Annotated in this window: 218 protein-coding genes, 6 tRNA genes, 1 pseudogene and 1 riboswitch (2 of these 226 running past the window's edge); of the genes and pseudogenes, 82 read left to right on the forward strand and 143 right to left on the reverse strand. The window is 68.7% G+C overall.

All coding sequences use genetic code 11. The features are described 5' to 3' along the window. Positions 1-127, forward strand: partial view of a hypothetical protein gene (locus tag ICG51_RS03685; protein ID WP_223809508.1) — the final stretch only. The gene continues 1,172 nt to the left of window position 1, outside the view; only the last 127 of its 1,299 coding nucleotides appear in the window; its start codon lies beyond the left edge, outside the window; it ends in the stop codon at positions 125-127. A gap of 38 nt (positions 128-165) precedes the next feature. On the opposite strand, the gene ICG51_RS03690 is transcribed toward ICG51_RS03685, so the two are convergent. The 4 genes from ICG51_RS03690 to hutU form a co-directional block, all read right to left on the reverse strand. After that, a complete protein-coding gene (locus tag ICG51_RS03690) occupies positions 166-819 on the reverse strand; it encodes a DsbA family oxidoreductase (protein ID WP_190281700.1) in 654 nt (217 codons plus the stop codon). Positions 820-903: 84 nt separating this feature from the next. Then, a complete protein-coding gene (locus ICG51_RS03695) occupies positions 904-1,785 on the reverse strand; it encodes a transporter (protein ID WP_190281701.1) in 882 nt (293 codons plus the stop codon). After that, positions 1,782-2,000, reverse strand: a complete 219-nt coding sequence (locus ICG51_RS03700) for a polyprenyl synthetase (RefSeq protein ID WP_190281702.1) — start codon at positions 1,998-2,000, stop codon at positions 1,782-1,784. The genes ICG51_RS03695 and ICG51_RS03700 overlap by 4 nt, the downstream gene beginning before the upstream one ends. Before the next feature lie 55 nt (positions 2,001-2,055). Next, positions 2,056-3,726 (reverse strand): urocanate hydratase, encoded by a 1,671-nt coding sequence (hutU, locus tag ICG51_RS03705; RefSeq protein WP_190281703.1) that lies wholly within the window; start codon positions 3,724-3,726, stop codon positions 2,056-2,058. A 135-nt stretch (positions 3,727-3,861) separates the two neighbouring features. On the opposite strand from hutU, the gene ICG51_RS03710 reads away from it, so the two are divergent. Genes ICG51_RS03710 through ICG51_RS03720 form a run of 3 tightly spaced genes read left to right on the forward strand, consistent with a single transcriptional unit; the run spans position 3,862 to position 6,260 of the window. Continuing rightward, on the forward strand, positions 3,862-4,443 hold the full coding sequence (locus ICG51_RS03710; RefSeq protein WP_190281704.1) for a TetR/AcrR family transcriptional regulator: 582 nt from the start codon (positions 3,862-3,864) through the stop codon (positions 4,441-4,443). Between the two features lie 42 nt (positions 4,444-4,485). After that, complete coding sequence (locus tag ICG51_RS03715) at positions 4,486-5,739, forward strand: ectonucleotide pyrophosphatase/phosphodiesterase (protein WP_345776115.1); 1,254 nt, start codon at positions 4,486-4,488, stop codon at positions 5,737-5,739. Continuing rightward, positions 5,736-6,260: a methylated-DNA--[protein]-cysteine S-methyltransferase gene (locus ICG51_RS03720; protein WP_190281705.1), complete on the forward strand. Its 525-nt coding sequence runs from the start codon at positions 5,736-5,738 to the stop codon at positions 6,258-6,260. Before ICG51_RS03715 ends, ICG51_RS03720 begins: the two co-directional genes overlap by 4 nt. Before the next feature lie 37 nt (positions 6,261-6,297). Here the strand turns inward: ICG51_RS03720 and hutG are convergent, their stop codons facing one another. After that, entirely contained in the window at positions 6,298-7,248 is a 951-nt protein-coding gene (hutG, locus tag ICG51_RS03725; RefSeq protein ID WP_190281706.1) for a formimidoylglutamase, read from the reverse strand. A 164-nt stretch (positions 7,249-7,412) separates the two neighbouring features. Here hutG and hutI point away from each other — a divergent pair, with 164 nt between their 5' ends. Further along, on the forward strand, positions 7,413-8,630 hold the full coding sequence (gene hutI, locus ICG51_RS03730) for an imidazolonepropionase (RefSeq protein WP_190281707.1): 1,218 nt from the start codon (positions 7,413-7,415) through the stop codon (positions 8,628-8,630). 13 nt (positions 8,631-8,643) lie between these two features. Next, positions 8,644-9,843, forward strand: coding sequence for a dipeptidase (locus ICG51_RS03735; protein WP_190281708.1), 1,200 nt, complete (start codon positions 8,644-8,646; stop codon positions 9,841-9,843). A 96-nt stretch (positions 9,844-9,939) separates the two neighbouring features. Here the strand turns inward: ICG51_RS03735 and ICG51_RS03740 are convergent, their stop codons facing one another. Both ICG51_RS03740 and ICG51_RS03745 read right to left on the reverse strand, forming a co-directional pair. Further along, positions 9,940-10,113: a 30S ribosomal protein THX gene (locus ICG51_RS03740; protein ID WP_190281709.1), complete on the reverse strand. Its 174-nt coding sequence runs from the start codon at positions 10,111-10,113 to the stop codon at positions 9,940-9,942. Positions 10,114-10,223: 110 nt separating this feature from the next. Further along, entirely contained in the window at positions 10,224-10,637 is a 414-nt protein-coding gene (locus ICG51_RS03745) for a MerC domain-containing protein (RefSeq protein WP_190281710.1), read from the reverse strand. 85 nt (positions 10,638-10,722) lie between these two features. Between ICG51_RS03745 and ICG51_RS03750 the strand changes: the two genes are divergently transcribed. Continuing rightward, positions 10,723-12,897: a TonB-dependent receptor gene (locus ICG51_RS03750; RefSeq protein WP_190281711.1), complete on the forward strand. Its 2,175-nt coding sequence runs from the start codon at positions 10,723-10,725 to the stop codon at positions 12,895-12,897. Between the two features lie 49 nt (positions 12,898-12,946). Here ICG51_RS03750 and ICG51_RS03755 read toward each other — a convergent pair whose 3' ends face one another. Further along, positions 12,947-13,444 carry a transcriptional repressor gene (locus ICG51_RS03755; RefSeq protein ID WP_190281712.1) on the reverse strand — a complete coding sequence of 166 codons (498 nt, stop codon included), beginning with the start codon at positions 13,442-13,444 and terminating at the stop codon, positions 12,947-12,949. Positions 13,445-13,527: 83 nt separating this feature from the next. Beyond that, the gene (gene gltX / locus ICG51_RS03760) at positions 13,528-14,925 is read right to left on the reverse strand and encodes a glutamate--tRNA ligase (protein WP_190281713.1); all 1,398 of its coding nucleotides are present in this window, start codon (positions 14,923-14,925) and stop codon (positions 13,528-13,530) included. 178 nt (positions 14,926-15,103) lie between these two features. On the opposite strand from gltX, the gene lpxH reads away from it, so the two are divergent. Beyond that, positions 15,104-15,826, forward strand: a complete 723-nt coding sequence (gene lpxH, locus ICG51_RS03765; RefSeq protein ID WP_190281714.1) for a UDP-2,3-diacylglucosamine diphosphatase — start codon at positions 15,104-15,106, stop codon at positions 15,824-15,826. Positions 15,827-15,830: 4 nt separating this feature from the next. Here the strand turns inward: lpxH and ICG51_RS03770 are convergent, their stop codons facing one another. From ICG51_RS03770 to ICG51_RS03795, 6 genes are all read right to left on the reverse strand, one after another. Continuing rightward, the gene (locus ICG51_RS03770) at positions 15,831-16,286 is read right to left on the reverse strand and encodes a hypothetical protein (RefSeq protein WP_190281715.1); all 456 of its coding nucleotides are present in this window, start codon (positions 16,284-16,286) and stop codon (positions 15,831-15,833) included. A gap of 64 nt (positions 16,287-16,350) precedes the next feature. Continuing rightward, positions 16,351-17,154: a ferritin-like domain-containing protein gene (locus tag ICG51_RS03775; RefSeq protein ID WP_190281716.1), complete on the reverse strand. Its 804-nt coding sequence runs from the start codon at positions 17,152-17,154 to the stop codon at positions 16,351-16,353. A gap of 175 nt (positions 17,155-17,329) precedes the next feature. Then, positions 17,330-18,799, reverse strand: coding sequence for an amidophosphoribosyltransferase (purF, locus tag ICG51_RS03780; RefSeq protein WP_190281717.1), 1,470 nt, complete (start codon positions 18,797-18,799; stop codon positions 17,330-17,332). Positions 18,800-18,825: 26 nt separating this feature from the next. Beyond that, entirely contained in the window at positions 18,826-19,770 is a 945-nt protein-coding gene (locus tag ICG51_RS03785; RefSeq protein ID WP_190281718.1) for an SPOR domain-containing protein, read from the reverse strand. A gap of 60 nt (positions 19,771-19,830) precedes the next feature. After that, the gene (gene folC, locus ICG51_RS03790; protein WP_190281719.1) at positions 19,831-21,102 is read right to left on the reverse strand and encodes a bifunctional tetrahydrofolate synthase/dihydrofolate synthase; all 1,272 of its coding nucleotides are present in this window, start codon (positions 21,100-21,102) and stop codon (positions 19,831-19,833) included. Positions 21,103-21,145: 43 nt separating this feature from the next. Beyond that, the gene (locus ICG51_RS03795) at positions 21,146-21,796 is read right to left on the reverse strand and encodes a histidine phosphatase family protein (protein WP_190281720.1); all 651 of its coding nucleotides are present in this window, start codon (positions 21,794-21,796) and stop codon (positions 21,146-21,148) included. 103 nt (positions 21,797-21,899) lie between these two features. Between ICG51_RS03795 and ICG51_RS03800 the strand changes: the two genes are divergently transcribed. Next, positions 21,900-22,295: a DUF3224 domain-containing protein gene (locus tag ICG51_RS03800; RefSeq protein ID WP_190281721.1), complete on the forward strand. Its 396-nt coding sequence runs from the start codon at positions 21,900-21,902 to the stop codon at positions 22,293-22,295. A gap of 66 nt (positions 22,296-22,361) precedes the next feature. Here ICG51_RS03800 and ICG51_RS03805 read toward each other — a convergent pair whose 3' ends face one another. Together ICG51_RS03805 and ICG51_RS03810 are read right to left on the reverse strand one after the other, a co-directional pair. Then, a complete protein-coding gene (locus ICG51_RS03805) occupies positions 22,362-24,455 on the reverse strand; it encodes a S46 family peptidase (protein WP_190282343.1) in 2,094 nt (697 codons plus the stop codon). A gap of 121 nt (positions 24,456-24,576) precedes the next feature. Continuing rightward, the gene (locus ICG51_RS03810; protein WP_190281722.1) at positions 24,577-26,727 is read right to left on the reverse strand and encodes a S46 family peptidase; all 2,151 of its coding nucleotides are present in this window, start codon (positions 26,725-26,727) and stop codon (positions 24,577-24,579) included. Positions 26,728-26,874: 147 nt separating this feature from the next. Here ICG51_RS03810 and tdh point away from each other — a divergent pair, with 147 nt between their 5' ends. Next, positions 26,875-27,897, forward strand: coding sequence for an L-threonine 3-dehydrogenase (gene tdh / locus ICG51_RS03815; protein ID WP_190282344.1), 1,023 nt, complete (start codon positions 26,875-26,877; stop codon positions 27,895-27,897). 61 nt (positions 27,898-27,958) lie between these two features. Here the strand turns inward: tdh and ICG51_RS03820 are convergent, their stop codons facing one another. After that, positions 27,959-28,663, reverse strand: a complete 705-nt coding sequence (locus ICG51_RS03820) for a TorF family putative porin (RefSeq protein WP_190281723.1) — start codon at positions 28,661-28,663, stop codon at positions 27,959-27,961. A gap of 152 nt (positions 28,664-28,815) precedes the next feature. Here ICG51_RS03820 and kbl point away from each other — a divergent pair, with 152 nt between their 5' ends. Then, the gene (gene kbl / locus ICG51_RS03825) at positions 28,816-30,021 is read left to right on the forward strand and encodes a glycine C-acetyltransferase (protein ID WP_190281724.1); all 1,206 of its coding nucleotides are present in this window, start codon (positions 28,816-28,818) and stop codon (positions 30,019-30,021) included. 3 nt (positions 30,022-30,024) lie between these two features. Here the strand turns inward: kbl and ICG51_RS03830 are convergent, their stop codons facing one another. The 3 genes from ICG51_RS03830 to ICG51_RS03840 all read right to left on the reverse strand — a co-directional run bounded on the left by ICG51_RS03830 (position 30,025) and on the right by ICG51_RS03840 (position 32,476). Next, entirely contained in the window at positions 30,025-30,744 is a 720-nt protein-coding gene (locus tag ICG51_RS03830) for a pseudouridine synthase (RefSeq protein WP_223809509.1), read from the reverse strand. A gap of 16 nt (positions 30,745-30,760) precedes the next feature. Beyond that, positions 30,761-31,258, reverse strand: coding sequence for a hypothetical protein (locus ICG51_RS03835; protein WP_223809510.1), 498 nt, complete (start codon positions 31,256-31,258; stop codon positions 30,761-30,763). 138 nt (positions 31,259-31,396) lie between these two features. After that, positions 31,397-32,476: an OmpA family protein gene (locus tag ICG51_RS03840; protein ID WP_190281726.1), complete on the reverse strand. Its 1,080-nt coding sequence runs from the start codon at positions 32,474-32,476 to the stop codon at positions 31,397-31,399. Positions 32,477-32,693: 217 nt separating this feature from the next. On the opposite strand from ICG51_RS03840, the gene ICG51_RS03845 reads away from it, so the two are divergent. The 3 genes from ICG51_RS03845 (at position 32,694) to ICG51_RS03855 (ending at position 36,184) form a co-directional block, all read left to right on the forward strand. Continuing rightward, positions 32,694-34,712, forward strand: a complete 2,019-nt coding sequence (locus ICG51_RS03845) for an NADPH-dependent 2,4-dienoyl-CoA reductase (protein WP_190281727.1) — start codon at positions 32,694-32,696, stop codon at positions 34,710-34,712. Between the two features lie 303 nt (positions 34,713-35,015). Then, on the forward strand, positions 35,016-35,477 hold the full coding sequence (locus ICG51_RS03850; protein WP_028839587.1) for a cell wall hydrolase: 462 nt from the start codon (positions 35,016-35,018) through the stop codon (positions 35,475-35,477). 95 nt (positions 35,478-35,572) lie between these two features. Beyond that, a complete protein-coding gene (locus ICG51_RS03855) occupies positions 35,573-36,184 on the forward strand; it encodes a glutathione S-transferase N-terminal domain-containing protein (RefSeq protein WP_190282346.1) in 612 nt (203 codons plus the stop codon). Positions 36,185-36,251: 67 nt separating this feature from the next. On the opposite strand, the gene prpC is transcribed toward ICG51_RS03855, so the two are convergent. The 4 genes from prpC to ICG51_RS03875 form a co-directional block, all read right to left on the reverse strand. Continuing rightward, complete coding sequence (gene prpC / locus ICG51_RS03860) at positions 36,252-37,406, reverse strand: 2-methylcitrate synthase (RefSeq protein WP_190281728.1); 1,155 nt, start codon at positions 37,404-37,406, stop codon at positions 36,252-36,254. Between the two features lie 16 nt (positions 37,407-37,422). Continuing rightward, positions 37,423-38,304: a methylisocitrate lyase gene (gene prpB / locus ICG51_RS03865; protein ID WP_190281729.1), complete on the reverse strand. Its 882-nt coding sequence runs from the start codon at positions 38,302-38,304 to the stop codon at positions 37,423-37,425. A 105-nt stretch (positions 38,305-38,409) separates the two neighbouring features. Beyond that, positions 38,410-39,393 carry a malate dehydrogenase gene (locus tag ICG51_RS03870; RefSeq protein WP_190281730.1) on the reverse strand — a complete coding sequence of 328 codons (984 nt, stop codon included), beginning with the start codon at positions 39,391-39,393 and terminating at the stop codon, positions 38,410-38,412. A gap of 60 nt (positions 39,394-39,453) precedes the next feature. Next, positions 39,454-40,653 carry a pyridoxal phosphate-dependent aminotransferase gene (locus ICG51_RS03875; RefSeq protein ID WP_190281731.1) on the reverse strand — a complete coding sequence of 400 codons (1,200 nt, stop codon included), beginning with the start codon at positions 40,651-40,653 and terminating at the stop codon, positions 39,454-39,456. Positions 40,654-40,792: 139 nt separating this feature from the next. On the opposite strand from ICG51_RS03875, the gene ICG51_RS03880 reads away from it, so the two are divergent. Then, positions 40,793-41,446 (forward strand): hypothetical protein, encoded by a 654-nt coding sequence (locus ICG51_RS03880; protein ID WP_190281732.1) that lies wholly within the window; start codon positions 40,793-40,795, stop codon positions 41,444-41,446. 82 nt (positions 41,447-41,528) lie between these two features. On the opposite strand, the gene ICG51_RS03885 is transcribed toward ICG51_RS03880, so the two are convergent. After that, positions 41,529-42,023, reverse strand: a complete 495-nt coding sequence (locus ICG51_RS03885) for a peptidylprolyl isomerase (RefSeq protein WP_190281733.1) — start codon at positions 42,021-42,023, stop codon at positions 41,529-41,531. Positions 42,024-42,150: 127 nt separating this feature from the next. On the opposite strand from ICG51_RS03885, the gene typA reads away from it, so the two are divergent. The 4 genes from typA to ICG51_RS03905 all read left to right on the forward strand — a co-directional run bounded on the left by typA (position 42,151) and on the right by ICG51_RS03905 (position 46,668). Beyond that, entirely contained in the window at positions 42,151-43,980 is a 1,830-nt protein-coding gene (gene typA / locus ICG51_RS03890) for a translational GTPase TypA (protein ID WP_190281734.1), read from the forward strand. Between the two features lie 15 nt (positions 43,981-43,995). Continuing rightward, a complete protein-coding gene (locus ICG51_RS03895) occupies positions 43,996-44,538 on the forward strand; it encodes a 2'-5' RNA ligase family protein (RefSeq protein WP_190281735.1) in 543 nt (180 codons plus the stop codon). Then, positions 44,535-44,999 carry a DUF2127 domain-containing protein gene (locus tag ICG51_RS03900; protein ID WP_190281736.1) on the forward strand — a complete coding sequence of 155 codons (465 nt, stop codon included), beginning with the start codon at positions 44,535-44,537 and terminating at the stop codon, positions 44,997-44,999. The genes ICG51_RS03895 and ICG51_RS03900 overlap by 4 nt, the downstream gene beginning before the upstream one ends. 61 nt (positions 45,000-45,060) lie before the next feature. Next, the gene (locus ICG51_RS03905; protein ID WP_190281737.1) at positions 45,061-46,668 is read left to right on the forward strand and encodes an amidase; all 1,608 of its coding nucleotides are present in this window, start codon (positions 45,061-45,063) and stop codon (positions 46,666-46,668) included. Between the two features lie 57 nt (positions 46,669-46,725). Here the strand turns inward: ICG51_RS03905 and ICG51_RS03910 are convergent, their stop codons facing one another. The 54 genes from ICG51_RS03910 to ICG51_RS14435 all read right to left on the reverse strand — a co-directional run bounded on the left by ICG51_RS03910 (position 46,726) and on the right by ICG51_RS14435 (position 89,334). Continuing rightward, positions 46,726-48,114 (reverse strand): 3-deoxy-7-phosphoheptulonate synthase class II, encoded by a 1,389-nt coding sequence (locus ICG51_RS03910; protein ID WP_190281738.1) that lies wholly within the window; start codon positions 48,112-48,114, stop codon positions 46,726-46,728. A gap of 61 nt (positions 48,115-48,175) precedes the next feature. After that, complete coding sequence (locus tag ICG51_RS03915; RefSeq protein WP_190281739.1) at positions 48,176-48,694, reverse strand: disulfide bond formation protein B; 519 nt, start codon at positions 48,692-48,694, stop codon at positions 48,176-48,178. Positions 48,695-48,801: 107 nt separating this feature from the next. After that, positions 48,802-49,173, reverse strand: a complete 372-nt coding sequence (rplQ, locus tag ICG51_RS03920) for a 50S ribosomal protein L17 (protein ID WP_190281740.1) — start codon at positions 49,171-49,173, stop codon at positions 48,802-48,804. 288 nt (positions 49,174-49,461) lie between these two features. Then, entirely contained in the window at positions 49,462-50,460 is a 999-nt protein-coding gene (rpoA, locus tag ICG51_RS03925; protein ID WP_190281741.1) for a DNA-directed RNA polymerase subunit alpha, read from the reverse strand. A gap of 53 nt (positions 50,461-50,513) precedes the next feature. Then, the gene (gene rpsD, locus ICG51_RS03930) at positions 50,514-51,143 is read right to left on the reverse strand and encodes a 30S ribosomal protein S4 (RefSeq protein WP_028839573.1); all 630 of its coding nucleotides are present in this window, start codon (positions 51,141-51,143) and stop codon (positions 50,514-50,516) included. A 19-nt stretch (positions 51,144-51,162) separates the two neighbouring features. Next, entirely contained in the window at positions 51,163-51,555 is a 393-nt protein-coding gene (gene rpsK, locus ICG51_RS03935; protein ID WP_190281742.1) for a 30S ribosomal protein S11, read from the reverse strand. Positions 51,556-51,567: 12 nt separating this feature from the next. After that, entirely contained in the window at positions 51,568-51,924 is a 357-nt protein-coding gene (gene rpsM, locus ICG51_RS03940; protein WP_190281743.1) for a 30S ribosomal protein S13, read from the reverse strand. 333 nt (positions 51,925-52,257) lie between these two features. Beyond that, a complete protein-coding gene (gene secY, locus ICG51_RS03945; RefSeq protein ID WP_190281744.1) occupies positions 52,258-53,607 on the reverse strand; it encodes a preprotein translocase subunit SecY in 1,350 nt (449 codons plus the stop codon). 7 nt (positions 53,608-53,614) lie between these two features. Beyond that, positions 53,615-54,052, reverse strand: a complete 438-nt coding sequence (gene rplO / locus ICG51_RS03950) for a 50S ribosomal protein L15 (RefSeq protein ID WP_190281745.1) — start codon at positions 54,050-54,052, stop codon at positions 53,615-53,617. Positions 54,053-54,056: 4 nt separating this feature from the next. Further along, positions 54,057-54,242 carry a 50S ribosomal protein L30 gene (gene rpmD, locus ICG51_RS03955; protein ID WP_028839568.1) on the reverse strand — a complete coding sequence of 62 codons (186 nt, stop codon included), beginning with the start codon at positions 54,240-54,242 and terminating at the stop codon, positions 54,057-54,059. Next, positions 54,235-54,774 carry a 30S ribosomal protein S5 gene (gene rpsE, locus ICG51_RS03960; protein WP_190281746.1) on the reverse strand — a complete coding sequence of 180 codons (540 nt, stop codon included), beginning with the start codon at positions 54,772-54,774 and terminating at the stop codon, positions 54,235-54,237. The genes rpmD and rpsE overlap by 8 nt, the downstream gene beginning before the upstream one ends. 159 nt (positions 54,775-54,933) lie before the next feature. Further along, positions 54,934-55,287, reverse strand: a complete 354-nt coding sequence (gene rplR, locus ICG51_RS03965; protein ID WP_190281747.1) for a 50S ribosomal protein L18 — start codon at positions 55,285-55,287, stop codon at positions 54,934-54,936. 30 nt (positions 55,288-55,317) lie between these two features. Next, positions 55,318-55,845, reverse strand: coding sequence for a 50S ribosomal protein L6 (gene rplF, locus ICG51_RS03970; RefSeq protein WP_190281748.1), 528 nt, complete (start codon positions 55,843-55,845; stop codon positions 55,318-55,320). A gap of 13 nt (positions 55,846-55,858) precedes the next feature. Then, entirely contained in the window at positions 55,859-56,254 is a 396-nt protein-coding gene (rpsH, locus tag ICG51_RS03975; RefSeq protein ID WP_190281749.1) for a 30S ribosomal protein S8, read from the reverse strand. A gap of 177 nt (positions 56,255-56,431) precedes the next feature. Further along, complete coding sequence (gene rpsN / locus ICG51_RS03980) at positions 56,432-56,737, reverse strand: 30S ribosomal protein S14 (RefSeq protein ID WP_190281750.1); 306 nt, start codon at positions 56,735-56,737, stop codon at positions 56,432-56,434. A gap of 10 nt (positions 56,738-56,747) precedes the next feature. Next, entirely contained in the window at positions 56,748-57,290 is a 543-nt protein-coding gene (gene rplE / locus ICG51_RS03985) for a 50S ribosomal protein L5 (RefSeq protein ID WP_190281751.1), read from the reverse strand. A 1-nt stretch (position 57,291) separates the two neighbouring features. Further along, positions 57,292-57,606, reverse strand: a complete 315-nt coding sequence (rplX, locus tag ICG51_RS03990; RefSeq protein WP_190281752.1) for a 50S ribosomal protein L24 — start codon at positions 57,604-57,606, stop codon at positions 57,292-57,294. 17 nt (positions 57,607-57,623) lie between these two features. Further along, positions 57,624-57,992 carry a 50S ribosomal protein L14 gene (gene rplN / locus ICG51_RS03995; RefSeq protein WP_028839560.1) on the reverse strand — a complete coding sequence of 123 codons (369 nt, stop codon included), beginning with the start codon at positions 57,990-57,992 and terminating at the stop codon, positions 57,624-57,626. A gap of 15 nt (positions 57,993-58,007) precedes the next feature. After that, positions 58,008-58,271: a 30S ribosomal protein S17 gene (gene rpsQ / locus ICG51_RS04000; protein ID WP_028839559.1), complete on the reverse strand. Its 264-nt coding sequence runs from the start codon at positions 58,269-58,271 to the stop codon at positions 58,008-58,010. 11 nt (positions 58,272-58,282) lie between these two features. Then, entirely contained in the window at positions 58,283-58,489 is a 207-nt protein-coding gene (gene rpmC / locus ICG51_RS04005) for a 50S ribosomal protein L29 (RefSeq protein ID WP_190281753.1), read from the reverse strand. Then, entirely contained in the window at positions 58,489-58,902 is a 414-nt protein-coding gene (gene rplP / locus ICG51_RS04010; protein WP_028839557.1) for a 50S ribosomal protein L16, read from the reverse strand. Before rplP ends, rpmC begins: the two co-directional genes overlap by 1 nt. A 3-nt stretch (positions 58,903-58,905) precedes the next feature. After that, on the reverse strand, positions 58,906-59,664 hold the full coding sequence (gene rpsC, locus ICG51_RS04015) for a 30S ribosomal protein S3 (RefSeq protein WP_190281754.1): 759 nt from the start codon (positions 59,662-59,664) through the stop codon (positions 58,906-58,908). 2 nt (positions 59,665-59,666) lie between these two features. Next, positions 59,667-60,002 (reverse strand): 50S ribosomal protein L22, encoded by a 336-nt coding sequence (gene rplV, locus ICG51_RS04020; protein ID WP_138348980.1) that lies wholly within the window; start codon positions 60,000-60,002, stop codon positions 59,667-59,669. Between the two features lie 10 nt (positions 60,003-60,012). Then, positions 60,013-60,279 (reverse strand): 30S ribosomal protein S19, encoded by a 267-nt coding sequence (gene rpsS, locus ICG51_RS04025; protein ID WP_190281755.1) that lies wholly within the window; start codon positions 60,277-60,279, stop codon positions 60,013-60,015. Between the two features lie 6 nt (positions 60,280-60,285). After that, positions 60,286-61,113: a 50S ribosomal protein L2 gene (rplB, locus tag ICG51_RS04030; protein WP_190281756.1), complete on the reverse strand. Its 828-nt coding sequence runs from the start codon at positions 61,111-61,113 to the stop codon at positions 60,286-60,288. A 10-nt stretch (positions 61,114-61,123) separates the two neighbouring features. Next, on the reverse strand, positions 61,124-61,423 hold the full coding sequence (rplW, locus tag ICG51_RS04035) for a 50S ribosomal protein L23 (RefSeq protein ID WP_190281757.1): 300 nt from the start codon (positions 61,421-61,423) through the stop codon (positions 61,124-61,126). Continuing rightward, on the reverse strand, positions 61,420-62,022 hold the full coding sequence (rplD, locus tag ICG51_RS04040) for a 50S ribosomal protein L4 (RefSeq protein ID WP_190281758.1): 603 nt from the start codon (positions 62,020-62,022) through the stop codon (positions 61,420-61,422). The genes rplW and rplD overlap by 4 nt, the downstream gene beginning before the upstream one ends. 2 nt (positions 62,023-62,024) lie before the next feature. Beyond that, positions 62,025-62,681 (reverse strand): 50S ribosomal protein L3, encoded by a 657-nt coding sequence (gene rplC / locus ICG51_RS04045; protein ID WP_190281759.1) that lies wholly within the window; start codon positions 62,679-62,681, stop codon positions 62,025-62,027. An 11-nt stretch (positions 62,682-62,692) separates the two neighbouring features. Continuing rightward, positions 62,693-63,004, reverse strand: coding sequence for a 30S ribosomal protein S10 (rpsJ, locus tag ICG51_RS04050; RefSeq protein ID WP_024891232.1), 312 nt, complete (start codon positions 63,002-63,004; stop codon positions 62,693-62,695). Between the two features lie 420 nt (positions 63,005-63,424). Then, positions 63,425-64,615: an elongation factor Tu gene (gene tuf / locus ICG51_RS04055; protein ID WP_190281760.1), complete on the reverse strand. Its 1,191-nt coding sequence runs from the start codon at positions 64,613-64,615 to the stop codon at positions 63,425-63,427. A gap of 119 nt (positions 64,616-64,734) precedes the next feature. Continuing rightward, positions 64,735-66,858 (reverse strand): elongation factor G, encoded by a 2,124-nt coding sequence (gene fusA, locus ICG51_RS04060; RefSeq protein ID WP_190281761.1) that lies wholly within the window; start codon positions 66,856-66,858, stop codon positions 64,735-64,737. Between the two features lie 137 nt (positions 66,859-66,995). Beyond that, positions 66,996-67,463 (reverse strand): 30S ribosomal protein S7, encoded by a 468-nt coding sequence (rpsG, locus tag ICG51_RS04065; protein ID WP_028840186.1) that lies wholly within the window; start codon positions 67,461-67,463, stop codon positions 66,996-66,998. An 86-nt stretch (positions 67,464-67,549) separates the two neighbouring features. Next, the gene (gene rpsL, locus ICG51_RS04070; RefSeq protein WP_028840187.1) at positions 67,550-67,924 is read right to left on the reverse strand and encodes a 30S ribosomal protein S12; all 375 of its coding nucleotides are present in this window, start codon (positions 67,922-67,924) and stop codon (positions 67,550-67,552) included. 331 nt (positions 67,925-68,255) lie between these two features. Next, positions 68,256-72,443, reverse strand: a complete 4,188-nt coding sequence (gene rpoC / locus ICG51_RS04075; protein WP_190281762.1) for a DNA-directed RNA polymerase subunit beta' — start codon at positions 72,441-72,443, stop codon at positions 68,256-68,258. Between the two features lie 71 nt (positions 72,444-72,514). Continuing rightward, positions 72,515-76,675, reverse strand: coding sequence for a DNA-directed RNA polymerase subunit beta (gene rpoB, locus ICG51_RS04080; RefSeq protein WP_190281763.1), 4,161 nt, complete (start codon positions 76,673-76,675; stop codon positions 72,515-72,517). A gap of 228 nt (positions 76,676-76,903) precedes the next feature. Then, entirely contained in the window at positions 76,904-77,272 is a 369-nt protein-coding gene (gene rplL / locus ICG51_RS04085; RefSeq protein ID WP_190281764.1) for a 50S ribosomal protein L7/L12, read from the reverse strand. 57 nt (positions 77,273-77,329) lie between these two features. Next, positions 77,330-77,869, reverse strand: coding sequence for a 50S ribosomal protein L10 (rplJ, locus tag ICG51_RS04090; protein ID WP_190282347.1), 540 nt, complete (start codon positions 77,867-77,869; stop codon positions 77,330-77,332). Between the two features lie 350 nt (positions 77,870-78,219). Further along, the gene (gene rplA / locus ICG51_RS04095) at positions 78,220-78,918 is read right to left on the reverse strand and encodes a 50S ribosomal protein L1 (RefSeq protein ID WP_190281765.1); all 699 of its coding nucleotides are present in this window, start codon (positions 78,916-78,918) and stop codon (positions 78,220-78,222) included. Positions 78,919-78,922: 4 nt separating this feature from the next. Continuing rightward, a complete protein-coding gene (gene rplK, locus ICG51_RS04100; protein WP_028840193.1) occupies positions 78,923-79,351 on the reverse strand; it encodes a 50S ribosomal protein L11 in 429 nt (142 codons plus the stop codon). Between the two features lie 216 nt (positions 79,352-79,567). Continuing rightward, a complete protein-coding gene (gene nusG / locus ICG51_RS04105; RefSeq protein WP_223809511.1) occupies positions 79,568-80,143 on the reverse strand; it encodes a transcription termination/antitermination protein NusG in 576 nt (191 codons plus the stop codon). An 11-nt stretch (positions 80,144-80,154) separates the two neighbouring features. Next, positions 80,155-80,535 carry a preprotein translocase subunit SecE gene (gene secE, locus ICG51_RS04110; RefSeq protein WP_190281766.1) on the reverse strand — a complete coding sequence of 127 codons (381 nt, stop codon included), beginning with the start codon at positions 80,533-80,535 and terminating at the stop codon, positions 80,155-80,157. 44 nt (positions 80,536-80,579) lie between these two features. Next, positions 80,580-80,655, reverse strand: a tRNA-Trp gene (locus ICG51_RS04115). A gap of 101 nt (positions 80,656-80,756) precedes the next feature. Further along, positions 80,757-81,947 (reverse strand): elongation factor Tu, encoded by a 1,191-nt coding sequence (tuf, locus tag ICG51_RS04120; protein ID WP_190281760.1) that lies wholly within the window; start codon positions 81,945-81,947, stop codon positions 80,757-80,759. A 52-nt stretch (positions 81,948-81,999) separates the two neighbouring features. Beyond that, positions 82,000-82,075, reverse strand: a tRNA-Thr gene (locus tag ICG51_RS04125). Positions 82,076-82,111: 36 nt separating this feature from the next. Further along, positions 82,112-82,185 (reverse strand) — tRNA-Gly (locus tag ICG51_RS04130). A gap of 86 nt (positions 82,186-82,271) precedes the next feature. After that, positions 82,272-82,357, reverse strand: a tRNA-Tyr gene (locus ICG51_RS04135). A 136-nt stretch (positions 82,358-82,493) separates the two neighbouring features. Beyond that, the gene (gene ychF, locus ICG51_RS04140; protein ID WP_190281767.1) at positions 82,494-83,585 is read right to left on the reverse strand and encodes a redox-regulated ATPase YchF; all 1,092 of its coding nucleotides are present in this window, start codon (positions 83,583-83,585) and stop codon (positions 82,494-82,496) included. Between the two features lie 73 nt (positions 83,586-83,658). Next, positions 83,659-84,240, reverse strand: coding sequence for an aminoacyl-tRNA hydrolase (gene pth, locus ICG51_RS04145; RefSeq protein ID WP_190281768.1), 582 nt, complete (start codon positions 84,238-84,240; stop codon positions 83,659-83,661). Between the two features lie 62 nt (positions 84,241-84,302). After that, positions 84,303-84,956 carry a 50S ribosomal protein L25/general stress protein Ctc gene (locus tag ICG51_RS04150; RefSeq protein ID WP_190281769.1) on the reverse strand — a complete coding sequence of 218 codons (654 nt, stop codon included), beginning with the start codon at positions 84,954-84,956 and terminating at the stop codon, positions 84,303-84,305. Between the two features lie 112 nt (positions 84,957-85,068). Next, the gene (locus ICG51_RS04155; protein WP_190281770.1) at positions 85,069-86,028 is read right to left on the reverse strand and encodes a ribose-phosphate diphosphokinase; all 960 of its coding nucleotides are present in this window, start codon (positions 86,026-86,028) and stop codon (positions 85,069-85,071) included. Between the two features lie 48 nt (positions 86,029-86,076). Then, a tRNA-Gln gene (locus ICG51_RS04160) sits at positions 86,077-86,152 on the reverse strand. Then, the gene (gene ispE / locus ICG51_RS04165) at positions 86,151-87,023 is read right to left on the reverse strand and encodes a 4-(cytidine 5'-diphospho)-2-C-methyl-D-erythritol kinase (protein ID WP_190281771.1); all 873 of its coding nucleotides are present in this window, start codon (positions 87,021-87,023) and stop codon (positions 86,151-86,153) included. The genes ICG51_RS04160 and ispE overlap by 2 nt, the downstream gene beginning before the upstream one ends. After that, on the reverse strand, positions 87,020-87,649 hold the full coding sequence (gene lolB / locus ICG51_RS04170) for a lipoprotein insertase outer membrane protein LolB (RefSeq protein WP_190281772.1): 630 nt from the start codon (positions 87,647-87,649) through the stop codon (positions 87,020-87,022). The genes ispE and lolB overlap by 4 nt, the downstream gene beginning before the upstream one ends. Then, the gene (locus ICG51_RS14435) at positions 87,646-89,334 is read right to left on the reverse strand and encodes a tetratricopeptide repeat protein (protein ID WP_190281773.1); all 1,689 of its coding nucleotides are present in this window, start codon (positions 89,332-89,334) and stop codon (positions 87,646-87,648) included. Before ICG51_RS14435 ends, lolB begins: the two co-directional genes overlap by 4 nt. Positions 89,335-89,425: 91 nt before the next feature. Between ICG51_RS14435 and hemA the strand changes: the two are divergent. The 5 genes and pseudogenes from hemA to ppk2 all read left to right on the forward strand — a co-directional run. Continuing rightward, positions 89,426-90,607: pseudogene (hemA, locus tag ICG51_RS04180) on the forward strand (glutamyl-tRNA reductase); the annotation flags it as partial. Between the two features lie 62 nt (positions 90,608-90,669). Continuing rightward, the gene (gene prfA, locus ICG51_RS04185; RefSeq protein WP_190281775.1) at positions 90,670-91,758 is read left to right on the forward strand and encodes a peptide chain release factor 1; all 1,089 of its coding nucleotides are present in this window, start codon (positions 90,670-90,672) and stop codon (positions 91,756-91,758) included. Positions 91,759-91,822: 64 nt separating this feature from the next. Continuing rightward, positions 91,823-92,266, forward strand: coding sequence for a GNAT family N-acetyltransferase (locus ICG51_RS04190; protein WP_190281776.1), 444 nt, complete (start codon positions 91,823-91,825; stop codon positions 92,264-92,266). A gap of 120 nt (positions 92,267-92,386) precedes the next feature. Then, complete coding sequence (locus tag ICG51_RS04195) at positions 92,387-92,719, forward strand: helix-turn-helix domain-containing protein (protein WP_190281777.1); 333 nt, start codon at positions 92,387-92,389, stop codon at positions 92,717-92,719. Continuing rightward, positions 92,716-93,492, forward strand: coding sequence for a polyphosphate kinase 2 (ppk2, locus tag ICG51_RS04200; protein ID WP_190281778.1), 777 nt, complete (start codon positions 92,716-92,718; stop codon positions 93,490-93,492). Before ICG51_RS04195 ends, ppk2 begins: the two co-directional genes overlap by 4 nt. Positions 93,493-93,498: 6 nt before the next feature. On the opposite strand, the gene ICG51_RS04205 is transcribed toward ppk2, so the two are convergent. From ICG51_RS04205 to ICG51_RS04215, 3 genes are read right to left on the reverse strand one after another with little or no spacing between them, the layout of a single operon-like run. Next, positions 93,499-93,765, reverse strand: coding sequence for an acylphosphatase (locus ICG51_RS04205; RefSeq protein WP_190281779.1), 267 nt, complete (start codon positions 93,763-93,765; stop codon positions 93,499-93,501). Between the two features lies 1 nt (position 93,766). Then, positions 93,767-94,339, reverse strand: a complete 573-nt coding sequence (locus tag ICG51_RS04210; protein WP_190281780.1) for a TlpA disulfide reductase family protein — start codon at positions 94,337-94,339, stop codon at positions 93,767-93,769. A 5-nt stretch (positions 94,340-94,344) separates the two neighbouring features. Further along, positions 94,345-95,616 carry a YihY family inner membrane protein gene (locus tag ICG51_RS04215; RefSeq protein ID WP_190281781.1) on the reverse strand — a complete coding sequence of 424 codons (1,272 nt, stop codon included), beginning with the start codon at positions 95,614-95,616 and terminating at the stop codon, positions 94,345-94,347. Between the two features lie 74 nt (positions 95,617-95,690). Here ICG51_RS04215 and wrbA point away from each other — a divergent pair, with 74 nt between their 5' ends. The 4 genes from wrbA to ICG51_RS04235 are packed head-to-tail and all read left to right on the forward strand — an operon-like array spanning position 95,691 to position 98,718. Further along, positions 95,691-96,284 carry an NAD(P)H:quinone oxidoreductase gene (gene wrbA / locus ICG51_RS04220; protein WP_190281782.1) on the forward strand — a complete coding sequence of 198 codons (594 nt, stop codon included), beginning with the start codon at positions 95,691-95,693 and terminating at the stop codon, positions 96,282-96,284. Beyond that, positions 96,281-96,616, forward strand: a complete 336-nt coding sequence (locus ICG51_RS04225) for a DUF2069 domain-containing protein (RefSeq protein WP_190281783.1) — start codon at positions 96,281-96,283, stop codon at positions 96,614-96,616. The genes wrbA and ICG51_RS04225 overlap by 4 nt, the downstream gene beginning before the upstream one ends. Further along, positions 96,616-98,193, forward strand: a complete 1,578-nt coding sequence (locus ICG51_RS04230; protein WP_190281784.1) for a sulfotransferase — start codon at positions 96,616-96,618, stop codon at positions 98,191-98,193. Before ICG51_RS04225 ends, ICG51_RS04230 begins: the two co-directional genes overlap by 1 nt. Positions 98,194-98,229: 36 nt before the next feature. Beyond that, entirely contained in the window at positions 98,230-98,718 is a 489-nt protein-coding gene (locus ICG51_RS04235; protein WP_190281785.1) for an asparaginase domain-containing protein, read from the forward strand. 118 nt (positions 98,719-98,836) lie between these two features. Here ICG51_RS04235 and ICG51_RS04240 read toward each other — a convergent pair whose 3' ends face one another. Beyond that, a complete protein-coding gene (locus ICG51_RS04240; protein ID WP_255428742.1) occupies positions 98,837-101,029 on the reverse strand; it encodes a pre-peptidase C-terminal domain-containing protein in 2,193 nt (730 codons plus the stop codon). Positions 101,030-101,460: 431 nt separating this feature from the next. Beyond that, positions 101,461-102,012, reverse strand: coding sequence for a putative Fe-S cluster assembly protein SufT (gene sufT / locus ICG51_RS04245; protein ID WP_190281786.1), 552 nt, complete (start codon positions 102,010-102,012; stop codon positions 101,461-101,463). A gap of 109 nt (positions 102,013-102,121) precedes the next feature. On the opposite strand from sufT, the gene ICG51_RS04250 reads away from it, so the two are divergent. Then, entirely contained in the window at positions 102,122-102,535 is a 414-nt protein-coding gene (locus ICG51_RS04250; protein ID WP_190281787.1) for a hypothetical protein, read from the forward strand. 24 nt (positions 102,536-102,559) lie between these two features. On the opposite strand, the gene ICG51_RS04255 is transcribed toward ICG51_RS04250, so the two are convergent. Further along, the gene (locus ICG51_RS04255) at positions 102,560-103,948 is read right to left on the reverse strand and encodes an NAD(P)(+) transhydrogenase (Re/Si-specific) subunit beta (protein WP_190281788.1); all 1,389 of its coding nucleotides are present in this window, start codon (positions 103,946-103,948) and stop codon (positions 102,560-102,562) included. Beyond that, positions 103,945-104,241 (reverse strand): NAD(P) transhydrogenase subunit alpha, encoded by a 297-nt coding sequence (locus tag ICG51_RS04260; RefSeq protein WP_190281789.1) that lies wholly within the window; start codon positions 104,239-104,241, stop codon positions 103,945-103,947. Before ICG51_RS04260 ends, ICG51_RS04255 begins: the two co-directional genes overlap by 4 nt. 151 nt (positions 104,242-104,392) lie before the next feature. On the opposite strand from ICG51_RS04260, the gene ICG51_RS04265 reads away from it, so the two are divergent. The 3 genes from ICG51_RS04265 to ICG51_RS04275 are packed head-to-tail and all read left to right on the forward strand — an operon-like array spanning position 104,393 to position 105,789. Continuing rightward, positions 104,393-104,968, forward strand: coding sequence for an RNA polymerase sigma factor (locus ICG51_RS04265; protein ID WP_190282350.1), 576 nt, complete (start codon positions 104,393-104,395; stop codon positions 104,966-104,968). Next, positions 104,965-105,348, forward strand: coding sequence for a hypothetical protein (locus ICG51_RS04270; RefSeq protein ID WP_190281790.1), 384 nt, complete (start codon positions 104,965-104,967; stop codon positions 105,346-105,348). The genes ICG51_RS04265 and ICG51_RS04270 overlap by 4 nt, the downstream gene beginning before the upstream one ends. 3 nt (positions 105,349-105,351) lie before the next feature. Continuing rightward, a complete protein-coding gene (locus tag ICG51_RS04275) occupies positions 105,352-105,789 on the forward strand; it encodes a DUF3106 domain-containing protein (protein ID WP_190281791.1) in 438 nt (145 codons plus the stop codon). Here the strand turns inward: ICG51_RS04275 and ICG51_RS04280 are convergent, their stop codons facing one another. After that, positions 105,790-106,893: an NAD(P) transhydrogenase subunit alpha gene (locus ICG51_RS04280; protein ID WP_190281792.1), complete on the reverse strand. Its 1,104-nt coding sequence runs from the start codon at positions 106,891-106,893 to the stop codon at positions 105,790-105,792. A 71-nt stretch (positions 106,894-106,964) separates the two neighbouring features. On the opposite strand from ICG51_RS04280, the gene ICG51_RS04285 reads away from it, so the two are divergent. The 3 genes from ICG51_RS04285 to ICG51_RS04295 all read left to right on the forward strand — a co-directional run bounded on the left by ICG51_RS04285 (position 106,965) and on the right by ICG51_RS04295 (position 109,100). Continuing rightward, positions 106,965-107,534: a nitroreductase gene (locus tag ICG51_RS04285; protein ID WP_190281793.1), complete on the forward strand. Its 570-nt coding sequence runs from the start codon at positions 106,965-106,967 to the stop codon at positions 107,532-107,534. An 83-nt stretch (positions 107,535-107,617) separates the two neighbouring features. Next, positions 107,618-108,505 carry a 5'-3' exonuclease H3TH domain-containing protein gene (locus ICG51_RS04290; protein ID WP_190281794.1) on the forward strand — a complete coding sequence of 296 codons (888 nt, stop codon included), beginning with the start codon at positions 107,618-107,620 and terminating at the stop codon, positions 108,503-108,505. A gap of 52 nt (positions 108,506-108,557) precedes the next feature. Further along, a complete protein-coding gene (locus ICG51_RS04295; protein WP_190281795.1) occupies positions 108,558-109,100 on the forward strand; it encodes an NUDIX hydrolase in 543 nt (180 codons plus the stop codon). Between the two features lie 4 nt (positions 109,101-109,104). Here ICG51_RS04295 and pip read toward each other — a convergent pair whose 3' ends face one another. Together pip and prmC are read right to left on the reverse strand one after the other, a co-directional pair. Further along, positions 109,105-110,052 (reverse strand): prolyl aminopeptidase, encoded by a 948-nt coding sequence (pip, locus tag ICG51_RS04300; protein ID WP_190281796.1) that lies wholly within the window; start codon positions 110,050-110,052, stop codon positions 109,105-109,107. 62 nt (positions 110,053-110,114) lie between these two features. Then, positions 110,115-110,948 (reverse strand): peptide chain release factor N(5)-glutamine methyltransferase, encoded by an 834-nt coding sequence (gene prmC, locus ICG51_RS04305; RefSeq protein WP_190281797.1) that lies wholly within the window; start codon positions 110,946-110,948, stop codon positions 110,115-110,117. A 186-nt stretch (positions 110,949-111,134) separates the two neighbouring features. Between prmC and ahpC the strand changes: the two genes are divergently transcribed. The 7 genes from ahpC to ICG51_RS04340 all read left to right on the forward strand — a co-directional run bounded on the left by ahpC (position 111,135) and on the right by ICG51_RS04340 (position 116,838). Continuing rightward, the gene (gene ahpC / locus ICG51_RS04310) at positions 111,135-111,698 is read left to right on the forward strand and encodes an alkyl hydroperoxide reductase subunit C (protein ID WP_190281798.1); all 564 of its coding nucleotides are present in this window, start codon (positions 111,135-111,137) and stop codon (positions 111,696-111,698) included. Positions 111,699-111,857: 159 nt separating this feature from the next. Then, positions 111,858-113,438: an alkyl hydroperoxide reductase subunit F gene (gene ahpF / locus ICG51_RS04315; RefSeq protein WP_190281799.1), complete on the forward strand. Its 1,581-nt coding sequence runs from the start codon at positions 111,858-111,860 to the stop codon at positions 113,436-113,438. 3 nt (positions 113,439-113,441) lie between these two features. Next, positions 113,442-113,861, forward strand: a complete 420-nt coding sequence (locus ICG51_RS04320; RefSeq protein WP_190281800.1) for a VOC family protein — start codon at positions 113,442-113,444, stop codon at positions 113,859-113,861. Further along, positions 113,858-114,763: a DNA-binding transcriptional regulator OxyR gene (gene oxyR / locus ICG51_RS04325; RefSeq protein ID WP_190281801.1), complete on the forward strand. Its 906-nt coding sequence runs from the start codon at positions 113,858-113,860 to the stop codon at positions 114,761-114,763. Before ICG51_RS04320 ends, oxyR begins: the two co-directional genes overlap by 4 nt. 43 nt (positions 114,764-114,806) lie before the next feature. Beyond that, entirely contained in the window at positions 114,807-115,454 is a 648-nt protein-coding gene (locus ICG51_RS04330; protein WP_190281802.1) for a hypothetical protein, read from the forward strand. Between the two features lie 17 nt (positions 115,455-115,471). Then, on the forward strand, positions 115,472-116,446 hold the full coding sequence (locus ICG51_RS04335; protein WP_190281803.1) for a CapA family protein: 975 nt from the start codon (positions 115,472-115,474) through the stop codon (positions 116,444-116,446). Next, positions 116,443-116,838 carry a hypothetical protein gene (locus tag ICG51_RS04340; RefSeq protein WP_190281804.1) on the forward strand — a complete coding sequence of 132 codons (396 nt, stop codon included), beginning with the start codon at positions 116,443-116,445 and terminating at the stop codon, positions 116,836-116,838. The genes ICG51_RS04335 and ICG51_RS04340 overlap by 4 nt, the downstream gene beginning before the upstream one ends. Positions 116,839-116,898: 60 nt before the next feature. Here the strand turns inward: ICG51_RS04340 and ICG51_RS04345 are convergent, their stop codons facing one another. Both ICG51_RS04345 and ICG51_RS04350 read right to left on the reverse strand, forming a co-directional pair. After that, complete coding sequence (locus ICG51_RS04345; RefSeq protein ID WP_190281805.1) at positions 116,899-117,816, reverse strand: DMT family transporter; 918 nt, start codon at positions 117,814-117,816, stop codon at positions 116,899-116,901. Continuing rightward, positions 117,813-118,070 carry a DUF2007 domain-containing protein gene (locus ICG51_RS04350; protein ID WP_190281806.1) on the reverse strand — a complete coding sequence of 86 codons (258 nt, stop codon included), beginning with the start codon at positions 118,068-118,070 and terminating at the stop codon, positions 117,813-117,815. Before ICG51_RS04350 ends, ICG51_RS04345 begins: the two co-directional genes overlap by 4 nt. A gap of 105 nt (positions 118,071-118,175) precedes the next feature. Here ICG51_RS04350 and ICG51_RS04355 point away from each other — a divergent pair, with 105 nt between their 5' ends. The 3 genes from ICG51_RS04355 to rlmM are packed head-to-tail and all read left to right on the forward strand — an operon-like array spanning position 118,176 to position 121,567. Then, positions 118,176-119,921 carry a glutamine--tRNA ligase/YqeY domain fusion protein gene (locus ICG51_RS04355; protein WP_190281807.1) on the forward strand — a complete coding sequence of 582 codons (1,746 nt, stop codon included), beginning with the start codon at positions 118,176-118,178 and terminating at the stop codon, positions 119,919-119,921. Positions 119,922-119,928: 7 nt separating this feature from the next. After that, positions 119,929-120,492 (forward strand): nucleoside deaminase, encoded by a 564-nt coding sequence (locus ICG51_RS04360; protein ID WP_190282352.1) that lies wholly within the window; start codon positions 119,929-119,931, stop codon positions 120,490-120,492. Next, on the forward strand, positions 120,488-121,567 hold the full coding sequence (gene rlmM / locus ICG51_RS04365; protein WP_190282351.1) for a 23S rRNA (cytidine(2498)-2'-O)-methyltransferase RlmM: 1,080 nt from the start codon (positions 120,488-120,490) through the stop codon (positions 121,565-121,567). Before ICG51_RS04360 ends, rlmM begins: the two co-directional genes overlap by 5 nt. A 21-nt stretch (positions 121,568-121,588) precedes the next feature. On the opposite strand, the gene ICG51_RS04370 is transcribed toward rlmM, so the two are convergent. Both ICG51_RS04370 and ubiH read right to left on the reverse strand, forming a co-directional pair. Next, a complete protein-coding gene (locus ICG51_RS04370; RefSeq protein ID WP_190281808.1) occupies positions 121,589-122,791 on the reverse strand; it encodes an FAD-dependent oxidoreductase in 1,203 nt (400 codons plus the stop codon). Continuing rightward, the gene (gene ubiH, locus ICG51_RS04375; protein ID WP_190281809.1) at positions 122,788-124,020 is read right to left on the reverse strand and encodes a 2-octaprenyl-6-methoxyphenyl hydroxylase; all 1,233 of its coding nucleotides are present in this window, start codon (positions 124,018-124,020) and stop codon (positions 122,788-122,790) included. Before ubiH ends, ICG51_RS04370 begins: the two co-directional genes overlap by 4 nt. Positions 124,021-124,062: 42 nt before the next feature. On the opposite strand from ubiH, the gene ICG51_RS04380 reads away from it, so the two are divergent. The 10 genes from ICG51_RS04380 (at position 124,063) to ICG51_RS04425 (ending at position 133,514) form a co-directional block, all read left to right on the forward strand. Continuing rightward, positions 124,063-124,632, forward strand: coding sequence for a DUF6580 family putative transport protein (locus tag ICG51_RS04380; protein WP_223809512.1), 570 nt, complete (start codon positions 124,063-124,065; stop codon positions 124,630-124,632). A 60-nt stretch (positions 124,633-124,692) separates the two neighbouring features. Continuing rightward, positions 124,693-125,244 carry a cob(I)yrinic acid a,c-diamide adenosyltransferase gene (locus tag ICG51_RS04385; protein WP_028840346.1) on the forward strand — a complete coding sequence of 184 codons (552 nt, stop codon included), beginning with the start codon at positions 124,693-124,695 and terminating at the stop codon, positions 125,242-125,244. Between the two features lie 25 nt (positions 125,245-125,269). After that, positions 125,270-126,181 (forward strand): histone deacetylase family protein, encoded by a 912-nt coding sequence (locus ICG51_RS04390; protein ID WP_190281810.1) that lies wholly within the window; start codon positions 125,270-125,272, stop codon positions 126,179-126,181. 101 nt (positions 126,182-126,282) lie between these two features. Further along, entirely contained in the window at positions 126,283-128,583 is a 2,301-nt protein-coding gene (gene lptD, locus ICG51_RS04395) for an LPS-assembly protein LptD (protein WP_190281811.1), read from the forward strand. Continuing rightward, positions 128,580-129,998 (forward strand): peptidylprolyl isomerase, encoded by a 1,419-nt coding sequence (locus tag ICG51_RS04400; RefSeq protein WP_190281812.1) that lies wholly within the window; start codon positions 128,580-128,582, stop codon positions 129,996-129,998. The genes lptD and ICG51_RS04400 overlap by 4 nt, the downstream gene beginning before the upstream one ends. A 7-nt stretch (positions 129,999-130,005) precedes the next feature. Further along, the gene (pdxA, locus tag ICG51_RS04405) at positions 130,006-130,980 is read left to right on the forward strand and encodes a 4-hydroxythreonine-4-phosphate dehydrogenase PdxA (RefSeq protein ID WP_190281813.1); all 975 of its coding nucleotides are present in this window, start codon (positions 130,006-130,008) and stop codon (positions 130,978-130,980) included. Continuing rightward, complete coding sequence (locus ICG51_RS04410; RefSeq protein ID WP_190281814.1) at positions 130,980-131,318, forward strand: tRNA-binding protein; 339 nt, start codon at positions 130,980-130,982, stop codon at positions 131,316-131,318. Before pdxA ends, ICG51_RS04410 begins: the two co-directional genes overlap by 1 nt. 26 nt (positions 131,319-131,344) lie before the next feature. Next, the gene (gene rsmA, locus ICG51_RS04415; protein ID WP_190281815.1) at positions 131,345-132,151 is read left to right on the forward strand and encodes a 16S rRNA (adenine(1518)-N(6)/adenine(1519)-N(6))-dimethyltransferase RsmA; all 807 of its coding nucleotides are present in this window, start codon (positions 131,345-131,347) and stop codon (positions 132,149-132,151) included. A 42-nt stretch (positions 132,152-132,193) separates the two neighbouring features. Then, positions 132,194-132,574, forward strand: a complete 381-nt coding sequence (apaG, locus tag ICG51_RS04420; RefSeq protein WP_190281816.1) for a Co2+/Mg2+ efflux protein ApaG — start codon at positions 132,194-132,196, stop codon at positions 132,572-132,574. A gap of 1 nt (position 132,575) precedes the next feature. Further along, on the forward strand, positions 132,576-133,514 hold the full coding sequence (locus ICG51_RS04425; protein WP_190281817.1) for a symmetrical bis(5'-nucleosyl)-tetraphosphatase: 939 nt from the start codon (positions 132,576-132,578) through the stop codon (positions 133,512-133,514). Here ICG51_RS04425 and ICG51_RS04430 read toward each other — a convergent pair. The 10 genes from ICG51_RS04430 to ICG51_RS04475 form a co-directional block, all read right to left on the reverse strand. Beyond that, complete coding sequence (locus ICG51_RS04430) at positions 133,499-133,990, reverse strand: dihydrofolate reductase (RefSeq protein WP_190281818.1); 492 nt, start codon at positions 133,988-133,990, stop codon at positions 133,499-133,501. The genes ICG51_RS04425 and ICG51_RS04430 overlap by 16 nt on opposite strands. A gap of 7 nt (positions 133,991-133,997) precedes the next feature. Continuing rightward, entirely contained in the window at positions 133,998-134,792 is a 795-nt protein-coding gene (locus tag ICG51_RS04435) for a thymidylate synthase (RefSeq protein ID WP_190281819.1), read from the reverse strand. Beyond that, positions 134,792-135,673: a prolipoprotein diacylglyceryl transferase gene (gene lgt, locus ICG51_RS04440; protein WP_190281820.1), complete on the reverse strand. Its 882-nt coding sequence runs from the start codon at positions 135,671-135,673 to the stop codon at positions 134,792-134,794. Before lgt ends, ICG51_RS04435 begins: the two co-directional genes overlap by 1 nt. Before the next feature lie 38 nt (positions 135,674-135,711). Further along, positions 135,712-136,461, reverse strand: a complete 750-nt coding sequence (locus tag ICG51_RS04445; protein WP_190281821.1) for a TerC family protein — start codon at positions 136,459-136,461, stop codon at positions 135,712-135,714. Between the two features lie 32 nt (positions 136,462-136,493). Next, a complete protein-coding gene (locus tag ICG51_RS04450) occupies positions 136,494-136,874 on the reverse strand; it encodes a diacylglycerol kinase (RefSeq protein WP_190281822.1) in 381 nt (126 codons plus the stop codon). A gap of 208 nt (positions 136,875-137,082) precedes the next feature. After that, positions 137,083-138,321, reverse strand: a complete 1,239-nt coding sequence (locus ICG51_RS04455; RefSeq protein ID WP_190281823.1) for an ABC transporter permease — start codon at positions 138,319-138,321, stop codon at positions 137,083-137,085. Continuing rightward, entirely contained in the window at positions 138,318-139,028 is a 711-nt protein-coding gene (locus ICG51_RS04460; protein WP_190281824.1) for an ABC transporter ATP-binding protein, read from the reverse strand. The genes ICG51_RS04455 and ICG51_RS04460 overlap by 4 nt, the downstream gene beginning before the upstream one ends. Then, the gene (locus tag ICG51_RS04465) at positions 139,028-140,599 is read right to left on the reverse strand and encodes an efflux RND transporter periplasmic adaptor subunit (RefSeq protein ID WP_223809513.1); all 1,572 of its coding nucleotides are present in this window, start codon (positions 140,597-140,599) and stop codon (positions 139,028-139,030) included. The genes ICG51_RS04460 and ICG51_RS04465 overlap by 1 nt, the downstream gene beginning before the upstream one ends. A 99-nt stretch (positions 140,600-140,698) precedes the next feature. After that, positions 140,699-141,409 (reverse strand): HAMP domain-containing sensor histidine kinase, encoded by a 711-nt coding sequence (locus ICG51_RS04470; protein ID WP_190281826.1) that lies wholly within the window; start codon positions 141,407-141,409, stop codon positions 140,699-140,701. Between the two features lie 16 nt (positions 141,410-141,425). Then, the gene (locus ICG51_RS04475) at positions 141,426-142,127 is read right to left on the reverse strand and encodes a response regulator transcription factor (RefSeq protein WP_190281827.1); all 702 of its coding nucleotides are present in this window, start codon (positions 142,125-142,127) and stop codon (positions 141,426-141,428) included. Between the two features lie 100 nt (positions 142,128-142,227). Between ICG51_RS04475 and ICG51_RS04480 the strand changes: the two genes are divergently transcribed. After that, positions 142,228-142,569 carry a DMT family protein gene (locus tag ICG51_RS04480; protein ID WP_190281828.1) on the forward strand — a complete coding sequence of 114 codons (342 nt, stop codon included), beginning with the start codon at positions 142,228-142,230 and terminating at the stop codon, positions 142,567-142,569. A gap of 81 nt (positions 142,570-142,650) precedes the next feature. On the opposite strand, the gene ICG51_RS04485 is transcribed toward ICG51_RS04480, so the two are convergent. From ICG51_RS04485 to nudE, 4 genes are read right to left on the reverse strand one after another with little or no spacing between them, the layout of a single operon-like run. After that, entirely contained in the window at positions 142,651-142,956 is a 306-nt protein-coding gene (locus ICG51_RS04485) for a DUF962 domain-containing protein (RefSeq protein WP_190281829.1), read from the reverse strand. Next, a complete protein-coding gene (gene mazG, locus ICG51_RS04490; protein WP_190281830.1) occupies positions 142,953-143,780 on the reverse strand; it encodes a nucleoside triphosphate pyrophosphohydrolase in 828 nt (275 codons plus the stop codon). Before mazG ends, ICG51_RS04485 begins: the two co-directional genes overlap by 4 nt. Continuing rightward, complete coding sequence (gene cysQ / locus ICG51_RS04495) at positions 143,777-144,568, reverse strand: 3'(2'),5'-bisphosphate nucleotidase CysQ (RefSeq protein WP_190281831.1); 792 nt, start codon at positions 144,566-144,568, stop codon at positions 143,777-143,779. Before cysQ ends, mazG begins: the two co-directional genes overlap by 4 nt. Continuing rightward, positions 144,555-145,109 (reverse strand): ADP compounds hydrolase NudE, encoded by a 555-nt coding sequence (gene nudE / locus ICG51_RS04500; RefSeq protein ID WP_190281832.1) that lies wholly within the window; start codon positions 145,107-145,109, stop codon positions 144,555-144,557. The genes cysQ and nudE overlap by 14 nt, the downstream gene beginning before the upstream one ends. Before the next feature lie 53 nt (positions 145,110-145,162). Here nudE and ICG51_RS04505 point away from each other — a divergent pair, with 53 nt between their 5' ends. Both ICG51_RS04505 and ICG51_RS04510 read left to right on the forward strand, forming a co-directional pair. Next, entirely contained in the window at positions 145,163-146,539 is a 1,377-nt protein-coding gene (locus ICG51_RS04505) for an adenosylmethionine--8-amino-7-oxononanoate transaminase (RefSeq protein WP_223809514.1), read from the forward strand. A gap of 52 nt (positions 146,540-146,591) precedes the next feature. After that, positions 146,592-147,323, forward strand: coding sequence for a 16S rRNA (uracil(1498)-N(3))-methyltransferase (locus ICG51_RS04510; RefSeq protein ID WP_190281834.1), 732 nt, complete (start codon positions 146,592-146,594; stop codon positions 147,321-147,323). Positions 147,324-147,359: 36 nt separating this feature from the next. On the opposite strand, the gene ICG51_RS04515 is transcribed toward ICG51_RS04510, so the two are convergent. From ICG51_RS04515 to pilG, 7 genes are all read right to left on the reverse strand, one after another. Beyond that, the gene (locus tag ICG51_RS04515) at positions 147,360-147,830 is read right to left on the reverse strand and encodes a chemotaxis protein CheW (protein ID WP_190281835.1); all 471 of its coding nucleotides are present in this window, start codon (positions 147,828-147,830) and stop codon (positions 147,360-147,362) included. Positions 147,831-147,837: 7 nt separating this feature from the next. Next, complete coding sequence (locus tag ICG51_RS04520; RefSeq protein ID WP_190281836.1) at positions 147,838-148,815, reverse strand: chemotaxis protein CheB; 978 nt, start codon at positions 148,813-148,815, stop codon at positions 147,838-147,840. Next, positions 148,812-154,835 carry a hybrid sensor histidine kinase/response regulator gene (locus tag ICG51_RS04525; protein ID WP_190281837.1) on the reverse strand — a complete coding sequence of 2,008 codons (6,024 nt, stop codon included), beginning with the start codon at positions 154,833-154,835 and terminating at the stop codon, positions 148,812-148,814. The genes ICG51_RS04520 and ICG51_RS04525 overlap by 4 nt, the downstream gene beginning before the upstream one ends. 81 nt (positions 154,836-154,916) lie before the next feature. After that, positions 154,917-156,932, reverse strand: a complete 2,016-nt coding sequence (locus ICG51_RS04530; RefSeq protein WP_190281838.1) for a methyl-accepting chemotaxis protein — start codon at positions 156,930-156,932, stop codon at positions 154,917-154,919. A gap of 33 nt (positions 156,933-156,965) precedes the next feature. Next, positions 156,966-157,547, reverse strand: a complete 582-nt coding sequence (locus ICG51_RS04535) for a chemotaxis protein CheW (protein WP_190282354.1) — start codon at positions 157,545-157,547, stop codon at positions 156,966-156,968. 198 nt (positions 157,548-157,745) lie between these two features. Next, the gene (locus ICG51_RS04540) at positions 157,746-158,111 is read right to left on the reverse strand and encodes a response regulator (protein ID WP_190281839.1); all 366 of its coding nucleotides are present in this window, start codon (positions 158,109-158,111) and stop codon (positions 157,746-157,748) included. Positions 158,112-158,129: 18 nt separating this feature from the next. Further along, positions 158,130-158,531: a twitching motility response regulator PilG gene (gene pilG, locus ICG51_RS04545; protein ID WP_190281840.1), complete on the reverse strand. Its 402-nt coding sequence runs from the start codon at positions 158,529-158,531 to the stop codon at positions 158,130-158,132. A 158-nt stretch (positions 158,532-158,689) separates the two neighbouring features. Here pilG and gshB point away from each other — a divergent pair, with 158 nt between their 5' ends. Further along, positions 158,690-159,652: a glutathione synthase gene (gene gshB, locus ICG51_RS04550; protein WP_190281841.1), complete on the forward strand. Its 963-nt coding sequence runs from the start codon at positions 158,690-158,692 to the stop codon at positions 159,650-159,652. Continuing rightward, positions 159,652-160,539 carry an energy transducer TonB gene (locus ICG51_RS04555; protein WP_190281842.1) on the forward strand — a complete coding sequence of 296 codons (888 nt, stop codon included), beginning with the start codon at positions 159,652-159,654 and terminating at the stop codon, positions 160,537-160,539. The genes gshB and ICG51_RS04555 overlap by 1 nt, the downstream gene beginning before the upstream one ends. Positions 160,540-160,563: 24 nt before the next feature. Here ICG51_RS04555 and ICG51_RS04560 read toward each other — a convergent pair whose 3' ends face one another. From ICG51_RS04560 to mrcB, 4 genes are read right to left on the reverse strand one after another with little or no spacing between them, the layout of a single operon-like run. Then, a complete protein-coding gene (locus ICG51_RS04560; RefSeq protein WP_190281843.1) occupies positions 160,564-161,052 on the reverse strand; it encodes a hypothetical protein in 489 nt (162 codons plus the stop codon). A gap of 45 nt (positions 161,053-161,097) precedes the next feature. Next, on the reverse strand, positions 161,098-161,805 hold the full coding sequence (gene tsaB / locus ICG51_RS04565; protein ID WP_190281844.1) for a tRNA (adenosine(37)-N6)-threonylcarbamoyltransferase complex dimerization subunit type 1 TsaB: 708 nt from the start codon (positions 161,803-161,805) through the stop codon (positions 161,098-161,100). A gap of 3 nt (positions 161,806-161,808) precedes the next feature. Then, positions 161,809-163,833, reverse strand: coding sequence for an ATP-dependent DNA helicase (locus tag ICG51_RS04570; RefSeq protein WP_190281845.1), 2,025 nt, complete (start codon positions 163,831-163,833; stop codon positions 161,809-161,811). A 5-nt stretch (positions 163,834-163,838) separates the two neighbouring features. Continuing rightward, complete coding sequence (mrcB, locus tag ICG51_RS04575; protein ID WP_190281846.1) at positions 163,839-166,298, reverse strand: penicillin-binding protein 1B; 2,460 nt, start codon at positions 166,296-166,298, stop codon at positions 163,839-163,841. 139 nt (positions 166,299-166,437) lie between these two features. On the opposite strand from mrcB, the gene ICG51_RS04580 reads away from it, so the two are divergent. Both ICG51_RS04580 and ICG51_RS04585 read left to right on the forward strand, forming a co-directional pair. Continuing rightward, on the forward strand, positions 166,438-167,727 hold the full coding sequence (locus ICG51_RS04580; RefSeq protein WP_190281847.1) for a glycosyltransferase: 1,290 nt from the start codon (positions 166,438-166,440) through the stop codon (positions 167,725-167,727). Further along, on the forward strand, positions 167,728-168,999 hold the full coding sequence (locus ICG51_RS04585; RefSeq protein WP_190281848.1) for a glycosyltransferase: 1,272 nt from the start codon (positions 167,728-167,730) through the stop codon (positions 168,997-168,999). Here the strand turns inward: ICG51_RS04585 and ICG51_RS04590 are convergent. The 3 genes from ICG51_RS04590 to hrpA all read right to left on the reverse strand — a co-directional run bounded on the left by ICG51_RS04590 (position 168,996) and on the right by hrpA (position 176,686). After that, on the reverse strand, positions 168,996-170,504 hold the full coding sequence (locus ICG51_RS04590) for a hypothetical protein (RefSeq protein WP_190281849.1): 1,509 nt from the start codon (positions 170,502-170,504) through the stop codon (positions 168,996-168,998). The genes ICG51_RS04585 and ICG51_RS04590 overlap by 4 nt on opposite strands. Beyond that, positions 170,501-172,543, reverse strand: coding sequence for a bifunctional (p)ppGpp synthetase/guanosine-3',5'-bis(diphosphate) 3'-pyrophosphohydrolase (locus ICG51_RS04595; RefSeq protein ID WP_223809560.1), 2,043 nt, complete (start codon positions 172,541-172,543; stop codon positions 170,501-170,503). The genes ICG51_RS04590 and ICG51_RS04595 overlap by 4 nt, the downstream gene beginning before the upstream one ends. A gap of 159 nt (positions 172,544-172,702) precedes the next feature. Further along, the gene (hrpA, locus tag ICG51_RS04600) at positions 172,703-176,686 is read right to left on the reverse strand and encodes an ATP-dependent RNA helicase HrpA (RefSeq protein WP_190281851.1); all 3,984 of its coding nucleotides are present in this window, start codon (positions 176,684-176,686) and stop codon (positions 172,703-172,705) included. Between the two features lie 93 nt (positions 176,687-176,779). Between hrpA and ICG51_RS04605 the strand changes: the two genes are divergently transcribed. From ICG51_RS04605 to dusB, 4 genes are read left to right on the forward strand one after another with little or no spacing between them, the layout of a single operon-like run. Further along, positions 176,780-177,316 (forward strand): Dps family protein, encoded by a 537-nt coding sequence (locus ICG51_RS04605; protein ID WP_190281852.1) that lies wholly within the window; start codon positions 176,780-176,782, stop codon positions 177,314-177,316. Next, positions 177,289-177,945 (forward strand): hypothetical protein, encoded by a 657-nt coding sequence (locus ICG51_RS04610; RefSeq protein ID WP_190281853.1) that lies wholly within the window; start codon positions 177,289-177,291, stop codon positions 177,943-177,945. Before ICG51_RS04605 ends, ICG51_RS04610 begins: the two co-directional genes overlap by 28 nt. Positions 177,946-177,992: 47 nt before the next feature. Further along, positions 177,993-179,807 (forward strand): DNA helicase RecQ, encoded by a 1,815-nt coding sequence (gene recQ, locus ICG51_RS04615; protein ID WP_190281854.1) that lies wholly within the window; start codon positions 177,993-177,995, stop codon positions 179,805-179,807. A gap of 25 nt (positions 179,808-179,832) precedes the next feature. Then, complete coding sequence (gene dusB, locus ICG51_RS04620; RefSeq protein WP_190281855.1) at positions 179,833-180,831, forward strand: tRNA dihydrouridine synthase DusB; 999 nt, start codon at positions 179,833-179,835, stop codon at positions 180,829-180,831. A 30-nt stretch (positions 180,832-180,861) separates the two neighbouring features. On the opposite strand, the gene ICG51_RS04625 is transcribed toward dusB, so the two are convergent. Beyond that, the gene (locus ICG51_RS04625; RefSeq protein WP_190282355.1) at positions 180,862-181,695 is read right to left on the reverse strand and encodes a UDP-2,3-diacylglucosamine diphosphatase; all 834 of its coding nucleotides are present in this window, start codon (positions 181,693-181,695) and stop codon (positions 180,862-180,864) included. 48 nt (positions 181,696-181,743) lie between these two features. Continuing rightward, on the reverse strand, positions 181,744-183,489 hold the full coding sequence (locus tag ICG51_RS04630; RefSeq protein ID WP_190281856.1) for a lysophospholipid acyltransferase family protein: 1,746 nt from the start codon (positions 183,487-183,489) through the stop codon (positions 181,744-181,746). A gap of 203 nt (positions 183,490-183,692) precedes the next feature. Here ICG51_RS04630 and metK point away from each other — a divergent pair, with 203 nt between their 5' ends. Further along, positions 183,693-184,904, forward strand: coding sequence for a methionine adenosyltransferase (metK, locus tag ICG51_RS04635; RefSeq protein ID WP_190281857.1), 1,212 nt, complete (start codon positions 183,693-183,695; stop codon positions 184,902-184,904). Between the two features lie 73 nt (positions 184,905-184,977). On the opposite strand, the gene ICG51_RS04640 is transcribed toward metK, so the two are convergent. Then, entirely contained in the window at positions 184,978-186,174 is a 1,197-nt protein-coding gene (locus tag ICG51_RS04640; protein WP_190281858.1) for an OmpA family protein, read from the reverse strand. A gap of 144 nt (positions 186,175-186,318) precedes the next feature. Here ICG51_RS04640 and ICG51_RS04645 point away from each other — a divergent pair, with 144 nt between their 5' ends. Then, positions 186,319-188,199, forward strand: coding sequence for an ATP-binding cassette domain-containing protein (locus ICG51_RS04645; protein ID WP_190281859.1), 1,881 nt, complete (start codon positions 186,319-186,321; stop codon positions 188,197-188,199). 83 nt (positions 188,200-188,282) lie between these two features. Continuing rightward, a riboswitch (S-adenosyl-L-homocysteine riboswitch) is annotated at positions 188,283-188,351 on the forward strand. Positions 188,352-188,379: 28 nt separating this feature from the next. Then, complete coding sequence (gene ahcY, locus ICG51_RS04650; RefSeq protein WP_190281860.1) at positions 188,380-189,825, forward strand: adenosylhomocysteinase; 1,446 nt, start codon at positions 188,380-188,382, stop codon at positions 189,823-189,825. Positions 189,826-189,885: 60 nt separating this feature from the next. Here ahcY and ICG51_RS04655 read toward each other — a convergent pair whose 3' ends face one another. Further along, on the reverse strand, positions 189,886-190,392 hold the full coding sequence (locus ICG51_RS04655) for an SRPBCC family protein (RefSeq protein ID WP_190281861.1): 507 nt from the start codon (positions 190,390-190,392) through the stop codon (positions 189,886-189,888). A gap of 163 nt (positions 190,393-190,555) precedes the next feature. On the opposite strand from ICG51_RS04655, the gene metF reads away from it, so the two are divergent. Beyond that, positions 190,556-191,380 carry a methylenetetrahydrofolate reductase [NAD(P)H] gene (gene metF, locus ICG51_RS04660; protein WP_190281862.1) on the forward strand — a complete coding sequence of 275 codons (825 nt, stop codon included), beginning with the start codon at positions 190,556-190,558 and terminating at the stop codon, positions 191,378-191,380. A 55-nt stretch (positions 191,381-191,435) separates the two neighbouring features. Next, a complete protein-coding gene (locus ICG51_RS04665; RefSeq protein ID WP_190281863.1) occupies positions 191,436-191,975 on the forward strand; it encodes a hypothetical protein in 540 nt (179 codons plus the stop codon). 36 nt (positions 191,976-192,011) lie between these two features. Here ICG51_RS04665 and ICG51_RS04670 read toward each other — a convergent pair whose 3' ends face one another. The 6 genes from ICG51_RS04670 to ICG51_RS04695 form a co-directional block, all read right to left on the reverse strand. Next, positions 192,012-193,118, reverse strand: coding sequence for a branched-chain amino acid aminotransferase (locus ICG51_RS04670; RefSeq protein WP_190281864.1), 1,107 nt, complete (start codon positions 193,116-193,118; stop codon positions 192,012-192,014). A 69-nt stretch (positions 193,119-193,187) separates the two neighbouring features. Continuing rightward, positions 193,188-194,495 carry a HAMP domain-containing sensor histidine kinase gene (locus ICG51_RS04675; RefSeq protein WP_190281865.1) on the reverse strand — a complete coding sequence of 436 codons (1,308 nt, stop codon included), beginning with the start codon at positions 194,493-194,495 and terminating at the stop codon, positions 193,188-193,190. Beyond that, a complete protein-coding gene (locus ICG51_RS04680; RefSeq protein WP_190281866.1) occupies positions 194,482-195,165 on the reverse strand; it encodes a response regulator transcription factor in 684 nt (227 codons plus the stop codon). Before ICG51_RS04680 ends, ICG51_RS04675 begins: the two co-directional genes overlap by 14 nt. 218 nt (positions 195,166-195,383) lie before the next feature. Then, a complete protein-coding gene (gene rimK, locus ICG51_RS04685; RefSeq protein ID WP_190282356.1) occupies positions 195,384-196,298 on the reverse strand; it encodes a 30S ribosomal protein S6--L-glutamate ligase in 915 nt (304 codons plus the stop codon). A gap of 106 nt (positions 196,299-196,404) precedes the next feature. Further along, positions 196,405-196,478: transfer RNA gene (locus tag ICG51_RS04690), tRNA-Gly, on the reverse strand. A 70-nt stretch (positions 196,479-196,548) separates the two neighbouring features. Beyond that, positions 196,549-198,420: an autotransporter domain-containing protein gene (locus ICG51_RS04695; RefSeq protein WP_223809515.1), complete on the reverse strand. Its 1,872-nt coding sequence runs from the start codon at positions 198,418-198,420 to the stop codon at positions 196,549-196,551. 203 nt (positions 198,421-198,623) lie between these two features. Between ICG51_RS04695 and trmB the strand changes: the two genes are divergently transcribed. Then, entirely contained in the window at positions 198,624-199,358 is a 735-nt protein-coding gene (gene trmB, locus ICG51_RS04700) for a tRNA (guanosine(46)-N7)-methyltransferase TrmB (protein WP_190282357.1), read from the forward strand. Between the two features lie 38 nt (positions 199,359-199,396). Next, the gene (locus ICG51_RS04705) at positions 199,397-201,235 is read left to right on the forward strand and encodes an SLC13 family permease (RefSeq protein WP_190281868.1); all 1,839 of its coding nucleotides are present in this window, start codon (positions 199,397-199,399) and stop codon (positions 201,233-201,235) included. 31 nt (positions 201,236-201,266) lie between these two features. Here the strand turns inward: ICG51_RS04705 and ICG51_RS04710 are convergent, their stop codons facing one another. After that, entirely contained in the window at positions 201,267-201,602 is a 336-nt protein-coding gene (locus ICG51_RS04710) for a Rieske 2Fe-2S domain-containing protein (RefSeq protein ID WP_190282358.1), read from the reverse strand. A 98-nt stretch (positions 201,603-201,700) separates the two neighbouring features. Between ICG51_RS04710 and ICG51_RS04715 the strand changes: the two genes are divergently transcribed. The 4 genes from ICG51_RS04715 (at position 201,701) to ICG51_RS04730 (ending at position 204,631) form a co-directional block, all read left to right on the forward strand. Further along, positions 201,701-201,991: a hypothetical protein gene (locus ICG51_RS04715; RefSeq protein WP_190281869.1), complete on the forward strand. Its 291-nt coding sequence runs from the start codon at positions 201,701-201,703 to the stop codon at positions 201,989-201,991. Then, on the forward strand, positions 201,991-202,716 hold the full coding sequence (locus tag ICG51_RS04720) for a fumarylacetoacetate hydrolase family protein (RefSeq protein ID WP_190281870.1): 726 nt from the start codon (positions 201,991-201,993) through the stop codon (positions 202,714-202,716). Before ICG51_RS04715 ends, ICG51_RS04720 begins: the two co-directional genes overlap by 1 nt. Positions 202,717-202,750: 34 nt before the next feature. Then, positions 202,751-203,164: a large-conductance mechanosensitive channel protein MscL gene (mscL, locus tag ICG51_RS04725; RefSeq protein WP_190281871.1), complete on the forward strand. Its 414-nt coding sequence runs from the start codon at positions 202,751-202,753 to the stop codon at positions 203,162-203,164. Between the two features lie 69 nt (positions 203,165-203,233). Further along, positions 203,234-204,631, forward strand: coding sequence for a M28 family peptidase (locus ICG51_RS04730; protein WP_190281872.1), 1,398 nt, complete (start codon positions 203,234-203,236; stop codon positions 204,629-204,631). A gap of 95 nt (positions 204,632-204,726) precedes the next feature. Here ICG51_RS04730 and aceE read toward each other — a convergent pair whose 3' ends face one another. Both aceE and ICG51_RS04740 read right to left on the reverse strand, forming a co-directional pair. Continuing rightward, entirely contained in the window at positions 204,727-207,417 is a 2,691-nt protein-coding gene (aceE, locus tag ICG51_RS04735) for a pyruvate dehydrogenase (acetyl-transferring), homodimeric type (RefSeq protein WP_190281873.1), read from the reverse strand. 249 nt (positions 207,418-207,666) lie between these two features. Continuing rightward, positions 207,667-209,967 (reverse strand): NADP-dependent malic enzyme, encoded by a 2,301-nt coding sequence (locus ICG51_RS04740; protein ID WP_223809516.1) that lies wholly within the window; start codon positions 209,965-209,967, stop codon positions 207,667-207,669. A gap of 87 nt (positions 209,968-210,054) precedes the next feature. Here ICG51_RS04740 and gltS point away from each other — a divergent pair, with 87 nt between their 5' ends. Then, a complete protein-coding gene (gene gltS / locus ICG51_RS04745) occupies positions 210,055-211,251 on the forward strand; it encodes a sodium/glutamate symporter (RefSeq protein WP_190281874.1) in 1,197 nt (398 codons plus the stop codon). Beyond that, a complete protein-coding gene (locus tag ICG51_RS04750) occupies positions 211,251-212,474 on the forward strand; it encodes an FAD-dependent oxidoreductase (RefSeq protein WP_190281875.1) in 1,224 nt (407 codons plus the stop codon). The genes gltS and ICG51_RS04750 overlap by 1 nt, the downstream gene beginning before the upstream one ends. On the opposite strand, the gene ICG51_RS04755 is transcribed toward ICG51_RS04750, so the two are convergent. Next, positions 212,471-213,727: a flavohemoglobin expression-modulating QEGLA motif protein gene (locus tag ICG51_RS04755; RefSeq protein ID WP_190281876.1), complete on the reverse strand. Its 1,257-nt coding sequence runs from the start codon at positions 213,725-213,727 to the stop codon at positions 212,471-212,473. The two genes, ICG51_RS04750 and ICG51_RS04755, sit on opposite strands and share 4 nt — an antisense overlap. Next, positions 213,714-214,841: a ribosome small subunit-dependent GTPase A gene (gene rsgA / locus ICG51_RS04760; protein WP_223809562.1), complete on the reverse strand. Its 1,128-nt coding sequence runs from the start codon at positions 214,839-214,841 to the stop codon at positions 213,714-213,716. Before rsgA ends, ICG51_RS04755 begins: the two co-directional genes overlap by 14 nt. Positions 214,842-214,985: 144 nt before the next feature. Between rsgA and ICG51_RS04765 the strand changes: the two genes are divergently transcribed. Together ICG51_RS04765 and ICG51_RS04770 are read left to right on the forward strand one after the other, a co-directional pair. Next, a complete protein-coding gene (locus ICG51_RS04765) occupies positions 214,986-216,245 on the forward strand; it encodes an aminotransferase class I/II-fold pyridoxal phosphate-dependent enzyme (RefSeq protein ID WP_190281878.1) in 1,260 nt (419 codons plus the stop codon). Positions 216,246-216,254: 9 nt separating this feature from the next. Further along, positions 216,255-216,881 carry an SGNH/GDSL hydrolase family protein gene (locus tag ICG51_RS04770; RefSeq protein ID WP_190281879.1) on the forward strand — a complete coding sequence of 209 codons (627 nt, stop codon included), beginning with the start codon at positions 216,255-216,257 and terminating at the stop codon, positions 216,879-216,881. Here ICG51_RS04770 and ICG51_RS04775 read toward each other — a convergent pair. The 4 genes from ICG51_RS04775 to ICG51_RS04790 are packed head-to-tail and all read right to left on the reverse strand — an operon-like array spanning position 216,862 to position 219,758. Further along, positions 216,862-217,395, reverse strand: a complete 534-nt coding sequence (locus ICG51_RS04775; RefSeq protein ID WP_190281880.1) for a cytochrome b/b6 domain-containing protein — start codon at positions 217,393-217,395, stop codon at positions 216,862-216,864. The genes ICG51_RS04770 and ICG51_RS04775 overlap by 20 nt on opposite strands. Next, entirely contained in the window at positions 217,392-218,063 is a 672-nt protein-coding gene (locus tag ICG51_RS04780; RefSeq protein WP_190281881.1) for a hypothetical protein, read from the reverse strand. Before ICG51_RS04780 ends, ICG51_RS04775 begins: the two co-directional genes overlap by 4 nt. 53 nt (positions 218,064-218,116) lie before the next feature. Then, on the reverse strand, positions 218,117-219,226 hold the full coding sequence (locus ICG51_RS04785; RefSeq protein WP_190281882.1) for a FecR domain-containing protein: 1,110 nt from the start codon (positions 219,224-219,226) through the stop codon (positions 218,117-218,119). Beyond that, on the reverse strand, positions 219,213-219,758 hold the full coding sequence (locus ICG51_RS04790) for a sigma-70 family RNA polymerase sigma factor (RefSeq protein ID WP_190281883.1): 546 nt from the start codon (positions 219,756-219,758) through the stop codon (positions 219,213-219,215). Before ICG51_RS04790 ends, ICG51_RS04785 begins: the two co-directional genes overlap by 14 nt. A 178-nt stretch (positions 219,759-219,936) precedes the next feature. Between ICG51_RS04790 and grxD the strand changes: the two genes are divergently transcribed. Next, positions 219,937-220,860: a Grx4 family monothiol glutaredoxin gene (gene grxD, locus ICG51_RS04795; protein WP_190281884.1), complete on the forward strand. Its 924-nt coding sequence runs from the start codon at positions 219,937-219,939 to the stop codon at positions 220,858-220,860. A gap of 136 nt (positions 220,861-220,996) precedes the next feature. On the opposite strand, the gene ICG51_RS04800 is transcribed toward grxD, so the two are convergent. Together ICG51_RS04800 and ICG51_RS04805 are read right to left on the reverse strand one after the other, a co-directional pair. Next, complete coding sequence (locus ICG51_RS04800) at positions 220,997-221,533, reverse strand: DUF924 family protein (RefSeq protein WP_190281885.1); 537 nt, start codon at positions 221,531-221,533, stop codon at positions 220,997-220,999. A 112-nt stretch (positions 221,534-221,645) separates the two neighbouring features. Continuing rightward, positions 221,646-221,782, reverse strand: the 3' portion of a protein-coding gene (locus ICG51_RS04805; RefSeq protein ID WP_190281886.1) for an AMP nucleosidase. 640 nt of this gene lie beyond the right edge of the window; 137 of the gene's 777 nt are visible here — the last part of the coding sequence; its start codon lies beyond the right edge, outside the window; its stop codon occupies positions 221,646-221,648.

Consider the following 221,782-nt stretch of genomic DNA (forward strand, 5'->3'; position numbering starts at 1 on the left):
CTTCCGCACCCCCGGCGGCGGGTTCGCCCCGGTCTACGAAACGCCAGACGCCAGTCTGGATACGCAGGGAACCGCGATGCCGGTTGACTGCGGCGGCGTGGGCTGCACGACCCCGGAAGCACACTGAAGCGAACCAAGATCGTCAGCGCCGTCCGGATCGACGCCTCAGGCTGCCCCGGCGGCGAGCTCGCGCAGCGCGCGCTCGAATACCTCCGGCGGCTGTCCGCCGGAAATCAGGTGCTTCCGCTCAACGATCACCGCCGGCACGCTGCTGATGCCCAGGCCCTGGAAGAATTTCTCCGCATCACGCACGGCATCGGCGAACTCGCCGCCCGCCAGCACTGCGCTCGCACGCTGCGCATCGAGGCCGACCCCGGCGGCCACCTCGGCAAGCACCGCGTGGTCACTGATGTCGCGGCCTTCGCTGAAGTTGGCCACCAGCAGCGCGCGCTTCAGCGGCAACTGGCGCTCCGGCGCTTCGGCCGCCGCCCAGTGCAGCAGGCGATGTGCATCGAAGGTATTCCAGGTGCGGCTACGGGCATTGAAATCGAAGCTGAAACCCAGCTCCGCGCCGCGATCGCGGATGCGCGCCTGGTTCTCGGCCAGCTGCGCGTCGCTCATGCCGTACTTGCGCTTCAGGTTCCCGGCCACGTCCATGCCGCCGGCGGGCATGTTCGGGTCCAGCTCGAATGGCTGGAAATGGATCTCCGCCTCCACCTCGCCCTGCAGCTGGCGCAACGCCTGCTCCAGCGAGGCCAGGCCCACCGCGCACCACGGGCAGACCACGTCGGACACGAAATCTATGCGCAGCTTGGTCATGCCGGAATCCCTCGATGAAAGACGCGCAGAGTGCCACGCCGTCACCATCGCTTCATCTCCTACGCTGCAACGCACTGGCGCGCCTCAATTGCCGGGACTCACCCAGCGCTGCAGCGCCTGCGCAAAACCCGCGCCCTGCGCAGGATCCACGCCGAGGTAGAAATCCGGCTCGATCAACTCGGCCTCCATCAGCAGCCAGCGGCCGTCGGCGTCCGGCAGCGTGTCGATGCGTGCGTACAGCAGCGGTTCGTCAACCACCCGCAGCACCTGTTCCGCCAGCGCCAACGCCTCGGCAGGCGGCGCCGGCACCAGTGCGTATTGTCCGCCGAACTCTTCCTGGATGCGGAACTCGCCGACCACCGGCCGCTTGTTCACCACGTGGCTGAGATGGCCACCGAAGTACAGCAGCGAGGTCTCTCCCTGCGTTTCGATGGTCGACAGGTAAGGCTGCAGGAGCATCGGCATGGGTTCCGCCGCGTCGATGACATCGCCGCGCCGCAACCGGCGCGTCTTCCACGCGCCGCCAGAGACCGCCGGCTTGGCGATCAATTCCTCCGCGCCGGTGTCGGCGAACGCCTGCTCGACCGCCGCCTGCGTCAGCGCGTCCACGAACGCGGTGGGTGGGATCGCCACGCCCAGCTCCGCCAGCTCACACAGATAGCGCTTGTCGGTATTCCACGCCAGCACCTTTGCCGGATTCGCCAGCGGCAGGCCTTCACGCTGCCAGGTCGCGCAAGCGCGCTGCCAGCGCGCGGCGTCGTGGTGGTAGCCCCAGGCCAGCAGCGGCAGTACGCAGGCGTAGCCGCGCAGTGCGGAAGCGTCGTCCACATGCGCCGTCCACGGCGTCGGTACGGCGTCGATGCCGGCGCCCTCCAGCGCGCGCTGCAGGCGCGCCAGCACCTTCGGCCACAGATCGGGATAGGCGACTTCCGCGGGGTCGGGAGTGAGGATGGCGACGCGGATCATGCCCGCAGGCCAGCCAGCACTTCCGAAACGTTCAGGCCGAGCTCGAGCTGCAGGCGCACGTACTCGCGCTCCTTGCGCGACAGCGTGCGCCCCATCTCCAGGCGCACGTCCTCCGCCTGCAGGATGCGCATGATGCGCGGCAGGGCCGAACCGATGGCATCGGGGCCGTAGCCGGCTTCGCGCAGGGCGGCCTTGATCAGGGTTTCAGCGTCCATGGGCATCCAGTTCGATCAGTGGGCTGCGGCGAGCGTAGGCCGAAGGGCGGTTCGCTTACAGCATCGGCAGTTTAAGCCCCTGCTCCCTCGCGCACTGCTGTGCGATTTCATAGCCCGCATCCGCATGCCGCATAACGCCGGTGCCGGGGTCGTTCCACAGCACGCGGGCGATCCGCTTGTCGGCGGCTTCGCTGCCGTCGCAAACGATGACCACGCCCGAATGCTGCGAATAGCCCATGCCGACGCCGCCGCCGTGATGCAGGCTCACCCAGGTCGCGCCGCCGGCGACGTTGAGCATGGCGTTGAGCAGCGGCCAGTCGGAGACGGCATCGGAACCGTCGCGCATGGATTCGGTTTCACGGTTGGGCGAGGCCACGCTGCCGGAATCCAGGTGGTCGCGGCCAATGACGACAGGCGCCTTCAGTTCGCCATTGCGCACCATCTCATTGAACGCAAGGCCCAGCTTGTGGCGCAGGCCCAGGCCCACCCAGCAGATCCGCGCCGGCAGGCCCTGGAAACTGATGCGCTCGCGCGCCATGTCGAGCCAGTTGTGCAGGTGGGCATCGTCCGGGATCAGTTCCTTGACCTTGGCGTCGGTCCTGTAGATGTCCTCGGGATCGCCACTCAGCGCCACCCAGCGGAACGGGCCGATGCCGCGGCAGAACAGCGGGCGTACGTAGGCGGGCACGAAGCCGGGGAAGGCGAAGGCGTTCTCGCAGCCGACGTCGAACGCCATCTGGCGGATGTTGTTGCCGTAGTCCACGGTCGGGATGCCCTGCGCATGGAAGGCCAGCATCGCCTCCACGTGCACGCGCATCGACTGCTTGGCTGCGTCGCGCACCTGCTCCGGGTTCGCCTTCTGTCCGGTCAGCCACTGTTCCACCGTCCAGCCGATCGGCAGGTAGCCGTGCACCGGGTCGTGCGCGCTGGTCTGGTCGGTCACGCAATCCGGCTTGACGCCGCGCCTCACCAGCTCCGGCAGGATTTCCGCGGCGTTGCCCAAGAGCGCAATCGACCTAGCTTCGCCGGCCGCCGTGTACCGGGCGATGCGGGCCAGCGCATCATCGATGTCGCTGGCCTGCTCGTCGACGTAGCGCGTCTTCAGGCGGAAGTCGATGCTGCTCTGGCGGCATTCGATGGTAAGGCTGCAGGCGCCGGCCAGCGAGGCCGCCAGCGGCTGCGCGCCGCCCATGCCGCCAAGCCCGGCGGTCAGGATCCACTTGCCTTTGAGCGAGCCGTCGTAGTGCTGGCGGCCCATCTCCACGAAAGTCTCGTAGGTGCCCTGCACGATGCCCTGGCTACCGATGTAGATCCAGCTGCCGGCGGTCATCTGGCCGTACATCATCAGGCCTTTCTTATCGAGCTCGTTGAAGTGCTCCCAGTTGGCCCAGTGCGGCACCAGGTTGGAGTTTGCGATCAGCACCCGCGGCGCATCGGAATGGGTGGGGAACACGCCGACCGGCTTGCCCGACTGCACCAGCAGGGTTTCGTCGTCGCCGAGGGTCTTCAGGGTTTCGAGGATCCTGTCGTAACAGTCCCAGTCGCGCGCGGCGCGGCCGATGCCGCCGTACACCACCAGCGAGGCCGGGTCCTCCGCCACCTCCGCATCCAGGTTGTTCTGCAGCATGCGGAACGGCGCTTCGGTCAGCCAGCTTCTGCAATGCAGCTGGTTGCCGCGGGGCGCGCGGATGGAACGGGACGGATCAAAGCGGTTTCTGGGGATCATGGGGGCTCCAACGGCGAACTGGACTGGCGAAAAGTCTGCGCCGCATCCATGCACGTCGCCAGCACGCAGGCCGCGGATTCGCCCGATTCCGGCCCGGGTTTGCGCGATTTCCGCCACTTTGTTTACGCTGTAAACATGGCCCGGCCCGATACCGCCACCCGCATCCTCAACGCCGCGCGCGCATTGTTCGAGCGCGAAGGCGCGGAGAGCGTGCGCATGCGCAGGGTGGCGGACGCGGTAGGCATCACCCCGACCGCGATCTACCGGCATTTCCCAAGCCGGGAGGCGCTGCTGGAAAGGATCAGCGACGACAGCTTCGACGAGATCGCCCGCCACTGGGACGCGCACCGCCAGGCCAGGGACCCGGTCGCACGGCTGCTGGCGACCCAGCAGATCTATCTCGACTACGCGCTGGCCTATCCGCACCTGTTCGACCACGCCTTCCTTGCCCGCCGCCGCAACGCGCGGCGGTTCCCCGCGGACTTCATTACAGGACAGTCGCCCACCGCCAACGTGATGTACGAAGCGGTGGTGGAGGCACAGGCGCGCGGGCAACTGCGTACGGGCGATGCCTGGGCGCTCACCATGACGGTGTGGGCGCACGCGCACGGCCTGATAGCACTGCAGCGCGCCGGCCGCTTCAGCTTCGACGAGGCCGGCTTCCGCGCCTTTTTCACCACATCCCTGCATCACCTCATGGACGGCTTGCGCCCCTGATCGCGCGATCAACCGTCTTCCGCCTTCGCTATCATCCCGCGGATGCGAATCCTCTTCCGAACAGGGCTGCTGGCCTGCGCGCTGCTGGCCTCCGCCTGCGCAACCCGAACCCCTTCCACGACCCCGGCCGCAACGCAGCCGGCCACCCTGCTGCTGATATCCGTGGACGGCCTGCGCCCTGCCGATATCACGCCAGCGCAGATGCCGGTGCTGGACGCCCTGGGCAATGCCAACGTGCGTGCGGAAGGCATGCGGCCGTCCTATCCCAGTCTCACCTTCCCCAACCACTACACGCTGGTCACCGGGCGACGGCCGGATCACCACGGCATCATCCACAACAGCATGGAGGACACCCACCTGGGGGAATTCCGGCTGAGCAATCGAGATGCGGTGGGCAACGGCGGCTGGTGGCAGGGGGGCGCGCCGGTGTGGGCCAGCGTGCAGCGCGCAGGCCTCCGCGCCGCCACCATGTTCTGGCCCGGTAGCGAGGCGGAGATCGATGGCGTGCGGCCGTGGCGCTGGCGCGCCTACGACGGCGCGATCAGCGATGCCGACCGCGTGGCCCAGGTGCTGGAATGGTTACGCCTGCCCGCCACCGAGCGGCCGCGCTTCATCACCCTGTACTTCGACGTCGTCGACCACGTCAGCCACGATCACGGCCCCGGTTCCGACCAGGCCCGCGCCGCGCGCGCCGACGTGGATGCGGCGCTGGGACAGTTGCTGGACGGCCTGCGCGATGCACAGCAGCTCGACACCACCAATCTGGTCATCGTCTCCGACCACGGCTTCGAAACCGTCCCGCCGGGCCACAGCATTGCGGTCGAGGACATGGCCCCGCGCGAGCTCGCGCAGGCGGTCAGCGTGGGCCAGGTGATCGGCTTCACCCCGCGCGCCGGCAAGACCGCCGACGTCGAGCGCCTGCTGCTGGGCCGGCATGCGCAGTACCAGTGCTGGCGCAAGGGCGAGTTGCCCCCGGATTGGCATTACGGCAGCCATCCGCGGATCCCCGCCATCATCTGCCAGATGGCGCCCGGTTGGGATGCCCTGTTCGCGAAGGCACACGCCATGCGCCAGCAGCAGGAACACGCGCGCGGCTCGCATGGCTACGATCCGTCGCTGCCGTCGATGCGCGCGACCTTCATCGCCGCCGGGCCGGCATTCCGCCCCGGCACCCGCCTGCCGGTGTTCGACAACGTCGATGTCTATCCGCTGCTGATGCGCCTGCTGGCGCTGCCGCCGGAGGACAACGACGGCGACATTTCCCCGCTGCTGCCGGCGCTGGAGCCAGCCCGATGATCCTGTGCCGCCGGATCGACAGCCCGGTGGGGCCGCTGATGCTGGCAGCGGATGGCAGCGGCCTGCGGCACATCGAGTTCCGCCACAACCGCCATCCCGCCAACCGCGCCGACTGGCACGGCGGCGACAACGAGGTGCTGCAGGCGGCGGAAGCGCAGCTTGGCGAATATTTCGCCGGCAGGCGCCAGCGCTTCGAGCTGCCGCTGGCGCCGCAGGGCACCGGGTTCCAGCTGCGCGTGTGGTGGGAGCTGGCGCGGATCCAGTATGGCGAGACCATCAGCTACGCGCAGCTCGCGCAGCGGCTGGACAATCCCAACGGCACCCGCGCGGTGGGCGCGGCCAATGGCCGCAACCCGCTGCCGATCGTGCTGCCCTGCCACCGGGTGATCGGTGCCGACGGCGCGCTGACCGGCTTCGGCGGCGGCCTGCCGGTCAAGGAGGCGCTGCTGCGACTGGAAGGCGCGCTGCCGGCGGCTGCCGATCTGTTCGGCCAGGAGTCGGCCACCGCCAACCTTTTCTGACGGCATCCGTGCGCTGGCGGCCCGTACAGCAGGCTCCCTATGCCGGGCGTGCAGCCTTCATGGCAGCATGCGTCACCCGATGGATCAGGCGCGCGGCGACGCGCGCGGTGACATTGTCGCGGTCCAGCGGCGGCGACAGTTCGGCCACGTCCATCAGCTTGAGCTTGCCGGTCGCGGCCACCGCGTCGAGCAGCGGTTCCACCACCTCCATCGGCACCCCGCGCGCGGCCGGGGCACTGACGCCGGGCGCCATCGCATGCGGCAGGCCATCGATGTCGATGGTCAGGTAGACCGCATCCACGTCGGCCAGCCTGTCTTTCAACTCCGCCAGGCGCTGCGGCAGTTCGAGCACGCCGAGTTCGTCGTCGCGCACGTAGTGCACGCCCAGCGCGTTGGCGGTGTCGAACAGCACGCGCGTGTTGGCGGCGGCGCTGATGCCGTAGGCCAGGTACTCCAGCGGGAGGCCCGACGCGCGCGCATGCTCGATCGCCTGCAGGAACGGCGTGCCGGAGCTGGCTTGGTCCTGCCGGCGCAGGTCGAAATGGGCGTCGATGTTGACGATGGCCACCCGCGGCCGGCGCGCGCGCAAATGCCCTGCCAGGCCAAGGTAGCTGGCGAAGGCGATCTCGTGGCCGCCGCCCAATCCCACTGCCAGGTGGCCGGCGTCCAGCAGCGCTGCCATCGCCTCGGCATAGCGCGCCTGCGCGGCTTCCAGATCACCGTCGGTGCAGGCCACGGTGCCGGCGTCGTAGAGCGGCGCCTCGTCCAGCACCGGCAGGTTGGACAGCATCCTGCGCAGCGCCGCCGGGCCTTCCACCGCACCCACGCGGCCGTGGTTGCGGCGCACGCCTTCGTCGCAGGCGAAGCCCAGCACCGCGACCCCCGGCGCACAGCCCGGGAGCGGCGCGCGCACCCACTGGTGCCAGCGCCGGGTCGACGCATCCTCGGGCAGGTCGACGCGGCCGCTCCAGCCTTCAATGGCGCTCATGCCGGCAACTCGCAGGCGGTGACGGGGTACATGGCGGACTCCTGAGGATTCGATACGCCATTCTAGGAAACGTCGCGGGGCGGCGCCGGCATCCGCCCCGGTCCCAGCCGGTCGACCGCGTTTGCGATAATCCCCGGCCGCACGCGCATCACGGAGTCGTCGCCATGCCGGCCCATCGCTGGGACCTGCTGCTCACCCACGCCACCCTGGCGACGCTGGACGGCGAAACGCCATTCGGGCTGCTGGAAAACGCCGCCCTGGCGATTGCGGATGGCCGCATCGCCTGGCTGGGGCCGATGGACGCGCTGCCGGCGCGCGCCAGCACCGGCCGCAGCGAAGAGCTCGGCGGCCGCCTGCTCACCCCGGCGCTGGTCGACTGCCATACCCACCTGGTGTTCGCCGGCAACCGCGCCAGCGAGTTCGACATGCGCCTCAACGGGGCCAGCTACGAGCAGATCGCGCGCGCGGGCGGTGGCATCCGCTCCAGCGTGTCGGCGCTACGGCAGGCCGACGAGGACGAGCTGCTGCGGCAGTCGCTGCCGCGTGCCCGCGCGCTGCTGCACGACGGTGTGGCCACGCTGGAGATCAAGTCCGGCTACGGGCTTGACCTCGAGAACGAGCGCAAGATGCTTCGCGTCGCGCGGCGCATCGGCCAGCTGCTGGGCATCAGCGTGCGCACCACCTATCTCGCCGCGCACGCGCTGCCACCGGAGTACCGGGACAACGCCGATGGCTACGTCGATGCACTGATCGACTGGCTGCCGCAGCTGCATGCGGAAGGACTGGTGGACGCGGTCGACGCGTTCTGCGAGAGCATCGGCTTCTCGCCGGCACAGACCCGCCGCCTGTTCGAGGCCGCGCGCGCGCTTGGCATCCCGGTGAAACTGCACGCCGACCAGCTCACCGACCTTGGCGGCGCGGCGCTGGCGGCGGAATTCGGTGGCCTGTCCGCCGACCATGTCGAATACACCGGCGAAGACGGTGTGCGCGCAATGGCGAAGCGGGGCACGGTAGCGGTGCTGCTGCCAGGCGCCTTCCACGTGCTGCGCGAGACGAAGCTGCCGCCGATCGCGCTGCTGCGGGAACACGGCGTGCCGATGGCGGTGGCCACCGACTGCAACCCGGGCACGTCGCCACTGCTGTCGCTGCGGCAGGCGATGCAACTGGCCTGCACGCACTTCCGGCTGACACCGGAAGAAGCGCTGCGCGGCGCCACCGCCAACGCCGCGCGCGCGCTGGGGCTGGCCGATCGCGGCCTCCTGCGCGCGGGACTGCGCGCCGACCTGGTGGCGTGGGAAGTCGCCCATCCCGCCGAACTGTGCTATTGGCTTGGCGGTCCACTGGCCACGCGTATCTACGTGGCCGGCCTGCCACTTTCCTGACCCGGAGATCCAGATGCGCCTCACCCTGCTTGCCGCTGCCTGCCTGTTGTCCGCTCCCATCGTCGCCCATGCCCAGGCCACCGACGCCGCGCGCAGGCTGGCGCAGGATGCGATCATCGTCGACACTCATATCGACGCACCGGGCGTGCTGACCGACAAGTGGGCGGACCTTGCCGGCGAGCACAAGGACCGCGAGTTCGACTACCCGAAGGCGCGCGCCGGCGGGCTGGACGTGGCGTTCATGTCGATCTACACCTCCCCGCGGCAGGACGCCGATGGCAGCGCATGGCAGGCCGCCAACGCGATGATCGACGGCGTCGAGGCGCTGGTGCAGCGGCACCCGGACAAGTTCGCCGTCCTCACCTCGCCCAGCGATGCCGCCCGCCTGCTCGAGGGCGGCCGCGTGCTGCTGCCGCTGGGCATGGAGAACGGCGCGCCGCTGCAGGACAAGCTGGAGAACGTTCGGTTCTTCTTCGACCGCGGCGTGCGCTACATCACCCTCGCCCACAGCGCCGCCAACCGGCTGGCCGATTCCTCCTACGCCGCCGAAAAGAAGTGGAACGGACTGAGCCCGTTCGGCCGCCAGGTGGTGGCGGAGATGAACCGGCTCGGCATCATGGTGGACGTCTCGCACCTGGGCGACGCCTCGGCGCTGGAGGCGATCCGGCTGAGCAAGGTACCGGTGATCGCCAGCCACTCGGCGTTCCGCCATTTCACCCCCGGCTTCGAGCGCAACATCAGCGACGAGATCGCCAAGGCGGTGGCAGCGCGCGGCGGCGTGGTGCAGGTGCCGTTCGGCACCGCCTTCATCAATCCCGACAGCGCCGCCGACCTGCAGGCGCAGTTCCGCGCACGGGTGGCGTTCGACCAGCGCAACATCGAGCTGAAGGCGCAAGGCAAGCCGCAGGAAGATCGCGCGGCGTTCGAGAAGGCCTGGGAGGAAGCGCATCCGGTGCGCAGCAGCACGCTGGCGCAGGTGCTGGACCAGATCGACTACGGGGTGAAGCTGCTCGGCGTCGACCACGTCGGCATCGGTTCCGATTTCGATGGCGTGGGCGGCGAGCTGGCCAACGAACTCAAGACCGTGGCCGACTTCCCCAACCTGGTGGCCGGCCTGCAGGCACGCGGCTATTCCGATGCCGATATCCGCAAGATCCTCGGCGGCAACCTGCTGCGCGCCTGGGCGGCCATCGAGGCCGGCGCCGGCAAGTAACCCGCGGACTCCGAGCGCCCGGCCAACCGGGCGCTCGGCCCTGAAACGCGAAAACCCCGCCGAGGCGGGGTTTTCGTGGTCACGGCAGCGCCGGGATCAGGCAGCGGTCTTCTTGACCGCCTTCTTCGCCACGCTCTTGCTGGCGGCAGCCTTCTTCGTGACCGGCGCAGCGGCGGTGCCGGCGGCCTTGGTCACGGTCTTCAGTCGCGCGTTGCCGTAGCTGGCGTTGTAGCGCTTGCCCTTGGCGGTCTTGCGGTCGCCCTTGCCCATCGTGTTGCTCCTGGATCGATACGTGTCGGTGGATCGCGCCGCGCGCGAGAACCGGGGATTCTAGCACGCGTCCGGGGCGGCACGCGGGAGGCCTGGAATTGCCGGCTCGCTCAGTGCGAATGCGCGCAGGCCGCGTCGTGGACATGGCCGTGGTTCAGCCGCAGGTTGGCCACGTGGGCCAGCCCCACCAAGGTGCCCCCGAAGGTCATCACCACCGCATGCATCACCACCGAGTGATGCAACGGCGGGTACAGCACCGCCACCCACAGCGCACCCAGTCCCGGCAACAGCAGGCCCAGCGCGCGCATCACGCGATGGCGGCGGTAGCTCCACACCAGCACCGACAGGCCGAACAGGCTGGCGAAGGTCACGAACGCCGCCTCGAAGCCATCGTCCAGCCACAGCGCCACGCCCAGCGACGGCAGCAGCGCGACCGCCAGCGGGATCAGGGCGCAATGGATGGCGCAGATCAGCGAACCGGTGGCACCGATCCGGTCCAGCAGCAGGTGCAGGCGTGGGTTCATCGCGACATGACGTCCGGCAGGGGAGACTGTGTTTGTTATGTTATAACATATTTAGCATCCCGACATCTTCACACCTCCTCCCCCTATGTCCCGCAGCATCCCCGCCTTCCAGCCCGCCGCCCTCGCCGCCGCCCTGGCATTGGCCCTGTCCCCGGCCACGAACGCCGCCGACGCGCCCCAGCAGGCCCGGCATGACAGCACGCCCAAGGATCTTGCCGCGGTGGAAGTGCACGCGACGCCGCTGGCCGACACCGCCGAGAACCTGACCGCGCCGGTGGAAGTGCTGGCCGGCAGCAAGCTGGACGAAGCCAAGGCGGGCACCCTCGGCGAAACCGTGGCCGGGCTGCCCGGCGTGCAGACCTCCAACTTCGGCCCCGGCGTGGGCCGTCCGATCATCCGCGGCCTCGACGGCGCGCGCGTGCAGGTGCTGAGCGACGGACTGGGTTCGGGCGACGTGTCCACGGTCAGCGTGGACCACGCGGTGAGCATCGAACCTTTCCTGGCCGACCAGATCGAAGTACTCAAGGGCCCGGCCACCCTGCTCTACGGCAGCGGCGCGATCGGCGGCGCGGTGAACGTGATCGATGGCCGGATCCCGGTCGTCCGTCCCGACGTCCCGCTCTCCGGCCGCGCGGAAGTCCGCCACGACGGGGTGAGCGACGGCAACACCGGCGTGGTCCGCATCGATGGCGGCAGCGGCAGCTTCGCTTTCCACTTCGATGCCCTCCACCGCGAAGCCGGCGATTACCGCATTCCCGGCTTCGCGGAGAGCGCCGAACATCTGGCCGAACTTGGCGAAACCCCGTCGCCGGACCAGGCCGGCATCCTCGAAAACAGCGCGGTGCGCACCGACAGCGCCGCACTCGGCCTTTCATGGATTGGCGAGCGCGGCTTCCTCGGTGCCGCGTACAGCCTCTACAACACCCGTTACGGCATCCCCGGCGGCCACGCACACGCGCCCGGGGAGGACGACCACGCCGACCATGCCCTTGAAGAAGCCGGCCTGGTGCACGTCGAGATGGACCAGCGTCGCACCGAACTGCGCGGCGGGCTGGATGACCTCGGCCCGTTCGCCTCGCTGCGGGTGAAGTACGCCGGCACCGACTACACCCATACCGAATTCGAAGGCGATGCGGTGGGCACCGTGTTCAACAGCCGCAGCCGCGAGGCGCGCGTGGAACTGGTGCACCAACCGCTGGCCGGCTGGAACGGCGCATTCGGCCTGCAGGCCAGCCAGCGCGATTTCACCGCCATCGGCGACGAGGCATTCGTCCCAGGCACGGTCGCCGACGACACCGGCCTGTTCTGGATCGGCAAGCGCGCATTCGGGCCGCTGCAGCTGGACTTGGGCCTGCGCCACGACCGCAACCACGTCGACGTGGACCGCGCTGCATCGGCCGCGCCGGATCGCGACTTCAGCACCTCCAGCCTGTCCGCCGGATTGGGTTGGAAGGCCAGCGAGGCGCTCCACTTCAGCCTCGGCCTGGACCGCGCCCAGCGGGCGCCGACCGCGGAAGAGCTGTATTCGTCCGGCCTGCACGTGGCCACCGGCAGCCATGAACTGGGCGATGCCGGGCTGGGCATCGAAACCGCCAACCGGGTCGAGTTGGGCATGCACCTGCACCACGGCCCGTTCGAACTGCAGCTGTCCGGCTGGCACGCCCGCTACGACGACTTCATCTACCTGGCCAACGCCGACCTGCGCGTGGACGGCGCACCGCTGCGCCTGTGGCGGCAGGACGACGCGCGCCTGACCGGGTTCGAGGCCAAGCTGGACTGGGACATCGCGGACAACGGCAGCGGCCGCTGGTCGCTCGGCCTGTTCGCCGACACCGTGCGCGGCCGGCTGGCAGCGCCGGCCGGTACAACGGTTGCAGTACCGGTGGAGCTGCCGCACGGCGACCACAGCCACAGCGGACAGGCGCAGGTGGCCGCCGGCGGCAACCTGCCGCGGATCGCCCCCTCGCGTACCGGCGCACGCCTGCGCTGGGAACGCGATGCATGGCGTGCCAGCCTCGGCGCGGTACGTCATGCGCGCCAGGACCGGGTGGCGGCGTTCGAGCATCCCACGCCGGGCTACACCCTGGTCGATGCCCACCTGGCCTGGCACAGGGATACGGCCGGCGGCCGCGAGTGGGAGGTGTTCCTCGATGCCGCCAACCTCACCGACCGCGAAGCGCGCCCGCACACCTCGTTCCTCAAGGACGTGGTGCCGCTGCAGGGCCGCAATCTCGCGTTCGGCGTGCGGATGTTCTTCTGATTGCGACGCCTGCGCGCCAACTGCGCGCAGGCACCGGCGTCAGGCGGCGTCAGGCGGCGTCAGCGCCGGCGCAGCGCGCGCACAGGCCGTGCACTTCCAGCGTCTGCGCCTGCGGCGCGAAACCCAGCGCACGCGCCGCCGCATCCAGCGTGGCCACGATGCTGGCGTCTTCCAGCTCGGTGGCCGAATGGCAGCGGTTGCAGATCAGGAACGGCACCGAGTGCTGCGCGGCATTGGGGTGGTGGCAGGCCACGAACGCGTTGATCGACTCCAGCTTGTGGATGAAGCCGTTGGCCAGCAGGAAATCCAGCGCGCGATAGACGGTGGGGGGCGCCACGTTGGCGCCGTCCTCACCGGCGCGGAAACGGTCCAGCAGATCGTAGGCCTTGATCGGTTGCCCGGCCTGCGCGATCAGCGCCAGCACGCGGGCGCGCTGCGGGGTCAGCCGCAGCCCGCGCTCCCCGCAAGCGCGCTCCACCGCGGCCACGAACGCGTCGGCGTCGTCGACATGATGGTGTGGATCGATGCATGCATGTGGATGGCCCATCCCCGGATGATGCGGGCTGGACTGCCGCAGCTCAAGCCGCCAGGTCCCGCGCCGTCAGCGGCGCGGTGCGAAGCCGTCCGTGTTCAGCCGATCCGGGCGAGGGCCGCGTCGATCCGCACCAGCGCTTCCTCGCGCCCGCACAGGTAGACGGTCCAGCCGATGTCGGGGCTGACCTGGGTGCCGGTGATGGCCACCCGCATCGGCTGCGCGATCTTGCCCATGCCAATGCCCTGCGCCTCGGCGGTCGCCTTGAGCGCCTCGCCGATGGCCTCCGGCGTCCACGCCGGCAGCGCGGCGATGCGGCCGCGCGCGTCTTCCAGCGGACCGCGCGCTTCCGGCTTGAGATGCTTGGCGACGGCGGCTTCGTCGTAGACCGTCAGCGGCAGGAACCATACCGCCGACTTCTCCGCCATCTCCTTCAGCGTCTGCGCTCGCTCGCGCAGGGCGAGGACGAGCTCCGCCGGCTTCGGCCCCTTGTCCAGGTCGAAGCCCGCCTGTTGCAGGTGCCAGGCCAGATACTTCGCCACGGCGTCGGGCTCGTCGGATTTCAGGTACTGCTGGTTGAGCCAGCCGAGCTTGGCCATGTCCAGCCGCGCCGCCTTGGCGTTGACGTCGGCCAGATCGAACAGAGACTGCATTTCCGCGATGCTGAAGACCTCCTGGTCTCCGTGCGACCAGCCCAGCCGCACCAGGTAGTTGAGCAGCGCGTGCGGCAGGTAGCCGGCATCGCGGTACTGCATCACGTCGGCCGCGCCGGTGCGCTTCGACAGCTTGGCGCCCTGCTCGTCGAGGATCATCGGCAGGTGCGCGAAGTGCGGGACCGGCGCGCCCAGCGCCTGGTAGATGTTGATCTGGCGCGGGGTGTTGTTGACGTGGTCATCGCCCCGCACCACGTCGGTGATGCGCATGTCGATGTCATCCACCACCACCGCGAAGTTGTAGGTGGCGTAGCCGTCGCTGCGGAAGATCACCAGGTCGTCGAGTTCGCTGTTGGCGATCTCGATCCGGCCCTTGACCTTGTCGTCCCAGGCGACCACGCCGTCGGTGGGGTTCCTGAAGCGGATGACGCGGTTGGGGTCGTCGCGCCAGCCGGCGTTGGCGTCGCGATAGGCGCCGTTGTAGCGCGGCTTCTCGCCCGCGGCCATGGCCGCCTCGCGCATCGCCTCCAGTTCTTCCTTGGTCTCGTAGGCGTAGTAGGCGTGGCCGGTCGCGACCAGCTGCTCGGCGACGGCCTTGTAGCGGTCGAGGCGATGGGTCTGGTAGATCGGGCCTTCGTCGTAGTCCAGGCCCAGCCAGTCCATCGCCTGCAGGATGGCGTCGATGGCCGCCTGCGTGCTGCGTTCGCGGTCGGTGTCCTCGATCCGCAGGATGAACTGCCCGCCCTTGCTGCGCGCTTCCAGCCAGCAGTACAGCGCGGTGCGGGCGCCGCCGATGTGCAGGTAGCCGGTGGGGGACGGAGCGAAGCGGGTGCGGACGGTCATGGGGCGCAGGGAGTCGAGCGGAATCGCGCATTTTAGCTTGTCCTTCCGCCATTCCCCGAAAGGAGAGGTGCCGGGCACACGCTCGGCACGGGCTGCCCTCACCGCATGATGCCCGGGTCCGCAGCGAGAAGGACGCAAGCGCGCACCCGGTCATGGCGGGGGGACTTACAATTTCCGCATGAGCACCCTGTTCGTCTCCGACCTGCATCTCGACCCGGAACGCCCGGAGATCACCGCGCTGTTCGGCCGCTTCCTCGACGGCGAAGCGCGCGGCGCCGACGCGCTGTACATCCTCGGCGACCTGTTCGAGGCCTGGGTGGGCGACGACGACCCGTCCGAGGCCGGCGCGTTCGTGGCTGAACGCCTGCGCGCGCTGGCCGAGGCCGGCGTGCCGACCTACTTCATCCGCGGCAACCGCGATTTCCTGCTGGGCGATGCCTACGCCACGCGCTGCGGCATGACCCTGCTGGACGACCCCACCGTGGTCGACCTGCACGGCACGCCCAGCCTGCTGCTGCACGGCGACCTGCTGTGCACCGACGATGCCGCCTACCAGCAGTTCCGTGCGCAGACGCGCGATCCGCAGTGGCAGGCACAGTTCCTTGCCCAGCCGCTGGCGGCGCGGCTGGCTTTCGCCGCGCAGGCCCGCGCAGCCAGCCAGGCCCGTTACGGCGAGCTGGTGGCGAAGGGCATGGCGGAAACCGTCGGCGACGTGGCGCCAGCCACCGTGCAGGCGTGGTTCGAACGCTTCGGCATCCGGCGCATGATCCACGGGCATACCCACCGCCCGACGATCCATGACGAGGGCCGCGGCCGCACCCGCATCGTGCTGGGCGACTGGTACCAACAGGGCTCGGTGCTGCGGGTCAGTGCGGACGGATGCGACCTCGCCCGCCTGTAGCCCGTCACTTCGCCGCTTCGCCGCAACCGCCGAAATCGACGTCGCCGAAGCGGAATCTCGCCGCCAGCGGGTAGTTGTTGCCGGACATGCCATCGCTGCACTCGTCCTCGATGACGGTCAGCACGAATGGGCGGCCGTCGTGGCTGCCCGCGATCTCCACGCCACCCGGGATGGCGCGACGCCGCCCCTGCAAGACCACCCCCGCGGGATCGTCCGGGGTGCTGTAGGTCAGCCTGTCGCCCTCGACGGCGGCGTTCCAGAACGGCTCATTGCCGAACACGCGGAACACCTGCAGCGGCAGAGCCACGTCGCCGGGCACCCGCTTCCCCATCGCCACCGACCCCGGGGCAGCCGCAACGGGGGCGGCCGCGCTGGCGCCCGGTGCAGCCGCGGAGCCGGACGGCTGCGGGGCGCTGCATGCGACCAGCAGCAGCGACAGGCTGGCGAGGACAGGCTTCATGGTGGGCCTCCGGAGGTCGGGGGGCCAGTGTGCCGCAACCGCCGCCACGGCGCGGCATCGGGGATCAGCCCGCCTCGGCCAGCAGGCTTTCCAGTTCCTCGGGATCGAAACCCGCCTGCAGACGCGCTTCGGTGTTGAACGGCTTGTGCAGCACGCCGCTGGCGTAGTCGCGCAGCAATTCGCGGAAGCGCGCGCGCGGCTCCACGCCGGCGCGTTCGCAGTACCAGCGATACCAGCGGCTGCCGGCGGCGACGTGGCCCACTTCCTCGCGCAGGATGACCTCGAGGATGCCGGCGGTGGCCTCATCGCCCAGCGAGCGCAGCTTCACGATCATCCCGGGCGTGACGTCCAGCCCGCGTGCCTCCAGTACCCGCGGCACCAGTGCCATCCGCGCCAGCCCATCGTGTGCCGTCTTTTCCGCCATTTCCCACAGGCCGTTGTGGGCATCGAAATCACCGTAGTCGCGACCGAAGTCGCGCAGGCGCGCGCGCAGCAGATTGAAGTGGCGCGCCTCGTCATTCGCCACCGACACCCAGTCGGCATAGAACGCGGGCGGCATGCCGCGGAAGCGATACACCGCATCCCAGGCCAGGTCCATCGCGTTGAATTCGATATGCGCCACCGCGTGGATGAAGGCGGCACGCCCTTCGTCCGTACCGAAGCCGCGGCGCGGCAGGTCGCGCGGATGCACCAGCCTTGGCCGATCGGGCCGGCCCGGCATGCGGACGGGTACCGGCGGCGGGGCGTCCTCCGCAATCGCCAGCTCGCCGCGCGCGAACGCCGCGGCCATCGCCAGCGTCAGCGCCGGCTTGTCGTCGGGCGTGGCGGCATCAAGACAGGCGCGGGCGGCGGAAATCAGGTCTTTCATGTCGACAACGAGAGAGTCGCGATGGCGCGCGGCGGGCGATGCGTTTCAACCAAGCGAGTATCGGGGAGCGACTTGAAACGCATCGCCCGCCGCGCGCCTGCCTGGCGCCCGCACTCCTCGGGCCGGTGCGCGTGAGGGCTAGCAACACACTCGCCCCCTAAAATCCCGTGGGCCGTCAGCCGGCTCTCCGCTTCTTCTTCGCCTCGTCCGAGCGCTGCTGCTGGATGCGCTCGAAGTAATCGCCGTCGATGCCGGTCACGTACTCGCCGTTGAAGCAGGAGCTGTCGAACTTGCGGCCGGGGAACTTGGGCCCGGCCACCGCGGTTTCCAGGTCGGCCAGGTCTTGGTAGATCAGCCAGTCGCAGCCCAGCAACTGTTCGATTTCCTTCTCACTGCGGCCGTGCGCCACCAGCTCCTCGCGCGAGGGCATGTCGATGCCATAGACGTTGGGGTGGCGGACCGGCGGCGCCGCCGAAGCCAGGTAAACCTTCTTCGCGCCGGCATCGCGCGCCATCTGCACGATCTGCTGGCTGGTGGTGCCGCGGACGATGGAATCGTCCACCAGCAGCACCACGCGGTTGCGGAACTCCAGCGGGATCGGGTTGAGCTTGCGCTTGACCGACTTCGCCCGCTCGCCCTGCCCCGGCATGATGAAGGTGCGGCCGACGTAGCGGTTCTTGATGAAGCCCTCGCGGTACTTCACGCCCAGCACGTTGGCAATCTCCAGCGCGGAATCGCGGCTGGTGTCGGGAATCGGGATGACCACATCGATGTCGTGGTCCGGCCGCTCGCGCAGGATCTTCTCGCCCAGGGTCACGCCCATACGCATGCGCGCCTTGTGGACCGAGATCTCCTCGATCATCGAATCGGGGCGCGCGAAATACACGTACTCGAAAATGCAGGTGGCATGCGGCGCGGCGGGCGCGCATTCGCGTGCGAACAGCTCGCCATTGTTGGTGATGATGATGCCCTCGCCCGGTGCGACGTCGCGCACGCGCTCGAAGCCCAGCACGTCCAGCGCGACCGACTCCGAGGCGACGATGTACTCGTCGCCAGCCGCGCCGCTGCGCTTGCCCAGCACCAACGGGCGGATGCCATGCGGGTCGCGGAACGCCACCAGCCCCAGCCCCAGCACCGTGCAGACCACCGCGTAGCCACCCTTCACCCGCCGGTTCACGCCTTCCAGCGCCGCGAATACCGCGTCCGGCGTCAGCGCGCGCTGGGTGTCCAGCTCGTGCGCGAACACGTTGAGCAGCACTTCCGAATCGGAGCCGGTGTTGACGTTGCGGCGATCCTGCTCGAACACCTCGCGACGCAGCGCCTCGGTGTTGGTCAGGTTGCCGTTGTGCGCCAGCGCGATGCCGAACGGCGAGTTGACGTAGAACGGCTGCGCCTCGTCGCTGCCCTCACTGCCCGCGGTGGGGTAGCGGCAGTGGGCGATGCCGACCTGGCCTTCCAGCAGCGCCATCGACTTCGCATCGAACACGTCGCGCACTAGCCCGTTGCCCTTGTGCACGCGCAGATGCGAGCCGTGCACGGTGGCGATGCCGGCCGCGTCCTGGCCGCGGTGCTGCAGCATGGTCAGCCCGTCATACAACAACCCGGCCACTTCGCTGTGGCCGACGATACCCACGATGCCGCACATGCTTGGGACTTCCTGTTGGAGTTGGCTCAGGGATGCGGACGGACCATGCCGTCCTTACCCGCAGCCTTGAGTTTGGCTTTCAGCGCATCGGCCTCGGCGCGGTTCATCACCGGGCCCACCCGCACCCGCGTGAGGGTGCCATTCGGGCCGGGCACGGAATCGGTGAACGCATTGAAACCGGCCTTGCGCAGCGCGTCGCGCTGGGCCAGCGCGTCCGGCGCCGAGGAGAACGCACCGATCTGCACCACGAAACCGGTGCCGGCGGCGTTGGCCGGCTTCGCCGGCAGCGGCTCGGGCTTGGCCACCGGCGTAGTGGCGGGCTTGGCTGGCTCGACCTTGACCGGCTCGGCCTTGGGCAGCGGCTTGGCTTCGATCTTCGGTTCCGCCGGTGCCGGCTTGGTCACCGCCGGTGCGGCGGGCACGGCGGGAGTCGCGGTGGCCGTGGCATCCAGCGCCACGACCTTGGCGTCCACGTCGCTGCGCACCTGGCCGGCGCGCAGGCGCGCCGATTCGGCGGTGGCGCGATCGGCGAACGGCCCGATGCGCACGCGCTGGGCCTGGCGATCGCCCAGCGCCACCGCCTCGCGATAGCCCGGCAGGCCGGCCGCAGCCAGCGCCGCAATCACCTTGTCCGCATCGCCCGCACTGGCGTAGCTGCCGAAACTGACGGCGAAGTCGCCGGCCGCAACCGCCGCCAATGGCGCTGCTTCTGCCGCGGGCGCCCCGGGAGCGGCGGGCATCGCGTCCGGCATGCCGGAAACGCTGCCCCCGGGTGCAGCCGCAGGGGCGACCAGCGGCAGGTCCTGGGTCACGGTGCCATCGGGTGCCTTCGGCTCCGGCGGCACGCGCAGCGACACATCGGAGACGCCACTGTCGGGCGCGGGCCCTTTGACCAGCAGCGGCAGGAAGATGACGGCCAGCGCGACCAGCACGGCGGCGCCGACCAGGCGCTGTTTCAGCGACGTATCCATCGACATTCCGTGGAGCCAGGCGCGGTGGGAGGACGGATTATACCGGCATGCCGGCGGCGGTCAGTCCGCGGCGTTCAGGGAGCGCAGCGCTTCCGAGGCGGCATGGAACGACCCGAACGCGAGTACACGGCCGTCGGGCGCCGCCTGCGCAAGCGCTGCCGCCAGAGCACCGGTGACGTCGGCGTGGCGGGAGCCCCCGGCCGCCGCCGTGCCCACCAGCCGCTGCGCCAGCGCCCCTGCATCGCTGCCGCGCGGACCCGCGTCCAGCGTGCCGGCCAGCAGCCAGCCGTCCACCGTGTCGCTCAGTGCCGTCACCACGCCGGCGGCGTCCTTGTCAGCGAGCGCCGCGTACACGGCCAGGGTGCGCCGCTTGGGCTGGGCACGCAGCCAGTCGGCCAACGCGACTGCAGCCTGCGGGTTATGGCCCACGTCAACGATGATTTCCACGCCACCGCGCTCGAACCGCTGCAAGCGCCCCGGCACCGCAGGATCGGCCACGCCGCGCGCCAGCGCTGCGTCCTCCAGCGGCAGGTCCAGCGCACGCAGCGCGGCAATCGCGCAGGCTGCGTTGCGCACTTGCACCGGCGCACCCTGCGCCTGCATCGGCAGTGGCAGCGCGATTTCGTAACCGACTTCGCGCCAGCGCCAGTGGCTGGCATCGACCGGCTCGGCAAAGAAGTCGTTGGCGATCCGCCAAGCCGGCGCACCGATGGCATAGGCGTGGCGCAACACGCTGGCCGGCGGGTCGTCGTCGCCCAGCACCAGCGGCTTGAACGGGCGCGCGATGCCAGCCTTCTCGAAGCCGATCGCCTCGAGGTCGCCACCCAGCCAGTCCTGATGATCCAGACCTACCGTAGTCAGGATGGCAGCGTCGGCATCGACGATATTGACCGCGTCCAGTCGCCCACCCAGCCCCACTTCCAGCACGACCAGATCCAGCCCGGCGCGCGCGAACAGCCACAGCGCGCACAACGTGCCGTATTCGAAATAGGTCAGCGGCGTCCCGCTGCGCGCGGCTTCGACCGCCTCGAAGCCTTCGATCAGTGCCTCGTCGCCGACGTCGTGGCCGTCGATGCGTACGCGCTCGTTGTAGCGCAGCAGGTGTGGCGACGTGTAGGCGCCGACGCGTAGCCCCTGCGCGCGCGCGATCGCCTCCACGAACGCCACCGTCGAGCCCTTGCCGTTGGTGCCGGCCACGGTGACGACATGCGGGGCTGGCTTGCCCAGGCCCATCCGCGCGGCGACATCGCGCACGCGTTCCAGCCCCATGGCGATGGCATTCGGATGCTGGCGCTCGATGAAGGCGAGCCAGTCGGGAAGCGTGCGTGACATGCGGATATTGTAGAAGAGCGCCGACCCGCCTTACCGGCTTCGCCTAAAGCGCGCGGTGCTTCGCCTCGCCGAAGAACGGCGTGTGGTGGGCGCAATCATTCAGTCGCACCACTTCCAGCGCATCGACGTCCGGGCCTTCGAGCAGGTTCAGCGTGGTCGGCGCCTGGCGGAAGGTCCACAGCTTGGTCAGCGGCAGGCCGAGGATGCGCGCCAGCAGCACCCGGTTGACGGCATCGTGGGCGACCACCAGCAGGGTGTCTTCGGCGCCGAGGCCATCGCAGGCGCGCGCCAGCGCCGGCCAGGCGCGGTCCAGCACGATCTGCAGCGATTCGCCGCCAGCGCCGGGCATGAGCACGGTGTCCGGCGCCTCGCGCCAGGCACGCAGGCGTTCGGGATCACGCTCGGCGATCTCGCTGGCCAGCAGGCCTTCCCACTCGCCGTGGCCGATTTCCAGCAGGCCGTCGTCGAACGCCAGACGCGGCGCCCGCGCCGGCCCCAGCGCCAACTGCGCCGTGCGGGTGGCGCGCGCCAGCGGCGAGGCCACCGCACGGTCGATGCGCAGGTCCTTCAGCCGTTCACCCAGCGCGGTGGCCTGGGCGATGCCGAGGTCCGAGAGGGGGATATCGACCTGGCCCTGGTAGCGGCCTTCGGCGTTCCACGGCGTTTCACCGTGTCGGGCAAGCAGGATCTTCATGCGCAGCGGGCTCACCGATTGTGCAGCGCACAATCCTAGCAGGTTGCACACGGTTTACACGGCCCGCGGTAGGCTCGGGTTCCCACAGACAGGAGTCCGGACCATGCAGGCCAAGGGCGAGTTCGAAGTCACCCGCATACCGCAGGAAGAGCTGGAGATCGGCGAGGGCGCGACCATCGGCCACTCCCGCTTCGACAAGCGTTTCCGCGGCCCGCTGGATGCCGTCAGCGTGGTGCACATGCTGGCATTGATGACGCCGGTGCAGGGCTCCGGCGCCTACGTGGCGATCGAACGCATCGAAGGCACCCTGGACGGTCGCCGCGGCAGCTTCTTCGTGCAGCACAACGGCATCATGGATCGCGGCAAGCCCTCCCTGGACGTCACCGTGATCCCCGACTCCGGCACCGGCGAACTGGAAGGCCTGCAAGGGCGCATCGGCATCGACATCACCGACGGCAAGCACTACTACACGTTCGATTACGACTTCCGCAGCGCGTGACCCTGCCTGCCCGACACACGGAAACGCCGGCGCAAGGCCGGCGTTTCCTGTTGCGGGCAACGGCGCTTACTTCTTCGGCGCGACGCCCAGTTCCTGCAGCAGCTGCGGCGACGGCATGACCTCCTGCATGATCCAGCGCATGTAGCGCTGGTCCACCGAGATCATGCGGGTCATTACCGGCTCGAACACCCAGTTGCTGGCCACCGCTTCCTGGATGCCGTCGAAGGCCAGGCCCACCAGCTTGCCCTGCGCGTCCAGCACCGGCGAGCCGGAGTTGCCGCCGGTGATGTCGAGGTCGGACAGGAAGTTCACCGGCACCGTGCCCAGGCGCTTGTCGGCCAGCCCGCCATGGCGCTTGGCAGCCACCGCGTCGAGCAGCGCCTTCGGGTTGTCGAACGGCTCGGCGCCGGTTTCCTTGGCCGCCACCTGTTCCAGCAGGGTGAACGGCTGCTGCACGCTGCCGTCCAGCTTGGTGTAACCCTTGACGGTGCCGAAGGTGATCCGCAGCGAGGAGTTGGCGTCCGGATAGACCGCTTCGCCCTTGCTCTTCTTGTAGTCGGCCATCGCCTGCAGATACAGCGGGCGGGCCTGCAGCGCGGTGCCGTACACCGCCTTGGCCTTCTTCTCCATGTCCATCAGGGTCGGCATCACCGCCACCGCGTACTGGATGGCGGGGTCGGTGCTGGCCTCGAACGCGGCCTTGTCGGCGTTGAACCACTTCAGCCGCTCCTCCAGGCTGCCCAGCTTGCTGCCGTCCAGGCGCGCCAGCGCCTTGTCGGCGGCGGCCTTGTCGCTGCCGCCCAGCCAGCCGTCGACAGCGGCAACATGCTGCTCCGCCGGCAGCGCCACGTAGCGATCCAACCAGTACTGCTGCAGCTGGCGGTCCATCGCCGCCACATAGCGGCGTTCCATCTGCTTGAGGCTGCCCTCGATCACCGGCAGGTCGCGCTGCTGGTAGCCGGACTCGCGCTCGGCATCGGGCTTCTGCTTCTCGATGGCAAGGCGGTACAGGCTGACCGCGGCGCCCAGCACTCCGCTGCGGTTGAAGCTGCCCAGCACCAGGTCGCGTTCCTGGGTGCGCTTGGCGTCGTCCACCAGCTTCACCAGCGTGGCATGCGCATCCAGCGCCGGCTTGCCGGCCTCGCCCTGCCCCTGCAGCCAGCCCAGCACCGCCGCTTCCTCGCGGCGCTTGAAGCCCAGCACGTCGTTGCGGGCGAAGCCCTCGAGCTGGCCATCGAAGTTCTTGCTTGTGTTGTTCCAGCCGGCCATGGTGGCGGCGTACTTCACCGCGATGTCGGGGTTGTCCTTGCCCGCCGCCTCGACCAGCGCGATCTGGTCCTTGTACGCCTTGGAAATGGCCGGATAGCGCCACGCCTGGGTGTTCTCGAACTCCGCCGCCAGCGCGTAGCGGTCGGTGCGGCCCGGATAGCCCGCCACCATCACGAAGTCGCCCGCGCCCAGCGGCTTGTCGGCGATCTTCAGCCAGTGCTTCGGCTGGTAGGGCACGTTGTCCTTGCTGAAGGCCGCCGGCTTTCCGTCCTTGCCCACGTAGGCGCGATAGAACGAGAAGTCGCCGGTGTGGCGCGGCCACATCCAGTTGTCGATGTCGCCACCGAACTTGCCGACGCTGGCGGGCGGCGCGTAAGCCAGGCGCACGTCCTTGATCTCGAGGTTCTTGAACAGGCGGTAGGTATTGCCACCCATGAAGCTGTAGACGCGGCAGCGATAGCCGGCATCGGCTTCGCAGGCGCTGGTGGTCTTCTTCTCGAAGGCTTCCAGCGCGTCGGCGCGCGCGACCGGGTCGCTGCCCGCCGCCGCCATCGCCGCCTTGGCGTCGGCGGTGACGTCGGTGATGTCCTCCAGCACGTAGATGCGCGCGTTCGGACCGGCCGAGAGTTCATCGGCAGGGGTCGCCGGGTTGAAGCCGTCGCGGATCAGGTTCTTCTCGGCGGTGGAGTTCAGCTGGATGGCGCCGTAGGCGCAGTGGTGGTTGGTCGCCACCAGGCCCTGCGGCGAGACGAAGCTGGCGGTGCAGCCGCCCAGCGACACCACCGCGCCCATCGGGTCACCGGTGAGGTTGGCCAGCTGCTTCGGGTCCAGCTTCAGGCCGGCCTTCTTCAGCGGGCCGGCGATTTCCGGCAGCTGCTGCGGCACCCACATGCCTTCGTCGGCATGCACGGCGGTGGCGAAGCTGGCGGTGGCCGCGGCGATGCCGGCGGCGAGGAGGGTCTTGCGCATCATCGTTGTCCTTGGTGGTTGCCGGGGGAATGCGGGAATCGGCTTACTCGGCGGGCAGCTGCATTTCCTGCAGCAGGTGCGGCGCCGGATAGACCTTGGCCAGCAGCCAGCGCAGGTAGCGCATGTCGACGTGGATCGCACGCTTGTAGCGCGGGTCGAACATCCAGCTGGCGCTGACCGCCTCCCAGTTGCTGTCGAAGTTCAGGCCGATCAGCTTGCCTTCGGCGTCCAGCACCGGCGAACCGGAATTGCCGCCTGTGGTGTCGAGGTTGGTCATGAAGTCCACCGTCTGGGTCTTCAGCTCCGGATCGGCGGTGCTGCCGAAATCGCCCTTGGCGATCGCATCCAGCAGCGGCTTGGGCGCATCGAACGGCTCGACGCCGGTGTTCTTCTCGACGATGCCGGCCACCGTGGTCAGCGGGCGGTAGTCCAGGCCGTCGCGCGGCGACAGCGGGCTGACCTTGCCGTAGCTGATGCGCAGGGTGGAATTGGCGTCCGGGTAGACCGCCCTGCCCTGCGAATTGCGGTAGGCGATCAGCGCCTGCATGTAGGCCGGGCGCAACCGCAGCAGTTCGCCGGCGCGCTGCTTGGCTTCGGCTTCCAGACGCAGCAGCGCCGGCTGCAGGGTGGCGGCGGCCTTGAGCAGCGCGTCGTCCGAGGCCGCAAGCGCAGTCGCGTCGAGCTTCAGCGCGGCAAGACGGGTGGCCTCATCGCCCAACTTCGTGCCGGCATACAGCGCGTCGAGCCGCTGCGCCGCCTCGGCTTCGCTGGTGCCGAACACGGCATCGAACTCGGCCACGCGCTGTCCGGCCGGCAGTGCGAAATAGCGCTTCAGCGCGTAACGCAGGGCGGCCTTTTCCACCTCCGGGTCATAGCGGCGCTGCAACTGCTTCAGGCCACCCTCGATCAGCGCCTCGTCGCGCTGCTGGAAGCCGGTTTCGCGCTGCGCATCCGGCTTGCCGCGCTCCAGCGCCAGGCGCTGCAGCTGGCTCGCCGCGCCCAGCAGTCCGGGGCGCAGGAACGGCAGGATGAAATCGCGCTCGCGGTTGGCATCGTCCAGATCCAGCTCCGCCTGCATCGCGCGGATGCCGGCCAGCTTCGCCTTCGCCCCCGGCTGCTTGCCCAGCCACGCCAGCATCGCCGCCTCGTCCTCGCGCCGCACCCGCACCGCGTCGCTGCGGCGCAGGCCCTCCAGTTCGCCCTGCGCGCGCTTGAGCGTGTTCTTGTAGCCGGCGACGCTGGAGGCATAGGCCACCTGCTTCGACTTGCTGCCGGCGCTGGCCTGCTCGACGGTGTCGATCAGGCCGTCGTACATCGCCACCCGGGTGGGCAGCAGCCAGTCGATCTGGCCGGCGAATTCGGAAGCGGTGCGATGGCGGAAGGTGCGGCCCGGGTAGCCGGCGACCATCGCGAAATCGCCCGCCTTCACCGGCGCGGTGGACACCGTCAGGTGCGCCGGCGGCGCATAGGGCACGTTGTCCTTGCTGTACGCGGCCGGCTTGCCGTCCTTGCCGACGTAGGCGCGGTAGAAGGTGAAATCGCCGGTGTGGCGCGGCCACATGAAATTGTCGATCTCGTCGCCGTAGTTGCCGATCGCGCGCGGCGGCGCGTAGACGAGGCGGATGTCCTTCAGCTCCAGCTGCTTGATCAGGTAGAAGTCGCTGCCGTAGTACATGTCGGCGACGCTGCAGCGATGGCCGGGGTCGGCCTCGCACTCGGCGACCGCGGTCTTCTTCGCCGCATCCACGGCATCGTAATAGGCGCGGCCGGTCTTGCCCTTCGCGCCGGCAAGGATGCGGTCGGTGACCTTGTCGAAACCCACCGTCACCCAGATCCGCGAAGCCGGGCCTGCCGAAACCTCATCGGCACGGGTGGCGGCGCTGAAACCGTCCTGGATCAGGTTCTTTTCCGGGGTGGAATTGAGCTGGATCGCACCCATCGCGCAGTGGTGGTTGGTCACCACCAGGCCCTCCGGCGAGACGAAGCTGGCGGTGCAGCCGCCCAGCGACACCACCGCGGCCAGCGGCGGCTTCGTCACGTCGGCCAGCTGGGCGGGATCGCCCTTGAAGCCGGCGGCCTGCAGCTGGGCGGCCAGCTGCGGCAGCTGCGAGGGCATCCACATGCCTTCATCGGCATGGGCCGCGCCGCCGGCAAGGGTCATCGCCAGGGCGGCGGTCAGGGTGCGTTTGCGCATGGTCGGGCTCCGGGAACGGCAAACCCGTATTAGACCATCCCCGCCCCGCGCCGGCCCGTGACCTTGGTCAGGCCGGCCATGGACGGGAACGGCGGTAAAATGGCGGTCTTATCCCGACCGGTCATGGACATGACGCAAGCGAACACGATGCGGGCGCTGGTCAAGCGCGAAGCCGCCAAGGGCATCTGGATGGAACAGGTGCCGGTGCCGGTGCCGGGCCCGAACGAGGTCCTGATCAAACTGGAGAAGACCGCCATCTGCGGGACCGACCTGCACATCTACCTGTGGGACGACTGGAGCCAGCGCACCATCCAGCCGGGGCTGACCATCGGCCACGAGTTCGTCGGCCGCATCGCCCAGCTCGGCTCGGCGGTCACCGGTTACGAAGTCGGCCAGCGCGTCTCGGCCGAAGGCCACATCGTGTGCGGCCACTGCCGCAACTGCCGCGGCGGGCGTCCGCACCTGTGCCCGAACACGGTGGGTATCGGCGTGAACCGCAACGGCGCCTTCGCCGAATACATGACCATGCCGGCCAGCAACCTGTGGCCGATTCCCGACCAGATCCCGTCCGAACTGGCCGCCTTCTTCGACCCCTACGGCAACGCCGCGCACTGCGCGCTGGAATTCGACGTGATCGGCGAGGACGTGCTGATCACCGGCGCCGGCCCGATCGGGATCATCGCCGCGGGCATCTGCAAGCACATCGGCGCACGCAACGTCGTGGTCACCGACGTCAACGACTACCGCCTGAAGCTGGCCGCCGACATGGGCGCCACCCGCGTGGTGAACGTGTCCAACACCTCGCTGAAGGACGTGATGGCGGACCTGCACATGGAAGGCTTCGACGTGGGCCTGGAAATGAGCGGCAACCCGCGCGCCTTCAACGACATGCTCGACTGCATGTACCACGGCGGCAAGATCGCGATGCTTGGCATCATGCCCAAGGGCGCAGGCTGCGACTGGGACAAGATCATCTTCAAGGGCCTGACCGTGCAGGGCATCTACGGCCGCAAGATGTACGAGACCTGGTACAAGATGACCCAGTTGGTGCTGTCCGGCTTCCCGCTGGGCAAGGTGCTGACCCACCAGCTGCCGGTGGACGACTTCCAGAAGGGTTTCGACCTGATGGAGGCGGGCAAGGCAGGCAAGGTGGTGCTGAGCTGGTACTGAGCCACGAACACAAGGAAAAAAGGCGCCGGAAGGCGCCTTTTTTCATAGCCGCGACCGACGCTCAGCGCGCGAACGTCACCGTCAACAGCACGCGACTGTCGGCCAGCTGGCCGAAGTTGTCGCGCCCCTTGCCGTCGACGCCGTAATAGCCCAGCGAGACTTCGGCAGGGCCGAAGCTGCGGCTGAGACCCACGCCCCAGTCGGTGTAGTCCGAAGCCACCTCGGCATCGGCGAACACGCTGCGGCCCACGTTGGCGGACAGGGTGAGGTCGTTCGGCAGCGCCCAGTCGTGGGCCAGGCCGTAGTACCAGCCGGTGGTGCTGCTGCCCCAGACATCATTCGTATAGCCCACGCTCAGCGCCCAGTTTTCGGCGATGGTCGCGGTGGTGACCAGTTCGTTGTAGGCCATCTCGCTGGCACCCGGGTAGGTGTAGCGGTTGAGCACGACGTCGATGTTGACCTTGTCGGTGGCATCGAAACCGTAGCCGACGAAGTAATCCACCTCGATGTCCGGGCTGTCTTCGCCGAAGTCCACGCCGGAGGCGAAGCTCCCCACGTACAGACCCGCGGCCGAGGTCCAGGTCAGCGTACCCTGCAGGGTCGCCTTCTCGTCGGTCTGCGATGCGCCGCGGAACAGGTAGTCGGACACCGCGCTGACTTCCCAGCTGACGGACGAGGCGGGTGCATCGCCATCGCCCGCGCTGGCGGCGAAGGGCGCGGAAAGCAGCAACAGGGCAATGGCAAGCGGGCGGCGGACCTGGGTCATGGGAGGCTCTGCATTGGGTCGTTGGGAGGAATCACAACATTTTAACATTCGATTCCGGGCGCGAAGAATCTGCCGGTTGCAGCCGCCGCACCTGAAGCAAATAACGGCCGCCAGCTAGAATCTGTAGCTCCCTGGCCCACGACGAACACACCATGACCAACGCCCCTTCGCTGACCCGGCACTACGCCGAGGAACTGGACAACATCCGCGCGCAGGGGCTGTTCAAGTCGGAACGCATCATCACGTCGCCGCAGTCTGCCGAGATCACCCTGGCCGATGGCCGCACAGTGCTGAATTTTTGCGCCAACAACTATCTGGGGCTGGCCGACCATCCGGACGTGATCGCCGCGGCCAAGGAAGCGCTGGACACCCACGGCTTCGGCATGGCCAGCGTGCGCTTCATCTGCGGCACCCAGGACCTGCACAAGCAGCTGGAGAAGACGATTGCGGACTTCTTCGGCACCGAGGACACCATCCTCTATGCAGCCTGCTTCGACGCCAACGGCGGCCTGTTCGAACCGCTGCTGGGCGAGAACGACGCGATCATCTCGGACGCGCTCAACCACGCCTCGATCATCGACGGCGTGCGCCTGTGCAAGGCCAAGCGCTACCGCTACGCCAACTGCGACATGGCGGATCTCGAACAACAGCTGCAGCAGGCCAGGGCCGACGGCGCGCGCACCATCATGATCACCACCGACGGCGTGTTCTCGATGGACGGCTTCATCGCGCCGCTGGACGAGATCACCGCGCTGGCCGCGAAGTACGGCGCGCTGGTGCACATCGACGAATGCCACGCCACCGGCTTCCTCGGCGCCACCGGCCGCGGCAGCGCCGAGGTAAAGGGCGTGCTGGACCGGATCGACATCTTTACCGGCACCCTCGGCAAGGCCATGGGCGGCGCGCTCGGCGGCTTCACCACGGCGAGGAAGGAAGTCATCGAACTGCTGCGCCAGCGCTCGCGCCCCTACCTGTTCTCCAATTCGCTGCCGCCGCACGTGGTGGCCGCGGGCATCAAGGCCTTCGAGATGCTCTCGGCGGCCGGCCACCTGCGCACGCAGCTGGTCGAAAACACCGCCTATTTCCGCGAGCGCATGACCGCCGCCGGCTTCGACATCAAGCCGGGCGTACACCCCATCAGCCCGGTGATGCTGTACGACGCGCCGCTGGCGCAGCGGTTCGCCGAGCGGCTGCTGGAGGAAGGCATCTACGCGATCGGTTTCTTCTTCCCGGTGGTGCCCAAGGGCCAGGCGCGCATCCGCACGCAGATCTCCGCGGCACACACCCGCCAGCACCTCGACCGCGCCATCGACGCGTTCATCCGCATCGGCCATGAGCTGGGCGTGCTGAAGGCCTGACGCTCAGCCACCGCCGAGCGCGGCGACTTCCCCGGCGCTCAGTTCGCGCCATTGGCCCTTCGGCAGTTCGCCAAGGGCCAGCGGCCCGATCGCTACCCGCACCAGCCGCAGCACGCCGATGTCGAAGGCCGCCAGCAGGCGGCGGATCTGGCGGTTGCGGCCCTCGTCCAGTACGACCTCCAGCCATGCGTGCTTGCCACCGGCGCGCAGCAGCGTGACGGATGCGGCATGCAGCCATTCGCCATCCACCGCCACCCCGGACTGCAGCGCCGACAGCGTTGCCGCACCGGGGATGCAGTCCACCTGGACGTGATAGGTCTTGTTCGGGCCGCGCGCCGGGTCGGTGATGCCGGCCGCCCAGCGCGGGTCGCTGGAGAACAGCAACAGGCCTTCGCTGGCCTTGTCGAGGCGGCCCACCGGGGCGATCCAGCCAAGCTCTGCACCGTCGAAGCAGCGGTATACGGTGTCGCGGCCACGCTCGTCGCTGGCCGTGGTGACCAGCCCTCGGGGCTTGTTGAGCATCAGGTAGCGCGGCGCGCCCTGTTCCGGCGCGGCCCCATCGATGTCGATGCGCGCCTGCTCCAGGTCGGTCGGGTGCTCGGGATCGCGCACCACGCGCCCGTCGAGGCGCACGCGGCCATCGCGGATGAGCCGTTCAGCCTGGCTGCGCGAGCACAGCCCGCGCTTGGACAATACCCTTGCCAGCCCGTGGCTCACGCCCATGCGCGGCAGAGGCCGATCAATTGGCCGACTTGGTCTCCGCCGCGGGCACGGTTTCGGGCGCGGCGGCTTCCGCAGCATCCTTGCGCCCGACCACGCGCACGCCCCGCGACTTCATCCACGCGTCGAACTCGTCCGCGGTCATGCGCTTGCCGTTCTGGGTCATGTTGAAACGCCACGGCGTGTTGTCGAACGCAGTCTGCGGCTTGTAGGCGGCGGGATCGATGCCCGCGGCACCCGGCGCGGCCGACTTCGCCATCGCACGGCAACCATCGACGCGGATCCGCGCCAGCACGTTGTCAACCGACAGCGCCTCGTCGAATGACTGCGCCAGCACCCCACTGGCACCACCCAGCTGGGTGATGGCCGGGGCGAACTCGGTGGCGACGGCGGAAATCACGGTCGGGCGGACCGGCACGGCCGAGACGGCACCGGTCGCGCACACATCGCCCCCCGCCTGCGCAAACCCCGGAACGGCAAGCAAGGACAGCACACAGGCGCGGAACATGGACGACATGGCAACGTACTCCCCGACGGACCGCGACAGTGTAGGCGCTGCCTGCGGCTAACCGCAATTCAACGCCGCACCGCCGCCACAAAAAAACGAAGCCCGGCACTGGGCCGGGCTTCGATACCTCACGAATGACAGCCGGGATTACAGGCTGTTCAGCTCGGTGCGGCGGTTGGTCTCGCTCTTGCAGCCCGGCAGGGTCTGGCCCTTGTCTTCCAGCGGACGGCTCTCGCCGTAGCCGGTCGGACCGGACATGCGGCCGGCGTCCACGCCGTTGCTGGTCAGGTAGTCATAGACCGCCTTCGCGCGACGCTCGGACAGGCTCTGGTTGTAGGTGTCGGTACCGCACTGGTCGGTGTGGCCGGCGACTTCAACCTTCAGCTCCGGATAGCGCTTCAGGATCTCGACGGCCTCGTTGAGGATGGCCACCGCGTCCGGACGCAGGGTCGACTTGTCGAAGTCGAAGTTCACGCCCTTCAGGTCGATCGAGACCGGCACCGGGCAGCCGTCCGGACCGATGGTCTGGCCAGCCTGCGAACCCGGGCACTTGTCGTTGCAGTTGTTGACGCCGTCGCCGTCGTCATCCATGTCGGCGCAGGTCTGCTGCGGCGCCGGGGCCGGGGCAACCGGGGCAACCGGCTCCGGGCCGAGGGCGATGGTCATGCCCACCGAAGCCAGCAGATCAGTGAAGCGATCCTGCTGGTTGCCGATGCGGGCCTGCTGGTCGTCGAAGTCGACGCGGGTACCGATTTCAGTGCGCAGGTCCATGCGGCCGAAATCGAACTGCAGGCCGGCGCCCAGGTTGACGGCCAGGTTGGAGTCCTTGTGATCCGCCGGCGAGGTCGGCAGGGTGGTCACGAACTCTTCCTCATGACGCTGCCAGCCCAGGCCACCGCGCAGATAGGGCCACCACTTGGAGTCGGCGTTGCGGAAGTGGTAACGGCCGTCCAGGGAGACGCCGTACTGGCTCCACCACAGGTTCGGATTGATGGTCTTGTCCGGGTTCTGGTAGTTCAACTCGGTTTCCAGCGAGAAACGCTGGGTGAGGAACTTGCCGAAACCAATGGTGCCGAAGAGCGCGTCTTCAGTGCCACGATCCTTGTCCTGGAAGTTCACACCGGTCGAACCGGAAACGTACCAGCGGTCATCGAACTCCTGGGCAGACGCAGCCTGCGCCAGACCCAGACCACCCAGAAGGGCAGCGCAGAGGAGTTTCTTGTTCATGTTCAGCTCCTTGATTCAGTGAAAGAAACCGTGACGCGGAATTTAAAAGCGCTTGCTCCAGACGGCGGTACCGGCGCTTGGCGCACGTTACAGCCGGGCACGTGAAAGCCGCGTTAACACTAACATAACGGTTAAACGCCTGCAAAGTATGCACCCCGATCGCACTCGCATAACACCGGCGCATGCGGTCCACCATACCTGACGGTATGCTTCGGCGATGACGACCCCATTCCCGCATCTGTTCGCTCCCCTCGATCTGGGCTTCACCGCCCTGCGCAACCGGGTCCTGATGGGCTCGATGCACACCGGGTTGGAAGACCATGCCCGCGACTTCCCCAAGCTCGCAGCCTATTTCGCCGAACGCGCCCAGGGCGGGGTCGGGCTGATGGTCACGGGGGGATTCGCGCCTAATATCGTTGGCTGGCTCAAGCCGTTTGCAGGGCGCCTGTCCCTGCCCTGGCACGTCCGCCGGCACCGGCAGGTCACCTCCGCGGTGCACGCCCATGACGGAAAACTCTGCCTGCAGCTGCTGCACGCCGGCCGCTATGCCTATCACCCGTTGTCGGTGGCGCCGTCGCGATTGAAATCGGCAATCAACCCGTTCACACCGCGCGCTCTGTCGGCGCGCGGCATCGAGCGCCAGATCCGCGATTTCGCCACCGCCGCGCTGCTGGCGCGCGAGGCCGGCTATGACGGCGTCGAAATCATGGGATCGGAAGGCTATCTGCTGAACGAATTCACCACCCCGCGGGTGAACCGCCGCAGCGACGCTTGGGGCGGAGACGCCGCCAGGCGGATGCGCTTCGCCGTCGAAATCGTGCGACGCGTGCGCGAGGCTTGCGGGCCGGACTTCATTCTGATCTACCGGCTGTCGCTGCTCGATCTTGTCGACGGGGGCAACGACTGGGACGCCATTGTCGCCCAGGCCAAGGCGGTGGAAGCCGCCGGTGCCACCATCATCAACAGCGGCATCGGCTGGCACGAGGCGCGTGTCCCCACCATCGCCACTTCGGTGCCACGCGCGGCGTTCACCGGCGTGACTGCCAGGCTGAAGCCGCACGTAACCCTGCCTCTGGTTGCCAGCAACCGCATCAACATGCCGGAGGTGGCCGAAGCGGTGCTGGCCGCGGGCAACGCCGACATGGTCTCGATGGCCCGCCCGCTGCTGGCGGATCCGCAGTGGGTGAACAAGGCGCGGGCCGGCCGCAGCCATGCGATCAACACCTGCATCGCCTGCAACCAGGCCTGCCTGGACCACGTGTTCGAGAACAAGCGCGCCAGTTGCCTGGTCAATCCGCGCGCCTGCGCCGAGACCGAGCTGAACTTCGCTCCGACGGCCTCGCCGAAAACCATCGCCGTGGTCGGCGCCGGTCCGGCCGGCCTGGCCTGCGCCACCGAAGCCGCCGGACGCGGCCATCGCGTGACCCTGTTCGACGGCGGCAGCGAGATCGGCGGCCAGTTCAATCTGGCCAAGCGCATTCCGGGGAAGGAGGAATTCCACGAACCGCTGCGCTATTTCCGCCACCGCATCGCAGAAACTGGCGTTGACCTGCGCCTGGACACCCGGGTGGACGCGGATGCGCTGGAAAGGTTCGATGAAGTCGTGGTCGCCACCGGCGTCACTCCGCGCGGGGTGGATATTCCGGGCGCAGAACACGCCAGCGTCGTCAGCTATCTGGATGTGCTGGAAGGCCGGGTCGAAGTCGGCGGCAAGGTGGCGATCATCGGCGCCGGCGGCATCGGTTTCGATGTCGCCGAATTCCTGGCGCAGGCCGGCGGCTCACCGACGCTGGAGCCGGCACGCTGGATGGCCGAATGGGGGGTGGACCCGACCTTCAACGCGCCGGGCGGACTGGCGCAGCCGCATCCGGAACCACCGGCGCGCCAGATCTGGCTGCTGCAGCGCTCACCGGGCAAGCCGGGGGCACGCCTAGGCAAGACCACTGGCTGGATCCATCGCGCTACCCTCAAGGCCAAGGCAGTGAAGATGCTGGGCGGCGTGGAGTACGTGGGCGTGGACGACGACGGCCTGCACATCCGGGTGGACGGCAGCAGCCAGATCCTGCCGGTCGACCACGTGGTGGTCTGCGCCGGGCAGGAGCCGCGCCGCACACTGTTCGACGCACTGCTGGCGCGCGGCCGCAAGCCGCATCTGATCGGTGGCGCCAAACTCGCAGCGGAGCTGGATGCCAAGCGCGCCATCGACGAAGGCAGCCGTCTGGCGGCGTCGCTCTGAGGCCGACGCGACGGACAAAACCGTTCCATGAAACCCTAACCCCGTCACAGATCCGCCACCCCCCCCATTCAGCCAACGTTCGGGAATCAACCCCTACCTTGCGCCAACTTTTGGCCTGACCCACTGCCCAGTTGCGTGATTGTCAGGTGAACCGGCACGCCGCCCGAACCCATTGACGGGACGGCGCGCCCGGGCAAAGGCCGCCATAGAGCAGCCGCCCTCCCCAGTACGCCATGACGCAGGCGTGCGGCATCCGCAACACACGATGCCTGCCCTGCGCCGCAACGGAGCAAGGAGTCCGACATGAAACTGGCGTGGATACTCTGGCTGTCGCACGTGTTGCCGCAGCCGGCCGCAGATTCGCTGTGCCTGTCCACCACTGTCTACCTGGAAGCGCGCGACCAGTCCGTCCTTGGCCAGCAGGCCGTGGCGGAAGTCGCATTGCGCCGCCGCGACAGTGGCCTGTGGGGCCACAACCTGTGCCAGGTGGTGACCGCACGCAAGCAGTTCGCACCCACGATCGTCTCGCCGCAGACCCGCCTGTCCAATATCCAGGCCTGGTCGGAGGCAGTGGGCGTCGCGCTGGAATCCGAGCGCAACTGGGCGTTGCCGCGCGACCAGCGCAAGCTGGTGGTGCCCGGCGCCAGCCATTTCGCCGCCCACGCCATCGCCAGCCCGAGCTGGAACAGCGCCTTCCAGGTGGCAACCATCGGCGACCACACCTTCTATAAGGTACAGAGTCTGCGTCCGGCCAAGCGCGGCTGATCGAAACGCGCGGCACGCTGCGTTGCGCGCAGCGGCATCGACGCGGCAGCGCGGATTGCGGGATAGTCGTGGGTCTTCTCCAACGAGGCCACATGATGAAGCTCTACAGTTCGCCGGGCGCCTGCTCGCTGACCGACCACATCGTCCTGCAGTGGATCGGCGCGCCGTTCGAAGTGCAGCTCGTCTCCCGCGAGCAGCGCAACACCCCGGAGTTCCGCGCCATCAACCCCGCCGGCGCGGTGCCGGCGCTGCAGGTAGGCGACTGGGTGCTGACCCAGAACTCGGCGATCCTGCACTACCTGACCGACCGCTTCCCCGAGGCCGGCCTGTGCGGCGACGGCAGCCCCGAAAGCCGCGCCGAGGTCAACCGCTGGCTGGCCTTCGTCAATGCCGACCTGCATCCGGCGTTCAAGCCGCTGTTCGGCGCCACTGCCTATCTCGAGGACCCGGCGCTGATCGCGAAGTCGCATGACGCCGCACGCAAGCAACTGCGCGCGTTGTTCGAGCGCGCCGACGCCCAGCTGGCGGGTCGCGACTGGCTCGCAGGAAGCCGCTCGATCGCCGATCCCTACCTGTTCGTGGTCACCCAGTGGGCGAAGAAGACCGGGGTGGACCTGTCCGGCCTGGACAACCTGGCCCGCTTCGACGCGCGCATGGCCGCCGATGCCGGCGTGCAGGCGGCGATGAAGGCCGAAGGCCTGCTCTGAGCTTCCGTCGCCGCAAGACGAAAAAGGCCGCGTGCGAACGCGGCCTTTTTCATGGATCGCAAGGATCTCAGCGCTGGTCGATCGGCACGAAGGTGCGGTCTTCCGGCCCGGTGTAGTTCGCGGAGGGGCGGATGATCTTGCCGTCGATGCGCTGCTCGATGACATGCGCACTCCACCCACTGGTGCGGGCGATCACGAACAGCGGGGTGAACATCGCGGTGGGCACGCCCATCATGTGGTAGCTGACCGCGCTGAACCAGTCCAAGTTGGGGAACATCTTCTTGATGTCCCACATCACCGACTCCAGCCGCTCGGCGATGTCGTACATCTTCATGTTGCCCTGTTCGGCCGACAGGTGGCGCGCGACCTCCTTGATCACCTTGTTGCGCGGATCCGACACGGTGTAGACCGGGTGGCCGAAACCGATGACCACTTCCTTGCGCTCCACGCGCGCCTTGATGTCGGCCTCCGCCTCGTCCGGCGTCTCGTAGCGCTTCTGCACCTCGAACGCGACCTCGTTGGCGCCGCCGTGCTTGGGCCCGCGCAGCGCGCCGATGCCGCCGGCGATGCACGAATGCATGTCGCTGCCGGTGCCGGCGATCACGCGGCAGGTGAAGGTGGACGCATTGAACTCGTGCTCGGCGTACAGGATCAGGCTGGTGTGCATCGCACGCACCCACGATTCCGGCGGCGGCTCGCCATGCAGCAGGTGCAGGAAGTGGCCGCCAATGCTGTCGTCGTCGGTTTCCACGTCGATGACCCGGCCGTTGTGACTGTAGTGGTACCAGTACAGCAGCATCGAACCGAGGCTGGCCATCAGCTTGTCGGCAATGTCGCGCGCGCCCGGATGGTTGTGGTCGTCCTTCTCCGGCGACACGCAGCCCAGCACGGATACGCCGGTGCGCATCACGTCCATCGGGTGCGCCGACGGCGGCAGTTCCTCCAGCGCGGCCTTGACCGCCGCCGGGATGCCGCGCAGCGACTTCAGCCTGGCCTTGTAGGCGCGCAGTTCGGCCCGGTTCGGCAGCTTGCCATGCACCAGCAGGTGGGCGATTTCCTCGAACTCGCTGGTGGTGGCGAGGTCCAGGATGTCGTAGCCGCGGTAGTGCAGGTCGTTGCCGCTGCGACCGACGGTACACAGCGCGGTGTTGCCGGCGGCGGTCCCGCTCAGGGCGACGGATTTCTTCGGCTTGAACGTGGGGGTTGCGGTCTGTTCGCTCATCGATGTGTCCTCCGGCTCATTTCGTCTGCGCAAACAGCGTGTCGAGCTTGTCCTCGTAGGCGTGGTAGCCCAGGAAGTCGTACAGCTCGGCGCGGGTCTGCAGGGTGTCGATGATGTTCTTCTGGGTGCCTTCGCGGCGCACCGTCTCGTAGAAATGCAGCGCCGCCTTGTTCATCGCGCGGTATGCACCGCAGCAGTACAGGGCGATGTCGACGCCGGCATCGCGCAGCTCGTCGGTGGTGAAGAACGGCGTGCTGCCGAACTCGGTGAGGTTGGCGAGGATGGGCACCTGCACCGCCGCCTTGAACTTGCGGTAGTCGTCCAGCGTCCTCATCGCCTCGGGGAAGATCATGTCGGCGCCCGCTTCGACATAGGCCACCGCGCGCTCGATGGCGCTGTCGATGCCCTCCACGGCGGCCGCGTCGGTGCGCGCCATGATGACGAACTCGCGATCGGTGCGGGCATCCACCGCGGCCTTGACCCGGTCGACCATTTCGTCCTTCGTCACCACTTCCTTGCCCGGGCGATGGCCACAGCGCTTCTGCCCGACCTGGTCTTCCATGTGCACGGCGGCCACGCCGATGCGCTCGAAGTTGCGGATGGTGCGGCCGATGTTGAACGCCCCGCCCCAGCCGGTATCGATGTCGACCAGCAGCGGCATGCCGGTGGCATCCACGATCCGGCGCGCGTCGGTAAGCACGTCTTCCATCGTGCTGATGCCGAGGTCGGGCATGCCCAGCGAATTGGCCGCCACGCCGCCACCGGACAGGTACAGTGCGCGGTAGCCGGTGCGCTTGGCCATCAGGCCGGCGTAGGCGGTGATGGCGCCCATCACCTGCAGGGGGGTTTCTTCATTCAGCGCCGCGCGAAAGCGCGCACCGGCGGATTGCGTGTTCATGGCCTCTCCTTGCGAATCGTGCATTTTAACGCGGGCACCGGCGGCTGCCGGAAACGAAAACGCCGGGCAGGGCCCGGCGCTTCGTGGCTCGTGATGGCATACCGCTCAGAGCAGGTGGGCAACGCCCGCGCGCTCTTCTTCCAGTTCGGCCAGCGTCTTGTCCATGGCGGCGCGGCTGAACTCGTCCACCGGCAGGCCTTCGACGCGGGTGTATTCGCCGTTCGCGCAGGTCACCGGCACGCCGTACATCACGGTTTCCGGGATGCCGTAGCTGCCGTCGGAGGGCACGCCCATGGTCACCCACTTGCCGTTGGTGCCCAGCGCCCAGTCGCGCATGTGGTCGATGGCGGCGTTGGCGGCCGAGGCGGCCGACGACAGGCCGCGCGCCTCGATGATCGCGGCGCCGCGCTTGCCGACGGTGGGGATGAAGGTGTTGGCGTTCCAGTCTGCGTCGTTGATCTTGTCCCTCAGCGATTCGCCATTGACGGTCGCGAAGCGGTAGTCCGGGTACATGGTCGGGCTGTGGTTGCCCCACACGACCAGCTTCTCGATGTCGGTCACGGCCACGCCGGCCTTGCTGGCCAGCTGCGACAGAGCGCGGTTGTGGTCCAGGCGCAGCATCGCGGTGAAGTTCTTCGCCGGCAGGTCCGGCGCCGACTTCATGGCGATGTAGGCATTGGTGTTGGCCGGGTTGCCGACCACCAGCACCTTGACGTTGCGCGCTGCGACCTTGTTCAGCGCGGCGCCCTGGGCGGTGAAGATCTTGGCGTTCTCCAGCAGCAGGTCCTTGCGCTCCATGCCCGGGCCGCGCGGGCGCGCGCCGACCAGCAGGGCGTAGTCGGCGTCCTTGAACGCGACCTCGGCGTCATCGGTACCGACCATGCCGGCCAGCAGCGGGAACGCGCAGTCTTCGAGTTCCATCATCACGCCGCGCAGCGCGGCCTGGGCCTTCTCCATCGGCAGTTCCAGCATCTGCAGGATCACCGGCTGGTCCTTGCCCAGCATTTCGCCAGAGGCGATGCGGAACAGCAGGGCGTAGCCGATCTGGCCGGCGGCGCCGGTGACGGCAACTCGAACGGGGGCTTTCATGTCATGGACTCCTGTGGGGTGGCGGGGCCAAGCCCGCCGGAGGAATGGATGGATCCGGGCTCAGCTGAGCTCGGCGAAGAATTCCTGGAACCGCGCCAGGCCGGGGGCCAGCTGCGGGGTCGGGCAGGTGTAGCTGATGCGCAGCGCGCGTGGCTCCCCGAACGCCGAACCCGGCACGCAGGCCACGCCCTTGGCTTCCAGCAGCACGTTGCAGAAATCGACGTCGTTCTCGATCTTCACACCGTTGTGCGACTTGCCGAACGCGCAGCTGATGTCGGGGAACACGTAGAACGCGCCCTGCGGCCGCGGGCAGACCACGCCGGGGATCGCATCCATCACCGCCATCACCTGGTCGCGCTTGGCCTGGAATTCCACCCGCTTCTGCTCCGGCACGTCCTGCGGACCGGTGAGCGCGGCGATGCCGGCGGCATTCACCACTTCCGGCACGTTGGTGATGTGGTTGGAGTTGAGCGTCACCAGCGCCTTGGCCACCGCTTCCGGCCCGACCATGAAGCCCAGCCGCCAGCCCGGCATGCCGTAGGTCTTGGACAGCGAATCGAGGAAGATCACGCGGTCACGCAGCTCCGGGCGGGCGAGCACGAAGTTGTAGTACTCCAGCCCGTCGAACAGCATCCGGTTGTAGATGTCGTCGGCGATGATCCAGGTGTCCGGATGCTTCACCAGCACGTCGGCCAGCGCGATGACCTCGTCCTTCGTGTACACCATGCCCGTCGGGTTGGACGGGTTGTTGAACAGGAACACCTTGGGCTTCGAGGCCAGCGCCTCGTCGAGCTGCTGCGGGGTCAGCTTGTAGTTCTGGCTGGCGGGGCACGGCAGCAGCTGGATCTTCGCGTTGACGATCTCGGCGATGTCCACGTAGCTGGTCCAGTACGGCGCCGGGAAGGCGATGGTGTCGCCCTCGTCCAGCAGCGCCTCGGCCAGGTTGTAGATCACGTGCTTGGCACCGATGCCGGTCGCGCAGTTGGCACGGGTGTAGCCGGTCAGGCCGATCTGCTCGATGTGCTGCAACAGGGCGTCCAGCAACGCGTCGGGGCCGCGATTGCTGCCGTACTGGCCGCTATCCTTCTCGACGGCCTGGCGCGCGGCTTCGTACACGTGCGGGCCCGGCAGGAAGTTCGGCACGCCGATGGAGAAGCTGATGATGTCGCGGCCTTCGGCCTTCAGCCGCTTGGCCTTTTCGGCGACCTGCATGATGACGCTGGGCTTGGCGCGACTCATGCGCCGGGCGAGCTGAGGCATCGTGGGGAACCTCGGAAAATGGCCGCGGACGCGGCGATGGACGTGGGAAAATAACCCCGTGATGTTAGCACAGCGCCCCTCCCCGCCCATGCCCGCCCGACGCCGGGAAACGCAGTGGCGCCGGTGCCTGTGGCTGCCCATGGCGCTGCTGGCGACCGTGCTTTCGGGCTGTGCCTCCGGGACGCCGGAGCGCCCCGACGCGATCGCCGCGGAAGCCTTCCAGATACGCGGCCGGGTCGCCCTGGCCGCGCCCGACATCGAGATTTCCGAGCGCCACCACGACGGCGCCACGCTCCCGCGCGGAGAATGGACCGCGGCTGCACGTCTGCTATGCGCGCAGGCAGCCCATGAGGTATTGGGCCAGCAGGCCATCACCACGGTCGATTACGGGCCGGTCGGCGCTCCCCGGCTGCGGGAGCATCTGCTGGCGGCCCAGGGAACTGCATCCGCCTCGGGTGACGATATCGGCGCGGCCGCGCTGCAGGGGGAGACCACGCCGCTATACAGCGCCACCGGCGCCGACTACGGCCTGTTCATGCAATTGCGCGGCAGCCACGCCAGCAGCGGCCGGACCGCGGTGCGTGCGGCGGGGCGCTTGCTGCTGGGCGCCGATATCGGCGGCGACACCTTGGACGCGGAGGCATGGCTGGTGGACCTGCGCTCGGGGCGGGTGGTCTGGCGACACCGGCAGTCCGGTCCGGCAGGCGATCTGCGTACGCTCGACGGCGCGCGCAGGGCCGTGGCGGCGTTGCTGACGGGCCTGCACGGCCAGGCGCCGGCGGCCGGAAACTGACCCTGTCCGCACGGCTGCACCGCCCACACGAGCCAGGACAGCGGCGTGGCATCGATTCCGCCACGCCGCAATCCACAGGCCGTCAGGCGGCCAGGATCCTGTTCCACTCCGCCACGCGGTCGGCCTTGGCGGCCAGCGCGGCATCGGCGTCACCCTCGATCTTCACCGACTTGATGACGTCGCCCTGCTGGACGGCATCGACCACCTCGATCCCTTCGATGACCTTGCCGAACACGGTGTGCTTGCCGTCCAGCCAGCCGCAGGGCACGTGGGTGATGAAGAACTGGCTGCCGTTGGTGTTGGGGCCGGCGTTGGCCATCGACAGGACGCCCCGCTCATGGCCAAGGCCGTTGTTGGCCTCGTCCTCGAAGCGGTAGCCCGGGCCGCCGCGGCCGGAGCCTTCGGGGCAGCCGCCCTGGATCATGAAATCGGCGATCACGCGGTGGAAATTCAGCCCGTCGTAGAAGCCGCGCTTGGCCAGGTTGACGAAATTGGCCACCGTCAGCGGGGCCTTGTCGGCGGCAAGCTCGACCTTGATCAGGCCGCGGTCGGTGTCGAAATTGGCGATCAGGCTCATTCTGTTCATCTCCGGATGCCCGGACGGGCATATGAACCCTATATAATAGCCGGCTTCCCATCCGTCATTTCCGCGCCCTGCCGTCTCGTAGACGGTACCCGGGTGCGGTTTCCACGAGCCCTTCCGAATGTCCGTCGAACGCCTCCGCAACATCGCCATCGTCGCCCACGTCGACCATGGCAAGACCACCCTCGTCGATTGCCTGCTGAAGCAGTCCGGCACCCTCAACGAGCGCACGGTGCTGGCCGAACGCGTGATGGACAGCAACGACCAGGAAAAGGAGCGCGGCATCACCATCCTGGCCAAGAACACCGCCATCACCTGGCAGGGCAACCGCATCAACATCGTCGACACCCCCGGCCACGCCGACTTCGGCGGCGAAGTCGAGCGCGTGCTGTCGATGGTGGATTCCGTGCTGATCCTGGTCGACGCGATGGACGGCCCGATGCCGCAGACCCGCTTCGTCACCCAGAAGGCGTTCGCGATGGGCTTCAAGCCGATCGTGGTGGTCAACAAGGTCGACCGTCCCGGCGCGCGCCCGGACTGGGTGATCGACCAGGTGTTCGACCTGTTCGACAAGCTCGGCGCCACCAACGAACAGCTCGACTTCCCGATCGTCTATGCTTCCGGCCTGAATGGCTATGCCGGCATGGAAGACACCGTGCGCAGCGGCGACATGACCCCGCTTTACGAGGCGATCATGAAGTACGTGCCGGCCCCGGAAGTGGAAGCCGAAGGCCCGTTCCAGATGCGCATCTCGCAGCTGGACTACAACAATTTCGTCGGCGTCATCGGCATTGGCCGCATCCAGCGCGGCACCCTGAAGAAGAACATGCCGGTCACCGTGATCGACCGCGAGGGCAAGAAGCGCCAGGGCAAGGTGCTGCAGGTGCTGGGCTTCATGGGCCTGGAGCGGATCGAGCAGGACAGCGCGGAGGCCGGCGACATCGTCGCCATCTCCGGCATTTCCGAGCTGTCCATCTCCGACACCGTGTGCTCGGTCGACATGCCCGAAGCGCTGCCGGCGCTGACCGTGGACGAGCCCACCATCTCGATGACCTTCCAGGTCAACAACTCGCCGTTCGCCGGCCACAAGGAACTGTCCGGCGGCAAGTTCCTGACCAGCCGCCAGCTCAAGGACCGGCTGGAGCGCGAGACCGTGCACAACGTGGCGCTGAAGGTCGAGCAGCTGGAGGACGCCGACAAGTTCCTGGTCTCCGGCCGCGGCGAGCTGCATCTGTCGGTGCTGATCGAGAACATGCGCCGCGAGGGCTACGAACTGGCGGTGTCGCGCCCCGAGGTCATCATCAAGGAAATCGACGGCCAGCTGATGGAGCCGATCGAGCAGCTCGTCGTCGACGTCGAGGAAATCCACCAGGGCGGCGTGATGGAGAAGCTGGGCACCCGCAAGGGCCAGCTGAAGAACATGGAATCCGACGGCAAGGGCCGCGTGCGCCTGGACTACATGATCCCGGCGCGCGGCCTGATCGGCTTCCAGAACGAGTTCAAGACCCTGACCCAGGGCTCGGGCCTGCTGTTCCACGTGTTCGACCACTACGGCCCGAAGGAAACCGGCGCCATCGCCAAGCGCCTCAACGGCGTGATGATCGCCAATGCCGCCGGCCCGACCCCCGCCTATTCGCTGGGCCCGCTGCAGGAACGCGGCAAGCTGTTCGCCGCCGAGGGCGACCAGGTCTATGAAGGCCAGCTGGTCGGCATCCACAGCAAGGACAACGACCTCACCGTCAACGTCATCAAGACCAAGCCGCTGACCAACATGCGCGCCTCCGGCAAGGACGACGCGATCCAGCTGACCCCGGCCACCAAGTTCTCGCTGGAACAGGCGCTGGACTTCATCGACGACGACGAGCTGGTCGAGATCACGCCGAAGGAAATCCGCCTGCGCAAGAAGCTGCTGACCGAGAGCGACCGCAAGCGGGCCAGCCGCGCGGCGTAACCCGCGGCCTGCCGCATGAGCGTCTTCCTGGGCTGGCTGCCGGATGCGGCCACGCAGGCCGCGCTTGCCGACCTCCGCCTGCGGGTGGAGGCGGCGTTGCCTGCCGACGCACCGCGCCACGACTGGCGCAGGCCGGCGCAGTGGCACATGACCCTGCGCTACCTCGGCGAGCGCATCGACGAAGCGCAGCGCGCACGCGTCGAATCGGCGATGGCCGGATTCGCGGCCGCAATCGCGCCGGCCGACGCCTCGATCACCGGCGCCCAGTACTGGCCGCATGCGCGCGTGCTGGTGGCGAAGATCGACGCTTCACCTGCACTGAAGGCGCTGCTGAAACAACTGGAAGCCGATGCGCAAGGCAGCGGCTTCATGAAGGAGCGCGCGCAGACCGCGCACATCACCCTCGCCTACCTGCCTCGGGGCGCCACGCCGCCGGCGTTGGCCGGCCTCGACGCCAACACCCCGTTGCAGGTCGGGAGGATCGATCTGCTGCAGACTGTTCCCGGCGGCTACGACGCCCTTGCTTCGTGGCCGCTGGCCGGCCGGGGCGACGCATGAGCGCCGGCCCGCGCGCCAGCGCTGCCGAAGCGCATCGTGGCCTGCATGCTGTGGCGCTGTTCGAAGCGGCCAAAGGCGTGCTGGCGCTGCTGGCAGCCACCGGGATGGAGTGGCTGGGCCCGGCGCCGCTGCAGCGCGCACTGGATGCGCTGCTGGCGCTGCTGCATCTGGATCCCGCGCACGGCAGCCCGGCTTGGCTGGCGCATGCGCTCAATCCCGATGCCGTGCACCTGGCCGCGGCGGTTGCCGTGCTGTACGGCGCGGTGCGCCTTGCCGAGGCGTGGGGGCTCTGGCGCGCCAAGGCCTGGGCGTCATGGCTGGGCCTGTCCGCCGCGCTGTACCTGCCGTTCGACCTGTATGCCTTCGCCCTGCATCGCCACTGGCTGGAAGCAGCGGCCGTGGTGATCAATCTGGTGGTGGTCTGGGTCCTGGCGCGCGACCTGTTCAAGCGGCGCCGCTGAGGCGGATTGCCCACAGCGCCGGGGCGGGCGATGCTTGCGCATCCTCCCGGGAGTCCCGCCGATGCGCCACCTGCCGCTTGCCCTCGCCCTCGCCGCCCTGCTCGGCGCCTGCCAGCCTGCCCCGCAACCCCCCACGAAGGACGCGGCCAAGCCCGCTTCGGGCGCGTCGGCGTTCGCTTTCGAGGAGGCGGGCATCGCCGACCTGCAGCGCCGGATGGCCGATGGCGCGGTGACCAGCCACGCGTTGACCCGGGCCTATCTCGACCGCATCGCCGCCATCGACAAGGCCGGCCCCACGCTCAATTCGGTGATCGAACTCAACCCGGATGCACTCAAGGAAGCCGACGCGCTGGATGCCGAGCGCAAGGCCGGCAAACTGCGCGGACCGCTGCACGGCATCCCGGTGCTGCTGAAGGACAATATCGACGCCACCCCGATGGTGAATTCCGCGGGCTCGCTGGCGCTGGCGGAACACCGGCCGAAGTCCGACGCCTTCCTGGTCGCGAAGCTGCGCCAAGCCGGCGCGGTGATCCTGGGCAAGACCAACCTGTCGGAATGGGCCAACTTCCGCTCGACCCGCTCCACCTCCGGCTGGAGCGGCCGCGGCGGCCAGACCCGCAACCCCTACGTGCTCGACCGTAATCCCTGCGGCTCCAGTGCCGGCAGCGGCACCGCGATCGCCGCCAACCTCGCCGCCGCCGCCATCGGCACCGAAACCGACGGCAGCATCATCTGTCCCTCGGCGGTGGCCGGGCTGGTCGGCCTCAAGCCCACGGTTGGGCTGGTCAGCCGCAGCGGCATCATCCCGATCTCCGCCTCGCAGGACACCGCCGGACCGATGACCCGCAGCGTCGCCGACGCCGCAGCACTGCTCACCGCGATCGCTGCGGCCGACCCCAACGACGCGGCCAGCAGCGAGCGCCCGCAGGCAGTAGCTGTCGACTACGCGGCCCACCTCAAGGCGGATGCGCTGAAGGGCGCGCGGATCGGCGTGGTGCGCAAGCTCATGGGTTACCACCCGGATACCGACGCGGCGATGGAACGCGCCATTTCCGCGATGCAGGCGGCCGGCGCCACCGTGGTGGATGCCGAGATCCCCACCCTGGGGCAATGGGATGCGGCCGAGTACGAAGTGCTGCTGTACGAGTTCAAGGACGGCCTCAACGCCTATCTGGCCCGCAGCGGCGCGCCGCACAGCTCGCTGGACGCGCTGATCGCCTTCAACAACCAGAATGCCGCGGGCGAAATGCCGTTCTTCGCCCAGGAGATCTTCGAGCAGGCCAACGCCAAGGGGCCGCTGAGCGACAAGGCCTATCTCGACGCACGCGACAAGGCGCGCCGCTTAGCCGGCCCGGAAGGCATCGATGCGGCGCTGAAGAAGCATGGCCTCGACGCGCTGGTGGCACCGGCGATGTCGCCGGCGTGGCCGATCGACCCGGTCAACGGCGACCATTTCCTTGGCGCCGGCTACGGCGCCTCCGCAGTGGCTCGCTATCCCAGCCTGACCGTCCCGATGGGCGAGGTGCACGGCCTGCCGGTCGGCATCGTGTTCATGGGCACTGCCTGGAGCGAACCCAGGCTGATCGAACTGGGCTACGCGTTCGAGCAGGCCAGCAAGGCGCGCAAGCCCCCGCGCTTCCTGCCGACCATCACTACTGCCTCGCCGTAGCCCTCGCCCTGCCGGAGCTCGCTCCGCCCCTTGCGGAGCGGCCCGGTGGCACGTCTCTTATTCCCCGATCGCCCCACGCTTTCGCACGATCAGCATCGCGATCTCCAGCGCCTGCTCGTAGTTGAGGCGCGGGTCCACGGTACTGCGGTAATCCCGCTGCAGGTCCATCTCGGTGAGGTCGCGCGCGCCGCCCAAGCACTCGGTGACGTTCTCGCCAGTCATCTCCAGATGCACGCCCCCCAGGTGCGTGCCCGCCGCCGCATGCAGGTCGAAGGCCTGCTCGATCTCACTGCGGATGTTGGCGAAGCGGCGGGTCTTGTAGCCGTTGCTGGTGGACTCGGTGTTGCCGTGCATGGCGTCGCAGATCCACAGCACCCGCCGGCCCTCGCGCTGTACCGCGTCCAGCAGCGCCGGCAGCTTGTCGGCGATCTGCCCGGCACCCATGCGGTGGATCAGGCCCAACCGGCCCGGCTCGTCGTCCGGGTTCAGCGCGTCGATCACCCGCAGCAGCTGGTCGGGCGTGACCGACGGCCCCACCTTGACCGCCACCGGGTTGCGGATGCCGCGGAAATACTCCACGTGCGCGCCGTCCAGAGCGGCGGTACGCATGCCGATCCACGGGAAATGCGTGCTCAGGTTGAACCAGCCGTCGGCGCGCGGCACCTGCCGGGTCTGCGACTCCTCGTAGTGCAGCAGCAGCGCTTCGTGGGAGGTGTAGAAGTCCACCCGGTTGAGGCTCTGCATGCGCCGCCCGGCCAGCGTCTCCATGAAGCGCACCGCATCGCCGATCCCCGCCACCATCTTCTGGTAGTCGGCCGCGTGGGGCGACTGGCTGACCCAGCCCAGTCCCCAGTATTCCGGGTGGTGCAGGTCGGCGAATCCGCCATCGATCAGCGAACGCACGAAGTTCATCGTCATCGCCGAACGCGCGTGCGCCTTCACCATCCGCCGCGGATCGGGGATACGCGCCTGCGGCTCGAACTCCGGGCCATTGACGATGTCGCCGCGGTAGCTCGGCAGGGTCACGCCGTCGCGCGTCTCGGTGTCGGCCGAGCGCGGCTTGGCATACTGGCCGGCGAACCGCCCCACCCGCACCACCGGCAGCTTCAGTCCGTGCACCAGCACCAGGCTCATCTGCAGCAGCACCTTGAGCCGGTTGGAGATGACGTCGGAACTGCACTCGGCGAAGGTCTCGGCACAATCGCCGCCCTGCAGCAGGAACCGCCTGCCTTCCTGTGCCTCGGCCAGCTGCTGCTTGAGCGCCAGGATCTCACGTGACGTCACCAGCGGTGGCAGCGCCCGCAGCTCATCGCGGGTGGCCGCCAGCGCCTCGGCGTCGGGATAGGTCGGCATCTGCAGCGCGGGCTTGGCGCGCCAGCTCGAAGGCGACCAGTCGGCCGAGGGTGCTGCAGCGGGAGGAAAGGCGATTGCGGGATGGGTCGACATCGGGACGGAACCGGGATCTGCTGCATTGCATCATCACGCCCCGGAACCGTGATCGCAACCGTTACCTGCGGAACCGATGGGCATGGCGACGCAGGAATCCGGCATACAGCGCCCCGAAGCCCAGCACGACGAACCACAACAGCGCCCACATCGGCATCGACAGGCCGAGGAACTGCCAGTCGATGTTGCTGCAGTCACCGGTTGCCTGCAGCACCTTGCGTGCCGCGCCCAGCCAGGAGTGCTGCTCGACGATGAAATTCAGGCCAGGCCCGCAGCTGGGCAGCTCGGGCGGATTCAGTTGTACCCAGCTGTGACGACCCGCGTAGCCCATGCCGGCGGCAGCCGCGACGAACGCCAGCACGCCCCACACCTTGCGGGCGCCCGGCGCGCGCGGCGCGTGCAGCGCCCCCAGCAGGAACACCAGCCCCAGCGCGGCGAAACAGATGCGCTGGAAGATGCAGAATGGGCAAGGCTGGATGCCCAGCTGGAACTGCACGTAGAACGCATAACCCAGCAGCGCCGCGCAGATGACGAAACCGAACAGGAACTGTTGGCGGAAAGACCAGCGGAACGGATTCATGCGCGCGCCTTCGAGGAATCCTTTCGATTATGGCGCAGCCGGCCCGAAAACGAAAAACCCCGGCATTGCCGGGGCTTTTCATCGCAGCGCTGTAGCGGGATTACCCGTTAGTCGGCGGCCTGCGGGCGGTCCACCAGCTCGACGTAAGCCATCGGCGCGTTGTCGCCGGCGCGGAAGCCGCACTTCAGGATGCGCAGGTAACCACCCGGGCGCTGCGCGTAGCGCGGGCCCAGCACGGTGAACAGGGTGCCCACCGCTTCCTTGTCGCGCAGGCGCGAGAACGCCAGGCGGCGGTTGGCCACGCCGTCGGTCTTGGCCAGGGTGATCAGCGGCTCGGCAACGCGACGCAGCTCCTTGGCCTTCGGCAGGGTGGTGCGGATGATTTCGTTCTTGATCAGGGAGGCCGCCATGTTGGAGAACATCGCGCCGCGGTGGGCGCTGGTGCGGTTGAACTTGCGGCCGGATTTCTGGTGACGCATGGCGTTGGATTCCTAAGAAGGTGGAAGATTAAATCTGTTGGACTTCTCTGTCGCCATCCAGGCGTTGACGCTGCGGACTGCGGTTGGTCCTGCCGATCCGTTCCTTGGACCGGAACGCCGCGGGGTGTGCCCCGTCGGCGGTGTTGCAGGTGGTGCGGATTCCGATGGGGCCAGTGCGAGAGGCCGGGGCCGCGGCTCGCACCGCGATTGCCCCCGACCCTCGCGCTTGGCGTCCGGGCGCTTGTCGCCGCGCGAACTGCCGCTTGGGCAACTCGCGGCTGCGGCGACTTAGCCCATCATGCCGTGGGCAGCGACCCCGGCCGGCGGCCAGTTCTCCAGCTTCATGCCCAGCGACAGGCCCTTCTGGGCCAGCACTTCCTTGATCTCGGTGAGCGACTTCTTGCCGAGGTTGGGGGTCTTGAGCAGCTCCACTTCGGTCTTCTGGATCAGGTCGCCGATGTAGTAGATGCTCTCGGCCTTGAGGCAGTTGGCCGAACGCACGGTCAGCTCGAGGTCGTCGATCGGACGCAGCAGCAGCGGGTCGACGCCGGTGCTGGCCTGCGGCTTGGCGCCGCGGTCGCGGTGGGTGAAATCACCGAACACCGACAGCTGGTCGGTGAGGATGTCGGCGGCGGTCCGGACGGCTTCCTCGGCATCGATGGTGCCGTTGGTCTCGATGTCCAGCACCAGCTTGTCCAGGTCGGTGCGCTGCTCGACGCGCGCGGCTTCCACCGCGTAGGCGACGCGACGGACCGGCGAGAACGACGCGTCCAGCATCAGCCGGCCGATCGTGCGGGTTTCCTCGTCCGGACGACGGCGCGCGGCAGCCGGCTGGTAGCCGAAACCGCGGCTGATGGTGAGGCGCATGTTCAGCGCCACGTCCTTGGTCAGGTTGGCGACCACGTGGTCGGGGTTCAGCACCTCGACGTTATGGCTGGTCTTGATGTCGCCGGCGGTGACGACGCCCGGGCCCTGCTTCTTCAGCTCCAGGGTGTCGGTGTCGCCGCTGTGCATGCGGATGGCGACGTCCTTGAGGTTCAACAGGACTTCGAGCACGTCCTCCTGCAGGCCTTCGACCGTGGTGTACTCATGCAGCACGCCATCGATCTCGACTTCGGTGATCGCGAAGCCGGGGATCGAGGACAGCAGCACGCGACGCAACGCATTGCCGAGGGTGTGGCCGTAGCCGCGCTCCAGCGGCTCGATCACGACCTTGGCGCGGTTGTCGGTGATGCGCTCGATCTGCGGTCCGCGCGGACGCAGGACTTGGGTGGCGGTAACCGTCATTCGTGGTGTCTCCTGCTGGCCTGCGCCGGGGGGCGCAGGCCGGTGGCAATGGCTTACTTCGAGTACAGCTCGACGATCAGCGCTTCGTTGATGTCGCTGGGCAGGTCGGCCCGGTCCGGCACGGCCTTGAACACGCCGGCGAACTTGTTCGAATCCACTTCGACCCACGAGGGCGACAGGTTCATCTGCTCGGCCAGGGTCAGGGACTCCTTGACGCGCAGCTGTTTCTGGGCCTTCTCGGACAGCGCGATCGCGTCGCCGGCCTTGACGGCATACGACGGCAGGTTAACGGGCTTGCCGTTGACGGTGACGCCGCGGTGGCTCACCAGCTGGCGGGCGGCCGGACGGGTGACCGCGAAGCCCATGCGATAGACGACGTTGTCCAGACGGGTTTCCAGCAGCTGAAGCAGGTTCTCGCCGGTGTTGCCCTTCTTGGTGGCGGCCTTCTTGTAGTAGTTGCGGAACTGGCGCTCCAGCAGGCCGTAGATGCGCTTGACCTTCTGCTTCTCGCGCAGCTGGGTGGCGTAGTCGGACAGCTTGCCCTTGCGGGCGGTGGCGCCGTGCTGGCCGGGCTTCTGCTCCAGCTTGCACTTGGAATCGAGCGCGCGGGCCGGCGACTTCAGCGACAGGTCAGCGCCTTCGCGACGGGCGAGCTTACAGGTGGGACCGATATAACGAGCCATGTTCTAGTGCTCCCGCGCGTCAGACGCGACGCTTCTTCGGCGGACGGCACCCGTTGTGCGGGATAGGCGTCACGTCGATGATGTTGAGGATCTTGTACCCGACGTTGTTCAGCGAACGAACGGCGGATTCGCGGCCCGGACCCGGGCCCTTGATGCGCACTTCCAGCGCCTTCACTCCGTAGTCCAGCGCTGCCTTGCCGGCCTTTTCGGCGGCAACCTGCGCGGCAAACGGGGTGGACTTGCGGGAACCGCGGAAACCCGCGCCGCCCGAAGTCGCCCAGCTCAGGGCGTTGCCCTGGCGGTCGGTGATGGTGACGATCGTGTTGTTGAAAGAAGCGTGGACGTGCGCGATGCCATCGGTGACGACGCGCTTGATCTTCTTCTTGGTCTTGGTTGCTGCCGGCTTGGCCATGATGTCTGTTCCTTACTTCCTGATGGCCTTGCGCGGGCCCTTGCGGGTGCGCGCATTGGTGCGGGTGCGCTGGCCACGCAGCGGCAGGCCGCGACGGTGGCGCAGGCCGCGGTAGCAGCCCAGGTCCATCAGACGCTTGATGGCCATGCCGACTTCGCGGCGCAGGTCGCCCTCGACGATGAACTTGCCGACTTCGGCGCGCAGGCGCTCGACTTCCGGCTCGGACAGGTCGCGGATCTTGGTCGACGTGCTCACGCCAGCCGATTCACAGACCTGCTTGGAACGGGTACGGCCAATGCCGTAGATGCTTTGCAGCCCGACCCAGACGTGCTTCTGGGCAGGCAGGTTGACGCCTGCAATACGCGCCATAAGGCGATCTCCGATAAACGAAATGACGCCGAACCGAGAGATTCGACGTGGGAAACGTGAAATTGTAACCCAATCCCGACTTGTCAGGAAGCCAAGGCAAGCCCTGGCCCGGCATGGGGAGTGTGCCCATGCTCCGGCGATGGCCCCGGACTGGCAGCGCCCGGCCCTTGCGGACCCGGCCTGCCCGCGCGCTACTCTGGCGCGCGGATCGGTCCGGAGCCACCCGCACGCGGGATCGTCGCGCGGGTCGCCCATTTGCCGGTTCGCGCGTTCGTCGAACCGGCGGTTGTCACTTGCCCCGCAACGGATGCGGGGACGGCTGCGCGGCCCCGCTTAGCGGGCGCCACGCCCCTTGAGGTTGGCCTTCTTCAGCAGGCTCTCGTACTGGTGCGACATCAGGTGCGCCTGGATCTGCGCGATGAAGTCCATCACCACCACCACCACGATCAGCAGCGAGGTGCCGCCGAAGTAGAACGAGGCGCCCATCTCGGTGCGCATCACTTCCGGCAACAGGCAAACCAGCACCAGGTACAGCGAGCCGGCGGCGGTCAGGCGGGTCAGCACGCCGTCGATGTACTCGCCCGTCGCCTTGCCCGGGCGGATGCCCGGAATCAGCGCGCCGGACTTCTTGAGGTTGTCCGCGGTTTCCTGCGAGTTGAACACCAGCGCCGTATAGAAGAACGCGAAACCGATGATCAGCGCGGCGAGCAGGATCATGTGCAGCGGCTCGCCGGGCGAAAGCATCTGGCTCACCTTCTGCAGCCACACCGTCGCGGAGCTGCCCGACTGGCCGAACCAGGTCGATGCGGTGGCCGGGAACATGATGATCGACGATGCGAAGATCGGCGGGATCACGCCCGACATGTTGAGCTTGAGCGGGAGGAACGAGCTCTGATTCTGGTAGCCACCGCGGGCCCCTTGGCGGCGCGCATAGTTCACGGTGATGCGGCGCTGGCCGCTCTCCATGAACACCACGAACCAGGTCACCCCCAGCACGATCGCGAGGATGAAGAACACGGTGATCCACTGCATGTCGCCGCTGTTGGCCTGCTGCAGGGTGTTGAGCACCGCGCCGGGCAGGCCGGCCACGATGCCGGCGAAGATGATCAGGGAGACGCCGTTGCCGATGCCGCGCTCGGTGACCTGCTCGCCCAGCCACATCAGGAACACCGTGCCGGCCGTCAGCGAAACCACCGCGGTCACCACGAAGCCGAGGCCCGGGTTGTAGACCACGGGCACGCCGCCGCTGGCACCCTGCCCCTGCAGCGCGATGGCGATGCCGGCAGCCTGGAACACCGCCAGGAACACCGAACCGACGCGGGAGTACTGGGTGATCTTGCGGCGCCCCGACTCGCCCTCCTTCTGCAGCGCCTTCAGGCTGGGGAGGATCTGCACCATCAGCTGCATCACGATCGACGCGGAGATGTAAGGCATCACGTTCAGCGCGAACAGGCTGAAACGCGCAAGCGCACCGCCGGAGAACATGTTGAACATGTCCACCACGGTGCCCTTCTGCGAGTCCATCAGCTGGAGCATCGCCTCCGGGTTGACGCCCGGCACCGGAATGTAGCAGCCGATGCGATAGACGATCAGCGCACCGATGACGAACAGGAGGCGCGAGCGAAGTTCGGTGAACTTGCCCGCGCCCATCAGGCCTGCCAATGCTCCCGCACTGCGCGACATGCCGTTCTTACTCCGCCAGCTTGCCGCCGGCCGCTTCGATCGCGGCCTTGGCGCCGGCGGTCGCAGCGATGCCCTTGAGCACGAAGGCCTTGGTCACTTCGCCCTTGGCGACGACCTTGGCGCGCTTGGCGGTGCTGGGGACCAGCTTGGCGGTGCGCAGTGCGGCGAAATCGATCTCGCCGGCCGGCAGCATGTCCAGCTTGTACAGCAGCACTTCGGCGCAGTCCTTGGCCATCTTCGAGCGGAAGCCGATCTTCGGCAGGCGGCGCTGCATCGGGATCTGGCCGCCTTCGAAACCGGCCTTGATCTTGCCCTTGCCGGAACGCGCGAACGAACCCTTGTGACCGCGGCCGGCGGTCTTGCCGAGGCCGGAACCGATGCCGCGACCGACCCGGGTGCGCTCCTTGCGGGCGCCGTCTGCGGGCTTGAGCGTGTTGAGCTTCATGTGATTACTCCTCCACCTTCACAAGGTAGTGGACCTTGTTGATCAGGCCACGAACCTGCGGGCTGTCCTTGAGTTCGCGGACGCTGTTGAGCTTGCCGAGGCCGAGCGCCTTGACCGACAGGCGGTGGCGCGACTGGGTGCCGCGCAGGCCCTTGACCAGGCGGACCTTGATGGTCTTGTCGTTAGCCATTGACCAGATCCTCCACCTTCTTGCCACGCTTGGCCGCGATCTTGGCCGGAGAGTGCATCGACTCCAGGCCCTTGATCGTGGCGCGCACAAGGTTGATCGGATTGCGGGAGCCGACCGCCTTGGCCAGCACGTTCTTGACGCCGACCGCTTCCAGCACGGCGCGCATCGCGCCGCCGGCGATCACGCCGGTACCTTCGGACGCGGGCTGCATGAACACGCGGGCAGCGCCGTGACCGGCCTTGACCTGATGGAACAGGGTGCCGCCATTGAGATCGACCGAGCTCATGCCCTTGCGGGCCTGCTCCATCGACTTCTGGATGGCGACCGGCACTTCGCGCGCCTTGCCATAGCCGAAGCCAACCTTGCCGGCGCCATCACCCACCACGGTCAGCGCGGTGAAGGTGAACTGACGGCCACCCTTGACGGTCTTGCTGACGCGATTGACGGCGATCAGCTTCTCGATCATGCCGTCATCGACTTTTTCCTCGCGGGGACCGCGATCGCGGCCGCGGGATTCGCGCTGTTCTGCCATTTCGATGTCTCGATTGTTGAGGGAATTTGCGGCTTTGCCGCTTATGGTTGTGAAGTACTGCGGGTGTCCCACCAGCGCCGCAACCGGCGATGGCGTCCGATGCTGGCCGCATCGGCAGCAGGCCAAGGCAAGGGACCGGAGCCCCTCGCCCTCAAGCCCTTAGAACTGCAGGCCGCCTTCGCGCGCGGCATCGGCCAGCGCCTTGATGCGACCGTGGTAGCGGTAGCCCGAGCGATCGAAGGCGACGCGCTCGATGCCGGCGGCCTTGGCGCGCTCGGCGATCATCTGGCCCACCTTCGCGGCGGCCTCGGCGTTCTTGCCGTTCTTCAGGCCAGCCATCACGTCGGCCTGCACGGTGGAGGCCGAAGCCAGCACTTTGGCGCCATCGTGGGTGAACACCTGGGCGTACAGGTGCTGGCCGGTGCGCAGCACCGACAGGCGCGGCACGCCGAGTTCGCGGATGTGGGCGCGGGTCGACTTGGCGCGACGCAGGCGAGCGATCTTCTTTTCCATGGTCTTCTTCTCCGAAAGCTGAAGGCGCGATTACGCCTTCTTGGCTTCCTTGCGGATGATGGTCTCGTCGGAATACTTCACGCCCTTGCCCTTGTAGGGCTCCGGCGGGCGGTAACCACGGATCTTGGCGGCAACTTCACCCACCAGCTGCTTGTCGGCGCCCGAGACCAGGATCTCGGTCTGGGTCGGCGTGGTGATGGTGATGCCAGCCGGCGGCGCGAACAGCACGGGGTGGGAAAAACCCAGCGACAGGTTCAGGTCCTGGCCCTGCATGGCGGCGCGATAACCGACGCCGACCAGCTCGAGCTTGCGCTCGAAGCCGGCGCTGACGCCGTGCACCATGTTGGCGACGATCGCACGCAGGGTGCCAGCCATCGGCACCAGCGAGGCATCGCTGGCCGAGAGCAGCGCTTGGCCGTCTTCGATCTTGACTTCGACGCCGGCCGGCTTGGCGATGCTGAGGGTGCCCTTCGGGCCCTTCACGCTGATGGATTCCGGCTGGACGCTGACTTCGACGCCCTTTGCGAGGACGACGGGCTTCTTGGCAACTCGGGACATGTTCGTTACTCCCTTAGGCCACGATGCACAGGACTTCGCCGCCGACGCCCTGCTGGCGCGCCTGCGAGTCGGTCATGATGCCCTTGGAGGTGGAAACGATCGCCACGCCAAGGCCGTTCAGGACCTTCGGCAGCGCATCCTTGCCACGATACTGACGCAGGCCCGAGCGCGACACGCGCTTCAGGGTCTCGATCACCGGCTTGCCCTCGAAGTATTTCAGGGCGATTTCAAGCTCGGCCTTGGCGCCGTTCGGGGTCACGCGTGCGTCGGCGATGTAGCCCTCGTCCTTCAGGACGTTGGCGATCGCGACCTTGACCTTGGAGGACGGCATCTTCACCGCCGGCTTGCCAACCGCGGCCGCATTCCTGATGCGGACCAGCATGTCGGCGATGGGATCAGTCATGCTCATATGGATTCACCTGATGAGTAGCACCGATATCCGCTTTCGCGAAAATCTGTCGGATTGTGGACACCACGGACGAGGAACGCCGCAGCGCTGTTGCAGGCACGAACCCCGCATCGCTGCGGGGTTCGGGAACCGCCACCGCCGCTTCCGCGACAGGTAGCGGATCAGTATAGCAGGTTTTTACCAGCTCGCCTTGCGCAGGCCAGGCACGTCGCCGCGCATGGTGGCTTCGCGCAGCTTGTTGCGACCGAGGCCGAACTTGCTGTAGACCGCACGCGGGCGACCGGTCAGGGCGCAGCGGGTGGTCTGGCGGGACGGCGAGGAGTCGCGCGGCAGCTTCTGCAGCTTGGTCGCGGCCACCATCTTGTCCTCGTAGGAGGCGTCCTGGCTGGCGATGACCTTCTTCAGCGCCTCACGCTTGGCGGCGTGCTGCTTGGCCAGCTTGGCGCGCTTGGCCTCGCGGTTGATCATGGAAGTCTTGGCCATGACGTGTCCTTTAGTTGCGGAACGGGAAGCGGAAGGCCTCGAGCAGGGCCTTGGCCTCGGCGTCGGTCTTCGCGGTGGTGGTGATGGCGATATCCATGCCGCGCATCGCGTCGACGGCGTCGAAGTCGATCTCCGGGAAGATGATCTGCTCCTTCACGCCCATGTTGTAGTTGCCACGACCGTCGAACGAACGGCCCGACACGCCGCGGAAGTCGCGCACGCGCGGCAGCGAGATGTTGATCAGGCGATCCAGGAACTCGAACATCTGGGCGCGGCGCAGGGTGACCTTGCAACCGATCGGCCAGCCGTCGCGGATCTTGAACGAAGCGACCGACACGCGCGACTTGGTGACCACCGGCTTCTGGCCGGAGATCTTGGTCATGTCGGCGACGGCGTTCTCAAGCACCTTCTTGTTGGTCGCCGCTTCGCCAACGCCCATGTTCAGCGTGACCTTGACGAGCTTCGGGACCTGCATCGGATTGGTGTAGCCGAACTGCTGCATCAGCTTCGGCACCACTTCTTCCTTGTAGAACTTTTCGAGACGGGTGGTCATGTCAGATAGCCTCGCCGCTGGAGCGGAACACGCGGATGCGCTTTCCATTCTCGAGCACCTTGGTGGCAACGCGTTCGCCCTTGCCCGTCGCCGGGTTCAGGAGCATCACGTTGGAAATGTGGATCGACGCCTCGCGCTCGACCACGCCGCCGGGCTGGCCGGCCTGCGGGTTGGGCTTGGTGTGGCGCTTGACCAGGTTCAGGTTGGCAACGTAGACGCGCTCGCCATCGACGCGCACGACTTCGCCAGTCTGGCCCTTGATCTTCTTGTTGCCGGTGGTCACGACCACCTGGTCGCCCTTGCGGATACGGTTCATGTTCTTCCTTCCTCCGCTCAGAGCACTTCAGGCGCGAGCGAGACGATCTTCATGAACTTCTCGGTACGCAGCTCACGGGTAACGGGCCCGAAGATGCGAGTGCCGATCGGCTCTTGCTTGTTGTTCAGCAGCACGGCGGCGTTGCCGTCGAAGCGGATCAGCGAACCGTCCGCGCGGCGCACGCCCTTCCGGGTGCGGACCACGACGGCGTCGTAGACGTCGCCCTTCTTCACCTTGCCGCGCGGAATCGCTTCCTTCACCGACACCTTGATGATGTCGCCGATGCCGGCGTAACGGCGCTTCGAGCCGCCGAGCACCTTGATGCACATCAGTTCCTTGGCACCCGAGTTGTCGGCAACGTCGAGAAAGCTCTGCATCTGGATCATGGCTGTCTCTCCTGCTTACTCGGCGGCACGCGTGATGACTTCCACCACGCGCCAGTTCTTGGTCTTGGACATCGGTGCGCATTCCGCCACGCGGACGACGTCACCTTCGTTGCAGGTGTTGTCGGCGTCGTGGGCGTGCAGCTTGGTCGAGCGACGGATGTACTTGCCGTACAACGCGTGCTTGACCTGGCGCTCGACGAGCACCGTCACGGTCTTGTCCATCTTGTTGCTGACGACGCGGCCTTCGACCGTGTGCAGCTTCTTGGTTTGTTCAGTCATGTCTGCCTTCCTTACTTCGACGCGCTGTTCTGCAGCGCGCCAAGCAGCGTGTTGACGCGAGCGATCTCGCGGCGCACGCGGCGGGGCTCGTTGGTCTTGGACGGGGGCAGCTGGCCGGTGGCCTTCTGCATCCGCAGCGCGAAGCGCTCCTTCTGCAGCTCGACCAGATGGGCCTTCAGCTCGTCCGCCGACTTCTGACGCAGTTGCTTGAGTTCCATCAGCGCACCGTCCGGGTCACGAAAGTGGTGGTGACCGAGAGCTTGGCCGAAGCCAGGCGGAACGCCTCGCGCGCGATTTCCTCGCTGACGCCCTCGATCTCGTAGATCATGCGGCCGGGCTGGATCTGGGCGACCCAGTACTCCACGTTGCCCTTACCGGAGCCCATGCGGACTTCGATCGGCTTCTTGGTGATCGGCTTGTCGGGGAACACGCGGATCCACATCTTGCCGCCACGCTTCACGTAACGGCTGATGGAACGGCGCGCGGCCTCGATCTGGCGAGCGGTGAGCTGGCCGGTGGCGGTCGCCTTCAGGCCGAACTCGCCGAAGCTGACCGCGTTGGCGCTCCAGCTCAGGCCCTCATTCCGGCCCTTGTGGACCTTGCGGTATTTGGTTCGCTTGGGTTGCAACATGATTTATTCCCTCGCTTCGCCGCGCTCGGCGCGGTCGCCACGGTCACGGCGCGGACCACGCGGACGCTCACGGTCACGGTCGCCGCCACGCGGTGCCGGGGTGTCGTCCTGCTTCTCCTGGCCAACCTGGGAGAAATCGAAGATCTCGCCCTTGTAGACCCACACCTTGATGCCGATGATGCCGTACGTGGTCTTCGCTTCCGCGAAGCCGTAATCGATGTCCGCACGCAGGGTGTGCAGCGGCACGCGGCCTTCGCGGTACCACTCGGAACGGGCGATCTCAGCACCGTTCAGGCGGCCGGCCACGTTGACCTTGATGCCCAGCGCACCGAGGCGCATCGCGTTGCCCACCGCGCGCTTCATGGCGCGGCGGAACATGATGCGGCGCTCCAGCTGCTGGGCGATGGACTCGGCCACCAGCTGCGCGTCGAGTTCCGGCTTGCGGACTTCGGTGACGTTGATGTGCGCCGGCACGCCGAGCACATCGGACACTTCCTTGCGCAGCTTCTCGATGTCCTCGCCTCGCTTGCCGATCACCACGCCCGGACGGGCGGTGTGGATGGTCACGCGGGCGTTGTTGGCGGGACGCTCGATCAGGATCTTGCTGATGCCGGCCTGGGCCAGCTTCTTGCGCAGCATGTCGCGGACGCGGAGGTCGGCCGACAGGAACTCGGCGAACTGCTTCTTGCCGGCATACCACTTGGAGTTCCAGTCCTTGGCGATGCCCAGGCGGATGCCGATCGGATTGACTTTGTGACCCATGATTACTTGCCCTCGCCCACGACCACGGTGATGTGGCTGGTGCGCTTGGTGATGCGCGTGCCACGGCCCTTCGCACGCGCCATGAAGCGCTTCAGCGAGGGACCCTCATCGACCATGATGGTCTTGACCTTGAGCTCGTCCGCATCGGCGCCGTTGTTGTTCTCGGCGTTCGAAGCAGCCGAGAACACGACCTTGTAGATCATGCCGGCGGCCTTCTTGTCCGAGAACTTCAGCAGATCGAGCGCACGGGCCACGGGGAGGCCGCGCACCTGGTCAGCGACCAGGCGGACCTTCTGGGCGGAGATGCGCGCACTGCGCAGGACGGCTTTCGCTTCCATGGTCATCTCCTTACTTCCCCTTCTTGTCGCCGCCATGACCCTTGAACGTACGGGTCACGGCGAATTCGCCAAGCTTGTGGCCAATCATGTTCTCGTTGACCAGCACCGGAACATGGTTCTTGCCGTTGTGCACGGCGATGGTGAACCCGATCATTTCCGGCAGGATCGTCGAGCGACGCGACCAGGTCTTGATCGGCTTCTTGCTGCTACCCGCGGTCTCCACCTTCTTCTGCAGATGGTGGTCGATGAACGGGCCTTTCTTGAGTGAACGTGCCATTGCCGATTAGCTCCTGCGATCGCGCACGATGAACTGCTGGGTGCGCTTGTTCTTGCGGGTCTTGTAACCCTTGGTCGGCACGCCCCACGGGGTGACCGGATGCGGGTTGCCCTGGCCTGCCTTCGCCTCACCACCACCGTGCGGGTGGTCGACCGGGTTCATGGCCGCGCCGCGGACGGTCGGCTTGACGCCGCGCCAGCGTGCGGCACCGGCCTTGCCGAGCTTCTGCAGGCCATGCTCGTCATTGCTGACTTCGCCGATGGTCGCGCGGCACTCGGCCGGCACCTTGCGCATTTCGCCGGAGCGCAGGCGCAGGGTGGCGTAGACGCCTTCGCGGGCGACCAACTGCACGCCGGCGCCAGCGGCACGGGCGAGCTGCGCGCCCTTGCCCGGCTTCATCTCGATGCAGTGGATCGTGGAACCCACCGGGATGTTGCGCAGCGGCAGGGTGTTGCCGGCCTTGATCGGGGCGTCGCGGCCCGCGATCACCTGGTCGCCGGCCTTGAGGCCCTTCGGTGCGATGATGTAGCGGCGCTCGCCGTCGGCGTAGCACAGCAGCGCGATGTGCGCGGTGCGGTTGGGATCGTACTCGATGCGCTCGACGCGGGCCGGGATGCCCTCCTTGTCGCGCTTGAAGTCGATGATGCGGTAATGCTGCTTGTGCCCACCACCGATGTGGCGGGTGGTGATGCGGCCGTGGTGGTTGCGACCACCGGTCCGGCTCTGCTTTTCAACCAGCGGCGCGTAGGGCGCGCCCTTGTGCAGATCCGGCGTCACCACGCGGACCATCGAGCGACGGCCGGCCGAGGTGGGCTTGAATGTCATCAGTGCCATGGTTCGTTCCTCAGGCCGAGGCCGTCATCACGTCGATCGCCTGGCCTTCGGCCAGGGTGACGTACGCCTTGCGCCAATCGCCGCGACGGCCCTGGCGGAACTTGAAGGACTTGGACTTGCCCTTCACGTTCACCACGTTGACCGCCTCGACCTTGACGTCGAAGATCTTCTCGACCGCCGCCTTGACATCAGCCTTGGTGGCGGTCTTCGCGATTTCGAAGACGTATTGGTTGGAGACTTCCTGCAGGCGCGCGGTCTTTTCGGACACGCGCGGCGCACGGATCACTTCGTACAGGTTTGCGGCGCTCATGCCAGCCACTCCTCGATCTTCTTCACCGCGTCGGTGGTCACCAGCACGGTATCGGCGCCGACCAGGGCGACCGGATCCAGGCCCTGCACGTCACGTACCTGCACGTAGGGCAGGTTGCGAGCGGACAGGTACAGGTTGTCGGTCGCTTCCTCGGTGACGATCAGCGGACGCTTGCCGGCCTTCAGCTCGGCGAGCTTGGCCACCAGGCCCTTGGTCTTCGGCGCGTCGATGTCGAACGACTCGACCACGGTGATCCGGCCCTGGCGGTTCAGCTCGGACAGGATCGACGAGATCGCAGCGCGGTACATCTTGCGGTTGACCTTCTGCGCGAAGCTGCGCGGCTTGGCCGCGAAGGTCACGCCGCCACCGACGAAGATCGGGGCCGTCAGGGCGCCATGACGCGCGCCGCCACCCTTCTGCTTCTTCGACTTCTTGGTGGTGCCATTGACTTCCGAACGGGTCTTCTGGGCCTTGGTGCCGGCACGACCAGCGTTGCGGTACGCCACGACGACCTGATGGACTAGGTCTTCACTGAAGGCGCGATCGAACACTGCCTCGGAGACCGCCAGCTTGGCGCCGCCATTGATATTCAGTTCCATGATCAGACTCCCTTGCTCGTCGGGCGCACGATCACGTCGCCGCCCGGCGCACCCGGAATCGCGCCACGCACGGCGATCAGGCCGCGCTCGGCGTCGACCTTCACGACCCGCAGGTTCTGCGTGGTCTGGGTGACGTGGCCCATGTGGCCGGCCATCTTCTTGCCCGGGAACACGCGGCCCGGCGTCTGGCGCTGGCCGATCGAACCCGGCGCGCGATGCGACAGCGAGTTACCGTGGGTGGCATCACCCATCTTGAAGTTCCAGCGCTTGATCGTGCCCTGGAAGCCCTTGCCCTTGGTCACGCCCTGGACGTCGACGATCTGGCCCTCACTGAAAATGTCGGCCTTGATCTCGCCACCCACCTCGAAACCACCGATCTGGTCAGCTTCAACGCGCAGCTCCCACAGGCCACGACCCGCTTCCACCTTGGCCTTGGCCAGGTGGCCGGTGGCCGGCTTGGTCAGCAGGCTGGCGCGCTTGACGCCCGCGGTCACCTGCACGGCGCTGTAGCCGTCGGTTTCCACGGTCTTGATCTGGGTGATGCGGTTCGGCGTGGCTTCGATCAGGGTCACCGGCACGGCCTTGCCGTCTTCGGTGAACATGCGGCTCATACCGGCCTTGCGACCGACGATACCGAGCGAATACTTCTTCGCGCTCATCTCGGTTCTCCTCAGGTCAGCTTGATCTGGACATCAACGCCAGCCGCGAGCTCGAGCTTCATCAGCGCGTCCACGGTCTTGTCGTTGGGGTCGACGATGTCGAGCACGCGCTTGTGCGTGCGGGTTTCGTACTGGTCGCGCGCGTCCTTGTCGACGTGCGGCGAGGTAAGAATGGTGTAACGCTCGATCTTGGTCGGCAGCGGGATCGGGCCGCGCACTTGCGCGCCGGTCCGCTTGGCCGTCTCGACGATCTCGCTGGCCGAACGGTCGATCAGACGATGATCGAACGCCTTCAGCCGGATGCGAATCTTCTGGTCCGCCATGGGAGGAATGCCTCGTGTTCTAAAGAGCGACAGGTGCGGCGGCGTTGGGTGCGCCACACCCCGTGAATACAACGGGTCTTGCGGGTTCCAGCATGCGTCCTGCATGCAATTTGGCGAGCCGGTTGCCCGGGCCGCCAGATCAGGTTTCCATGAACGCGCCGAAAGGCCCCGCCGATATGTCCCGGACATTTCCGGAACGGACGAGGCCTTGCCACGCGACATCTCCCTGTCTGGCGAACACGAAGCGCATCCTGCGCTTCATTTCGCGCCCCAATCGGAACTCAAATTCCGCCGGGGTCGTGCATTCTAACGGGAGCTGGCGCGACTTTGCAAGCCCTGATTCCGTGTCCAATACGTCATTCCCGCCTCCGCGGGAATGACGCCAAGCCAACCGCGCGCCGAAGCGCGCGGGGCCGCATGTCACTTGATGATCTTGGCCACCACGCCGGCGCCGACGGTGCGGCCGCCTTCGCGGATCGCGAAGCGCAGGCCTTCGTCCATCGCCACCGGGTTGATCAGCGTGACCACCATCTTCACGTTGTCGCCCGGCATCACCATCTCGGTGCCTTCCGGCAGCTGGCAGGCACCGGTGATGTCGGTGGTGCGGAAGTAGAACTGCGGGCGGTAGCCCTTGAAGAACGGGGTATGACGGCCACCCTCGTCCTTCGACAGCACGTACACCTCGGCCTCGAACTCGGTGTGCGGGGTGATCGAACCCGGCTTGCACAGCACCTGACCGCGCTCCACGTCGTCACGCTTGGTGCCGCGCAGCAGCAGGCCCGCGTTGTCGCCCGCCTGGCCCTGGTCCAGCAGCTTGCGGAACATTTCCACGCCGGTCACGGTGGTCTTCTGGGTCGGACGGATACCGACGATCTCGATTTCGTCACCAACCTTGATGATGCCGCGCTCGATACGGCCGGTCACCACGGTGCCGCGACCCGAGATCGAGAACACGTCTTCCACCGGCATCAGGAACGGCTTGTCGATGTCGCGCTGCGGCTCCGGGATCCAACTGTCCAGCGCATCCACCAGCTTGATGATCGCCGGCACGCCGATCTCGCTCTGGTCGCCTTCCAGCGCCAGACGGGCCGAACCCGCAATGATCGGGGTGTCGTCGCCCGGGAAGTCGTACTTCGACAGCAGCTCGCGCACTTCCATCTCGACCAGCTCGAGCAGCTCGGCGTCGTCCACCATGTCGGCCTTGTTCAGGAACACGACGATGTACGGCACGCCCACCTGGCGCGACAGCAGGATGTGCTCGCGGGTCTGCGGCATCGGGCCGTCAGCCGCCGAGCACACCAGGATCGCGCCGTCCATCTGCGCCGCACCCGTGATCATGTTCTTCACGTAGTCGGCGTGCCCCGGGCAGTCGACGTGCGCGTAGTGGCGGGTCGGGCTTTCGTACTCGACGTGCGCCGTCGAGATCGTGATGCCGCGCGCCTTCTCTTCCGGCGCCGCGTCGATCGCGTCATAGCCCTTGAACTCACCGCCGAAACGCTCCGCGCCCACCTTCGTCAGCGCCGCCGTCAGCGTCGTCTTGCCGTGGTCAACGTGACCGATCGTGCCCACGTTCACGTGGGGCTTGGTGCGCTCGAACTTACCCTTTGCCATAGCCTGAAACTCCGAAGATTGGGATTTTTGACTGGGTCGCCGCACATGCGGCCACCCGGGAATAATGGTTCACGGGGACCCGGGATCCACAGCGGATCCCGGACCTCGCGAGGCGGCCATCAGGCCTTCTTGATCACCGTTTCGGCGATGTTGTTCGGCGCTTCCGCGTAATGATCGAACTCCATCGAGAAGGTGGCGCGCCCTTGCGACATCGAACGCAGCGAGGTGGCGTAACCGAACATCTCGCCCAGCGGGATCATCGCGTTGATGATCTTGCCCGAGGGGCTGTCGTCCTGGCCCTGCAGCACGCCGCGGCGGCGGCTCACGTCGCCCATCACGTCGCCCAGATAATCTTCGGGACTGACGATCTCGACCTTCATGATCGGCTCCAGCAGGACCGGATCGGCCTTGCGGAAACCTTCCTTGAACGCCATCGACGCGGCCAGCTTGAACGCCATTTCCGACGAGTCGACGTCGTGGTACGAGCCGAACACCAGCTTGACCTTGACGCCCACCACCGGGTAACCGGCCAGCGGACCGCTGGTGATGGTTTCACGAATGCCCTTCTCGACCGCCGGGATGAACTCCTTCGGGATCACGCCGCCGGTGATGTCGTTGACGAACAGGAAGTCGTTCTTGACGTCCGGGTTCGCCTTGTCGGCGTCGGTCATCGGCGACAGCTCGATCACCACGTGGCCGTACTGGCCCTTGCCGCCCGACTGCTTGGCGTGCTTGTAGTCGCTCTTGACGTCGGACTTGCGGATGGTTTCGCGGTAGGCCACCTGCGGCTTGCCGACGTTGGCCTCGACGTTGAACTCGCGCTTCATGCGGTCAACGATGATGTCCAGGTGCAGCTCACCCATGCCGGCGATGATGGTCTGGCCGGATTCCTCGTCGGTACGCACGCGGAACGACGGGTCTTCCTGCGCCAGTCGGCTCAGGGCGTTACCCATCTTCTCCTGGTCGGACTTGGTCTTCGGCTCGACCGCCATCGAGATCACCGGCTCCGGGAAGCTCATGCGCTCGAGGATGATCGGCGCGTCAATCGCGCACAGGGTGTCACCGGTGGTGACGTCCTTCAGGCCCACCGCGGCGGCGATGTCACCGGCGAGCACTTCCTTGATCTCTTCGCGGTTGTTGGAGTGCATCTGCAGCACGCGGCCGATGCGTTCCTTCTTGCCCTTGACCGAGTTCAGCACCTGGTCGCCGGCGTTGAGCACGCCCGAATAGACGCGGAAGAAGGTGAGCGAACCCACGAACGGGTCGGTCATGATCTTGAACGCCAGCGCCGAGAACGGCTCCTTGTCGCTGGAATGTCGCTCCAGCTCCTTGGTTTCATCGTCCACGTCCACGCCCTTGATGGCGGGCACGTCGACCGGAGACGGCAGCAGGTTGACCACGCCGTCGAGCATGGCCTGCACGCCCTTGTTCTTGAACGCGGTACCGCAGAACATCGGCACGATCTCGGTCTTCAGGGTGCGCTCGCGCAGACCCTTGACGATCTCGTCCTCGGTCAGCTCTTCGCCGCCCAGGTACTTGTCCATCAGTTCTTCGCTGGCTTCCGCCGCGGACTCGACCATGAACGCGCGCGCCTCTACGGCCTGCGCCTTCAGGTTCTCCGGGATCTCGCGGTATTCGAAGGACAGGCCCTGGCTGGCGGCATCCCAGTGGATCGCCTTCATCTTCAGCAGGTCGACCACGCCCTCGAAATTGTCCTCGGCGCCGATCGGCACCTGCATCGGCACCGGGAAGGCGCCCAAGCGCGCCTTCAGCTGGTCGCGGACCTTCAGGAAGTTGGCGCCGGTACGGTCCATCTTGTTGACGAACGCGATGCGCGGCACGTGGTACTTGTTGGCCTGGCGCCACACGGTCTCGGACTGCGGCTGCACGCCACCGACGGCGCACAGCACGAACACCGCGCCGTCGAGCACGCGCAGCGAGCGCTCGACTTCGATGGTGAAGTCGACGTGCCCGGGGGTGTCGATGATGTTGAAGCGGTGCTCGGGCAGGGACTTGTCCATGCCCTTCCAGAACGCGGTGGTGGCGGCGGACTGGATCGTGATGCCACGCTCCTGCTCCTGCTCCATCCAGTCCATGGTGGCAGCACCGTCGTGCACTTCACCGATCTTGTGACTCTTGCCGGTGTAGAACAGGATGCGCTCGGACGTAGTGGTTTTGCCGGCATCGATGTGGGCCATGATGCCGAAGTTGCGGTAACGCTCGATGGGAGTGGAACGGGCCACGGGAGCCTCTCAATTTTTTCGGATTTCGGAATGACCGAATGCCGCCTGGCGGCGGCGTTCGGGATCGCACGGCCTGTTCGGGGCCGCGAGGCGGGATGGCAGGGACCGCTGCCATCCGCCCTGGAGCGCCGCCGGAATTACCAGCGGTAGTGGGCGAACGCCTTGTTGGCGTCGGCCATGCGGTGGGTTTCTTCGCGCTTCTTGATCGCGCCACCACGGTTCTCGGACGCATCGATCAGCTCGCCGGCCAGCTTGCGCGGCATCGAGTTCTCGCCGCGCTTGCGGGCGGACTCGATCAGCCAGCGCATCGCCAGCGCCATGCGCCGGGAGGCGCGCACTTCGACGGGCACCTGGTAGGTTGCACCACCGACACGGCGGGACTTGACCTCGACCGACGGCGACACGTTGCCCAGCGCCTTCTCGACCAGCTCGAGCGCGTTCGGGTTCTTCTCGCCGATCACGTCCATCGCGCCATAGACGATCTTCTCGGCGACCGACTTCTTGCCGCTCTGCATGACCATGTTGATGAAGCGGGCGATGGTTTCGCTTCCGTGCTTCGGGTCCGGCAGCACCGAACGCTGCGGGGTATTGCCTTTACGGGACATGTTGCTTCTCTCGTAGGGCGGGCGGCAGCCCACCGTTTATCTGCGTGGATGAACCGGTTCCCGGCCGATGCCGGGCGGCCAACCGCTTAGGACTTCGGACGCTTGGCGCCGTACTTGGAGCGGGCCTGCTTGCGCTTGGCGACGCCGGCGGCGTCGAGCGAGCCGCGCACGGTGTGGTAGCGCACGCCCGGCAGATCCTTGACGCGGCCGCCGCGGATCAGCACCACGCTGTGCTCCTGCAGGTTGTGGCCTTCGCCGCCGATGTACGAGATGACCTCGTAGCCGTTGGTCAGGCGCACCTTGGCGACCTTGCGCAACGCCGAGTTCGGCTTCTTCGGGGTCGTGGTGTACACGCGGGTGCACACGCCGCGGCGCTGCGGGCAGTTTGCCAGCGCGGGCGAGGTGCTCTTGTAGGTTTCCGGGCTGCGCGGCTTGCGCACCAGCTGGTTGATCGTTGCCATTTCGGGGCTCAATTGGCGGGCTTGGGGCCCATTCGGAGACAAAGCAGGCCGGATCCATGTCGCAATCCAGCCAGCCAAGACGAAAAAGTATAGCCCGCGCTCGACCTTGCGATCAAACGCAGCCATACCGAAAAACCACCCCACCCGCATCGCGGGCAGCGGCGATTCATCTGCGATCCCGTCCTTCCTGGACCCAACACGAGGCGCTTCCTGCGACCTCATTTGGTGATCTGGATGGCAAACGCCATCGAATAACAGGGCGACTATACCAGCTGCCGATCGTTACGACAAGTCCCACCCGGCAATCCGGCCGGGTGGGACTGGAACCACGTCACTCCGCGGGCGTGGCCTCGGCCGGCTCGCCGGCCAGCGTGGCCATTTCCGCTTCGGTCAGGCCCGAGGCGTTCTTGCGGCGCTGGCTGTGGTAAGCCAGACCGGTGCCCGCCGGGATCAGGCGCCCGACGATCACGTTCTCCTTCAGGCCGCGCAGGGTGTCGCGGGTGCCACGCACCGCCGCTTCGGTCAGCACGCGGGTGGTCTCCTGGAACGAGGCCGACGAGATGAACGACTCGGTCGCCAGCGAGGCCTTGGTGATGCCCAGCAGCACCGGCTCCACCTTGACCGGGATCTCGCCCTTGCGCGCCAGGCGCTCGTTCTCCTCGATGGCGCGCTGCCGCTCGACCTGCTCGCCATTGAGGAACTTCGAATCGCCCTGGTCCACGATCTCGACCTTGCGCAGCATCTGGCGAATGATCACCTCGATGTGCTTGTCGTTGATCTTCACGCCCTGCAGGCGGTAGACGTCCTGGATTTCCTTGACCAGGTAGGCGGCCAGCTCCTCGACGCCCTTCAGGCGCAGGATGTCCTGCGGGCTCGGCTCGCCGTCCACCACGGTCTCGCCCTTCTCCACGTGCTCGCCTTCGAACACGATGATCTGGCGGTACTTCGGGATCAGCTCTTCGTGCTCCTCGCCATCCGGGCCCTTGATGATCAGGCGCTGCTTACCCTTGGTGTCCTTGCCGAACGAGATCACGCCGGACTTCTCGGCCAGCACCGCCGGATCCTTCGGCTTGCGCGCCTCGAACAGGTCGGCCACGCGCGGCAGACCGCCGGTGATGTCGCGGGTCTTGGATGCTTCCTGCGGGATCTTCGCGACCACGTCGCCCACGCCCACGGCGGCGCCGTGCTGCAGGTTAACCACCGAGCGCGGCGGCAGCAGGTACTGCGCCGGGAGGTCGGTGCCCGGGATGTTCAGGTCATTGCCATCCTTGTCGACGATGCGCACCACCGGGCGCAGGTCCTTGCCCTGCGAGCCGCGGCGCTTCGGATCGGTGATCTCGCGCGAGGCCAGGCCGGTCAGTTCGTCGGTCTTCTCGATCACGGTCACGCCGTCGACGAAGTCGACGAAGCGGATGAAGCCCGCCACTTCCGAGACGATCGGGTGGTTGTGCGGATCCCAGTTGGCCACCACCTGCCCGGCCTTGACTTCACCGCCATCCTGCAACTGGATGGTGGCGCCGTAGGGCAGCTTGTAGCGCTCGCGCTCGCGGCCGTGGTTGTCCAGCACCGACAGTTCGCCGGAGCGCGACACCGCGACCAGATGGCTGTCTGCGTGGGTGACGAACTTCAGGTTGTTGAACTTCACCGAGCCGGTGGTCTTCACCGTCACGTTGTCGATCGCCGCCGCACGCGACGCCGCACCACCGATGTGGAACGTACGCATGGTCAGCTGGGTGCCCGGCTCGCCGATCGACTGCGCGGCCACCACGCCCACGGCCTCGCCGTGGTTGACCAGGTGGCCACGGCCGAGGTCGCGGCCATAGCAGTGCGCACACACGCCGAACGGTGCCATGCAGGTGATGGTGCTGCGCACCTTGATCACCTGCACGCCGGCCTCTTCCAGGCGCAGCGCCCAGGCTTCGTCGATCAGGGTGTTGCGGGTGATGAACGGATCCTCGTCGTTGCCCGGCAGGAACACGTCCTCGGCCACGATGCGGCCCAGCACGCGGTCCTTCAGCGGCTCGACCACGTCGCCGCCTTCCACGATCGGGGTCAGGGTCAGGCCGTTGAGCGTGCCGCAGTCGGTTTCGGTGATCACCACGTCCTGCGCCACGTCGACCAGGCGGCGGGTCAGGTAACCGGAGTTCGCGGTCTTCAGCGCGGTATCCGCCAGGCCCTTACGGGCACCGTGGGTCGAAATGAAGTACTGCTGGACGTTCAGGCCCTCGCGGAAGTTCGAGGTGATCGGGGTCTCGATGATCGAGCCGTCCGGCTTGGCCATCAGGCCGCGCATGCCGGCCAGCTGGCGGATCTGCGCCTGGCTACCACGCGCACCGGAGTCGGCCATGATGTAGATCGAGTTCATCGACTTCTGGTCGATGGTCTCGCCCTTGGCGTTGACCACCTTCTCGGTGCCGATGGTATCCATCATCGCCTTGGCGACGCGCTCGTTGGTGCGCGACCAGATGTCGACCACCTTGTTGTAGCGCTCGCCGGCGGTGACCAGGCCCGACTGGTACTGCTGCTGGATTTCCAGCACCTCGGCCTCGGCCTCGTCGAGGATCGACTTCTTCTCCAGCGGGATGGTCATGTCGTCGATGCCGATCGACACGCCGGCGCGGGTGGCGTAGGCGAAGCCGGTGTACATCAGCTTGTCGGCGAACACCACCGTGTCCTTCAGGCCCAGCATGCGGTAGCAGCTGTTGATCAGGCGGCTGATGTTCTTCTTGCTCAGCTCGGTGTTGGCCAGCGCGAACGGCAGGCCTTCCGGCAGGATTTCGCGCAGCAGGGCGCGCCCGACCGTGGTGTCCACGATCGAGGTCTGCTGGCTGCGGCTGCCATCCTCGGCCACCACGGTCTCGGTGATGCGCACCTTGCACTTGGCGTGCAGCTCGACCACGCGGTTGTCGTAGGCGCGCTTCACCTCGGCGATGTTGGCGAACACCATGCCCTCGCCCGCCTTGTTCTCCAGCGCGCGGGTCATGTAGTACAGGCCCAGCACCACGTCCTGCGATGGCACGATGATCGGCTCGCCGTTGGCCGGCGACAGGATGTTGTTCGACGCCATCATCAGCGCGCGTGCTTCCAGCTGGGCTTCCAGCGACAGCGGCACGTGCACGGCCATCTGGTCACCGTCGAAGTCGGCGTTGAACGCGGTGCAGACCAGCGGGTGCAGCTGGATCGCCTTGCCTTCGATCAGCACCGGCTCGAACGCCTGGATGCCGAGGCGGTGCAGGGTCGGGGCGCGGTTCAGCAGCACCGGGTGTTCGCGGATCACCTCTTCGAGGATGTCCCACACCTCGGCCTCTTCGCGCTCGACCAGCTTCTTCGCCGCCTTGATGGTGGTGGCGAGGCCGCGCAGCTGCAGCTTGGCGAAGATGAAGGGCTTGAACAGCTCCAGCGCCATCTTCTTCGGCAGGCCGCACTGGTGCAGCTTCAGGTACGGGCCGACCACGATGACCGAACGGCCCGAGTAGTCGACGCGCTTGCCGAGCAGGTTCTGGCGGAAGCGGCCCTGCTTGCCCTTGATCATATCGGCCAGCGACTTGAGCGGGCGCTTGTTGGTGCCGGTGATGGCGCGGCCGCGGCGGCCGTTGTCCATCAGCGCGTCCACCGACTCCTGCAGCATGCGCTTCTCGTTGCGCACGATGATGTCGGGCGCATTGAGCTCCAGCAGGCGCCGCAGGCGGTTGTTGCGGTTGATGACGCGGCGGTACAGGTCGTTCAGGTCGGAGGTCGCGAAGCGGCCGCCGTCCAGCGGGACCAGCGGGCGCAGGTCCGGCGGCAGCACCGGCAGCACGGTCATGACCATCCATTCCGGACGGTTGCCGGACTCGATGAAGGCCTCGATCAGCTTGATCCGCTTGGTCAGGCGCTTGAGCTTGGTCTCGCTGCCGGTGGAGGCGATCTCCTCCTTCAGCTGCACCATCTCGCTCTGCAGGTCGATCGTGCGCAGCAGGTCATAGACCGCTTCCGCGCCCATCGCCGCGTCGAAGTCGTCGCCATGCTCCTGGCGTGCCTGCAGGAACTGTTCTTCGGTCAGCAGCTGGCCGCGCTCCATCGGGGTCAGGCCCGGCTCCGTCACCACGAACGCCTCGAAGTACAGGATGCGCTCGATGTCACGCAGGGTCATGTCCAGCATCAGGCCGATGCGCGACGGCAGCGACTTGAGGAACCAGATGTGCGCGACCGGCGAAGCCAGGTCGATGTGGCCCATGCGCTCGCGGCGCACCTTGGCCAGGGTCACTTCGGTGCCGCACTTCTCGCAGACCACGCCGCGGTGCTTCATGCGCTTGTACTTGCCGCACAGGCACTCGTAGTCCTTGATCGGACCGAAGATGGCGGCGCAGAACAGGCCGTCACGCTCCGGCTTGAAGGTGCGGTAGTTGATCGTCTCGGGCTTCTTCACCTCGCCGTACGACCACGAGCGGATCAGGTCCGGGCTGGCCAGCGCGATCTTGATCGAGTCGAAGTCGAGCGTCTGGCGCTGCTGGTTGAAGAGGTTCAGCAAATCTTTCATTTGGATTCTCCGGGTCGGGGGCAATGGGTCCTGCGGGTCGGCGCGGCATCAACGCCACGCCGTCGCGAAACTCAGTGCTCCTCGAGTTCCATGTTGATGGCCAGGCTGCGGATTTCCTTCACGAGGACGTTGAAGGATTCCGGCATGCCCGCGACCATCTCGTGCTCGCCATCGACGATGTTCTTGTACATCTGGTTGCGGCCCTGCACGTCGTCGGACTTCACCGTCAGCATTTCCTGCAGGGTGTAGGCCGCGCCGTAGGCTTCCAGCGCCCAGACTTCCATTTCACCGAAGCGCTGGCCGCCGAACTGCGCCTTGCCGCCCAGCGGCTGCTGGGTGACGAGCGAGTACGGGCCGGTCGAACGCGCGTGCATCTTGTCGTCGACCAGGTGGTTCAGCTTCAGCATGTGCATGTAGCCCACGGTGGTCTGGCGGTCGAACGCCTCGCCGGTGCGGCCATCGAACAGCTGGGTCTGGCCCGATTCCGGCAGGTCCGCCAGCCGCAGCATGGTCTTGATCTCGGCCTCGGTGGCGCCGTCGAACACCGGGGTGGCCATCGGCACGCCGTCGGTGAGGTTCTTCGCCATGCCCACCAGCTCCTCGTCGCTGAACTGGGTCAGGTCCACGCGCTCGATGTGGGTCTTGCTGTCGTGGTTGTAGATCTCGCCGAGGAACTTGCGCAGCTCGGCGACCTTGACCTGTGCATCGAGCATGCGCTGGATCTTCTGGCCCAGACCCTTCGCGGCCAGGCCCAGATGCACTTCCAGCACCTGGCCGATGTTCATTCGGCTCGGCACGCCCAGCGGGTTCAGCACGATGTCGACGGTCTGGCCGTCGGCCATGTACGGCATGTCCTCGACCGGCACGATCTTCGACACCACGCCCTTGTTGCCGTGGCGGCCGGCCATCTTGTCGCCCGGCTGGATGCGGCGCTTCACCGCCAGGAACACCTTGACCATCTTCAGCACGCCCGGCGCGAGGTCATCGCCCTGGGTGATCTTGGAACGCTTGTCGGCGAAGCGGCGCTCGAACTCCTTCTGGTGCACGTCGAGCTGCTTGGCGGCGCGCTCGATCGCATCGGCCGCGTCGTCGTCCTTCATCCGCAACTGCAGCCAGTCGGAACGCTTGATGCCGTCCAGCACCAGCGAAGACACGGTATCGCCCTTCTTCACGCCCGGGCCACCATTGGCGACCTTGCCCAGCAGCTGCTCGCGCAGGCGCGCGTAGATCGCGGTCTCGAGGATGCGGAACTGGTCGTCGAAGTCCTTCTTGACGCGCTTGATCTCGTTTTCCTCGATCTGGCGCGCGCGCTTGTCCTTCTCGATACCGTCGCGGGTGAACACCTGCACGTCGATGACCACGCCGTCCATGCCCGGGGGCACGCGCAGCGAGCTGTCCTTCACGTCGGAGGCCTTCTCGCCGAAGATCGCGCGCAGCAGCTTCTCTTCCGGGGTCAGCTGGCTTTCGCCCTTCGGCGTGACCTTGCCGACCAGGATGTCGCCGGCACGCACTTCCGCGCCGATGTAGACCACGCCGGACTCGTCCAGACGGCCCAGCGCCTGCTCGGACACGTTCGGGATGTCGGCGGAAATCTCCTCCGGTCCCAGCTTGGTGTCGCGCGCCTGCACGGTCAGCTCTTCGATGTGGATCGTGGTGTAGCGATCCTCCTCGACCACGCGCTCGGAGAGCAGGATCGAGTCCTCGAAGTTGTAGCCGTTCCACGGCATGAACGCGATCAGCATGTTCTGGCCCAGGGCCAGCTCGCCGATGTCGGTGGACGGGCCGTCGGCCAGCACGTCGCCGCGCGCCACCACGTCGCCCACGTTCACCAGCGGGCGCTGGTTGATGCAGGTGTTCTGGTTGCTGCGGGTGTACTTGACCAGGGAGTAGATGTCCACGCCGGCATCGTGCTCACCGGAGATTTCCGACTCGTGCGCCTTGACGACGATGCGGCCGGCGTCGATCTGCTCGACCACGCCGCCACGGCGGGCGTTCACGGTCACGCCCGAGTCGCGGGCCAGCGCACGCTCGATGCCGGTACCCACCAGCGGCTTCTGCGCACGCAGGGTCGGCACGGCCTGGCGCTGCATGTTGGCGCCCATCAGCGCGCGGTTGGCGTCGTCGTGCTCGAGGAACGGCACCAGCGCGGCCGCGACCGACACGGTCTGCATCGGCGAGACGTCCATGAAGTGGATCTCGCTCGGCGGCTTCAGCAGGTTTTCACCCTGGAAGCGGCACGCCACGAACTGCGCGGAGATGTTGCCCTTCTCGTCGCGCGGCGCGTTGGCCTGGGCGATGACGTACTCGTTTTCCTCGATCGCCGACAGGAACTCGATCTCGTCGGTGACGCGGCCGTCCACGACCTTGCGGTACGGCGTCTCGAGGAAGCCGTAGCGGTTGGTGCGGGCGAACACCGCCAGCGAGTTGATCAGGCCGATGTTCGGGCCTTCCGGCGTCTCGATGGTGCAGACGCGGCCGTAATGGGTCGGGTGCACGTCGCGCACTTCGAAGCCGGCGCGCTCGCGGGTCAGGCCGCCCGGGCCCAGCGCCGAGACGCGGCGCTTGTGGGTCACTTCCGACAGCGGGTTGTTCTGGTCCATGAACTGCGACAGCTGCGAGGAGCCGAAGAACTCCTTGATCGCGGCCGCCACCGGCTTGGCGTTGATCAGCTCCTGCGGGGTCAGGCCTTCGGACTCGGCCATCGACAGGCGCTCCTTCACCGCGCGCTCGACGCGGACCAGGCCCACGCGGAACACGTTCTCGGCCATTTCACCGACCGAGCGCACGCGACGGTTGCCCAGATGGTCGATGTCGTCCACCACGCCGCGGCCATTGCGGATCTCGCACAGCACCTTCATCACGTCGAGGATGTCGGACTTGTGCGTGGCCTCGTTGCGCAGGCGCACCGATTCCTCGTCCTTGCGGTCGGCGAAGTATTTGGCGTCGTACAGCACCGGCGCGCCGGTGACTTCCTTGCGGCCGAGGCGGCGGTTGAACTTCATCCGGCCGACCGTGGACAGGTCGTAGCGCTCGAAGGTGAAGAACAGGTTGTGGAACAGGTTCTGCGCGGCGTCCTTGGTCGGCGGCTCGCCCGGGCGCATCATCCGGTAGATCTCGACCAGCGCTTCCAGCTGGGTCTTGGTGCCGTCGATGCGCAGGGTGTTGGACAGGTACGGGCCGCGGTCGAGGTCGTTCACCCAGATGGTGCCGACGCTGGCGATGCCCGCCTTGCGCAGCTTCTCCAGGGTGTCGGTGCTGATCTCGTCGTTGGCGGAAGCCAGCAGCTCGCCGGTCGCCGGGTCGATGACGTCGTGCGAGAGGATGCGGCCGAGGATGTAATCGTCAGGCACCGACAGCGCGGCGACGCCGGCGGCTTCCAGCTGCTTGACGTGGCGCGCGGTGATGCGCTTGCCGGCCTCGACGATGACCTTGTCGCCGTCGGCCAGGTCGAAGTCCAGCGTTTCGCCGCGCAGGCGCTCGGGCACCAGCTCGAGCTGCACGCCCTCGGACTCGATGTGGAAGGTGTTGATGTCGAAGAACTCGTTCAACATCTCTTCGTTGTTGTAGCCCAGCGCGCGCAGCAGCACGCTGACCGGCAGCTTGCGGCGACGGTCGATGCGGGTGAACAGCGCATCCTTCGGGTCAAACTCGAAGTCCAGCCACGAGCCGCGATAGGGGATCACGCGCGCGGAGAACAGCAGCTTGCCCGAGCTGTGGGTCTTGCCGCGGTCGTGATCGAAGAACACGCCGGGCGAACGGTGCAGCTGGGAGACGATGACACGCTCGGTGCCGTTGACGATGAAGGTGCCGTTGTCGGTCATGAGCGGGATCTCGCCCATGTAGACCTCCTGCTCCTTCACGTACTTGATCGCCTTGGTGGACGACTCGCGGTCATAGATGACCAGGCGCACGGTGACGCGCAGCGGGGCGCCGTAGGACAGGCCGCGGGTGCGGCACTCGCGTTCGTCGAAGGCCGGCTCGCCCAGCTTGTAGCCCACGTATTCCAGCGCGGCGTTGCCGCTGTAGCTGGAGATCGGGAACACCGACTTCAACGCGGCATGCAGGCCCTTGTCATCGCGCGCGGCGGAATCGACGTGCTCCTGCAGGAACTCGCGGTAGGAATCCACCTGGATGGCGAGCAGGTAGGGCACTTCCAGGATCGAACGGCGCTTGCCGAAGTCCTTGCGGATGCGCTTCTTCTCGGTGAACGAATACTGTTTGGCGGTAGTCATGGAGCGTGCGCCTCGTCATGTGCGGCCGCGGGCGGCCAACGGGGGAATATCAAACTGGCAGTGGGAAGTCGCTGGTATTGCCGGCACCAGCACGCCTTCTCCCGCTACTTCCGACTGCCAACTCGAACGATGTGGAACGGTTGTTTCTACAACGGCCAAAGGCCGGGGACTTTCGTCCCCAGCCTTCGGTGGTCGCCAGCGTGTTCTGCCAGGCGACGCAACAGCGGATTACTTGACTTCGACGGTCGCGCCAGCGGCCTCGAGGTCCTTCTTCATCTTCTCGGCGTCTTCCTTCGACACGCCTTCCTTCACGGTGCCACCGGCCTCGGTGAGGTCCTTGGCTTCCTTCAGTCCCAGGCCGGTGATGGCGCGGACGGCCTTGATCACTTCGACCTTCTTGTCGCCGGCCGACTTCAGGATGACGTTGAACTCGGTCTGCTCTTCGACGGCGGCGGCCGGGCCGGCGGCGGCGACAGCCATCACCGGGGCGGCGGCGGAGACGCCGAACTTCTCTTCGATGGCCTTCACCAGCTCCATCACTTCCATCAGCGACTTGGCGGCGATGGCGTCGACGATCTGCTCGTTGGTCAGGGACATTTCAATTACCTCTGGATATGTTTCGTATGAATGGGAACGTTGTCAGGTCGCTGGGGTTCAGGCCGGTTCGGCTTCAGCGGCGGCTTCGGCAGCCGGAGCGGCGTCGCCGCCACCCTGCTGATCGGCCACGGCCTTGACCGCGCGGGCGAACATCGCCGCCGGTTCGGCCAGCACGCGGGCCAGCATGCCGAGCGCCTGTTCCAGGGTCGGCAGCGAGGCCAACACTTCGACATGCGCGGGGCCGTACTGCTGCCCTTCGACCACGACCAGCTTCGGTTGCAGCTTGTCGTTACCCTTTGCGAATTCCTTGATCAGGCGACCGGCGGCGCCGGGCTCCTCGGTCGAGAACGCATACAGGAGGGGGCCGACCATCGAGTCCTTTGCGACTGCGAAATCGGTGCCTTCCACGGCGCGCGCGGCCAGCGTGTTCTTGACGACTTTCAAGTACACGCCGGTTTCGCGGGCCTTCTTGCGCATCGCGGTCATCTGGCTGACCGTGGTGCCTGCGTATTCGGCTGCGATCAAGGAGTGTGCCTTGGCGGCCACTTCGGCCACCTCGGCGACAACGTCCTGTTTCTGGGACAGATTGAGAGCCATAGTCACTCCTCTAATGAACTCCGCCGACGGCTCCAGCCGTTGACGGTCCTGGGCGATGCCGGTCCCTGGCATCGGGGATGCACTGCATCCCGGTGGTGGCCATCCAGAGGTGTCTTGAACAACAACATTCCAGAAGGGCATCACCATCTGCGCAGGCCGGCATCCTCATCGGATGCGGATTAAGCGGTCCCGCCTTCGGCAACGGCGATTCCATGCCATGTGAGCATCCCTGCCCGTCGTTGCCACGCGCGGACCGCACCTGCGGTCTTTGACGGCTTCCGCTCGAGGACTCGAGCGGGGCCTTCAAAATTTCGAACCACCGCGTCGCCGGAGCGGCGCGGCGTGGAGCATTACTTCAGGGTCAGCGAGGCCTGGTCCACGGTCACGCCGGGGCCCATGGTGGAGCTGATCGAGATCTTCTGCAGGTAGGTGCCCTTCGAAGTCGCCGGCTTGGCCTTGATCAGGTCAAGCAGCAGCGCCTGCAGGTTGCCCTTCAGCGCATCGTTCTCGAAGCTGGCCTTGCCGATGGTGCAGTGGATGATGCCGGCCTTGTCGGTGCGGTAGCGCACCTGGCCCGCCTTGGCGTTCTTGACCGCCTCGGCCGGGTTCGGCGACACGGTGCCGACCTTCGGGTTCGGCATCAGGCCGCGCGGACCCAGCACCTGGCCGAGCTTGCCGACCACGCGCATCGCGTCCGGGGTGGCGATGACCACGTCATAGTTCAGGTCGCCGGCGATCATCTTCTCCGCCAGCTCGTCCATGCCCACCACGTCGGCACCAGCGGCTAGGGCTTCGTCAGCCTTGGCGCCGGCCGGGCAGAACACCGCCACGCGCACCGACTTGCCGGTACCGGCCGGCAGCACGGTGGAACCGCGCACCTGCTGGTCGGACTTCTTGGCATCGACGCCAAGGCGCACGGCCACGTCGATCGCCTCGACGAACTTGGCGTTGCTGTTGTCCTTGAGGATCTTCAGGGCTTCTTCGATAGCGTAAGCCTTGCCCGGGACGGTGGCGGCGAGGATCGCCTTCTGTCGCTTGTTCAGTGCCATTGTCTCAGCCCTCCACCGTCAGACCCATGGAACGGGCCGAGCCCGCGATCGTGCGCACCGCCGCGTCCAGATCGGCCGCGGTCAGGTCGGGCTCCTTCGCCTTGGCGATGTCTTCCAGCTGCGCGCGGGTGACCTTGCCCACCTTTTCGGTGTTCGGGCGCTTGGAGCCCGAGGTGACGCCCGCGGCCTTCTTCAGCAGCACGGTCGCCGGGGTGCTCTTGGTGACGAAGGTGAAGGTACGGTCCGAGTACGCGGTGATGATCACCGGCGTCGGCAGGCCCGGCTCCAGCTTGGAGGTCGCCGCGTTGAACGCCTTGCAGAACTCCATGATGTTCAGGCCGCGCTGACCCAGCGCGGGGCCGACGGGCGGCGAGGGGTTGGCCTGACCGGCCTTCACCTGCAGCTTGATGTAGCCGACTACTTTCTTTGCCATTGGATTGTCTCCGGGTGCGAACGCCTGGGTTGCAGGCTCCCCATCGGACCGGGATCATCTTTATCGGAGGCGACGCGTCCCGGCGTCACGCCGCCACCTTTCATTCTTTTGCCGCTCGCGCCATCGACCACCCAGGGTGGCCGACACGCAACCAGCTCCCGCAAGGGAGCCGGTAATCATAACAGATTTTCGGGGAGTCCCGCCAGAAGGCGGGGATCAGGCCTTTTCGACCTGGCCGAACTCCAGTTCCACCGGGGTCGAGCGGCCGAAGATCAGCACCGCCACGCGCAGGCGGCTCTTCTCGTAGTTGATCTCTTCGACCACGCCATTGAAGTCGTTGAACGGACCATCGACCACGCGGACCATCTGGCCCGGCTCGAACAGGACCTTCGGCTTGGGCTTCTCCACGCCGTCCTGCACGCGCTGCAGGATGGCGTCGGCCTCGTCGTCACGGATCGGCAGCGGACGGTCGGCAGTGCCGCCGATGAAACCCATCACCTTGGGGGTTTCCTTGACCAGATGCCAGGACTCGCTATCCATGCGCGGAATGCCGTCTTCGTTGTGCGTCGCGATCTGGACCAGCACATAGCCCGGGAAGAACTTGCGTTCGGAGCGGCGCTTCTGGCCGCCACGCATCTCCACGACCTCTTCGGTCGGGACCAGCACCTCGCCGAAGCGCTCCTGCATGTCCATGCGCACGATGCGGTCACGCAGCGCCTGCGCCACCGACTTCTCGAAGCCGGAATAGGCATGAACCACGTACCAGCGCTTATGGACTTCGGAATTGCTCACTGGGGTCTCCATCACGAACCGAGCAGCGCCTTCACGCTGAGCTGAATCACCCAGTCGAAAGCCGCGAGGATGAGGCTGATGAGGATGACCGCAGCGATCACGACCCACATCGTACGGGTTGCTTCCTGGCGGGTCGGCCAGACCACCTTGCGCAGCTCGAAGCGGGACTCGGAGAGGAAGCCTCGGGTGCGATGACCCTTGGCAGTACCGAGGAAGACCGCCCCACCCAGCACCAAGCCGGCAACGATCGCGAGGATGCGCACGCCGGACGGCCAGGAACCCTCGAACCAGTAGTAGGCGAAGATGCCCGCGATCACCAGCAGCAGGGCCGCGGCGTACTTGGCGATATCCCCGGCGCTGGCGGATTGGGTAGGCAGCGTATGGCTGGTCAAGACGTCATCTCTCTACAGGAAATCCACGGCGGGAATCCCGCGATTGGCACGCCAGGAGGGACTCGAACCCCCAACCTGCGGTTTTGGAGACCGCTGCTCTGCCAATTGAGCTACTGGCGTATCGAAAAACTTGTCGCTTCCGAAAAAGGCAACGGCGGCTTTCGCCGCCTGCCTTCACCCCATCCCGCTCCTGCAGGCAGAAGCGGTGGAAACGCAGGGGCTTACTTGATGATCTTGGCCACCACGCCGGCGCCGACGGTGCGGCCGCCTTCGCGGATCGCGAAGCGCAGGCCTTCGTCCATCGCCACCGGGTTGATCAGCGTGACCACCATCTTCACGTTGTCGCCCGGCATCACCATCTCGGTGCCTTCCGGCAGCTGGCAGGCACCGGTGATGTCGGTGGTGCGGAAGTAGAACTGCGGGCGGTAGCCCTTGAAGAACGGGGTATGACGGCCACCCTCGTCCTTCGACAGCACGTACACCTCGGCCTCGAACTCGGTGTGCGGGGTGATCGAACCCGGCTTGCACAGCACCTGACCGCGCTCCACGTCGTCACGCTTGGTGCCGCGCAGCAGCAGGCCCGCGTTGTCGCCCGCCTGGCCCTGGTCCAGCAGCTTGCGGAACATTTCCACGCCGGTCACGGTGGTCTTCTGGGTCGGACGGATACCGACGATCTCGATTTCGTCACCAACCTTGATGATGCCGCGCTCGATACGGCCGGTCACCACGGTGCCGCGACCCGAGATCGAGAACACGTCTTCCACCGGCATCAGGAACGGCTTGTCGATGTCGCGCTGCGGCTCCGGGATCCAACTGTCCAGCGCATCCACCAGCTTGATGATCGCCGGCACGCCGATCTCGCTCTGGTCGCCTTCCAGCGCCAGACGGGCCGAACCCGCAATGATCGGGGTGTCGTCGCCCGGGAAGTCGTACTTCGACAGCAGCTCGCGCACTTCCATCTCGACCAGCTCGAGCAGCTCGGCGTCGTCCACCATGTCGGCCTTGTTCAGGAACACGACGATGTACGGCACGCCCACCTGGCGCGACAGCAGGATGTGCTCGCGGGTCTGCGGCATCGGGCCGTCAGCCGCCGAGCACACCAGGATCGCGCCGTCCATCTGCGCCGCACCCGTGATCATGTTCTTCACGTAGTCGGCGTGCCCCGGGCAGTCGACGTGCGCGTAGTGGCGGGTCGGGCTTTCGTACTCGACGTGCGCCGTCGAGATCGTGATGCCGCGCGCCTTCTCTTCCGGCGCCGCGTCGATCGCGTCATAGCCCTTGAACTCACCGCCGAAACGCTCCGCGCCCACCTTCGTCAGCGCCGCCGTCAGCGTCGTCTTGCCGTGGTCAACGTGACCGATCGTGCCCACGTTCACGTGGGGCTTGGTGCGCTCGAACTTACCCTTTGCCATGGCTGCGTCTCGCTGGAGTTTGCCTGCCGGAGCAGGCGTGGGATTGCGAATATGGTGCTCACGAATGGAATCGAACCATCGACCTCCTCCTTACCAAGGAGGTGCTCTACCGACTGAGCTACGTGAGCAGGTTTTACGACAGAACCGCGCGCTGGAAGCAATGGTGGAGCGGGAGACGGGAATCGAACCCGCGCTAGTAGCTTGGAAGGCTACAGTTCTACCATTGAACTACTCCCGCGCCGGGAGCCCTGCCTTGCTGCACCCCCGGCTGGTAAGGCCGGCGGCTTGACTCTTCAACTTCCCGGCTCCGCACGCGGAGCCGAATGGTGGAGGGAGGTGGATTCGAACCACCGAAGGCGTAAGCCAGCAGATTTACAGTCTGCCCCCGTTGGCCGCTTGGGTATCCCTCCGTTCTTTCCTCGTTGAAAGACGGCGAAGCCCCTCAAAGAGCCCGTTATTCTGGCCGTCACTTTCGATTGTGTCAACGGCTTTTTTGCAAAAAAATCCGAATCCTGCTCTTGCCCGCCAGCGGCGGGCCCGGCCGGCTCAGACGTTGAAGCGGAAGTGCAGGATGTCGCCTTCCTGGACGCGATACTCCTTGCCCTCCAGGCGCAGGCGCCCGGCATCACGGGCGCCCGCTTCACCGCGGTACTTGATGAAGTCGTCGTAGCCGATGGTTTCGGCGCGGATGAAGCCCTTCTCGAAGTCGGTGTGGATCACTGCCGCCGCCTGCGGCGCGGTGGAGCCCGCCTTGACCGTCCACGCGCGCACCTCCTTGACCCCGGCGGTGAAGTAGGTCTGCAGGCCCAGCAGCGCGTACGCGGCGCGGATCACCCGGTTCAGGCCCGGCTCCTCAAGCCCGAGGTCGGTGAGGAAGGCATCGCGATCGGCATCGTCGAGCTGGCTCAGCTCTTCCTCGATCGCCGCGCATACCGGCACCACCTGCGACCCTTCCGCCTGCGCGCGGGCGCGCACGGCATCCAGGTGCGGGTTGTCGGCGAAACCATCCTCGAGCACGTTGGCGACGTACATCACCGGCTTCAGGGTGAGCAGGAACAACTCGCGGATGACCGCCTTCTGCTCCTCGTCCAGCTCCACCGTGCGAGCGGCCTTGCCTTCATCCAGCGCGGCGCGGAGCTTACCGAGCACCTCGATCTTGGCCTTGGCGTCCTTGTCACCACCCTTGGCCACGCGCTCGTATCGGGCGATCGCCTTGTCCACCGACTCGAGATCGGCCAGCGCCAGCTCGGTGTCGATGGTCTCGATGTCGGCGATCGGGTCGATGCGGTTGTTGACGTGGATGACGTCATCGTTCTCGAAGCAGCGCACCACGTGGCAGATCGCATCGACCTCGCGGATGTGGGCCAGGAACTTGTTGCCCAGGCCCTCGCCGCTGGCCGCGCCGGCCACCAGGCCCGCGATGTCGACGAACTCCACCGCGGTCGGTATGACCTTCTGCGGATTGATGATTTCGGCAAGCGCACCCAGCCGCGGGTCCGGCACCGGCACCACGCCCACGTTCGGCTCGATGGTGCAGAACGGGAAGTTGGCGGCGGCGATGCCGGCCTTGGTCAGCGCGTTGAACAGGGTGGACTTGCCGACGTTCGGCAGTCCGACGATGCCGCATTTGATGCCCATGGGGGATCCGTGGTTCGGGATTCGTGATTGCCGATTCGACGCTTCCGCCGAATCGGCAATCACCAATCGCCAATCACGGCGCGGGCGTGTGCAGCCGGGTCATCGCATCCATGAAGTTGCCCTGCACTGCCATGGGCAGCACGTCGGCGGCATTGCCGATCGCACGCAGGATCAACGCCTCGTCGGCCGTACCGGGACGCCCCAGCACCCAGGGCGTGACCTTGTCCTTGTGGCCGGGGTGGCCGATACCGATGCGCAGGCGGTGGAACTTGCCGTGGCCAAGCAGGCGGATGGTGTCGCGCAGGCCGTTCTGGCCGCCGTGGCCACCATCGAACTTGAGCCGCGCCACGCCGGGCGGCAGGTCCAGTTCGTCGTGCACGACCAGCATTTCCTCTGGCTCGATCTTCCAGTAGCGCAGCGCCGCGGTGATGGACTTGCCACTGGCGTTCATGAACGTGGCAGGACGCAGCAGCCACACCGGCTCACCGGCCACCACGATCCTGGCGGTTTCGCCTAACAGCTTGCTTTCCAGGCCGAAACGCACGCCATCGGCCTGCGCCAGCGCGTCAATAAACCAGAACCCGGCGTTGTGCCGGGTTCGGGCGTGTTCGGCACCGGGGTTGCCCAGCCCGACGATGAGGCGAAGACCAGCCATCGGAACGACTCCGTTCCCGCGACGTCATCCCCGCTGATGCGGGGATGACGCGCGGCGCGGAATTACTTGTCTTCCTTCTTGGCAGCCTTGGTCGCCGGCACTTCGGCGGCTTCCGGCGCAGCGACTTCTTCCACTTCTTCCTTGCCGTGCTTGGCGACCACGACGGCGACGTCGTGCTCCTTGCCCAGCTTCAGGGCCGGGATTTCCACGCCGGCCGGCAGCTTGAGGTCGGACAGGTGCACCACCGCACCCACGGCGAGGTCGCCGAGGTCGACTTCGATGGCTTCCGGCAGGTCCTTCGGCAGGCAGGCCACTTCGACTTCGGTCAGCTCGTGCATGATCACCACGCCACCGGTCTTGCCGGCCGGGGACTTCTCCTGGTTCAGGAAGTGCAGCTGGACCTTGGTGCGCAGCGCCTGGCTGGCGTCCACGCGCTGGAAGTCCAGGTGCATGATCAGCTGCTTGTACGGATGGCGCTGCATGTCGCGCAGGAGCACCTGCTCGACCTTGCCGTCGATGTCCAGGCTCAGGATCGACGAGTAGAACCACTCGTGGTGGCTGGCCAGCCAGATCGCCTCATGCTCGATCTGGATGGCCTGCGGGGCGGCGCTGCCGCCGTAGACGATGGCCGGCAGCTGGGCGGCACGACGCAGGCGGCGGCTCGCACCCTTACCCTCGACGTTGCGGCCGGTGGCCTTGATGGTGTGTTCGGACATGGCAATGACTCACTTCTGTTGCGATGGAACCGCCTCGCGGCGGTGGAAACACTCACCCGCGACCAGGTGAGTGGAATGCCCCGCCGGCAGGCCGGCGACGCGGATGGGGATGTCAGTCGACGTACAGCGAGCTGACCGATTCGCCGAACGCCATCCGGCGGATGGTTTCGGCCAGCAGTTCGGCCACGCTGAGCTGGCGGATCTTGCTGCAGGCCTTCGCGGCCGGCGACAGCGCGATGGTGTCGGTGACGACCAGCTCGTCGAGCGACGACTTGTTGAGGTTGTCCAGCGCCGCACCGGACAGCACCGGGTGCACGCAATAGGCAACGACCTTGCGCGCGCCGCGCTCCTTCAGCGCGTTGGCGGCGGCGCACAGGGTGCCGGCGGTGTCGACGATGTCGTCGACCAGCACGCAGGTCTTGCCCTCGACGTCACCGATGATGTTCATCACCGTGGCGACGTTGGCGCGCGGGCGGCGCTTGTCGATGATGGCGAGCTCGGCATCGTCCAGGCGCTTGGCGATGGCGCGCGCGCGCACCACGCCACCGACGTCCGGCGACACCACGATGACGTTGTCGGTGCCGTGCACGCGCCAGATGTCGGCCAGCAGCAGCGGCGAGGCATAGACGTTGTCCACCGGGCAATCGAAGAAGCCCTGGATCTGGTCGGCGTGCAGGTCGACGGTGAGCACGCGGTCGGTGTCCACCGCGCCGAACATCTTGGCCGCCACCTTGGCGGTGATCGGCACGCGCGAAGAACGCGGGCGGCGGTCCTGGCGGGCATAGCCGAAGTACGGTACCACCGCGGTGACGCTGGATGCCGAAGCGCGCTTGAGCGCGTCGATCAGCACCAGCAGCTCCATGAAATTCTCGGCGCTCGGCGCGTTGGTCGGCTGGATGACGTATACCTCCTGCCGGCGCACGCTCTCCTCGATCTCCACCTGCACCTCGCCGTCGGAGAAGCGGCTGATCAGGGCCTTGCCCGGACGCACCCCCAGCTCGCGGCAGACCGCGTCGGCCAGCGGCTTGTTGGCGTTGCCCGAGAAAACCAGCAAGTTGGGATTGTCTTGCATTGTGGTGGCCGCGTTGGAGGGCGATGGACGACGCGCGGGAGCGCGGGTTGGCAGGGGCGGAAGGATTCGAACCTACGAATGCCGGGATCAAAACCCGGTGCCTTAACCACTTGGCGACGCCCCTAGTGATGCTGCTCCACTGCATCCAGCAGCGGCGACCGTTCCGCGCCACGCGCCACCCAGGCATGCATGCCCGGCGGCAGCGCCGCCAGCGCCGCTTCGGCGGAACCGCGATCCGCGAATTCCACGAAACAACCGCTGCCCGAACCCGTCAAACGCGGCCTGCCGACGCGCGCAAGCGCCTCGAACACGGCCTCAACGGCCGGTTCGCGGCGACGCAGCACCGGCTCGAACGCATTGCCGAGCACAGCTCCGGAAAGGAAGCCCGCTATTGTCACGGGTGGCGCATCCCGCGTCAAATCAGGGGCTTGGAACAACGCCGCGGTGGCGGCATGCACCCCCGGGGAAGCCAGCAGGTACCACGCGGGCGGCAACTCGATCGGGACCAGCCGCTCGCCGACGCCTTCCGCCCAAGCATTGCGGCCGCGCACGAACACCGGCACGTCCGCGCCCAGATGCTGTCCCAGTGCGGCCAACCGCGCTTCCCCCAGCCGCAGGCCCCACAGACGGTCGAGGCCGACCAGCACGCTGGCCGCGTCGGAGGAACCGCCGCCGAATCCGCCACCCATCGGAATCCTCTTTTCGATTCCAATGTCGACACCTTGCGAGGAATTGGACTCTTTTTTCAGCAAAATCGCAGCACGCACCATCAGATCGTCGGCTTCCGCGACCCCGCTTGCACCGCCGCCAATGCGGGCGATCACGCCATCGGTGCGCGGGCGCAGATGGACCGTATCGCCCCAATCGAGCAGGCGGAACACGGTCTGCAGCTCGTGATACCCGTCGGCGCGCCGTCCCGTGATGTGCAGGAACAGGTTCAGCTTGGCCGGTGCGGGCCACGCGGTCCAGCCTTCCGATGCACCGAGAGCGGTCATTCGGCAATCCATTGGTCAACCACCAGGCGTACCCGGTCCTCGCCACGACGGGTCTCCACTTTCCCCGGCAGGGCGAGCCCATCGGCACCACCCCGCCAGCCGTCGTACTCGACCGTCCACCCCCCCTGCTCGATCCGCCGCGGCAACAGATCCACGCCGTATTCGATCCGCGCCGGGCCAAGCCCGGGCAGCGTGGCGGCGGCGCCACGCACCCAGCAGCCGAGCGCCGCCACCGGGATATCCCAGCCGGTCGCTTCGCGCAGCAGCCGCGCCGGGTCGGGGTCGCGCAGCGGGGCGTCGGCGACGCCCTGCAGCGCGGCGCCGCCGGCATCGACCTCCAGGGTCCAGCTCTGCCGCGTCACCGGCGCCGACAACTGGAGGCGCTGCACACCCGCCGCCTGCGTCCACTCGATCCGGCCACTGCCGCCCTGCCTGCCGTTGGACAGGGCCACCCTGCCAACCAGCGACCAGGCCGGCGCAGCGCAATCCCCGTCCGCCAGTCCCAGCGCGCCGATCCGCACGCGCTGGGCGGCCTCGCCTGCGGCAGCATCACCACTCGCCGGCGGGGGCAGCGATGCGCAGCCCGCCAGCAGCAGACCCGGCAGGGCGCAGGCCGCCCACTTCACGCGCCGGTCTCCTGAAGTGCGCGCTGCAGCGACCGGTTGTCGGGATCGAGGCGGCGCGCGTCATCGAAATACTTGCGCGCCTCGTCCCGGCGCCCAAGCACCCACAGCACCTGGCCAAGGTGGCTGGCGATGTCCGGGTCCTGTTGCAGCGCATAGGCATGACGCAGGTGATCCAGCGCCTGGCGCGGCTTACCCAGCCGGAACAGCACCCAACCATAGCTGTCGATGATGGCGGCGTTGCCCGGTTCGGCCACGCGCGCGCGGTCGATCAGCTCCAGCGCCTCGCGGTAGCGGTCGGTGCGATCGGCGAGCGTGTAGCCCAGCGCGTTGAGCGCGGCGACGTTGTCCGGCTCGATCACCAGCAGGCGACGCAGATCCGCCTCGGCCTTGCCGATCTGGTCGAGCCGCTCCCACATCAGCCCGCGCGCATACAGCAGCGCCGACTCATCCGGAAACGCCGCCAGCCCACGTGCGTAGGCATCCTGCTCGCCATTGGCGTCCTTGGCCTTCTGGCGCAATTCCGCCTCCAGCAGATAGCCATCGCGCCGCTCGTCCTCGGCCAGCGCGGCGTCGGCCTGGATGGCATGCAGCGCGTCGTAGGCCTGCTGCGAGCGCCCCATCGCGTGCAGCACGCCGGCGGCGCGCAGGCGGGCTGCACCCTGCATCCGCTCGCCGGGCACCTTGGCGTACCACTCCAGCGCCTCGTCGTAGCGCTCCAGCAGCTCGGCCAGCTGTCCCAGCAGCAGCCGGCGCATCGGATTGGGGGTGGTCGCGCCGCGCTTGAGTTCTTCGTACAGCCCAGTCAACCCGGTCTTGTCACCGGCCTTGTCCAGCAGCGCGGCGCGGCGGGCGTATGCGGCCTCGTCCTGGGCGCCCGCCGCCAGCACCTGCGCGGCCTTGCCGGCATCGCCCAATGCATCGTATTCGCCAGCCAGTGCCCAACGCAGCGACGGCGGCAGCTGCGCCGGCTCGCCCAGTGCCGCCAGCGCGGCGCGCGCCTCCTCCAGCTTGCCACCCTCGCGCAGCAGCTGCGCCCGCAGCAGCGCAACGCGCGGCTCTCCCGGGAACAGCGTCACCACCCGCTGGACGATGTGGTCCACCAGTTTCGGCTGCTCCAGCCGCTGCGCCAGCCCGCCGAACCCCAGCCAGGCCTGCAGCTGGTGCGGCAGGGCGTCACGGGACACGATCTCTTCCAGCATCGTCACCACCAGCGATTGCTGGCGTCCGACCGCGCCCACCAGCGCGGTCAGCGCCGGGCGCCAGCCGTCCGGCTCGGCCAACAGGGCGCGCAGTTCGCGCCGCGCTGCGCGCTTGTCGCCGGCGCGCAGGGCCAGGCTGGCGGCCACCATCCGCGCCTCCAGGCTGGCTTGCGGCGCCAGCGTCTGCCAGGTGTCGTACGCCTCGCGCGCCAGCGCGTCCTCGTCGGCCAGCAGGGCGATGCGGGTGGCCCGTTCCGCAAGCACCGGATCCTGCGCGGCGCGGGCGGCATCCAGATAGTGTCGCGCCGCCTCCGGCAGCAGCCCGCCCTGCAGCGCGAATTCGCCCGCCAGGCTGGCCTCCAGCGGATCCACACGCGCCTGCGCGGCGACCGGATTGCCGGCGACGGCCCCGGTGAATGCCAGCGCCGCGGCAAGCAGCGCAGCCAGCGGGAACGTGCGCGAACCGGAGCGTTGCGGGTTGGACATGGCAAGGGCCGGTACAATTGGCGGTGGGCCCGCAGCTTAGCGCAGGCACCTGAACGACATTCATCGCGCACTGCAGTCACCACCACGCCCCATGAGCCTGCACGTCCTCGGCATCAACCACCAGACCGCGCCGGTTTCCCTGCGCGAGACGGTGGCGTTCGGCCCGGACACGCTGCGGCATGCGCTGGCGTCGCTGCGCGCGCAGGCAGGCGTGCAGGAAGCGGTGCTATTGTCGACCTGCAACCGCACCGAGCTGTATGCCCGCAGCGATAACGGGCCGGACGCCCTGGCCAACTGGCTGGCCGGCCAGCAGCGCGCCGGCGACGACCTGCATGCCTACCTGTACCGGCACGACGAGGCCGATGCGGTGCGCCACCTGTTCCGGGTCGCGACCGGGCTGGATTCCCTGGTATTGGGCGAGCCGCAGATCCTCGGCCAGGTCAAGCAGGCCTGGAACGATGCGCGCGACGCCGGCAGCCTCGGTGGTCCACTCGACCGTGCGTTTCAGCAGGCCTTCGCCACCGCCAAGCGTGCCCGTACCGAGACCACCATCGGGCGCAACCCGGTCAGCGTCGCCTCCACCGCGGTGCGGCTGGCGCAGGAATCGTTCGCCCGGCTGGATGAATCGGACGTGCTGCTGATCGGCGCCGGCGAGACTATCGAACTGGCCGCCCGCCACCTGGTGGCCGGCAAGGTGCGCCGGCTGCTGATCGCCAACCGCACGCTCGCCCACGCGCAGGACCTGGCCCGGCGCCACGGCGGCTTCGCGCTGCCGCTGGAGGAACTGGACCGGCACCTGGCCGAGGCCGACATCGTCATTTCCGCCACCGCCGCGCGCCAGCCGATCCTGCAGCGCGCGCAGGTCGAGCAGGCGCTGCGCGCGCGCAGGCATCGGCCGATGCTGCTGCTGGACCTGGCGGTGCCGCGCGACATCGCCGAGGACGTCGCCAGCCTGCGCGACGTCTTCCTGTACACGGTCGACGACCTGGAGCGGGCAATCGAGGACAACCGTGCCGCCCGGCGCAATGCCGCCGAGCAGGCCGAGGCGATCATCGAGGTGCACGCTTCACGCTTCATCTCCGCACTCGGCCAGACCGATGCGGCGGCCCCGCTGCGCCGCCTGCGCGAGCACGGCCAGGCGGTGCAGGCGCAGGCGTTGGCCAAGGCACGCGCGCAGCTTGCCGCCGGCCGTGATCCGGCGGAGGTGCTGGACCTGCTGGCGCACACCCTGACCAACAAGCTGCTGCATGCGCCCAGCGCCGCGCTGCGCGAGGACGCCGCGCTCGGCGAGGCGGCGATCCGCCTGTTCACCGCCGGCAAGGGCGACACCGACGCATGACCCCTGCCCTGCGCCGCAAGCTGGAAGCGCTGCTGGAGCGGCGCGAGGAAGTGGAGCGCCTGCTTGCCGACCCGGCGGTGGCCGCGGACCAGACGCGCTTCCGCAGCCTCTCGCGCGAATTCGCCAGCCTGCAGCCGGTGGCCGACGCGCTGGCCGCTGAGGCGCAGGCGCGGGCAGACCTGGCGACCGCGCAGGCGATGCGCGAGGACCCCGAACTGCGCGAACTGGCCGACGACGAGATCGAAACCGCCAACGCCCGGCTTGCCCAGCTGGAGGGCGAACTGCTGGCGCAACTGGTGCCAAAGGACGCGCGCGACGATGGCGGCCTCTATCTGGAAGTGCGCGCCGGCACCGGCGGCGACGAGGCGGCGATCTTCGCCGGCGACCTGTTCCGCATGTACGCGCGCTACGCGGAAACGCGCGGCTGGCGGGTCGAGGTGGAATCGGCCAATCCCGGCGAACACGGTGGCTACAAGGAAATCGTCGCCCGCATCGAAGGCAGTGGCGCCTACGCGCAGCTGAAGTACGAATCCGGCACCCACCGCGTGCAGCGGGTACCTGCCACCGAGTCGCAGGGCCGCATCCACACCTCGGCGGCGACGGTGGCGATCATCGCGCTGGAAAGCGGGGGCGATGCCGAGATCGTCATCAATCCCGCCGACCTGAAGGTGGACACGTTCCGCAGCTCCGGCGCCGGCGGCCAGCACGTCAACAAGACCGAATCGGCGATCCGCATCACCCACGTGCCTTCCGGCGTGGTGGTGGAGTCGCAGACCGAGCGCAGCCAGCACGCCAACCGCGACAAGGCCATGAAGCGCCTGCAGGCGATGCTGTTGGAGGCCGAGCTGGAGAAGCGCGCCGCCGCCACCGCCGCCGACCGCAAGCTGCAGGTGGGCAGTGGCGACCGCAGCCAGCGCATCCGCACCTACAACTACCCGCAGGGCCGGATCACCGACCACCGGGTGGAAGGCCTGACCCTGTACGACCTGCCCAACATCCTCGAAGGCGACCTTGGCCCGCTGGTCCTTCGCCTGCAGCAGGAACAGCAGGCTGAAGCCTTGGCGCAGCTGGCGCGCGAGGCGTGAGGCACTGGCGACAACCAGCACACCGGATGCCCGCCGCCTCGGGCACCACGAACAAGGGATTCCCATGACGATCTCGATTTCCCGCGCCGGCCCCGCCGACCTCGACGCGCTGGCCGCGCTGTTCGACGCCTATCGCCAGTTCTACGGCCAGCCGTCCGACCCCGCGCTCGCGCGCCAATGGCTGCGCGAGCGCCTGCGCTTCGGCGAATCGACCGTGCTGCTGGCCAAGCGCGCGGGCAGCACCGTCGGCTTCGTCCAGCTGTACCCGATGTTCTCCTCGGTGCGCACCGCCAAGACCTGGATCCTCAACGACCTGTACGTCGATACCGGCGCGCGCCGCCAGGGCGTGGCCCGCGCCCTGCTGGACGCCGCCGCGATGTTCGCGCGCGAAGACGGTGCGGCGGGCATTGCGCTGGAGACCAGCCGCGACAACGCGGCGGCCCGCGCGCTGTACCTCGCCGCCGGCTGGCAGGAAGACGCGACCCAGTGGTATTCGCTGGCGCTTTGAGCCGCATCGCGGACGGGCTCCGCATCGCGTCCAGGCGCCCGGCACGACCGATGGCATGCCCGCCCGGCCCGTCGGCAACCGCTCTACACTCGTCTCCTACCTGCCCGCAAAGGAACGACGATGTCGATCGACGCCACCCTGCGACTGCTCAGCAAGGCCCGCGGCCTGTCCGTGGCGGATATCGCCACCGCCATTCCCAGGGCCGGGATCGGTACCGTCAATGCCTGGCTGAAAGGCGAGAAGCTCCCCGGCCGCGACCAGATCGACGCGCTGGCGCGGGCCTTCGGGGTACCGGCCAGCGCGCTGCTGTCGGAACTGGCCAGCACGCTCGACCCGGCCCGCACCAAGGGCGAACATGAGCTGCTGACCGCCTATCGCGCCCTGGGCACCCGCCAGCAGGGGGCATTGCTGGAAGTGGCGCGCAGCATGAAGCCGAGGGCATCGCGCAAATGAGCCAGCTCAAGCGCAAGCAGTACGAGGCCCTGCTGGAACCCATGCAGGTGGAACTGGCCAACGCCGCACGCTGGCTGCAGCACAGCGGCAGGCGGCTGGTGGTGCTGTTCGAGGGCCGCGACACCGCCGGCAAGGGCGGCGCCATCAACGCCATCCACGAGCACCTCAATCCGCGCCAGTGCCGGGTGGTGGCACTGCCGAAGCCGACCGAACGCGAAGCCGGTCAGTGGTATTTCCAGCGCTACATCGCGCAGTTGCCCGCGGCCGGCGAGATCACCCTGTTCGACCGCAGCTGGTACAACCGCGCCGGGGTCGAGAAGGTCATGGGCTTCGCCAGCGACGCACAGGTGGCGGCGTTCCTGCGAGCCACCCCGCAGTTCGAGCGGCAGCTGGTCGACGACGGCATCCTGCTGTTCAAGTACTGGCTGTGCTGCGACCAGGACAGGCAGGAAAAACGCTTCGCCGAGCGCCTGGACAACCCGCTCAAGGGTTGGAAGCTCTCGCCCATCGACCTGGAGGCGCGCACCCGCTACCGCGCCTACACCGACGCGCGCGAGGCGATGCTCAAGGCCACCCACAGCGAACATGCGCCGTGGACACTGGTGGACTTCAATGACCAGAAGCTGGGCCGGCTGACCCTGATCCGCGACCTGCTGGACCGGCTGCCCGACACCCGCATCGACGCGCCGGACATCGCCTTTCCGCCGCTGCCTGGCCGGCTGGCGAAGGAGCACTACGGCGTGCTCAAGCCGATCCCGGGCTTCCAGCCCTGACGCCGCTCAACCGGTCGAGAAACCGTCTGCGACCACGGCTTCCGTTTCGCAGCGCACCACCTCGTCCACCCGCGCCAGCGGCGGGCCATGCTGCAGCCAGCGCTGCAGCGCCGCGATCGCCACCTCTTCGCCAGCCGCCAGCACCTCCACGCTGCCATCGGCAAGGTTGCGCGCATGGCCGCGCAGCCCCAGCCGCAGCGCCTCGTCGCGGGTGGCGATGCGGAAGCGCACGCCCTGCACCCTGCCGCGGACGAGGAAGCGGGTGGCAGTCACGTCAGCCAGCCGGGGTAGCGGCGTCAGGTTTCGGCCCGCCGAACGCGGCGATGTCGTCTTCCAGCATGCGCGCGGTCACCGGCCCGGTGTACTTGCGCAGCATCCTGCCGTCGGGGCCGATCAGCCAGGTCGTGGGCAGGCCACGCGGCGCGCCGAAATCCTTCGGCGGCTCGTACACGTCGATGCGCGCGATCGGATAGGCCACCGGGCGCTTGGCCAGGAACGCGCGCAGCTCGTCCTCGCTGGTGTCCTCGTAAGCCAGTCCGATCACCGCGATGTGCTGGCGCATCGCCGCCAGCGCCGACAGCTCCGGCATCTCCTTGATGCACGGCCCGCACCAGGTGGCCCAGTAATTGACGATCACCCACTTGCCGCGCTGGCCGGCGAGGTCGTAATCCGCGCCGTCCAGGGTGGTGACACGCAGCGACGGGCGCTCCACCTGCGGCGGCTGCACCGCGGCGGAAGCGGGTTTGGGCTTGGCCGCGGGCGCGGTCGCCTGCGGCGCGGGGGCTGGCCCACGCGAACAGGCCGCGAGCAGGCCCGCCAGCAGCAGGGCGACGATGCGAACGTGCATGCGATTCATTCCTCCGGGATCCCGGCATAGACACTGGATACGGGCTGCCGCAACGGTTGCTGCAGGGGGGTGCGCAGCTGCGCGATGGTGTCGCGCACGGCGACGCCCAGCGCGTCGTCCGGCTGCGGCACCGGCACGTCGACCGCGGGGATCCGCAGTTGCGCGGCCTCGTAGAGTTCGTCGAGGCGCACGTCGTCGAGGTCGCGCGCCAGCAGCCACTGGCCGCTTTCGGCCCGCTGCAGCACGTTGATGCTGGCCATCCGCCCCAGCAGCGACTGCACCATGCTGTCGGTCAGGCTGGGCTCCATCGCCTCGATCTGCTCGCTGGTCAGGCCATTTCCGGCGGCGCGCGCGTGCTGGAAGCGGCCCAGCATGCGCAGCAGCCCGTACAGCTCGTGCCCGTGCGGCAGCCGCAACGCCTGTGGCTGGTAACGGAACGCCGACATCGACGAAGCGAACGAGGCGCCGAACAGGATCGACACCCAGCTAAGGAAGATCCACAGCATCACGATCGGCACCAGCGCCACCGCGCCGTAGATCTTCTGGTAGGAATCGAAGCTGCCCAGGTACAGGCCCAGCCCCGCCTTGACGCATTCGAACAGCGCCATCGACAGCAGTCCGCCGGCCAGCGCATGCCGCCACGCCACCGTGCGATGCGGCACCACCTTGAACACCGCGGCGAACGCCAGCAATTCGATCCCCATCGGCGCCAGCCGCAGCATCAGCGCCTCCAGCCAGCGCCCGGCCAGGGTTTCGAAGATCGCCAGCGCGAAGAATCGGGTGGACAGCGCCACGCTGGCCGCGGCCACCAGCGTGCCCAGTGTCAGCACCGTCCAGTAGACCAGGAAGCGGCCGAACTTCGGCCGCGCGGTCGGCACGCGCCAGATCCGGTTGAAGATCGCCTCCACGCTGCTCAGCGTCACCAGCAGCGACACGATCAGCGCCAGCGCGCCCGCGGAGGTCAGCGACTTGGTGTTGGAGGAGAAATCGGTGAGGTAGCCGGACACCGCCTGTGCGGCGCGCGGGACGAAGTTGGCGAAGATGTAGCCGCTGAGGCGCTCGCTCCAGGCGTCGAACACCGGGAACGCCGACAGCACGCCGAACGCCACCATCGACAGCGGCACCAGCGCGAACGCGGTGGTGTAGGACAGCGCGCCGGCCGCCTCGAAAAGGCGGTCGTCGAGGAAGCGCCGCAGCACGAAGCGGCCGAAGCTGCCGGCCCGCGCCGGGTCGCGCAGGCGTTCGCTCCAGCGGTAGATCGAATCCAGCGGTTCCATCCGGCAAGCGTAACCGATGCCATGAATCCGCCGCTTGCACTATGCTGCCGCGTCCCTACGCACGATTGGCGCGCATGCCCGAGATCCTGGTCCTGTACTACAGCCGCGGTGGCTCGGTGGCGCGGCTGGCCCGGCAGATCGCCCGTGGCATCGAGGAAGTCGACGGCATGCAGGCACGCCTGCGCACCCTTCCGCCGGTGGCGCCGGTGACGCAGACCGCGCAGCCGCCGGAACCGGAAGACGGCGCGCCTTACGTCGAAAAGCGCGACCTGGCCGAATGCGCCGGCCTGCTGCTGGGCAGCCCCACCCGCTTCGGCAACATGGCGGCCCCGGTCAAGCATTTCCTCGACACCCTCGGCGCGGAATGGGCCAGCGGCACGCTGGTCGGGAAGCCGGCGGCGGCGTTCACCTCCACCGCGACCATGCACGGCGGCCAGGAGTCGACCCTGCTGACCATGCTGGTACCGCTGCTGCACCACGGCTGCGTGGTCGCCGGGATCCCGTTCACGGAAGCTGCGCTCAACACCACCCGCAGCGGCGGCACGCCCTACGGCGCCAGCCACGTTGCCGGTATCGACGACGACCCGCAGCTGAGCGAGGACGAAACCGTGCTGGCACGTGCGCTGGGCCGCCGCATCGCCCTGCTCGCGCAGCGGCTGCAGGCATGAGCGCGCAGCGCTACCTGGCAGCCGCGCTGGGCGCACTCGCCGCGTTGTTCGTCGGCTGGTCGGCGACGCGTGCCGACGCACTTTCCGGGCTGCTGGTGTTCGCCTTGCCGCCCGCCCTGCTGGCGATCGCTGCCCTGTCCGGCTGGCGCCGCGCCGGTTTCACCGCCGCGGTGCTGGCGCTGCTGTGGTTCAGCCACGGCGTGATGCTGGCATGGGCGGAACCCGCGCAGCGGCTGTTCGCACTGGCGGAGGCCGCGCTGGCGCTGCTGGTGGTGCATGCCGCCTGCCTGCCCGGCATCCGCGCCCGCCGGGAGCGCCGCCGGGAAAGCTGATGGCCGCCGATCCGCGCATGGCCGGGCTTGCCCCGGAGGTGGTGGCGACGGTGCATGCCGGCGCCCGCGCGTTGCGCGACGGCGACCCGCGGCACGCTGAAACGCTACTGCAGCAGGCATGCCGGCAAGCGCCGGGGCATCCGGAACCGCTGCGCTACCTGGCGATCCTGCAACTGCACACGCGCCGGGCCCCGCAGGCCATCGACACGTTGCAGCGCGCGCTGGCGTTGGCAGCGGACGACGCGCTGCTGCATTCCGACCTGGGCACCGCCGCATCCGCCTGCGGCCAGGCCGATGCCGCGCTGGACAGCTGGCGGCGCGCCTGCGAACTCGACCCCGCGCAGCCGACGCCATGGTTCAACCTCGGCCGCAACCTGCAGCAGCGCGGCGATACCGATGCAGCCATCGACGCGCTGGAGCGCGCCACCGCGTTGGCGCCCACCCTGTTGCCCGCACAGGTGCTGCTGGGTGACGCGCTGGCGCACGCCGGTCGCTTCGATGCATCCGCCGCCCGTTACCGCGAGGCGTTGCGGCTGCATCCGGCCTGCGGCGATGCCTGGCGCGGCCTCTCCAACATCAAGACGGTGCCGCTGGGGGACGACGATGCGGCCCTGCTGCGCGCACAACTGCAGCGCCGCGACCTGACCGCCGCGGACCGCGTGGCGATGGGCCACGCGCTGGGCAAGCTGGAGGAGGACCATGGCCGCTACGAAGCGGCATACGCCGCATTCCAGGCCGCCAACGGGCTGCAGAAGCAGCTGACTCCCTGGCGCGCGCAGCCGTTCGAACGCTATGTCGAGGAGGCCCTCGCGGCCACCGCCCACCTGCCGCCGCCGCTGGACCCGGCGCTGGGGCAGGACGCGATCTTCGTCGTCGGCCTGCCGCGCTCCGGCTCCACCCTGTTCGAACAGATCCTGGCGGCGCACCCGCTGGTGGAGGGCGCGGGCGAACTGCCGGACCTCGGCATCGTGCTGCAGCAGGAATCGCTGCGCCGTGGCCTGCCCTATCCGCAGTGGGTGGCCGACGCCACCGCCGCCGACTGGGATCGACTGGGACGGCAATACCTGGGGCGTACGGCGCACTGGCGCAACCAGCACCCACGCTTCACCGACAAGCATCCGGACAACTGGAAGCATGCCGGCGTGCTACGCGCCATGCTGCCGGGCGCAGTCGTGGTCGAAACCCGGCGCGCGCCGCTGGAAACCGCGTGGTCCTGCTACAAGCAGCAGTTCTACGCCCAGCCCCACTTCGCCAATGACCTGACCGATATCGCCTGCTACCTGCGCGGCTGCGAACGGGCGATGGCGACCTGGCGCGCGCGCGACCCCGGGCACATCTTCCTGCATCGTTACGAATCCCTGCTGGAAAACCCGGAGCCGGCGATCCGGGGACTGCTGCGCGACTGCGGGCTGGCATTCGATCCGGCCTGCCTGGCACCGCACCGGGCCACCCGCAGCGTGCGCACGGCCAGCGCCGCGCAGGTGCGCCAGCCGCTGCGCGCAGGCACCGCCCGCGCCGTCGCCTACGGCAGCCTGCTCGACCCGCTGGTGTCGCTGCTGGCGCCGCTACTGTCCTGACGGGCATGCCGCGCGCGGGGGTTTTACAATGCGCGCATGGACAACCTGCTCATCGTCACCACCGGCGGCACCATCGACAAGATCTACTTCGACGACAAGTCGGACTACCAGATCGGCGAGCCGCAGATCGGCATGATCCTGCGCGAGCTGGGGGTGACCTTCCAGTTCAACGTGATCCCGATCCTGCGCAAGGATTCGCTGCACATCACCGACGACGACCGTGAGCTGATCCGCGCCACCATCGCCGCCCAGCCCACCCGCCACGTGCTGGTGACCCACGGTACCGATTCGATGGTCGCCACCGGCAAGGTGCTGCAGAGCATCCCCGGCAAGACCATCGTGATGACCGGCGCGCTGAGCCCGGCGCGCTTCCGCGGCTCCGATGCCGAGTTCAACATCGGCTGCGCGATCGGCGCGGTGCAGTCGCTGCCGGAAGGCGTGTACATCGCCATGAACGGCCGCATCTGGTCGCCGGACAGGGTGCGCAAGAACGTGGCCGCCAATCGGTTCGAAGAAGCGAACTGACGCCGTCCCGCGCTGCGCGCAACGCCCCGAACGAAAAGACCCCGGCCAAGGCCGGGGTCTTCGTTTCACCCGAGTGCGTCGGAAGCTGCGCCGCGATGCGGCGCAGCCCCGGGCAGGCTCAGTTGGTGCCGTAGGTCAGGGTGACCCCGGAGAACGACGAGTACGCACGCACCTTGATGTAGTAGGTGGTGGCGCTGGTCGGGGTCAGCGTGCAAGTTTCGGCATTGCCGGTCTTGTACGGGCGGCAGGTGTAGCTGCTGGTGGTCGGCTCGGCGCCGGCACGGACGTACAGGTCGGCGTCACCGGTGCCACCGGCGATGCTGATCGTCGCGGTCTTGCCTGCTGCGACCGCCAGCGTGTAGGTGCTCGACCAGCTGCCCGACGCCACCGACGGCAGGTTCACCGTGGTGGTGCCACCGCCGCCACCGCCACCGGTGCTGTAGTCACCCTTCAGGCTGACGCCGGAGAACGCGGAGTAAGCCTTCAGCCGGACGTAGTAGGTGCCGGCCGACGGCGTGGCGATGGTGCAGCTTTCGGCATTGCCGGACTTGTACGGACGGCAGTCATAGGAACTGTCGGTCGGCTTGCTGCCGAACTTCACGTACATGTCGGCATCGCCGGTGCCACCGGACATGGTGAACACCAGGTTGCTCGCACCCGAGGGCACCTGCAGGGTGTAGACCACTTCGCCGCCGGTGCTGGCCGACAGGCCGGTGACCGTCACGCCCTTGGTCAGGACGCCGCCGGTGCTGCCACCACCGCCGCCGCCCGAGCAGGACACGCCCACCGCGGTGAAGGCGGCGGTCACGTCGGCCTTGGTGTAGCCAAGGTCGGTGGCCGCGGTCTCGACGCCGCAAGCTCCCTGGTTGAAGGTGCTGCTGGCGGTCCAGTAGTCGCGGTTGGCGCGCGCGAAGACCTGGAAGGCCTTCATCGTGTTCCAGCCGGTCTTCTTGGCCAGGGTGCAGAACGCCTTGTTGTAAACGCCCGAGCTGTAGTGCACGTCCATGCTGCTGGTGAAGTCGGCGGCATTGTCGATGGAGCTGCCGTCCTGGGTCGGGTTGCACATGTAGCGCAGTGCACCGCTGCCCTTGAAGATGTCCGCGCCCACCAGCCAGTCGTTGCTGCCGCGATCGAAGTACTCGGCCGCTTCGCCCGCCATGTCGGAGAAAGCTTCGTTCATGCCGCCCGACTGGCCCGAATAGGTCAGGTTGGACTGCTGTTCGGTGAAGCCGTGCGAGACCTCGTGGCTGGACACGTCCAGGCTGACCAGCGGATAGAAGGTGCTGGCACCATCGCCGAAGGTCATGGCGGTGCCGTCCCAGAACGCGTTCTCGTAGTTGGTCTTGTAGTGGACCTTCATGACCAGCTGGAAGGTCAGCGGCGCCATGCCCAGATAGGACTGGTACATGTCGAAGATCACGCCGCCGAAGTGGTGGGCGTCGTTCAGCGGCGAGTAGGCGCCGTTGATCGACTTCACCGTGTTGCGCGGGCAGGTGTACGAGAACGCCGTGGAACCCGTGGTGCCGCCATTGAGGTTGACGGTCTTCACGTTGGTGTTGCTCATGGTGCAGGTGGTGCCACTCTGCGTCACGTTCAGGTAGCCATAGTCGGTACCGTACTCGTACTGGCCGGTCTTCTGGTTGCCGCCGGGGCCGGTGCCGACCAGCGCGTGCTGCAGGTTCTCCCAGCGCTTGATGACCTTGCCGCTGATGGCATCCAGCACGATCACCGGGCGGGTGGGCCCGGCCGCTGCCGAATCGGCGACGAAGGTCACCGCGTACGCCAGATGGCCCTGGCCGGCGTCGTCGATGTAAACGACCAGGTCCGTCTTCTCGTCACGGGTCAGCATCCCCGCGATGCCATTGCCCAGTGCGAGGCGCTTGGCAGCCACCAGCGCGGCGGCCTTGCCGAACTTCGGGGTGGTCGAGGCGATGTCGGCCTCGAGGCCGGAGACCAGGTTGCCGAACATGGTCCGGACGTTGCCGTTGCGATCCTCGCTGACGACCACGCCCTGGCCGAACACCGGGATGCCACGCCATGCCTGGTCGTAGCGGTAGTTGCGGACGCCTCGGTCCTGGCGGGTGGCGCGCATCAGCAGGGTGCTGTTGGCGTCGGTGCGCATGAACTGCGCATGGCGGCGGTTCGCCATCGGGGCGACGCCCTGGGTCGCGGTGAGCGACTGGTACTGCTGGCGCAGCTGGTTGACGTTGCGCTGGTGCAGGTCGGCCCGCTGTGCCGCGTTGGCGCCGGAAGCGGCGAGCGCGAACAAGATGGCGGTACCGAGGAGGTTGGTAGTGCGGAAACGGTTCACTGGCGATTATCCCTGGGTTGTTGGTTGAGTGGCCGCGATCGCGGCGACGGACGAACAACTTCACAGCCCACCTGCGTGCTTCTGGCGTGGACCGCCATGTGGTTGCGGCGCCGGTGTCGCTACGGAACCTGAACAGATACCGAAGCGATCGCCGACCGTCGGACCAACCGGACGGCTCGACAAAGAAGGATGGGGAATGGCGGTATAACCAGAAATTATCGAACGTCAGAAACCAAGCAGCGGCAAGGTTTCAGCTGTTACGATGAGCCTGCTGCGCCGCAGCAAACCAACCCGGGAATCGCGCGTGTCCGGAGTTTTTGCGGCACTGCATCACACTCTTGCGCTGCCGCAATGCGTCACATTACGACCCTGAATGACTAGCCCGATAGTCACAGCCGGCGCGCGGACGCGAGTCCACGCCACCCGCGAAATCAGAACATCCCGGTCTCGAGGCGGGCCACGTCCGACATCATGGTCTGGTTCCACGGCGGGTCGAACACCAGTTCTATATCGGTCGCGACCACGGTCGGGATCTTTTCCAGCTTGCTGCGCACGTCATCCACGAGGATGTCGCCCATGCCGCAACCGGGCGCCGTCAACGTCATCCGCACCCTGACCCCGCGGCCGCCTTCTTCCGGCTGGTACAGCTCGGCCAGATACACCAGGCCCAGGTCGACGATGTTGACCGGGATTTCCGGATCGAAGCAGGTCCGCAGCTGGTCCCACACCACCCGTTCGACATCGGCATCGGTGGCGCCCTCGGGCAGTTCCAGCGGCTCGGCCGGCTGCTTGCCGATGGCATCGCCATCCTCGCCGGCGATGCGCATCAGGTTGCCTTCCACGAATACCGTCCAGCTGCCGCCCAGTGCCTGGGTGATGTAACCGACGGTGCCTGCGGGCAGGGTGACCTCGTCGCCCTGCGGGACAAGGACGGCGGCGCAATCGCGCTCGAATCGGACGGGTTCGCTGCTGCGGGAGTACATGGCGGGGAGAGATGGCCGTATCGAATCCGTACCATTCTAGTCCCAATCGAATTGCCCGTCTGCGTTCGCGATGGGATCATCGCCGGCCATTTGATCTCGATCAGCCCGCATGCCCGACCGCGCCACCTCGACGCCCCGCTGGTACGCCCTGCCCCTGCTGGCACTGGGTGCAGCCGGGTTTGCCGCCGCCTGGATGCTGCTGGCGCTGGCGCTTGACCGGCAGTGCAGCTGGCTGGCGCCGCTGGCCGCGCTGGACATGGCGCTGTTGCTCAAGCTGGCGAAATGGCCGGCCGCGGGCTCCCGGCGCGCGCTGGCGGTGGCGGCCAGCGTCGCCGTCATCGGCGCCGCGAATGCGCTGATCGTGGCCGGACAGATCGGCCAGAGCTTCGGCCTGCGGCCCTGGGAATCCGCACTGAAACTGGGGCCATCCTACGCATGGCTGCTGGCCGGCATGGCCAACGGCGGGATCGACCTGCTGTTTTACGCCGCCGCACTGCTGGTGGCGTGGTGGGCCGCGCGCTGAGGCGCGAGCCGCCTGCGCCGGTCGTCAGTGCCCGCCGTCCAGCGCCTTCAGTTCACTGACCAGCGCATTCGCCATCTCGCTGCCGTCGCCATACAGCATGCGGGTGTTGTCGGCGTAGAACAGCGCATTCTCGATGCCGGCGAAACCGGTGCCCTTGCCGCGCTTGATCACGATGGTGTTCTTCGAATTGACCACGTCGAGGATCGGCATGCCGTAGATCGGACTGGCCGGATCGGTCTTGGCCACCGGGTTGACCACGTCGTTGGCGCCGATCACCAGCGATACATCGGTATTGGCGAACTCCGGGTTGATGTCGTCCATGTCGGCGATCAGGTCGTACGGCACGCCGGCCTCGGCCAGCAGCACGTTCATGTGCCCCGGCATGCGCCCGGCGACCGGATGGATGGCGAACTTCACCTTCACCCCACGCTCCTGCAGGCGCTGGGTCAATTCCCAGATCTTGTGCTGCGCCTGCGCCACCGCCAAGCCATAGCCGGGCACGATCACCACGCGCTCGGCGAAAGCCATCATCGCGGCCACATCGGCCGCCTCGATCGGCTTCATCGAGCCGCCGATTTCCTGCATCGCCGCGCCGCCGCCACCGAAGTTGGAGAACAGCACGTTGCCGATCCTGCGGTTCATCGCCTTCGCCATCAACCGCGTGAGCAGCATGCCGGCCGCACCGACCATGGTGCCGGCGATGATCAGCGCCTCGTTGCCCAGCACGTAACCCTCGAACGCCACGGCAAGGCCGGTGAAGGCGTTGTACAGCGAGATCACCACCGGCATGTCGGCGCCGCCGATCGGCAGCGTCATCAGCACGCCCAGCGCCAGCGACAGCACGAAGAAGGCGACGATCCACGGCATCGCCAGGGTCTGCAGCGCCATCACGCCACAGGCCACCGCCGCCAGCGCGACCAGCGCGTTGAACCACTGCTGGCCCGGAAAGGTGTAGCGCTTGTCCATGCGCCCGTCCAGCTTGGCCCAGGCGATGATCGAGCCGGTCAGCGACACCGCACCGATCAGCGCGCCGATCACGGCAAGCGACAGGGTGAACGTGGAGGGCGCCGGGGCGCCGGACGAATACCGAACCAGCTCCACCGCGCCGATCGCGGCCGCGCTGCCGCCACCCATGCCGTTGAACAGCGCAACCATCTGCGGCATGTCGGTGATCGCGACCTTGCGACCCCAGGCCCAGTTCAGGCCGACGCCGATCACGATCGCCGCCAGCATCAGGCCGATGTTGTGCAGCTCTGGCAGGAACAGGGTGGCGACGGTGGCGATCAGCATGCCCGCGCCGGCCCACTGGATGCCGCTGCGCGCCGTCTTCGGGCTGGCCATGCGCTGCAGGCCCAGCAGGAACAGAGTGGCGGCGACGAAGTAGCTCAGCTTGACCAGGGTCAGCACGCTCACTTGGCGCCCCCCTTCTTGCTGGCCTTGAACATTTCCAGCATCCGCTCGGTGACCACATAGCCGCCGGCGGCATTGCCTGCGCCCAGCAGCACCGCGACGAAGCCCAGCGCCTTTTCCAGCGTGGTATCGGCGTGCCCGAGCACCACCATCGCACCGATCAGCACGATGCCGTGGATGAAGTTGGAACCCGACATCAGCGGGGTGTGCAGGATGACCGGCACCCGCGAGATGATGACGTGGCCGGCGATCGCCGCCAGCATGAAGATGTACAGCGCCACGAACCCGTCGCCCACAGCCCACCTCCCCGGTTGCCTGTCCGCATCATAACGATATGTCCGGACTCTGCGGCCCCACGGCCACGCGCCATGTCAACCACGGCCGGGGCCGTGCGTTTCCCAGCACATGGCCGGCGCAATCCCGCGCCGGCCCGCCATCTGGGCCACCATGCTGCTGCTCGCCCCCGCTAAGCTTGGACCGGTGAACGCCGAAGTCCCGCCGCCCTCGCCCGAGCCGGTCACGCTGGAAGCGTTCCTGCGCGGCATCGACGCGCGCGCCTTCCGCTTCGCCGAGCTGGGCCTGCGTCACCGCGAGGACGCGCTGGACGCGGTGCAGGACGCGATGCTGAAGATGCTGGCCTACCGCGACCGACCGGCTTCGGAATGGAGCCCGTTGTTCTGGAGCATCCTGCGCAACCGCATGGTGGATATGCAGCGACGCGGCCTGCTGCGGCTGCGCTGGCTGCTGCCCGGTAGTACCGACAGGGACGGCGAAGCACTGGACTGGGCGGACGATGCACCCGACCCCTCGCGCAGCCATGACGGCCGCGAAGCGTGGGAGCGCATCGGCGCCGCCCTGCGCAAGTTGCCGGCGCGCCAGCGTGAAGCATTCACCCTGCGGGTGCTGGAGGAGCTGGATGTGGCCGACACCGCACGCGTGATGGACTGCAGCGAAGGCTCGGTAAAGACGCACCTGTCGCGCGCGCGCGCGGCGCTGCAGAAGCAACTGGAGGATTTCCGATGAACACCCACCCGTCCGACCACGGCCTGATGGACGCCGACGCCCGCTTCGACGCCGCCCTGCGCGCCCGCCACGCCGCCGCACTGGCGCAGCTGTCGCCGCAGGTGCGAGCGCAGCTGGCGCAGCGCCGGGGTGCCGCGCTACGCGGGCAGCAACCCGCCCCGCGCCAGCACCGGCTGCGCTTTGCGATGGCCGGTTTCGCTGCGCTGTGCGCGCTGGCGCTGGGCGTGCGCCTGTACCCGCAAGGAGTCCCGTCAACCCCCGCCGCCGCACCATCGGCGCAGCTTGCAAGCAGCACCGGCGGCAGCCTGCCGCTGGACGAGGATCCCGATTTCTATGCCTGGCTGGGTTCGGCGGATGCCCCCCGGCTGGCAATGGAGTAAGCCATGTATCGCCACTTCGCCCCCCTGCTCCTGCTCGCCAGCCTTGCGCTGGCGCCCACCACGGCCCTCGCACAGGAGGCCAAGGCCGACGCCATGCCGGCGTGGGACCAGCTCACCCCCGCCCAGCGCGAGCTGCTGATCGCGCCAGTGCGCGACCGCTGGAACCGCGAACCTGAAAAGCGCGAACGCTTCATGGAATACGCCAAGCGCTGGAAGGCGATGCCGCAGCCGCAGCGTGAGCGCGCACGCCACGGCATGCAGCGCTGGGAAGGGATGACGCCCGAGCAGCGCGAGCAGGCCCGCGCCCTGTTCCACGCGGTGCGCGGCCTGGACAAGGACGCGCGTGGCGAGTTCATGGAGAAATGGCGGCAGATGACGCCGCAGCAGCGCACCGATTGGGTGAAGACACACCCGGCGCCGGAGCGCCGCGATCCGGATTGATCAGCCGGCCGGCGGCGTCCGCTCCGGCCAGACCGTCTTCGCCAGCAGCTCATCGCCCCAGTCGAACGCCAGGGCGCCGTCCTTGAGCAGCAGGCTGACGAAATTGAACACGTTGCGGGCGTACATCTCACTGGCGTGCTGGGCGCCCATCGACGCCAGGTTGAGTGGGCCGGCGATGGTGACGCCGCCATTCTCCACGTTTTCACCGGGGCGGGTCAGCTCGCAGTTGCCGCCGGTTTCCGCGGCCAGGTCCACGATCACGCTGCCCGGCTTCATCCCCGCCACCATCGCTGCCGACACGATCTTCGGCGCCGGCCGTCCCGGCACCGCGGCGGTGCACACCACCACGTCGATGTTCTTCAGGTGTTCGGCCAGCCGGCGCTGCTGCTCGGCGCGCTCCTCGTCGGTCAGCGCACGTGCATAGCCGCCCTCGCCCGCGGCGCTGACGCCGAGGTCGAGGAACTTGCCACCCAGTGACTCGATCTGCTCGCGGGTTTCCGGCCTGACGTCGAAGCCTTCCACCTGTGCGCCCAGCCGCTTGGCGGTGGCGATCGCCTGCAGGCCGGCCACGCCGGCGCCGACGATCAACACCTTCGAAGGACGGATGGTGCCGGCCGCGGTGGTCAGCATCGGGAAGAACCGCGGCGCCAGCTGGGCAGCGATCAGCACCGCCTTGTAGCCGGCCATGCCCGCCTGCGAACTGAGCACGTCCATCGCCTGCGCACGGGTGGTGCGCGGCAGCCGCTCCAGCGGGAAGGCGACGATGCCGCGCGCGTGCAGCGCTTCGCCGCGCGCCGGGTCGGCCTGCGGATGCAGGCTGCCCACCAGCACCGCACCCGGCTTCAACGCGGCGATGGCCGCATTCGAAGGCGGCTGCACGCAGGCCACCAGGTCGGCGTCGGCGGTGGCGTCTTCGGCCAGCTGCGCACCGGCGGCGACATAGGCCTCGTCGGGAAAGAACGCGCCAGCACCAATCCCCGGCTGTACCCGCACCGTGGCGCCCGCCGCCACCAGCTTCCTGCAGGTTTCCGGGCTCAGCGCCACCCGGCGCTCGCCCGCCGCCGTTTCACGCGCCACGCCCACGATTACCGCTGTCGCCGCCATCGCCCGCTCCGCGTCAGATTGGATTCCGCATCCTACCGTTACCATGGCCCTCCCCCGCAAGCAGGCCCGCCATGCTGACTTTGGACGCCCTCGACAGCCGCCGCTCCACGCCCACCCGCCAGCTGGGCGAGCCCGGCCCCGACGAGGCGCGACTGCTGCGCATGCTTCGGACTGCGGTGCGCGTGCCCGACCACGGCAAGCGGGTGCCGTTCCGGTTCCTGCGCATTGCCGGCGACGCCCGCACCGCCCTGGCCGATGCCGCCGCGGCGCGCCTGCTGGTCCGCGAGCCGGAGGCAGGCGACGCGGTCGTGGAGAAATTGCGAACCCGCTTCACCCTGCCGCCGGTCACCGTGGCGGTGATCGCGCGGCTGGGCGACGACGCCCAGATCCCTGCTTCGGAGCGCTTTTCCACGGTCTCGTGCGTCTGCCTGCTGCTGCTGCAGGCCGCGCAGGCCGAAGGCTACGGCGCGCAGTGGCTGACCGGCTGGCCGGTCTACGACCGCGAGTTCCTGGAAACCACGCTGGGGCTTGCGGGCGACGAACAGCTGGTAGGCACGATTGCGATCGGCACCCCTGCGCTGGAGGCACCCGAGCGCGACCGGCCCGACCCGGCGGCGCTGTTGGCGGACTGGCACCCGTAGGAGCGCACCGAAGGGGCGCGAACGCTTTCGCGGAATCACGTCAAACGCGTCGCGCCCTCCCAGTGCGCTCCTACAATTGCTGCATGACCCAGCCCACGCTCCACCTCGTCGACGCCTCGCTGTACGTGTTCCGCGCCTGGCATTCGATGCCGGACGAGTTCCACGATGCCGACGGCTGGCCGACCAACGCAGTGCACGGCTTCGCCCGCTTCCTGCTGGAACTGTTGGAACGCGAGCGCCCCGGCCACGTCGTCGTGGCCTTCGACGAGGCACTGGATTCGTGCTTCCGCAACGCGCTGTACCCGGCCTACAAGGCCAACCGCGATCCGGCGCCGCCGGAGCTGCGCCGCCAGTTCGCCTGGTGCAAGGCGCTGTGCAAGGCGCTGGGCCTGGCAACGCTGGCGCATGCCGACTACGAGGCCGACGATCTGATCGGCAGCGCCGTGCACCGCGCGCGCGGCCAGGGCTTCCGCAGCGTCATTGTCTCCGCCGACAAGGACCTATCGCAGCTGCTGCACGACTTCGACGAGCAATACGACTTCGCCAAGGGCCAGCGCTGGGGCGCGGATGGCGTCAAGGCGCGCCACGGCGTGCACGCGCACCAGATCGCCGACTACCTCGCGCTGACCGGTGATGCGGTGGACAACATCCCCGGCGTCACTGGCATCGGCCCGAAATCCGCGGCGGTGCTGCTGGCGCACTTCGAATCGCTGGACGCGCTGCTGGCGCGCATCGACGAGGTGCCGTTCCTGCGCCTGCGCGGCGCCGCCACGCTGGCCACGCGCCTGCGCGAGCAGCGCGAACACGCCCTGCTGTGGCGCCGGCTGACCACCATCGCGCTGGATGCGCCGCTGCCCGAACACGGCTTTGCGCGCGGCCGTGGTGATGTCGACGAGCTGGCCGCGCTGGCCGACTGGGTGAAGTTCGGGCCGATGACGCGCAAGCGGCTGGCGGACGCTGCCGGGCTGTAGCGCGGCGAGGCGCCCCAGTTTTTCCGACACGCGCCTGCGCTAGCATCGGCGCATGAGCAACCTCAAACAGACCCTGTACGAAGGCCAGTGGCTGCGGTTGGTGCGGATTGGCCACTGGGAGTCCTGCGAGCGCACCCATGCGCAGGGCATGGCGGTGATCGTGATCGCGGTGACGCCAGCCGACGAGGTGCTGTTCGTCGAGCAGTTCCGCGTGCCGCTGGGCGCGCGCACCATCGAGATGCCGGCCGGGCTGGTCGGCGACGACCACGCCGAGGACACCCTGGTGGATGCCGCGCGGCGCGAACTGATCGAAGAAACAGGATGGTCGGCGGGCCGCGTGGAGGTGCTGCTGACCGGCCCCACCAGTTCCGGCATGAGCAACGAGCGCATCGCTTTCGTGCGTGCCCGCGAGTTGGTGCGGGTCGGCGAAGGCGGCGGCGTGGACGACGAGAACATCATCGTCCATGCGGTGCCGCGGGCGCAGGCGCCGGCCTGGCTGATGCGCAAGCGCGCAGAAGGCTTCGAGCTGGACCTCAAGCTGTGGGCCGGGCTGTGGATGATCGACCACAACCCGGACGGCAGCCCGGCGGACTGAAGGCTCAGCCGCCAGCGAACCGATCGGTTGCTTCCACGAGGGCCGCGGCGTTCTCCGCCTCGAACGCGGAGTGGCCGGAGCCCGGGCTGACGATGAGCTCGGCCATCGGCCAGACCTTGTGGAGGTCGAACGCGCTCTGGATCGGGCAGACCACGTCGTAGCGGCCGTGCACGATCACACCGGGGATGTCTTTGATCCGGTGCGCGTCGCGCAACAGCTGACCCTCTTCCTCGAAGAAGCCGCCATTGACGAAGTAGTGGTTCTCGATCCGCGCGAACGCCAGCGCGAATTCGGCGTCGCCGTGGGTATCCGCGTAGTCGGCCGGGATCTGCAGGTAGCTGGTGCCGCCCTCCCAGATCGCCCACGCTCGCGCCGCCGACAGCCGCACCTGCACATCGTCGGAAGTGAGTCGACGGTGGAAGGCCGAGATCAGGTCATGGCGCTCGACCGGCGGGATGGCGTCGATGTAGTGCTGCCATGCGTCCGGGAACAGCCGCGAGGCGCCCTCCTGGTAGAACCACTCCAGCTCCCAGCGGCGCAGCAGGAAAATGCCGCGCAGGACCAGCTCACTCACCCGCTGCGGGTGGGTTTCGGCGTAGGCCAGCGCCAGGGTCGAGCCCCAGCTGCCGCCGAACACCTGCCAACGCTCGATGCCCAGGTGCTCGCGCAGCCTCTCGATGTCGGCCACGAGGTCCCAGGTGGTGTTGTCGACCAGATCGGCGTGCGGCGTGCTGCGGCCGGCGCCGCGCTGGTCGAACAGCACGATGCGGTACTTCGCCGGGTCATGGAAGCGACGCATCTTGTCGCTGCAGCCCGCGCCCGGCCCGCCATGCAGCAGGACCACCGGCTTGCCCTCGGGATTGCCGCACTGCTCCCAGTACAGGGTGTGGCGGCCATCGACCTGCAGGGTGCCGGTCTGGTAGGGGGCGATCTCGGGATACAGCGTGCGCATGGCGGAATCCGTGCGATGTGGGGGAAGCGCATTGTAGTGCCGCGGCTTCGCCACGGCTCTGTTCAGGGACGGCGCCCCAGGGTGATGCGGTCGCGGTGCTCGAGGTCGCGCTCGGTGCCGACGTCGACAAGTCCCGCCTCGACCAGCAGCGCGCGCACCGCGTCGCCCTGCTCCCAGCCGTGCTCCAGCAGCAGCCAGCCGCCGGGGCGCAGGCAGGCGGGGGCGTCGCGGACGATGGTGCGGATGGCGTCCAGTCCGTCCGGCCCGCAGGACAGCGCCATCGGCGGCTCGAAGCGCAGGTCGCCCTGCACCAGGTGCGGGTCGCCATCGGCGATGTAGGGCGGGTTGCTGGCGATCAGGTCGAAGCATTCGCCCGCCAGCGGCGCCAGCCAGCTGCCCAGGCGGAATGCCACGTTGCCGATGCCGTTGCGCACCGCGTTGCCGCGGGCCACCTCCAGCGCCTCGGGGCTGGCATCGGTGGCCACCACCTGCGCCCGCGGCCGCTCCTTGGCAAGGGCCAGTGCGATCGCGCCGCTGCCGGTGCCAAGATCGGCCACCCGCACGGGCGTAACGGCGGGCAGCCGCGCCAGCGCCAGTTCCACCAACAGTTCGGTTTCCGGGCGCGGCACCAGCGTGGCCGGGGTGACCGTGAGTTCCAGCGTCCAGAATCCGCGCGAGCCGGTCAGATAGGCCACCGGCTCGCCCGCGGCCCGACGGGCCAGCAGGCCGTTGAACCGCATGGCTTCCGCCTCGCCCAAGGCATCGTCTGCGTGCGCGAACAGCCAGCTGCGCGGCTTGCCCAGCGCATGCGCCAACAGCAGCGCGGCATCGGCGGGATCGATCAGGTCGCGGGCGCGGGCCAGCAGGCGCGCGGCGGTAGGAACATCGACAGTCATCGCCAGATGGTAGCCAGCGCACGCGTTGACGCCAAAGAAAGGTGCCGCCGCGCAGCATGGAAGGGCCAAAAATGATAGTCTTAATCTATCAATTGAATGGTAATAATCAATTTCCAATATTGATTGCCGACACCTATGCTGGCTTCCGTTCCAGAACACTCCACCCCAACCCTCCGAGGAGCATCCATGTCCCTGATCAATACCCAGGTCCAGCCGTTCAAGGCCAACGCGTTCAAGAACGGCCAGTTCATCGAAGTGACCGAGAAGGATCTGCAGGGCAAGTGGTCGGTCCTGATCTTCATGCCGGCCGCTTTCACCTTCAACTGCCCGACCGAGATCGAAGACGCCGCCGAGCACTACGACGAGTTCCAGAAGGCCGGCGCCGAGGTCTACATCGTCACCACCGACACCCACTTCAGCCACAAGGTCTGGCACGAAACCTCGCCGGCCGTCGGCAAGGCCAAGTTCCCGCTGGTGGGCGACCCCACCCACGCGCTGACCAACGCCTTCGGCGTGCACATCCCGGAAGAGGGCCTGGCCCTGCGCGGCACCTTCGTGATCGACCCGAGCGGCACCATCAAGACGATGGAAATCCACGACAACGCCATCGCCCGCGACGTCAGCGAAACCGTGCGCAAGCTCAAGGCCGCCCAGTTCGTCGCCAGCCATCCGAACGAGGTCTGCCCGGCCAAGTGGAAGGAAGGCGCCAAGACCATCACCCCGTCGCTGGACCTGGTCGGCAAGATCTGACCCCGGCACACGCGCCCTCTTCCGCAAGGGAGAGGGTTGCGCGAAACCGATGCCACTCGCCGGTTTCGCGCAACCCTTTCTTCTTCACCGATCCGCGCCCGCAACCCCGCGCGCGTCGGCAACGCCTACCCGAATCCCGAACCCCCGCAGGAGACAGCCATGTTGGATGCCGCCCTCAAGACCCAGCTCGCCGCCTATCTGGAAAAGCTGCAGCAGCCGATCGAACTGGTCGCCTCGCTGGACGATTCCGAGGCTGCGCGCGAACTCGATGAACTGCTGGGCGAGATCGCCGCGCTGTCGCCGAAGATCACCCGCGCCAGCGGCGACGACGCCCGCAAGCCCTCGTTCCTGATCCGCCGCACCGGCAGCGACGTGCAGGTCGGCTTCGCCGCGATCCCGCTCGGCCACGAATTCACTTCGCTGGTGCTGGCGCTGCTGCAGGTGGGCGGCCACCCGGTGAAGATCGACGACGCGCTGGCGCAGCAAGTGCGCGAGCTGCCGGGCGACTACGCCTTCGAGACCTACATGTCGCTGCTCTGCCAGAGTTGCCCGGACACGGTGCAGGCGCTGAACGCGATGAGCGTGCTCAACCCGCGGATCAAGCACGTGGCCATCGACGGCGCGCTGTTCCAGGCCGAAGTCGAGGCCAAGCAGATCCTGTCGGTGCCCACGATCTACATGAACGGCGAGGAGTTCGACGCCGGCCGCATGAGCATCGAGCAGGTGCTGGCCAAGCTCGACACCGGCGCCGCGGCGCGCGCGGCCGAGGCATTGAAGGAGCGGGAACCCTATGAAGTGCTGATCGTCGGCGGCGGCCCGGCAGGCGCGGCGGCGGCGATCTACGCCGCGCGCAAGGGCATCCGCACCGGGCTGGTGGCGGAGCGCTTCGGTGGCCAGGTGCTGGACACCATGTCGATCGAGAATTTCCCGTCGGTGGAATACACCGAAGGCCCGAAGCTGGCGGCCTCGCTGGAGGCACACGTGCGCAGCTACGGCGTCGACGTGATCACCGCGCAGCGTGCCAAGGCGCTGCATCCGGCCAGTGCGACAGGCGAACTGGCCGGCGTCGAGCTGGAGAGCGGCGCCACCCTGCGCTCCCGCACCGTCATCCTCGCCCCCGGCGCGCGCTGGCGGCAGACCGGCGTGCCCGGCGAAGCCGACTACCGCACCAAGGGCGTGACCTATTGCCCGCACTGCGACGGCCCGCTGTTCAAGGGCAAGAAGGTGGCGGTGATCGGCGGCGGCAACTCCGGCATCGAGGCCGCGATCGATCTGGCCGGCGTGGTCGAGCACGTCACCGTGCTGGAGTTCGACAGCAAGCTGCGCGCCGATGACGTGCTGCAGCGCAAGCTGCACAGCCTGCCGAACACCGCCGTGCACCTGAACGCGCAGACCACCGAGATGGTCGGCGACGGCGGCAAGCTGACCGGCCTGCGCTTCACCGACCGCACCAGCGGCCAGGTGAACGACCTGGACCTGGCCGGCGTGTTCGTGCAGATCGGCCTGCTGCCCAATACCGAATGGCTGAAGGGCGCGGTGGCGCTGTCACCGCGAGGCGAGATCGTGGTCGACGACCGCGGCCAGACCAACGTGCCGGGCGTCTTCGCCGCCGGCGACGCCACCACCGAGGCGTACAAGCAGATCGTCATCGCGATGGGCTCGGGTTCCACCGCCGCGCTGTCCGCGTTCGACTTCCTGATCCGCCACTCGGCCCCGGCAGCCGAGGCCAAAGCGGCCTGAACGATGGCCGCCCGCCCGTTCGACGTGCAGCGCCTCGACCACGTGGTGCTGCGCGTGCGCGACCTGGATCGCAGCGAAGCTTTCTATCGCGCGCTGCTGGGCTGCGAGGTGGCGCGCCGCCGCGACGACCTCGGCCTGCGCCACCTGCGCGCCGGCGCATCGATGATCGACCTGGTCGCGGTGGACGGGAAACTGGGCCGGCGCGGCGGCGCGGCGGCGGGCACGGAGGGCCGCAACCTCGACCATCTGTGCCTGCGCGTCGAACCGTTTGACGAGGCCGCCATCGTCGCCCATCTTGGCCGGCATGGCGTTGCGCCGCAGGGACCCGCGGCGACCAACTTCGGCGCGGAAGGCGATGGCCTTTCGCTCTATTTCGACGATCCCGACGGCAACACCGTCGAACTCAAGGGCCCCTCCGCTTGAACCTGCGCGATCTCCGTTACCTCGTCGCCCTGGCCGACCTGCGCCATTTCGGCCGCGCCGCGGATGCCTGCTTCGTCAGCCAGCCCACCCTGTCCACCCAGATCCGCAAGCTGGAAGAAGAGCTGGGCGTGGTGCTGATCGAACGCGCCCCGCGCAAGGTCATGCTGACCGCGGCCGGCCAGGACGCCGTGCAGCGCGCGCGCCGGATCGTTGCGGAAGTGGACGAACTGAAGGAATCCGCCCGGCGCAGCCGCGACCCTGCCTCGGGCGCGCTGCGACTGGGCGTGTTCCCCACCCTTGGCCCCTACCTGCTGCCGCACGTGGTGCCGCAGCTGCGCGAGCGCTTCCCGCAGCTGGAGCTGCTGCTGACCGAGGAGAAGAGCGACGTGCTGCTGGCGCGCCTGCGCGAAGGCAAGCTGGACGCCGCCCTGCTCGCACTGCCGGTCCACGACGAGCAGCTGCATGCGCAGTTCCTGTTCGAGGAGCCATTTCTGCTGGCCACTCCGCAGCAGCACCCGCTGGCGCAGGCCAAGGGGCTGCGCGTCGATGCGCTGGGCGACGAAACCCTGCTGCTGCTGGAAGACGGCCACTGCCTGCGCGACCAGGCGCTGGACGTGTGCCGGCTGTCCGGCGCGCAGGAGAAGACCGGCTTCCGCGCCACCAGCCTGGAAACGCTGCGGCAGATGGTGGCCGCGGGCGTGGGCGTGACCCTGCTGCCGGCGCTGTCGGTGCACGACCCGATCGTGCAGCCGGCCGGCATCCGCCTGGTGCGCTTCGCCGACCCGGCGCCCAGCCGCCAGATCGCGCTGGTCTGGCGCAAGTCCTCGGCGCTGGACGGCTTCCTGCAGCAGCTTGCGGAGGTGATCGGCACGCAGGCGCGGGCACAATTGGCGCAGGGCTGAAGGCGGCGCACAGGGGACAAGGTCGATGCGGATACGCGGCGGAGTGCTCGCGGCGGTCGTCGCCTGCCTGTTGGCTGGCTGGTGGCTGGCGCATCCGGCGTCCACCCTGCCGCCTCCCGACCCGGCCACGATCCCCGCATGCCCCCTGCCGCCGCGCGTCGCGCGCGGGGAGCCGCCGCTGCAGTCGGACACCCCACGCAGCCTCGCCCTGCCCGCGATCGGCGACGGCACGCTTTCGCCGCTGGCCGGCTTCAGCGTAGAGGCGCGGGTGCTGGGCCGCGAGGACTACCACATGGGCCGCGAGGCCACGTTTTCCCCCACCGACCTCGCGCTGGGCTGGGGCCGCATGGCCGACGAGGCCGTGCTGGCGCAGCTGGACATCAGCCAGGGCGGCCGCTGGTACCGCTACCGCTGGCGGGACCAGCCACCGATCCCGACGGACGAGATCATCCGCAGCAGCGCCAACATGCATGTCGTGCCCGCCGATGAAGCCGTGGCCGGCGCGTTGGGCAGGATCAAGGTGGGCCAGCACGTGCGCATCGACGGCTGGCTGGTCCGGATCGACGCCGCCGACGGCCGCTGGCACTGGCGCAGCTCGCTCAGCCGCGAAGACAGCGGCGACGGCGCCTGCGAACTGGTCTATGCCTGCGCGATCACCGTCCTTCGGCCGGAGCGTGAAGCCGCGCAGTGATCAGGCATGATCGGCGTATGAAACGACTCCTGCTGCCGCTGCTGCTCGCGCCCTGCCTGACCCAAGCCGCCACTCCTGCGCGTGAGGTGTCCATCGTCTTTGTCGGCGACGTCATGGTCGCCGAACGGCCCGGCGAGCTGATCGCCGCTGGCACGGATCCCCTGGCCCCTTTCCAGCCGCTGCTGGCGCGGCACGATCTCCGTATCGGCAACCTGGAATGCGTGGTCGCGACCCGGGGTAGCGCGCTGGGAAAGCCCTATACCTTCCGCGCCGATCCACGCGTCCTGCCGGTGCTGAAGCGCCATTTCGACGCGATGTCGCTGGCCAACAACCATTCGGGCGACTTCGGCAAGGCCGCATTTGCCGAACAGCTGGGACTGATGCGGCAGGCGGGACTTCCGTATTTCGGCGGCGGGCACGATCTGGCCGAAGCGCACGCGCCGCTGGTCCTGGAACGCAACGGCCTGCGCATCGCACTGCTGGGCTACGTGGAATTCAAACCGCGCTCGTTCGAAGCCGATGCCACCCGACCGGGCGTCGCCTGGAGCGGGGAGGACGAGCAGGTGCTGCAAGACGTGATCGACGCCCGCCGCGTCCATCGCGCCGACATCGTGATCCCGTTCATGCACTGGGGCTGGGAGGAGGAGGCGCAGCCCAGCCCGCGCCTGCGCGCGTTGGCCCGGCGCCTGATCGATGCCGGCGCCGACATGGTGGTGGGCGGGCACCCGCATGTGACCCAGGGTGCCGACGTCTACAAGGGCAAGCCGATCATCTACAGCCTCGGCAATTTCCTCTTCAACGGCTTCGAAACCGAAGCCACCACCACCGGCTGGGTGCTGTCGGCCACGCTCGGGCCCGACGGCGTGCGCGAGTGGCGGACCCACGTGGCCCGCCTCGACGCCGATGGCATGCCGCATCCGGCGCCAGCGGCCAGCAGCCCCTGCGGGCGCGCCGGGGACGGCGCCGTCCGCGAATGCGTGGAGACGCCATGAAGGCCTCGATCGCCATTGCCTCCATCACGCTGCTGGGCAGCCTTGCCAGTGCCGGCACGCAGGCCGGGGAGGTTCGCTGCCACGTGATCTACGGCGGGGAGGAATGGATCGTCGACGCCGCCCCTACGGCGACGCCTTACAAGGTCGCCAACCGGAAGATCGGGCGCTATTTCGAGTTCAAGGTCGTGCAGGCCGAACTGCCATCCGCCGGCCGGTTCGTCCGGATCTACACCTACGGCATCAGCACCGGCGACCCCGTGCTGATCCACCAGGCCAGCTTCCGCCCGCCGTTTGACCGGCGTGCGGGCGATTGGGGTTTCACCGGCTTCCAGTACGTCTACGAACCGAGCAAAAGCAGCGAACTGCAGTACTGGTGCCGGATGCTGCCCTGATCCGGCGGCGCATCGCCGGCGAGGCCCGGCAGGCGCGCACGCCGGGCCAGCGCAGGGGCTTCACGGCTCCTGCGCGGCACGGTCCTGGCGGGACTTCATCCCGGCCACGAAGATCCCGGCCAGGCTGACCGCCAGCCCCAGCCATTGCCGTGGCGAGATGCTGATGTCGAGGAACACTACGTCGAGCAGGTAGGCCACGATCGGCTGCGCCAGCAGCAGCAGGCCGGCCAGCGCCACCGGCAGCACGCCCATCGCGCGCGAGATCAGCACCCAGCTCAGGCAGTGGCCGAACGCCGCCAGCGCCAGCAGCACGCCCCAGCTGCGCAGCGACGGCGGCGCGAACGCCTCGCCCTCGGCCCAGCCGATCAACCCCAGGCACAGCGCGCTGCCGAACGCGGCGTAGCACAGCACCTGCTCCACCGGCACCCGCACGCGGCCGGCGCCGGCCTCCGCCTGCGAACGCTTGATGCCGACGTTGTAGGCGGCGTAGCACACGCCCGCGCCCAGCCCCAACCACACGCCCCAGCGGTACTGCGCCGGCAACGTGGCCCAGTCGGCGCCCAGCAGCAGCCACAGGCCGGAGAACGCCAGCAGCACGCCGGCGACGAAGCGCGCGTTCAGCCGCTCGCCGAACAGCACCACCCCGGCGATGGCCATGAAGAACACCTGCGCATTGGCCAGCAGGGTCGATAGCCCCGGCCCCACCAGCAGGATGCTCTTGTGCCACATCCACAGGTCGACCGCGAAGGCGACCACCGGCACCGCCAGCCACCACCATGCCTTGCGCGGCAGCCGCTGCCAGCCATGGCGCGCGCTCACCAGCGCGGCCAGCATCACGCCCGCCAGCAGCATCCGCCAGAACGCCACCGCGGTCGGCGGCATCGCCGCCATCCGCACCATCAGGCCATTGCTGCCGATGATCGCCGCCCCGGCCAGCAGCTGCAGGCCGGCCGCACGCTGCGGATGCGCTGCGCTCATGCGGGCTGGGCGCCGGGACATTCTTCGTCGTCCGCAAGCGCCTGTTCGCCCAGCTGCAGCGCCGCCACCACGTCGCGCGCCTGCGGCCAGGCGGCATCGGGCACCATCACCCCCACCAGTCCGAACACGCCCAGTTCGCCGATCCCGCCGGTCAGCGCCTCGCCGCGCACGAACGCGGGAATGCCCTCGGCTTCCAGCGCCTGCCGGACCAGGTGGGCATCGATCAGGTTGGCGGCTTCGTACACGCTGCGCATCGGCACTCCTTGTTGCGGCCAGCGTACGCCCCGCGCCGGCACCGCGAAACCCTTGCGCGACGCGGCTCGGATAAACTACCGGACTACCAAGGAAGCACCCACGCCGTGTCCTCGACCCAGACCCCGCCCGCCGCCGACGCCCCCGTCCGCACCGACTTCATCCGCCAGATCGTCCGCGACGACCTGGCCAGCGGCAAGCACGCCGCGATCAAGACGCGCTTCCCGCCGGAACCCAATGGTTACCTGCACATCGGCCACGCCAAGGCGATCTGCCTGGACTTCGGCGTCGCGCAGGAGTTCGGCGGCGTCTGCAACCTGCGCCTGGACGACACCAACCCGGCGCGCGAAGACCCCGAATACGTGCGCGCCATCCAGGACGACGTGCGCTGGCTGGGCTTCGACTGGCACAGCCTGCGCCATGCCTCGGACTACTTCGGCGTGTACTACCTCGCCGCCGAGAAGCTCATCCGCGACGGCAAGGCCTTCGTCTGTGATCTATCCGCCGACGAGGTGCGCGAATACCGCGGCAGCCTGGTCGAGCCGGGCCGCAATTCGCCGTTCCGGGAGCGCAGCGTCGAGGAGAACCTGGAGCTGTTCCGGCGCATGCGCGCGGGCGAGTTCCCGGACGGCGCGCGTACCCTGCGCGCGAAGATCGACATGGCCAGCGGCAACATCAACCTGCGCGACCCGGCGCTGTACCGGATCAAGCACGTGGAGCACCAGAACACCGGCAACGAGTGGCCGATCTACCCGATGTACGACTTCGCCCACGCGCTGGGCGACGCCGTCGAGGGCATCACCCATTCGCTGTGCACGCTGGAGTTCGAGGACCACCGCCCGCTGTACGACTGGTGCGTGGACCACGTGGACCTGGCCGGCAACCCCGAGCTGCTGGAGCCACTGCTGGCCAAGGGCCTGCCGAAGGAAGCCGGCAAGCCGCGCCAGATCGAATTCTCGCGACTGAACTTCAACTACCTCGTCATGAGCAAGCGCAAGCTGATGGCGCTGGTCACCGACAGGCTGGTGGATGGCTGGGACGACCCGCGCATGCCCACCCTGCAGGGCATCCGCCGCCGCGGCTACACGCCGTCCGCGCTGAAGCTGATGGTGGAGCGCGTGGGCATCAGCAAGCAGAACTCACTGCTGGACATCTCCATCCTGGAAGGCGCGCTGCGCGACGACCTCGATGCGCACGCGCCGCGGCGGATGGCGGTGATCGATCCGCTGAAGCTCGTGCTGACCAACCTCGACGCAGGCCACGAGGAAACGCTGAGCTTCGCCAACCACCCCAAGGACGAAGCGCAGGGCGAACGCAGCATCCCGTTCTCGCGCGAGCTGTGGATCGAGCGCGAGGATTTCGAGGAAGTGCCGCCGAAGGGTTTCAAGCGCCTCACCCCGGGTGGTGAAGTGCGCCTGCGCGGCGCCGGCATCGTCCGTTGCGATGAGGTCATCAAGGACGCCGATGGCCAAGTGGTGGAACTGCGCTGCACGCTGGACCCGGAATCGCGTCCCGGCATGGAAGGCGCCAACCGCAAGGTCAAGGGCACCATCCACTGGGTCAGCGCGAAGCACGCGGTGGCGGCGGAAGTGCGCCTGTACGACCGCCTGTTCACGGTGGCCGATCCCGACAACGACGAAGGCGGCAAGACCTACGTCGATTACCTCAATCCCGATTCGCGCAAGGTGGTGACGGGTTACGTGGAGCCGGCGGCGGCGCAGGCGGCAAACGAGCAGGGCTTCCAGTTCGAGCGCCTGGGCTATTTCGTCGCCGACCGCTACGACCACAAGACCGATGCCCCGGTGTTCAACCGCAGCGTGACCCTGCGCGACACCTGGGCGCAGAAGGCCTGACATGGCGATGCCGCTTCCCGCGCAGCTGCACATCACCCTGCCCATCTGGGTGCTGGAGCTGGACGTGGCCGGCCGCGATTTCTCCAGCGATGAAGCCAAGGTCGCCTTCGCCATCGAACTGTCGAAACACAACGTGGAGCGCCAGAGCGGCGGCCCGTTCGGCGCAGCGGTGTTCAGCCCGCAGCACCAGCTGATCGCGGTGGGCGTGAACCGGGTGGTGCGCCAGAGCTGCTCGCTGGCGCATGCGGAAACCATGGCCTACATGCTGGCGCAGCAGCGCCTGCAGCAGTTCCGCCTCAACGAACTTGGCGGGCCGGTGACCCTGGCCACCTCCGCCCAGCCCTGCTGCCAGTGCTACGGCGCCACCATGTGGGCCGGCATCGACCGGCTGCTGATCGGCGCCCGCGCCGAAGACGTGATGGCGCTGACCGCGTTCGACGAAGGCCCGCTGCCGGCAGACTGGGTGGGCGAACTCAACAAGCGCGGCATTGAAGTCGTGCGCGACGTGCAGCGCGACGCCGCCTGCGCGGTGCTGAAAACCTATGGCGAACTGGGCGGACCGAATTATTGACGGGTTGCTGTGTTACTGCCGCCAGGGCTTCGAGCCGGAGCTGGCAGGCGAGTTGACCGAACGCGCCGCGCAGGCCGGAATCGCCGGCTATGCGCGCACCGAGCGCGACAGCGGCTATGTGGTGTTCTTCTGCGAAGACGGCGAGGCACTGGACCGCGCGCTGCCGTTCTCCGAGCTGATCTTCGCGCGACAGAAATTGCGCCTGCTGGCCGAGCTGACCGGACTGGACCCGAGCGACCGCATCGCGCCGATGCTGGCAGCGCTGCCACCCGCCCGAAGCGCGGGGCAAGCGCCGCTGTACGGTGAGCTGGTGATGGAGCATCCGGACAGCGATGCCGGCAAACCGCTGGCGGGGCTGGCGCGCAGCCTCGGCAACGCGCTGCGCCCTGCGCTGCGCAAGAGCTATCTGCTCAGTGCGCAGGACAGCCGCCGGCTGCCGCGCCTGCATGTCTGCTTCGCCGCTGGCGACCACGCCTTCCTCGCCACCAGCGCGGCTGCAGACAGCGCGCCGTGGCCGCTGGGCATCCCCCGCCTGAAGACGCACAAGGACGCGCCCTCGCGTTCCGCGCTCAAGCTGGAGGAAGCGCTGCTGGTGCTGCTGGATGAGGAAGAGCGCACGCGCCTGCTGAAGGAAGGCATGGTGGCGGCCGACCTCGGCGCCGCGCCCGGCGGCTGGACCTGGGTGCTGGTCCGCAACCGCCTGCGGGTGTCAGCCATCGACAACGGCCCGCTGCGCCAGCACGTGCTGGACACCGGCATGGTCACCCACCTGCGCGCCGACGGATTTTCCTGGCAGCCGCCCTACCCGCTGGACTGGATGGTCTGCGACATGGTGGAACAGCCACGACGCGTGGCCGAACGCATGGCCACCTGGCTGCGCGAGGGCTGGTGCCGGCACGCGATCTTCAACTTGAAACTTCCGATGAAGAAGCGCTGGCAGGAAACCCGGCTGTGCCTGGACCTGTTCGCACAGCAGGCACAAAAGCCGCTGACGATTCGCGCGAAACAGCTCTACCACGACCGCGAAGAGATCACCGTGTTCGCCAGCAGTACGGTCGATCGACCGCGCGGCTGACGCGAGTCAGGCGACAGCGCCCTACCGTCCCGCCGCGTGCCGCCACAGCGCGCGCACCAGCGGTGGCATGCGGCCGGCCAGCCCCAGCGCATGCCCGCGCAGCAGGGTCGGCAGCAGGGCGTCGTTGCTGAAGACGCGGTTGATGGCGCCGAAGGCGTGCGCGCCCAGCGCATTGTCGCTGCGGCGCGCGCGCGCCCAGCGCGCCAGCCGCGCCGGCGATGCGATGTCACCGCCCTTGGCCTGTGCGTCGCGCAGCATCGCCCGCAGCGCGGAGACATCGCGCAGGCCGTGGTTCACGCCCTGCCCGGCCAGCGGGTGCATCACGTGGGCGGCATCGCCGACCAGCAGCACCCGGCCCTCGACCTGCCGCTGCGCCAATTGCCGGCGCAGCGGGAACGCCGCGCGCTGCGACTGCAAGGTGAAGCCGCCCAGCTCGCCCCCGAAGGCCGCCGACAGCTCGCGCTCGAACTGCGCCTGCGGCGCGTCCAGCAGGCGCTGCGCCTCGGTTTCCGGCAGCGTCCACACGATCGAGCCGAGGTGGCCATGCAGTTGCGCATCACCATCGTCATTGAACGGCAGCAGCGCCACTGGCCCGGTGGGCAGGAAGCGTTGCCAGCAGGCGTCGCGGTGCGGCGCCTCGGTGGCGACAAAGGCCACCAGCCCGCGCTGGTGGTAGTCGTGCACTGGGGCCTCGATGCGGGCCAGCCGGCGCAGCGCCGAGTGGCCGCCGTCGGCGGCGATCGCCAGCCGCGCCTCCAGTACCAGTCCATCGTCCAAACCCACGCGCACGCCGCTGGCGTCCTGGGCCAGCGTTTCCACTTTCGCCGGGCAGTGCAGGCGCACGCCAGCCGCCGGCAGCGCGTTCCACAACGCATCCACCAGCAGGCCGTTCTCGACGATCCAGCCGAGCTGCGGTTCGCCCAGCGCGTCGGCATCGAAGGCCAGCGGCGCACCGCCAGCCGCATCCCACACGCGCATGCCGCGATACGGCTGCACGCGCGCCGCTTCGACCTGCGCCCACACGCCCAGATCGGCCAGCAGCGCGGCGTTGTCGGGTGCAAAGGCGAACACCCGCAGGTCGCGCGTTTCGCGCCGCCACGGCTCCGGCTGGCGCGCCTCCACCAGCGCCACCTGCAGGCCTTCCCGCGCCAGCATCAGGGCGCTGGCCGCGCCGACCACGCCGCCACCGACGACCACCGCGTCCAGCGTGCCGCGCCGGTTCATGCGGCCACCTTGCGGCACAGCGCCGGCACGTCGCCGCGATACCCCATCGCGCCGCCCACCAGCCAGCCCTGCAGCCAGCCGAAGGCATCGCCCGCCACCAGCCCGGCGCTGCGCAACGGGCGCAGCAGCGGCGCGTTGTTGGCGGTCAGTTTCGCCAGCCCGTCGGAGAACGCGATGGTGCGGTTGCGATCCTCTTCGCGACGCGCGGCGTGACGGCGCAGCACGTCGTCATCGCCGGGATCGCCGGCATGTCCGGCAATGCATTCGGCCAGCGTCAGCGCATCGCGCAGGCCGAGATTGAAACCCTGCGCGCCGAGCGGATGGATCGACTGCGCGGCGTTGCCGACCAGCACCGCGCGCGGTGCGACCAGCGCGTCCGCCACGCAACCCAGCATCGGGTAGCTGCTGCGTTCGCCGACCGAGAGGAAGCGGCCGGCACGCCAGCCGAAGGCATCCTGCACGCGCGCCAGGAAAGCCGCATCGTCGAGCGCGGCCACGGCCTCCGCGTCCTCGCACGGCACCCCGTGGACCAGGCCGTAATGGCCATCGCCGCGCGGCAGCAGCGCGGTCGGCCCGTGGTCGGTGAGTCGCTCGTAGGCGGTGCCGTCGGGCGCGCGCTGCGTGCGCAGGCGGGCGACGAACAGGGTCTGGCCGTAGTCGTGTTCGCGGGTGGTGATGCCCAGTACCTCGCGCAGCGCGCTGCGGGCGCCGTCGGCGGCCACCAGCAGCCTCGCGCGAAGAGTGCGCTCACCATTCGCGTCGGCGATGCGGACATGGCGCAGGCCATCGTCACCTTCACCAAGGCCGACGAAGCGCGCGGGCCGGTAGCGGGTCAGGTGCTGCAACTGCAGCAGCCGTGCCTCCAGGGCCTCGCCGAAATCGCGCGCCACCACCACCTGGCCGAACTCGCCGCGCCCGTAGGCCTGCGCGTCCAGCAGCATGCGCCCGAAGTCGCCGCGGCGGCTGACGTGGATGCGCCGGATCGGGCCGGTGGGCGCGCGCATCAGCGGCAGCACCCCCAGCGCCTGCAGCGCGTTGAGGGTGGCCTCGGCGAAGCTGAGGTTGCGTTGGTCGAACACCGGCGGCAGCGCGCCGGCCGGTGCGGCCTCGACCATGCCGACGTCCAGCCCCTGCGCATCCAGCGCGATCGCGAGGCTGGCACCTACCAGGCCGCCGCCGACGATCAGCACGTCATGCACGGGGCCGTTTCCAGGGGCTTGAGTGGACATTGCGCTATGCTAACGGCTCCGCAGTCCAGCCGTCCCAATGCCATGAATCGCCCCGCCTCGACGCTCCCCGCCGGCCCGCTGCTGCTCACCGCGCTGATCTTCGTCGCGGCGCTGAGCCGGGTCATCCCGCACCCGCCGAATTTCTCGCCGATCGAGGCGGTGGCGCTGTTCGGCGGCGCCTATTTCGCCAAGCGCCAGTGGGCGCTGGTCGTGCCGCTGGTGGCGATGTTCGCCTCCGACCTGGTGCTGGGCCTGGTCAATGGCGGCATCTACTGGAGCTACTTCGCCAGCGCCGGCTACCTGATGGTGTATGCCTGCATCGCCCTGTCCACCGTGCTGGGCTTCGGCTTGCGCGGCAAGGTCGGCGCCGGCCGCGTACTGGGCTATTCGCTGGCCGGCTCGCTGCTGTTCTTCGTGCTGACCAACGCCGGCGTGTGGGCGTTCGGTGCGATGTATCCGCACAACGCTGCCGGCCTGGCTGCCGCCTTCATCGCCGGCGTGCCGTTCTTCCAGTGGACCGTGCTGGGCACGCTGTTCTACGCGGCGCTGCTGTTCGGCGGCTTCGAGCTGCTGCGCCGGCAGGTTCCGGCGCTGCGCGCGCAGACGGCGTAACAGTCCCCCTCCCGCCTTCGAACGCTTCTCCCGCAAACGGAAGAAGGAAAGCAGGAATCCATGGGCAATCGCCTCAGCAAGATCTATACCCGCACCGGCGATGACGGCAGCACCGGCCTCGGCGACGGTTCGCGCGTCGGCAAGGATTCGGCTCGGGTGGAGGCCTATGGCACCGTCGACGAGGCCAATTCGTGCATCGGCGTGCTGCTGGCGGCAGAGCTGCCGGACGACGTGCGCGAACTGCTGGTACGCATCCAGCACCAGCTGTTCGATCTTGGCGGCGAGCTGTGCATTCCCGGCCATTCGGCCATCTTCGATGCCGACATCGAAGCGCTGGAAGCACAGGTGGACCACTACAACCATGACCTGCCGCCGCTGAAGGAATTCATCCTGCCTGGCGGCGGGATCGCTGCGGCGCGCTGCCACGTCGCCCGCACGGTGGTGCGCCGTGCCGAGCGCCGCACGGTGGAACTGGCGCGGCTGGAAAGCGTGCGCCCGCAGCCGGTGCATTATCTGAATCGCCTTTCCGACCTGCTGTTCGTGCTGTGCCGCGTACTGGCCCGCGCCAGCGGCCACGGCGAAGTGCTGTGGAAGCACGAGCGCCGCAGGTAGAACCCGGACGGAGGGACGGCAGGTGATGCAGATCTACACCCACGCTGCCTGCCTGGCCCACGACACCGGCCCCGACCACCCCGAGCGCCCGGCACGGCTGCGCGCGGTGCTGCATGCACTGGAAGCCGCGCACCCCGACCTGGATTGGCAGCAGGCGCCGCCCGCCAGCCGCGGCCAGCTGCTGCGCGTACACGATGCGCATCTGCTCGACGCGGTGCTGGAAACCGCGCCGCGCGAACTGCAGCCGCTGGATCCCGACACCCTGCTGTCACCGCAGTCCGCCGAGGCCGCGCTGCGTGCCGCCGGCGCCGGCGTGGCGGCGGTGGATGCAGTGATGTCCGGACGCACGCGTCGCGCGTTCTGCGCGGTGCGCCCGCCCGGCCACCACGCCACCCCGGCAGCGGCGATGGGCTTCTGCCTGTTCAACAACGTGGCGGTGGCGGCGCGGCATGCGATCGACCGGCACGGCCTGGAGCGGGTGGCGATCGTCGATTTCGACGTCCATCACGGCAACGGCACCCAGGCGATCTTCGAGCGCGACCCCCGCGTGCTCTACGCCAGCTCGCACCAGTGGCCGTTGTATCCGGAATCGGGCGCACGCAATGAAACGGGCTGCGGCAACATCTTCAATGCGCCGCTGGCGAAGGGCGCCGACGGCGTGGACTTCCGCGCCGCCTGGCGCGAGGAATTGCTGCCGGCGGTGGACCTGTTCAAGCCGCAGCTGCTGCTGGTATCCGCCGGCTTCGACGGCCACCGCCGCGACCCGTTGGCCGGACTGCTGCTGGATACCGCCGATTTCGCCTGGCTGACCCGCGAGCTGGTCGCCATCGCCGATCGTCACGCCGACGGCAGGATCGTCTCGACGCTGGAAGGTGGCTACGACCTTGCAACCCTGGCCGAATGCGTGGTGGCGCACATCGACACGCTGCGTTTTTGAGCGCGCGGCTGAAGGCAACGCAAACGTACCGCATGTGCCGCGTTTGCCGCTGCTGGCCGCTTCCGGCAAGCTAACGATCCGTTTTTCGCCCCGGATCGCCCGTGCGTCCCGTCCTGCGTCTGCTTCCCCTGTCCCTGTGCGTCGCGCTCTGCCTGCAGGCGCGTGCCGCCGACGACCCGCCGCAGAACTGGCGGCTGTGCCCGATCGGTGACGTGGTGCCGCCCTTCGCCGACGCCATCCGCGCGCCGGAGGGACTGAATATCGACCCCACCGGGGAAACCCCCACCGACATCGAGGGCGACCTGCTGTCCGGCACCGACGCCAACCCGGTGTTCCAGGGCAATGTGACCATGCGCAGGGGCAACCAGTTCATGGGCGCGGACCAGCTCACCTTCGACAAGGAGGCGGGCCAGTACGCGGCAGAAGGCAGCGTGCGCTTCCAGGCCCGCGGCCTGCGCCTGCGCGCGGCGCGCGCCGAGGGCGACCAGGGCAGTGACACCCACACCATGGAAGACCTGCAGTACCAGCTGCTGTCGCGGCGCGGCAACGGCAAGGCGGACAGCCTGAACCTGGTCGGGGAGCTCGGCAGCCTGCGCGGCGCGACCTTCTCCACCTGCCCGCCGGAGCAGCGCCACTGGGAAGTGAGCGCGCGCCGGATCGATATCGACACCGATTCCGGCATGGCGGTGGCCCGCGGGGCCAGCCTGCGGGTCGGCAAGGTACCGGTGCTCTACATGCCGTGGTTCATGTTCCCCACCGATGAGCGCCGGCGCACCGGCCTGCTGTATCCGTCGATCTCCAACTCCGGCCGCAACGGCTTCGACTGGCGCCAGCCGGTCTACCTGAACCTGGCGCCTAACTACGACGCCACCCTCAGTCCGCGCTGGATGAGCAAGCGCGGCGCGCTGCTGGGCGCCCAGTTCCGTTACCTGCTGGAGAACGGCGAAGGCACGCTGGACGGCGTCTGGATGCCGAATGACGACCTGCGCGACCGCAGCCGCGGGCTGGCCCACTTCGAAGGGGTGCACAACCTGGCGCCGGACTGGCAGGCGCGCGCCAGCCTCAACTGGATCAGCGACCCGCGCTACTACGAAGACTTCAGCAGCAGCATCGACGGCCTGTCGCAGGCCACGTCCTACAGCGCGCTGGGCGTCTACGGCCGCGGCCGCGACTGGACCGCCGGCGTGGTTGCCGATCACTGGCAGCTGGCGGACTACACCCTGACCGACGCGGTGCTGCCTTATGACCGCCTGCCGCGCGCCTACCTGAACTGGGAACGCCGCGTCGGCGGCCTGCTGCGCGCAGGCGTGGATGCCGAGGCGGTGCGCTTCCATCACCCGATCTACGCCGCCGGCTCGCGCGTGGACCTGCGCCCGTGGATCGGCGCCCCGCTGGAAGGCGACGCCTGGTTCCTGCGCCCCACCCTCGCCTGGCGCTACACCGGCTATTCGCTCGACCGCGCACTGGGACAGGCGCTGGGCGGGGAATCGCCATCACGCGCGCAATCCATCTTCAGCGTCGACACCGGCCTGTTCTTCGATCGCGAAACCCAGGTCAAGGGCAAGCGTTACCTGCAGACCATCGAACCGCGCCTGTTCTACCTGAACGTGCCCTACGAGGACCAGGGCGACATGCCGGTGTTCGACACCCAGCCGCTGACCTTCAGCTGGAGCCAGCTGTTCCGCGAGAACCGCTATTCCGGCGCCGACCGCCAGGCCGATGCCAACCAGATCACGCTGGCGGTCAGCTCCCGCATGATCCGCCAGGCGGATGGCTTCGAACGCTTCTCCGCCAGCCTCGGACAGATCCGCTACCTCAAGGAATCGCTGGTGCGGCTGCCCAACGAGCCGGTGACGGAGAAGGGGCGCTCGGCGTGGGTGGCCGACGTCAACTACGCGCCCACCGACCGCTGGACCATCGGCGCTTCCTACCAGCGCGACCCGAAATTCAAGCGCACCGACCTCGCCAGCCTGCGCGCGCGCTACCTGCTGCCCGACGAAGGCGTGTTCAATCTCGCCTACCGCTACCGTCGCGCGCTGCTGGAACAGGTGGACGTCTCCTTCCTGTACCCGCTGAACGCCAGCTGGAGCCTGGTCGGTCGCGGCTACTACTCGCTGCGCGACCGCAAGGCGCTGGAAAGCCTGGCCGGGGTGCAGTGGGACAGCTGCTGCGTGGCGATGCGCCTGGTCGCCCGCCGCTACGTGCACAACCGTGCGGGCGAGCTGAGCAACGCATTGATGTTCGAGATCGAACTCAAGGGGCTCGGCTCCGCCGGCCAGGATGCGCGGCGCGCCTTGCGCCGGTCCATCCTCGGCTACAATCGCGACGACCTTTATCTGGTGCCGCCGCAGACCGCCACGGGCCAGCCTTCCCCGCCCGACAACGCGAACGCCAATCCATGACCTTCATCCATCGCCTGCGTGCTCCCCGCTACCTCGCCGCGCTGCTGCCCGTGCTGCTGCTTGCCGGGGGCGCGACCGCGCAGGACGCCGCGTCCCTCCAGCCGGTCGACCGGATCGCCGCCGTGGTCAACGAGGACGTGATCCTGCGCAGCGAGCTGGACCGCGCGATCGCCAACATCCGCGCCCAGTACGCCGGCCAGGCCAACCAGCTGCCGCCGGCCGACGTGCTGGAGCGGCAGGTGCTGGAGCGCCTGGTGCTGCTGCGCCTGCAGCTTGCGCGCGCCACCGACGCCGGCATCACCGCCAGCGACCAGGACCTGGAGCGCGCGGTGCAGGGCGTTGCCCAGCAGAACAGCATGAGCGTCGACCAGCTGCGCGCGCGGCTGGCGCAGGACGGCATGTCGTTCACCGATTTCCGCAACAGCCTGCGCGACGAGATCATCACCCAGAAGCTGCGCCAGAGCTTCGCCCAAGGGCGGATCAACGTCAGCGAGGGCGAGGTCGACGCGGCGATGGCCAATGCCTCCGCCACCGCCAGCCAGCAGTTCCACCTCGCCCACATCCTGGTGGGCACGCCGGAAGCGGCCAGTCCCGAACAGATCGCCACCGCGCAGAAGAAGATCGAGGGCGTGAAGGGCCTGATCGATCGCGGCGAGATGACCTTCGCCGCCGCCGCGGTACGCTATTCCGACAGCCCCAACGCGCTGGAAGGCGGCGACCTGGGCTGGCGCGGCCTCAACGAGATCCCGCCGTCGTTCGCATCGGTCATCCAGCAGATGCAGGACGGCCAAGTGATCGGCCCGATCCGCGGCCCCAGCGGCTTCCAGCTGCTGCAGCTGGTCGGCACCCGCACCCAGGCCGCCGCCGGTGGCGAGAAGGTCACCCAGTTCTCGGCCCGCCAGATCCTGGTGAAGGTCGACGACAAGACCGATGATGCCGCCGCCAAGGCGAAGATCGACACGCTGGCGGCGCGATTGGCCGGCGGCGCGGATTTCGCCAAGCTGGCCAGCGAGGATTCCGACGACGCCACCACCCGCCGCCGCGGCGGCGACCTCGGCTGGTTCGGCGCCGATACCTACGGCACCGCCTTCGGCATGCAGGTGGCCGCGCTGTCGGACGGGCAGACCTCGGCGCCGTTCAAGACCGACGCCGGCTGGGTGATCGTGCAGCGCAGCGGCAGCCGCGAGATCGCCGCCGGCGACGAGAACCTGCGCGCGCAGGTGCGCGAGACCATCGGCCGGCGCAAGCTGGAGGAAGAATGGGACCGCTTCCTGCGCGAAATGCGCGGGGAAGCCTATGTGGATGTGCGCAACGAGGAGGGCAAGTCCAGCCGCCCCGAACTGCCGGAAACGGAGAAGGAAAAGCACAAGGTCACGCCGGTCGAGCGTCCCGAGGGTAGCCGCACCGGTTTCTGAGGCGCGCATGCGTCCCCTGCTTGCGCTGGTTCCCGGCGAGCCCGCGGGCATCGGCCCCGAGCTCGTCGTGCAGGCGGCCCAGCGCGACTGGGACGCGGATCTGGTCGTGTTCGGCGACGCCGACACCCTGTTGCGCGCGGCCGCAGCCATGTCGCTGCCGCTGGCCCTGCATCGCAGTGGCGAAGCCCCGCGCGTACCGCATAGCCTGGAAATCGTGGACGTCCCGCACCCCGTCCTGGCCGCGTTCGGCAGGCCGGAGCCGGTCAACGCTGCCTCGGTGGTGACCGCGCTGACCAGCGCCGCGCAGGCCTGCCTCGAAGGGCGGCTGCACGGTCTGGTCACCGGCCCCGTGCACAAGGCGGCGATCAACGAGGGGGGCATCCACTACACCGGCACCACCGGCCTGCTGGCGGCGCACGCCGGCACTGAAGTGGTGATGATGCTGGCCAATCCCGCCATGCGGGTGGCCCTGCAGACCGTGCACCTGCCGCTGCGCGAGGTGGCCGACCGGATCACCCCTGGCGCGCTGGAGCGCACGCTGCGGATCGTCGATGGGGCCCTGCGCACCCAGTTCGGCATCGCCGCGCCGACCATCGCCGTGCTCGGCCTGAACCCGCATGCGGGCGAAGACGGCCACTTGGGGCGCGAGGAACTGGACGTCATCATTCCGACGCTGGAGCGCCTGCGCCTTGATGGCCTGCGCCTGGTCGGCCCGCTGCCGGCCGATACCGCCTTCCTGCCCGCCAAGCTGCACGGCTTCGACGCAGTGCTGGCGATGTACCACGACCAGGGCCTGCCGGTGCTCAAGCACGCCGACTTCGCCCATGCGGTGAACCTCACCCTCGGCCTGCCCTACCCGCGGGTGGCGGTGGACCACGGCACCGCGCTCGACCTCGCCGGCACCGGCAAGGCCGATCCGTCCAGCCTGTTCGCCGCCATCCGCTGCTGCACGCAGCTGGCGTCGCGGCGCGCGGGCGCGTGATGGACGAGATCGCCTTCGACGATTTCCTGAAGGTCGAGCTGCGCGTCGGCCGGGTGCTGTCGGCAGAACCATTCGCGCAGGCGCGCAAGCCCGCCTACGTGCTGCAGGTCGACTTCGGCCCCGAACTCGGCGTGCGAAAATCCAGCGCGCAGATCACCGTCCACTACCGCCCCGAAGACCTGGTGGGCCGGCTGGTGGTCGCCGTGGTCAACTTCCCCAGGAAACAGATCGGCCCGCTGATGTCCGAATGCCTGGTCACCGGCTTCCACGACGCCGACGGCGCAGTGGCGTTGTGCGTGCCGGACCGCGACGTGCCGCTGGGGACGCGCCTGCTATGAGCCCGCCCGCCATGAGCCCGCCTGCCATGAACACTGGCTTCACCGAACCGGCCAAGAAGCATCTGGGCCAGAACTTCCTGCACGAGAAGGGCGTGATCGAGAAGATCGTGCAGGCCATCGATCCACGACCGGGCGATGTGCTCGTCGAGATCGGCCCCGGCCAGGGCGCGCTGACCTTCCCGCTGCTGAGGAAACATGGCGAGGTCACCGCCATCGAGTTCGACCGCGACCTGCACGCCCCGCTGCAGGCCGCAGCGCGCGAGCACGGCCAGCTGCACCTGATCGAGGGCGACGTGCTGGGGGTGGACTTCGGCGCGCTGGCCGCGCGGCGCGGCGATGCCCTCGGGCAGATCCGGCTGGTCGGCAACCTGCCCTACAACCTGTCCTCGCCGATCCTGTTCCATGCGCTGGACCATGCCGCCGCGATCCGCGACATGCACTTCATGCTGCAGAAGGAAGTGGTGGAGCGCATGGCCGCCGGCCCCGGCAGCAAGGTGTACGGCCGCCTGAGCGTGATGCTGCAGGCCTACTGCACGGTGACCCCGCTGTTCGTGGTGCCGCCGGGCGCGTTCCGGCCGGCGCCGAAGGTGGATTCAGCGGTGGTGCGGCTGGTGCCGAAAGCTGCCGAACGCATCCAGGTGCGTGACCGCGCAGTATTCGCCAACGTCGTCCGCGCCGCCTTCGGCCAGCGCCGCAAGACCCTGCGCAACGCACTCAATGGCGTCGCCGATGGTGCCGCCATCGAAGCTGCCGGCCTGCGCGCGGACGCCCGCGCGGAGCAGGTTGAAGTCGCCGGCTTCGTGCGCCTGGCCAACCTGCTGGCCGGCGCCTGAATGGAGCCGGCGCGGCGCGCCACGCGCCGCTAGAATGTCGGCATGAGCAGCAACGATTACCAGTTCGACATCGATGTCGACACCCGCTTCCTCGACGAGCAGTCGGCGCCGGAGGAAGACCGCTACGTGTTCGCCTACACCATCCACATCCGCAACCAGGGCAAGGTGCCGGCGCGGCTGCTGGGCCGCCACTGGCTGATCACCGACGGCAATGGCAAGGTCCGCGAAGTGGTGGGCGAAGGCGTGGTCGGCGAGCAGCCGTGGCTGCGCCCGGGCGAAGGGTTCGAATACACGTCGGGCGCGGTCCTGGAGACCGACATCGGCACCATGCGCGGCAGCTACGACGTGCTGGCCGACGACGGCACCCGCTTCGCCGCGCCGATCCCGGCGTTCACGCTGTCCGTCCCGCGCACCCTGCACTGAGATGGCCGTCTGGGCAATCGGCGACCTGCAGGGTTGCTACGACGTCACCCAGCGCCTGCTGGAGAAGATCAACTTCGATCCGGCGGCCGACCGGCTGTGGTTCTGCGGTGACCTGGTCAACCGCGGCGGGCAGTCGATCGAAACCCTGCGGCTGGTGCATTCGTTGCGCGAGCAATGCGAGGCGGTGCTGGGCAACCACGATCTGTCGCTGCTGGCGGTGGCCGAGCGCACCCCGGACGAACAGCGCCGGGTGAACCCGGACCTGCAGGGCGTGCTGTTCGCGGAGGATGCGCCGGAGCTGCTGGCCTGGCTGCGCGGACGCCCGCTGGCCCACGTGGACCGCAAGCTGGGCTGGATGATGGTGCACGCCGGGCTGGCGCCGAAATGGACCACCCACCTGGCCGAGAAGCACGCCCGCGAGGTCGAAGCCCGGCTGCGCAGCGACGGCTACCGCAAGCTGCTGAAGAACATGTACGGGGACGGCCCGGACTGGTCGCCGCGACTGCAGGGCAGCGACCGTGACCGCGCCATCATCAACATCTTCACCCGCATGCGCTATTGCAGTCCGCGCGGACGCATCGCGTTCGAACACAAGGGCGCGCCGGGCACCCAGCCACCCGGCCTGTACCCCTGGTTCTCGGTCCCCGGCCATGCGCCGCGCGACCTGAAGATCGTCTGCGGCCACTGGAGCACGCTCGGCCTGTTCATCGGCCACGGCGTGCACGCCATCGACACCGGCGCGGTCTGGAGCGGCAAGCTGACCGCGCTGCGGCTGGATGGCGAGGACTTCCAGCTGGTGCAGGTGCCCGGCCGCGACGTGCCGGCGCCGGCGCCGAGGCAGCGCCCACCGCGCCACGGCAACAAGCCGCATGGCAACCACGGCCCGCGCCGCCACGAGGGCGGCCGCGCGCCCGAAGGCCAGGGTCAGGCGCGCTCGTAGTCGACGAAATCGAACGCGAACAGGTGCGCCGCATCCGCCGGATGGTGGATGCGCGCGGCTTCCCGCCAGCGCTGCGCGTCCAGGCGCGGGAAGAACGCGTCGGCGCCCTCGACCGCGGTATCGACATGGGTCAGGTGCAGGTGGGTGGCCTGCGGCAGCGCCAGCGCATAGACCTCGCCGCCACCGATCACGCACAGCTCGTCGCATTCCTCCGCCGCCAGCGCAAAGGCCGCTGCCAGGGACGCCACCGCCTGCATCCCGGCGAACGGCACCGCGCCACCGCGGGTCAACACCAGGTTGGTCCGCTTCGGCAGCGCGCGACCCAACGACTGCGCCGTCCTGCGTCCCATCAGTACAGGTTTGCCCAGGGTCAGCGCTTTGAACCGCCGGAGGTCGTCGGGCAGGTGCCAAGGAAGTGCGTTGCCGCGGCCGATGGCATGGTTGCGATCCAGCGCGGCGATCAGCGAAACGCGCATGGCCGGCTCAAACCGCGACCGGCGCCTTGATCGCCGGCAGCGGGTCGTAGCCTTCGATGGCGATGTCCTCGAAACGGAAGCCGAAGATGTCTTTCACGTCGGGGTTGAGCTTCAGCGCCGGCAGCGCGCGCGGCGTGCGCGAGAGCTGCTCGCGCGCCTGCTCGAAGTGGTTGGCGTACAGGTGCGCATCGCCCAGCGTGTGCACGAAATCGCCCACGCCCAGCCCGCAGACCTGCGCCACCATGTGGGTCAGCAGCGCGTAGCTGGCGATGTTGAACGGCACGCCAAGGAAGATGTCACCGCTGCGCTGGTACAGCTGGCAGCTCAATTTCCCGTCCGCCACGTAGAACTGGAACAGGCTGTGGCAGGGCATCAGCGCCATCTTCGGCAGGTCGGCCACGTTCCACGCCGACACGATCAACCGGCGCGAATCCGGATTGCGGCGGATCTCGTCCACCACCCAGCGGATCTGGTCGTGGGTCTGGCCATCCGCGCCTTCCCAGCTGCGCCACTGCTTGCCGTAGACCGGGCCGAGTTCGCCATTGGCATCGGCCCATTCGTCCCAGATCGAAACCTTGTTGTCCTTCAGGTAGGCAATGTTGGTGCTGCCCTGCAGGAACCACAGCAGCTCGTGGATGATCGAGCGCAGGTGCAATTTCTTGGTGGTCACCAGCGGGAAGCCTTCGCCGAGGGCGAAGCGCATCTGCCAGCCAAACACGCTGCGGGTGCCGGTGCCGGTGCGGTCGGCCTTGTCGCTGCCGTGCTCCAGCACGTGCCGAAGCAGTTCCAGATACTGGCGCATCAGCGCGGCTCCGGCTGCAGCGTGGGTGCGCTGCGCGATCGCCACAGCCAGAACAGGCCCAAAAGGATCAGCGGCGTGCTCAGCACCTGCCCCATCGTCAGCCAGCCGAACGCCAGGTAGCCCAGCTGCGCGTCCGGTTCGCGCACGAATTCCACCAGGAAGCGGAAGCTGCCGTACAGCAGCGCGAACAGCCCGGCCACCGCGTAGCGCGGACGCGGCCGGCGCGAATACCAGACCAGCGCCGCGAACATCACCAGCCCTTCCAGCGTGGCCTGGTACAGCTGGGACGGGTGGCGCGCGAACGTATCCAGGATTCCGCTGTCGAACTGGGCCCGCAGCGTCGCGGCATCCATCGAGGCGAACGGTTCCGGCAGCGCGTGCGGGAACACCACGCCCCAGCCTTCAAACGCCGTGCCTTGGGTGGGCTTGCCCCACAACTCGCCGCCGATGTAGTTGCCGAGACGCCCGAAGCCGAGCCCCGCCGGCACCAGCGGGGCAACGAAATCGACCGTGTCGAAGAAGTGCAGCCGCTGCCGGCGCGACCACCATGCACCCGCGACCAGCACGCCCAGCAGGCCACCGTGGAAGCTCATCCCGCCTTCCCACACCTTGAACAGCATCAGCGGGTCCCGCAGGAATGTGCCGAAGTCGTAGAACAGCACGTAGCCGATGCGCCCACCCAGGACCACGCCCAGCATGGCGTAGAACATCAGGTCGCCGAAGCCGTTGTCGTCGACCCCGGGCAGACGGCCGGCGCGCACGCGGCGACGGCCCAGCCACCAGGCCACCCCGAAGCCGAGCAGGTACATCAGCCCGTACCAGTGAATCTTCAGCGGCCCCAGCGCAACGGCGACGGGATCGATCTGGTGCAGGATGGGCATGCGGCTGCGGCTCCGGAAGGGCGGTCAGTTCGGGACGGTTACCACTCGCCTGCGCCAGGCACCCTGTGCGCGACCGCCTTGCGGCGCATCAGCAGGTTCAGCCACTCCACCAGCACGGAGAAGCCCATCGCGAAGTAGATGTAGGGCTTCGGCACGTGCACCTCGAAGCCATCCAGGATCAGCACTGCGCCGACCAGCAGGATGAAGGTCAGCGCCAGCATCTTCACGGTCGGGTTTTCGTCGATGAAGCGGCCCAGCGGATTGGCCGCCAGCAGCATGATCGCCACCGCGGTGAGGATCGCGAACACCATGATCGGGATGTGTTCGGCAATCCCGACGGCGGTGATCACCGAGTCCAGCGAGAACACGATGTCGATCACCGCGATCTGCGCGATCACCAGCCCGAACACCGCCGAGGCCTTGGTGGTGCGCGGATCTTCGTCCTCGCCGCCGGTGATCATGTCACGGACTTCCTGCAGGCCCTTCACCAGCAGGAAGGCGCCGCCGAGGATCAGCACCAGGTCACGGATCGAGATCCCTTGCCCGAACAGCGCGAACAGGTCCTGCGACATCCGCGCCAGATGCGCCAGGGTCACGAGCAGCAGGATCCGGGTAATGCAGGCCACCGCGATGCCCAGCTTGCGCGCGAACGGCTTGCGGTGCTCGGGCAGGCGGCTCACCGCGATGGAGATGAACACCAGGTTGTCGATACCCAGCACGATTTCCAGGGCGCTCAGCGTCACCAAGGTGAGCCAGGCGTCCGGAGATGCGAGAAAACTCAGGTCCATTCTTTACTCTTCATGTCGCGCGGGAGCGCGGTTTACAGATAGCGCGGCAACAGCAGCAGCGCCCACACCAGTACCACGTTGATCATCAGCACGAACACCGCGGCGGAGCCCATGTCCTTGGCCCGGCCGGCGAGCTCGTGCCGTTCGGAGCTGAAGCGTTCGATCACCGCTTCCATCGACGAGTTCATCAGTTCCATCGCCAGCACCAGCAGGCAGCTGCCGATCAGCAGCACCTGCTCCACCGGTGTGGCGCCCAGCCACCAGCCCAGTGGGCCGAGCACGGCGAACAGGCAGACTTCCAGGCGGAACGAGGATTCGTGCAGCCAGGCGGCGCGCAGGCCGAGCAGCGACCAGCGGGTGGCGCGCAGCACCCCGGCGGGGCCGCGCGGCAGGTGTCCATAGAGGTCAGCCATGTCGGGGCACCCGGGCACTGGCAGGCATGGCAGGAAGGCGGGCTGGCATCGGGCTGCGGACGTCGACGGTCGAATTGGCCATTTTGCCACAGGCCCCGCTTCGGGCTTCGTTAATCGACGCCCGCCCGGCCCCGCCGGTCGCAAGGGCCGCAAGCCCGGGGGGTCGCACAGGCCTCTTTCCGCCTGGCGGAAAGAGGCGCCGCCAGTGCTACTGCGCGCGCAGCGCCTCGATCGGATCCAGCAGCGACGCCTTGCGCGCCGGGTAATAGCCGAAGAACAGCCCCGTGCTGATCGAGAACGCCGCCGCCAGCAGCACCACCTTGGCATTCAATTCCACCGGCAGGTTGCCGAACTTTCCGACCAGCAGCGCGCCGACCACGCCTATCCCGATCCCGATCACCCCGCCGATCAGCGAAATCAGCATCGCCTCGGCCAGGAACTGGCGGCGCACGTCGCGCGGCCCCGCCCCCACCGCCATGCGCAGGCCGATTTCCTTGATCCGCTCGGTGACCGACACCAGCATGATGTTCATGATGCCGATGCCGCCGATGATCAGGCAGATGCCGGCGACCGCACCCAGCAGCTTGGACATCAGGTTGGTGGTGGCGGTGCGGGTGGCGACGATCTGGCTGATGTTGCGCACCGCGAAGTCGTCGTCGGCGCCGGGCTCGATCTTGTGGCGCTGGCGCAGCAGGCCCTCGATCTCGGCCTGCGCGCTGGCCAGGTTGCGCGGGTCGTCGACGCCGACCGCAATGCTCTGCACCGCGCCCGGCGGCATGCCCTGTGCGCTCGACAGCCGGCGCCGCGCGGCTTCCAGCGGCACGACGACGATGTCGTCCTGGTCCTGACCGAAACCGCCTTGGCCCTTCGAGCCCAGCACGCCCACCACGGTGAACGGCACCCGGCCCAGCCGCACGGTCTGCCCGATGCCATCCTCGTCGTCGCCGAACAGCGCCTTGCGCACGGTCTCGCCGAGGATCACCGGCTTGGCGCCGCCGCCGTAATCGCCCGCGTCGAATCCCTGCCCCTTGGCGACCTGCCAGTCGTTGATCGCGAACCAGTCCGCCTGCACGCCCTGCCACTGGGTGGAGGCGTTGTTCTCGGCGAACACCACCTGGGTGCCCCCGCGCAGCGACCCGGCGACGTACTGCACGCTCGGCACCTCGCCGCGGATGGCCTCCACGTCGCCTTCGCTCAGGCTCCAGCGGCTGCCCTGCGCCATGCGCGCGCCACCCGCGCCCATGCCGCCGGCGCTGCCGATGTCGAGCCGCTGCGAACCCAGCCCGGACACCATCTTGTCGATCTCGGCCTGGGTGCCCTGGCCGATCGACACCATCACGATCACCGCGGCGATGCCGATGATGACGCCCAGCGAAGTCAGTGCGCTGCGCATCCAGTTGCCGCGCAGGGCGAAGAACGCGGTGCGCAGGATGTCGAGAAAACTCATGCGGCCTCCGCTGCGGCCTGCTCGTGCAGCTCGCCGTCGCGCATCACGTAGGTGCGGTCGGCGTGGGCGGCAACATGGGCATCGTGGGTGATCAGGATGACGGTGTGGCCGTCGTCGCGCAGGCGCTTGAACAGCGCCAGGATCTCCTCGCCAGTCTTGCTGTCCAGCGCACCGGTGGGTTCGTCGGCCAGCAGGATCGGCGGCTGGTTGACCAGCGCGCGGGCGATCGCCACGCGCTGCTGCTGGCCGCCGGACAGCTCGTTGGGGAAATGCGCGGCGCGCGCGCCCAGGCCCACCGCCTCCAGCGCCGCCACGGCGCGGCGTCGGCGCTCGGCAGGCGGGATCTGCGCATAGCCCATCGGCATCGCCACGTTATCGGTGGCGTTCATCCGCGGCAGCAGGTGGAAGCCCTGGAACACGAATCCGATCTTGTCGCGGCGCAGCGTCGCCAGCGCCTCGGCGTCCAGCGTCGCCACGTCCACCCCGTCGCACTCATAGGACCCGCTGGTGGGCGTGTCCAGGCAGCCGATCAGGTTCATCAGGGTGGACTTGCCGGAGCCGGACGGCCCCATGATCGCGACGAACTCGCCGCGGTCGATGCGCATGTCCACTCCGCGCAGCGCCACCACTTCGGCCTCGGTGCCGGCCGAGTACACCTTGCCCAGGCCATGGGTGAGGATGACCGGGACCGCATCCGTGGCCACCATCACTTGGTCTCCGCCGCCGAACGCTCGCCGGAGATGATCAGATCGCCTTCCTTGATGTCGCGGCCGGAGATCTCGGTGCTGCTGCCGTCGCTGGCGCCGACCTTGAGCATCACCGGCTGCGGCTTGCCGCCAACCAGCTTGTACGCCAGCACGCGCTTGGCGCTGAGCTGGGCCTCCAGGCCGGCATTCCATTTGCCGCGCTGGGCATCGTCGAGGGTGGATACGAACGCCCCGAACTGCTGGTTCAGGCGGTCGCGCATGCGCGCGCGCATCTGCGCCAGCATTGCCGGGTTGGCGCCGCCGTTGCCGCCGCCCATGCGCATTCCGCCACCGCCGAACAGCCGGTTGCCGCCCTGCTGCTGGCCCGACGCGCCCTGCTGCGCCTGCGCCTGCGCCATGCGCTCGGCCTGGCGCTTCTGCATTTCTTCCAGCGCAGTGTCGAACGCGGCCTTCTGCTGGGGGTTCAAGTCCAGCGAGCCGGCCAGCGCCTGCAGGTCCTCGCCCATGCCCGGACCGCGGTTGGCGCCATTGCTGCCGCTACCGCCGGCAGGCCCGCCCTGCACCTGCAGTTCGGCCAGCGGCGAACCTTCGGCCGGCTTGAAGCGCAATGCGGCGTTGCCGATCCGCAGCACGCCTTCGCGCTTGCTGACCTCGATCTCCGCGTTCACTGTCAGGCCCGGCAGCAGGGTGCCATCGCTGTTGTCCACGGTCACCACCACCGGGTAGGTGACCACGTTGTTGGTGGTGGTGGCGGCCAGCCGCACCTGCTCCACCACGCCCTTGAAGCGGCGGTCGGGGAAGGCGTCGGCGGTGAAGCCAACGATCTGGCCGGTGCGAACCTGGCCGATGTCGGATTCGTCGACGGCCAGCTCGATCTTCATCTTCGACAGGTCTTCGGCGATGGTGAACAGCTCCGGCGCCGAGAAGCTGGCGGCCACGGTCTGACCCGGCTCGATCTTGCGGGTCAGCACCACGCCATCGACGGGCGAGCGGATCACCGCACGGTCGATGTTGACCTGGGTGTTCTTCAGCGACGCGGTCTGCTGGCGGATCTGCGCCTGCGCGGCGTTGACCTGGGCGCGGGCCTGGTCCAGCGCGGCGCGGGAAAGATCCAGGTCGCTGCGCGCGATCAGCTTCTGCGCCGACAGCGACTGCTTGCGTTCGAAGTCCAGGGTCGCGTTGTGCAGGCTGGCCTGCGCCTGCCGCAGCTGCGCCTGCGCGTTGGCGATCTGCGCGTTGCCCTGCTCCAGCTGGGCCTGGTAGGTGGATGGATCGATCCGCGCCAGCACGTCGCCCTTCTTCACCGGCGAATTGAAGTCCACCAGGATCTCGGTGACCTGGCCGGAAATCTGGCTGCCCACGGTGACGGTGGTGATGGCGCTGAGGGTGCCGGTGGCCGAGATCGCCACCCGGATGTCGCCACGCTGGACGGTCTCGGTCCTGTAACCACCGGCCTCATCCGCAGCGCCGCGTTTACTCCAGAAATACCAGCCTGCGGCCAGCACTGCGATGGCGGCAACGGCCAGGCCGGCCTTGGGGAAGGTGTTGCGGGAACGACGGGGCTGGCTCATGCGGGGCATCGGCAGGGATTGACGGGTGGGAACGCACGGATGTGCGTCCGGTTGACAGCCGCGCATCCTAACCGCGCAGCCCCCGCGGCAACCGTGCCTTCAGTCCCGGTCGGCCTTCCCGAACAGGATGCTGGCCCGCGTCCCTTGCCCCGGCGTGCTGTCCAGCCGCACCGGCCAGCCGCAACGCTGGCCGAGCCGATGGGTAATCGACAGCCCCAGTCCGGAACCCACGTACTGCTCGCCCTCGCCCCGGTAGAACGGCTCGAACGCGCGTGCCAGCGTGGCCGCGTCCATGCCGATCCCGGAGTCTTCCACCTCCACGCAGCCTTCCTTGAGCCGCACCACAACACCGCCGGCGTCGGTGAACCGCACCGCGTTCGACAGCAGGTTGCCCAGCATCACCTGCAGGATCCGCGGGGGCGCATGCAACACCGGCTCCGCCTCCACTTCCAGATGCAGGGCCAGCTGCTTGTGGCGCAGGATCGGGCGGACCCGATCGACCTCACGCTCCACCACTTCCCGCACCACGACATCGTCCACGTCCAGCGGCGCCTGTTCGGAGCGGGCCAGGAACAGCAGTGCATCGATCACGGCTTCCATGCCCGCCACTGCGTCCTGGATACGCGCCAATGAACGCCGCGAGGCGGGGGAAAGCCCGTCATCGTGTGCGATCAGGTCGCTCGCTACCCGGATCACCGTCAAGGGCGTACGCAGCTCGTGGCTGGCGTCACGGGTGAAATCACGCTCGCGCTCCGCCGCCTCCGGTGATGGATTGGCGGCAAAGGGCGGGCGCGGCAGGGCAACGGACATGGGCAGGCTTTCGGCGTCAGTCGGCGAGATCGGCGATCCGATACCCGGCGCTCTGCACGGTATGCAGCAGCGGACGCTCGAACGGCTTGTCCATCACCTTGCGAAGGTTGTACAGGTGGCTGCGCAGCGTATCCGAGTCCGGAAGCTCGTCGCCCCAGATCTCGCGCTCGATTTCCTGCCGGCTGACCACCCGCGGCGACTCGCGCATCAGAATCGTCAGCAGGCGCAGGGCGATCGGGGACAGCTGCAGCTCGATGCCTCCGCGGGTGGCCCGCAACGACGCCGGATCCAGCACCAGGTCGCCCACCTGCAGCACTTCCGATCCCACCTGGCGGCGGTCGCGGCGGATCAGCGCATGCAGTCGCGCTTCCAGTTCGCGGATCGCGAACGGCTTGGTCAGGTAGTCGTCAGCGCCGGACGACAGGCCGGTGAGCTTGTCGTCCAGAGTGTCGCGCGCGGTCAGCATCAGGATCGGGGTTGCCTTGCGGGCGTCACCGCGCAAGCGGCGGCATACCTCGATCCCATCTAACCTGGGCAACATCAGATCCAGCACGATGGCGTCGTAGACGTTCTCCGACGCCAGCCGGTAGCCATCCAGGCCGTCCGCCGCGTAGTCGATCTCGAAGCCGCGGCTCTCGAGGTACTCCCCCACCATCTCTGAGATGTTGCGGTTGTCCTCGACGATGAGCACCAGTCCCGCCTGTTCCTGTTCGCGCATGCGCGCCTCGCTCGAATTAGCTTGCCAAACGATGACGATCCGGAAGTCGAAGCCGCGTGAAGGCGTAATCTGCGCGCTCCCGCGCACACCGCCCGCCCGCATGCCCTACGACCGCCTGATTGCCCCGCTCCTGCTGGTATTTTCCAATGTGTTCATGACCTTCGCCTGGTATGGGCACCTGAAGTACCGGGAGACCGCCCTGCCCAAGGTCATCCTGGTCAGCTGGGGCATCGCGCTCTTCGAATACCTGCTGATGGTGCCAGCCAACCGCATCGGCAGCGCGGTCTACAGCGCGCCGCAGCTGAAGGGCATGCAGGAAGTCATCACCCTGCTGGTGTTCGTCGGCTTCTCCACCTGGTATCTCGGCCAACCGCTGAAATGGAACCACTGGGCCGGCTTTGCCCTGATCGTGGTGGCGGCCTGGCTGATCTTCCTGGAGTGACGACCTGACCGCGGACGCGGCGTACCCGCAGTGCGGGCATGCGCACCACCACCGGCCGGGCGGACGCCTGCCGGACGGGCACTAGAACGGGATGCGCCCGATCAGGATGTCCCGATACATCACCCAGTCGCCGGCAAACGAATAGAACGGGTGCTTGAAGGTGGCCGGGCGGTTCTTCTCGAAGAAGAAGTGGCCGATCCAGGCGAACGCATAGCCCGACAACAGCGCCGCCAGCAGCCACCCCGGGTTGCCGCCCTTGGCCGCCAGCACGATGAAGCCGATGGCGAAACTCGTGCCGACGAAGTGCAGGCGCCGGCAGCTGCGGTTGCGATGTTCGCCCAGGTAGAACGGATAGAACTCGCGGAAGCTGGTGAAGCGCTCGCTCATTGCATGCCCTCCTTCTCCGCCGCCTTGGCCTGCACCCAGTAGCGATCCTGCGCGTCCAGGGGTTTGCCGGCAAGGCCGCCATCGGCGGCGGCCAGCGCCTCCATCGCGCGGAAGCGGCGCTCGAACTTGGCGTTGGCGCGGCGCAGCGCGTTGCCCACGTCAACCCTGGCATGCCGCGCCAGGTTGGCGCAGACGAACAGCACGTCGCCCAGCTCGTCCTCCAGCCGGTCGCGCGCGGCGGCATCGCCGGGATCGGCGGCCACGGCATCGAACTCGGCGCGCACCTCGTCGATTTCCTCGTGCAGCTTGTCCAGCACTGGCGCCGGATCCGGCCAGTCGAAACCGACCTTGGCCGCCTTCTGCTGCAGCTTCACCGCGCGCTGCCATTCCGGCAGGCCGCGGGAAATGCCGGCCAGCGCCGAGGTATCGGTCTCGCCCCTGGCGTCGCGCTCCGCGCGCTTGATCGCATCCCAGTTGCGCAACACCGCGGCACTGTCGCCAACCGCATCGGCGGTCCCTGCGGCGAACACATGCGGGTGACGGCGCACCATCTTGTCGCAGATCGCCGCCACCACGTCGCCGAACGCGAACGCACCGGCTTCCTCGGCCATCCGTGCATGGAACACCACCTGCAGCAGCAGGTCGCCCAGCTCGTCCCTGAGGTCGGCCATGTCGCCGCGATCGATCGCATCGGCGACCTCGTAGGCTTCCTCGATGGTGTACGGAGCGATGGTCGCGAAGTCCTGCTGCAGATCCCACGGGCAGCCGCCGTCCGGGTCGCGCAGCCTGGCCATGATGGCGAGCAGTTCAGCGATGTCGCTCATGCCGGCAGCCGCGCGCGCACCGCGACATCGCCCAGCGCGATGAAGTCACCGTTGAGCAGGGTGTCACGCTGGTTGTAGCGGAACGGCCGGCCGCGCGGATCGAGCACCGCGCCGCCAGCGGCCTCCAGGATCGCCTGGCCGGCGGCGGTGTCCCACTCGCTGGTGGGGCCGAAGCGCGGATACAGGTCCATCCCGCCTTCGGCGATGCGGCAGAACTTCAGCGACGACCCGCAGCCCAGCACCTCGCTGCCCGGCAGGGCGTCCAGCAGCGCCTGGGTGCGCGCATCGCGGTGCGAGCGGCTGGCGGCGATGCGCAGCGGCGAGGCCGCCGGAATGCGTGCGTGGATGGCGACATCGGCATCGCGGTCGCGACGGAATGCACCGTGTCCCGGCATGCCGTGCCAGAGCGCGCCGGTGACCGGCTGCTGGATCACGCCGAACACGGCCACGCCATCCTCGATCAGGGCGATGTTCACGGTGAACTCGCCATTGCGCTTGATGAACTCGCGGGTGCCATCGAGCGGATCGACCAGCCAGAACCGCGTCCACTGCCGGCGCGTGGCGATGTCCGCGCCACTGGACTCCTCCGACAGCACCGGGATGTCCGGCGTCAGTTCGGCCAACCCCGCGACGATGCAGCGATGGGCGGCCAGATCGGCCGCGGTCAGCGGGGAGCGGTCGTCCTTGTGTTGCACGGCGAACTCGCTGTCGTAGACCGAGAGGATCGCGGCGGCGGCCTGGCGCGCGATGCGGATCACGCCATCGCGGAGTACGTCAATCACCTGCATGCTGCTGCAACCATTCGCGGACCATGAACAGGGCCGCGATGCTGCGACCTTCGGAAAAATCATCCTGCAGGATCAGCTGGCCGAGGTCCGCCAGCTTCCACGGCACCAGTTCCAACTCCTCCGGCTCGTCGCCGGGCAGGCGCTGCGGATACAGGTCGCGCGCCAGCACCACGTGGGTCTGGTGGCTCATGTAGGTCGGCGCCAACGTGAGGCTGCGCAGCACGCGCAGGTCGCGCGCCCCGTAGCCGGCTTCCTCCATCAGCTCGCGGTTGGCCGCCTCGAGCGGCGTCTCGCCGGCGTCGATGCGACCTTTCACCAGCCCCAGCTCGTAACGGTGCACGCCGGCCGCGTACTCGCGCACCAGCAGCACGGTTTCGGCATCCAGCATCGGCACCACCGCCACCGCGCCATGGCCGCGTCCGTGCAGACGCTCGTACAGGCGGCGTTCGCCGTTGGAGAACTCCAGGTCGAGCCGCTCCATCCGGTACGGGCCGGCGTCATGCTCGGTGACGTGGTGGATGACCGGCAGGCGGCGGCTCATGCGGCTGCCCCGGCGGCGATAATGGCGGGATGGAAAGCGTTCACGATGCAACCATGATAGCCGCCGCAGATGACTGGCGGGCACGCGACCTGGCCGTGCTCTGGCATCCCTGCACGCAGATGCGCGAGCACCCGCATGCGCTGCCGCTGTTTCCGGTGCAGCGCGGCGAGGGCGCATGGCTGGTGGGGTTCGACGGCAGGCGCGTCCTCGACGGCGTCAGCAGCTGGTGGACCAACCTGCACGGCCACGCCGAGCCTCGCATCGCCGCGGCCATCGGCCGGCAAGCCGGCACGCTGGAGCAAGTGATCCTGGCCGGCTGCTCGCATGCACCGGCGGTGGAACTGGCCGAACGCCTGCTGGCGGTTGCCCCGTGCCAGGCCGGACGCGACCCGCTGGCCAAGGTGTTCTACGCCGACAACGGCTCGGCGGGCGTGGAAGTGGCGCTGAAGATGGCCTTCCATTGGTTCCACAACCGCGGCGTCGAGGGGCGCACCAAATTCGTGGCGCTGACCGGCAGCTACCACGGCGAGACGCTGGGCGCGCTGTCGGTGGGCGACATCCCGCTGTACCGGCGGGTGTACGCGCCTTTGCTGCTGGAAACCCTGTTCGCGGCGTCGCCGGATGCCTTCGGTGCGCGCGACGAAGCCGAGGCCATCGCCTGCGCCGAGCGTGCCGCCGACGCCCTGGCCGACCTGCTGGACGCGCACGGCGGTGAGGTCTGCGCCCTGATCGTGGAGCCGCTGCTGCAGTGTGCCGGCGGCATGCGCATGCACCATCCCCGCTACCTCCAGCGCGCGCGCGCGCTCTGCGATGCACATGGCGTGTTCCTGATCGCCGACGAGATCGCCACCGGCTTCGGCCGTACCGGCAGCCTGTTCGCCTGCCAGCAGGCAGGCATCCAGCCGGATCTTCTCTGCCTGTCGAAAGGACTGACCGGCGGCTTCCTGCCGCTGTGCGCGGTGCTGGCCACGCAGGCCATTTACGACGGTTTTCTCGACGATTCGCGCGAGCGCGCCTTTCTCCACTCGCACAGCTACAGCGGCAACCCGCTGGCCTGCGCGGCGGCGCTGGCCTCGCTGGACATCCTCGAGGGCGAAGACGTGGTGGCGCGCAACCGCGCCACCGCGGTGAAGATGGCCGCACTGAGCGCGCCGTTCCGGGCGCACCCGGCGGTGGCGGAAGTACGCCAGACCGGGATGGTGGTGGCGATCGAGCTGCATCCGGAAACCGGCAACGGCGAGGACGGCCACGCGGTGGAGATCGCCGGGCGCCGCGGCCTGCGCATGTACCGCGCGGCGCTCGAGGCCGGCGTGCTGCTGCGCCCGCTGGGCGACGTGCTGTACTGGATGCCGCCCTATTGCATCGACGATGCGCAGCTGGAGCAGCTGGCGGCGGCCACCCGCGCCGCGCTGGCGGAGGCATCCACGTGAATCCGACCCGCATTCCCACGCGCCGCCGGGCGCGATCCGCGAGGGCAAACCCATGCGCCTGACCCGCAGCTTCGTCGCCCAGCCGTTGCCCGTCGGCAGCACCATCGCCCTGCCCGAGGACGCCGCCGCCCATCTGGTGCGGGTGCTGCGCCTGCAGGCGGGGGATCCCTGCGTGTTGTTCAACGGTGACGGCTTCGACTGCGACGCGCGCATCGCCTCGGTCGGTAAGCGCGAGGTGCTGGCGGACATCGTCGCCAGTCGCCCGGTCGACAACGAATCGCCGCTCGCCATCACCCTGCTGCAGGGCATCGCCCGCGGCGAGAAGATGGATCTGATCCTGCAGAAGGCGACCGAGCTTGGGGTCACCCGCATCCTGCCGGTGTCCAGCGAACGCAGCGAAGTGAAACTGGATGCGCAGCGCGCCGACAAGCGCGTGGCGCACTGGCGCGAAGTGGTGGTATCGGCCTGCGAACAGAGTGGTCGCGCCCGCGTCCCGGAAGTGGCCGCGCCGCAGCCGTTGGCGCAGGCCGCGGCGCTGCGCCAGGGGCGCGGCTTCATCCTCGATCCGTTTGCGCAGCAGGCACTGTCGGCGCTGCAAGGCAGCGAACTGCCTGCCTGCACGCTGGCCATCGGCCCCGAAGGTGGTTGGTCACCGCGCGACCGCGAACAGCTGGTAGCGGCGGGATTCGAGGGACTGCGGCTGGGCCCGCGCATCCTACGCACGGAAACCGCGGGCATCGCTGCGATTGCCGCGCTGCAGGCGATGGTTGGGGATTTGGGCTGACACTTCCCGGCCGCCGCTGCGGCCGGGCGCCATCTCTCAGGCAGCTGCCGCCAGCGCGGCGTGCAGGTGCTGCTCCAGCGCGGCCAGGTCCGGCACCATCGCGTCGTTCTCGTTCAGGCGCACGCGAGCCAGCACGCCGGCTGGAAGCCCGTCGCTTTCCTCCTGCGTCGCCAGCGTCTCCTCGGTCACCGTCACCAGCCGCGGGAAGCCCTGGGTCAGCAGGGCGAAGTAGGGCCGCTTCGGATTGCCGCCCAACGCCTTCAGCACGATCACCTTGCTGCCCAGGCCGCCCTGCTCGTCGGCGATGCCGGCGAAGCGCGCGAACGACACCAGCGGCAGCTGCCAGCCGCGCCAGCGGATCCGGCCCAGCAGCCAGTCCGGCGCGGCCTCCAATGGTTCCGGGGCGGCGTAGGACAGCACCTCGGCGATGGTCGCGTTGGGCAGCAGCAGGCGTGCATCGGCCACCTGGATGAGCACGCCACGGATGATGTATGCGATGTCGGACATGGAAACCTCAGGCAGGCCAGCGTTGCAGCAGTTGACGGGACATCCCGGCGAGGCTGTCCGCTTCGCCGCCGCGTGCCGCCAGCGCCTGGCTGGCGGCGGGATCAAAACAGTTCTCGGTGGCCTGCCCCAACGCCAGGCCGCCGGCCATGCGCATCGCCAGCGCGGCGTCGACCAGCGCCGGCGCCGCGCCGCTGAGCAGCAGCATGGCGCTGTCACCGGGTCGCAGTGCCGCGAATCGGGGTTCACCGGCAACCTCCACGAAGTGCAGGCCGGCCGGCGCCTCGCCGACGTCGAGGTGGTCGGGCATCACGTGGACGTGGCCGCGGCGCAGCGGTTCACCGGCACTGGCCAGCACTACGGGCATGCGTGCGGCACGCTGCATCTGCCGGACCAGGCGATCGTACTGGCCGCCTTCGATGCGCTGCCGCAGCAGCACGGGGCGCGGAAAATCCTCCGGCAGTTCGCCGAGCAGCTGGCGCACCGCGTCCGGCCCGCCGATACCGGCCGCAACCACCACCGCGCCATCCGGCAGGGCAACTGCCGAGCCCACCGCCGCCGGTGCGAGCGGTTGCAACGCCGCCACCTCCATCGTGAGGTCGTGCATTTCCTGTTCGAAGTCGCGCGCCGGGGCGCCGCCGGGCGGCGCCGGCAGCACGTCGCGGTGGCCCTGCAGCTTGGCGGTCAGATGGCGCGCCCAGCGTGCCGCTTCCCAGCCATCCCGGCGGGCCGCCACTTCGGCGTCGTCGAACAGCACCAGCAGAGACGGGTCGGCCAGCACCGCGTCGAACTTCTCCAGCGCCGCTTCGGCAACCGGATCCAGCACCACCAGCACCGCGTCCGACGCGGCCGCGCGAACCTGCGCTTCGTCTGCGCCGGCCGGGTCCAACACCCCCGCCAGCACCGCGCCGGCCTGTCGCAGCGCCGCTTCGGTGCGGTCGCGCGCGGCCCCCGCCCGTGCCAGCACCAGCACGCGGCGCGCGCTCATTGCTCGGTTCCGGCGCCCGCGTGCTCCAGCCCCAACAGCTCGAACACGTTACGCATCAGCTCGACTTCCTGGTACGGCTTGCCGAGGTAACGCTCCACGCCGATCTCGAAGGCGCGCTGACGATGCTTGTCGCCGGTACGCGACGTGATCATCACGATCGGCACGTCGCGCAGGCGCGGATCCGCCTTCATCGCGGTCGCCAGCTCGTAGCCATCCATGCGCGGCATTTCGATGTCCAGAAGCATCAGGTCCGGCACGATGTCGGCCATCCGCTCCAGCGCATCCAGGCCATCCTTTGCCGTGGCCACCTCGAGGCTGTGGCGCTCCAACACGCGACCGGTGACCTTGCGCATGGTGACGGAGTCGTCCACCACCATGACCAGCGGCACCCGCCGCTGGGTGCCGGCAACGTGGGTGACCTCGTCATCCGCCGGCGTCGCCGCGGCCTGACGACGCACCAGCGGTGCCACGTCCAGGATCACCACCACGCGGCCATCGCCCATGATGGTGGCGCCGAAGATGCCCGGCACCGAAGTCAGCTGCGGACCGCCGGTCTTGACCACGATTTCGCGGCTGCCCAGCACCTGGTCGATCGCCACCGCCGCGCGCAGTTCGCCCGAGCCGACCAGCAGCAGCGGCATCTGCAGGTGCCCTTCGGCACGCGCCGGCGCGGCGCCGACCAGCGTGCCCAGGTCGTGCAGCACGTAGTCCTCGCCGCCATACCGATAGCTGCCGCCCTGCTTGGCCAGATCCTCGCGGGCGATGCGGCCGACGCCGCGCACCGAGGCGATCGGCACCGCGTACTCGGTTTCGCCGATCTTGACGAAGACCGCCTGCGTCACCGCCAGGGTCTGCGGCAGGCGCAGGGTGAAGACCGTGCCCTGGCCGGGTTGCGAAGCGATATCGATGGTGCCGCCCAGCTGGCGGACCTCGCTGGCGACCACGTCCATGCCGACGCCACGGCCGGCCAGCCGGCTGACGGTTTCGGCGGTGGAGAAGCCGGGCTGCATGATCAGCTGGTCGAGCTCGACGTCGGTCAGCTGTGCGTCCGCGGCAACCAGCCCGCGCTCGACGCCACGCGCCCGGATCGCCGCGCGGTTGAGGCCCGTGCCGTCGTCGGAAATCTGCAGGACCACTTCAGAACCTTCGCGGCGCACCGCGACCCGGATGCTGCCCTCTTCCGGCTTGCCGGCGGCGCGGCGCGCCTCCGGCGCTTCCAGTCCGTGCGCGATGGCATTGCGCAGCATGTGCTCCAGCGGGGCGGTCATGCGCTCCAGCACGTTGCGGTCGAGTTCGCCCTGCGCGCCATCCAGCTTGAGTTGCGCCTGCTTGCCCGTTTCCGCGGCGGCCTGGCGGATGACCCGGCGTAGACGCGGTACCAGCGAGTCGAACGGCAGCATGCGCGTGCGCATGAGGCCTTCCTGCAGATCGGAGCTGACTCGCGACTGCTGGGTAAGCAGGGTTTCGTACTGGCGGGTCAGGTCATCCATCGACCCGTGCAGGCTCTGCAAGTCGGCCGCCGATTCGGCCAGCGCGCGGGAGAGCTGCTGCAGGGTGCTGAAGCGGTCGAGCTCGAGCGGGTCGAAGGCTTCGTTGCCGGTGTCGTGCTCGCGCTGGAAGCGGGCGATGATCTGCGCTTCGGTTTCCGAATCCAGGCGACGCAGCTGGTCGCGCAGGCGCAGGTTGGTCTGCTCCATTTCAGCCGCGGTGCTGCGGAACGCGGCCAGCTGCTGTTCCAGGCGCGCACGGTAGATGGCGACTTCGCCGGCGTAGTTCACCAGCCGGTCGAGCAGGTCGGCGCGGATGCGCACCTGTTCCTGCGGCGCGCGCACGCCGATGTCCTCGTCCTCGCCGAACCCGTCCTGGCCCATCGGCGCGGACAGCGGCTTGAGTTCGATCTTCGCGGCGGGCTGCGCCGCCTTCGCCGGCCCGGCGCCGGCAGCCGGCACGGCAACCGTGGCCGGACGCTGTTCCGCACGCGCGTTGAATTCCTCGATCAGCGCTTCCGGCATGCCCAGCGCGCGGCGCGCGGCGATGCGCGTGATCATGCCGTGCAGGCGGTCGAAGCCGCGCTCCAGCAGCGGCACGCCGTCAGTACCGAAGTCGACCTTCTGCGCTGCCACCGCCTCCAGCAGCGACTCCATGGCGTGGCCCAGTTCGCCGGCGGGCATCATGCCGGCCATGCGCGCACCGCCCTTGAGCGTGTGCAGGTCGCGCTGCAGGCCCACCACCAGTTCGTTGTCGTCCGGCGTCTCCCGCAGCTTCGCCAACAGGCCGTCGGAGTGGTCCAGCAGGTCGCCGGCTTCCTCTACGAAGATGTCGACCAGTTCCAGATCCAGCTCGCTGGTATCCAGCGCCTCGTCAGGATCTTCACTGGCACCGGCGGTCGCCTGCAGCGCAGCCAGCGCAGCCTGCTCGCGTGCCCTGGCAGCGGCGGCGGCTTCGGCAGTGCGACGTTCCGCCTCGGCGCGCTCGGCCTCCGCGCGGCGCGCGGCGGCACGTTCGGCCTCGAGACGCTCTGCCTCGGCGCGCGCGGCGGCGATGCGTTCTGCTTCGACGCGCTCGGCCTCGCGCCTGGCCGCCTCTTCCGCGGCGAGGCGCTCGGATTCCGCGCGCGCCGCTTCTTCGGCAGCAAGGCGCTCGGCCTCGGCCTGCTCGGCCGCGAGCCGTGCGACTTCGGCTTCTTCCGCAGCGATGCGTTCGGCCTCCTGGCGCGCGGCCTCTTCCGCCGCGAGGCGCTCGGCTTCGGCCTGCTCGGCCGCGACACGCGCAGCCTCCGCCGCTTCCGCGGCGATGCGCTCGCCCTCGAGCCGCGCGGCCTCCTCGGCCGCCTGGCGTTCGGCTTCTTGCGCGGCAAGGCGCTCGGCCTCGGCATGGGCAGCTGCCTCCGCGGCAATCCGCTCCGCCTCCTGATGCGTGGCTTCTTCCGCTGCCAGACGCTCGGCTTCAGCCTGTTCGGCCGCGGCGCGCGCGGCTTCCGCCGCTGCGATGCGCTCGGCCTCGGTGCGGGCGTTTTCCTCCGCAGCGGCGCGTTCGGCCTCCTGACGGGCTGCCTCTTCCGCGGCGAGGCGCTCGACCTCGGCCTGCTCGGCCGCGAGACGTGCAGCTTCGGCTTCCGCCGCGGCAATGCGTTCGGCCTCCTGGCGCGCGGCTTCTTCCGCAGCAACGCGTTCGGCTTCCTGGCGCGCAGCCTCCTCCGCCGCCAGACGCGCGGCTTCGGCCTGCTCGGCCGCGAGACGTGCAGCTTCGGCTTCCGCCGCGGCAATGCGTTCGGCTTCCTGGCGCGCAGCCTCTTCCGCAGCGAGGCGCTCGGCTTCGGCCTGCTCGGCCGCGAGACGTGCAGCTTCGGCTTCCGCCGCGGCAATGCGTTCGGCTTCCTGGCGCGCAGCCTCCTCCGCTGCCAGACGCTCGGCTTCCGCCTGCTCGGCCGCAAGACGTGCAGCTTCAGCTTCCGCCGCGGCAATGCGTTCGGCTTCCTGGCGCGCAGCCTCCTCCGCCGCCAGACGCTCGGCTTCCGCCTGCTCGGCCGCAAGACGTGCAGCTTCAGCTTCCGCCGCGGCAATGCGTTCGGCTTCCTGGCGCGCAGCCTCTTCCGCAGCGAGGCGCTCGGCTTCCGCCCGCTCGGCCGCGAGACTCGCGGCATCGGCTTCGCCATCCATGGGGGATCCGGCCTCGACGAACGGCAGACTGGCCTCGGGCAATGCATCGCGCAATGCCGCCATCCGTTCCGCCAGCGCCGTGAACACCGGCACCTGCGCCGGGCTTTCCTGCAATGCGCGGGTCGAAGCTCGCACCGCCTCGGCAACCGCGCCCAGCGCCGCGACGCCCTCGGCGCCGGCGACCGCATGTGCGGCCAGCAGGCGCTTGGCATAGCCTTCGGCAGGCGCGGTGAACGCGGTCACCGAGGGCACCTCGGTCATCGCGAAGGCGCCATTGAGCGTGTGGATGGCCCGTACCAGCGCATCGGTGGCCACGGCATCGCCGGTACGCGCCTGCGCCAGCCAGGCATCCACGGTTTCCAGATGCCCGCCGACCTCGGTGCCGAGGATCTCCAGCAGCACCGGATCGACCGCGACCACCTGCGTGCCCGCTTCCACCGCCACAGCCGTTTCCTCGGCCGCGTCGACCTGTACCGGCGCGGCCTGCGCCGTCGGCGGCGCAGACATCACCACGTCTTCGCCCGCCGCCAGCCTGTCGGCGATCGCCTCCATTGCCGGGATGTCGACGGCGACCGCGCTTTCCCCACGCAGGGCGGCATGCAACTGCGGCAGCACGCCGCGCGCCTGACCCACGTATGCGACCACGGCATGGCTGGCCGGACGCGAACCATCCAGCACGCGGTTGAGCATGTTCTCGACGTGCCAAGCGAACTCGCCCAGCACCTTGGCGCCGACCAGACGGCCGCTGCCCTTCAGGGTGTGGAACACGCGGCGGATCGGACGCAGCGTGTCGGCATCGTCCGGGGTCAGCTTCCAGACCGGCAGCAGGCCGTCCAGGTTGTTGATCTCGTCCTCGAATTCCTCGAGGAAGATCTCGCGGATCTCGTCATCGATCTCGTCGCCGGCGGATTCGAAGCCGGCCGCCATTGCCACCGTCGCCGGGGCGACGCTGACCGCCACCTCGGCAGGTGCTGCAACGGGTTCCTCCTCGGCAACCATCTCGTCCTGCGCTTGCGCGGCAGGAGCGCTTGGCAGGGCCTCGGCGTCCTCGATGGCCTCGGCTGCCTCTGCATCCGGCGTCACGGCAGGCGCGGCAGGCGCGGCAGGCGCAAGCTCCGGCAGCGGCCAGTAATGCAGTGCTTCCAGGCTGACGCGGGTTTTCTCCAGCAGGTCCAAGCGCTGGCCATGCGGATCGTGCAGGGTCTCGAGGAAGTACTCCATGCTGGACAGTGCGTCGGCCAGCGTATCGAGCTGGCGCCCGCCGGGCACCTGCGCGCGGTCGATCAGTTCCACCTGGCTGTAGCGGCGCAGCGCTTCCAGGTAGGCCGCCGGCTCCGGGCGCTCGAGCATGCGCATCGCGCCCGACACTTCGGCCAGCAGCCGCGGGACGGCTTCCAGCGCGGAATGGCTCCAGTCGGTTTCGACGAAGGCCACGAACGCATTGCGTACTTCCGCGAAGTTGGTCACTGCGGCGCGCGTCAGCGCCCCCATGACCTTCCGCGATTCCTGCGCCAGCAGGCCGCCGGCATCGCCTTCGGCGCTGCCGCTGCCGAGCTGGGCCACCTGGTCGTCGAGCGAATGGTCGATGTAGAGCAGCGCACCGGCGACTTCCAGCAGGTCGCTCTCCGCCGGCGGCCGCACGCCACTGGCGATGTCGTGGACGATCCGGCGCTGCTCCTGCACCACGCCACGGGCGCTGTCGAGACCGAGCATGCCCAAGGTATCGCCGATCCGGTCCAGTGCCTCCGCCTGTGCCTGCAGTTCCTGCACGTTGTCACGGCTGCCGCGCAGGTGCAGGTCGAGCGCATCCTTGACCTTCAGCAGGTCTTCCTTGATCGCCGTGGACACCGTGTCCAGCAGCGCGCGGTTGCGCCCGGCCAGGCTGCCGCGGGCGTGTTCCAGCTCCGCCTCGGTGGGCGCATCCAGCAACCGCGGCAAGGCCTCCTGCCCCAGTGCGGGGACGCCACGCGCGGCGCGCAGTTCGTTGATCAGCGGCAGCAGCACGATCGGGATGTCGCGGTGCCCGCCCTGCAGGCGTTCCAGGTAGTCCGGCAGCTGCACCATGCCGCGCATCAGCACGGCCAGCGCCTCGTCGCGGTCGCCGGTGGCACTGTCGCGCAGCGCGGTGGCCAACTGCTCCATCTCGCCGGCCACCATCGCCGGCGCCTGCAGCTCCAGCATCTGCAGCGTGCCCTGCACCTGGTGCAGGTGACCCATGCAGGTTTCCATGGGCAGCGGATCGCCGGGGTTGTCGGCGAAGCCTTCGAGTTCGATCCGCGCCTGGCGCAGGGTCTCGTCGATCTCCGGCTTCACCCAGCCGAGCGCGGTGTGGTCGATGGCATCCCGCAACGCCGTGGTCATGGCGCGGCTCCGTCACGGCCCGGCAACGCGGGGCTGGCCTGGAGGGTGTTGTTCATCCCGATCCCTGTGTTCCGGCCGGCGTCAGGCGGGCAGCTTGAAGTCGGCGACCGAACGACGCAGGTCGGCGGCGAGCTGGGCCAGGTTGCCGATCGACTCGGCGGTCTGGCTGGCGCCCTGCGAGGTCTGCGCGGTGATCGACTGGATGGTGTTCATGGTCTGGGTGATGTTGGAGGCAGCGTTCGACTGCTCCTGTGCCGCCACCGAGATGCCCTCAATCAGTCCCGACAGGTCGGACGACACCTTTTCGATCTCGCCCAGCGCGGTCCCCGCGTCCTCGGCGAGGCGCGCACCGGCAACCACTTCCGAGGTCGTCTGTTCCATCGAGGACACCGCTTCGTTGGTATCCGCCTGAATGGTCTGGACCAGCGATTCGATGCGCTTGGTCGCGCTGGAGCTGCGCTCCGCGAGTCGCTGCACTTCGTCCGCCACCACCGCGAAGCCGCGGCCCGCTTCACCCGCCGAAGCCGCCTGGATGGCCGCGTTCAGCGCCAGGATGTTGGTCTGTTCGGAAATGTCGTTGATCAGTTCCACGATCGAGCCGATTTCCTGCGAGCTCTCACCCAGCCGCTTGATGCGCTTGGAGGTTTCCTGGATCTGGTCGCGGATGCTGTCCATGCCGGCGATCGTCTGGCGCACCACGCCGGCGCCGTTGGTCGCGATCTGCACCGAGCGGCGCGCCACCTCGGCGGAGTCGGCGGAGTTGCGCGACACCTGGTTAATGCTGGAGGCGATCTCGTTGATGCGGTCGGTGGCGGAGTTGATTTCCTGCGCCTGGTGCTCGGCCGCATCGGCCAGATGCATGGCGGTGGCCTGGGTTTCCTGCGCGCTGGCCGCGACCTGCACCGAAGTGTCGTTGATGGTGGCCACCAGGGTGCGCAGCTGTTCCACCGCGAAGTTGATCGAGTCCGCGATCGCGCCGGTCATGTCCTCGGTCACGGTCGCCTTCACGGTCAGGTCGCCTTCCGCGAGCGAACCCATTTCGTCCAGCAGGCGCATGATCGCCTCCTGGTTGCGGTCGTTCAGTTCCTTGGTGGTCTGGTAACGGACGCGCTGGGCACGGTTCAGGGCCCACAGCAGGCCGGCGATGGAGATCAGCGCCAGCAGGCCGGAAAGGATGCTGACCCAGACGCCACCAAGGATGCTGGTGTCCTTCAGCGAGCCGAACTGGGTGAAGGAGGAGAACAGGCGCTCGCTGTCTGTCAGCAGCTTGTCGGAACCGCTGGCCAGCGCGGAGGCGGAGGCCTGCGCGCCGATCAGCTTGCGCGAGTCGCCGACGATCGCGTCGAGGTCCTTCTTCATCCCCTGCCACAGCGTGTTGGACTGGCCGAGCGGGCCGATCGCGCCGGCCGCGCTGACCTTGACGATGTCGCCGCTGCCGTTGATCAGCGCGTTCATCTGCCGGTCGAACACCGCGGCATCGCGGCCCAGCGCGTTCGCCGCCACCTGGGCACCGTCGCCGCCGGCGCGCAGCTCGGCGATGCGCTGCGCCATGCGCGAACTGATGTTGGCCTGCTGCAGCGCCGCGCTCACCTGCGCGGAATTGGCACCACCGGAGACCAGGCCGCGCAGCACCTCGTACAGCTGCGCCTGCAGCTGCGGCACCTTATTGGTGAAGCTGTCGGCGCGGCCGGCCAGCGCCAGCACCGCCTGTTGCGAGCCCAGCACTTCCTCGGCGCGCTTGGTCAGCGGGTTCCAGGTTTCGGTGACGGTGCGGATCGGGGCCGCCACGTCGGCGGCGTCGCCGAAGCGGTCGTTCAGCCACTTGATGTCGCCGTCGATTTCTTCCTTGGTCGCCTTGAACGCTTCGAACGCCTGCACGTTGCCGTCGATCGCTTCCCGGCCCTGGTTGGCGAGGCGCTGCGAGTTCAGCTGCAGGCGCGATGCCGCGGAACTGGCGCCGCCGAGGCGCGAAGCCTTGGTGGTGGCGTACAGAGTATTGCCGGCGAACACCACCAGCGAGCCGATCAGCAGCCAGATCCAGAAGTTGGTGCTGAGATTGCGGCCCTTGCCGGCGGCGGAATCCATCAAATTGCTCATTGTGCGACCTCGGCTTACTTCGGAGTTCCGCGTTTAAGCGGCGGCTTGTCGGAATTCGGGGGTGCGGGCGAGGCGCTCGAGGCTGAACACGCCCCAGTCCTGTCCATTCATGCGGTAGGCGCGATCGACGAAATGGGCGTAGCGACCATCCGCCACCGCGTCGGCATCGATGCCCTGCTCTTCGACGAAACTGCGCTGGCCGTAGAGCTCGTCGATGGTGACGGCGACATCGCCGCCGGGCTGGCGCACCACCAGCACGCGCTGGCGTTCGTGCAGCACGGTGCGCTCGCCGTCGAGGAACTGCTTGAGATCGACCACCGGCAGCAGTGCGCCACGGATATTGGCCACGCCCAGCATCCACGGCTGCGCGCCGGGGACATGGGTCAGCGACGGCATCGGCAGGATTTCCACCACTTCATCGAAGCCGGAAGCCAGCCGGTGCGCTCCGACGCGATAGGCCACGCCGCGCCACAGGCCGGGGGCATCCAGCTGTTCCGGCAGGCCGGCAACGTGGGCAAGGCTGCGCTGTTCGTAATCGGCCAGCACCAGGAACGGCGAACGCCTCTCGCCGCTGGCAGGCTGTACCCATTCCGGGGCGGCAGCGGGAGCGCCCACGGGCACCGGCCCGGCTGCATCTAGATCCTCGTGCGCACCCGCGGAGACGACTGGCTCGGACCGCTCCTCTTCCGCGTCGTCGCCTGCGTCCTCGTCGTCATCCACCGCTGCGGCTGCGGCCAGCGAGGTGGCCGCCGGCACCGCTGCGGCCTGCTGCGGGCGGAACTTGTGCTTGTGCTTGCCGCGCTTGGCCATCGGTCAGCGCCCGAGCAGTGCGTCGATGCGCGCGACCAGTTCGCTTTCGCGCGGCGGCTTGACGATGTAGTCCCTGGCGCCCTGGCGCATGCCCCAGACGCGATCGGTTTCCTGACCCTTGGTACTGATGATGAGTACCGGGATATGGCTGGTGTCGGCATCGCGGGTCAACGCGCGGGTCGCCTGGAAGCCGTTCATGCCGGGCAGGATGATGTCCATCAGGACGAGGTCGGGCTTGTCGCGCTTGCAGCTGGCGATGCCGTCCTCCGCGTTGGCGGCGGTGGTGACCTGATGGCCGTTGCGTTCCAGCAACTGGACCATGACCGCGGCTTCGGTCGGCGAATCCTCGATCAGCAGAATGCGTGCCATTGGTGCCCTACCCCCCGGTCAGGCGTTGACGTACGTACGGATGGCGCCAAGCAGTTCTTCCCGCGTGAACGGCTTGGTCAGGTATTGCTCGGAGCCGACGATACGGCCTCGCGCCTTGTCGAACAAACCGTCCTTCGACGAAAGCATGATCACCGGCACGCTTTTGAACGTCTGGTTGTTCTTGATCAGCGCACAGGTCTGATAGCCGTCCAGCCGCGGCATCATGATATCCACGAAGATGATCTGCGGCGCATGGTCGGCGATCTTGGACAGCGCCTCGAAGCCGTCGGTCGCGGTGACGACGTCGCAACCCTCGCGCGCGAGCAAGGTCTCCGCCGTGCGGCGGATGGTCCTGGAATCGTCGATGACCATCACCCTCAAACCCTTGAGGCCGATGCCGGAATCGTCCTGCGGCGCCATGTAATCCCCTTGCGCGATTGCCAACCGCCGCGTCTGCGCGCGTTGCGGACCACCTTTATCCAAGTCCGCGCGCGATGTGTCAAGCGCCGCAATACCGCTGCGGATGGGTGGGCACCGGCGCCTGCTACCATCCGCCCATCCCGCCCACGGACGTGCAGATGACGGCAGCCACACCGCTCGACGTGGTGGTCGTGATGGACCCGATCGGGTCCGTCAGGATCGCCAAGGACTCCACCTTCGCCATGCTGCTGGAAGCGCAGCGGCGCGGGCACCGGCTGCATTACGTGCGCCCCGGGGGCCTGTCGGTGCGCGGCGCACGCGCGGTGGCGGCGGCGGCCACGCTGCACGTGCGGGACGTGCCCGGCGACCATTTCTCCCTGACCGACTGGACCGAACTTGCGCTCGGGCCGGGCCAGGTGGTGCTGATGCGCACCGACCCGCCGGTGGACGCGGATTACCTGCACGACACCCAGATACTCGATCTGGCGCGGCTGCAGGGTGCGCTGGTGGTGAACGACCCGCGCGGCCTGCGCGATTTCAACGAGAAGCTGGCCGCGCTGCTGTTCCCGCAGTGCTGCCCGCCGACGCTGGTGAGCCGCGACGCCGCCGCACTGAAGGCCTTCGTGGGCGAGCACGGCGATGCGGTATTGAAGCCGCTGGACGGCATGGGCGGGCGCTCGATCTTCCGCGCCCGCGCCGGCGAGGCCAACCTCAACGTGATCCTGGAAACCTTGACCGACGGCGGCCGCCACCTGGCGATGGCGCAGCGCTACCTGCCGGAAATCACCCAGGGCGACAAGCGCATCCTGCTGGTCGACGGCGAGCCGGTGGACTACTGCCTCGCCCGCATTCCGCAGGGCGACGAGTTCCGCGGCAACCTCGCCGCCGGCGGCCGCGGCGAAGGCCGCCCGCTCAGCGAGCGCGACCGCTGGATCGCGGCCCAGGTGGGGCCGGAAATGCGCCGCCGCGGGATGCTGTTCGTCGGCCTGGACGTGATCGGCGACTACCTCACCGAAGTCAACGTCACCAGTCCCACCTGCATCCGCGAACTGGATGCGCAGTTCGGGTTGAACATCGCCGGGCAGCTGTTCGAGCGCATCGAGGCGCTGGCCCGGAGCTGATGCCGGCAACCGTGGCCCCCGCCGTACCTGCGCCGCCCCGCATCGGCGAAACCGAGCGGCTGCGCGCGACCTTCGTGCTGTCCGTGCTCGTGCACGCGATGGCCGTGTTCGGGATCGGCTTCGCGATGGAGGATGCCGCGCCGCTGCTGCCGACCCTGGACGTGATCCAGACCCGCACGCAGACGCCGCTGACGCCGGCACAGGCCGACTTCCTCGCCCAGGCCAGCAACCAGGGCGGCGGCGAACACGCGCGCAGCACCCGTCCCAGCGCCCCGCAGGCCGGCCCGCTGCCGCAGCCGGAGGACGGGCTGGCGCCGCGGCCGCTGCGTGCGCAGACGCCGGCGCCCAGTCCGCCGCCGGAAGCGCGGGTGGTGGCTTCGGCCAGCGGCGAAGCCGCGCTGCCGACCCCGCAGGCGCGCCCGGAGACGCCGCCAGACGACGCCCCGCGCGGACGCGAAAAGATCGAACGCGATATCGAAATGGCGCGGCTGGCGGCCGAGATCCAGCTGCGCTCGGTGGAGTACGCCAAGCGCCCGAAACGCAAGTTCGTCTCCGCCAGTACCCGCGAATACGCCTGGGCGCAGTACCTGCGCGGCTGGGTGGACCGGGTGGAGCGCGTCGGCAACCTCAACTACCCGGACGAGGCGCGCCGCCGCCGCATCGGGGGACTGGTGGTGATCAGCGTGGGCGTGCGCCGCGATGGCAGCGTGGAAAGCGCGCGCATCATCCGCTCCAGCCGCATCCCGATGCTGGACGAGGCGGCGCTGCGGATCGTCAAGCTGTCGGAACCCTTCGCGCCGCTGCCGAAGAGCAGCGAGGATCCGGACGTGCTGCACATCACCCGTACCTGGCAATTCATGCCGGGCGGAGAGCTGGTGGATCGCTGAGGCTCGGCGCGGGCCGACCCAAGTTCATCTGTACAGGCAGTCGACGACCTTGTTCTCGGCCGCGACCAGTGTCTCCAGTCCCTTCTCCCAGATCCCGCCGGTTTGCGCGAGCGGCACGTAGGCGAAGGTACCGTCGCCGGCATCCTCGGTGACCTCGAGTGCGGATTCGGAGAGCTGGAAGGAGCCCTCGCCCACGTCCAGGCGCAGCTGGCTGCGCAGGATCCGGTTGGCGAAGCTGGCGCGGAAGCGGGTCAGCACCTCGGCCTGCACCACGCCCTGTGCGGCATCGGGCGTGGTCGCCGTGATGCCCTGCGCGGACAGACAGGACGGCACGCGCGCCAGCAACTGCGCCTGCGTCAACGGCAGGACGTACTGGGTGCCCTTCATTGACAGGATCGGGCGCGCCTCCTGCTCGGTGGCCACCTCCAGCGTGCGGCCGTTGAACGGCACATCCTCCGCGGATGCCGGCGATGCGGCCAGTGCCGCACCCAGCATCAGAATCCAACCCTTCACATTGCCCCCTGTGCCAGTGGAACCCACAGGCAGGATAGCCAAAAGTCAGGACTGGCGTGGTGGCTCGGCGTCGCGCGCGGCACGCTGCTGGGCGAGGGTCAGCGCCACATCGTTGCGCAGGTAGGCCGGTTCGGCACGCTCCGGCGCGATGCCGCCGCCTGCCGCGAACACCGGCGCGGCCAGCCGGGCGACATCCGCCGCCCGCGGCAACGCCTGCGCATCGACGGTGGCCAGATGTCCCTGCAGGCGCAGCTGCAGGGCGCCATCGGCCGCGCCGAAACCGGTGCCGGCGCCGTGCCAGCCATCCCCTGCCGGGATCACCGCGACATCCGGCCGCACCACGGTTTCCTCCGACAGCGCCAGCAGCCCTTCGCCCTGGCGGGCGAACGTGCCCAGATAGACCTCGCCCATGCGCGCGTCGATGGCGGAGATCCGACGCTCACCACCGGCCTGCATGGCCAGCACGGCAAGGGTGGACACCGGCAGCACCGGCAGGTCCAGCCCCAGCGCGACGCCCTGCGCCAGCGCGATCGCCAGCCGCACGCCGGTGAATGCCCCGGGGCCCCGACCCACCGCGATGGCATCGAGCTGCGAACGCGCCACGCCGGCCTCGGCCAGCAACGCTTCGGCCCATGGCAACGCCAGCTCGGTGTGCCGGCGCGGGGCGATCTCGAAGCGCTCGAGCACCCGCCCATCGACGTACACGGCGACCGAGCAGGCCTCGGTGGAGGTTTCGAAAGCAAGCAGTCTCATCGTTCAATTATCCGCGAAGAACGCCTGCACATCCTTCACTTCGCGGGTGATGGGCAGCGGCGGCAACGACTCCAGGAAGGTGCGGCCATAGGTTTTCCCCAGCAGGCGCGGATCGCACAGCACCAGCACGCCGCGGTCGGTCTCGGTGCGGATCAGCCGGCCGGCGCCCTGCTTGAGCGCGATGACCGCCTGCGGCAACTGCTCGTCGCGGAACGGATTGCCGCCGGCGCGGCGGATCGCGTCCAGCCGCGCCTCGAACACCGGGTCGTCCGGTGCAGCGAACGGCAGTTTGTCGATGACCACCACGGAGAGCGCATCACCGGCCACGTCCACCCCCTCGCGGAAGCTGGCGGTGCCCAGCAGCACGCCGTTGCCGGATTCGCGGAAGCGCTGCAGCAGCACGTGGCGCGGCTCCGTGCCCTGCACGAACAGCGGCCAGGGGCCGCCCTGCAGCGCCTCGGCGGCCTCGCGCAGCGCGCGATGCGAGGCGAACAGCAGGAAGGCGCGGCCGCCGGAGGCTTCCAGCACCGGACGCAACGCATCCAGCAGGGCCATTCCAAAGTCGCGTGACGCCGGCTCCGGCAGCCCCTTCGGCAGGTAGCACAGCGCCTGCCGGTCCCAGTCGAAAGGGCTGGGTTCGAGCAGCTCGCGGGCGTGTTCGACGCCAAGGCGCTGGGCGACGTGGTCGAAGCGCCCGGCCACCGCCAGCGTCGCCGAAGTGAACACCCAGGCCGCATTCGATGCCTCGCGATGGGCGCGCAGCGGCGCCGCCACGTCCAGCGGGGTGCGCTGCAGGCGGAAGCCGCGCGGGGTCAGTTCGTACCAGTGCACCGAAACCGAATCGGGGGGCGAAACGGGGTCAGGTTCACTTCCCGGGAGGGTTTTTTGCGATGCCAAGCAGACGCCATCGGAACGTGAACCTGACCCCGTTTCGCCCTCCTCGCCCAGCCAGCGCTGCAGCCGGCCCAGCTGGTCCTGCGCGCGCACATGGCAGGCATCGAAACCCGGCGCGGCCTGGCGCAACGGCGCCACCGCGTCGCGCAGATTTGCCAGCGACTGCACCAGCCCGTGGAAGGCGGGTTCGATGTCCACTTCGTCCAGCGCCCGCCAGGCGGTGCCGCGCAGCGGCAGGTTGTCCATCGCCGCGCGCAACGCCCGCGCCGCCTGCTCGAGGTCGCGCGCTGGCTGCTGCACGGCGGCCAGCGCGCCCGGGACCTCCTTGCATTCGGCGACCGCATCGCGCGCCAGTTCCACCAGCGGGCGTGCACCCAGCCCCTCGCCGAAGAACTGCGCGGCCAGCTCCGGCAGCTGGTGGGCCTCGTCGACGATGAACGCCTGCGCGCCCGGCAGGATCTCGCCGAAGCCTTCCTGCTTCAGCGCCAGGTCGGCCAGCAGCAGGTGGTGGTTGACCACCACCAGGTCGGCCGCCTGCGCCCGCTGGCGCGCCTGCACCACGAAACATTCGCTCCAGAACGGGCACTCGGTACCCAGGCAGTTGTCAGCGGTGGAGGTGACCAGCGGCAGCAGCGGCGAATCCTCCGCCAGCGATTCCATCTCCGACATGTCGCCGCTGCGGGTGCGCCCGCTCCAGGCGACCACGCGCTGGAACTGGCTGATCTGCTCCCTGGAAGTAAAGCGCGGCTCGCCCTTGGCCTGCTCCATCCGGTAACGGCACAGATAGTTGGCCCGGCCCTTCAGCAGCGCGGTCTTCAGGCCGATGCCGAGCGCATCGCGCACCCGCGGCAGATCGCGCAGGTAGAGTTGGTCCTGCAGCGCGCGAGTGCCGGTGCTGACGATGGTCTTCATTCCCGACAGCAACGCCGGCACGAGGTAGGCGTAGGTCTTGCCGGTACCGGTGCCGGCCTCTGCCAGCAGCACCTCGCGGCGTTCGAACGCATCCGCCACCGCCACCGCCAGCCGCTGTTGCGCCGGTCGCGGGCGGAAGCCGGGCAGCGCCTGTGCCAGCGGCGATCCCTCGCCCAGCGCTTCGCGCACGGCCCGGCCCAGCCGCGTATCGGTTGCCGCCACCGGGCTCACTGCACCGGTCGCGGCGCCGGCGCGTCGGGCGGCGGCAGCTGCTTGGCCGGATCGCCGCCACCGAAGAAATCGCGGATCGCCTGGCCAGCCCGCTCAAGCGGATTCAGCGACCCGTCCTCGGGCGGCAGCGGATTGCCGAACTCGTCAAGTGCCGGCGGCGGCACATACGGGCAAGGCTGGTAGGGCGGCGCGTAGCCGGCCACGAACGGCAGATGACGCGCACCGGGGCAGTCGCCATCGGTGCTCTGTCCGCCCAGCACCCAGCGCCAGTCGACGCCTTCGCTGGACAGCCGCAGCGGCGCGCTGGGCAGGCGCGCGAACATGTCGGACCACACCCGCATGCCGCCGGTGGCGCCGTACAGACCGGTGGACTGGTTCTGGTCGTTACCCACCCAGACTACAGCCAGATGGTCGCCGGTGTAGCCGGCGAACCAGCTGTCGCGTCCGTCGTTGCTGGTGCCGGTCTTGCCGGCCGCCGACAACCGGCCAAGGCCGTCACGCACCAGTGCATTGCCGGTGCCCGAGGTGACCGCGTACTGCAGCGCGCTGCCGACCAGCCGCGCCGCCACCGCATCGCCCTTCTGCGCCGGCGGCGCCTCGCTGTCGTAGCGCTTGATCGTGCGTCCCAGCGGATCCAGCACCCCGCGCACCGCGTGCAGCGGTTGGATCTCGCCGCTCGAGGCGAGAAACTGGTAGAGCTGTGCCATGGCATACGGGCTCTGGTCCACGGCGCCGAGAATCAGCGAAGGCTGGGCCTCGGATTCGATCCCGGCCAGGGTTCGGATCAGTGCCGCCAGCCGCTGCGGCTGCACCTCCATGCCCAGCCTCACCGTGGCCTGGTTGTAGCTCTGCGCCAGCGCGTCCATCAGGCGCACGTCGCCGTGGCTGCGGCCATCGGAATTGCCCGGCTTCCAGGTCCGGCCGCGGCCGAGCCCCACGGTGACTGGGGCATCGCTGATGACGCTGGCCAGCGACCACTTCTCCGGCTGTGCCAGCGCCAACAGGTAGACGAACGGTTTGAGCAGCGAACCGACCGGCCGGCGCGCATCGACCGCACGGTTGAAGCCGGGCTCGGTGAACTCGCGGCTGCCCACCACTGCCAGCACATCGCCGTTGTGGACGTCGGTCACCACCAGCCCGGCCTGCAGCGGCGGCCGGCCCTTGGTCGTCAGCGCCTTGAGCGTACGCGCCACCGCGCCTTCCGCGTAACCCTGCGCCGACGGCGACATGCCGGTCATCACCGACAAACCGGCGCCGGACAGCTTGTCCGCCGGATAGTCGCGCGCAAGCTGCTTGCGCACCAGGTCCACGTAGGCCGGGAAGCGGTTGGCGGCCAAGTTGCCGGCGCTGGCGGTGACGCCAAGGGGCGCCTTGACCGCACGACGATACTCGGCGTCGTCGATCAGGCCGGTTTCGTGCATTTCTCCGAGCACGAAATTGCGCCGCTCCAGCGCGCGCTCCGGGTTGCGCCGCGGGTTGTACCAGGACGGCCCCTTAACCATGCCGATCATCAGCGCGATCTGCTCGGACGACAGGTCCCGCAGCTCGCGTCCGAACCAGAACTCGGAAGCCGCCGCCACGCCACGGATCGCCTGCGCGCCGCGCTGGCCCAGATCGACCTGGTTGAAGTAGGCCTCGAGGATGGTGCGCTTGTCGTAGCGCGCCTCCAGCAGGAGGGCGAACAGGATTTCCTTGACCTTGCGGGTGTAGGTCTGCTCCTTGCCGATGCCGAGCAGGCCGCTGCGCGCCAGCTGCTGGGTCAACGTGCTGGCGCCCTGCCTGGTGTCGCCACCGGACCGCACGTTCACGAAGACGGCACGCAGCATGCCGCTGAAATCGATGCCGATGTGGTGGTTGAAGTCGCGGTCCTCGACCGCCTGCAGGCCGGTGACCAGCAGCTCGGGCACTTCCTCGATCCGCACCAGCCGGCGCTCTTCCTGGTTCTGTCCGTACAGGGTGGCGATGCGCGCGGGGTCCAGCCGCGCGCTGCGCAGCGCGCGCTTGGCCTGGGCATCGCGGATCGCCGCTACCCGGCCGCTGGACAAGGTCACTTCCAGCACTGCCGGTGCGACCCGTCCGTCCACGTCGTTGTAGCCGCGGCTGGAGATGCGCCAGCGCGCGCCGTTGCGGTCGTAGGTTCCGGGCCGGCGGCCGTCGCCATCGCGATAGGAGGCGGCGTCGAGCTCGGTCTTGAGCGTCTGGGCATCCATCGCCAGACCCTGCCGCAGCACCAACGGGCGCGCGTACACGCGCGTAGGTACCTGCCAGCGCAGTTTGCCGAAGCGCTCTCCAACCTGGTGGTTCAGGTACAGCAGGTAGGGAATCAGGAAGCCCAGCAGCACCGCGGCCGCGGCCAGTGACCAAGTCAGCAGCCGCCGGCGCCAGCCCGAGCCACCGCCCGCATCGCCGCCCTCGTCGTCGTACAGCTCGTCTTCTTCGTCTTGGATGCGGGGCATTGGCTGGCGGTCGGCCGCTGGATGCGACAATGGCGTTGGTTTGTTCCTGTAACCCGAGTCTAGCGGACTCCCGTCCCCAACTCCCATACGCGACCCTAGCCGTTCCGCGACCATGCAGCTGCCGGACGCAACTCAGCCCATGCCTTCCAATGAACATCTGACCGTCCTGCGGTTCCACCGCCAGCGCCTGTCCGCGCTGCTGCACAGGGCTCGGGTCGCGGCCGGCTCCCAGGGACTGCGGGCGGTCCTGCGCAAGTTTTCCACCCCCCGGCCGGAACCGGCCAGCGGCGGCGTCAGGCCAAGTGACCCGCCGGGCCATATCCCCGCGGGTCCGCGCGTACTGGTCATCGACACCACCCTGCCCCGGCCTGACCGGGATTCGGGGTCGGTACGCGCGTTCGAGTTGCTGAAACTGATCGGCGAATCCGGCCTCGGCATCGACTTCCTCCCCGAGCGCGGCACTGCGGGTGGCGCACCGCAGGACGCCTTGCACGCGATCGGCGTGCGCGTATTGCCTTCCCGGCCGATCGATGCATTCCGGCGCGCCGTCCGTGCCGGCACGGATTACCAGGCCGTCATCATCTGCCGCTACTACCTGGCGGAGTACTGGATTCCGCTGGTAAGGGCTTGGCTACCGAAGTCGAAGCTGATCCTCGACACCGTGGATCTGCATCATCTTCGCGAGTCCCGGGAAGGAGAGTTGAGGCGCAGCCGTTGGCTCCAGTCGCTCGCGGCATCGACACTCCGACGCGAACTGGCCGCCGTCGCCGCGAGCGACGAAACCTGGGTGGTCAGCCCCGCTGAACGGGAGTATCTGCAATCGTCCGGATGTGATCGACCGATCAGGCTCGTCCCCAACCTGCATGAAACCTGTGCAGAGTTGCCGTGTTTCGATAACCGCAACGGGCTGTTGTTCGTCGGCGGAGCCGGACATCCCCCGAACACCGATGCAGTGCGGTGGCTGCTCCGGGACATCCTGCCGCGCATTCACGCCGAGCGCCCGGACATACAGCTCCACTTGGTGGGTGCCGGCCTGTCCGACTTGATGCCAGTGCCTTTGCCTCACGGGGTGATCTGCCATGACCACGTTCCCGATTTGGCACCGCTGTTCGCCGCCGTGCGCATCGGCATTGCACCGCTGCGGTTCGGCGCCGGGGTAAAAGGCAAGGTCAGCCAATGCCTGGCGCTGGGTCTGCCGGTGGTGGCAACGCCTTGCGCAGCCGAAGGAATGCACCTGACAGATGGCGTGCATGCATTGATCGCCGAAGACGCCGCGGCCTTTGCCAAGGCGATCGTTCGCCTGCACGATGACCGCCTCCTGTGGGACACCCTCGCCACCAACGGGCGGCAGGTGATCGAGTCGCACTTTTCACCCGCCTCCGTGCGCTTGACCGTTGCCGCCTCACTCGACCGCCTGCCTCACGCCTGAATGCGCATCCTGCTGATCGCCTACGAGTTTCCCCCCAGCGCATCTCCCCAGTCGCTGCGATGGGCCTACCTCGCCCGCGAGTTGGCCCACAAAGGCCATGACTTGCACGTACTCACGATTGACCTTGGTGGCCAGACTCCGGGGCTGCCGGAATTGCCCGACAGCATCACCATCCATCGCACCTACGCAGGTCCCTTTCGTGGACTCTTCGCGATGCGCCGGAAACTCCGCGCCCGCCGCCAGGTGGCCACCGAAACGTCCGCAGCGCCACTACCGGCATCGACGTCCACCAATCTGCACGGCTGGAAGCGCCTCCTGTCGGAACGTGTCCAGACGCTGCTGGCCCGGATCGTGTTTCCGGACGCCCGTGGCGAGTGGATGCCTTGGGGGCGTCGCCGGTTGCTGCGCCTGCTGAACGAGCTTGCCCCGTCCGTGGTCATCAGCTCCCACGAACCAGCCACCACCCTGGAGCTCGGTCTGCTGGCCAAGGGCCGCGGATATGCATGGATCGCCGACCTCGGCGACCCGGTATTGGCCGGCTACACCCCGGCGCGCTGGCGTCTGCGTGCAAACCGGCTGGAAGCGCGTGTGTGCCGCGAGGCTGATGCCGTCATCGTCACCACGGAGGCCACCCGCAACCTGCTGATGGAACGCCACGGACACCGTGACGATGTCATCGTGGTCAGCCAGGGATACGACGCAACGGCGGAGACGGAAGCGGAGCTGCCTGTGGAAATGGATCCCGCCCGTACCGAGTTGCTCTACACGGGCAGCCTGTACCGTTTCCGGCGCATGGACGAACTCCTGCATGCGCTGGAGGAGTTGCCGGGTGTCCGGTTGAACATCGCTTCCGTCAGCCTGCCGGATGAACTGATGGCCTGGGCCGCGCGGTTCCCGGAACGGATCCGGCTCCTGGGATTCCTGCCGCATCGAGTCGCATTGGGCCTGCAGCGCCGGGCCGACGTCCTGGTCAATATCGCCAACGATGACCCTCTGCAGATTCCCGGCAAGGTGTACGAATACCTGGGCGCAAATCGCCCGATCCTGCATCTCGGCAAACCGGACGATGCCATTGGCAGCCTGCTGCATCGCACCGGTCGCGGCTGGGCATGCGCGAACGACGCTGGCGACATCATCCGGGTCCTGAAAGGTCTGGCCGGGCGCAGGCCCCTGCTGCCCAATGATGGCGACGGGGAGGTCGCCAGCCACTCCTGGCAGGCGCTCGCGGGCCGCGTGGAAGCTCTTGCCACCGGGCTGGCGGAAAAGCGCTAGCGGAGCCTCTCCAGACGCTCCGCGAATTCGCCCAGTCCAGGCGTATCCGGGTCGAGGTTGCGGGCCTGTTCCAGCGCGCGCCGCGCCTCGGCGGTACGGCCAGCCTCGAGGCGTTCACTGCCGACTGCGATCCAGCGCTGCGCCAGCCGCCGCCGCGCTGTCGCCACGCCATCGTCGGACGGCGCCAGCTGCCGCCATGCATCCAGGCAGACCAGCGCACGACCGAGGCTGTTGTCGCGCAGGGCCTGGCGGTTGCAGTCCCGCGCTGCCCCCAGCAGCGCCGCCGATGCCCGCAGCACGCGCGGATCGCGCGGGGCCAGCGCACGCGCCTCGCGCAACCTGTCCCAGGCGCTGTCGCCGGGAGGCGTCAGCCAGTCGCCGCGGGCGCGGGCGCGCTCCATCTGCTCCAGCAGGCGGGCAACGCGCGCGCGTTGCTGCGGGCCTGTACTGGCAGTGCCGTAGCTCGGTCCGCTGCCTTGAGCCTGGCGCCGCTGCCGCTGCGCCTCCTGCAGGCGCGCAGCGTCCACGCCTGCCGCATCAGCCAGCGCCAACAAACGCATGGCCCTCGCCGTGGGCGCAATGACCGTCGCGCGTAGCAGGGCATCGCCCAATGGCGCAGCACAGGCCTCCGGCAACGCCCCGGCCTGCAGCTGGCGCAGCTCGCCGCAGGCCTGCGCAGCGGCTTCCAGCCGGCCGCGCGCCAGTAGCTGGCGGATGCGCTGGCCGCGCGCTTCCAGCGCCCGCGCCAGACCAGCGTGCAGCGGCGGTAGCGCGGCATGGCCGGGATCAAAACTTTCGGCGCGATGCAGCAGTTCCGCCGCGGGCAGCAGCTCTTCGCGCGCCAGCATTCCAGCTGTCGGTTTCAACAGGTCTTCCAGCGCATCCTCGCGACCTTCCAGCGCCGCCTGGCTGCGCGGCTGCGCCTGCAGCACCTGCTGGTACAGCGGCAGCGCGGCGTCGGGTCCATCGTCCAGGTGGCCAGCCGCCTGCGCTGCTTGCGCGCGCGCCATCAACGCGTCGATGCCGACCGCCTGCGCCTGCGTCGCCTGCAAGCTCGCGGACAGCGCATCGACCTGCGCCTTGGGCGCCTGCAACTCGCGCGCCAGCTGCAGCGCGACGTGCGCCTGCACGGCGTCGCCCGCGCTGGCGCTGGCTTCCGCTCGCTCCAGCGCCGCCTGCGCCACCCGCGCCAAGCCGTCGCGCGCCTCCAGCTGATCCGGCTGCAGCGCCAGCGCCGCCTCGAACAGTTCGCGTGCGCCGTCGCCATCCGCATCCGTGAGTCGGCCGGCCTGCAGCGCGACCTCCGCTCGCTGGCGCAGCGCGTCGTAGCGCGGATCCGGCCACAGCCAGCGGCCCAGTGCGTCGCGATACGCGAGCCCGGCAAGCAGGCCCAGCAGCACTACCGCGACGCCTGCGATGGCGCCGATGCGCGCCGGCCGGGGCAACGCCTGCCAGCGCGCCCGCACCGCTGCGCGTCGCGCCGGCACGGAGGCGAAGCGCTTCATGCGCGGCGCGCGGATTCGATGCCGGGCAGCGACTCCAGCCGGGCCAGCAGCAGGCCCAACTGTTCGTAATCGGACACCCGCACCTGCAGCCGCACCCGTATCCGCCCGTTGCCACCGCGCAGGGGATCGGTATGCAGGCCCAAGGCATGCACGCCGACCTGTGCCACCAGCGTGGTGATGTCCTTGAGCAGCCACTTGCGGTCCACCGCCTCGATGCGGATCGCCACGTTCTGGCCGCTCCGTCGCGTCCCCCACTCCACCGGCAGCACCCTCGCCGGCTCCTTGGCGGCAAGGCGCAGGAACGCGGCGCAACCGGGACGATGCACGCTGACGCCACGGGCGCGTGTGAGATAGCCGACGATGGCCTCCCCCGGCAGCGGCTGGCAGCACCGCGCCACCTGCGCCAGAAGGTTGTCCACGCCCTGCACCGTGACCGCGCCGGCGCCGGGTGAAGCGGGCGCCACCGGCTTGGCCGGCAACGCGGGCAGCGCCGGTTCGGGTTCCTGCGCCGCCTTTTCCAGTTCCAGCAGCGCGCGGCCGATCTGGTTGGGGCCGACGTCACCCAACGCCACCAGCACCAGCAGGTCGTCTTCGGTCTGCGCGTTGAACCTGGCGAGCACCGGGGTGAGGTCGGCGTTCAACAGGCCCATCCGGCGCAGGTCGCGTTCGAGCAGCTCGCGGCCCTCCTTCAGGTTCTGGGCGCGGTCGAGCTTGTTGAACCAGGCCCGCACCTTGTCGCGCGAGCGGCTGCTGGACAGGAAGCCGGCGCTGGGCTGCAGCCAGTCGCGGCGCGGCGCGGCCTCCTTGCCGGTGAGGATCTCGACGCGCTGGCCGGTCTTCAGCACCTGGGTCAGCGGCACGATCCTGCCATCCACCTTGGCGCCACGGCAGCGGTGGCCGACCATGCTGTGGACGGCGTAGGCGAAGTCGAGCACGGTGCCGCCCTGCGGCAGGTCGATCACTTCGCCCTTGGGCGTCAACGCGTACACACGGTCTTCTATCAGCTCGCTGTCGATGCCCTGCAGCGGCGCGGCTTCGCCTTCGCCCGCCGCCTCCGCGGCCTGCTCCAGCAGCTTGCGCATCCACGCGATGCGCTTGTCCATCGCCGCTCCGCCGGCGCTGCTGCCTTCCTTGTACCGCCAGTGCGCGGCCACGCCGAGCTCGGACTGCGCGTGCATCTCGCGGGTGCGGATCTGCACCTCCACGGTCTTGCCTTCCGGGCCGATCACCGCGGTATGCAACGAGCGGTAGCCATTGGGCTTGGGCCGGGCGATGTAGTCGTCGAATTCGCTGGGGATCGGCACCCACAGCGCATGCACCAGTCCCAGCACCGCATAGCAGGTGGGAATGTCGTCCACCAGCACCCGCAGCGCGCGCAGGTCGTAGAGTTCCTCGATCGGCAGCGCCTTGCGCTGCATCTTCTTCCAGATGCTGTAGATATGCTTGGGCCGGCCGGCCACGTCGGCTTCGATGCCGTGCGACGCCACCGCGTCGCGCAGCTGTGCGCGCACGGCCTCGATGTAGCGCTCGCGGCCGCTGCGGTTGTCGTCCAGCGATTGCGCGATGCGCAGGTAGTCCTCGGCCTGCAGCACGCGGAACGCCAGGTCCTCCAGCTCCCACTTCAGCTGCCAGATGCCGAGCCGGTTGGCCAGCGGCGCGTGGATGTCGCGCGTCATCCGCGCCAGCGCACGCTGCTCGTCGGCCGGCAGCCGCCACGCCGCGCGCATGCGCGAGAGCTGGCGGGCCAGCACGATCGGCACCACGCGCAGGTCGCGCACCAGCGCCAGCAGCAGCCGGCGCATGCCTTCGGGATTGCGGCCACCGCCGTGGCTGCGGTGCAGCGCCCACACCCGGCTCGCGGCGCGCTGGCCTTCCAGCAGCACATGCAGGCGCTCCGGCACCTCCACCTGCGCCTGCGCCGCCAGCGCTTCCACATCGACCAGCGAATCCAGCAGGGTGGCGGCCAGCACCTCGGCGTCGGCGTTGAGCGAGACGAGGATCGACAGGGTGTCGGTCAGCACCTCCGGGCGGTCGCGCATCGGCGCGCCCGCCTCGGCATGCGTGCGCCAGCAGACGGCCAGCGGCGCCGGCAAGGCCTCAGCAGGCACGCGCGCCAGCGCGTCGGCCCAGGTGATGGTGGCGATGGCGGGAACGGACATGGTTCTACAGTAGCGGGAGGTACCTGAAGCAGCCAGCAGTCATCGTCGCCCTCCGCTTGCGCCAAGCTTTTCCACCCGCGCGGCCAGCCGCTTCGGCGAGATGCCGCCCTTGGCGCCCAGTTCCTGCGCGAACAGCGACACCCGCAGTTCCTCCAGCTCCCAGCGCAGGGCGTGGGCTTCCGGATCGGCAGGATCGGCGGCGGCCAGCGCGGCGGTGAATGGCGCCAGTTCCAGCATGCGCTGCTGGTCGCGCACCGGGTCGCGCTGGGCACGCTCGGCGCGCAGCGACATCGCCTTCAGCCAGCGCGGATATTCGGCCAGTGCCGCGGCGGGGACGTCGCGCAGGAAGCCCGGCGCGGCCAGCGCATCGAGCTGCGCCTGCATGTCGTCGAGATTGGCGCGCGCCCAGCCGATCAGCTTCGATTCCAGCTTCGCCCGCACTTCCGCCACCAACCCGAGGATGGTTTCCGCCTGCCTGAGCCGCTGCATCGCCTCGCCGAACACCGCCTTGGCGATGGCCTCGCGGCGCTGCGCGAAGGTTTCGGCATCCCGAACGTCTAGCAGGCCGTCGGCGGTAAGCGCATCGAAGGCACCATCCAGCAGGTCGGCGCGCAGGCGATCGGCGTCCTTGAGTCCGTCGCGTCGCGGCGCGGCCGACTCGATGGCGGCGTACAGCAGCGAGATCTTCGGCTGCACCGGGAGCTGCCGGCGCGCCTGCTTCAGCTTGTCGGCCAGCGCGATCGCCAGCAGCCGGCGCACGCCCTGCGGGTGCAGGCGCTCGGCCACCGCGCGCTGGGCGTGCAGGGCCAACGAGACGGACTCGCCATCATCCTGTAGGGCCGGATACGCCGGCACGCCGCCGGCACCGGGCACCGACGCGGGGATCGGCGTGTCCGGGAACACGGTCAGGCCGGCTTGCGCCATGCCCTGCGCCGCGTGGCGGGCGAAGGCCTGCGCCGCGCGTTCACCGAAGCGGGTGCGCAGCTCTGAAAGATCCCGCGATTCGGCCAGCACCGCCTTGCCCTCCAGCAGGCGCAGGTTGGCGCGCAGGTGCGGCTCGATGGCGGCAGCGTCGAAATCCAGCGCGGAGACGTCCACGCCGGAGAGCTTCTTCAGGAACTTCGCCAGCGCGCCTTCGATGCTGTCCGCGTCCGGTTGCGCGAATGCTTCCGCGAAGGCGCGGGCCAAATCCGGCGCCGGCACGAAGTTGCGCCGCAGCGCCTTCGGCAGCGACTTGATCAGCGCCGTCGCCTTGTCTTCGACGAAGCCCGGCGCCAGCCAGGACAGCTTTGCTGCATCCAGTGCGTTGAGCAGGTGCAGCGGCACCGCCACCGTCATGCCGTCATCCACCGCGCCGGGCTCGAAGCGGTACTGCACCGCCAGCCGCGCATCACCCAGCGCGATGTAGGCCGGGAAGCGCGCGGCATCGCTCTGGTCGGCCACCAGCAGGTCGTCGCGCGACCACTCCAGCGCGGCCTTTTCATCCTTCGACAATTTGCCAACCCACGCATCCAGCGCCTGCGCGTTGTGCACGTGCGCGGGCAGCCGGTCCAGATACCAGCGCGCCTGCCAGTCCTCGTCCACCACCAGGCCGACCCGGCGCTGCTTGGCTTCTTCCTGTTGCGCCAGTTCCAGCGTGCGCAGGTTGCGTGCCAGGAAGGCGCTGCGGGTGTTGATCTCGCCGGTCAGCAGTGCCTCACGCACGAAGATCACCCGGCTTTCCTCGGGGAACAGCGCGCCGTAATGGATGGGACGCTTCGGTGCCAGCACCAGCCCGAACAGCGAAATCTGCTCGCTACCGAGCACCCGTCCCTGCGCCCGCGACCAGTGCGGATCATGCTGGCGCCGCGCCAGCAGGTGCGGCAGTTCCACGATCGCCCAGTCCGGCTCAATGGCGGCGTTGGTCAGCGCCCAGACCTTCTCGGTGTCCAGCAGGTTGGCCGACAGCACCCACGGCGGCGGCTTCGACGCCAACTTCGAGCCGGGGAACAGCTGGAACTTGCGCCCGCGCGGGCCGTCATAGACGCCCCGGTCGCCACGATTGCCGATCTGCGTGGGCAGGCCGGCAATCAGTGCGCGATGCAGCGCCGCATACGACTGGGCGCCGATCCCGCCTTCTGGCACGGCGGAAAGGGGGTCAGGTTCACTTTTCGCGGAAAGTGAACCTGACCCCCTTTCCGACCCCCTTTCCGGCCACAGCTCTTCGCACTGCAGCTTCAGCTGCCGGTGCAGCTCCCACCACTCGCGCAGGCGCAGGAAGCCGAGGAAATTACGATCGGCCCACTTGCGCAGCTGCGACTGGGTCATTGCCTCGTGCGCTTCGCGGTAGGCATGCCACAGCTTGAGGATGCCGACGAACTCCGATTTCGCGTCAGCGAACTGCGCGTGCGCGGCGTCGGCGGCGGCGCGGGCATCGGCCGGGCGCTCGCGCGGGTCCTGGATGCCGAGGAAGCTGGCGATCACCAGCATCTCGCGCACCACCCCGTGCACCTGCGCGGCCACCAGCATCCGCGCCAGCTTCACGTCCACCGGCAGCTTCGCCATGGTCTTGCCGATGGCAGTCAGCTTGCGATTGGCATCGACCGCGCCCAGTTCGTTCAACTGCTGCCAACCATCGGCCACCGCGCGCGAATCCGGCGGCTCCAGGAACGGAAACTGCTCGATGTCGCCCAGCCCCAGTGACAGCATCCGCAGGATCACCCCGGCCAGCGCGGCGCGACGGATCTCCGGGTCGGTGAATTCCGGCCGCGAGGCGTAGTCCGCCTCCGAATACAGGCGGAAACAAGTGCCCGGCGCGATGCGCCCGCAACGGCCCGCGCGCTGGTTGGCGCTGGCCTGCGAGACGTCCTCGATGTGCAGGCGGTCCAGCTTCTGCCGCGGACTGTAGCGCTTGACCCGGGCCACGCCGGGATCGACCACGTAGTGGATGCGCGGGACGGTCAGCGAGGTTTCCGCCACGTTGGTGGCCAGCACGATCCGCCGCTGCGGGCCCGGGTGGAACACGCGGTCCTGGTCCTTCGCCGACAGCCGCGCGTACAGCGGCAGCACCTCGGTATGGCGGTACTTGCGCTTCTCCAGCGCCTGATGGGCGTCGCGGATCTCGCGCTCGCCGGGCAGGAAGATCAGGGTGTCGCCGATGCCCTTGTCGCGCATGATCTCGTCGCAGGCGGCGACGATGCCGTCGATGATGCTGCGTTGCCCGCCATCCTCGCCTTCGCCCTCCAGCGGGCGATAGCGGGTCTCCACCGGATAGCCGCGCCCCTCCACGCCGACCACCGGCGCACCGCCGAAATGCGCAGCGAAACGGGCGGTGTCGATGGTGGCCGAGGTCACCACCAGCTTCAGGTCGGGCCGCTTCGGCAGCAGCTGCTTCAGGTAGCCCAGCAGGAAATCGATGTTGAGGCTGCGTTCGTGCGCCTCGTCGATGATCAGGGTGTCGTACTTCGACAGCCAGCGGTCATTCTGGATTTCCGCCAGCAGGATGCCGTCGGTCATGAACTTGATCGCGGTCTGCTCGCTGACCGCATCGTTGAAGCGCACCTGGAAACCGACCGCGCCGCCCAGCGGCACCTGCAGCTCCTCGGCCACGCGCCGCGCCACCGAACGCGCGGCGATCCGGCGCGGCTGGGTGCAGCCGACCATGCCCGCCGCGCCGCGCCCGGCCAGCAGGCACAACTTCGGCAGCTGGGTGGTCTTGCCGCTGCCGGTTTCGCCGGCGATCACCACCACCTGGTGGCGGCGGATCAATGCCACGATCTCGTCGGCGTGCGCGGCGATCGGCAGCGTTGCATCGACCGTGGCCACGGGCAGCGCGGCGACGCGGCGCTCACGCTCGGCGATCGATGCTTGCAGTCTGCCCGCGAAGGCTTCGCGCAGGCCCGCGTCGCCCGGCTTGGCCTTCCAGCGCGCCAGCAGCCCAAGCAGGCGGCCGCGGTCGCGGGTCAGCGCGCCATCGATATCGCGGCGGGCCCGATGCAGCGCGTCGGCGCTCGCCGGCTTGATGTTCGATTCGTCAGACACCATGGTTCCAACAACGTGTTTATTCGCCTGCAGACAGGCGCAGAATCCGCGTATTGTCGCCGCAAGTTCCCCCCGAAGCGTGTAAAGGAGTCCGCCATGCCCAAGAGCAAGACCCCCAGCAAGCCCACGAAGGCCAAGGCACCGGCCGCCAGCACCCCCGGCATCGATATCGGCATCAGCGCCAAGGATCGCGCTGGCATCGCCGACGGCCTTTCGCACTTCCTCGCCGACAGCTACACGCTGTACCTGAAGACCCACAACTTCCACTGGAACGTGACCGGGCCGATGTTCAACGCCCTGCACACCATGTTCGAGACCCAGTACACCGAGCAGTGGACCGCGCTGGACGAGATCGCCGAGCGCATCCGCGCGCTGGGCTTCAACGCCCCCGGCAGCTATTCCGAATTCGTCCGCCTGTCCTCCATCCGGGAAGAGCCCGGCCTGACCGCCGCGCCCGCCTGGCACGACATGGTGCAGCAGCTGGTGGACGGCAACGAGGCGGTCTGCCGCACCGCCCGCAAGGTGTTGAAGGTGGCCGATGCCGGCGGCGACGACCCGACCGCCGACCTGCTGACCCAGCGCCTGCAGACCCACGAGAAGTACGCGTGGATGCTGCGTTCGCTGCTGCAGTGACGCACCGCGCATCTCCGGCGCGCGGGCCAGCCGTGGCGCTGCTGGCCATCGCCGCGCTCGCGGCGGGCCCGCCAGCCGCCGCCGGCGGGCCCGAGCCGCGGCTGGCTTACCTTGGCATCGCGCTGGACCAGCCACTGGCGCTGCCCGAGTGCCCGACGCGGGCGATGAGCCGCGGCATCCTGGTATACGACCCGCCGGTCCAGCCCTGCTGGCGGCAGCTGCTGGCCCCGCAACAGGACGGCGGCGGCAAGCCGCCTGCGGAAGGCCAGGTGTCGCTGCGCCAGCTTGCCGTACCGGACGCCATCGACGCCGGTGGGGTCACGGTCAGCCTGTACGACGGCAAGGTCGCACTCGTCTCCGCCGGCGTGCCCAGGCGTGCCGACCAGGATGCGGTGTTCGCGCAGCTGCAGGCGCAATTCGGCACGCCGACCTCGCTGGAGCGTGGCGCGGCCAACAACCTCTACGGGGAAAAGGTGCCCACGCTCATGGCAAGCTGGGAACTTCCCGACGGCCGCGTGCAGCTGACCGGCGCCACCACGCTGGAAGGCAACGGCAATGTCACGGTGCTGACCCGCGCCGAAATCGAGCGGCTGAAGCAGCTGTCGGACGCGCCCGAAGACGACGCCTGAGTGGCCCGACAAGCCGGCCTCGCCGGCCGGCTTGTTACCCTTGCACCATGTCCGACCCCGCTCTAGACACCCTTCGCCGCATTTTCGGCCACGACGCCTTCCGCGGCCGCCAGCAGGAGATCGTGCGGCGGGTGGTCGAGGGCGGCGACGCACTGGTGCTGATGCCCACCGGCGGCGGCAAGTCGCTGTGCTACCAGCTGCCGGCACTGCTGCGCGAAGGCTGCGGGGTGGTGGTGTCGCCGCTGATCGCACTGATGCAGGACCAGGTGGACGCGCTGCGCCAACTCGGGGTGCGCGCCGCTTTCCTCAATTCTAGCCTCGAAGGCGCCGAGGCGGCGCAGGTCGAGCGCCAGTTCGCCAATGGCGAGCTGGACCTGCTCTACGTCGCCCCGGAACGGCTGCTGACGCCGCGCTTCCTCGGCCTGCTGGAACGCGCGCGGATCGCGCTGTTCGCGATCGACGAGGCCCACTGCGTGTCGCAATGGGGCCACGACTTCCGCCCCGAATACCGCCAGCTCACCCTCCTGCACGAGCGCTGGCCGGAGGTGCCGCGGATCGCCCTGACCGCCACCGCCGACGCGCCCACCCGCCGCGAGATCGTCGAGCGGCTGGCCCTGCAGGATGCCGAGCAGTTCGTCAGTTCCTTCGACCGCCCCAACATCCGCTACACGGCGGTGGCCCGCGACGACGCCCGCCGCCAGCTGTTCGCCTTCCTCGACGGCCATCGCGGCGAGAGCGGGATCGTCTACTGCCTGTCGCGGCGCAAGGTGGACGCCACCGCTGAGCTGCTCGCCGGCCACGGCTATCCGGCGCTGGCCTACCACGCCGGGCTGGATGCCGCCACGCGCGCCGAACGGCAACGCCGGTTCCTGCGCGAGGACGGCGTGGTGATGGTGGCCACGATCGCCTTCGGCATGGGCATCGACAAGCCCGACGTGCGCTTCGTCGCCCACCTCGACCTGCCGAAGTCGCTCGAGGGCTACTACCAGGAAACCGGTCGCGCCGGCCGCGACGGCGACCCGGCCGAGGCCTGGCTGGCCTACGGCATGGGCGATGCCGTGCTGCTGCGGCGGATGATCGAAGAGGGCGATGCCAGCGACGAGCGCAAGCGGCTGGAGCACGGCAAGCTGGACGCGCTGATCGGCTATGTCGAATCCACCGGCTGCCGCCGGCAGACCCTGCTGGCGTACTTCGGCGAGGCGCACGCGGGTGCCTGCGGCAACTGCGACAACTGCCTGGACCCGCCGCGCACCTGGGACGCCACCGAAGCCGCGCGCAAGGCGCTGTCCTGCGTGTACCGCACCGGCCAGCGCTTCGGCGCGGCGCACGTGATCGACGTGCTGCGCGGCGCCGACACCGCCAAGGTGCGCCAGTTCGGCCACGACAACGTCAGCACCTATGGCATCGGCCGCGACCTCGACGCCCGCCAGTGGCGCGGCGTGTTCCGCCAGCTGCTGGCGGCTGGCCTGCTGGAAGCCGATCTCGACAGCCACGGCGCCCTGCGCCTGACCTCGGAAGCCACCCCGCTGCTGCGCGGCGAGCGCAGCCTGCACCTGCGCATGGAAGCGCCGAAGCCAGAACGCCGGCGCACGCGCGGCAACGGCGAGACGCGCGCCGCGCCGCTACCGATGGACCTGCCGGAAGAGGCCGCCGCCCGCTTCGCCGCGCTGCGCCGCTGGCGCGCCGAGGCCGCGCGCGCGCAGAACCTGCCGGCCTACGTGATCTTCCACGACGCCACCCTGCGCGCGATCGCGGTGGAAATGCCGCGCGACCTCGATGCGCTGGCCGGCATCGGCGGCGTCGGTGCCGCCAAGCTGGAACGCTACGGACAGGACGTGATCGACGCGCTGGCCGCGGCGTAGCGGTCCGCCCCACTACAATGCGCGCATGCGCATCGGCCCCCACCTGATCGACCCGAAGGTGATCCTCGCGCCCATGGCGGGCGTGACCGACAAGCCGTTCCGGCTGCTGTGCAAGCGCCTGGGCGCTGGCCTTGCGGTGTCGGAGATGACCATCTCCGATCCGCGCTTCTGGAACACCAGCAAATCGCGCACGCGGATGGACCATGTCGGCGAGCCGGAGCCCGTCAGCGTGCAGATCGCCGGCACCGACCCGGTGGCGCTGGCCGAGGCGGCGCGCTTCAACGTCGACCACGGCGCGCAGATCATCGACATCAACATGGGCTGTCCGGCCAAGAAGGTCTGCAACGTGCTGGCCGGCAGCGCGCTGATGCGCGACCCGCAGCTGGTCGGGCGGATCGTCGAGGCGGTGGTGGCCGCGGTGGACGTGCCGGTGACGCTGAAGATCCGCACCGGCTGGAGCGCGGACCACCGGAACGCACCGGAAATCGCGCGGATCGCCGAAGACGCCGGCATTGCCGCGCTGGCCGTGCATGGCCGCACCCGCGACCAGCACTACACCGGACAGGCCGAGTACGACACCATCGCAGCGGTCAAGGCAATGCTGAAGATCCCGGTGATCGCCAACGGCGACATCGACTCACCGCAGAAGGCCGCTTTCGTGCTGGCGCGCACCGGCTGCGACGCGGTGATGATCGGCCGCGCCGCGCAGGGCCGGCCGTGGCTGCCGGGACAGGTCTCCCATTTCCTGCACAGCGGCGAACAGCTGCCGGAACCGGCGCCGGCGCAGGTGCGCGGCATCCTGCTCGGCCACCTCGAAGCCCTGCATGCGTTCTATGGCGAAGAGATGGGCGTGCGCATCGCCCGCAAGCACCTGGGCTGGTATGCCAAGGATCGGCCGGAGAACGCGGCCTTCCGCGCGGTGGTCAACCGCGCGCAGAGCGCCGACGAACAGCTGCGGCTGACCCGCGATTACTTCGACGCGCTGGCCGCCGGCGTCACGCCTGCGCTGCCGGCCGCGGCCTGAACGTCGGCACCGGCAAACGCCGGCATCGATTCATGCGGCTTCCGCCTCGCGGCCATCGTGGGCGGGCAATTGCGCCGACCGCAGACGCGGCGGAATTTCCGCCCACACATGGCCCAGATGCGAGAGCAGCCGCAGGGTGCCGTCGGCCTCTTCGACCAGCGCGCTCAGGCTTTCCACCCAGTCGCCGTCGTTGGCGTAGACCAGCCCATCGCGCTGCAACAGCGCGGCACGGTGGATATGCCCGCAGACGATGCCATCCAGCCCGCGCCGGCGCGCGTCGTCGAGCCCGGCCAGCACGAACCGCCCGATGTAGCGTTCGGCAGCACCGCTCTTCGATTTCAGGAACTCCGACAGCGACCAGTAGCGCAGCCCCAGCCGGGCGCGCAGCGCGTTCAGCCACTGGTTGCCGGTGAGGATTCGGTAGTACAGCCAGTCGCCGAATTTTTCCTGCAGGCTGCCGAAGTGCGTCACCGCGTCGTAGTCGTCGCCATGCGTCACCAGCAGGCGGCGACCATCGGCGGTGACGTGGACCGCGCGCCGGCGCACCCGCGTCGCCGGCAGCGCCAGCCCGCAGAAGCGGCGGATCGGGCGGTCGTGGTTGCCGGGGATGTAGACCAGTTCGGTGCCGCGCCGGTGCAGCGCATGCAGGGCCTCCACCACGCGGTTGTGCGCGGCGCCCCAGCTGGCGCGCCGCTGCGCCATCCACCACAGGTCGACGATGTCGCCGACCAGGTACAGCCGCTCGCAGCGCAGTCCAGCGAGGAAATCGGCCAGCTCGGCCGCGTGGCAATGGCGCGCGCCCAGGTGCACGTCCGAAATGAAAACCGCGCGACGCGGAGCCGGCGGCGGCACCGCGCGGACCACCGCCGTTGCGGGGCGTGCGCGCCTGCCGCTGCGGCCGGCGGCGCCCACCTATTCCTCCGCGCCGGCCGTGGCGGCCACCGGTGCGGATGTGGGATTTCCAGCACCGAGATAGCGTTGGCGCTTCTTCGGCCGCATCCGCTGGATGTCCACTTCGATCAGGCCATCCACGGAATCGCTGAAATCGGGATCGACGCCGAAGGCGAGGAAGCGCGCACCGCCCGGTTCGCACAGTTCGACGTACTGTTTGTAGAGCATCGGCACCTGCGCGCCCAGCGCGTCGAGATTGGCCTTGAGCACGCGGAAGGCGGTGTCGGCGTCCAGCGCGGCATCGCCGGGGTCGGCGGGCTCGTAGTGGAACGGTCGGCGCGACACCACATCGCCCTGCGGGCCGCCATGCCAATGCGCGTAGTGGGCGACGATCTGCGCACGCGCCGCCGCCGGCAGTGCGGCGCTGATCGAGACCGCGCCGAACAGGTAGCGCACCCGCGGATGCGCGCGCAGGTAGGCGCCGATGCCCTGCCAGAGGTAATCGATGCTGCGGCTGCCCCAGTAGTCCTGCGCCACGAAACTGCGGCCCAGCTCCATGCCCTGGGCGATCCGCGCCAGCGCGTCCTCGCCGTAGTCGAACAGACTGGCGGTGTAGAGACCTCGCAGGCCGTGCGCGGCCAGTACCGGCGCGCCGCGGGCGATGCGGTAGGCGCCGGCGATCTTCGCCGCGGCCTCGTCCCACAGCACGATGTGTTCGTACCAGCTGTCCCAGGCGTCTAGGTCGAGGCGGCGGCCGGTGCCTTCGCCCACCGCGCGGAAGGTCAGCTCGCGCAGCCGACCGATCTCGTGCAGCAGCGGCGAGTCCACTGCCAGGGCGCCGACCCGGATCTGCTTGCCGTCGCTGGTCCGGCCGAGCAGGCGCAACCCAGCCACGGCCGCGCCGACCAGCGCCGGGTCGGCGGCCGCGGCCACCGGCTCGGGGCCGCTGCCCGCCGGCTCTTCGCACTGCCGGCGGGTGCCCAACGCATAGAGCTCGCGGCGGATATCCCGCAGCAGCGCCTCGTCGCCGGCATCGGCCGGGATCGCGCGTGGCGTCCCCACCCGTAGCAGCACCCGGCGCGCGCGGCGGGCGAACATCTCGCGCGCCAGCAGCGCCGTGCCCACCGGCTTGAACAGTGCCGAGGCCCCGTAGAACAGCATCGAGTTGCGCGCATCGATGCGCACCGGCAGCACCGGCGCAGCGCAGGCGCGGGCGAAGCGCAGGAAGCCGCGCCGCCAGCGGCCGTCGCGGATCCCGCGCGGGCCCAGGCGCGAGACCTCACCGGCCGGGAACACGATCACGCATTCGCCGCGCCCCAGCGCCGCGCGGATCGCGCGCAGGCTGTCCGGCGCCGGTCGCCCGCCGAGGATGCGCACCGGCAGCAGCAGCTCGCCCAGCCCGCCCAGCGCGGACAGGAAATCGTTGGCGACGATGCGCACGTCGCGCCGCACCTGCCCCACCAGGTCCAGCAGCGCCAGCGCATCCAGCGCCCCGGAAGGATGGTTGGCGACGATCAGCAGCCGCCCATGCGCCGGGATCCGCGCCCGGTCCGCATCGCTGGTCACGTACCCCGCCCCCAGATGGCGCATCGCCGCGGCGACGAAGTCGAAGCCGCGCACATGCCGGTTGGCGGCGAGGAAAGCATCGATCTCGTCCAGCCGCGACCAGCGCGCGATGCCGCGCAACAGCGGCCTGGCCAATACCGCCCGGCGGCCGCGGAACCAGTGCGGGAAACGCTGCTGCAGGCGCTGTTCGAGCTGGATCATCGCGGGGCGGTATCGGCCTGGTTGGCCGACAGCCTGCGCGGCAACCGGGACAGCCCGGTTTCACGCGGGTTACCCGAGGGTGACGGCAGGCTTAATGTCGGCCAAACACCGCCGGCAGCGGAAACAGGGCAGGATGCACATCCGGCCGCGCCGCTGTATCATGCGCGCCCATCTTTTCATCCGAATGCAAGGATATAAAGCCCATGTCCAGCTACCTGTTCACCTCCGAATCGGTCTCCGAAGGCCATCCGGACAAGATCGCCGACCAGATTTCCGATGCGGTGCTGGACGCGATCCTGGCCCAGGACAAGCAGGCGCGCGTGGCCTGCGAGACGCTGGTGAAGACCGGCGCCGCCATCGTGGCCGGCGAGGTCACCACCAGCGCGTGGGTGGACATCGAGGCGCTGGCGCGCCAGGTGATCAACGGCATCGGCTACGACAATTCCAGCGTCGGCTTCGACGGCCACACCTGCGCCATCATCAACATGCTCGGCAAGCAGTCGCCCGACATCAACCAGGGCGTGGACCGCAAGAAGCCGGAAGACCAGGGCGCGGGCGACCAGGGCCTGATGTTCGGCTACGCCTGCAATGAAGCGCCCGAATTCATGCCGGCCCCGCTGTACTACAGCCACCGGCTGGTGGAACAGCAGGCCAAGGTGCGCAAGAGCGGCAAGCTGAAGTGGCTGCGCCCGGACGCCAAGTCGCAGGTCACCCTGCGCTACGACGGCAACACCGTGCTGGGCCTCGACGCGGTGGTGCTGTCCACCCAGCACGATCCGGACATCAAGCAGAAGGACCTGATCGAGGCGGTGCGCACGCACATCCTCGCCCCGGTGCTGCCCAAGAAGTGGCTGGACGCGCTGCCGAAGAACAAGGTGCACATCAACCCGACCGGCAAGTTCGTGATCGGCGGCCCGGTGGGCGACTGCGGCCTGACCGGCCGCAAGATCATCGTCGACACCTACGGCGGCATGGCCCGCCACGGCGGCGGCGCGTTCTCCGGCAAGGACCCGTCGAAGGTCGACCGCAGCGCCGCCTACGCCGCGCGCTACGTGGCCAAGAACATCGTCGCCGCCGGCCTAGCCGACAAGTGCGAAGTGCAGGTGTCCTACGCCATCGGCGTGGCCCAGCCGACCTCGATCTCGGTCACGACCTTCGGCACCGGCAAGGTCGGCGACGACGTGATCGAGAAGCTGATCCGCGCGCACTTCGACCTGCGTCCGTACGCGATCACTCGCATGCTGGACCTGGAGCACCCGATCTATCAGCCCACCGCCAGCTACGGCCACTTCGGCCGCAAGCCGAAGGAAATCAGCTACACCGACGGCGAAGGCAAGAAGCACAAGGCCACCACCTTCTCCTGGGAGAAGACCGACAAGGCCGAAGCGCTGCGCAAGGCGGCGAAGCTGAAGTAAGCCGCGCTCCGGCAAGGCGATTTGCGAACGGGCCGCAGCGATGCGGCCCGTTTTTTTGCGTCGCGCTGCGTGCTCAGGTCCGCACGAAGATCTCCACCCGCCGGTTGAGCTGGCGGCCGGCGGGGTTGTCCTGCCCGTTGAGCTCGTTGGGGGCCACCGGTTGTGATTCGCCGTAGCCACGCGCATCAGCACCCTGTGCCGCTTGGCGCTGCCGCAGCGCCGTCAATACCGCCTGCGCGCGGCGCTCGGACAGCGCCTGGTTGTAAGGATCGCTGCCCTTGGCATCGGTATGGCCGCGGATCTCCATCGACTTGGCTTGTACCTGGTTGAGTGCGGTAGCCAACGTGTCCAGCACCTTGGCCGCGTCCGGACGGATGTCCGACTTGTCGAAGTCGAACAGGACCCGATCCTCCAGGGTGACGACGAATCCGCACGGAGCGCCCGGCGGCGCGAACTTCTTCAGCGGCGGAAAGCGGCCCGCGGGGGCCACTCTCGGGATCGGCGCCATCTTCACCTCACGCGCGGGCGCGCCGATGCGCCCATTGCCGTCGCCGTCGTTGACGACCAGCCCGTGCGGTCCGTTCCAGCTGCCGCTGCCATCGGCGTTGATGGTGACGATGCCCTGCGGACCGTTCCAGGTGCCCGAACCATCGCCGTTATTGCGGATCAGGCCGCTATCGCCATTCCAGGTGCCGCCACCTTGCCCGTCCAGCCGGATGATCCCGTAACGCCCGTTGTAGCTGCCCGAGCCGTCGGCCTCGACCGAAATCAACGCGTCGTCGGCCCCATCCTCGCCGCTCCCGTTGATGGTGCCGCTGCCATCGGCATTGACGGTGATGAGGCCGCCGCCGTAGTTGGCGGTGCCGCTGCCGTCGGCATTGATGCGGAAGATGCCCGCATCGCCGTTGCGCAGCAGGTTGCCCTGTGCATCGACGCTGGTGATGCCCGCGTCATTGACCAGCGCGCCGTCGCCCGTGCAGGTGGCCGGACGGACGCGGATGCCGGCGATCGGGTCGATGATGTCCTGCATCGATGCCTCCAGCGTCCGCTGCGCCGGGCCGATGCCGACGACATCGGGCACCACGATCTGCGGGATGGCGGGGAAGTCGAACTCGCCTGCCGTTTTCGGCGCTTCCGCCGTGGCCGCTGCCACCGGCGCCGCGCTGGCCGCGCCGCCCGTGGGCGCGTCCACCGCGGCATTGGGTGCACGCGTGCAAGCGCCGCACAGCACCATCGCCCCCACCAGCATTCCCACGCGTCCTGCCGCCATGCCTGCCGTCCTGTCGATGTTGTCGGAGCGGCGGTTATAGGCCACCGCCGTGACGCACACGTTAAGCGCGTCTGAACGCGGGCGAGTCCATCACGACGCACCACGGGCCGGGTCGGCCGTGCACGCGCCGCTTACAATGCGCGCATGCCTCTCCTCCATTTCCAGAACGTCGACTACGGCGTCGGCGGCCCGCTGCTGCTCGACCACGTCGACCTCACCATCGAACCCGGCGAACGCGTCTGCATCGTCGGCCGCAACGGCGCCGGCAAGTCCACCCTGATGCGGCTGATGGCCGGCGAGATCCGGCCCGACGACGGCGAGATCCGCGTGCAGAACGGCGTGGTGGTGGCGCGGATGGCGCAGGAAGTGCCGCTGGACACCCACGGCAGCGTTTTCGACGTGGTGGCCGCAGGCCTGGGCGACTTGGGCGCGCTGCTGGCGCGCTACCACCACGCCGTGCACGACGGCGACATGGACGCGATGGCGGACGCGCAGGCGCAGATCGAGGCGCGCCACGGTTGGGACCTGGACCGTCGGGTGGAGCAGGTGCTGGAACGGCTGGAGCTGCCGGGCGAGGCCGATTTCGCCGCGCTCTCGGGCGGCATGAAGCGGCGCGTGCTGCTGGCGCAGGCGCTGGTGCGCGCGCCCGACATCCTGCTGCTGGACGAACCCACCAACCACCTCGACATCGAGGCCATCGACTGGCTGGAAGGCTTCCTCAAGGCGTTCGCCGGCAGCATTGTCTTCGTCACTCACGACCGCAGCTTCCTGCGCGCGCTGGCCACCCGCATCGTCGAGATCGACCGCGGCCAGGTGACCAGCTGGCCCGGCGACTACGACAACTATCTGCGCCGCCGCGAGGAACGCCTGCACGCGCAGGCGCAGGAGAACGCACGCTTCGACAAGCTGCTGGCGCAGGAGGAAGTGTGGATCCGCCAGGGCATCAAGGCCCGCCGCACCCGCAACGAGGGCCGGGTGACCGCCCTCAAGGCGATGCGCCGCGAGCGCGCCGCGCGCCGTGAAGTCACCGGCAAGGTGAAGATGGAAGCCGCCAGCGCGCAGGCTTCCGGCAAGAAGGTCATCGAGATGACCGGGGTATCGCAGGCGTTCGGCGACAGGGTCATCCTGCGCGACGCCTCGACCACAATCCTGCGCGGCGACAAGGTCGGCATCATCGGCCCCAACGGTTCCGGCAAATCGACCCTGCTGAAGATCCTGCTGGGTGAACTGACGCCCGATGCCGGCACGGTGACGCTGGGCACCAACCTGCAGATCGCCTATTTCGACCAGCACCGCAGCCAGCTGGACGAAACCCGCAGCGCGCTCGAAAACGTGGCCGGCGGGCGCGACTTCGTGGAGATCAACGGCAGCCGCAAGCACATCATCGGCTACCTGCAGGAGTTCCTGTTCTCGCCGGAACGCGCGCGCGCGCCGATCACCCGCCTGTCCGGCGGCGAACGCAACCGCCTGCTGCTGGCACGGCTGTTCGCGCAGCCTTCCAACCTGCTGGTGATGGACGAACCCACCAACGACCTGGACGTGGAAACGCTGGAACTGCTGGAGGAACTCCTGCTGGACTACCAGGGCACCCTGCTGCTGGTCAGCCACGACCGCGATTTCCTCGACAACGTGGTGACCAGCACGCTGGCGCTGGAAGGCGACGGCCGGCTGGGCGACTACGTGGGCGGCTACACCGACTGGCTGCGCCAGCGGCCGGTGGCGCAGGCCACTGCGGCAGCGTCGCCCGCCTCGCCCGCCTCGCCTGCCGCACCTGCGCCCGTCCCCGCGGCTGCACCGGCGCCAGCGAAGAAGAAACTCAGCTTCAAGGACCAGCGCGAACTGGAACTGCTGCCCGCGAGGATCGAACAGCTGGAAACCGACATCGCCGCGCGCAGCGCCGCCATGCAGGACCCGGCGTTCTACCGGCAGGACGCCGCCGCGCAGCAGCGCGCGAATACCGAACTGGCCGCGCAGCAGGCCGAGCTGGACGCCGCCTACGCACGCTGGGAAGCGCTGGACGGCTGAGAAGGCCCTCCGCGGCCCCATCCACCGGTGGGTGGCCGACGATCGGTTCATCCGTGGCCCGCCGGCTGGCGCTACAATGCGCGCCGGCCGAGGGGCGCTGCGATCGCGACATGCGACCAGGCTCGGCATCGAAACAACGGCGCCCGTGACCGCAATCCACCGCACTCACGGAGCATGCACATGAACGCCGTAGCCAGGACTTTTTCGACCGAGGGCGACTACAAGGTCGCCGACATCTCGCTGGCCGACTGGGGCCGCAAGGAACTGGACATCGCCGAGCACGAGATGCCGGGCCTGATGTCGATCCGCCGCAAGTACGCCGCCACCACGCCGCTCAAGGGCGTGCGGGTGACCGGCTCGCTGCACATGACCATCCAGACCGCGGTGCTGATCGAGACGCTGAAGGACATCGGCGCCGACGTGCGCTGGGCGTCGTGCAACATCTTCAGCACCCAGGACCACGCCGCCGCCGCGATCGCCGCCACCGGCACCCCCGTGTTCGCCTGGAAGGGCGAGACGCTGGAGGAATACTGGGACTGCACGCTGGATGCGCTCACCTTCACCCTGCCCGACGGCACCCTGACCGGCCCGGAGCTGGTGGTGGATGACGGCGGCGACGTCACCCTGCTGATCCACAAGGGCTTTGAACTCGAGCAGGGCGACGACAGCTGGGTCAATTCGGCCTCCGGCAGCCACGAGGAGCAGGTGATCAAGAACCTGCTCAAGCGCGTCGCCAGCGAGCGCCCCGGCTACTGGACCCGCGTGGTCAAGGACTGGAAGGGCGTCTCCGAGGAAACCACCACCGGCGTGCACCGCCTCTACCAGCTGGCCGAGAAGGGCAAGCTGCTGGTGCCGGCGATCAACGTCAACGACTCGGTCACCAAGTCGAAGTTCGACAACCTGTATGGCTGCCGCGAGTCGCTGGCCGATGGCCTGAAGCGCGCGCTGGACGTGATGCTGGCCGGCAAGGTGGCGGTGGTGTGCGGCTATGGCGACGTCGGCAAGGGCTCGGCGGCCTCGCTGCGTGCCTACGGCGCCCGCGTCATCGTCACCGAGATCGACCCGATCTGCGCGCTGCAGGCGGCGATGGAAGGCTATGAAGTAACGACCGTCGAGGACACCCTCGGCCGCGCCGACATCTACGTCACCACCACCGGCAACAAGGACATCATCACCCTGGCGCACATGCAGGCGATGAAGGACCAGGCCATCGTCTGCAACATCGGCCACTTCGACAACGAGATCCAGGTCGATGCGCTGTACGCCAGCGGCGCGGTGAAGACCAACATCAAGCCGCAGGTGGACAAATTCACCTTTGGCAATGGCAACAGCATCTTCCTGCTGGCCGAAGGCCGGCTGGTGAACCTGGGCTGCGCCACCGGCCACCCCAGCTTCGTGATGTCGAACTCGTTCTCCAACCAGACGCTGGCGCAGATCGACCTGTGGGCCAACAAGGACGCCTACGAGGCCAAGGTCTACATCCTGCCGAAGAAGCTGGACGAGGAGGTGGCGCGCCTGCACCTGGAGAAGATCGGGGTGAAGCTGACCAGGCTCACCAGCGAACAGGCCGACTACCTCGGCGTGTCGATGGACGGCCCGTACAAGCCGGAGCACTACCGCTACTGATCGCCACCCGTCAACGGTGATGACCACGGGCGCCGCAAGGCGCCCGTTTCCGTTGCGGGACTAGCCCAGCCGCGCCACCTGCTCGGCGTACGACTTGCGGGTCTGCACGAACAGATCGAACGGGAACCGCGTCGACACGCCTTCCAGCGCCGTGGCCAGCATCTCCAGATGGCCCTCGAACCCCGCACAGGCCTTGGCGATGTCTTCGTCAGCAGGCACCTCCACGAACAGGTCCAGCCGGGTGCCGGCCCCGCGCGGGTGCAGCTCCCAGCGCAGCGGACGCTGCGGCTGTTCGCCGCTGCTCCACGAATACTCCAGCACCCGCCCCGGCTCGAACGCGGTCACCGTGCTGTCGATGACGATGCCGCTGTCGGCGAAATCGATCCGCACCGCGCCGCCCGGCTGCTGCTGGATGCTGCCCGGCGCCAGCCACTGCGCCATCGACGCGGACTCGGTGAGCATGGCCCAGACCGCATCCGCCTCATGCTCCAGGTCGCGCGAGAGGTGGCCTTGGAAGCCGGTGCCGGTGCGCCGGATGCGCCCGACCGGAAACAGCATGGTGCTCATTGGCGGATTTCCTGAAGGAAGGCCGATAGTTGTAACCCCTGCGCGGCCGGGGCGCATTGACGCACGTCACCCGGTCCCGGATGGCTTGCCCGGCAGCTGATATATCGCTTCATCCGGAAAAAGAGATATATAATCGCACCAACCACGGAACCACGCCGCCGCAATGCTGCCGATCAGCTTCGAGTTCTACCCGCCCAAGACCGACGAACAGCACTCCCAGTTCGACCGCACCGTGCGCAAGCTCAAGGCGCATGCGCCGCAGTTCATGTCGGTCACCTTCGGCGCCGGCGGCTCCACCCTTAGCCACACCCCGGAAACGGTGCAGCGCCTGCGCGGCGAGCACGGCGTGGACGGCGTGCCCCACCTGACCTGCGTCGGTGGCAGCCGCGAGGAAATCCGCACCCTGCTCAAGCTCTACCGCGCTCTGGGTTGCACCCGCATCGTCGCGCTGCGCGGCGACCTGCCCTCCGGCATGGCCCGCAGCGGCGACCTGCGCTATGCCAGCGAGCTGGTGCGTCTGATCCGCGACGAGCACGGCGACCACTTCCACGTGGAAGTCGCGGCCTACCCGGAAACCCACCCGCAGGCGGAAGACGCACGGATCGGACTGGACCATTTCAAGACCAAGGTCGATGCCGGCGCCAGCGGTGCGATCACCCAGTATTTCTACAACGCCGACGCCTATTTCCGCTTCGTCGACGATGCGCGCGCGCAGGGCATCGACCTGCCGATCGTGCCGGGAATCATGCCGATCGCCAATTTCAGCCAGCTGCGCCGGTTCTCCGAGGCCTGCGGGGCGCAGATCCCGCGCTGGATCGACCAGCGCATGCGCGCCTTCGGCGACGATGCGGACGCGGTGCGCGAGTTCGCAGCGGACGTGGTGGCAGGCCTGTGCCGCCGCTTGGTGGAAGGCGGCGCGCCGGCCCTGCACTTCTACACGCTGAACCTGGCCAAGCCCACCCAGACGGTGTTGCAGCGGCTGGCCTGAAACGGCGCCGCCCGCCTTCCTTCCGCCTTGACGGGGCGGAGGGTACCCTGCGGAGATGCTCCGTCTTGCCCCGCTGCTGCTCCTGTTGGCCTGCCTCGCGCCGCCGCGCGAGGCGTCGGCGCAGGTCAGGCATTGCGTCACCGCCGACGGCACCCGCCTCTACACCGACCGCCGCTGCGCGGATATCGGTGCGGTCGATGAACTGCGACTGCCGGCGCTGGGCACCCCCGTGGCGAACAGCCGCCGCCCACTGTGCGCGCGCAACGTGCAGGATCTGGCCTATGCGCTGGAAGAGGCGATCCGCTCCGGCGATGCCAACCGCATCGCCGGTCTCTACGACTGGGCGGGAATGGGCACGGCCAACGCCAACCGGGTGATGAACCAGCTGCAGGCTATTGCCAGGCGCGAGGTGGTGGAAGTGCGGCAGGTACATGCCGGCGAGCGCTGGGAGGCCGCCGACCCGTGGCTGGCACCGCCACCGTCCGGCCCGCCGGTCGGCCTGCGGGTGGAGCAGGTGCAGGCCAACGGCCACACGCCGGCGCGCGCCAGTTTCGGCCTGCGCCAGCGCATGGGCTGCTGGTGGGTGCGGATGTAGCCACCCCGCCCTTGGGCAGGGTTGGCCGAGCGCCGGTCAGCGCAGGCGCACCATCCAGCCGTGGCGGTCCGGCGCACGGCCGTGCTGGATGTCGGTCAGTTCGCGACGGATCGCCATGGTGACCTCGCCGGCCGGCGCATGGATGTCACCCACCGCGAAGTCCTTGCCTTTCAGTTCACCGATCGGGGTGACCACGGCGGCGGTGCCGCAGGCGAACACTTCGGCGATCTCGCCGGAGGCCACGCCGCTCTTCCATTCCTCGATGGAGACCCTGCGCTCTTCGACCGTCATGCCACGGTCGCGCGCCAACTGCAGGATGCTGGAACGGGTGATACCTTCGAGGATGCTGCCCGACAGCTCCGGGGTGACGATGCGGCCGTCGCGGTAGACCAGGAACACGTTCATGCCACCCAGTTCCTCCAGGTACCGGCCTTCGACCGGGTCGAGGAACAGCACCTGCGAGCAGCCGTGCGCCTGCGCTTCCTGCTGCGGCAGCAGCGAGGCGGCGTAGTTGCCGCCGCACTTGGCCGCGCCGGTGCCTCCCTTGGCCGCACGCGCGTAGTCCTCGGACAACCAGATCGACACGGGAGCCACGCCCTTGGCGAAGTACGCACCGGCCGGGCTGGCGATCACGTAGTAGGCCGCCGCCTGCGCGGGGCGCACACCGAGGAAGGCTTCAGTGGCGATCATGAAGGGACGGAAATACAGGCTGCTCTCCGGCGCCGACGGCACCCAGGCGTGGTCGACCGCGACCAGCTGGCGCAGCGACTCGACGAACTCGCCCACCGGCAGCTGCGGCAGCGCCAGCCGCGCGGCGGAGCGCTGCAGGCGTTCGCCATTGGCCTCGGGACGGAAGGTCCAGATCGAGCCATCGGCATGGCGATAGGCCTTGATGCCTTCGAAGATCTCCTGGCCGTAGTGCAGCACCGCTGCCGCCGGGTCCAGCGACAGCGGGCCGTAGGCGTGGACCTGCGCATCGTGCCAGCCGCGTTCCCTGTCCCACTGGATGGCCACCATGTGGTCGGTGAAGCGCTTGCCGAAGCCCAGCTCGCCGGCCAGCAGCGCGTTGCGCTGGGCCTCGCCGAGGGCGTGATCGGACAGGTTGACCTGGTAGGCCAGCGGTGCGGCGGCGGAAGCGTGCATGCGGAATCCCTGTGAGACGAACCCGCATATTATGAGGCCCGCCGGCGCCATCGGCGCTGGGCTCGCCCCTCAGCCGAACGCCAGCGTCGCCACCACGCCCTTCTGCGCGCCCGGCCGCACCTGCACGTCCCAGTCGTACAACGCGCACAGCCGGCGCACGATCGACAGACCGATGCCGCCGCCCTGCGAATGCCCGGCGTGAGTGCCACGGTAGCCGCGGGTGAACAGCTTGGCCGCATCCTCGGCGCTCAACCCGGGACCGGAGTCGCTGACTTCGACCGCGTCGGCCAGCACGCGCACCACCACCTCGCCGTTGGGCGTGTACTTCACCGCGTTGCCGATCAGGTTGCCCAGCGCCACCGACAGCACCGACTCCGGCACGTCCAGCGGCAGCGACGAGGCGCCCTCCAGGCGCAGCTCCACCGGCTTGCCGGCGAGCTGGGCGCGGTGGCTTTCCAGCAGCTGCTGCGCCACCCGGGCCGCATCGCACTGGCCTACCGCGCGCTCGTTGCGCGACAGCAGCAGCAGCGCACTGATCAGGTCGGTGCACTGCAGTTCGGCGCGCTGGATGCGCAGCAGCCGCGTGCGCGTGCGCTCGTCCAGCTCGGGCCGGGCCAGCAACAGTTCCACCGCGCCGCGGATCACCGCCAGCGGAGTGCGCAGTTCATGGCTGACGTCGGCGTTGAACTCGCGGTCGCGCTGCACCACCTCGGTCAGGCGCGCGGCGTAGTCGTCCAGCGCCTTCGCCAGTTCGCCCACCTCGTCCTCGGGGAAGTGCGGCGCCAGCGCCTCGGGATTGGAACTGGCGCCCGAACGGCGCAGCCGCTGCGCCAGCTCGGTGACCGGGCTCATCACCCGCGCCGCCGACCACCAGCCCAGCAGGAATGCCAGCGCGGTGAATCCCACCACGGCCCCGACCAACCACTGGTTCTGCTGCTCCTGGCCGTGCAGGGTCTGCGACAGGTCATAGGCAAGATAGAAGACGTGCGTCGATGTCCGCCGCACCGCGAGTTTGTAGGCGAACCGCTGGCCGTCTTCGACCCCATGGAACTCGTAGATACCGTCCTTCAGGTTGCGCCAGTCTTCCGGCGCATTGCCCAGTTTTTCGGTGGCATAGACACGCCCCTGCACGCCCTCGAACGCGAACGTGGCGTTGTCGGGATTGCGCTGGAACGCAGTGGCATAGCCGTCGATGTTGCGGTTCAGCGCGTCAGCCAGCAGCTGGTTTTCCACGCGCGTGCGCAGCGCGATGCTGGCATAGGCGAACAGCGCCGTGAGGCAGAACCCCAGCAGCGTGAATGTAACGATGATGCGGGTGCGCAGCCGCCGCCGGCCGCGCTGGTGCCGGTGCGGCGCCGCGATGTCAGCTGTCGGCATCGGGTGCGGCGATCCTGTAGCCGATGCCGTGGCGGGTCTGGATCATCGGCTTGCCGAACGGCTTGTCCACCGCCGCGCGCAGGCCGTGGATATGCACCCGCAGCGAGTCCGAATCCGGCAGTTCCTCGCCCCAGACGCGGCTCTCCAGGTCCTGCCGGGTCACCACCGCGGGCGATGCCTCCATCAGCGCCTGCAGGATCTTCAGCGCGGTGGGGTTGAGCTGGATCAGCTTGCCCTCGCGGTGCACTTCCAGAGTGTCGAGGTTGTATTCCAGTTCGCCGACGTTGAGCACCCGCGCCGGCAGCCCGCGCCCGCGCCGTGCCAGCGCGTTGAGGCGCACGTTCACCTCCTGCAGCGCGAACGGCTTGATCAGGTAGTCGTCGGCGCCGGAATCGAAGCCGGCCAGCTTGTTGTCCAGCGAGTCGCGCGCGGTCAGCATCAGGACCGGGGTCTGCTTGCGCGCATCGACGCGCAGCTTGCGACAGACCTCCAGTCCGTCCATGCCCGGCAGGTTGAGGTCCAGCACGATCGCATCGAAGTCGTGCACCACTGCCAGGTGGAGTCCGGTGATGCCATCGGCCGCGAAATCCACGGTATGGCCGCAGTCCTCCAGGTAATCACCCAGGTTGGCGGCGATGTCGGGATTGTCCTCGATGACCAGAATGCGCATGGGGGTTCCAGTTGGGGGCGTATGCCGGGTGAGACCGGCGCGGCTCTCGCCGGTTCCCTCGATTCTTGCACAGCAGGTTCATTTGCGCGGGCCGGGGTGGCGCGCGCAACAAAAGGCCCGGGCGGAGCCGCCCGGGCCGAAGTTCACATGCATGCCCTGCATGCCCGTCTGCGGGGGAAGTACAGCCGGGCACGGGATCGATGTTGGGCGATAGCCGATTAAGAATCCGTCAAATCGGTGTTGCGGCTGCGTTGCGCCGCGGCCGCGCGTGCCGCCACGTGCTCGATGACCGCACCCGCCACGTCCACGCCGGTGACCATCTCGATGCCCTCGAGCCCCGGCGAGGAGTTGACCTCCAGCACCAGCGGGCCGCGCTGGCTGCGGATCAGGTCCACGCCGGCCACGCCGAGGCCCAGGATGCGCGCCGCGCGCACCGCCGTGTCCACTTCGGCGCGGGTGGGCCGCACCTTCTTCGCGCTGCCACCGCGATGCAGGTTGGAGCGGAAATCGCCGGGCGGTGCCTCCCGGCGCATGGTCGCGACCACCCGATCGCCCACCACGAAGCAGCGCAGATCGGCGCCCTTGGCCTCGGCGATGAACTCCTGCACCAGGAAATTCGCATACAGGCCGCGCAGGGTTTCGATGGCTGCGCGCGAGGCCGATGGCTTCTCGGTCAGCATCACCCCTGCGCCCTGGGTGCCCTCGTTGAGCTTGATGACATGCGGTGCGGGCCCCAGCATCGCCAGCAGGTCGCCGGTGTCGTCGGGGTTGTCGCCGAACACGGTCACCGGCAGGCCGATGCCTTCCGCCGCCAGCACCTGGTGACAGCGCAGCTTGTCGCGCGCGCGCGCGATCGCCGCAGCGCTGTTCGGGCTGTAGCTGCCCATCAGTTCGAACTGGCGCAGCACCGCGCAGCCGTAGCGGGTCACCGAGGCCCCGACCCGCGGTACCACCGCGGCGTACCCGGCCACAGGCTTCCCCTTGTAGCGCATATCGAAGCCGTCGCTGCTGATCCGCAGGTAGCAGCGCAGCGGGTCGAGCACGCGCACGCTGTGCCCGCGTTCGCGCGCGGCCTCCACCAGCCGGCGGGTGGAATACAGCTTGCCGTTGCGGGAAAGGATGGCGAGTTTCATCGGAGGAAGGCCCTGCATGCGCCGCTGCCGACAGTGCCCATTACCGGCCACACCGCCAACGGAAAGGGCGGCACCCCTGGGGATGCCGCCCTGTGTTCCATCGTGCTGGAGCGGGTGATGGGAATCGAACCCACGTTAGCAGCTTGGGAAGCTGCAGTTCTACCATTGAACTACACCCGCGAGGCCGGCAAGTCTATGCCGGCGGCGGTACGGGATGCAACGCGCGCGCCGCATCCCGCCCGCCAGCGGATCAGAAGGCGCCGCCGAAGGTGACGAAGAAGGTGGTGTTGCTGCCGCCCTTCTGCTCCACCGTCACGTTGGCGCCGGTGGTCACGTCCATCCCGAACAGCTTGCTGCGCACGCCCATGCCCACGGTGCCGTAGTTGTCGTCGAAGGCCACGCCCGGCACCGCGTACGGCGCCGTGCCCGGCATCGACATCGCCTGCGCCCATGCCTGCGCCGGAGCGTCCTCGAACTCGCGGTCCCAGGTCATCCGCACATACGGCGTCATGTGGTCGTTGAGGGCGAAGCTGGCCTGCCAACCGGCGCTGCCGATCAGCGAATCGATATCCTGCCCCGGGTAGGCCAGCGCGGTCGACTGGACGCTGTTTTCGGCATAACCGTCGACGCTGATCCGCTGCGCCAGCACCGCCACCACCGGACCGTGTTCCAGCGCACCGTGCTTGAACGTCCAGCCCGCGCTGGCGCCGGCGCTGAGGTTGTCGCCGTCCGGGGAACCGCTGTGGATGCGGGTGGCCGGGCCGAGGTTGACCTGGCGGTCGACCTTGTAGCCCAGCTTGGTCCAGCTCAGCTGGCCATTGACCCAGGCGCTGTCGCCGGCCCAGCCGACGAAGCCGCCGACGCTGGCATCGGTCTGGCGGAAGTCGCCGCGACGGTAGCCGAAGTCGATCTCCTGCCGGCCGTAGCCCGCGAACGCGCCGTACATCAGGTTGCCGCTGCGCCAGCCGATGCCGAACGAACCGGTGCCGCCCATGCCGTCGTAGCCGCTGGACTTGACGAAGCGCTGCTGCTGGCCGCGCAGGTCGGCCCACCAGTGCATGCCGTCGCCCTCGGCGGCGGCCATGCCAGACGCCACGCCATCGACCATCTGCGCGCGCGCGCGGCCGGTGGTGGTGGCCGACTGCGGCAGCAGCGAGATCAGGCGCGGGCCGTCGATCACCGAGATCGCGAAGTCCGCCACGGCCTTGTGCGCGGCGGTGGTCGGGTGCACGCCGTCGGCGAACAGGTAGCTGTTGGCGCCACCGGGCGCGGTGGACGGCGGGCTGCAGAACAGCGAGCTTCCGCCCTGCACCGCAGTGGAACAGGCCTTGCCGGTGACGTTGGTCAGGCCGAACGCAGCCGGGCTGGCCACCACTTCCTGCAGGAAGTGGAAGGTATCCAGCGGGATCACGCGCAGGTTGGCCGCGGTGATGCCGGAGAACAGCGCGTTGTTGTAGCTGGTACTCAGCGCGGTGCCTTGCGCCATGCCCAGCGCGCCGCCGGCGCGCGCGTCCGGGGTCAGGCCAAGATCGGGCAGGTTCGGCACCAGGATGTATTGCGCGCCGGCCTGGGTCAGCGCGCCGATCATGCCGATCTGCGCGGTCACCGCGCCGCCGATGATGGCGGACGCCTGCGCCGGGTTGGCCTGCACCGCGAACAGGTCGTTGGCGCCGCCCCAGACGGTGTAGAGCGCGCCCGGGTCGACGGTGTTGCCAGCCGCCAGGTAGGCCTGGTACTGCGCGGTCATCGACGGCGTATAGCCCAGCCCGCCCACGGCGCTGGTGCCGACGCGCGCACCGCCCACGGCCCAGTTGTCGCCGCTGCGCGGCGTCGGGGTGGCGGTGTTGTTGCCGCTCCAGGCCGGGGCGGCATCGCCGCCGTAGTAGCTGGCCAGGTGCTGCGACCAGACATAACCCGGATTGGTGGTGAACTGGCCGACGATCGCGCCGTTGGGGCCCAGCATCTGGGTCAGCAGCGGACGGAAGTAACCACCGTCGGTCAGGCTGTCGCCGAAGAAGATGGTGCGGGTGAACGGCGACGGCGGCACGGTCTGCGCAACGGCAGGCATCGCGACCATGGCAAGGGCGGCGGACAGCAGGGTCCGGCGGAACAGGGTTTTCATCGGCATCCTCGATCTGGACAGGGAATTCGGTTCGACCGGCGCGTGGCCGCAGTCACGACATACGCCAGCGAATGGCGGTGGATCGTTTCATGAAATCATAACGACCTCACGCTGCGCTGCGTCACGAGGCGCTACAACGGGCGACAATAGGCACCCGGGCCTGCATGCTTGCGCAGGCCGCAGTACCGCCAGAGATCGCCGACTTGACCGACCCGTTTTCCAGCAGCGGCGCCAAGGCCCCGCCCAAGCCCTTTACCGCCACCGAGGGCGTGCGCAAGGTGCGCAGCTTCGTGTTGCGCCAGGGCCGCTTCACCGACGCGCAGCAGCGCGCCTTCGACGAGCTGTGGCCGCGCTTCGGCCTGGACTATGCCGGAACCCCACGCGACTTCGACGCCGCGTTCGGCCGCAGCGCCAGGCGCGTCCTCGAAATCGGCTTCGGTAACGGCGAGGCGCTGCGCTATGCCGCGCAGCGCGACCCGGACCGCGACCACATCGGCATCGAAGTGCACGCGCCCGGCGTGGGCCGCCTGCTCAACGCGCTGGCGGAAGACGGCGCGAAGAACGTGCGCCTCTTCCACCACGACGCGGTGGAAGTGCTGGAAAACGAGATCATCGACGGCAGCCTCGACGAGGTGCGGATCTATTTCCCCGACCCCTGGCACAAGAAGCGCCACCACAAGCGCCGGCTGGTGAACCCGGAGTTCGCCGCGCTGCTGGTGCGCAAGCTCGCGGCCGATGGCCGCTTGCACCTCGCCACCGATTGGCAGGAGTATGCGGAGCAGATGTGGGACGTGCTCGATGCTACCGCCGGACTGGTCAATGCCGCCGGGCCACGCGGCCACGTGCCGCGCCCGGCGTGGCGGCCGCAAACCCATTTCGAGACGCGCGGGCAGAAGCTGGGGCACGGCGTCTGGGACCTGCTTTACAACCGCCGCTGAGCCGCCGGGCCAACACGTAAGGACACCGACGACGCCTGATGGACACCACCCTCACCCTCACCGGCGACATGCTCTGGGTGCTGGGCCTGGTGGCGTTCACCATGGCGATGTTCCTGTTCGAGCGCATCCGCGCCGACGCCGCCGCGCTGGTGGTGCTGGTGGTGCTGGGGCTGACCGGGCTGGTGGCACCCGAGGACATCTTCGGCGGATTCTCCTCGGACGCGGTGATGAACGTCATCGCCACCATGATCCTGGGCGCAGGCCTGGACCGCACCGGCGCACTCAACCGCCTGGCCAGCTGGCTGCTGCGGCGCGCACACGGCATCGAGCAGCGCCTGCTGCTGCTGTCCTCGGCGGTGGCCGGGCTCAATTCGGCGTTCATCCAGAACACCTCGGCCACCGCGCTGTACCTGCCGGTGGCCTCGCGCCTGACCGCGCGCACCGGCATCAGCCTGTCACGACTGCTGATGCCGATGTCGGCGGCGATCATCATGGGCGGCAGCCTGACCATGGTCGGCAACTCGCCGCTGATCCTGCTCAACGACCTGCTGGTGTCGGCCAATGCCAACATGCCATCGGGCGCGGCCTCGCTGCAGCCGCTGAAAATGTTCGCGCCGCTGCCGATCGGCCTGGCGCTGCTGGCGGCGTCGCTGGCGTATTTCCACTTCTTCGGCCACCGGGTGCTGCGCGAGGACGGCGACGACGCGGTCACCCCGGCGCGCACGCAGAGCTATTTCGCCCGCGCCTACGGCATCGACGGCGACATCCACGAGCTCACCGTCACCGCCGACAGTCCGCTGGTGGGCATGAGCGTGGGCGACGCTGAGGCGCTGGTCGACATGCCGCTGCTGCTGGCCCTGCAGACCGGCAACGAATCGCGGCTGGCGCCGCCGGCCGACACCCGCATCTGGGTGGGCAGCGTGCTGGGCGTGATGGGCGAACGCCAGCGCATCACCGACTTCGCGCAGAAGAACTTTCTGCGCGATTCCGCCCGCCTGCGCGCCTTCGCCGACCTGTTCAACCCCAGCCGCGCCGGCATCTCCGAGGCGGTGGTGCCGCCCACCTCCGGCTTCATCGGCAAGCCGCAGGCGCAGCTGCGCCTGCGCAAGCAGTTCGGCCTGAGCCTGCTGGCGATCAACCGCGACAAGCAGGTGCTGCGCGAGGACGTGCGCAACATCCCGATCCGCGCCGGCGACATGCTGGTCCTGCACAGCATCTGGACCGACCTGGCGGAAGCCGCGCGCAGCCGCGACTTCGTGGTGGTGACCGACTATCCCAAGGGCGAGCAACGCCCGCACAAGTTCAAGATCGCGATGGCGATCTTCGCCGTGACCATGCTGCTGGCGCTGTCCACCCGCATTCCCACCTCGATCGCGCTGATGACCGGGGTGGCCGGCATGCTGGTGACCGGCGTGCTGAAGATGGACGAGGCCTACGCCGCGATCAGCTGGAAGACCGTGTTCCTGATGGCCTGCCTGATCCCGCTGGGCTGGGCGATGGATTCCAGCGGCGCCGCCGCGTGGGTGGCCGGGCACAGCATCGAGCGGCTGCCCGAGGGCATGCCGCCGTGGTTGATCGAACTGGCGCTGGCGCTGTTCACCACCGCCTTCTCGATGGTGATCAGCCACGTCGGCGCCACCATCGTGCTGGTGCCGCTGGCGATCAACCTGGCGCTGGCGGTGGGCGGCAATCCCACCGCGTTCGCGCTGATCGTGGCGCTGTCGGCGTCCAACAACTTCGTCACCGCGTCCAATCCATCGGTGTCGATGATCACCGGCCCGGCCGGCTACACACCGCGCGACATGTGGCGCGCCGGCGGCCCGCTGACCCTGCTCTACACCGTGATCATCGTGCTGATGGTGAACCTGGTCTTCTGAGGCGGGCCATGGCGGGCCGCCCCGGTCAGGTTCAGCCGGCTTCCCCCAGCCGCACTTCCCCGTCGGCCACGTGCACTGGCACCGCGCGCAGGCAGTCGCCGCGGCAGGGACCGGCCACGCAGTTGCCCTGCGGCAGCGCGAACGTGGCGCCATGCACCGCGCAGACCAGGTCGCCACCCTTGCTGCGCAGGAACCTGCCGGGCGCGAAGTCCAGCCGGCGGCCGGCGTGCGGGCAGACATTGAGCCAGGCGCGGACGCCGCCCTGCGGGTCGCGATAGAGGATCAGCGGCTCGTTTTCGCCATCGACCGGCGCATCGCAGGCATGCAGGCTGTCCGGCGGCAGGCCCTCCAGCGGCACCAGCACCACCGTCTCGTTTAACGAACTGCTCACACCTGCCCCGCCGGTTCTGCCGATACTTCGCCGAATTGTGTCATGACGCTGTCGCGTTCAGGGTTTCTACTACGATGTCGAGTTTCCACCGCCGCACCTTTCTGCGTTTCCGCAGCCTCGCCTTCAACGCACCGCGCCGCCCGCGCCATCCACTGCTGCGGGTTGCAGTGGGCCTGCTGGGCATCGCCCTGCTGCTGGCACTGGTGGTGGTGGGCGTCTTCGTAGGCGCGGCGATGCTGGCCGGCGGCCTGCTGTGGCGCCTGTGGGTGCAGCGCGGTGCGCGCGCCGGCGTGCGCCGGCGCGAACCGACGTTCGACGGCAGCTACCGGGTGGTCGGCAAGGCGCAGCTGCCACTGGCGCACTGATGGACCTGGTTGCCGCCGCGGCGACCCCGCGCATCCCCGTTGTTGATCGCAGCGGTGCTTCGCTGGGCACGTTCCCGGTGCGGCGGATCTACTGCGTGGGCCGCAACTTCGCCGACCACGCCCGCGAAATGGGCGCAACAGCCCCGGCTTCGAAGGCCGAACGCGGTACGCCGGTGTTCTTCATGAAGCCCGCCGACGCGATCGTCGTTGATGGCATCGTCCCCTATCCGCCCGGGACCTCCGACCTGCACCACGAGGTCGAACTGGTGGTGGCGCTGGGCGCCGATGCGCCGGCCGGCGAGCTCGCGGTCGCTGCCGCGTCGTCGCTGGTATTCGGCTACGGCGTCGGCCTGGACCTGACCCGCCGCGACCTGCAAGCCGCCGCCAAGGCCAAGGGCCTGCCCTGGGATACCGGCAAGGGCTTCGATCATTCCGCCCCGGTCAGCACGCTGCTGCCGGCAGGCGAACTTGGCGCACTGGACGCGCTGCCGATCACGCTGGAGATCAACGGCCAGCGTCGCCAGGCTTCCACGCTGGACCAGCTGATCTGGGACGTACCCGAGATCCTGCATGAACTGTCGAAGCTGTACGCGCTGCGCGCCGGCGACCTGGTGTTCATGGGCACCCCCGCCGGCGTAGCTGCGCTGCAACCGGGCGACCGCTTCGATGCCCGCATCAGCGATGCGCTGCAGCTGCAGGGTCACATCGCGCCGTCGAACGGTTAATCTTCGGCTTCACGCCAGCAGTGGAGAACAGCCGATGGGAATGATGACCGAGTTCCGTGAGTTCGCGATGCGCGGCAACGTGATCGACCTCGCCGTCGGCGTGGTGATCGGCGGTGCGTTCGGCAAGATCGTCTCCGCACTGGTGGACAAGGTGATCATGCCGCCGATCGGGCTGCTGATCGGCGGCGTCGACTTCTCGAAACTGGCGATCACCCTGAAGTCGGCGACGGTGGACGCGGCCGGCAAGGAAGTGCCGGCGGTGGTGCTGGCCTACGGCGAGTTCATCAACGCGCTGATCCAGTTCATCATCGTGGCCTTCGCCATCTTCATGGTGGTCAAGGCGATCAACCGCCTGCACAGGAAGCCCGCCGAAGCCCCCGCCGCGCCCGCTGCGCCGACGGAAGAGGTGCTGCTGCTGCGCGAGATCCGCGATTCACTGCGGAAGTGACACTTCCGGCACGGTTGCCACGCAAGCCCCGGGCCTAGACTCGGGGCTTTCCGTTTGCGGAGCCCGCCGATGCGCACCACCCTGCTTGCCGCCACCCTCGCCCTGCTGATTGCCGCCCCGCTGCAGGCGGCGCAGCCGACCCGCATCGATGCCAAGGCGCTGGCGCAGGCCGCCAACCTGCGCGACGCGGTGCTGCAGGACACCACCGCCTGGCAGGTCACCGAGTCGCTGACCACCGAGGTAGGCCCGCGCCTGGCCGGCAGCGAAGCCGATGCGCGCGCGGTGGAATGGGCCAGGGCGAAGTTCAAGGCGCTGGGTTACGACAAGGTGTGGACCGAACCGGTGACGTTCCCGAAGTGGGTGCGCCGCAGCGAGGCCGCGCAGGTGCTGGGCGCGCACGCGCAGCCGCTGCGCGTGGCCGCACTGGGCGGCAGCGCCGGCGGCACGGTGGAAGCCGAAGTGGTGCGTTTTGCCGATCTGGCCGCGCTGGAGGCGGTGCCGGACGGCTCGCTGGCCGGCAGGATCGCTTTCGTCGACTACCAGATGCAGCGGCGACAGGACGGCGGCGACTACCGCAACGGCGGCGGCATCCGCGGACGCGGGCCGTCGCTGGCGATCCGCAAGGGCGCGGCCGGCTTCCTGATGCGCTCGGCCGGTACCGACACCTCGCGCGCGCCGCATACCGGCAACACCCGCTACGAGCCGGGTCTCACCCCGATCCCCGCCGCCGCCCTGTCCACCATCGACGCCGCCCAGCTGGCGCGGCTGGTGGCGCTGGGTCCCACCCGCGTGCGGCTGGCGCTGGACTGCGGCTGGGACGGCGAATACACCTCGCAGAATGTCATTGGCGAGATCACCGGCAGCAGGCGCCCGCAGGAAGTCGTGCTGATCGGCGGGCATCTGGATTCCTGGGACTACGGCACCGGCGCGATCGACGATGCCGCCGGCATCGGCATCACCATGGCGGTGGGCGCACTGCTCAAGCCGATGCGGCCGGCGCGCACGATCCGCGTGGTCGCCTTCGCCAACGAGGAACAGGGCCTGTGGGGCGGCCGTGCCTATGCGGACAAACACGCCGGCGACGTCGCCAACCATGTAATCGCGATGGAAAGTGATTTCGGCGCCGGCCGCATCTACGGCTTCGACGCCAGCGCACGCGACCTGCAGCCGGCAGCGCTGGCGCAGATTCAGCAGGTGCTGGCGCCGCTGGGCATCGAGTGGATGCCGGGCAAGGGCGATCCGGAGTCCGACATCGGCCCGATGACCCAGCGCGGCATGGCCTGGGCCTGGCTGGGCCACGATGGCAGCGGCTACTTCGACCTGCACCACAACGCCGAGGACACCCTCGACAAGATCGACCCGAAGGACCTGGCGCAGAACACGGCGGCCTACGCGGTGTTCACTTGGCTGGCCGCGCAGGCGGAGGGCGACTTCGGCAGCACCCCCGCGGCGGCGGGCAGGGATTGATCCGCTTGCGATCCACCCACGAAAAAAGGCGGCCGGCGGCCGCCTTTTTCTTTCCTGGGCTCCCGCCGGTGCGCGGCGGGAGGTCCGTCCGGCGATCAGGCCAGCAGCGGGTTCGGCCGCTCCGTGTCCAGCTTGTAGAGCTTGATCGCGCGGGCGACGTCCTTGGCGGTGAGCTTGCCCTCGGCGGCCAGCGCGGCAACCGCGGCGTGGGCGACGTGGAAGCGGTCCACCTCGAAGTGGCGGCGCAGGTTCTCGCGGGTGTCGCTGCGGCCGTAGCCGTCGGTGCCCAGCACGCTGTAGCGCATCGGCACGTATTCGCGGATCTGGTTGGCGAAGGCGCGCACGTAGTCGGTGGCCGCGACCGCCGGGCCCTGGCGACCCTCCAGCAGCTGGCTCACCCACGCCTTGCGGGGCGTCTTTGCTTCCGGGTGGAAGCGGTTCCAGCGCTCCACGTCGGCACCATCGCGCGCCAGTTCGGTGAAGCTGGGGCAGGACCAGATGTCGGCCTTGATGCCGAAGTCGGCATCCAGCAGGTCGGCGGCGGCGATCACCTCGTTGAGGATGGTGCCGCTGCCCAGCAGCTGCACGCGCAGCTCGCCCTTCTTGCCCTTGCCGGCGTCGCGCAGCAGGTACATGCCCTTGATGATCCCTTCCTCGCTGCCGGCCGGCATCTCGGGATGGGCGTAGTTCTCGTTCATCAGGGTGATGTAGAAGTACTCGTCCTGCTGTTCCGCCAGCATCCGCTGCATGCCGTACTGGACGACGGTGACCACCTCGTAGGCGAAGGTCGGGTCGTAGCTGCGCACGTTGGGGATCAGCGAACTCTGGATGTGCGAGTGGCCGTCCTCGTGCTGCAGGCCCTCGCCATTGAGCGTGGTGCGGCCGGCGGTGCCGCCCAGCACGAAGCCGCGCGCGCGCATGTCGCCGGCCTGCCAGGCGAAGTCGCCCACGCGCTGGAAGCCGAACATCGAGTAGTAGATGTAGAACGGCAGCATCTGCAGGTCGTTGCTGCTGTAGCTGGTGGCCAGCGCCATCCAGCTGGCGAAGGCGCCGGCTTCGGTGATGCCTTCCTCCAGCACCTGCCCGGCCGCGTCCTCGCGGTAGAACATCAGCTGGTCGGCATCCACCGGCTTGTACTTCTGCCCCTGCGGGGCGTAGATGCCCAGCTGCCGGAACAGGCCCTCCATGCCGAAGGTACGGGCCTCGTCGGCCACGATCGGCACGCAGCGCGGGCCGACCTGCTTGTCGCGCAGGATGATGTTGAACATCTGCACGAACGCCATGGTGGTGCTGATCTCGCGCTCGCCGGTGGACTTCAGCAGGCGCTCGAAAGTCGCCAGCGGCGGCACTTCCAGTGGCTTGCTGGCCTTGCGCCGGCGCTGCGGCAGGTGGCCACCGAGGACGTTCCGGCGCTCGCGCATGTATTCCATTTCCGGCGACTTCGCGTCCGGGCGGTAGAACGGCACCTCGCCGTCGCGCAGCGCTTCGTCGCTGATCGGCAGCTGGAAGCGGTCGCGGAAGGCACGCACCGCGTCGTTGTCCAGCTTCTTGGTCTGGTGGGTGGGATTGAGTGCCTCGCCCGCAGTGCCCATGCCGTAGCCCTTGACCGTCTTGGCCAGGATCACGGTGGGTTGGCCGGTGGTCTTCACCGCCGCGTCATAGGCCGCGTACACCTTGTGCGGGTCGTGGCCGCCGCGGTTCAGGCGCCAGATGTCGTCGTCGCTGAGGCTGGACACCATCGCCAGCGTTTCCGGCGACTTGCCGAAGAAATGTTCGCGGGTGTAGGCGCCGCCGAAGGCCTTGCAGTTCTGGTACTCGCCGTCGACGGTCTCCATCATGATCTTGCGCAGGACGCCATTGGTGTCCTTGGCCAGCAGCGGATCCCAGTAGCTGCCCCAGATGGTCTTGATGACGTTCCAGCCGGCGCCGCGGAACTGGCCTTCCAGTTCCTGGATGATCTTGCCGTTGCCGCGCACCGGCCCGTCAAGGCGCTGCAGATTGCAGTTGATGACGAAGACCAGGTTGTCCAGGCCCTCGCGGCCGGCAACACCAATGGCGCCCAGCGATTCAGGCTCGTCGGTCTCGCCGTCGCCGAGGAAGCACCACACCTTGCGGTCGGTCTTCGGCATCAGCCCGCGCGCTTCCAGGTACTTCCAGCTGCGCGCCTGGTAGATCGCGGCCAGCGGGCCCAGGCCCATGCTGACGGTGGGGGTCTGCCAGAAGTCCGGCATCAGCCACGGGTGCGGATAGCTGGAGATGCCGCGGCCGTCCACTTCCATGCGGAAGCTGTCCAGCTGGGACTCGTTGATCCGGCCTTCCATGAAGGCGCGGGCATAGATGCCGGGCGAGCTGTGGCCCTGGATGTAGAGCAGATCGCCCGGATGCTGGTCGGACGGCGCGCGCCAGAAATGGTTGAAGCCGACGTCGTACAGCGTGGCCGAGCTGGCGAAGCTGGCGATGTGGCCGCCCAGCGACCCGGGCTTGCGGTTGGCACGCACCACCATCGCCATGGCGTTCCAGCGGATGATCGAGCGGATCCGCCATTCCAGGTGCGCATCGCCCGGCATCCGCGGCTCCAGGTGGGCCGGAATGGTGTTGATGTAGGCGGTGGTGGGCGCGAACGGCAGGTGCGCGCCGGCGCGCCGGGTCACCTCGACCATGCTCTCCAGCAGCTGGTGCGCGCGCTGCGGGCCGTCATGGTCGATGACCGCCTTCAGCGACTCGATCCACTCGCGGGATTCCCGCGGATCGGGATCGTTCTGCAGCATTTCGTTGAGCCAGTTCATCGCGCGCGCTCCATCGGCCGGTCAGTCGTCGAAAGGCCGAGTCTAGCAAGCGCGGGGCGCCGGGTGATGCTGCAATGCAGCTCAAATCACTTTTTACCCGGGTATTTCAAAATTACCCCCACTTTCCAGCCGCGACAGTTCCGCCATCCGTGCGCCGCGTCACCTGGCGATGGTCGATGCCCGCACGCCGACGTGCCCCGGCGCGGCGCGTCGGGGCACGGAAGGCCCGGTTGGAAACCGCGCGGCGGCTCAGCCGTTGCGGGCGTGCAGCTCGGCGCGGATCTGCGCGTCCACCGCGGCGATCGCGGTCATGTTGACCACCCGCCGCGACGACGACGCCGGGGTCAGGATGTGCGCCGGCCGGTCCAGGCCCATCAGGATCGGCCCGATGGCGACGCCGCCGGTAGCGACCCGGATCAGGTTGTAGGCGATGTTGGCGGCGTCCAGGTTCGGCATCACCAGCAGGTTGGCCCGGCCCTTCAGGGTGGTGTTGGGGAACATGCGCTGGCGCAGCGCCTCGTCCCAGGCGGTGTCGGCCATCATCTCGCCGTCCACTTCCAGCTTCGGCGCGCGCTTGCGGATGATCTCGAACGCCTGCCGCATCTTGCCGGCGCTGCCATCGAGGTGGCTGCCGTAGTTGGAGTGCGACAGCAGCGCCACCTTCGGCTCGATCCCGAACAGCTTGAGGCGGTAGCTGGCCTGCAGCGTGGCCTCGGCGATCTGCTCGGCGGACGGGTCCAGCTGCACGTGGGTGTCGACGAAGAACCACGCGCCCTTGTCGTTGATGACGCCGGTCATCGCGGCGGTGCCGGTGACGCCGGGCTCGAAGTCGAAGATGCTGCGCAGGTACCCCAGCTTCTTGTGGTAGCGGCCGACCAGGCCGCAGATCATCGCGTCGGCTTCGCCGCGCTCGACCATCATCGCGGCGATCAGGGTGGGCCGCGAACGCATCAGGTTGCGGGCCGCGTCGGGGGTCACGCCACGCCGCTCGGTCAGCGCGTGGTACTGGCGCCAGTAATCGTCGAAGCGCGGATCGTCGTTGATGTTGGTGAGCTCGAAATCCACCCCCGCGCGCATGCGCAGGCCGAGCTTCTCGATGCGGCTTTCGATCACCTCCGGGCGGCCGATCAGGATCGGGAACGCCAGGCCTTCGTCGATCACCGTCTGCACCGCGCGCAGGACCACGAACTCCTCGCCCTCGGCATACGCCACGCGCTTGCGGTCGGCGCGCGCGCGCTCATACACCGGCTTCATCATCAGGCTGGTGCGGTGGATGAACTGGCTGAGCTTCTCGCGGTAGGCGCAGACATCCTCGAGCGGGCGCATCGCCACGCCGGACTCCATCGCCGCCTGCGCCACCGCGGGTGCCAGCATGGTCAACAGGCGCGGGTCGAACGGGCGGGGGATCAGGTATTCGCGGCCGAAGGTCGGCACTTCGCCACCGTAGGCCGCACCGAGATCGGAGGCTTCCTGGCGCGCCAGCGCGGCGATCGCGCGCACGCAGGCCAGCTTCATCGCCTCGTTGATCTGGGTGGCGCCCACGTCCAGCGCGCCGCGGAAGATGTACGGGAAGCAGACAGCGTTGTTGACCTGGTTCGGGTAATCCGAGCGGCCGGTGGCGATGATCGCGTCGGGGCGCACCGCCTTGGCGGCTTCCGGCAGGATCTCCGGGTACGGGTTGGCCAGCGCCAGGATCACCGGATTGGGCGCCATCGTCGCCACCATCTCGGCCTTGAGGATGCCGCCGGCGGACAGGCCGAGGAACACGTCTGCGCCTTCGACGATTTCAGCCAGCGTGCGCTTGTCGGTGTCGCGCGCGTAGCGGGCCTTGTCGGGGTCGAGGTGGGGGCGGCCGCTGTGGATCACGCCGTCGCGGTCGAAGGCCAGGATGTTCTCCGGCTTCACACCCAGCGCCACCAGCATGTCCAGGCAGGCGATGCCGGCGGCGCCGGCGCCGGTGGTGGCCAGCTTCACGTCCGCGATGTCCTTGCCCGCCACTTCCAGCGCGTTCAGCACCGCGGCGCCGACGATGATCGCGGTGCCGTGCTGGTCGTCGTGGAACACCGGGATCTTCATCCGCTCGCGCAGCTTGCGCTCCACAATGAAGCACTCCGGCGCCTTGATGTCCTCGAGATTGATGCCGCCGAAGGTGGGCTCTAGGCTGGCGATGATGTCGACCAGCTTGTCCGGATCGCGCTCGTCGATTTCGAGGTCGAACACGTCGATGCCGGCGAACTTCTGGAACAGGATGCCCTTGCCCTCCATCACCGGCTTGCCGGCGAGCGGGCCGATGTCGCCCAGCCCAAGCACCGCGGTGCCGTTGGAAATCACCGCCACCAGGTTGCCGCGCGCGGTGTACTCGCTGGCCTTGGTGGGGTCGGCGGCGATCTCTTCGCAGGCATACGCCACGCCCGGCGAGTAGGCCAGCGCCAGGTCGCGCTGGGTCACCATCGGCTTGGTCGCGGTGACCCGGATCTTGCCCTTCGGTTCCTGCCGGTGATAGTCGAGAGCAGCCTGTTTCAGATCGTCGCTGGCGGAGGTGTCGGACATCGAAGCGCATTCCATGGTGCGGATGGTGGATGATAACGGCTTCATGCCGGCCGGTTCCGCCACCGGCGCCGCCGGAGACTCCGCAACATGCTGCAACTCGATGCCGTGCAGACGCTGGCGCTGGCCGGGCTCGCCCTGTTCCTGGGCTACGGCTTGTGCCGGGTGATCCCGGTGCTGGGCCGCTACAACCTGCCGCCGCCGGTGATCGGCGGATTGGTGTTTGCCGTGGCCGCGTGGATCGCGCACGCGCGCGGCGCGACCCTGTTCACCCTCGATACGGGCCTGCAAAGCCCGCTGATGATCGCGTTCTTCACCACCATCGGCTTCAACGCCAGCGTCTGGCTGCTGCGGATCAGCGGCCGCCAGGTGATGCTGTTCCTGCTGCTGGCCACCGTGTTCGCGGTGGCGCAGAACCTGCTGGGCATGGCGGTGGCGACCGGCTTCGGCCTGCATCCGCTGTTCGGCGTGCTGGCCGGCTCGACCACCCTGACCGGCGGCCCGGCCACCGGACTGGCGTTCGCGCCACTGTTCGAGCGCGCCGGCGTGGCCGGAGCGGAATCGATCGCGGTGGCCTCGGCGATGGCGGGAATCGTCTGTGGCGGGCTGATCGGCGGGCCGGTGGCCACGCTGCTGATCCGCCGCTTCGCCCTGACCTCGATCCGCCCCGACGACCACCGCGCCCCGGCCGATTCGGCCGCCCTGCCCGCCGCCAGCGAGGCCGAGCGCGAGTACAGCGCGCTCAAGAGCATCGTGGTGATCCTGGTGGCGATGTGGCTGGGCGCCTGGGTGGGCAAGGCAATCTCCGCCACCGGCATCACCCTGCCGGCCTACGTCGGCGCGATGCTGGTCGGGGCAGTGGTGCGCAACATCGACGACCGCACCCGCCTGATCGGGCTGTCGGTGCCGACCACCGAACTGATCGGCAACGTCTGCCTCTCGCTGTTCCTGGCAGTGGCGCTGATGAACCTCAAGCTGTGGGAGCTGGCCGGGTTGGCGCTGCCGCTGCTGGTCAACCTGGGCCTGCAGGCGCTGCTGGTGACCGCGTTCTGCGCGGTCGTGTTCCGCGCGATGGGCCGCGACTATGACGCCGCGGTGATGGGCGGCGGCTTCATCGGCTTCATGCTGGGCACCACCGCCAACGCGATGGCGGTGATGCGCACGCTGGTGGAGCGTTACGGCGCCGCGCCGCGCGCGTTCCTGGTGGCGCCGCTGGTCGGTGCGTTCTTCATCGACTTCACCAACGCGCTGATCATCACCGGCTTCATCAACCTGTGGCCGCATTGATGCACGCGGGCAACGATGCCGATGTAGCCGTGGTCGGCGCCGGCGTGGTCGGCCTGGCCACCGCCTGGGCGCTGGCCCGCCGCGGCCTGCGGGTGCTGCTGCTCGACCGCGCGGACGGCCCTGCGCTGGGCGCCTCGTTCGCCAACGGCGCCCAGCTCAGTTACGCCTATACCGACGCGATGGCCGGCCCGGCGCTGTGGAAGCAGCTGCCCGGCATGCTGGCCGGCGGCGACGCCGCCTTCCGCGTGCGCCCCTCGCTGGACCCGCATTTCTGGGCCTGGGGCCTGGCCTTCCTGCGCAACGCCACCGCCGCGCGCCTGCAGCGCAACACGCTGGCGACGCTGGCACTGGCGCTGGAATCGAAGGCGGCGATGGACGCGCTGCTGGCGCGCCACCCGATCGACTTCCAGCACCGCGTGGCCGGCAAGCTGCACGTATATTACGACGCCGCCGCGCTGCCGAAGGCACGGGCGATGATCGACGCGAAGCGGCCATTCGGCGTGCGCCAGCAGCTGCTCACGCCCGCGGAGGCGATCGCCGCCGAACCCGCGCTTGCCGGCACACGCGGGATGGTCGGCGCCGTGCATTCGCCCGACGAGGAAGCCGGCGATCCATGGCGGTTCTGCACCGGCCTCCTTCAGATCCTGCAGGCGCAGTACGGCATGCAGGCACGCTTCGGCTTCGACCTGCGGCGCGCGCAACGCGACGGCACGCACTGGCGCCTGCACGCGGCCAGCGGCGACAGCGTGCGGGTCGGCAAAGTCGCGGTCTGCACCGGTATCGACAGCCACGCGCTGCTGCGGACGCTGGGCCTGGCCTCGCCGCTGATGGCGATCAAGGGCTATTCGTTCACCGCCCCCTGCGGCACCCACGCACCGGTGGCCAGCATCACCGACACTGCGCGCAAGCTGGTGTTCTGCCGGCTGGGCGAGCGCATCCGGGTGGCGGGACTGGCGGATCTCAACCACTGGGATCCGAAGCCCGACCCGACGCGCATGCAGCAGCTGGTCGCGATGGCCCGCGACTCGCTGCCGGAGGGCGCCGACTACGACGCCATCGAACATCGCTGGGCCGGCCTGCGCCCGGCCACACCGCCATCCAGCCCGGTCATCCGCCAGCCATGCGACGGCCTGGTGCTGAACATCGGCCACGGCATGCTCGGCTGGACGCTGGCGATGGGCAGTGGCGAGCGCGCCGCGAACCTGCTGCTGGACGCAGCCTAGAGATCGACCACGCTTTCGGCCGAGACCACCTGCTCCAGCCGGATCCGGTTGGCGAACAGCGAGAACGCCAACGTCCCGGCCAAGCCGTTGGCGCGCGCCACCCACGGCGGCAGCCAGCGCGGTTCGCGCAGGTCGCCGCTTTCGAACAGCGGCTCGAAGCGCTGCACGTCGGCCAGTGTCATCTTGCCGGCGAACAGCAGCCGGCACAGCCGCAGCTTGCGGTGCTTGAGGGCCCAGCGGAAGAAGGTGTGCACGCCCAGCAGGCCGCGCAGGTACACGGTGTCCTTGGTGAACGCCTGCCCGCCAGACGTAGGCACGCCGCGGAACACGCGCTGCGCCGAGGTGAAGCTCTCCACTTCGGTCTGGCCGGACTCGAGGAAGTAGCGGAATACCTGCAGGAAGTCCGCGCCCTCCAGCGCCATCGCCACCGCCTCGATACGCAGGCTGACCCGCTTCATCCGTTCGATGTCGATGCTGCCGGTGATCTGCTCGGCGAACACCGCCAGCCCTTCCTGGGTGGCGGTGACCCGCGGCGATGACAGTGCCAGGCTGGGCAGGATCTCCTGCTGCCGACCATTGAGCGCGGTCAGCGAATGCACGAAGGCCTCGTGCTGCAGCAGCTGCTGCAGGTCGTAGTCGGAGAACGCGGCGCCCGAGCGCAGGCGGATGCGGGTGGCGCCGGCGGCGGCCTTGGCGATCAGCTCTGGATCAAGCTCGACGTCGATGACGCGGCTGTCGAAGAAGTCGTCCAGCTCGGACTGCAGCCGCAGCGCCAGCGCCGTGGCGGAAATCTCCACCTGTTCCGCCGGCGCGATCAGCTCGCGGTCGAAATCGTCCGCCACGCGCAGGAAGTGGTTGGCCGCCTCGCGGGTGGTGATGCCGCCCGGCAGCGCCTGGTCGGGGGTGCCAAACAGCGCGATCGACAGGTCGGTCACCTGCGCACTGCCGAGATGCTCCAGCAGCTCGGCGGCCAGCACCCAGCCCTGCGCGGATTCGACCAGATACTGCCCGAGCGGATGAGTAGGGTCGGCAGCGGCGGTGACCGCGGCCAGCTCGCGGCGCGCGTCGGAAAAATCGTGCTTCGGGTACTGGTAGTCCGGCAGCCGCGGGTTGCCGCGCGCCCAGCCGGCCAGGAAGGCCTGCTGCTCGCTGGCCGGCCAGCTGGCCAGGCTGAGCAGGCGGATGGGCCTGGCCGCGCGCGCCATGCGCGCGTCGAGCGCGGCATGGTGGGCGATGGCGTCAGTGCCGGCCATGTTTCTCGTCGAATCTCTTGTATTGCGCCTTGGTCTTGCCCAGCACCTTGGCGTCCGCCTTCTGCGCCAGCCGGGTGGCGAGCCGGTTGGCCGCACCCGCCACTTCGTCCGACAGCTTGAGGAAATTGGCTACGCGTTCACCATCCAGCTCGCCGCTTTCCACCGCCGCGCGCACCGCGCAGCCGGGTTCCTTCGCATGCTTGCAGTCACGGAAGCGGCACTGTTCCGCCAGCGCTTCGACGTCGGCGAAGCTTTCCGCAACATCCTCTTCACCGGTGGGCTTGAGTTCGCGCATGCCCGGGGTGTCGATCAGGCAGGCACCGCCGGGCAGCGCCAGCAGCGCGCGATGGGTGGTGGTGTGGCGCCCGCGGGCGTCGCTTTCGCGCACCGCGCCGGTCTTCATCTTCTCGATGCCAAGCAGGGTGTTGGTCAGGGTCGACTTGCCCGCGCCCGAACTGCCCACCAGCACCACGCTGCAGCCCGCGCCCAGCCACGGCGCCAGCGCGGCGGCGGCGGCCGGGTCTTTGGCGTTCAGCGCCAGCACCGGCACGTCCAGCGCGCGCAGCGCGCGCAGCGCGGCCCCGACGTCGGCGTCATCCCGGTCGGATTTCGTGAGCACGACGACCGGCTGCACGCCGCTGCCGGCCACCAGCAGCAGGTAGCGTTCGATCCGGCGCGGGTTGAAGTCGGCATCCAGTCCGCAGACCACGAACACCGTGTCGATGTTGGCGGCGATCACCTGCTGGCGGTAGTGCTCGCCGGCGGCGCCGCGCTTGATTGCGGAAAAGCGCGGCAGCAGGGCGACGATCCGCAGCGACTTCGGCGCCTCGCCTTCCACCAGCACCCAGTCGCCCACCGCCGGCCGCGCCTCGGGATTGATCTCGCCCTTGCGGTAGCTGCCCGCGCGCTGCCATTCCGGCAGCGATTCGGCCGGATCGGCCTGGTCGATGGCTTCGGCCAGGCGGTAGCCGCTGCGGTGCTGCTCCACGATCCGCGCCGGCCGCGCGGCCGGATGCGCCGCCAGCAGCGCCGCCCAGCCCGGATCCAGCGCCTGCGGCGTCCAGCGCCAGCCAATCGCGGAAAGCGCAGGGAGCGCGGCAGGCGCGGCGGACAGGCTCATTTGCGGCAGTTTTCATTCATGCGGCGGATTCTAGCCCTGCCGGGAAGCCGCCATGCGGTGCGCCGCCCGGCCGGGCAGGCCGCGGCGGCGCGCCATTTTCCGCTAGGCTTTGCTTCCCCCCTCCCCGCGCCCACGCCGATGTCGTCGTTCAACCCCCGCAACAGGATCGCCACCCGCACCCGCCTCACCGAGGTCCGCTACGAAATCCGGGGCGAACTGGCGCGGCGAGCGCGGGAGCTGGAAGGGCAAGGCCGCAGGCTGATCAAGCTCAACATCGGCAACCCCGGCGCGTTCGGGTTCCGTGCCCCGGAACACCTGCAGGATGCCATCGCCGGCGGCATCGCCCGCACCGACCCCTACACCCACCAGCAGGGCCTGCCGGAAGCGCGCGAGGCGATCGCCGCCTTCCACAAGGCACGCGGCACGCCCAACGCGTCGCCGGAGCGGGTGTTCGTCGGCAACGGCGTGTCGGAACTGATCGACATCTCCCTGCGCGCGCTGCTCAATCCCGGCGAGGAAGTGCTGGTGCCCTCGCCGGACTACCCGCTATGGAGCGCCGCGACTATCCTCAACGACGGCCGCCCGGTCTACTACAAGTGCGATCGCGAGAACGGCTTCCTGCCCGATCCCGAGCAGATCGAATCGCTGGTGTCCTCGCGCACCCGGGCGATCGTGCTGATCAACCCCAACAACCCCACCGGCGCCAACTATCCGCGTGCGCTGCTGGAGCGCATCGTCGAGATCGCCCAGCGCTACCGGCTGCTGCTGCTGGTGGACGAGATCTACGACGGCATCCTCTACGACGACGCGGTGTTCCAGCCGGTCGCACCGCTGGCCGGCGACCTGCCGTGCATGAGCTTCGGCGGGCTGTCGAAGGTGCATCGCGCCTGCGGCTGGCGGGTGGGCTGGGCGGTGCTGAGCGGCGACCCGCTGGCCTGCGGCGATTTCCACCACGCGCTGGACCTGCTGGGCGCGCTGCGCCTGTGCGCCAACGTGCCGGGCCAGTTCGCGATCGAACAGGCCCTGCACGGCACCGACACCATCGGCGAGCTGGTGCGCCCCGGCGGCCGCCTGTACGAAACCCGCCGCGCGCTGATCGACAGCTGCACCGCCAGCCAGCACCTGTCGCTGGTGCCGCCGGCCGGCGCGCTGTATGGCTTCCCGCGCGTGGTCGGTGACGCCGCGCGGGGCTTCGACGACCACGACTTCGCGCTGGAGATGCTGGAACAGGAGGACGTGCTGATCGTCCCCGGCACCAGCTTCAACGTGCCCTACCGCGACCACTTCCGCGTCACCCTGCTGCCGGAGGCACCGGTGCTGCGCGAGGTGTTCGCCCGCATCGACCGCGTGCTGACCCGCCGCGCGGAGCGCGCGCAGCGGCAGAGCGCGGTGGCGTAGGCACGACGCATGGTCCGCTACCTCGCCCTCGGTGACTCCTACACGATCGGCGAAGGCGTCGAGGACGCGGGCCGCTGGCCGGCGCAGCTGGCGGCGCGACTGCGCGACGCGGGGATCACGATCGACGAGCCACGGATCATCGCCACCACCGGCTGGACCACCGACGAACTGGCGGCGGCGATGGACGCGGCCGAACCGCTGGGCGACTGGGACTTCGTCTCGCTGCTGATCGGCGTCAACAACCAGTACCGCGGCCGCAGCGTGGACGAGTATGTCGGCGAGTTCCATCGCCTGCTGCGGCGGGCGATCACGCTGGCCGGCGGCCGCGCGCAGCGCGTGCTGGTGCTGTCGATCCCCGACTGGGGGGTGACCCCGTTCGCGCACGCCAGCGGTCGCGACCGCCGGGCCATCGCGGACGACCTGGATGCCTACAACGCCGCCGCACGCGAGCTGTGCCTGGCCGAAGGCGTGGCCTTCGTGGACATCACCGCGATTTCCCGCACAGGTGAAGCCGCCGGGATGCTGGCGGAAGATGGCCTGCACCCCTCGGCGGCGCAGTACGCGCGCTGGGCCGAGGCAGCGCTGCCGGTCGCGCTCGGCCTGCTGTCCGGCGGCGCTACAGCATCCGCCGGCTGATCAGCCCGTCGCGCCGCACCCACTGGTGCCAGAGCGCCGCCGCCGCGTGCAACGCGACCAGCGCGGACAGCAACCACACGCAGGCGAAGTGGACGTACCAGGCGATCGCCCGCCAGGTTTCGTCGTCGGCGGGCGGCACGAACAGCCTCGGCACCCGCAACACGCCCAGCACGTCGAGCGGCGCCTCCATCCAGACCCAGATCACGTAGCCGCTGATCGGCAGCAGGAATAGCAGCAGATACAGCCCGGCGTGGACGATGTACGCCGCCCGGCGACGCCAGCGCGGTTCTCCGCCATCGGCCCGCGGCATGCGCCGCATCAGCCGGCACGCAACCCGCAGCAACATCAGCACCAGCAACACCAGGCCGAGCTGGAAGTGGATGCGCAGCAGGCGCATCCCAGCGTCGCCGTCGATGGCTTCCGCCCCCCAGCCCAGCGCAAGCTGCACCGCCACGCCCATCGCGACCGCCCAGTGCAGGCGCCGGAGGCAGGTGGGATGGCGTTCGCCGCTCATGGCGCCCGGCATTCGCGGTGGCCGGGCACGCCCAGCCCGAGCACGATGTCGCGCTCGACCTGCCAGCGCCCATCGACCATCACTGGCCGCAGGAAGCCGTTTCCGCCGGTGCCGTGCGCCTCGCGCTGTTCTTCTGCGGACAGCTTGGGGTCGTCGAGGAACATCAGGTCGTCGATGTAGTAGGTGAAGCAGCCGGGTTCGAGCACGTGCATATGCACGTGTTCGGCCATCTCTTCGTCGGGGTAGCTGCCCGGCCGGATGGTGTCGATGGCGTATCGGCCCTGCGCGTCGCTGCGCACCCAGCCGCGCAGGCGTCCATGACGCATGGCCTCACGACCGAGCCGCTGCGCCGGGCTCGGATAGATGCCTGTGCGATCGGTCTGGTAGGCGTAGACCACCACGCCGGCGCGGGTGCGGCCGGAGCCGTCCAGTACCCGTCCGGAAATGCGCATCGGCACGCCGGGTTCGCCGGGAGGCGCAAGCCGGATGCTGGACGGAATCTCCGCCGGCATGCCGTCGAACACGGCTTCGCAGCCCTCGCAGGGATTGCCGATCACCGGCACCGGGCGATTGATCGCCGTCGTGGCGGCATGATCGCTGGCCGGCGCGTCGCAGGCGGCGAGCAGGACAAGTGCGAACGCCAGGGTGGCGCGGGGAAGTGCGGGCATCGTTGTGGTCTCCTCGGGGGTGTCGTGTTAGGACGACCGCACCGCGACAACCGTTAACGGCGCTCGGGAACCGCCGTGCGTGCGCCAGTGAATGCCGCATCGTCTCCCGCCGGCAGCGCATCCAGCCATTGCAGCCACCAGCGCTTGGCGCGCGGATAGGGCAACGCGTTCCACCACGGATCCAGCGCGCCCGGCGCGCCGCGCAGCACCGCTTCGCGCGACGGCGCGGGCGCGCTTGCGAGGAACGCGCGCAAGCGATCGTACAGCGGGCCACCCGCCAGCCGCGGGTGCCGCTGCAGCAGCGACAGCAGGCTGATGGCATCCTCTGGCCGCGCCTGCGCCAGCAACCGCTGGAGACGCGCATCGTCGGCCGGCAACAAGCCGCGTCGCGCGTCGAACTCCGCAAGCGCCGCCACGAAACCGTCGCTTGCGCCAAGATCGTGCGGTGTTCCAGCCGCGCCGTCCGCGCGCAGGCGCACCGTGGCGCCCTGCGGCACCAGGGCTTCGCCGCCGCCGTTGCCGACCAGCACCCAGCCGCTGCGCACGGTCAGCGCGCCCGCGCCCGTGGCGTCGCTTTCCAGCGTGAACTCGCAACCCATGTCCAGCGCCTCGGTGCGCGGCAGGCGCACGCCGAAGTAGCCCGGCGGCGCCCACACCCGCGCCCACAGCCGGCCCTGCAGCAGTCGCACGCGATGCCGGCCGGAGCCGGTCTGCTCCAGCCGCAACCGCGAATCGGCAGCCAGCCGCAGCTCGCCGATCCGCGCGATCCGCAGGCGTGCGATGCCATCGTCGCCGGTGGCGATTTCGCCGCCGGCCGGCAAGCGTTCGCCGGCCCGCAGCGGCGCGCCCGCCATCCGCACCTGCCCGCGCAGGGCCGCCACGTCCCAGCCCCGATGCTCGGGCCAGGCCAGGCGATGCTGCAGCAGGATCGCGGCCGCCAGCGCGCACGCGGCGAGCGTCGCGGCCAGCCCCCAGGCGATGCGGAAATGGCGCGAGCGGCGGCGATGACGCGTCGGCGCCGGTGCAGACATGGGCGCGATCAGAGTCGCCTCCGGCCATTGCCCGCGCGGATGCGCATACGGCGCCAGCAGCCGCTCCAGGCGGAGAAGGTCGTCCTCGCCCAGCCCGGCCTTCGACCACAGGTAATCGTCATGGGGATTCATGGACACGCCTCCCGTCCGGTTCAGCCAGCGCCTGCCGCAGCAGCGCCATGCCGCGATGCAGGTTGACCCGCACGCTGCCGGGGGTCAGCCCGGTCAGCTCGGCAATCTCCGGGCCGCTCAGCCCTTCCGCCAGCCGCAGCAGCAGCGGCTCGCGGTACGCCTCCGGCAGCCCGCGGATCGCGTGCAGCGCGCGCTCCGCATCCACCCGATCCTCGTGGCTAGCGTGGACGGCGGTCGCCTCGATCTCCATGCCCGTCGCCGGTGCGAACCGACGCCGTTCGTCCAGGCCAGCGCGGCGCGCCATGCTGGCGATCCAGCCGGGAAAGGCCGCGTCCTCGCGCAGGTCGGCCAGCCGGCGGAACGCGGTCTCGAACACGCGCTGGGCCAGGTCCTCGGCGTCGGCGTGCGCCGCGTAGCCCAGCAGGATGCCGTGCACCACCGGCGCGAAGCGGCGGTACAGGCGATCGAGCGCGCCGCCGTCTCCACGGCGCGCGGCTGCGACCAGCGCGGCGGTTGCCTCGTTCTCGACCAAGCGGTTTCGTTCCGGATACCCCATACCGACGCGGCGATGGCGCCGGGCGTTAACAGGACGATACCCGCGACGCGCGGCGATGCCCGCACCCGCTCTGCCGGCTTGACCGGCGTCATCGGGGCAGCAACCGGCTCCGGCGTAGAATTGGCGGGGTCTCCCCCTTGCTGGAAGCTCCGCCATGTCCCTCGACCCCGCCCTGCGCGCCCGCATCGAATCCGTGCTGGCCGCCAACCCCGTCGTGCTGTTCCTGAAGGGCACGCCGGATGCGCCGCAGTGCGGCTTCTCGGCCAAGACCGCCGCGGCGATGGACGCCACCGGCGCGGACTATGCCCACGTCAACGTGCTGGCCGACCCGGAAATCCGCGAAGGCATCAAGGCCTATGGCGACTGGCCCACCATCCCGCAGCTGTACATCCGCGGCGAGCTGGTCGGCGGCTGCGACATCGTCACCCAGATGGCCGCCAGCGGCGAACTGCACGCCGCGCTGGGCCTGCCCGCGCCCGACCGCACTCCGCCGTCGATCACCATCACACCGGCCGCCGCGGAGATGCTGAAGCAGGCGCTGGCCAACGCCGGCGAGGGCTATGCGCTGCAGGTCGAAGTGGACAAGGGCTACAACGCGCGGCTGCAGCTGGCGCCGGTGGACGATGGCGCCATCGCCAGCGAATCCGCCGGCATCCGTGCCCAGTTCGACCTGGTCAGCGCGCAGCGCGCGCGCGGGATGACCATCGACTGGGCCGACGACGCCCGTGGCAAGGGTCTGGTGATCGACAACCCCAACGCGCCGCCGAAGGTGAAGGCGCTGACCCCGGCGCAGGTGCGCGAGCGCGTGCAGGCCGGCACCCTGGTGCTGGTGGACGTGCGCCCGGCGGACGAGCGCGCGCTGGCGGAGGCGCCGGTCGCCTATCGCCACTTCGACGATGGTGTGGAGGAAATCGAGGCGCTGCCGAAGGACACCGCGCTGGCCTTCCTGTGCCAGGCCGGCGCGCGCAGCGCGCAGGCGGCGGAGCACTTCCGCGCGCTGGGCTTCAAGGAGCTCTACAACGTGGCCGGCGGCATCGTGGCCTGGGCCGACCTGGACCCGGCGGTGCCGCGCTACTGACGGTCGGCGGGACGCCGCTCCCCCTCCTTCGTGGGAGCGCACCGCAGGGGCGCGAACGCTCTTCGTCGGATCATCCAAAGAGCATCGCGCCCCTACGGCGCGCTCCTACGGATTACCGCTGTAGCGACGAAGAAACTCAGAACCCGCCGCCGGCATCCAGCCAGGCCTGCTCGGCGGGCATGTTGACTCGGCCCAGTGTGGCATTGCGATGCGGGAAGCGGCCGAACTGCGCAATCACGTCGCGGTGCGCCAGCGCGTAGCCCAGCAGATTGGAATTCCCCAGCGCGGTGAACAACTCCACCGCGCGCTGCTGGTCGGCCATCGCTTCGGAATGCTCGAACGGCAGGTAGAAGAAGAACCGCAGCGCTGGCTCGATCTGCGCATCGAAACCGGTCTCGATGGCGCGCGTGGCGAAGTGCAGCGCCAGCGGATCGGTGGCGAAGGCGTGGCCGCTGCCGCGGAAGATGTTGCGCGGGATCTGGTCCAGCAGCAGCACCAGCGCCAGCGCGCAGTCGGCCGTTTCCATCCAGCCATCGTGCTCGCGGCGGGCGGCGGCGAAATGCACGTCCTGCCAGCGCGCGCGGCATTCCTCGTCGAAGGCGACCCCGCCACCGAACCATTTGTCCATGCCCGCGTCGCGCCAGAAGGCGAGCAGCTCCTTCGATACGGTCATTCGCAGCCCTCCATGGCGCAACAATAACGGCTTCGGGAACCCCTAGCCCGGCCATCCGTGGCCGCGCGTTCACCAAGGCTGCGCGGCGGCGCCGTGCAAAGCACGCCCTGGCTCACTCGTCGAACCGCAGGTGCCGCACCGACTTGCCGTTGCGACGGATCAGCTTCAGCGACTCGATGCCGACCCGGATGTGGTTCTGCACATACTCGGCAGACACGCGGGCATCGCTGGCCTCGGTCTTCACGCCTT

The organism is Thermomonas sp. XSG, from assembly GCF_014678725.1.
Lineage (GTDB): Bacteria > Pseudomonadota > Gammaproteobacteria > Xanthomonadales > Xanthomonadaceae > Thermomonas.

Excerpts from the sequence above, each read along its gene's own strand:
- ICG51_RS04430 (WP_190281818.1), bottom strand. The coding sequence starts at position 133,990 with ATGCGCGTTTCGCTGATCGCCGCGCTGGATCGCAACCATGCCATCGGC.
- ICG51_RS03905 (WP_190281737.1), top strand. The coding sequence starts at position 45,061 with ATGCGCCACCTGCCGCTTGCCCTCGCCCTCGCCGCCCTGCTCGGCGCC.
- ICG51_RS04520 (WP_190281836.1), bottom strand. The coding sequence starts at position 148,815 with ATGAGCGCGCGCCGCGTGCTGGTGCTGGCACGGGCGGGGGCCGCGCGC.
- ICG51_RS04755 (WP_190281876.1), bottom strand. The coding sequence starts at position 213,727 with ATGGCCGGCACTGACGCCATCGCCCACCATGCCGCGCTCGACGCGCGC.
- ICG51_RS03895 (WP_190281735.1), top strand. The coding sequence starts at position 43,996 with ATGAGCGTCTTCCTGGGCTGGCTGCCGGATGCGGCCACGCAGGCCGCG.
- hutI (WP_190281707.1), top strand. The coding sequence starts at position 7,413 with ATGCCGGCCCATCGCTGGGACCTGCTGCTCACCCACGCCACCCTGGCG.
- dusB (WP_190281855.1), top strand. The coding sequence starts at position 179,833 with ATGCGCATCGGCCCCCACCTGATCGACCCGAAGGTGATCCTCGCGCCC.
- tdh (WP_190282344.1), top strand. The coding sequence starts at position 26,875 with ATGCGGGCGCTGGTCAAGCGCGAAGCCGCCAAGGGCATCTGGATGGAA.
- ICG51_RS03715 (WP_345776115.1), top strand. The coding sequence starts at position 4,486 with ATGCGAATCCTCTTCCGAACAGGGCTGCTGGCCTGCGCGCTGCTGGCC.
- ICG51_RS04450 (WP_190281822.1), bottom strand. The coding sequence starts at position 136,874 with ATGGCTGACCTCTATGGACACCTGCCGCGCGGCCCCGCCGGGGTGCTG.
- pilG (WP_190281840.1), bottom strand. The coding sequence starts at position 158,531 with ATGGCGCCGCAGGACGATTCCGGCATCGGCCTCAAGGGTTTGAGGGTG.
- rplE (WP_190281751.1), bottom strand. The coding sequence starts at position 57,290 with ATGACCACCCGTCTCGAAAAGTTCTACAAGGAAGAAGTGGTGCCGAAG.
- ICG51_RS04295 (WP_190281795.1), top strand. The coding sequence starts at position 108,558 with ATGAGCAACCTCAAACAGACCCTGTACGAAGGCCAGTGGCTGCGGTTG.
- ICG51_RS04780 (WP_190281881.1), bottom strand. The coding sequence starts at position 218,063 with ATGCCCGCACTTCCCCGCGCCACCCTGGCGTTCGCACTTGTCCTGCTC.
- ubiH (WP_190281809.1), bottom strand. The coding sequence starts at position 124,020 with ATGTCCACTCAAGCCCCTGGAAACGGCCCCGTGCATGACGTGCTGATC.
- rpsL (WP_028840187.1), bottom strand. The coding sequence starts at position 67,924 with ATGGCAACGATCAACCAGCTGGTGCGCAAGCCGCGCAGCCCGGAAACC.
- cysQ (WP_190281831.1), bottom strand. The coding sequence starts at position 144,568 with ATGCAGGTGATTGACGTACTCCGCGATGGCGTGATCCGCATCGCGCGC.
- hutU (WP_190281703.1), bottom strand. The coding sequence starts at position 3,726 with ATGATCCCCAGAAACCGCTTTGATCCGTCCCGTTCCATCCGCGCGCCC.
- rpsS (WP_190281755.1), bottom strand. The coding sequence starts at position 60,279 with ATGGCACGTTCACTCAAGAAAGGCCCGTTCATCGACCACCATCTGCAG.
- ICG51_RS03800 (WP_190281721.1), top strand. The coding sequence starts at position 21,900 with ATGCAGGCCAAGGGCGAGTTCGAAGTCACCCGCATACCGCAGGAAGAG.
- ICG51_RS03820 (WP_190281723.1), bottom strand. The coding sequence starts at position 28,663 with ATGACCCAGGTCCGCCGCCCGCTTGCCATTGCCCTGTTGCTGCTTTCC.
- ICG51_RS04455 (WP_190281823.1), bottom strand. The coding sequence starts at position 138,321 with ATGAGTTTTCTCGACATCCTGCGCACCGCGTTCTTCGCCCTGCGCGGC.
- rsmA (WP_190281815.1), top strand. The coding sequence starts at position 131,345 with ATGAACACTGGCTTCACCGAACCGGCCAAGAAGCATCTGGGCCAGAAC.
- ICG51_RS04285 (WP_190281793.1), top strand. The coding sequence starts at position 106,965 with ATGCTGACTTTGGACGCCCTCGACAGCCGCCGCTCCACGCCCACCCGC.
- ICG51_RS04235 (WP_190281785.1), top strand. The coding sequence starts at position 98,230 with ATGGACAACCTGCTCATCGTCACCACCGGCGGCACCATCGACAAGATC.
- ICG51_RS03750 (WP_190281711.1), top strand. The coding sequence starts at position 10,723 with ATGTCCCGCAGCATCCCCGCCTTCCAGCCCGCCGCCCTCGCCGCCGCC.
- ICG51_RS04680 (WP_190281866.1), bottom strand. The coding sequence starts at position 195,165 with ATGCGCATTCTGGTCATCGAGGACAATCCCGACATCGCCGCCAACCTG.
- ICG51_RS03700 (WP_190281702.1), bottom strand. The coding sequence starts at position 2,000 with ATGGACGCTGAAACCCTGATCAAGGCCGCCCTGCGCGAAGCCGGCTAC.
- rpoA (WP_190281741.1), bottom strand. The coding sequence starts at position 50,460 with ATGACGGTTACCGCCACCCAAGTCCTGCGTCCGCGCGGACCGCAGATC.
- ICG51_RS03875 (WP_190281731.1), bottom strand. The coding sequence starts at position 40,653 with ATGCCTCAGCTCGCCCGGCGCATGAGTCGCGCCAAGCCCAGCGTCATC.
- rpoC (WP_190281762.1), bottom strand. The coding sequence starts at position 72,443 with ATGAAAGATTTGCTGAACCTCTTCAACCAGCAGCGCCAGACGCTCGAC.
- ICG51_RS04605 (WP_190281852.1), top strand. The coding sequence starts at position 176,780 with ATGCCCAAGAGCAAGACCCCCAGCAAGCCCACGAAGGCCAAGGCACCG.
- gshB (WP_190281841.1), top strand. The coding sequence starts at position 158,690 with ATGACGGCAGCCACACCGCTCGACGTGGTGGTCGTGATGGACCCGATC.
- metF (WP_190281862.1), top strand. The coding sequence starts at position 190,556 with ATGCTGCCGATCAGCTTCGAGTTCTACCCGCCCAAGACCGACGAACAG.
- rpsQ (WP_028839559.1), bottom strand. The coding sequence starts at position 58,271 with ATGACTGAACAAACCAAGAAGCTGCACACGGTCGAAGGCCGCGTCGTC.
- ychF (WP_190281767.1), bottom strand. The coding sequence starts at position 83,585 with ATGGGCATCAAATGCGGCATCGTCGGACTGCCGAACGTCGGCAAGTCC.
- ICG51_RS04465 (WP_223809513.1), bottom strand. The coding sequence starts at position 140,599 with ATGAGCCAGCCCCGTCGTTCCCGCAACACCTTCCCCAAGGCCGGCCTG.
- ICG51_RS04350 (WP_190281806.1), bottom strand. The coding sequence starts at position 118,070 with ATGCGCAGCGTGTACGAAGCCGCCAACCTGATCGATGCCCACCTGGTC.
- ICG51_RS04720 (WP_190281870.1), top strand. The coding sequence starts at position 201,991 with ATGGACCTGGTTGCCGCCGCGGCGACCCCGCGCATCCCCGTTGTTGAT.
- prpC (WP_190281728.1), bottom strand. The coding sequence starts at position 37,406 with ATGAGCGAACAGACCGCAACCCCCACGTTCAAGCCGAAGAAATCCGTC.
- ICG51_RS04585 (WP_190281848.1), top strand. The coding sequence starts at position 167,728 with ATGCGCATCCTGCTGATCGCCTACGAGTTTCCCCCCAGCGCATCTCCC.
- grxD (WP_190281884.1), top strand. The coding sequence starts at position 219,937 with ATGTCCCTCGACCCCGCCCTGCGCGCCCGCATCGAATCCGTGCTGGCC.
- typA (WP_190281734.1), top strand. The coding sequence starts at position 42,151 with ATGTCCGTCGAACGCCTCCGCAACATCGCCATCGTCGCCCACGTCGAC.
- ICG51_RS04770 (WP_190281879.1), top strand. The coding sequence starts at position 216,255 with ATGGTCCGCTACCTCGCCCTCGGTGACTCCTACACGATCGGCGAAGGC.
- ICG51_RS04280 (WP_190281792.1), bottom strand. The coding sequence starts at position 106,893 with ATGGCGGCGACAGCGGTAATCGTGGGCGTGGCGCGTGAAACGGCGGCG.
- ICG51_RS03695 (WP_190281701.1), bottom strand. The coding sequence starts at position 1,785 with ATGATCCGCGTCGCCATCCTCACTCCCGACCCCGCGGAAGTCGCCTAT.
- mscL (WP_190281871.1), top strand. The coding sequence starts at position 202,751 with ATGGGAATGATGACCGAGTTCCGTGAGTTCGCGATGCGCGGCAACGTG.
- ICG51_RS04640 (WP_190281858.1), bottom strand. The coding sequence starts at position 186,174 with ATGGCGGCAGGACGCGTGGGAATGCTGGTGGGGGCGATGGTGCTGTGC.
- ICG51_RS04400 (WP_190281812.1), top strand. The coding sequence starts at position 128,580 with ATGACCTTCATCCATCGCCTGCGTGCTCCCCGCTACCTCGCCGCGCTG.
- hrpA (WP_190281851.1), bottom strand. The coding sequence starts at position 176,686 with ATGGTGTCTGACGAATCGAACATCAAGCCGGCGAGCGCCGACGCGCTG.
- tuf (WP_190281760.1), bottom strand. The coding sequence starts at position 81,947 with ATGGCAAAGGGTAAGTTCGAGCGCACCAAGCCCCACGTGAACGTGGGC.
- pth (WP_190281768.1), bottom strand. The coding sequence starts at position 84,240 with ATGGCTGGTCTTCGCCTCATCGTCGGGCTGGGCAACCCCGGTGCCGAA.
- rplK (WP_028840193.1), bottom strand. The coding sequence starts at position 79,351 with ATGGCAAAGAAAGTAGTCGGCTACATCAAGCTGCAGGTGAAGGCCGGT.
- prmC (WP_190281797.1), bottom strand. The coding sequence starts at position 110,948 with ATGACTGTCGATGTTCCTACCGCCGCGCGCCTGCTGGCCCGCGCCCGC.
- ICG51_RS03845 (WP_190281727.1), top strand. The coding sequence starts at position 32,694 with ATGACGACCCCATTCCCGCATCTGTTCGCTCCCCTCGATCTGGGCTTC.
- metK (WP_190281857.1), top strand. The coding sequence starts at position 183,693 with ATGTCCAGCTACCTGTTCACCTCCGAATCGGTCTCCGAAGGCCATCCG.
- rpsH (WP_190281749.1), bottom strand. The coding sequence starts at position 56,254 with ATGAGCATGACTGATCCCATCGCCGACATGCTGGTCCGCATCAGGAAT.
- rplQ (WP_190281740.1), bottom strand. The coding sequence starts at position 49,173 with ATGCGTCACCAGAAATCCGGCCGCAAGTTCAACCGCACCAGCGCCCAC.
- ICG51_RS04595 (WP_223809560.1), bottom strand. The coding sequence starts at position 172,543 with ATGCGCGACCGCCCGGAGGTGCTGACCGACACCCTGTCGATCCTCGTC.
- ICG51_RS03770 (WP_190281715.1), bottom strand. The coding sequence starts at position 16,286 with ATGAAGCCTGTCCTCGCCAGCCTGTCGCTGCTGCTGGTCGCATGCAGC.
- rpsM (WP_190281743.1), bottom strand. The coding sequence starts at position 51,924 with ATGGCGCGTATTGCAGGCGTCAACCTGCCTGCCCAGAAGCACGTCTGG.
- prpB (WP_190281729.1), bottom strand. The coding sequence starts at position 38,304 with ATGAACACGCAATCCGCCGGTGCGCGCTTTCGCGCGGCGCTGAATGAA.
- rplC (WP_190281759.1), bottom strand. The coding sequence starts at position 62,681 with ATGAGCGCGAAGAAGTATTCGCTCGGTATCGTCGGTCGCAAGGCCGGT.
- ICG51_RS03740 (WP_190281709.1), bottom strand. The coding sequence starts at position 10,113 with ATGGGCAAGGGCGACCGCAAGACCGCCAAGGGCAAGCGCTACAACGCC.
- rpsE (WP_190281746.1), bottom strand. The coding sequence starts at position 54,774 with ATGGCAGAACAGCGCGAATCCCGCGGCCGCGATCGCGGTCCCCGCGAG.
- rpmC (WP_190281753.1), bottom strand. The coding sequence starts at position 58,489 with ATGGAACTCAAGCAACTGCGTCAGAAGTCGGCGGACGAGCTGAAGGCC.
- hutG (WP_190281706.1), bottom strand. The coding sequence starts at position 7,248 with ATGAGCGCCATTGAAGGCTGGAGCGGCCGCGTCGACCTGCCCGAGGAT.
- ICG51_RS03735 (WP_190281708.1), top strand. The coding sequence starts at position 8,644 with ATGCGCCTCACCCTGCTTGCCGCTGCCTGCCTGTTGTCCGCTCCCATC.
- ICG51_RS04530 (WP_190281838.1), bottom strand. The coding sequence starts at position 156,932 with ATGAGCAATTTGATGGATTCCGCCGCCGGCAAGGGCCGCAATCTCAGC.
- ICG51_RS04775 (WP_190281880.1), bottom strand. The coding sequence starts at position 217,395 with ATGAGCGGCGAACGCCATCCCACCTGCCTCCGGCGCCTGCACTGGGCG.
- ICG51_RS03745 (WP_190281710.1), bottom strand. The coding sequence starts at position 10,637 with ATGAACCCACGCCTGCACCTGCTGCTGGACCGGATCGGTGCCACCGGT.
- ICG51_RS03805 (WP_190282343.1), bottom strand. The coding sequence starts at position 24,455 with ATGTGGGTGCCGCAGCAGCTGCCGGAAATCGCCGGCCCGCTGAAGAAG.
- rplO (WP_190281745.1), bottom strand. The coding sequence starts at position 54,052 with ATGAAGCTCAACACGCTCAAGCCCGCAGACGGCGCCCGCAAGGAGCGC.
- ICG51_RS04470 (WP_190281826.1), bottom strand. The coding sequence starts at position 141,409 with ATGTCCGTTGCCCTGCCGCGCCCGCCCTTTGCCGCCAATCCATCACCG.
- ICG51_RS04555 (WP_190281842.1), top strand. The coding sequence starts at position 159,652 with ATGCCGGCAACCGTGGCCCCCGCCGTACCTGCGCCGCCCCGCATCGGC.
- ICG51_RS03910 (WP_190281738.1), bottom strand. The coding sequence starts at position 48,114 with ATGTCGACCCATCCCGCAATCGCCTTTCCTCCCGCTGCAGCACCCTCG.
- ICG51_RS04335 (WP_190281803.1), top strand. The coding sequence starts at position 115,472 with ATGAAACGACTCCTGCTGCCGCTGCTGCTCGCGCCCTGCCTGACCCAA.
- ICG51_RS04670 (WP_190281864.1), bottom strand. The coding sequence starts at position 193,118 with ATGCACGCTTCCGCCGCCGCACCGCTGGCCTACCAGGTCAACCTGTCC.
- prfA (WP_190281775.1), top strand. The coding sequence starts at position 90,670 with ATGACCCCTGCCCTGCGCCGCAAGCTGGAAGCGCTGCTGGAGCGGCGC.
- rpsC (WP_190281754.1), bottom strand. The coding sequence starts at position 59,664 with ATGGGTCACAAAGTCAATCCGATCGGCATCCGCCTGGGCATCGCCAAG.
- ICG51_RS04675 (WP_190281865.1), bottom strand. The coding sequence starts at position 194,495 with ATGCCGACAGCTGACATCGCGGCGCCGCACCGGCACCAGCGCGGCCGG.
- pip (WP_190281796.1), bottom strand. The coding sequence starts at position 110,052 with ATGCGCACGCTGTATCCCGAGATCGCCCCCTACCAGACCGGCACCCTG.
- ICG51_RS03795 (WP_190281720.1), bottom strand. The coding sequence starts at position 21,796 with ATGAAGATCCTGCTTGCCCGACACGGTGAAACGCCGTGGAACGCCGAA.
- rpsN (WP_190281750.1), bottom strand. The coding sequence starts at position 56,737 with ATGGCCAAGACTTCCATGATCAACCGCGAGGCCAAGCGCGCCAAGCTG.
- ICG51_RS04445 (WP_190281821.1), bottom strand. The coding sequence starts at position 136,461 with ATGGACCTGAGTTTTCTCGCATCTCCGGACGCCTGGCTCACCTTGGTG.
- ICG51_RS04540 (WP_190281839.1), bottom strand. The coding sequence starts at position 158,111 with ATGGCACGCATTCTGCTGATCGAGGATTCGCCGACCGAAGCCGCGGTC.
- rpmD (WP_028839568.1), bottom strand. The coding sequence starts at position 54,242 with ATGGCTAACGACAAGACCATCAAGGTCCGCCTGGTCAAGGGCCTGCGC.
- recQ (WP_190281854.1), top strand. The coding sequence starts at position 177,993 with ATGTCCGACCCCGCTCTAGACACCCTTCGCCGCATTTTCGGCCACGAC.
- ICG51_RS04655 (WP_190281861.1), bottom strand. The coding sequence starts at position 190,392 with ATGAGCACCATGCTGTTTCCGGTCGGGCGCATCCGGCGCACCGGCACC.
- rplX (WP_190281752.1), bottom strand. The coding sequence starts at position 57,606 with ATGAACCGTATCCGCAAGGGCGACCAGGTGGTCGTGACCACCGGCAAC.
- ICG51_RS04800 (WP_190281885.1), bottom strand. The coding sequence starts at position 221,533 with ATGACCGTATCGAAGGAGCTGCTCGCCTTCTGGCGCGACGCGGGCATG.
- ICG51_RS04460 (WP_190281824.1), bottom strand. The coding sequence starts at position 139,028 with ATGGTGGCCACGGATGCGGTCCCGGTCATCCTCACCCATGGCCTGGGC.
- purF (WP_190281717.1), bottom strand. The coding sequence starts at position 18,799 with ATGTGCGGCATCGTGGGTATCGTCGGCCACAGCGAAGTGGCCGGGTTG.
- rplL (WP_190281764.1), bottom strand. The coding sequence starts at position 77,272 with ATGTCCCTGACCAACGAGCAGATCGTCGACGCCATCGCCGCCAAGTCG.
- rplB (WP_190281756.1), bottom strand. The coding sequence starts at position 61,113 with ATGGCACTGATGACATTCAAGCCCACCTCGGCCGGCCGTCGCTCGATG.
- pdxA (WP_190281813.1), top strand. The coding sequence starts at position 130,006 with ATGCGTCCCCTGCTTGCGCTGGTTCCCGGCGAGCCCGCGGGCATCGGC.
- ICG51_RS04190 (WP_190281776.1), top strand. The coding sequence starts at position 91,823 with ATGACGATCTCGATTTCCCGCGCCGGCCCCGCCGACCTCGACGCGCTG.
- ICG51_RS03855 (WP_190282346.1), top strand. The coding sequence starts at position 35,573 with ATGAAGCTCTACAGTTCGCCGGGCGCCTGCTCGCTGACCGACCACATC.
- ICG51_RS04320 (WP_190281800.1), top strand. The coding sequence starts at position 113,442 with ATGGCCGCCCGCCCGTTCGACGTGCAGCGCCTCGACCACGTGGTGCTG.
- lpxH (WP_190281714.1), top strand. The coding sequence starts at position 15,104 with ATGAGCACCCTGTTCGTCTCCGACCTGCATCTCGACCCGGAACGCCCG.
- ICG51_RS04515 (WP_190281835.1), bottom strand. The coding sequence starts at position 147,830 with ATGTCCGACATCGCATACATCATCCGTGGCGTGCTCATCCAGGTGGCC.
- ICG51_RS04435 (WP_190281819.1), bottom strand. The coding sequence starts at position 134,792 with ATGCGCCAGTATCTGGAACTGCTTCGGCACGTGCTGGAGCACGGCAGC.
- kbl (WP_190281724.1), top strand. The coding sequence starts at position 28,816 with ATGACCAACGCCCCTTCGCTGACCCGGCACTACGCCGAGGAACTGGAC.
- ICG51_RS03830 (WP_223809509.1), bottom strand. The coding sequence starts at position 30,744 with ATGGGCGTGAGCCACGGGCTGGCAAGGGTATTGTCCAAGCGCGGGCTG.
- ICG51_RS04385 (WP_028840346.1), top strand. The coding sequence starts at position 124,693 with ATGGGCAATCGCCTCAGCAAGATCTATACCCGCACCGGCGATGACGGC.
- rplW (WP_190281757.1), bottom strand. The coding sequence starts at position 61,423 with ATGAGCGCCGCAAACCTGTACGAAGTGATCCGTGCGCCGCGCGTGTCC.
- ICG51_RS14435 (WP_190281773.1), bottom strand. The coding sequence starts at position 89,334 with ATGTCCAACCCGCAACGCTCCGGTTCGCGCACGTTCCCGCTGGCTGCG.
- ahcY (WP_190281860.1), top strand. The coding sequence starts at position 188,380 with ATGAACGCCGTAGCCAGGACTTTTTCGACCGAGGGCGACTACAAGGTC.
- ahpF (WP_190281799.1), top strand. The coding sequence starts at position 111,858 with ATGTTGGATGCCGCCCTCAAGACCCAGCTCGCCGCCTATCTGGAAAAG.
- ICG51_RS03880 (WP_190281732.1), top strand. The coding sequence starts at position 40,793 with ATGGCGCTGCTGGCGACCGTGCTTTCGGGCTGTGCCTCCGGGACGCCG.
- rplR (WP_190281747.1), bottom strand. The coding sequence starts at position 55,287 with ATGGAAAAGAAGATCGCTCGCCTGCGTCGCGCCAAGTCGACCCGCGCC.
- ICG51_RS04705 (WP_190281868.1), top strand. The coding sequence starts at position 199,397 with ATGGACACCACCCTCACCCTCACCGGCGACATGCTCTGGGTGCTGGGC.
- ICG51_RS03835 (WP_223809510.1), bottom strand. The coding sequence starts at position 31,258 with ATGTCGTCCATGTTCCGCGCCTGTGTGCTGTCCTTGCTTGCCGTTCCG.
- ICG51_RS03810 (WP_190281722.1), bottom strand. The coding sequence starts at position 26,727 with ATGCGCAAACGCACCCTGACCGCCGCCCTGGCGATGACCCTTGCCGGC.
- mrcB (WP_190281846.1), bottom strand. The coding sequence starts at position 166,298 with ATGCCCCGCATCCAAGACGAAGAAGACGAGCTGTACGACGACGAGGGC.
- ICG51_RS04785 (WP_190281882.1), bottom strand. The coding sequence starts at position 219,226 with ATGAATCCCCATGACGATTACCTGTGGTCGAAGGCCGGGCTGGGCGAG.
- ICG51_RS04380 (WP_223809512.1), top strand. The coding sequence starts at position 124,063 with ATGAATCGCCCCGCCTCGACGCTCCCCGCCGGCCCGCTGCTGCTCACC.
- ICG51_RS03850 (WP_028839587.1), top strand. The coding sequence starts at position 35,016 with ATGAAACTGGCGTGGATACTCTGGCTGTCGCACGTGTTGCCGCAGCCG.
- ICG51_RS03915 (WP_190281739.1), bottom strand. The coding sequence starts at position 48,694 with ATGAATCCGTTCCGCTGGTCTTTCCGCCAACAGTTCCTGTTCGGTTTC.
- rpoB (WP_190281763.1), bottom strand. The coding sequence starts at position 76,675 with ATGACTACCGCCAAACAGTATTCGTTCACCGAGAAGAAGCGCATCCGC.
- rpsK (WP_190281742.1), bottom strand. The coding sequence starts at position 51,555 with ATGGCCAAGCCGGCAGCAACCAAGACCAAGAAGAAGATCAAGCGCGTC.
- rplD (WP_190281758.1), bottom strand. The coding sequence starts at position 62,022 with ATGGAACTGAATATCAATGGCGGCGCCAAGCTGGCGGTCTCCGAGGCA.
- ispE (WP_190281771.1), bottom strand. The coding sequence starts at position 87,023 with ATGACCGCTCTCGGTGCATCGGAAGGCTGGACCGCGTGGCCCGCACCG.
- ICG51_RS03785 (WP_190281718.1), bottom strand. The coding sequence starts at position 19,770 with ATGGATACGTCGCTGAAACAGCGCCTGGTCGGCGCCGCCGTGCTGGTC.
- ICG51_RS03690 (WP_190281700.1), bottom strand. The coding sequence starts at position 819 with ATGACCAAGCTGCGCATAGATTTCGTGTCCGACGTGGTCTGCCCGTGG.
- ICG51_RS04475 (WP_190281827.1), bottom strand. The coding sequence starts at position 142,127 with ATGCGCGAACAGGAACAGGCGGGACTGGTGCTCATCGTCGAGGACAAC.
- ICG51_RS04155 (WP_190281770.1), bottom strand. The coding sequence starts at position 86,028 with ATGCAAGACAATCCCAACTTGCTGGTTTTCTCGGGCAACGCCAACAAG.
- ICG51_RS04730 (WP_190281872.1), top strand. The coding sequence starts at position 203,234 with ATGCGCACCACCCTGCTTGCCGCCACCCTCGCCCTGCTGATTGCCGCC.
- ICG51_RS04665 (WP_190281863.1), top strand. The coding sequence starts at position 191,436 with ATGCTCCGTCTTGCCCCGCTGCTGCTCCTGTTGGCCTGCCTCGCGCCG.
- ICG51_RS04360 (WP_190282352.1), top strand. The coding sequence starts at position 119,929 with ATGCCGCTTCCCGCGCAGCTGCACATCACCCTGCCCATCTGGGTGCTG.
- ICG51_RS04390 (WP_190281810.1), top strand. The coding sequence starts at position 125,270 with ATGCAGATCTACACCCACGCTGCCTGCCTGGCCCACGACACCGGCCCC.
- ICG51_RS04370 (WP_190281808.1), bottom strand. The coding sequence starts at position 122,791 with ATGAACCGGCGCGGCACGCTGGACGCGGTGGTCGTCGGTGGCGGCGTG.
- ppk2 (WP_190281778.1), top strand. The coding sequence starts at position 92,716 with ATGAGCCAGCTCAAGCGCAAGCAGTACGAGGCCCTGCTGGAACCCATG.
- ICG51_RS04270 (WP_190281790.1), top strand. The coding sequence starts at position 104,965 with ATGAACACCCACCCGTCCGACCACGGCCTGATGGACGCCGACGCCCGC.
- ICG51_RS04340 (WP_190281804.1), top strand. The coding sequence starts at position 116,443 with ATGAAGGCCTCGATCGCCATTGCCTCCATCACGCTGCTGGGCAGCCTT.
- folC (WP_190281719.1), bottom strand. The coding sequence starts at position 21,102 with ATGTCACGCACGCTTCCCGACTGGCTCGCCTTCATCGAGCGCCAGCAT.
- rplP (WP_028839557.1), bottom strand. The coding sequence starts at position 58,902 with ATGTTGCAACCCAAGCGAACCAAATACCGCAAGGTCCACAAGGGCCGG.
- ICG51_RS04740 (WP_223809516.1), bottom strand. The coding sequence starts at position 209,967 with ATGTCCGACACCTCCGCCAGCGACGATCTGAAACAGGCTGCTCTCGAC.
- ICG51_RS04250 (WP_190281787.1), top strand. The coding sequence starts at position 102,122 with ATGCCCGACCGCGCCACCTCGACGCCCCGCTGGTACGCCCTGCCCCTG.
- ICG51_RS03870 (WP_190281730.1), bottom strand. The coding sequence starts at position 39,393 with ATGAAAGCCCCCGTTCGAGTTGCCGTCACCGGCGCCGCCGGCCAGATC.
- sufT (WP_190281786.1), bottom strand. The coding sequence starts at position 102,012 with ATGTACTCCCGCAGCAGCGAACCCGTCCGATTCGAGCGCGATTGCGCC.
- rimK (WP_190282356.1), bottom strand. The coding sequence starts at position 196,298 with ATGAAACTCGCCATCCTTTCCCGCAACGGCAAGCTGTATTCCACCCGC.
- ICG51_RS04580 (WP_190281847.1), top strand. The coding sequence starts at position 166,438 with ATGCCTTCCAATGAACATCTGACCGTCCTGCGGTTCCACCGCCAGCGC.
- ICG51_RS04345 (WP_190281805.1), bottom strand. The coding sequence starts at position 117,816 with ATGAGCGCAGCGCATCCGCAGCGTGCGGCCGGCCTGCAGCTGCTGGCC.
- ICG51_RS04290 (WP_190281794.1), top strand. The coding sequence starts at position 107,618 with ATGACCCAGCCCACGCTCCACCTCGTCGACGCCTCGCTGTACGTGTTC.
- tsaB (WP_190281844.1), bottom strand. The coding sequence starts at position 161,805 with ATGAGACTGCTTGCTTTCGAAACCTCCACCGAGGCCTGCTCGGTCGCC.
- rplF (WP_190281748.1), bottom strand. The coding sequence starts at position 55,845 with ATGTCCCGAGTTGCCAAGAAGCCCGTCGTCCTCGCAAAGGGCGTCGAA.
- ICG51_RS04215 (WP_190281781.1), bottom strand. The coding sequence starts at position 95,616 with ATGGAACCGCTGGATTCGATCTACCGCTGGAGCGAACGCCTGCGCGAC.
- ICG51_RS04645 (WP_190281859.1), top strand. The coding sequence starts at position 186,319 with ATGCCTCTCCTCCATTTCCAGAACGTCGACTACGGCGTCGGCGGCCCG.
- ICG51_RS04210 (WP_190281780.1), bottom strand. The coding sequence starts at position 94,339 with ATGCACGTTCGCATCGTCGCCCTGCTGCTGGCGGGCCTGCTCGCGGCC.
- ICG51_RS04275 (WP_190281791.1), top strand. The coding sequence starts at position 105,352 with ATGTATCGCCACTTCGCCCCCCTGCTCCTGCTCGCCAGCCTTGCGCTG.
- gltX (WP_190281713.1), bottom strand. The coding sequence starts at position 14,925 with ATGACCGTCCGCACCCGCTTCGCTCCGTCCCCCACCGGCTACCTGCAC.
- secY (WP_190281744.1), bottom strand. The coding sequence starts at position 53,607 with ATGTCGCGCAGTGCGGGAGCATTGGCAGGCCTGATGGGCGCGGGCAAG.
- apaG (WP_190281816.1), top strand. The coding sequence starts at position 132,194 with ATGAGCAGCAACGATTACCAGTTCGACATCGATGTCGACACCCGCTTC.
- ICG51_RS04485 (WP_190281829.1), bottom strand. The coding sequence starts at position 142,956 with ATGAGCGAGCGCTTCACCAGCTTCCGCGAGTTCTATCCGTTCTACCTG.
- mazG (WP_190281830.1), bottom strand. The coding sequence starts at position 143,780 with ATGAGCGACATCGCTGAACTGCTCGCCATCATGGCCAGGCTGCGCGAC.
- ICG51_RS04425 (WP_190281817.1), top strand. The coding sequence starts at position 132,576 with ATGGCCGTCTGGGCAATCGGCGACCTGCAGGGTTGCTACGACGTCACC.
- rpsG (WP_028840186.1), bottom strand. The coding sequence starts at position 67,463 with ATGTCCCGTAAAGGCAATACCCCGCAGCGTTCGGTGCTGCCGGACCCG.
- ICG51_RS04525 (WP_190281837.1), bottom strand. The coding sequence starts at position 154,835 with ATGACCACGGCGTTGCGGGATGCCATCGACCACACCGCGCTCGGCTGG.
- nudE (WP_190281832.1), bottom strand. The coding sequence starts at position 145,109 with ATGAGCCGCCGCCTGCCGGTCATCCACCACGTCACCGAGCATGACGCC.
- ICG51_RS04715 (WP_190281869.1), top strand. The coding sequence starts at position 201,701 with ATGTCGAGTTTCCACCGCCGCACCTTTCTGCGTTTCCGCAGCCTCGCC.
- ICG51_RS04505 (WP_223809514.1), top strand. The coding sequence starts at position 145,163 with ATGATAGCCGCCGCAGATGACTGGCGGGCACGCGACCTGGCCGTGCTC.
- ICG51_RS04590 (WP_190281849.1), bottom strand. The coding sequence starts at position 170,504 with ATGAAGCGCTTCGCCTCCGTGCCGGCGCGACGCGCAGCGGTGCGGGCG.
- ICG51_RS03755 (WP_190281712.1), bottom strand. The coding sequence starts at position 13,444 with ATGGGCCATCCACATGCATGCATCGATCCACACCATCATGTCGACGAC.
- aceE (WP_190281873.1), bottom strand. The coding sequence starts at position 207,417 with ATGAACTGGCTCAACGAAATGCTGCAGAACGATCCCGATCCGCGGGAA.
- ICG51_RS04150 (WP_190281769.1), bottom strand. The coding sequence starts at position 84,956 with ATGTCCGAACACACCATCAAGGCCACCGGCCGCAACGTCGAGGGTAAG.
- ICG51_RS04510 (WP_190281834.1), top strand. The coding sequence starts at position 146,592 with ATGCGCCTGACCCGCAGCTTCGTCGCCCAGCCGTTGCCCGTCGGCAGC.
- ICG51_RS03840 (WP_190281726.1), bottom strand. The coding sequence starts at position 32,476 with ATGAACAAGAAACTCCTCTGCGCTGCCCTTCTGGGTGGTCTGGGTCTG.
- rplA (WP_190281765.1), bottom strand. The coding sequence starts at position 78,918 with ATGGCACTGAACAAGCGACAGAAGGCGATCCTCGCCGCCACCGTCCCG.
- ICG51_RS04195 (WP_190281777.1), top strand. The coding sequence starts at position 92,387 with ATGTCGATCGACGCCACCCTGCGACTGCTCAGCAAGGCCCGCGGCCTG.
- ICG51_RS04630 (WP_190281856.1), bottom strand. The coding sequence starts at position 183,489 with ATGATCCAGCTCGAACAGCGCCTGCAGCAGCGTTTCCCGCACTGGTTC.
- ICG51_RS04230 (WP_190281784.1), top strand. The coding sequence starts at position 96,616 with ATGGCCGCCGATCCGCGCATGGCCGGGCTTGCCCCGGAGGTGGTGGCG.
- ICG51_RS04225 (WP_190281783.1), top strand. The coding sequence starts at position 96,281 with ATGAGCGCGCAGCGCTACCTGGCAGCCGCGCTGGGCGCACTCGCCGCG.
- gltS (WP_190281874.1), top strand. The coding sequence starts at position 210,055 with ATGCTGCAACTCGATGCCGTGCAGACGCTGGCGCTGGCCGGGCTCGCC.
- rplV (WP_138348980.1), bottom strand. The coding sequence starts at position 60,002 with ATGGAAGCGAAAGCCGTCCTGCGCAGTGCGCGCATCTCCGCCCAGAAG.
- ICG51_RS04265 (WP_190282350.1), top strand. The coding sequence starts at position 104,393 with ATGCTGCTGCTCGCCCCCGCTAAGCTTGGACCGGTGAACGCCGAAGTC.
- ICG51_RS03775 (WP_190281716.1), bottom strand. The coding sequence starts at position 17,154 with ATGAAAGACCTGATTTCCGCCGCCCGCGCCTGTCTTGATGCCGCCACG.
- rplJ (WP_190282347.1), bottom strand. The coding sequence starts at position 77,869 with ATGGCTCTCAATCTGTCCCAGAAACAGGACGTTGTCGCCGAGGTGGCC.
- rpsD (WP_028839573.1), bottom strand. The coding sequence starts at position 51,143 with ATGGCTCGTTATATCGGTCCCACCTGTAAGCTCGCCCGTCGCGAAGGC.
- ICG51_RS03885 (WP_190281733.1), bottom strand. The coding sequence starts at position 42,023 with ATGAGCCTGATCGCCAATTTCGACACCGACCGCGGCCTGATCAAGGTC.
- lgt (WP_190281820.1), bottom strand. The coding sequence starts at position 135,673 with ATGCCCATCCTGCACCAGATCGATCCCGTCGCCGTTGCGCTGGGGCCG.
- ahpC (WP_190281798.1), top strand. The coding sequence starts at position 111,135 with ATGTCCCTGATCAATACCCAGGTCCAGCCGTTCAAGGCCAACGCGTTC.
- tuf (WP_190281760.1), bottom strand. The coding sequence starts at position 64,615 with ATGGCAAAGGGTAAGTTCGAGCGCACCAAGCCCCACGTGAACGTGGGC.
- ICG51_RS03900 (WP_190281736.1), top strand. The coding sequence starts at position 44,535 with ATGAGCGCCGGCCCGCGCGCCAGCGCTGCCGAAGCGCATCGTGGCCTG.
- rplN (WP_028839560.1), bottom strand. The coding sequence starts at position 57,992 with ATGATCCAGATGCAGAGCTTTCTCGACGTTGCCGACAACTCGGGTGCC.
- ICG51_RS04480 (WP_190281828.1), top strand. The coding sequence starts at position 142,228 with ATGCCCTACGACCGCCTGATTGCCCCGCTCCTGCTGGTATTTTCCAAT.
- ICG51_RS04410 (WP_190281814.1), top strand. The coding sequence starts at position 130,980 with ATGGACGAGATCGCCTTCGACGATTTCCTGAAGGTCGAGCTGCGCGTC.
- rpsJ (WP_024891232.1), bottom strand. The coding sequence starts at position 63,004 with ATGGCGGACCAGAAGATTCGCATCCGGCTGAAGGCGTTCGATCATCGT.
- ICG51_RS04695 (WP_223809515.1), bottom strand. The coding sequence starts at position 198,420 with ATGAAAACCCTGTTCCGCCGGACCCTGCTGTCCGCCGCCCTTGCCATG.
- ICG51_RS03720 (WP_190281705.1), top strand. The coding sequence starts at position 5,736 with ATGATCCTGTGCCGCCGGATCGACAGCCCGGTGGGGCCGCTGATGCTG.
- ICG51_RS03710 (WP_190281704.1), top strand. The coding sequence starts at position 3,862 with ATGGCCCGGCCCGATACCGCCACCCGCATCCTCAACGCCGCGCGCGCA.
- wrbA (WP_190281782.1), top strand. The coding sequence starts at position 95,691 with ATGCCCGAGATCCTGGTCCTGTACTACAGCCGCGGTGGCTCGGTGGCG.
- ICG51_RS04765 (WP_190281878.1), top strand. The coding sequence starts at position 214,986 with ATGTCGTCGTTCAACCCCCGCAACAGGATCGCCACCCGCACCCGCCTC.
- ICG51_RS04750 (WP_190281875.1), top strand. The coding sequence starts at position 211,251 with ATGCACGCGGGCAACGATGCCGATGTAGCCGTGGTCGGCGCCGGCGTG.